The following is a 174,787-nucleotide window of genomic DNA, read 5'->3' on the forward strand; positions in this document are numbered from 1 at the left end:
CAGCCAACTGAGCAACCAACAGAACAACCGACGAGTCAGCCGACCGCTCAGCCAACAGTTCAACCGACTGAGCAACCGACGAGTCAACCAAGTGAGCAACCAACCGCTCAACCGACTGAACAGCCAACTGAGCAACCAACAGAACAACCGACGAGTCAGCCGACCGCTCAGCCAACAGTTCAACCGACTGAGCAACCGACGAGTCAACCAACCGTTCAACCGAGCGAACAGCCGACGAGTCAACCGACTGAACAGCCAACAAGTCAGCCGACTGAGCAGCCGACGAGTCAACCAACCGCTCAGCCAACAGTTCAACCGACTGAGCAACCGACGAGTCAACCAACAGTTCAGCCAACTGTCCAACCAACCGAACAACCGACGACTCAGTCGACCGTTCAACCAACAGAACGGCCGAGCGAGCAACCGACGAGTCAGCCGACTGAACAACCAGCAATTGAATCAAACACACAATTACCTGGTGAACAAAAGAATGAAGAACCACAACCAATGACTACCCAGGTCACTACCAAGAAGGGCGAAACTTCTATCGTCGAACCTACTAAATCTTCATCAACACAACCAACTACTAAGCAAGGTACTCAACAATTGCCACAAACTGGTAATCAAAAGTCATCAAGCTTAATTGGTCTCGGTTTTGCTGGTCTTCTCTCAGCACTTGGTTTAACAAAAGTAAATAAGAAACGGAAAGATTAATTTCCTACTAAAAAGGAGTAACCCTCAGCTATTTTGGCTGTGAGGATTACTCCTTTTCTTTATTACTAATTAACTTTTGCCACTTTTTAGCGACATGATCGAAGCGGTATTTTTGTGCCGCTTTTTGTGCATAATGGGCGTACTTTTTTGCGAGGGCAGGCTCTTCTAATAATTTTCTTAATTGCTGATAGAGGGCTTCTTGATCATTCGGCGGAATCAGTTTACCGCTCTGCTGGTCATCGATTATATCCGCTGGACCATAGTTGATGTCATAGCTAACAACTGGGCAACCATGACCCTGTGCTTCTAGAACTGCCATTGCAAAACCTTCATAATAGCTTGTTAAAATTTCGGCTTGAGCATGTTCATAAGCAGCGCTGAGGTCATTACAATAGCCGACAAAATTAATGTAGCTCTCGGCTTTATTTCCCTTCACTAATGACTTGAGCGCATTAGCGGTTTGGTTTTTATTCCAACTATCGCTATAACCATAAATATCGAGGGTAACTTGCGGAAAGTCTTGGTGAAGACGAACAATCGCATTGATAATATGGTCAAGTTGTTTGATTTTAGAAAGTCGCGCAACAGCAATAAACTTTCCTATTTGGCGTTGGCTAACAGGAACTTCTTTTGTCAGTTCTTCATCTAAATAAGTCACGGGAATACCGTAGCTCTGGTTCGTTTGGAAACGGTTAGTTGCGTCTTGCGCTTCCCGTTGCGTGGCAGAGATCAGGCCATTTAGCTGTCCTTTTGCGAGCATTGTTGCAATTGGCTGGTAGATTGCCGAAAGGGGGCCGTTGCTTTGACCGTCATCAGTAAAGGCCGAGTGGAATACTTGGTACCGTCTGGCCGGCTTTTTCATTAGCGTAAATGCCTTTAAGGCGATGTTAGAGCGATCACTGATGAGGATTGTTTGCGGATCATCTCCAACAAGCTCATCTAAAAAGTGCGCCCGAAATTCAATTTCATCATCAAATTGCCATTCTTGTCCTTGATCCATTAGCTGAATAAGGGTGAGAATGGGGACATTACCTTCGCCACCACGATAATGATAGATTATCTTTACTTGCCCATTATGATCGTAATACTGACGAGCAATCAGCCGTCCTTTGTCTTCAAAATACTCAGTATAGGTCCGCCATCCCTGATCGTAAAAGTCTCGCCGATTGGTAAAGCCATACTGGTCGAGATAGTCGATATAGTATAATCGTCCGTTGCGAGTGTTTACGCGAACCCGCACTTTACCATTTCGCAGGGCACAATTGTCCTTAACTTGGCAGGCGGGGACAGCTAATGCCTGCTTGATAATGGATTGATCAACTGTAGGATCAGCGTGGTAAGGAAGTTGTTGATAATACTGGTAGATGTTAAGGACGCGGCCTTTAACTTTAAGTTTTTCTTCAACGGTTTGATGGTCGAAGTTATACAGCATCGTGACAATGGTTGCAGGTGCATTCAGATGATCAAAAATTCGCAGCCGCTTGACTTGGGCAAGTTCGATGGCCGAAGTTTGTAAATCTTGGCGGCTAGTGATGAAAAAATTCATGATAAATTCCTTTTCAAATGATTTGGTGGTTTTATCCCTCAATCTGGATCTTTTAATGATTTACCACTCTTAATTTGTTTAAATTGACTAAATATGTGTTCAATTGTTTGATATTCGTCAGTCGAAAGTTCAATTTTCATTGCTTGTGCATTAGAAAGTACTTGCCGGGCATTTTTAGCTCCTGGAATCACTGCAGTAATCAGTGGATTTTGCAGGTACCATGCTAGGATTATTTGGGCAATCGTAGCATGATGGCTATCGGCAATTGGACGGACGAGATTAACCGCATGTAAAATTGTGCTGTAACGTGGCTCTTTAAAATCCGCAATTTGGCTACGGATATCATCAGCGGGGAATGTTGCATCAGTGGTATACTTTCCAGTCAATAGCCCAGAAGCTAGTGGGAAGTATGGGACAAAGCTGATGTTGTTTTCATTCAGGTAGTCGAGCATTCCTTCTGTTAGATGGTCTTGATGAAGAAGGCTGAATTCATCTTCTACAATGTCAACGTAACCATCCGCATTTGCCTCTTTGATTTGAGCAAGACTGAAGTTGGAAACTCCGATTGCCCGAATCTTTCCTTCTTCCCGTAATTTCTGAAGAGCACCGACTGCCTCTGCTTTCGGGGTATCATGATCAGGGAAGTGCAGATAGTAAATATCAATATAGTCGGTTTGCAACCGTTTTAAACTGTCATTGACTTGCTCAGTAATAAAATCAGGGTTGTTATTAATAACTTCTTTACCCGTTGAAAAATCATGAGCGCCCTTTGTTGCAATGATGATTTTATGCCGATCATAATCTTGAATGGCTTGCCCGACCAGTTCTTCGGAATGACCTAAGCCATAGACATAGGCAGTATCTAATAAATTAATTCCGTGATTTAAAGCAGTCTTAACGAGATCAATGCCGGCTTGATCATCTAAATCCGGAAAGAGATTATAACCGCCAACAGCATTTGTTCCGAGACCGAGGGGATTTACTTTAACTTCTGAATGACCGATTGTTACTGGATACATCATGATAAACCTCCTAGTTGGTGAAAGCGCATGCATCAATTACCTTAATTATACTAAAAATATTCTTGGGATGTGCTTGAATATCTAATTAGAATAGTAAATTAACGAAACTGGCTTGAACGTTAAATTTAATTAAGTAGATCCTCCTAAGAAGGCAAACATTTGTAGCTAGTACCTAAAAATATCAAGCTTTAATTTTTTACTAATGAGTTCCAGGAGTGCTAGGCCAGCAACACTATTACCAGCATGGTCGAGTGCCGGACTGAAAATTCCGATCCCGTAATGATTGGGGGCCGCAGAAACTAAACCGCCACCGACACCGCTCTTAGTGGGGACACCGATTTTAACAGAATAAGTTCCCGATTCGTTATAGAGGCCAGTCGTCATCATGACCGATTTTGTATATGTAGCGGCCTCACTTGAAATGATTCGTTCATTATTCCAAGGAGCAATCCCGTCATTGGCGAGGACAGCACCGAGATTAGCTAGACTTTGGCAAGTGACCATCATTGAGCACTGCTTAAAATAGGTATCAAGACTAAGGGTTACGTCATTAGTAAGGACTTCTTTGGCCTTGAGATAGTAAGCTAACGACCGATTCATATCCCCAGTTCGCAACTCCGATTGGTAAATTTCTTCATTGAGGGTGATATCGGGATCATTACAGATTTTACGACTAAATTCAATGATTTGGTCAAAGGGAGAAAGCCCATCTTGTTCTTCAATTAATGAACTGATGAGGATGGCGCCACTATTAATAAAAGCATTGAGAGGATGGGTCTCCTTAGTAATTTCCATGTTAAGGATTGTGTCGAACGGGAAACCGGTTTGGCGTGTTCCGACTTGCTCTTCAACGGCAGACAAGCCTAAACGTTCAATTGCGTAGAGGAGGGTAATTACTTTTGAGACGCTTTCGATAGCAAACCGAACTTGCGATGCTCCTGCTTCTACTTTTTTATCATTTGTGACGTCGAAAAGGTAAACACCAAGTTGATAAGGGTCAACTTTTGCTAAAGCGGGAATATAGGTTGCCACCTGTCCTTCGTCAATTTTGCTCCAACATTCTTGAATTGCGTCATTAAGATTCATGATATCCTCCTTTAATTAAAAAAGCTGGGAAATTTGTCCCCAGCCTTTACTTTAGTTATTCTCAATCCGTTTTAACTCTAACAGACTACCAGTATATGCATCAGCAATAAACTCGTAATCTACTTCTTCGCCATCTTCTAGACGAGAAACGCCACCTTCATAAGCATGGGTTTTAACCGCAAATCGTTGGAAAGGTACTGCTTTATCATTGATCCAGCTACCAGTTAAAGAACCTTCACTTGCAAAATCATTTTTGACTAATTTTAAGATTTGCTCAGCAGATATGTGACGATTACCAAAAAGTTTACCAGCGATAAAACCGGCGATTCCAGATGCACCTAATGTGACTGGAATCAGCCAGGGGTTGAGGGAGTTATTGTTTGCATTCATATGATTGCTTCCTTCACTATTTAAATTTAATCCGTTCTTAACTTCTTATTTATTCTATCATTTTTAATTATTAAAATCCAAATATCTAGTCCTTGCAAGTAGATTACTTACAATAGATAAGAAGCGTGGTATAATATTGCTAAAATGATATAGGGATGAGGATTATGGAAAGATTACCACAATTAAAAGAAGATCAATTAATCGAAACTATTGGCAATGGCAAGGTCGTCCTTTTCTTTACAGCTGGTTGGTGCCCAGATTGCCGTTTTATTAAGCCGGCAATGCCTGAGATCGAACAAGACTTCAGTGATTATACTTTCTATGAAGTTGATCGCGATGAAAACATCGACCTCGCTGCTGAACTAAATGTATTTGGAATTCCAAGCTTCATTGTATATGATAATGGTAAAGAAATTGGTCGATTTGTCAATAAAGACCGTAAAACTAAGCAACAAGTTGAAGATTTTTTAAACAATTTGAAGTAAAATAAGAAGGTTGTGAAAATAAAGGGACTGAATTATTCAGCCTTCTTTAGTTTTAAATTAGATTTTCATAGCCTTCTTTTTATGTAATAATATAAAATGGTAGATTATATTAGAGAGAGGAATATTTGATGTTAATTTCAAGTTACAATCCCAATGAATTAGGCGACATTTTAGTCGTTATTACCGCTCCAGATGCGGATGACCAAATTACTAAGATTGCTGATGATGTAGCTCAGATCACTGCTGAAAAAGATGGTGCATTACTTGGCTATAACTTTATGAACGCCAGCAAGATCTTACCAGAATTAACAAGTGAAAACGGGCAAGTATTTTTAGATGCAGCTCAAGTTGAAAAATTAAATGCAAAGTTACAAGAAGCAGGCTTTGATAAGCTCTTAACGGCTGACGAAGATCCTAAGTTTGTGGTTGGTTACGTTGAAAAGATCACTGACCATCCTAAGTCTGACCACTTAAAGGTAACGCAAACGCGGATTGCTAATGATAAGACTGTCCAGATCGTGTGCGGATCTCCTAATGTTGCGGAAGGTATTAAAGTCGTAGTTGCTCGTCCTGGTGCGATGATGCCAGACGGTAAGATCATTTGGCCGGGGCAATTGATGGGTGTCGATAGTGACGGAATGCTCTGTGGTTTCCGTGAACTACGGATTAAGAACGCTCCAGACGAAAAGGGCTTGTTCATTATTCCTGATGATTGGCAAAAAGTCGGTGAACCAGTTGATTTTGCCAAGGCTGATACGTTCTACCCAGAAAACTAACAAAAAAGCGATAAGTGATTCTTTATGGGAGCGGCGCAAGCCTCTGCAAGCAATAATGGCCTCTAGGGTTCAACTTTAACGAATCCTAGAGGCCATTATTGTACTGTGATTGTGATGTTTATCTTTGAATTGCGAAAACTTATTTGTTTTTTCGATATGACTTATTAAAAAGATTATTGTGAGAACCTGCTCGTACAGCAACTAATACAAGATCTTGGTGGTCAATCTTATAGATTACTAGAACATCATTGGTTTTCGTAGGTTTTGCGCCTTTGGGAGTATCCCTGACATGAAATTCTCTGTAACCAGCATATTTTCTTTGCAAGTGGTGATCCCTATATTCTTTGGGGAGAGCATCGCCATTGAGTAAAATATCAATGGCCTCATGGATATCATCAATAATTGATGGGTCTAATTTACCAAGGCGTGCTAAGTCAGCATTAAATGTTTTGCGTGGCCGAAAAGAGTAATAAGACATGACCTACTTTTCCTCACTGTTCTTGAATTGATTCCAGTAATCGTTATTGGATTCAATAATAGGGTCATCTGGAATAATGTGCATATCAATTAATTTATCTCTTGCAATAGCATAATCTAATGAATCTTCCTTAGCATTTACAGCATCAAGCAATGCATTCAATTGGTTTTGGGAGATGATGGCAGCTGTTCGTTGATTTGAACGGGCAACTAAGACAGTTTGCTCGTCTTCATTAACTCGATCAAGGTAATCCTTGATATGTTTTCTGAAGTCACTTTGAGTAGTAGCAATTGGCATGATAATCACATCCTTACTTCTTGTTGTACTTAATATTGTACATTATTTTGTGAAAAATATCTCGTCCAGAAAACTAACAAAAAACAGCTGATTACTATTGCCAAAATTTTATAATGCTTTATTATTTAGTGAGGGATGGATCATAGTTACTGATCTACCCCTCGCATTTATTTTAAATTGAATTGTTGAAAGGAATTGGATTGATGGAACAAAATACATATTACTTTGTTGGTATTAAAGGGACCGGAATGGCCTCTTTAGCACGTATCCTTCATGACAAAGGACACCAAGTACTAGGTTCAGATATTGAAAAGGAAACATTTACACAAGCGCCATTGTTAGCGGCGGGAATTAAAATTTTGCCATTTGATCCAGCCAATTTGAAACCGGGGATGATTGTTGTCCAAGGAAATGCTTTTGATGATGATCACCCAGAGATTAAACGAGCACATGAATTAGGCCTTAAAATTTTAAGTTACCCTGAGGCTGTTGAAAATGAGGTTAAGAATCATACTAGTATTGGGATTGCCGGAGCACATGGTAAGACCAGTACGACTGCATTGTTATCACACGTACTAGCAGCGGTTGAACCAACTAGCTACTTGATCGGTGATGGGGTAGGTAAAGGAAATGCGGACGCACGCTTCTTTGTTTTTGAAGCCGATGAATATCGTGATCACTTCCTTGCCTACCACCCAGACTATGCAATTATGACAAACGTTGACTTTGATCACCCTGATTACTTCAACGATTTGGCAGATGTCCGTGATTCATTTGAAACGTACGGTAAGCAGGTTCAACGGGCAATTTTTGCTTGGGGAGACGATCCTAGTCTTCGTGACTTAAATGTTGATGTTCCGGTTTACTACTATGGAACTAATCCAGATGATGATTTCCGGGCAGAAAATATTCAACGCACACCAGAAGGATCAACGTATGATGCTTACTTCCGCGACCAAAAGCTTGGCACATTCACCATCCACTTATACGGTGAACACAGTGTGCTTAATAGCTTAGCCGTGCTAGCGGTTGCATACATAGAACACATGAACATGGATGAGATTCAACAGGAATTAGCCAACTTTAGTGGGGTAAAGCGTCGTTTCAGCGAGACTGACATTGCGGATACAACCATTATTGATGACTATGCTCACCATCCAAGCGAAATTAAAGCAACAATTGATGCGGCACGGCAAAAGTACCCAGATCGTGAAGTTATCGCTGTTTTCCAACCTCACACATATTCACGGTTGGCCGCTTACATTGATGGTTTTGCAGAATCACTTAGCCGAGCAGATAAGACTTTTGTTACTCCAATCTTTGGTTCAATTCGTGAAAATGCTGGAAATATTTCTAGTGTTGATTTGGAGCAACGGATTGAAGGTAGTGAAGGTATTGACATGGATACCATGGACAAGCTTTTGCAATACCATAATGCGGTAGTTGTTTTCATGGGTGCCGGTGACGTTGAGAAGTACGAAGAAAAGTACAAAGAATTGTTAAAATAATTAAAGATTTACTTGAATGAAATGGTGGCCTCTGCTACCATTTTTATAATTAGTCAAATAAAGTCAAATTAAATAGAAAGAGGGAGTCTTGATGAATAACTTTTCTCAAGAGCCAGGGCGTCGGGTTGTCACTGACGCAGCTGGTTTGAATAGTTTCTTAACCCGAATGTATGGAAACATGACACTGGCAGTTCTTGTTTCTGCATTCAGTGCTTACTTGACCATGGGGGTATTCCGGAGTGCTGTTTTCGGTTTCTTTGGTGCTCACCCTGGAATGGTTTGGATTATTTTATTGCTACCTATTGCTTTGTCGATGGGGGTAAGCTTTAGTGCTACCCGGAACCCAGTTGGGGCATTTATTATGCTAATGCTAACGGCAATAATCTATGGTGTCGAATTTGCGATTATTGCTGGTGTCTATTCGGGGGCAAGCATTGCCTCAGCTTTCGTATCATCCGCGGCTGTTTTTGTTACGATGGCTTTGTATGGGACAATTACTAAGCGCGACTTAAGCAAGTTTGGTGCTCACGCGATGGCTGCTTTGATTGCTTTAATGATTGCTTACCTTATCAACATGTTCTTACAAAGTCCTGCCATTGCTTATATCTTCTCCTTTATCGCTGTTATTATCTTTACTGTCTTGACAGCTTGGGATGCACAAAAGATGAAGCAAATCTATATTAACTATGGTGGCGAAGTATCAACAAATGGTTTAGCTGTGCTAGGTGCCCTTCAATTGTACTTAGACTTTATAAACCTCTTTATCTCACTTCTTCAAATTTTTGGAATGAGTGACCGCAATTAGTAAAAAGGCTGAAAGGGATTAAATCTCATTCAGCCTTTACTATTTTAAAAACTACTTATTAACATTTTTCTTTTTAGTTAAGTAATAAGAACAATCAGTTACGAGGATCAAAAGGGTGGCAATCCAGATGGTTCTCATTCGGAAAAAGGGAAGCAACTGAGCGGAAATGACCGCGCCGAGCGTAAAGCAGGTCACGATCATTAAATAACTAAAGGCAGCTGATCGTTGTGAACGATCGTGATGAAAATAATATTCGCTCCAGGCAACAGCAGCTTTTTTGACACTGCCGCTTGTAAAGACACTGTTATAACCAAGCCCTTCGATTTTACTAAAAGCGGCACTTTGCATTGCAAGACCAAATGAAACAGCTGGTACCATCAGATAATCAGGAAAACTATCCGGGAGAAAACCGATAATTGCTCCTACTAATAAAATCGGCAATAGACAAACTACTCGCCAATAATCAGTTCTTAAATGAGCGTGCAGGATGCTGACCATTGCTAATCCAAGAATAAATGCGATCAATGAGCCAAGCCGATCAACGACGCCAAGAAAATTATGGTTTGCTAAAGCGGCACTTAGAAAAATAATGTTGCCAGTTTGGGCCGCTGCCATTGTGCGCCCACATTTGATATATGTAAAAGCATCGATGAAGCCACCGCTGAAAGTGAGGAGGAGGGCAAAGAGCCGTGCTTCTGCTGGCTTTTGATAGTTAATGAGTTTATCCATGAATTTCATCTCACATCTAATGATTTTTCATTTTAATTATAACTTAAATCTTTGGTCAAGAAACTAAACCATTGCTATATTCTCTGGTACAATTACTATTAGCGATAGAAGGGCGGGAATTAAATGACAAAACAATTATTGTTAATTGACGGAAATAGTATTGTTTTCCGGGCATTTTTTGCCATGCATAATCAAATGGACAAGTTTACAAATAAGGATGGCTTGCATACAGCTGCAATTTATGGCTTTAAGTTGATGCTTGATCATGTGTTGCAAAGCTTTAAACCGGATGCGGCTTTAGTAGCCTTTGATGCAGGAAAGGTAACCTTCCGGACGAAAATGTATGATGATTACAAGGGTGGTCGAAACAAGACTCCTAATGAATTGACCGAGCAAATCCCTTATGTTCGCGAATTAATCAAAGACTCTGGATTACATAGTTATGAATTAGCTAACTATGAAGCTGACGATATTATCGGTACTTTGGCTAAGCAGGCGGATGATGCTGGCTACAAGACGTTGATCGTAACAGGGGATCGAGACCTTACCCAGTTAGCAAGTGAGAATACGACTGTTGCCGTTACTCACAAGGGAGTTACTGATACGGAGCATTACACTCCGGCACATGTCGAAGAAAAATTAGGGATTACGCCGCGCCAAATAATTGATATGAAGGCACTGATGGGTGATTCTTCCGATAATTATCCTGGTGTAACTAAAATTGGGGAAAAGACTGCAATCAAGCTTGTAAAACAATTTGGTTCAGTTGAAGAACTTTATGATCATATCGATGACCTTAAAAAGAGTAAGATGAAAGAACATTTGATTGAGGATGAAGAGGTTGCTCGACAATGTAAGACATTAGCAACAATTCTCCAGGATGCCCCGATTAAGATTGGCTTAGATGATTTGCAATACCAAGGCCCACAAACGGATGACTTGATTAAATTTTACAAAGAGATGGGTTTTAAATCTTTCTTGAAAAAGATGAATATCGATGGGGCTGGAGACGAAGACGAAGCTGAGATTGCTCCAATTGACTACACAGTTTTAACTAAAGATAACTTAGATGAACTAGGACAATTAACGGGTGAAGTAAGTTTTTACCTTGAAATGCCAGAAGAAAACTATCACACGTCACCATTCGCTGGGTTTGTGCTCGGCAATGAAGAGCACTGGTTTACAAGTCGAGATGTGGATCTGCTTAAAGAAGCGCCCCTCAAAGATTTACTCCAGAGTGATAATGTTAAGAAGAATGTCTTTAATGCCAAGGCACAAATCGTTGGCCTTCATCGCCTCGGTATTCCGCTTGAAAATATTAATTTTGATCTGCTTTTAGCATCTTACCTTCTAAATACTAATGACAATAGTAACGACCTGGGACAAGTAGCTCAGGAACACGGTTACGATGATGTCCGAACAGATGAGGAAGTTTACGGTAAAGGTGCTAAGCGTGCTGTGCCTGATGATGACAAGACCTTCTTTAGTCACCTGGCTACGAAGGCGCGGGCAATTGAACACCTGCGCAAGGATCTTTTTGCCAAATTAGACGAAAATAAGCAAACGCCATTATATACTGATATTGAATTACCACTAACCCGGGTTCTTGCAAAAATGGAAATCGCGGGTGTTCATGTCGATGCACAAACTTTGAAAGATATGGGCAGTAAGTTAACTGAACGGCTATCAGAAATTGAAAGTCAGATCTATCAAGAAGCTGGCGAGGAATTTAACATTAACTCCACTAAGCAACTAGGCCATATTCTTTTTGAAAAATTGAAATTACCAGTGATCAAAAAGACCAAGACCGGTTATTCCACTGCAGTTGATGTGCTTGAAAAGTTGGCTGATAAGGCACCGATTGTTGAGCAAATTTTGGAATATCGGCAAATTGCTAAGCTTCAATCTACCTACATCACTGGTTTGCTGAAAGTTATCCATTCAAATGACCAGAAGATCCATACGCGCTACTTACAGACATTAACGCAAACTGGTCGCTTGTCCTCTGTTGATCCTAATCTGCAAAATATTCCAGTACGGTTGCCGGAAGGACGCTTGATTAGGAAGGCGTTTGTTCCTAGTCAGGAAGGCTGGCAAATCTTCTCTTCAGATTATTCGCAAGTTGAATTACGAGTTCTTGCCCATATCACTGGTGACAAAAACCTTCAGGAAGACTTTAAGAATGGTGAAGATATTCACGCCAGTACAGCTCGCCGGATTTTCCATTTGGCTCCAGATGCTGAGATTGACCGTAATATGCGGCGTCGGGCAAAAGCGGTTAATTTCGGGATTGTTTATGGGATTAGTGATTATGGACTGGCACAACGGATTCATGTTAGCCGTGCAGAAGCTCATGAATTTATTCAAAATTACTTCCACGAATTCCCGGGCGTAAAGAAATACATCGATGATACGATTGCGTTTGCTAAAGAGAATGGTTATGTTGAGACGATTACTCACCGACGTCGTTACTTACCAGACATTCATGCCAAAAGTTTCAGCAAGCGATCGTTTGCAGAGCGCACTGCAATGAATACTCCAATTCAAGGGAGCGCTGCTGATATTATTAAGATTGCGATGATCCGGATGCAAGATGAGCTTGAAAAACGACATCTAAAGGCAAAAATGCTCTTGCAGATTCATGATGAATTAGTCTTTGAGGCCCCAAAGGAAGAAATCCCCATTCTATCGGAATTAGTGCCAAAAGTAATGGATTCGGCCGTTAAGCTGGATGTGCCGCTTAAAGTAGATAGTAAGTATGGGGATACCTGGTATGACCTTAAAAAATAGATCGGAGGAATTAAATGCCTGAATTACCAGAAGTTGAAACTGTTCGCCGCGGTTTGCTGAAGATTGCTGTTAAGCGTAAAATTAATGCGATCGATGTTTATTATGGTAAAACGATTACCAATGATGTTGAAGATTTTCGGCAGGCGTTGATTGGACAAACGATTGAAAATGTTGATCGGCGAGGGAAATACCTTCTTTTCCGTTTTACTAATGATTTGACAATGATTTCACACCTTCGCATGGAAGGAAAATATTACAACCAACCAATTGGCGGACCAATTGATAAGCATACTCATGTTGTCTTTGAATTTACGGATGGCACGGAATTATGTTATCAAGACACTCGTAAGTTTGGCCGGATGACATTGGTAAAAACCGGAGATGAGATGAATGTCGGCGGATTGAAGACGATTGGCCCTGAACCGACAAAAGACGCCTTCACCTTGCCATACTTTACAGCTGAATTAAAAAAGAGTCGGGGAAAGATTAAGCCATTCTTGCTCAATCAGCGTCATGTTGCCGGTTTGGGTAATATTTACGTTGATGAGGTGCTATGGATGACAGGGATAAATCCAGAGCAACCAGCCAATACTTTAACAGCTAACCAGATTGCTGAATTACGAGAAAATATTATCAAAGAATTAGCGACAGCGATTAAGTATAAGGGAACCACTGTTCATAGTTTTACAAATGCATTTGGTGATGCCGGCGCTTTTCAAGATCGTTTAAAAGCTTATGGTCATGCGGGAGATGAATGTCCGCGTTGTGGCACGAAAATGGTGAAAATTAAGGTTGCTGAACGTGGAACGACCTTTTGTCCACACTGTCAAGTATTGAAGGAATAGGAAATGACAAAAATAGTTGGATTAACAGGTGGAATCGCCACTGGAAAGACAACGGTAAGCAACATTTTGCGCCAGACTGGAATTCCGGTGATTGATGCTGACCAAGTAGCGCGACAAGTCCAGACACCAGGCTCGGTTGGGTTAACGAGGATTGTCAAAGTATTTGGCCCTAAAGTACTTTTGCCGACGGGTAAGCTCAATCGACCCGTTCTGGCTAAAATTGTCTTTAATGATAAAGAAGCGCTGAAAAAACTCAATGAGATTCTTCAGCCATTAATTTATGATGCCATCTTTGCGCAAGTTGATACTTTGAAAAAGCAGAAAATTCCATTCGTGGTATTAGATGCACCATTATTATTAGAGCAACACTATGATGAAGATTGTGATTATGTTGTAGTTGTTTATACTGATCCACAAACTCAGCTTAAGCGGTTAATGGCTCGCGATCACTGTTCTAAAAAGGAAGCTCAAGTGCGAATTGCTGCCCAAATGCCATTATCAGAGAAAGAATCGCGGGCGGATTTTAAAATAAATAATAATGGTGACCAGGCTGCCCTGCAAAAACAAGTCGTAGCCCTAATAAATCAGCTAAAAGCAGAGTGAAATGTGGTAAAATAAAGTACTTATACTATAAAGGAGGGGGACACATTGCGCTGTCCACATTGTCACAAAAATGGATCACGGGTTGTCGACAGTCGGCCAAGCGAAGACGGAAGCTTTATTCGTCGTCGTCGTGAGTGCATTCATTGTGGCTTTCGTTTTACAACCTTTGAACGGTACGAGGAAACGCCACTACTAGTAATTAAAAAAGATGGTACGCGCCAAGAATTCAGTCGCCAAAAGATCCTCAATGGAATTGTCCGTTCGGCAGAAAAACGCCCGGTTAGTATGGAGCGGTTGACCAAGATTGCAGATAAAGTGGAAAAACAAATCCGGAGCATTGGTGAAAGCGAAGTCTCCAGTCAAATTATTGGTAAATTTGTGATGAACGAATTAAAGGGCGTCGATGAGATTGCCTATATTCGCTTTGCAAGTGTTTACCGCCAATTTAAGGACGTTGATGCCTTTATGAGTGAACTTGAAACCATGATGAAGGCAGAGCATAAAAAATAACTTAGGAGGGCTGTAAAATGACTGCAGCAGCTTTTGATCCGCAAGCCGGTTATGTTGTTACGGCTAGCACTGCATTTATTAGTTTTAATGACCAAACTTTTGCAACATTTTATCAGCCGATTTTAGGACCAGTTGCGTTTAGCTTTTTTTATGCGTTAAAAGCGCGTCTGCTGCCTAATCCTACGATTGCCAACCGGACCTTGCAAAGTGACCTGTTAGCTCAGGTAAATGCTGGGGGTCAACAAGTGCTGGAGGCTCTTCATCGTTTGGAGGCAGTTGGTTTAGTTCAAACTTATTTCCAGCACGATGAGATCGGGGACGTATATGTTTATGAATTGCAGCCGACCCTTACTCCAGAAAAAATTTTAGCTGATAATTTGCTGAGTATTTTACTTTTAGAAGAAGTAGGAGAAGAAGCATTTGAACGTTTGATTAAGCAAAGTCGGCAATACAAGCTTGCTTCTTCTAACACTTCATTAACTAATGTGAGTCACAACTTTTTTGAAGAGTTTCATATTAATTCGCAGTCAATTACTGCAACACCACAAGCAATTTTAACGGCACGAAAACAATCACCGGTAGAAAAGCAACCTCAGTTAACTAAGGGGATGAATGATGACTTTGATTGGTCAACCCTAATTCACTTACTCGCTAATCAGCCAATTGTCAGTGCAGACCTTGAAAATAATCGGGACTTAATATTATTAGAACATCAATTATATGGGATTGATGCGCCAACGATGAAGACATTGGTTTTGCGGTCGATTGATCTAAAAACTAATCATTTCAATCCAAAAAAATTTAAGCAAATTGTTGCATCTGCTTATAATATCGTTTATTCCTCAACGACAAAAGTAGCGGAAAAAGAAGCACCGGTGACAAATGAAAATAGTGAACTGACCAGTAAAGACCAGAAATTATTGGCGACAGCTAAGGATTACTCTCCAGTCGAATTTCTGCAGGTCCTTAAAGGGCAGACAGGTGGCTATGTAACTTCAGGTGAACGTCATATTCTGACAGGTTTAGTAGCGCAAGAAAAACTTACCCAAGATGCCATTAATATCTTAACTTGGTATGTGATTAGTGACCGAGGAAATTCTACTTTGACCGCTAATTTTGTCGATGCAATTGCCAATAACTGGCTCCAACATGGCATAATTAATGGAGAGCAAGCCATTGTCCAACTAAAAACTTTTAACAAGCAGTCGCAAGAAAAGAAAAAGGAAGCAAAGACGTCAAAGAAAAATAAGTGGCGCAAAACGATTAAGGAACCGATGCCAGCATGGAGCAAGAAAGATACGAGTGAGCTGATGAAAAAAGCTTCCTCACAAGAAATTGCCAAACTGCGTGAACGGATCGCTAATCGCAAGAAGAAGTAGCAACTAAAGGAGGTGGCAGCATGCAGTCACTAAACAAAACTTTACAAGAGTTAATGCGCGGTCAAAATATCGCAAACAATATCCAACAAACGATGAAGCAAGTTTATATGGATAAAGATGTTCAAGCCTTCTTAAACGAAAATCGTGATCGTCTTAGTAAAGAAGCGATTAAACGGGGGCAATCAAAGCTTTATGAGTTTTTTCATGAAAAGCAATTAATTGAAAAAGGCGTGCCAACTGTTGCCCCAGGATATTCTCCACAATTGGTTATCAGTGCAGGACAAATTGACGTAACCTACGTTCCAACTAAACAGTTATTAAAACGACAGCGCCAACGCTATATTCAACGGCTAGTTAATTCGATTAATATGCCTAAGTTCATTAAAAATGCGTCATATGATGATTATTATTTAAATGAAGATACCCAGACTGATACGCGAACAAAGGCAATTCAAGCAGCCATGGATTTTACAGATAATTATCAAAAAGATAAGTTTCAACCAGGGCTTTACCTATATGGGAAATTTGGAGTCGGAAAAACATATCTCCTTGGAGCAATTGCTAATGAACTCGCTAAGAGTAAAGGAATTGCAACAACGATGGTTCATTTCCCTAGTTTTGCTGTTGAAATGCGGAATTCGATCAAGCAAAACAATACTGGCGAAAAATTAGATGCTATTAAACGGGCACCGATTTTAATGCTTGATGATATTGGGGCTGGTGCAATGACAACGTGGGTAAGAGATGATATTTTAGGAGTGATCTTAGAATATCGGATGCAAGAAGAATTACCAACCTTCTTTAGTTCTAATTTTTCAATGGATGAGTTGCAAAATAACCACCTTGCTATCAATGCGCAAGGCGATAATGAACCCCTCAAAGCGGCCCGAATTATGGAAAGAATCAAGTACTTATCACGTGAGATTGAAATGGAAGGAAAGAATTTGCGGGATAAGGGATAAAGTTCTTGACATTAAACTTTGAATTTAGTAAGCTAATAAACGTTGAAAGAAAAAGCAGAAGCACCCGCTTCTCGCCTAGGTGATATCGATCGCCGGGCTGACGAGATGAATGATAATCGGCCACTAGGATAAGGTCGTTGTTATGAAGCGGGGTACTTTTGTACCTCGCTTTTTTGCTTGATCTTTCGCTAAAAAAATTGGAGGTGCGTTGCCATAGCACAAGATATGATTGTCAATAACGGTATTCGTGCACGGGAAGTGCGGTTAATCGGTCAAGATGGTGAACAATTGGGCATTAAGTCTAAGCGTGAAGCTCTACAGTTAGCTGAAGAAGCTAATTTAGACCTAGTATTAGTTGCGCCAAAGGCACGCCCAGCTGTTGCCCGCATTATGGATTATGGGAAGTACCGTTTCGAGATGCAAAAGAAAGAGCGTGAAGCTCGTAAGAAGCAAAAGACGATAACGGTTAAGGAAATTCGCCTTAGTCCATCAATTGATACTAATGACTTTAATGTTAAGTTAAAGCGTGTTCGTAAGTTCATTGAAAAGGGCGATAAGGTGCGGATTTCATTACGTTTCCGTGGTCGTGCTATTACCCATAAGGATATCGGTCGTGACATGATTGAACGAATGGCTGAAGAAACTTCAGACATCGCTACTGTTGTTCAACGTCCGAAGATGGAAGGGCGGAGTATTTTCTTAACTCTTGCTCCGGCTGCTGATAAAGCAAAGAATTAATTTAAGAAGGTAGGAATTAGTTATGCCAAAGATGAAGAGTAACCGTGCTGCTGCCAAGCGTTTCAAGCGTACAGCTAATGGTGGATTCAAGAGTGGAAACTCATTCACTAGTCACCGTTTCCACGGTAAGACTAAGAAGCAACGTCGTCAATTACGTGGTTTGAGCATGATGGACAAGACCAACGTAAAGCGTTACAAGAAGTTATTACCATTTAAGTAAACTTCACAAAAATAACTATTTAATATACGTAGGAGGATTTCAACATGCGAGTTAAAGGTGGAACTGTTACGCGTGCACGTCGCAAGCGCATTATGAAGTTAGCAAAGGGTTACCGTGGTTCAAAGCACCGTCTTTTCAAGACTGCTAAAGACCAAGTAATGAAGAGTTACACTTACGCTTTCCGTGATCGTAAGGTCAACAAGCGTAAGTTCCGTGAACTTTGGATTGCTCGGATTAACGCTGCTGCACGTATGAACGACATTAGTTACAGCAAGTTAATGCACGGCTTAAAGGTTGCTAACATTGACATTAACCGTAAAATGTTAGCTGATTTAGCTGTTAACGATGCAGATGCATTCAAGGCACTCGTTGACGAAGCTAAGAAAGCTCTTAACTAAGCCTAAATAATCTTCGGTCGCTTATGATGCGTATGCATGATAAGCGGCCTTTTTTATTAGTTGCTTTCCAAGTAAAGCACACGATATAATTAAATACTAGAACATTTAATCGGGTTAACCGATTGAAATATTAAATTTGATGAGGTGCAACTTTGTTAGAGATATTTAAACCAACATGGATGGTTAATACAATATATTCTGTTTCTCCTGCCCAATTAAAAGCGCAGGGAGTGCGAGCTGTTTTTAGTGACCTGGATAATACCTTGATTGCTTGGAACAATCCAGATGGAACTCCAGAATTAAAGGAATGGATGGATTCTTTACGGGAAGCCCATATTCCGCTAATTGTTATTTCTAATAATAGTAAGGAACGAGTTGGGAAAGCTGTTAATAGCCTTGATCTTCCATTCGTTTCGCGATCATTAAAGCCTTTAAGTTTTGGGATTGATCGTGCACGAAAAAAACTTAATTTAGCAAAAGATGAAGTGGTTATGGTTGGTGACCAGTTATTGACTGATGTTGCTGCGGCTAACCAAGCGGGTATTCGCAGCATTTTAGTACGTCCGCTATTAAATACGGATAAGTGGGATACCCGTATTAATCGCTTCTTTGAACGCCGTGTTTGGAAGAGCCTAAACAAAAAATATCCAGATTTAAAATGGCAGGAGGATTTGAATGACTGAACAAGAACAACAAACTGAAGAATTACGTTGTATAGGTTGTGGAAGTATTATCCAAACGGAAGATCCTAATGACTTGGGTTATACGCCTAAGTCAGCCCTTGAGAAGGGAAAGGAAACGGGAGAATTATATTGTCAACGTTGTTTCCGTTTGCGACACTACAATGAAATTGCTCCAGTGTCATTAACGGATGATGATTTTCTGCGCTTATTAAATCAGATTCGGGATGCCAATGCTTTAATTGTGTATGTTGTTGATGTTTTTGACTTTAATGGAAGTCTAATTCCGGGCTTACATCGTTTTGTTGGTGATAATCCCGTACTATTAGTTGGAAATAAGGAAGACTTGCTGCCACGTTCTCTACGGCGGCCAAAGTTAACTGACTGGATTCGTCAACAGGCAAATATTGCCGGATTGCGTCCAATTGATACGGTTCTTGTTTCAGCTAAAAAGAACCATCAAATTGACCACTTACTTGATGTGATTGAAAAATACCGGCACAATCGAGACGTTTATGTTGTAGGTGTTACCAATGTTGGAAAATCAACGTTAATAAACCAAATTATCAAGCAACGAACGGGAGTAAAAGAATTGATCACTACTTCACGCTTCCCAGGAACGACTCTTGATAAGATTGAAATTCCGCTTGATGATGGGCATGTTTTAGTTGATACTCCTGGAATTATCCATCAAGAACAAATGGCCCATGTTTTATCGCCAAAAGACTTGAAGATTGTGGCGCCCCAAAAAGAGATTAAACCAAAGACTTACCAATTAAATGATGGTCAGACATTATTCTTAGGCGGCGTTGCGCGGTTTGATTATCTTCATGGTGAACGTGCGGGAATGGTTGCTTACTTTGATAATAATTTACCAATTCACCGTACAAAGTTAAGCAATGCTGATAATTTCTATGCTAAACACTTAGGAGATTTGCTTACCCCACCGACTAGCGATGAAAAGGATGAGTTCCCACCATTAGAACGTTATGAATTCCACATTACCGAAAAGAGCGATATCGTCTTTGAGGGTCTAGGGTGGATTACCGTTCCTGCAAAAACAACTGTTGCTGCATGGGTTCCGAAAGGCGTTGGGGCTCTAGTACGGCGCGCAATGATTTAATTAATATTTGAAAGGAAAGACTTATGCAATTAAGAGGAAAACAAAAACGATTTTTACGAGCACAAGCGAACCACCTTCAACCACTATTTTCTGTGGGTAAAGATGGTCTGACTGACAATTGGCTTGCTCAATTAGATGGCGCACTCGACCGTCGAGAATTAATTAAGGTTAGCATTTTGCAAAACTCAGATGTGACAACTGATGAAGTTCGTGAATTAATTGAAGAAAAAACTTCTATTCAAGTAGTTCAAGTTATTGGTCGGGTATTAGTTTTATTTAAGGTTTCAGCAAATAAGGATGCCCGTGAATTGTCATCACGAGTAGCTGAAATCTAAGTAAAAGTAGGAGTGACGGTTTTGCAAAGCTGTAGTGTAGTAGACAAGGTGCAAACCCAGGCACAACCGGAGACTAAGGTTAGTAGACCCCGTAAGCGAATTGGCCTCTATGGGGGAACATTTAATCCTATTCACAATGCTCACCTATTTATGGCGGATCAGGTTGGTCATGCCCTTTGTCTTGATCGGGTTGACTTTTTACCGGATGCTAAACCTCCCCATGTTGATCATAAAGATTCGCTTGATCCGCACTTGCGGTTACAGATGCTCGAATTAGCAGTTGATGATAACCCTTTTTTAGGGATTGAGCATGCCGAATTAGAGCGGGGAGGAGTCAGCTATACTTACGATACTATTAAGTATTTGTTAGATAAGCACCCTGATGTGGATTATTACTTTATTATTGGTGGGGATATGGTCGATTATCTTGACAAGTGGTACCGGATCAATGATTTAATTCGTTTGCCACATTTTCATTTTGTCGGCGTCCATCGTCAAAGAGCGAAGAATGAGACACAATATCCAGTGATTTGGGTAGATGTCCCAACAGTTGATTTTAGTTCAACCGATATTCGACAACGGGTGCAACATGGTCAATCAATCAAGTATATGGTCCGAGATGCCGTAAGCAAGTTTATTGAGGAGCATCAATTATATCGTGAATGAAAAATTAGTTTATAATAAAAGTTATATTCCAATGACACGGTCTGAACTTATCGACCGTCTCAAAAAGGCGTTAAAGGACAAACGATTTCAGCATGTGTTACGTGTGGAAGAGACAGCGATTAAGTTAGCTGAGCAATACGGGGTTGATGTTGAAAAAGCTAGTATTGCAGGCCTGTGTCATGATTATGCCAAACAGCGTCCTGACAAAGATTTTATTGCCGAGATTAAGAAAAAAGGGCTTAATCCACTGCTCTTAGATTATGGTAATGCAATTTGGCATGGAGTAGTTGGTGCAGAGCTAATCAAGGATGAATTAGAGATTTGGGATGAAGATATCCTAAATGCGGTTCGCCACCATACTACTGGGGCGCCAGTAATGACAAAACTCGAGCAGGTTATTTACATGGCTGATTATATTGAGCCGGGTCGGGACTTTGCCGGCGTAAAAAAGGCACGAGTAATTACAGCGGCGAACCTTCAAGCAGGGGTTGCTTACCAAACAAAACATACGCTGGCTTATTTGATTGAAAATGGAAAGCCGGTATATCCAAAAACAATAGATACCTATAATGCATGGGTTCCGCAATATGAAGGAGAGATAGATTAATGGATAGTAAACAATTATTAGAAATGGTTGTCAAGGCTGCCGATGGTCGGCGCGCAGAAGATATCGTCGCCCTTAAAGTTGATGAGATTAGTCCAATGGCTGATTATTTCGTTATTATGACGGGAGGCTCAGATCGTCAAGTCCAGGCGATCACGAATGCCATTGTTGAAAAAGCACATGAAGAAAATGTCAAGATTGGTAGCGTTGAAGGTAAAAACCATGCTCAATGGGTATTGGTTGACCTTGGTGATGTGGTTGTTCATGTTTTCCGTGAAGAAACTCGTCAATTCTATAACCTTGAAAAATTATGGGCCGACGCACCCATTGTCAATATTAACGACTGGATTAATGATTAATGATTTATCAAAGTTTTGCCCAGTTATATGACCAGCTTTTTGATCCTGAAATGTATCAGAAGTGGGAAGAATTCACAATTAAAAACCTTCCTGCGGATACTAAGAACATTTTAGATTTAGCTGGCGGTAGTGGACGATTGGGAGTAATGCTGGCTGCTCGTGGATTTGACGTAACAGTTGCTGATTTTTCTGCTGAGATGCTTAGTATTGCCGATCAACATGCGGCGGAAGCAGGGGTTAATCTACATCTCTTGCAAGCTGATATGCAGGACCTCAGTGCTTTACCGCAGTATGATGCGATCACTTGTTATGCGGACTCTTTTTGCTATTTAGATGGAGCAGCGGCCGTTCAAAAGACCTTCAATGAAATTGCTGAGCACTTGAAAGATAACGGTGTCTTTTTATTTGATGTCATTTCTCCTTATCAAACTGATGTCGTTTATCCGGGGTATATGTTCAACTATGAAGATGAAGATCATCAACGGGCATTCATGTGGCAGTCTTTTAAAGACGATGAGGTTGATCATGGTGTGATTCACGAATTAGCTTTTTTCACTCGAGATAATGATGGACGCTATAATCGTGTTGGAGAAACCCATTATGAGCGTGCTTATGAATTACCCTTGTTAAAGCAGATGTTGTCTAAAGCCGGCTTTAGTTCCGTTGAAGTAGGATCAAATTTCTCAACTTCTATTAAAGAAGAAAATCCAACACGATGGTTCTTTAAGTGTCATAAATAAGGAGAGTTCACATGAAAGCAGTAGGGATGGTTGTTGAATATAATCCATTTCACAATGGGCATCGCTACCACCTTCAGCAAGCGAAAAAAATTTCCGGGGCGGATGTAACGGTCGCGGTAATGAGCGGTAATTTTACTCAGCGTGGTGAACCGACAATTGTTGATAAGTGGTCACGGGCCAGGACGGCAGTGATGAACGGTGTTGATCTTGTAATTGAATTGCCCGTTTTTTACGCCGTCCAACCAGCACACCGATTTGCAGAAGGAGCGCTGAGTCTCTTAAATGCTCTTAGCGTTGATTCGATTGTTTTTGGGAGCGAGCATCCAGAATGGGATTTCGCACGTTTAGTGAAAGCTGAAGAAGCCTTTAACCAGGAAAGTTTTAATAAGTATAATGCAACTTATGCTACCCAATTTAACCAACAGTTGAAGGAACAAACTGGTGTCACACTCATTAATCCTAATGATATTTTAGCTTTTGCTTATACTAAAGCAAAAATTAATCAGGGGTATCATTTTGAATTGCTGCCTATCAAGCGACAGGGGAGTAACTATCATGACCAGCAAATTAAAGGCAAGATTGCGAGTGCGAGTGCAATCCGCCAGGCAATCAGTGAAAAGGGCGATTACCGGCAAGCTGTTCCACAGGTGATGGGAGAGATATTGACGACAATAAAGAGTATTCCCTCATGGACAGAACTTTATCCTTTGTTGCGGAATCAGCTCATCCAAGCACCTGTTTCAACCCTTCAGTCGACTTACTTAATGGCAGAGGGACTAGAATACCGGATGAAAGAGGCTGCCCAGCGGAGTCTTGACTTTAATTCATTTATGAAATTCACCAAGACTAAACGGTATACCTATGCCCACTTATTGCGGGTTTATTTATACACTATCTTACAGATTACTCAAGAGGAAGTAGATGAACATAGTAAACACCCTTATCTTCATGTCTTAGCCTTTAATAAACAAGGACGTGAATACCTTCATCAGGTGAAAAAGCAGGTTAATTTACCGCTGATTACAAAAGTAGATCAGGAAATGCGCGATCAGTTGCTTAACCTTGATTACCGTGCAGGGAAGCTATATCAACTATTTACACCAATTGAGCAGGATTTGAAGCACCCGCCGATAATTATTAATTAACGTCTTTGATAAAGTTTGGTAAAATATTCTAAGTAGATTTGGTTCTCTTAAAAGGTTGTCAAGGAAAAAACATTGACAACGTATAAGGGGACTAGTATAATTGCACATGTTGCATTAGGAGGTTAGTACGTTGAAATGGTCGTTAGCTGAATTACATCGTTACCAAGATGAACCACTTCATATTCAAAGTACTTTTGATCTGAACGCATCATTAACGAAGCTGTTTCCAGATATTATTTTAGCTGTTCAACCAGTTAAAGTTGATGGTTACGTTACTTATGACGATGGTGATGCAACGATTAGCGCTCATGTTACGACGACGTTAACCGTTCCATCTAGTCGCTCGTTAACACCCGTTCAATTACCACTCGATTTTACGTTCTCGGAGACGTATATCGATGATCGTTCACATTTTGCTCGCTATGAGGATGAAGATGAGGTTGTTTTCCTTATTAAAAAGGGTGATTCAATTGATTTTGATACTGCATTAGCGGAAAATATCGTTGAACAGGTACCACTACGGGTCCTTTCTGCCGAAGAAAAATCTGGCAAACCAATGCCAAATGGAAAAGGCTGGAGTGTTATCTCTGAAGATGACTACAAGGCCCAGCAGCAGAAAGATGATAAAGTTGATCCACGTCTCGCTAAGTTGCAAAACCTTTTTCCTGATCAAGATAACAAAAAATAGCGGACGGTTAAAAACCATTTGTGGATAATTCTAATTTCTTAGGAGGTGTCAAACATGGCTGTTCCAGCACGGAAGACTTCAAAGACTAAGAAGCGTATGCGTCGGGGTCACATCAAGTTAAATGTACCTGGCCTTACTCCTTGCCCAAACTGTGGTGAACTTCGCAAGTCCCACATGGTATGCCCAAGTTGTGGTTACTACGACGGCAAGCAAGTTGTTAACACTAACAACTAATTAATATAAAAGCTATCCTTTAGGCGCCGGACCTAGGATAGTTTTTTTATTTTAAAATTTTCTAAGAATTTATAAGTAAAAAATGATATAATCTAATTCCTTGATAAATCGAGATTTTTAGTTTAGAGAATACTGGGGTTTATTAAAAAATTGTGATAAAATTATTGTGTTTTATTAATACGTATAACAAGTAACAAAGATTATTATAGTAGGTGAGTTATTAATGAGTCGAATTTTAATTATTGAGGATGAGGAAAATTTAGCAAATTTTGTAGAACTTGAATTAAAGCATGAAGGCTACGATACAGATGTTGAACTTGATGGTCGCGCCGGATTAGAAGCAGCTTTAAACCAAGACTTTGACGTGATTTTGCTAGATTTAATGCTCCCAGAGTTAAATGGGATTGAAGTTGCACGGCGGGTTCGTGAATTAAAAGATACACCGATTATTATCATGACTGCTCGTGATTCTGTTATTGACCGTGTTTCTGGATTAGATCACGGGGCAGATGATTATATTGTTAAGCCGTTTGCTATTGAAGAGCTTCTTGCACGGGTGCGGGCGTTATTGCGGCGAATCAGTATTGAAGATGGAAATAATAAGGAACATCAAACAACGGTCAATTACAAGGACCTTACCATTGAAAAAGAGAATCGGGTTGTTCGTCGCGGCGATGAAGTAATTAACCTTACAAAGCGGGAATACGAATTACTATTGATCTTAATGGAAAATATCAATGTTGTTATGTCACGGAAAGACCTTTTGAGTAAGGTATGGGGCTATGATTCCAAGGTTGAAACCAATGTTGTTGATGTTTATATTCGGTACTTGCGGAATAAGATCGACCGTCCTGGTGAAAAGAGCTACATCCAAACGGTTCGTGGTACTGGATATGTGATTCGCTCCTAGGAATGATCAATTATGAAGCAAAAAGATGAAAGACGGTTTGTTTCACTAAAAATTAAGTGGGCAGCTGGAACGGCATTAGGGTCATTAATCATCTTTTGTATCATTGCGATGGCACTGTTTAGCGCGTTTACGCAAAATTTATTTCATCAAGAAAGACAATTATTGAATCAAGGGATGACCAATATTAGTAGACAATTAAGTACTATTGATAAGCCCTTAACCAAAAAGAATGTTAGCCACCTTATTGATCCAGACAGAAACCGGTCGAATATTATTTCTGGAGAGGAATATAAACGACCGGTAATTAAGGAATTAAGTGATGGACACTTGGTTATTAACATTTATAATCCTGATGGAAAGAATATTTTGAGTACTGGTCGTTATATTAAAAAGCCACAGTTTACGACTAATCGCAATATTCATATTGCTGCTGGGCCTGATCATGATGTGTTGGTCGGACAGATGCCAATTTATGGTCAGAATAATCGGCAGTTGATTGGGTACTTACAAGTTGAAAATAACCTTGATGCTTATATGCAAAGTTATCATCAGTTGGCATTAGTATGTATCTTGGCTCTCTGTCTGGTTGTGATTGCGAGTGGTCTGTTGGGATACTTTCTTTCCCTCTTTCTCCTTCGACCATTAGATGGAATTCATGATACGGTTAAGGAGATTAGTGCAGATCCTACTAAAGATGTCCGGGTACCAACTACCAATCGTAACGACGAACTAGCAGAATTGATAACAATGTTTAATGAAATGCTTGATCGGATGCAACGGTATATCGATCAGCAGTCACAATTTGTCAGTGATGTTAGTCATGAATTACGGACGCCGGTTGCGATTATTCAAGGACACTTAGAGATGCTTCAACGATGGGGCAAGGATGATCCGAAAGTGTTGGATGATTCAATAAAAGCAACGTTAATTGAGACGCGCCGGATGAAAAACCTGGTTCAAGAAATGCTTGATTTGAGCCGAGCAGAGCAAGTAGAGATCAATTTCCGCAACCAGCATACGATTGTTAATGATGTGGTTCATCAAGTCTACAATAACTTTAAGATGCTATATCCAGACTTTACTTTCCGTTTGGATGATGATCTGAAAGAACCAATTATGGTTGATATTTATCGCGATCATCTTGAACAGGTCCTTGTAATTTTATGTGACAATGCAGTCAAATATTCTACTGACGACCATAAAGAGATCCATATTATTCTTTCACGAGGGATGAATACCGTTGAAATTGGTATTCAAGACTTTGGTGAAGGGATCTCACCGGAAAATGTAAAACGGGTCTTTGATCGCTTCTATCGAGTAGATAAGGCTCGTAGTCGTAAAAAGGGCGGTAATGGATTGGGTCTTTCAATTGCCAAGCGCCTAATTGAAGGTTACCATGGTTCAATTACCCTAGAGAGTTCAGTCGGTGCTGGATCATTGTTTAGAATCATCTTACCCATTATTGAAGATCCAGAGACAAAAAAATAAATATTTAAGATGTGAGAATAGAAGCAGGATGATCGCTAAGAAACTTTTGCTTCTATCCTCACTTTTTTATTACAAAATATTTTTATTTAATTGTTCGCTCAATGGCCGATAAAATAAGCGATGTTTTCAACCAAGGGGGGTATAATGAAAACGGATACTAAATATGAGAATTTTTATTGAGGAGTTGAATAGGAGTGGCTGCGAAAGAGCAGAACAAATTAATCACAACGCCAACATTGGTGTTAATGATTATTTCGACAATATATGGATTTGGTAATGTTTCGATAGCTTATGATCAAATGGCGTATGCGGGGATGTTTTGGTACATCCTTGCTGGAGTTTGTTTTTTCTTCCCCTGTTGTTTGATGATGGCTGAATATGGTTCGGCATTTAAGGACGCAAAAGGTGGAATCTATTCATGGTTAGCTGGTTCGATAGGAGAACGGCTGGCCTTTATCGGAACCTTTATTTGGTTAGCGAGTTGGGTTCTGTGGCTAGTATCCAGTGCTTCTCGACTTTGGATAACATTGTCTGCACTATTATTTGGCCATGATACTACTCAACAATGGCACTTTTGGATTTTTAATTCTAATCAGTTAATTGGTATTTTAGCAATTCTTTTTGTCTTACTTGTAACCTTGCTGAGTTCCCAGGGGATTAATGGGATTACGAAAATCAGCTCGTTTGGTGGAGCGTTTATGATTGGAATGAATGCAATTTTCATTATTGCAAGTTTAGTGACGATTATTGCTAACAAGGGAGTTACTGCCCAGCCTATTCATGGTATTAGCAGTTTTATCGAATCGCCCAATCCTGCTTTTAAGACGCCAATTGCGATTATTTCATTCGTTGTTTACGCAATCTTTGCATATGGTGGAATGGAAAATCTTGGTGGAGTTACTGATAGTATGAAAAATCCGGCGAAGACATTTCCAAGAGGCTTAGTTATTGGTTCGCTCTTAACGATTGGCAGTTATGTGCTAATGATTTTAATGACTGGCTTTAGCGTTAACTACAATCATGTTATTGCAAAATCAAGTGTTAACTTGGGTAATGTTACTTATGTTGTCTTTAACCAATTAGGATACCAACTAGGTGTTTCGCTAGGGTTAAGTCATGCTACTAATATTTTTCTTGGTGTTCTCTTTACGCGAATGATTGCGTTAGCTGGCTTGATGGGGATGTTAGGAGCGATGTTCCTATTAGTTTACTCCCCGATTAAGTCCTTTATCATGGGAGCTAATCCTGAGTTATGGCCTAAAAAAATTGTGACCCTGAACAAACATGGGATGCCGGCATATGCAATGTGGATTCAGGCAATTTTTGTTTCGTGTATTATTTTCTTAGTTGCATTCGGCGGTTCAGCAGCAGCTGGTTTTTACCAAATCTTGACAGATATGGTTAATGTTTCAACCTGTGCCCCTTATATCTTCCTTGTTGGTGCATTCCCATTCTTTCAAAAGAAGGATATTCCACATGATTTTGTGGTATTTAAGAACCATTTCTGGACAAATGTATTAGTTATCTTTGTTGAAATAATTGTTTGCCTAGGAATCATCTTTACATGTATCCAACCGATTATTGAGCATGATTTTCAAACTGCATTCTGGACGGCATTTGGTCCAGTTTTCTTTGGAATTGTGGCCTGGATTTTCTACCATCACGCATCAAAGAAGATTACAAAGTAGATAAAAGAGACTATTGAAAAAATCAAAAAATTTTTCAATAGTCTCTTTATTTATGTGAGCCTTAACGAGAAGATTTTCCACTTACTCTTTATTCAATTTTTTAAGTCGCTGGTAGATGATAATTCCACCGATGCAAGTAATAACAAATTCAGTAAAGGGAACTGCTGCCCAGACCCCGTTGATTCCGGCAACTTTTGCCAGAATAAAGATCGCGGGGAGAAGAATAATATAACCACGAAGAATTGATAAAGAAAATGACGCCTGCGCTGATCCTATTGCTGTTAAGAAAAGAATAAATAATAGATTTAACGCACTGAAGAATACACTTGTAAAGTAAATTGGAAGACCAACACTAGCATAGGAGAGGAGTTGGCTAGAATGAGAAGTATTAAAAACTTCAATAATGGGATGCTTAAAGGTAATCAGGATAATAAAGCTGATTGTTGCCAGAAAGAGGGTAATGATCATCCCATTTTTTAACGTCATTGATACATTCTTATATTCGTGTTTACCAAATTCCCGACTAGCAAGCGGTTGAACACCGAGCGCTACCCCATTAGCAATTGCTAGCACAACGATGGCAATGTTGGAAATAACGCCATATGCGGCAACAGCATAGTTATTGGCTAGTTGCAAGAAAACATGGTTAAAGAAATAGATACTAACACCAGTACTTAATTCGTTTAATGCTGAAGCAACTCCTAAGCGTGCTGAACGCCAAATGTTTCTTAGGTGAGGGACAACCCAGTGCCATTCTAATTGTCGTCCGGCAAACTTTCGATGAAAACTTAAAACCACCAAGCTAATTGCTGGCGAGAATAATACCGCCAATGCTGCTCCTTCTAATTTAAGACCCATTCCAAAGATAAAAAACCAGTCGATGAGGATAACAGATAATGTTTCGGTTAAGGTAGCCTTCATGGTTAACGTAGGATTACCATCATTACGAATGAAATTAATGGCAATGTAGTTAACCATATAGAGAGGTCCACTCCATGAAATTATTCGTAAATAAACGATTGCCATCTGACGAGTTGCATCATCTGCCCCAAGAAAATTAACTACTGGAGTCGCAAAAATGTTTAATAAGATTGCTAGGATAAGACCGAAAGAAAAAGCAAAAATCATCAGTTGACTAAATAATGATTTTATTCTCTCAGGATGCATAACCTTATTTAACGAAAAGATTGTGGCACCACCGACTCCCAGTAATAACCCAGTGCCGTTGAAAACGTTGAATAGGGGCAGTACCAGGTTAAGCGTGGTTAAGCCTAAAGCCCCCGCCGCGATTGAAATAAAAAGGGTGTCAATAATAACATACATTGACATCCCGAGGGTGGCGACAACATTACGAATAACATAATGCTGTACTTCTTTCGTAATTGACATTGGTGAATCCATATTAAAACCTCCACAAAACTTGCTCCCATCCTCCCTGTTGGACGCCTGTTTGAGAAGCATAAATTAATTTGTTGCAGAACCCGGCGATTCTACTTTCCTTATTTCATTTATTGATATTTTAGCAAATATTCTCATTGCTTATATTATAATTCCATTACAATGGTCAATTTCATGTTGGACAATCTCAGCAGCAAAATCTGTGAGTTCTAATGTTTGTATTTGCCAGCTCTGATTACGAAACTTAACAGTAATCTGCTTATACCGTTTAGTAGGACGCGTTCCGCTTAACGAAAGACATCCTTCTGTAGTTTGATAAGGGTGACTTTTAGCGACGATTTGCGGATTAAACATTACGACATTAAAGGGCCCGATTCGTGCAATAATTGCATTCTTGTTTACGCCTATCATATTGGCAGCCATTCCAACACATTCAGCTTGGTGAGCATTAAGCGTATCGCTAAGATCGTTTGCAAGGGGCAAATCAGCTTTAGTAGTGAGGTGTGCTTTTTTTGCAAGTAATTGTTGGTCTTTAATAATTGGTTTAATCATGTATATTCCTCCGAAAAAACAAAGCTGAGAAAAAACTTTTGCTTTCTCCCAGCTTTTTGATAATTATTTTTTATGATGTTGCTGTTTACCAGCATTGCGTTGACGATTATGGTTTACTTGATCGCTTGGCTTGGCATCGCCTTTACGTAATTGGTTAATTGCATCAGTCGTTTTAGTTGAAGAACTAGGGGTGTTAATTACTGGTGCTTTAGGCATTTTAATTGGATTTTTCTTGCTTTCTTCTTCAATTTGGCGACGAATCCGCGGACGGTAGGCATTAACCATCAAAGTTTGTAAGATAGCAAATAGTCCACCGATGAAGAAGTAAAGACCTAATCCGGCAGAAGAAGTGATGGAGATAAAGAAGGTCATGAAAGGACTCATCCAAATAGCAGCTTTCATTTGCTTCTTCTGGGCTTCAGGAACACCGACAAGCCCAAGATAACTCTGGGCAGCATAGGCGATAAAAGATAAGACCGCTAAGATAATGCTTGGTTTACCAAGTGGAATTCCAAAGAAAGTTGCGTGGTAAAGGTCTGGAGAATAACGGATAGCAGCATATAAGGCGGCAAAAATTGGTAACTGAATTAACAATGGAAGACAGCCGATTCCGCCAGTTAAGCTAATATTGTTATCCCGGTAAAGAGCCATCATTTGTTGACTAACGGCAGCCTGTTCTTCAGGGGTCTTAGCCGCTTTTTGTTTTTCTGTTAGCTCTTTAATCAATGGTTGAACTTTGGACATCTTTTCTTGCATAATGGTTGATTTTTTCATTTGTGAGAACATCACTGGTAAAAGAATTGTTCGCACGACTACCACAATGACAATAATTGCCCAACCGTAGTTATTGCCCATGTGGCTGGCTAACCATTCCATCAAATGCTGCATTGGTTTAGCCATATAATCATAGACAAACCCGTATGGCCGACCGCTCTTGGTAGTCCGTACACATCCGCTAAGAAGTAACAAGAGGGTAAAGAGACCACCAGCGATTGTTATTCGTTTTCGTTTCATATTAATGAATCAAACTCCCTTATTTCTTTGTATATTAATTACGTTAATAGTACGTATTTTACTCTATTCAGGAATTGAATTCTACCGCTAATCGCGAACTAATGCGTGATTTGAAATGAATGATGGTAGTGTTGAAGAGTTCCCTTGCTGATTTTAACCTTATTAATTCGAGCATAGGGGGTGGGTCCAGCTTTAATTTTAGAGATTAATTGTTTAACAATCTCACTGGGCCCCTGCAATTCGCAATAAACACTCCCGTCTTGCTTATTCATAACGATTCCTTCTATTCCTGCTTGCTGTGCCAACTGATAGACGCTCCAGCGGAAACCAACGCCTTGAACGCGTCCAGTAATGGTAAGATGATAATTAACCATAATTAAAACTCCTTAATGAAAACTTATTATTAGTTAATAACAATTGTACAACAGGAACATGGTATAATTTAATTAACAAGAAGGAGTATGCAAAATATATGGAACAATTAACATCAATTCATAATCAGCACGTTAAAGATTGGAAAAAGCTGCAAACCAAAAAAGCACGGCGCCAGACTGGTACTTACCTGTTAGATGGCTGGCACTTAGTTCAAGAAGCATCCAAAGCAGGAATCGAGCTCTTAGAAGTAGTAGGAACAGCTGAACAATTAGCTGCCCATCCAGAACTTGAAGGAATGGCTAATGCAACCTATGAAGTTACTGAAGAGATCATGAAGCATATTACTGATACGGTAACGCCTCAAGGGATTGCTGCGGTTGTTGCTTTACCAGATTCTCATCGTTTACCGGCAGGACCATTGCATGGGGCATGGCTTTTCCTCGACCGCGTTCAAGACCCAGGAAATGTGGGGACAATGGTGCGAACAGCGGATGCCGCTGGGTTTACTGGAGTAGTAGTTGGACAACGCTCAGCAGACTTATTTGGTCCCAAAGTTGTTCGTTCAATGCAAGGAAGCCAATTCCATCTTCAAATGTTTGAGGGTGACTTAAGAAAGTGGATTGATGATTTTAAATCAATCAATGCTCCGGTGTATGGAACACAACTGAATCCTCAAGCCAAGAACTTCCGGACTGTTGATCCTGGTGATACTTTTGCTTTAATCATGGGCAATGAAGGCCAGGGGATGAGCGGTGATCTTCTTTCACAGACAACTGATAATCTCTATATTCCGATGCGTGGTGAAGCGGAATCGCTTAATGTGGCTATTTCTGCAGGAATCTTAATGTTTCAGCTTAATCAAAATCTAGCTTAAATTAATTTATTTTCTCGTTAAAATCGTGTATGATAATTGCAATAATATAGAAAAGGGGTATTACATGAAATCAAAAAATGAATGGCGCGCCGATAAAGAGTATGTTTCAATTGTTGCCGATCTTTTAGCCCAGCCAGCTGTCCAAAAGCTAGCGAACTATACTCAGCATCATCACTCTACCCGCCTGCAACATTCTATTGCGGTTTCGTATGATAGCTACAAAATTGCTAAAAAAATGCATCTTGATTATCGCAGTACTGCACGGGCAGGTCTCTTGCATGATCTCTTTTATTATGATTGGCGGACGACTAAGTTTAATTTAGGAACCCATGCATTTATTCATCCCCGAGTTGCATTACGCAATGCTGAAAAGCTAACCCCGTTAAATAAAAAAGAAAAGGATATTATCCTTAAGCATATGTTTGGCGCAACGTTGGCAGTGCCGCGCTACCCGGAGAGTTTAATTGTATCGCTAGTTGATGATTTTGAAGCAGAGCATGAATTCTTTGGCCCGCTACGTGCAAAGATGCGTCGAAAGATTAAGAAACGTCGGATGCGAACAACTTGGTAGAGGAGAAGGAGAGTTAAATTATGGAACAATTAGTAGCAGAAAAGGCGCTTGATGAAGACTGTAAACTTTGTCCAAAATTTACACGTACGTTTATGATCTTGGGAAAGAAATGGAATGGATTAATCATTGAAGTGCTACTTAAAAATGGCAACATGCGATTTAAGGATATTGCCAGTAGCATTGCAAAGTGCAGCGATCGAGTCTTATGTGAACGATTAAAAGAACTCGAAGATGAACAAATTGTTATTCGTAACACTTACGAAGGTTCTAGTCGGGTAGATTATTCTTTGACTGAGCGTGGTCAAGAATTGCGCCCAGTCATGGAAGCTGTTCATGCATGGAGTGACAAGTGGATTTAAAATAACGCTTGACGCCTTACAGATGATTGTCTAGAATATGTAATTGAATTAAAAGCGATGATGAGAGCTAGTAGCTAGACGATCCTGTTAGAGAGTTGCAACCATAAGCTGAGAATTGCAATCAGTGATCTAAGGCGAATTTCACTTTCGGAGCTGATACGTAATGGTATTCCGGCCAATCACCGTTATTGATTATTTGAGTGTGTAGGATTTGTTCCTACAAACTAGGGTGGTACCGCGAAGCCTCGTCCCTATATTGGGATGAGGCTTTTTTGAATTAAGGAGTGAAAATATGGGACTAAGAGAGAAATTAGCCGAACTTCGTGAAGAAGGATTGCAAGATATTAAACAATCAGACGATTTAAAGCGAATTAATGAAATCCGCGTAAAGATGCTGGGAAAGAAGGGACCTATTACTTCAGTTCTTCGGGGCATGCGTGAGCTTAGTGCTGAAGAACGGCCAAAAGTAGGGCAATTTGCTAACAAGGTGCGGGATGAATTATCAGCTGCGATTGAAGAAAAGCGTGCTGAGCTAGAACAAGCTGCCATGAATGCTAAGTTAGCAGCTCAAACAATTGATGTTACTCTTCCTGGAACACCAGTAGCACAAGGGCAACCTCATGTTATTCAACAAATCATTGACCAAGTTGTGGACTTGTTTGTATCAATGGGGTATGAAGTAGCAGTTGGGGATGAAGTTGAACAAGAAGTTTATAACTTTGAAAAGCTTAACTTGCCAAAGGATCACCCAGCTCGTGACATGCAAGATACATTTTATGTTACGCCGTCTGTTTTGATGCGGACACAAACGTCACCAATGCAAGCGCGGATGCTCGAAAAACATGATTTTAGTCAAGGTCCACTAAAGATGATTTCACCAGGTAAGGTTTACCGGCGTGATACTGATGATGCGACTCACAGTCACCAATTCCACCAAATTGAAGGGATGGTTGTTGGTAAAAATATTACCATGGCTGATTTGAAGGGAACTCTTGAGGCAGTTGCTCAAAATCTTTTTGGTGACAAGTTAAAGGTTCGCTTACGGCCAAGTTACTTTCCATTTACTGAACCATCCGTTGAAGCAGATATTACTTGTTTCAACTGCCTTGGTAAGGGTTGTGCAATTTGTAAACAAACTGGTTGGATTGAAGTTCTTGGTGCTGGAATGGTTCATCCAAATGTGCTTAAGATGTCGGGTGTTGATCCAGAAGAATATGGCGGTTTTGCCTTTGGACTTGGACCAGATCGTTTTGCCATGCTGAAGTACGGTGTTGATGATATCCGTAACTTCTACCAAAATGATGTCCGCTTCCTTAACCAATTTGACCAGAAAGGATAATGTGAAATGAAAGTATCATATCAATGGCTTCAAGAATACCTTGATTTAGATGTTGCCCCTCAAGATTTAGCTGAAAAGATTGCTCGTACCTCTGTTGACATTAATGACGTTTACTCGCTGAGCGACGGATTAAAAAAGATCGTTGTTGGGAAAGTAGTAAAATGTGAAAATCACCCTGACTCAGACCACCTTCATGTTTGTCAAGTTGATGTTGGCGAAGAAGAACCGATTCAAATTGTTTGTGGTGCTCCTAATGTTCAAGAAGGTAAAAAGGTAATCGTTGCCCTTCACGGTGCGCGAATTGCCGATAACCAAAAAATTAAGCGTGGTAAGATTCGTGGTGTTGAATCAAATGGAATGCTTTGTGCCCTTCAAGAAATTGGCTTTAGCGACAAGATTGCGCCTAAAGATTACGAAGATGGGATCTACTTCTTACCAGATGATGCTAAAAATGGTGATTCTGTATTTAAGTACTTAGGAATGGACGATACGATCATCGATACAGACGTAACTCCTAACCGTGGAGATATGCTTAGTATTTATGGAAATGTTAATGATATCGCAGCCTTTTACGGGTTAAAGTCGCGTTTTAAAGAAGTTGCAATTAAAGAAGAAGGGACTGAAAAGACAGCGGATCTTCTTCAGGCGGAAATTAATGATACAAAGATTGCGCCAACTTATAAATTACGGGTAATTAAAGGTGTTAAAATTGCCGAAAGTCCACTATGGCTGCAAATTCGCCTCTGGAACAGTGGTATTCGTCCTGTAAATAATGTCGTGGATGTAACTAATTATATTCTCCTTAAATATGGTCAACCACTCCACAGCTATGATTATGACCAATTATCTGGTAAAAAGTTTGGGGTTCGCCACGCTAATGAAGGTGAAAAGTTTGTTACGTTAGACGGGGATGAACAAACCTTAAAAGCAAATGATATTGTTGTAACTGTCGATGACCAGCCAGTTGCTCTTGCGGGAACGATGGGTGGAGAAGGAACTGCAGTAAGTGATGATACGACAACTGTTGCCCTTGAAGCAGCCATTTTTGATCCAGTAATGGTCCGGAAGCAAGCACGGCGCTTAGATCTTCATAGTGAATCCTCAATGCGGTTTGAACGCGGAATCAATCCAGCAACCGTTGAAACCGCATTGAATGAAGCAGCTGAAATGATTAAGGAGCTTGCTGGGGGAACGATTACAGCAGGAATTGTTACTGGTAGTGAAGCGCCAGCAGTTGATACCCCAATCAAACTATCCCTGGCGAAGATTAATCATGTTCTGGGAACTTCCTTAACCATGGAACAAGTTACTGATATTTTTGATCGCTTGGCATTTGCTTACACTGTTGATGGTGATCAATTAACAGTGATTGCCCCAGCACGACGGTGGGATATTAGCCTTGCAGCTGATCTTTATGAAGAAATTGCGCGGATTTACGGTTATGATAATTTACCATCTACTTTACCAACGATGACGCGTAACCGGGGAGGACTTACTCCACGGCAACGGTTTATTCGGGCAAGTCGTCATGACCTCGAAGGAATGGGCTTAACTCAAGCAATTAGCTATTCCTTAACAACTGTTGAGAAGGCTAAACAGTTCCAAATTAAGCCACTTGCTGAACCAATGAAGCTCGACTTCCCAATGAGTTCTGACCATGTAGCTACCCGAATGAATATCATTAGCGGCTTGCTTAATGACGTTGCCTATAACGTGGCGCGGAATGTTGATAACGTAGCACTATATGAAGAAGGCCGGGTATTCTTGCCAATGGGGAATGAACGTCCAGTAGAACAAGAACACCTTGCAGCTGCGGTCACCGGCCAAATGGTAGCTAATAGCTGGAATAAGAAGGATCAACCGATTGATTTCTTCCAACTAAAGGGGATCGTTGAACGTTACCTTAAGAATATGGGAATTGCTGGTAAGGTTGCTTATGTTCCAACTAGTGATCGTCCAGAAATGCATCCAGGACGAACAGCTGATATTATGGTTGATGACCAATTAGTTGGTTTCATTGGGCAAGTTCATCCCCAAACTGCTAAGGAATATAAGATTCCAGAAACATATGTATTTGAATTAAATCTAGAATTATTACTGGCTGCACCGAAAATTGAAAATGAATATACACCTATTAGTAAGTATCCTTCAATCACTCGCGATATTGCCCTCTTGGTTGATACGGATGTTGAAAATGCAACAATTGTAGAGGCCATTAAGCAAAAAGGAGGAGCTTACCTTAAAGATATTCACCTATTTGATGTTTATGCTGGTTCTCACCTTCCTGCCGGTAAGAAGTCATTAGCTTACACCTTAACTTATCAAGATGATAAAGGAACGTTGACTGAAGACCAAGTAAACGCGGCCTTTGATAAAGTTACTGCTTACTTGCAAGATAAGGTTGATGCAGAAATTCGTTAAAATTTAAAAGGCTGGAATTTTTCGGCCTTTTTTTAGTGCAAATAATTATTTTTTACGTATTTATATTATAGGGCTAACCACTAAAGAAATAATTAGTGGTTGAAGCGCTGAAAATTTTCTGCTATTTTGTTAATAGTTTGATAATGAAATAATGATATTTAATATAAAGAGGGATAAACGAAATAATGAAATCAACAACAAAGAAAATTCTTGCATCATCATTAGGGGTAGCTGGCGCAATGGCAATGGGTACTGTAACTGCAAAAGCTGATACAACTGTTACAGTCAACGCTGGCGATAATTTAAACGGGATTGCGCAAAAGTATAATGTTAGTGCGGATGACATTGCTGCCGCTAATCACCTGCAAAATAAAGAGTTGATTTTTGCAGGACAAAAGTTGACAATTCCAACCAAAGATAAAAATGAGACACCTGCTAATAATACTGAGAAAAAAGATCCAACCAACAAGAACAGTCAAAGTCTACAAGATTCTGTTAACAAGGCAATGTCTTACTTAGGAACTCCTTATGTTTGGGGTGGTAATAAACCAGGTGGATTTGATTGTTCTGGGTTGGTTCAATATTGTTACGGTATCCCACAACGGACGACGTATGAACAACAAGCTTTAGGACCACATATTCACGATAATGTTTTAAACGCGCCATATGGGGCCCTTGTTTTCTACGGTTCTGATGATGCTCCGTACCACGTCGCCATTTCACTTGGGGATGGTCGGATTATTCAAGCACCAAATGAAAATGAAACAGTTAAAATTACTGCCCAACAATACTTCCCCGGAAATTACTATGTTGTGATGCATTAATATTTTCTTTTTGCCTCATCTTTAATAATTTAAATTAGTAATTATCTTGCGCATCACAAAAGAGTGCTATATACTATTTCAGATTAGAAAGTTTTATGAGGGAGACAAATTGATGAGTATTCAACAGAATAAGCGTCCAGTAGTTATTGGTGTTACAGGTGGTTCCGGTAGTGGAAAAACAACGGTAAGCAATAAAATCTATGACCAATTGCATGGGCAAGCGATTCAGATTATTAACCAAGATACTTACTATAATGATCAGGCAGATATGACAATGGGTGAACGTAAAGCAGTAAATTATGATCATCCACTTGCGTTTGATACAGATTTTTTAATTAAGCAATTAACGGACTTGCGGAGTAATAAGGCTATTGAGATGCCGGTATACGACTATGCACAATATACACGTTCAGACAAAACCGTTCACGTAGAACCAACTGATGTCATTATTTTAGAAGGAATCTTAATTCTTGATGATGAGCGTTTACGTGATTTAATGGATATTAAGGTTTACGTTGATACAGATGATGATATTCGGATTATTCGCCGGATTCAACGTGACATGGTAGAGCGTGGACGGTCTCTTGATTCCATTATTACGCAATACTTAGCTACGGTTAAACCAATGTATCATCAATTTGTTGAACCAACTAAACGCTACGCTGACATTATCGTGCCAGAAGGTGGCGAAAACCAAGTTGCAATCGACCTATTGTCTACAAAGATCCGTGATATTTTAGTAAAACGTGGACATACGGAATTACAATAGGTATTTACAAGCTGAAGTAGAAATGGTAATGTTGCACTGGATAAATTATGAGGAGTGTTTATAATGGCTGAAGAAAAAACTTTTCCAATGACCCTTGAAGGGAAGAAAAAGCTTGAAGATGAACTTGAAGAATACCGCTTGAAGCGTCGACCAGAAGTTATTAAGCGGATAAAGATTGCTCGTAGTTATGGTGATTTATCTGAAAACTCAGAATATGAATCAGCAAAAGATGAACAGGCAATGGTTGAAAGCCGGATTGCCCAAATTGAAAACATGCTTCAATATGCTGAAATTATCGATAATGAAGATGTCGATAAGGATGAAGTATCCATGGGACGGACAATTACTATTCAAGAATTGCCAGATGAAGAACCAGAAGAATACCAAATTGTTGGTGAATCAGAATCTGATCCATTCAACGGTAAGATTTCTAATGAATCCCCAATGGCAAAGGGCCTCTTAGGACACAAAGTCGGTGAAGTTGTCGAAGTTGACGTTCCTAACGGGACAATCAAGTTAAAGATTATCAAGGTTGATTAATTAAAATAATTTAAGCAAAGAGGGAGCGAGACAGAAGGTACTTGTGGCTTCGTTTTTCGACGCGAAGCTAGCCTTTGGAACCCCCTGCAAGCAATAATAGGCCTTCAATGTTCAGGTTTACCGAGCGTTGGAGGCCATTGTTGTACTGCGCTATTTGTTTTTATGAAAGTACCTTGAATTATCTCACAGTCCCCTCGCTTTTCTTATTGGTATTATTTTTCTACTATGCTATAGTAAGGTGGATGAAAGCGATGCCACTATACGCTGGAGGGAAACAAAATGAAATTAATTATTACTGATGCTGCAAGTCGCTGGTTTCGTGATGAAATGGGATTAGAACCAGGGAATGGAATAAAGTTTTACGGTAAAACTTATGGCCAAACCGAAGTCCATCATGGATTTTCGCAAGGATTTACTCGTGAAGATAAACCAGTTGACCCAATTTTAGAGGTTAAGAAAGATGGTATTAACTATCACATTGATTCGCTAGATGAATGGTTCTTTAAGGATCTTATAACTACTGTTGACTATGATCCGCAAGCCGATGGACCGGTTTTTCATTTTCAACATGAAGATGGCGATACGCCTGACGTCGCTGGATTTGTTAATGACGCTGATGATCATTCAGATAATAAGTCTGATGCCTCGACTGGAGCATCTCAGCATTAATTTTTTATATAGTAAAAAGCTCTTTAGCATGCACTATCCAATGGTAGTATGCTAAAGAGCTTTACTGTTAATCAAACATTGTCTTTATTTGATGTTCTTTCTTAACCCACCAACCAGTTAAACCTAGGCTTATAATTGTAATTATAAGTCCAAGAATGAGGAATGGTGGCCGGTAATAAAATTCAACCTGATGCTTTCCGGGACTCATTGGAATGGCCATAAACGTATTAAGCACGGTCTGTGGAGTAGTAGAATTACCATCTACCTTAACATGCCAACCCTTAGCAGCAGGAATAGTGGTCATCAACACGCGCTGATTACGCTGGAGATTGACTGTGCCAACGATCCGATTACTACGGTATGAACTAATCTTTAAGGGAGATTCTTGGAGTGTCTTTAAACTTGCCATAAACGATCGTTGTTTTAGTTGATAGATACTAACATTTTGCATCCAAAGTGTTGCTTTCTTTAGTTGCAAATTGACAAGGATTTTTTGCCCTTTTTGATCATGGGCAACGTTGATTACTACTGTATTACGGAAGGTGTCATATTGGGTGAATTTTTTGTTATTCATTGTGATTGTGGCATTATCCTCAACGTTTGGTCCGAGTGTTAAGTAGTAAGAATCGTTGGTTGGCGGAATAAATTCTAGCTGAACCGATGCTGGTTTAAGCAGGTTTTGCTTTCTAAAGATTGTACCAGTAATTTGCTTAGCACTTTGAACATTATTGAATTTGACGGAATTAAAGTTTTGAACGGCAAATAATGAATGAAGTGTTGGTCGACCGGCAAGCGTTTGAAAAATTTGTGACTGATAGTTTAAAGGATCCATTGTTGTCCGTTGAAGGTGAAGGATGGCGGCATTAGCTCCAAACGCAATCGGAAGCGCATGTGGATTCTCACGGAGATTGACTGCTGAAGTTGAACCTACTAATGGGTAACTATACCAATCAGGACGGAAACCTGATAGGGGTAATGCCTGCCCAGCTGAAGTATTCCGGGCATCCATGGTATATTTGTAACCCAGAAGCGCATCACCCACTTGGGTTCCATTTGTATAAGTAACAAAACCATCCCCGTCTGGTTGCCCAATAGCACCCATGAAGGCTGGAATTGGCGGCTCTAAGGTCGAACCAAAATGGTCACCAGAATTAAAGTCTGCTTGGAAGGGATCATCCTTTGTTCGCATAAAAGTTTTTGCAACGCGGTAGAAGCCTGGATCATGTTTCTTTAGTTTTTCTATACTTTTATCAAGAGCGAGTGTGTAGTTGCCAAATTCAGGCTGTGAAACGTAAGAGATCTTATTAAGCGCCGTGTACCCACTCATAGAAATATCACAGACAGCAAGGAGAACAAGTAGTGCATCGTATAAGCGCGGTGAATTTGTGCGGGGAATACAAAGACAACTAACAGCGATCAGCGCAAAGCATAAGCCGATATTCCGTTGACTGCTATTAATATACGATAAGTTAAGTGTCCCAACATACCAGTAAATTGCGATAATAAGCAACGTCAGGATAAGTGCACTGCGCTTTTTTATTTTGAAATCAGGTTGAAGCACTTTAGCAGCAAGATAGATGCACCAGAAAGAGAAGAGGTAGGAAAAACGATAAGGGTACCAAACTGGAAACTGCCCAGCGTGCCATAAAAGATCTAATGGCTCATAACAGAATGAGAAAATAAAGAAAATAGAAATGGCTGCCCCAATCAAACGACGATGAAGGTCAAAGCGATTATTGAAAAAGTAGAGACAAGCGCCGAGCATTAATAGCATTCCAATATAAATGTTGGGTTGACCACTTGGCATTTGATTAAAATTAAATGATCCAGGGACAAGTTTTCCAAGCATTTTAGGAGCAAAGTACTCAACGCGGCTGTGAATCCTGGTTTCAGTGTACGTTCCTTTACTTTGCAATAAGGCATAGAAAGTTGGCAATAAAATGACTGCTGAAATACCCGCCGCAAGCAGCGAACTGCCGAGATATCGGAGAAAGATTACTCCCCGTTGTCGCCATGATGCCAACGCTGGTGTTTGCCAGAGGAAAAATAGAAAAGTAAAGATGGCAATCATCCAGCCCATATAATAATTATCAATCAGCATTACGGCTAGCCAAGAGATATAAGTGCCAACACGATTTTGATAAATAAGTTTGAGGAGTCCCCAAATAATTAACGGCAAAAGTATTAAAGCATCTTGCCAAATCATATTTAATTGGTTGGCAATCATCCAGCCATTCATTGAATAAACAGTGCTGAATGCTAAAATTCGCCACCCCTGTTGTAGCTCAGTCTTTTGCATTAGCCAAGCAAAACTCAATCCTGCCAGGCCATATCGAACAAGTGTAACGATGGTTATCCCACTTGCAAGATGCTGGGCGGGGAAGAATAACAAAATTAAGTTTAATGGACTTAGCAAGTAATATGCATTAGTTCCAAACATTTCACCACCCAGTCCTTTGCTAAACGAATAAAAGAAACTGCTAGGATGGTGGAGAATAGTATTTCTAAGGTAACTGAAAAAATCGACATATTGTTGACCGAGATCAACGGTTAATAAACTGCTTTTACCAAAGGGAGTCATTTGACGGTATGCAAAATAGCAAGCCATCAAAATAACTGGTAACAGGAAACTTGCAATCAAAATTTTGCGTCGATATAAACGATGATGTTGATATAAAAACACAGCAAAATTCTCCTTCTCTCAATTAAATAGACACATCCACATTATCATATCCTTTTTTAAAATGATATTCATTACTATTGTTCATTAAATTTCATTAAATCATTGGAATAAATTCTTCATTTCTTATAAAATAAAGAGTATTATTTTCACGTTAGTAGTGGTAACTATCTGTTAAAGCAGGTAATTTTTGTTAAAATAGATTCACTACGATGAAGGAGAATTATAAAACCGTGAAATTCTTTGATCGAATAATGAACTTATTTGGTTCACGTACCAAAAAGCGTCAAAATGCGCAGTCAATTATTCCATTCCGGCTGAACATGCTATTATGGATTGTTGGTATCTTATTATTAGCGTTAACTATTCGCCTGTTTTATCTTCAAGTTCTACAAGGAACATCATTTAAAGCGGAAGTAAAGCGATCAGATACAACAACGCAGACGAATAATGTACAACGGGGGATGATTTATGATTCACAAGGTAACGTTCTTGTTGGTAATCAAACTCATCAAGCCATTACCTATACTAAAGGGGCCAATGTAACTACTGATCAGCTCTATCAGATTGCTAATCGTTTAGGAAAATATGTGTCTGTTTCTAATAAAAATTCGCGCTTAACTGATCGAAATGAAGAGGATTATTACCTTGCTGATAAAGAGCGGCTTAAGAGTGTTTTGAAACATGTCAAGACTTCAGATGCAGATTCTGAAGATACTAAATATGATAAAGCTCTCGAATATTTGAGTAAGCATCCTGATTCATGGGAGCTTACAGATCAGCAAAAGAATAATGCCCGAATTTATGCAGCAATGAGTGGAGCATATTCCCTTTCAACAACTTATATTAAAGAAACGGGTGTTAGTGCTAAAGAGCTTGCAGCAGTTGGGGAACACCTGAATGAAATGCCAGGGGTAAAGATTGGAACGTCTTGGACTCGTAATTACCCACAAGGTACAGATATTCAATCGTTAACAGGAACTGTCTCAACTACTGGTTTACCAAGTGATGAAGTTAATTCACTACTTGCTCAAGGATATTCTCGAAATGATAGCGTTGGGCAAAGTTATCTTGAAAAGCAGTTCCAATCAACTTTAGCCGGTTCGAAGTCACAAACTGAAGTTACTACTAACGGAAATGATGTAACTAAAGAAAAGACTAAGTACCCAGGTAAAAAGGGTGATAACCTTGTACTAACGATTAATTCAAAGTTCCAAAAGCAAGTTCAATCGATTTTGAAAAATAATTACTCAGCTGCCGGAAACCAGTACTCCACTGGGGTATATGCAGTAGTAATGAATCCCAATACCGGTGCAATTTATGCGATGGCTGGAATTGATCGTGATCCAGCAACAGGTAAAGAAACTCCTGATGAAATTGGTGCTATCAATCACCCAATTACGATGGGTTCAGTTGTAAAGCCGGCGATGGTTATGGGGGCATTAATGGATGGTGTAATTACGCCAACAAATAATACCTTAACCGATATGCCGATTAAGCTTGCCGGAACTTCGTCTAAGGGATCATGGTTTAACCATGGTGGATCAGCAAATATGGCAATTAATGCAGCAACAGCGCTCGAAGTTTCTTCTAACTCTTATATGATGCAATTACTCATGAAAGAAGCAGGGATGAAATATACACCAAACGCGCAAATTACAATGAAACCAAGTATTTTTGCTAAAGCGCGGGGTTACTTCAACATGTTTGGACTAGGAGTTAAAACTGGAATCGACTTACCTGGCGAAACAAGCGGTTATACAGGACCTGCTGACCAACAGCATATCGGTTCGGCACTTGACTTGTCATATGGTAACTATGATGGTTATACTTTGATTCAACTTGCCCAATATATGTCTACCATTGCTAACGGTGGTAACCGGATGCGACCATACATTGTTAAAGAAATCCGTGGTACGAAAGCCAATGGTCAACTTGGTGCCGTTGAATACACAACAAAACCACAAGTTCAATTAACCATTCCGGCTTCTAAAGCTGACTTTGATGTCGTTAAACAAGGGCTTTATCAAGTGGTTCATGGGTCTAACCGTTATGTTACTGGTAAAGCGTTGGCATCTGTTAAACCATCAGTATCTGGTAAGACAGGGACTGCTGAAACCTACTACAAGTCGCACTCAACAACTACTTTAAGTTTTGCTGGATTTGCGCCATCTGATAATCCGCAAGTCGTAGTTGCTTTGGCTATTCCAGGAGCTTCAAATTCCGATGGTGGTGCCAACCTTACAATGGCAAAACAAATTTTTGAAGCCTACTGGAAGACTGTTCAGAGTCCCAAGGGTTTCGGTGACTAATTAAACTGTCAAGGAAATTTCCTTAACAAACTTTGATAAATTACTAGCCAAATAGAAGAATAAATGATATAGTTGTACGAGTTAGGGTTACGATAAATAACCACGTTAAATAAAAGAAATAGTTTGGAGGTCAAAATAATGCGTGTCAACATTACACTTGAATGTACTTCATGCCACGAACGGACTTACTTAACTAGCAAGAACCGTCGTCATAACCCAGATCGTCTTGAATTAAACAAGTACTGTCCACGGGAACAAAAGGTTACATTACATCGGGAAACTAAGTAATGACCATATAAAGGAGCTGGGAGACCGGCTCTTTTTATTTATTTTTATAAAAAAACGCTTGCATAAATTCCGTTAAGCGGTGATAATAAAATCTGATACCGTTTGTTACTTCACTATAAAGGAGCGGTCATAACATAATGGCTTATTCAAAGAAAGAGTTACGACAAGCATATATTGCGCGCCTTCAACAATTAGATTTAAACACCCGTCTTTACGAAGAGAGAAAATTAGCATCTTTGCTATATGATCAACCGGAATGGACAAGGGCTAAGGTAATTGCGGTTACTTTAAGTCAATCTTTTGAAATTGATACTGCACCTATTATTCTTCATGCGCGTCATAAGGGCCAACAGATTGTTGTTCCGCGGACGTTGCCACATCGTCAAATGGAATTTGTTGAATTAAATGAAGATACCGATTTCGACGAGACGTCTTTTGGTATTTTAGAGCCACATGATGGCCAAGTTTATTCTCCAGATGAGATTGATTTGATGGTTGTTCCTGGAGTAGCCTTTACCGCATCTGGTAACAGGTTGGGTTTTGGTGGCGGTTATTATGATCGTTACCTAAAGAACTATAAGGGTCCTAAAATTTCAATGGCATTAACAACGCAACTAGCTGAAGAAAACGAATGGGAACCAGAAGAATTCGATCAGCGGATAGATAAAGTGTTGTACTTACCGGGGATATAAAAGATGCGGACACAGGGACTAAGATTGGCGCCTGTGACGCTTACCTTAATAATTTTTCAGGTATTAGTTTATTGCTGGTTAGCTTATGCAGGTGGTTCAACTAATACAGTAACTCTCCTTAACATGGGTGCTCGTAGTACGCCCTTAATTAGGGAAGGTGAATGGTGGCGTTTAGTATCACCTGTGTTCCTTCACGTTGGTTTATCACACTTAGTAGTCAATAGTGTTACTCTCCTATATATCGGTCGTTATATTGAAGAGTTTTTCGGTCATTGGCGAATGTTAGTTATATACTTTGTCAGCGCATTTTTTGGTAATCTTACTAGCGCGGTCTTCATGCCATCGACAATTTCAGCTGGTGCTAGTACTGCTATTTTTGGATTGTTTGGCGCGTTTTTAATGTTGGGTGTTTGTTTTCATCATAATGTTATTGTTCGCGTCTTAAGTCGTACTTTTTTGTTATTTGTTATTATCAATATTGTGATGGATTTTTTCCTATCAGGAGTTGACTTGGTAGGACACGTTGGCGGTTTATTTGGTGGCTTTTTCATTGCATTTATTGTTGGTGCTCCTATGTTAGGAACTGTTGCCTGCCTGAAACGGTTTTTAAGTGGAGCTGTATTAACGGTAAGTTTGGTAATTTTGACTTTAGAATTGAAGTGATAATTTATGGCAATCGCCTCAAGAAACTACCGCACATTATACGATGTTCAGCAATTATTAAAGGAATTCAACGTGTTTGTATATGTGGGTAAACGACTGTATGACATTGAGTTAATGGCCATTGAGCTTGATAACCTCTATCAATCAGGAGTTGTAGATAACTCAACTTATACAAAAGCAAAGATTGTCTTGCGTAAAGAACATCGTGAAGAACAAACGAGAATTAAAAGGGGTAAACTGTATTAAACCTTACCCAGGAAAGGAATCATTATGGCTAAGAAATTAATTGGTGTTGACCTTGGTGGTACTACTATCAAGTTTGCAATTTTAACGGAGAACGGTGAGATTCAACAAAAGTGGTCTTTACGGACTAACATTTTGGATGATGGTTCACACATTGTGCCAGACATCATTAACTCAATTAATCACCACCTTGATTTATACAAAATGTCTCGCGATCAATTTATTGGAATCGGAATGGGAACTCCCGGAACAATTGACCGTGAAAAGGGAACTGTTATTGGTGCCTACAACTTAAACTGGAAGACAACTCAAAATGTTAAAGAAGAGATTGAACAAGGCACTGGAATGCAATTTGCTCTTGATAACGATGCTAACGTTGCTGCACTTGGTGAACGTTGGAAGGGTGCTGGTAATGAAGGTGACGATGTTGCATTTATTACTTTAGGTACCGGTGTTGGTGGTGGACTTATCTCCAATGGTAAGCTTATCCACGGTGTCGTTGGTGCCGGTGGTGAAGTTGGTCACATGATTGTTAAGCCAGATGGATACCTTTGTACTTGTGGAAACCATGGATGTCTTGAACAATATGCATCCGCTACTGGAATTGTTCATATCGCTCAAGATAAGGCGGAAGAATATGAAGGTAACAGTCGTTTGAAGGCAATGATTGATAACGGTGACGAAATTACAGCCAAGATTGTTTTTGACCTTGCTAAGGAAAACGACTACCTTGCTAATACTGTTGTTGATGAAGTTTGCTTCTACCTCGGTTTAGCAACTGCCAACTTAAGTAACGCATTGAACCCTGAATACCTTGTTATCGGTGGTGGAGTTTCCGCAGCTGGTGAATTCCTTTTGAAGCGGGTAAAGCAAAACTTTGAAAAATTTGCCTTCCCAACAGTTCGGACTTCAACTCAATTGAAGTTAGCTGAATTAGGTAATGATGCTGGTGTTATCGGTGCTGCTTCATTAGCTCGTCAGTTTGTAAATGCAGATTAATTTGTAAGGGGAAATGATCGTGGTACTTGGAGTTAGCTCTGGCTTGATGATTCTTAATGCAGTCATTATAATCATCTTGTTAGTATGGATTTTTAGCTGGGCATTTCAGACTTACCGTCGAAAGAGATATGCAACTGTCCTTAGTCAAGATGACTTTAAGCAAGGAATGCGAAAAGCACAGGTTATTGACTTGCGACAAGAAAATGACTTTAAACAAGGTCATATTCTTGGTGCACGTAACTTGCCTTATCCATATCTTCGTCAACAATATGGCGAATTGCGGAAGGACTTGCCAGTTTACTTATATGATGAAGGCATGACATTAAGTACTCAGGCCGCTGCATTTTTAGGTAAGCATGGGTATAATCACCTTTACATCTTAAAGGATGGTTATCGTGCGTGGGACGGTAAGACTAAGAAGTCCAAGTATTAAAAAAGTATTTTGTATGCTTTTTATCAGGATGGTTGAGGATTCTAAACAATCATTTGCTAATGTTTGGAATTTAGCCTCTTGAAAACTTAACCAATAGAAAGAGGCTGGGAGAAAACTAAGTTTTCTCCCAGCCTCAACTGTTTTCACGAACAATAGCAAGATAACGTGGAACTAGTTTTGCATCGCCGCAACGCTAGTTCCCACTCCTTATTTTTGAATCTTAAATGAAATTAAAGTTGGTGTGCTGAGCGGCCCTTACGGATAGCAGCTCGACGGTTTTGATCAAACTTCTCTTCTTCTTCTTCCGCTGGCTTAATGACAGTTTTATGGAAAGTAAGAACCCCGCTAGCAATAGCAGCAACTGTTGCCAAACTACCAACTAAAATACCTTTTGCTAATTGTTTCATAACATAAAACCTCCTCGAATTTATAGGTTACCTCCATTATGCAAGAATTAATGGCGTTTTACCAGTGAGAAGGATAAGTTTTAGCATAAAATTTATAAAAATTGGAGAGTTAAGATGAATAAAGTAATTGCGATTGTCGGTCCAACCGCTGTAGGAAAAACTGCGCTATCGATAAAGTTGGCACATGAATTTGATGGAGAAGTAATTTCTGGTGATTCGATGCAGGTTTATCGCCGCCTTGATATTGGGACGGCAAAAGTTACTCCCGAAGAAATGGGGGATGTGCCACACCATCTCATTGATATCTGCAATATTGAAGAGCGTTTTTCCGCAGCCCGTTTTAAGCAACTCGCGGACCAAAAAATAGACGAAATAACTCAGCGTAATCATTTGCCGATTATTGCAGGTGGAACTGGATTTTATCTTCAAACCTTAACTGATAACCTAGCATTAGGGAGTGACCAGTTTGATCAACAAACGCTTGAAATTCGTAACCATTGGAAAAAAATTGCCGAAGAAAAGGGAGCCGAGTATGTTTGGAAACAATTGAACAAGTTAGACCCAGTGGCCAGCGCCCGGATCCCCAAGTCTAATACTCGCCGGGTTATTCGTGCTTTAGAGGTAATCCAAAAAACAGGTCAATTGTTTTCTAAGCAGCCCCAGTTCAAAGCAACAAATGATTTTCTTTTAATTGGCCTGACTACTGATCGCCCTGTTTTATATGACCGGATTAATAAGCGAGTGGACTTGATGATTCAAAATGGCTTGTTAGAAGAAGCAAAATGGTTGTTTGATCAAGGAGGCGAAGATCTGCCAGCAGGTAAGGGAATTGGGTACCATGAATTATTTCCTTATTTTCGTGGCGAAATTAGCCTTGCCGAGGCGGTTGAAAAAATTAAGCAGGATTCTCGCCATTATGCTAAACGGCAGTTGACGTGGTTTAGAAATAAGGCTGATACTCACTGGTTTGATATTTTGCGTTATCCCGATGATATTAATCAAATTAAGCAGTTTATAAATGATTGGTTAAAAAAATGAAGTACGGAAGGAAAGATTTTTTTAATTAAAATAAAGCTCTTAAATAGAATTGACTTATGCCCTGTCTATTGTTATTCTAAGTCACAGTGTTAAGGAGAGAAGCAGATGTTAGATAGATTGGTATGGTCATCTATTTCTGTAGAGATTGTATGAAAGGGAATGAAATTTTATGGGTAAACACGTATTTACAAAAGATGAAGTTCGCCAAATGGTAAAGGATGAAGATATTCATTTCTTACGAGTAATGTTTACTGACTTATTAGGAACGATTAAGAGCGTTGATCTACCGGTTAGCCAGTTAGATAAATTGATGGATAATAAAATTATGTTTGACGGTTCTTCAATTGATGGATTTGTTCGGATTGAAGAAAGTGACATGTATCTTTACCCAGATATGTCCACTTGGCTTACATTCCCTTGGGGTGCTGAACACGGGAAGGTTGCGCGGGTAATCTGCAGTGTTTATAAGACTGATGGTACTCCATTTGAAGGTGACCCACGTAACAACTTAAAGCGGGTTCTTGAAGATATGCGGAAGATGGGCTTCAAAGACTTTAATATTGGACCTGAACCAGAATTCTTCCTCTTTAAAACTGATGAAAAGGGTAACCCAACTACCAATCTTAACGATAAGGAAAATTACTTTGATATGGAACCAGCAGATCCTGGTGAAGACTGCCGCCGTGATATCGTCTTAGCTCTCGAAAAGATGGGCTTCGATGTTGAAGCAGCTCACCATGAAGTTGCCCCTGGTCAACATGAAGTAGACTTTAAGTACTCAGATGCTTTAGAAGCTGCTGACAACATTCAAACATTTAAGTTCGTTGTTAAAACAATTGCTAAGAAGTATGGTTTCCACGCCACCTTTATGCCTAAGCCGCTTTCTGGTATTAACGGTTCAGGAATGCACCTCAACATGTCATTGTTTAGTCAAGATGGTACTAACGCCTTCTTTGATGAAAACGATAAAGATAAGCTTTCCGCAACTGCTTACCATTTCTTGGGCGGTTTGATGAAGCATGCACGAAGCTACACTGCAATTTGCAACCCAATTGTCAACTCTTATAAGCGGTTAGTTCCAGGTTATGAAGCACCGGTTTATGTTGCGTGGTCAACTTCTAACCGGTCACCACTTGTGCGAATTCCAAGTGATCGTGGAATGGGAACACGGCTTGAGTTACGGTCAGCAGATCCATCGGCTAACCCATATCTTGCAATCGCTGCTGTTCTTGAAGCTGGTTTAGATGGCTTACGCAATAACTTACCACCAATTCATAATGTTGATGAAAATATCTATACGATGACGAAAGCAGAACGAGCTGAAAAAGATATTCGTGATTTACCAGATACTTTACACAACGCATTAAAGTCTTTGGCTAACGATGAGGTTATCAAGGGTTCAATGGGTGAACATCTCTATAACAGCTTTATGGAAGCCAAAACCCGTGAATATGCTTCCTATCGTCAACATGTTTCTGACTGGGAACGTCAACATTATATGAAACAATACTAATTAATACCAATAAGTTAATAAGCAATGAAAAACACTTATGCATGATCCCTTGCTAAGTGTTTTTCATGCGAAACCAACTAGTTAATTGACAAATATGTTGTTTCATATACAATTATATTTGTTGCAATAAAAGCGTGTTATTATAATATGTGTAGTACGTTTTTAAGGACTGCTAGTTGATCTAGCAACCAATTTTAAATTGAAATTATATTTCAATTAGTTACTAAAGGAGAGTCTTAGATCATGGATCAAAAGGTCAGAGTTCGGTATGCACCTAGTCCAACAGGTTTCTTACATATCGGAAATGCTCAATCAGCATTATTTAATTATTTATTTGCACGTCACTTCGATGGAACGATGGTATTACGGATTGAAGATACCGATACCAAGCGGAACGTTGAAGATGGTGAAGCTAGCCAACGTGAAAACCTTCACTGGTTAGGAATTGACTGGGATGAAGGTCCAAATAAGCCAAATCCAAAGTATGCTCCTTACCGTCAAAGTGAACGGAGCAAAGAAGGTATTTACCACAAATACATTCAAGAATTGTTAGACAAGGGAATTGCATACAAGGATTACTCAACAGAGGAAGAATTAGCTGAGATGCGTGAACGGCAAAAAGCTAACAATGAACCGCCTCATTATGATGGTCGTTGGTATGGTAAGAGTGAAGAAGAACAAAAGGCAGCTGAAGCAAAGGGCTTAAAGCCAACTATTCGTTTCCACTTCCCTAAAGACCATGATTATGAATGGGACGATATTGCACGTGGTCATGTTTCATTTAACTCTGACAACCTTGGTGGTGACTTCATCATTGAAAAGAGTGATGGAATGCCAACATACAACTTTGCTGTCGTAGTTGATGACCACACCATGGACATTACCCATGTTTTACGTGGTGCTGATCACATTTCAAATACGCCAAAGCAAATTGCTATTTATGAAGCATTAGGCTGGGATCACCCAACTTTCTGTCACATTCCATTGATCTTTAATCCAAAGACTCGGAAGAAGTTAAGTAAGCGTGATAAAGATACCCTTCAATTCATTAGTGAATACAAGAAGCATGGTTACCTTCATGAAGCAATCTTTAACTTTATTGCATTCCTAGGCTGGTCTCCAGTTGGCGAACGTGAAATTTACTCTAAAGAAGAGTTAATTAAGGTTTACGATCCAAAGCGGATGTCAAAGGCACCAGCATACTTTGATCAAAAGAAACTTGATTGGATGAATGCTCAATACATTAAGAGTATGTCAATCGATGAATTAACTGATCGGACAATGGAACTAATTAAAGAAGGCGAAACTGAAGAGGCTAAACGCCTTCAAAGTATCCCAGAAGATCAATTGACTGAATTGCTTAAGAAGACAATTAAAGTTCACCAACGGGATGTTAATAAGCTTCTTGAAGTTATTCAATATGCATGGTCCTACTACACGGTTCTTGACCAATCATTCAACTATGATTTGCTTAAGGACAACGAAGATTTCGCTAATGAAGATGTTTTAGCTGTTCTTAAGGGCTTAAAGGCTAAACTTGAAAACGATGGCGATGACCTTGATTACAGTCAAGCTATTAAGGAAGTGGGTAAGGACACTGGTATTAAGGGTCGTGGTTTATACTTCCCATTAAACCTTGCCTTTACTGGTTCAACTTCTGCACCACAAATCTATGAGATTATGGATATTTATTCTCGTGATACAGATATTGAATTGCTTGACCGGATGATCAAAGCATTTGAAAACTAATTTTATCAAGTTAAGCATGAGGCTGAGAAAAAACTTTGGTTTTTTCAACAGCCTCGTTTTTTATACGAATATTGTTACGATATCGTGGAAATCCTCGTAGGCTAGCTTCGCGTCGTAACTACAAGGCTCGAGGCTAAGTCCGAACGATAATCAGCCCGTGCCGTGCTAATCACCGTTCTATCCTTAGCCCACCGCCTTGTCTAGAAAGTTAATTCCCACTTATAATGCTTTTTCTTTTAAACTGTCATATAATTAAAATATGTAGTTAGTAAAAAGGGGATCTTAAGTAAAATGGTTGAAATGAGTAAACACATGCGGAAGATCTTAAATGATGTTCCAACGTTGAAAGTATTTGATTTTTCCCAATACGTTTCAAAAATTCCAGGAATTATTAAGTTTACAATTGGTGAACCTGATTTTGATACACCAGAATATATTAAAAAGGCCGGAATTGAGAGCATTGAAAACAATCGGACACACTATGCTCCCCAACGTGGAACAATGGGATTACGTCAAGCAATTGCCGATACGTTAGCTAATAAATATGGTCTTCAGTATAATCCTGCAACGGAGATTCTTGTTACAAACGGCGTAACAGAAGGGATTTCTGTTGCAATTACTGCGATTACTAATCCTGGCGATGTGATTTTAGTTCCAACGCCTACTTTTTCAATCTATACGCCTGATGTAATGATTGCTGGAGGGACGCCAGTAGAAATAGATACTTCCAAGACTGGTTTTAAATTAACACCGGCTCTTCTTAAACAGTACCTAGATAAATATGGTGATCGAGTAAAAGGAGTTATTTTCGTCAATCCTTCCAACCCGACTGGAATTGCCTATACTCAAGCGGAAATGAATGAATTAGCTGTCTTGATTAAGGACAAGCCAATCTTTGCAATCTGTGATGAAATTTATAGTGAATTAAACTATGATGGTGAATACTCAAGCATGGCTAAGGTTATTCCAGATCAGACAATTTTGGCTAATGGTTTTTCGAAGTCCTATGCAATGACTGGGTGGCGGATTGGATACCTCTGTGCACCAGCTAAAGTAACTGATTTGCTATTTAAAGTCCATGCATTTGCTGTAACGGATATTGCAACATTTGTCCAGGACGCTGCAGAAGCCGCTTTAAAGGCCGGAGACGAGGCAACAAAGGAAATGGACGCCCAATATATCAAACGGCGTGACTATATGTATAAACGGCTTACAGAGATGGGATTTGAATGTAGTCAACCAATGGGCGCATTTTATATTTTTGCTAAGATTCCGTCATTCCTCAATCAGGATGATAATAAGCTAATTTATCAACTTGCCAATGAAGCCAAGGTTGCTGTAACGGCTGGATCAAACTTTGGTAAGGGTGGAGAAGGCTACCTTCGTTTTAGTTACGCAACTGAGATGGATCAAATTAAAGTGGGAATGGATCGTCTCGCAGAATTTTGTGAAAAAGAACAAAATAAGGCCTAAAAGAAAAGAGACAGTGGTGTTAACGCATCCCTGTCTCTTTAATATATAAGTGAATTGCTTCAAAAGAGTTATTCGCTCAGTTTCTTGGCGTCAGCATCAATCTTTGCAAAACCAGAACCATCTGGCTTCTTGCTGCCACGCTTTTCCATAGCTTTACGAGCCATTTCCTTACGTTCTTGCTTACTAAGTGCCATAATAACTTCGCCTCTTTTTCTGAAACGCTTCAACAATAACAGTTATTAACAAACGTAAAATAACTGTTACTAATATTATAGTTCAGTCTATAAAAAATGCAATTATGAGCGTGATCTCTTAAATAGAAGTGAGAGGGCATGAAGGAGGCAAAATTTTTGATTTTCTTGATAAAATAAAAGCAATCCAGACATCCTAATTACAAGCATTGAAAAAAGAAAAAGTTGAGTTGATATGTGAGCAATATTTACTGACAGGTGTTTTTGATATATGGTTGAATAGATATATTGAGAATGGCACTATATTAATAATACGTTGCTAAATACTTTATGTTATTTCATGGGAAAATTTGATTTATCTAAAGAAGAGATAATCTTGTGAATAACCAGAATTTATAAAGAAAAAGTGTCAACAAAAATCACTGCTATGTGAAGTTTGTCACAACGGTTGGAACCTTGTCTAATAATTATGAGGTTCACTTCCCTAAGGGAAATTTTTTATTTATATTCACAATACGTATGCTTCTCATCTGTTATAATTGAATGGTTATTTTACATTAATCGGAGGAGTAATAATGGCCCCAATAATTTTAATTTTCTTTTTGGCTGGAGTCATCGGTTATAGATTTAAGAAGCAGGACGAAGAAACCCAACAGAAGTTACAATTAGAAAAAGATAGAGAGCGTATCAAAGCCGAAAAAGAAGCTGAGTTAGCTCAAAAAGAACAAAAAGAACTAGAAAACTTCAAACAATCTTTTGATAGTTTTATTGGTGATAAATTCGGGTTTGTTGCCATAAAAGGAGATAGAATGTATTTGGATAAAGATAGATATTTTGATAATTTGCATAGCCTTTGCTATGTAATGGATGAAACACTATCGAATAATCGTCATTTCCTTTTGATAACAGCAGATCATAAAATCCATCCTAAATTCCTGGATGGATTCAAACAAGATCAATTAAAGTATCTTCAAAGCGAATTAGAGAAGCATAAAATAAAACGATTAAATATGTGGTTCTTCTTTCCTGGGAGAAAAGAGTTTCAACCATCACTTAATGCAAACAAACTACCTCGTGGTTATCTAATGTACAAAACAAATGAACAAAGTGATTGGTTCTATTTTTCTGATGCAAAGGATAATAGTAAGTGGTACCTAACTAACATAGATTATCAGCCTAAATATGTGACTGATTATGACGTTAACACAATAATTCATACAGAAGGAAATATGAACGGGAGAGCTGGTTCGGCTATTGTTGGTGGGCTTCTGGCTGGTCCTGCGGGAGCAATGGTTGGTGCTTCGATGGGAAGAAAGATTGATGCCACTTCTACAACAACTAATACACAAATGGCAACACAAAGGGAAATACCATCTGCTGCCTTACTATTCTTTAAGGATGAGAAAAATAAGGAAATTCGATTAGATTTCATAATGAATAATTCTCAAGTACTATTTTTGAAGAAAAACTTTATGGTAAATAGAAGTGAACCAAATAAAGAGTCCTTAATCGATGAACTACGAGATTTAAAATTATTGGTTGAAGAAGGAATTTTGACAGAAGAAGAATTTATTAAGAAAAAAGCAAAAATATTAGATATATAAATTATATAACCTAGTGGTACACAACAGATCACTAGGTTATTTTTATAAATTAACATGTAGGAACACATACAATACGTAAGACTGGAGCGTACAGGGGATATGTGCAAAGTAATTATAATATTGGGCTAGTAAAGAAATTATTAAGGCGGTCTAGTAAAATAGTTACACTTAATTACCTAGGACTAGATCAAAAGATAATAGAAATATAAATTTCAGGTAAGGAGATAATAATATACAACCATGCTTAAAAGCCTCATTATTCTATTTTAATTAATTGCTATTGCATAAATGAATTTAAGTGTTGTTGCTTTTGCTCTCCTTTCAATAGAGCTATTTATTATAGGACGCGTTAACTTTATGGGAAAGAGATTCAAATTAGAATTAAAAGAAAAATCATATTATAATGTCCTTCCTAGATACGGGAATCAAATACTAAAAATATTTTCTAAATACTGAGATCTTTTATATAATTATGGTGATTTGCTAAAAAAGATTTTTAGGCAAGGTGCACGGTAACATTGTAAATTTAGATTGTTTCATCATGTATATGCAAATCCAATTGATCTTTTAATGCATGGATTTCATGCTTTTTCGATAACTGAGAGAATTATATAGTTCTGTAGAAAATCTGATTAAAGAAAATTTAGAGATAAATATCCATTTGTATATCCAAATTTTTAGTGACGAGCCTCACACGAGCTTTAACAAATTCGGCTCATTTACAATTCCTTATTGAAACTTATAAGTTGATATAAATTATTAAAATTTTTTCAAAAATAAAGTAAGATTAATATAATAGATGCAAATTCTGATTTAATTAAAAATTTGATTTTTTAAGTTCCGCTAGATGAGCTAAGAAAAAGATTAATGAATGAGATATAGGAGACACAATAAAGATAAAACTAAAACCTCTTTTTCGAAATGATTATAAAGAAGTGAGGCGATGAGTATGGATACCAATTTAAAAGATAAGCTTAACTTATTAACAAGCCTTCATCACAAAATGAATCAATATAGACCCTTATCAAAAAAACAAGTAGAGTTACTTGAAAAAGATGTCAGAATTGAGCATGTTTGGTCATCAAATGCTATTGAGGGTAGTACACTTAATCGGTACGAAACCGCATCTATTTTGAATACAGGAATGACAGTTCATGGTGCTTCATTAAAAGATACAATGGCTGCGGTAGATTTGAATGAAGCTTATGATTATATGATGGATTTAGCAAGTCAAAAGCAGCCTTTAACAACAATTACTATTAGAGATTTGAATCGTTTGGTAATGTTAAAAAATACTGATGAACGTAGCCAAGCTGGTGCTTACCGAGTAATTAACGTTTGGCCAAATGGACAAGAAGATCGTCCATATACAACACCAACTGAAATATCATTTAAAATGCAAGAATTAGTAGAATGGGCAAATAGAGTAGTTGATCAATTGCATCCAGTTCAGTATGCTGCTGATTTACATCAGAAGTTTGTTTCTATTCATCCCTTTGTTGATGGCAATGGTCGAACAGCAAGATTATTAATGAATTTTGCCTTAGCAGAAGCAGGTTACCCTGTAATTAGTATTATGCCAGATAAGAAATCACGAAATGAATACATGAATGCATTAGCCGCATCTAGGGAAACAGGTAATTTAGTGCCGTTTGAAGTCTTAGTTGCAGACTATGTTATTGCAACTTTAGAAAAACGAATAGATATACTTAGACAGAATGCAAAAAATATAGCAGAAGCACAAAAAGAAACTAGATTGGTACCGAGACAATTAAAACATCATCAATAAGTTAATCTAAATTGATATGTTGGATTATATTTAAGTAATAATTTAGAAAAACTTTGTGAATTGAATGATTTTCCCATGGGAAAAAATATTCTAGGTTTCTCGATATTTCTCATTAAATCTCGGTATTTAGTCAAAAAACATAACGTCTATAAACGTTGATGAATCAAGGAAAGGATTGATATATATGAGTTTAGACACAGCGATATTTGCCGGCGGGTGCTTTTGGTGCATGGTTATATCCAAATAATTAAAAGCCCTTGATGCTCTAGGGGAGACAAGGGCTAATCATTTTTATCATCATCTTTAGGGGGCACTGAGGGGGCAAGTTGGTTCAATTTTTCAATTAAATTGTCTTGAACTTTCTTCGTAACGTGTAAATAAACTTGCTCGGTTATCTTGCTATTTGAGTGCCCAACACGTTTCTGAATTACATATAATGGTATTCCCACCTCAGCTAATTTGCTAACGTGAGTGTGTCTAAACATATGAGTAGTAAATTTTTTATCTATTTTTTGCCTCTCTGCTACACGCTTTAAAAAGCGATTAGCAGCCGTTTCTCTCATAGGGAATCCACTTATACTATTTATGAATAAAAAGTCGTCTGCATCCTTGCCAGCCTTATTTCTCTCGTAAATTTTAACTGCTTGGTCGGGAAGGATAATAGTTCGGTTACCAGCGATGGTTTTAGCGCTATCGCTTTTTGTATACCTTTTTTCACCTTCAGGAACATCTTTTTTACGATAAATAAACATTGAGCCAGTTACTTTGGCTACATAGTTACCATCTTCAATTTGAATATTTTTGATTTGAAGAGCAGCTGCTTCACTGAAACGCATGCCGGTTAGGAACAACCACTCAAAGATGTCTTTCATATCTTGACGATTTCGTTGGTCACAATCTGTCATGATTGCCTTGTACTCATCATCAGTAAAGTATTTATTTTCGATCTTTTCACGTTTTTCTTTGGTTTCACTTCGCCAAGCAATTTCAACATTTTTAACTGGATCATCAGCAAGATAGCCATATTTGACAGCATATTTAAACATTAAAGATATATGCTTTTTAACAAGTTGAATTCCAGCGTTGCTTAAATGCTTATCTTCATTATACAAGCGCTCATCAAGATATTTATTAAGCATTTGAGTAGTTATCTTTTTAGCTAAAACATTATTACCCATGTCATTGCAAAATCGCTTTAATCCTCTTTTAGCAGAATAATAGGTTGTATATGCTACTTGTTGTTCATAAAGATTGAGAAACTTTTTAGACAAGTCTTCAAGTGTTATGTTTGATGTTGAGCTTCGTTCATCTCTTAATTTCTTGTCGATCAATTGTTGGAGGGTAAAGGTCGCTTCTTTACGAACACTAGCGTTATTTTTACTATAAGTAACAGAGACCTTGCGATATTTACCGGTTAATTCGCTACGATAACGCTCAATAAATTTATATCGGCTCTTACCGTTAACGATCCGTTTTTCTACCCACATCTATACATACCTCCTTTGTTTTCGTACATATGTTCGCTATAGTGCCTTTTTAAACCGGTCGATTTCGACCGGTTTAAATTATTTATTTAATTGTTTGGCTTGTTTCTGCTTGAACTGGTTTTTGTTTAAAACTAAAAACTGCGCCAATAACTAATACAACGATTGATGGAAGAGCGAATACAGCAGATAATCCAAAAGCAAAATTACCAACTAAACATAATACCGGGCCAACAATAGAAATCTTAGCTTTTTTTGATTTCCATATAGCTACAATGCTAAGCACTACCCCAATCCATGCCATTGCATAGAAAAATGTTGCTACGGAACCGGTATTATTATTGTCGTTAAACGCATCATCGAATGAAGTTGCAAAAATAACAAACCAGGATGCTGAGAATAAAAAACAATTAAAAATTGCTAAAATAGCATTCCAAAAGTTAATTTTTAATTTCATGAAAGATCCCCCTATTTTAAGCTGAACGTAATATTCTTGGAATCATCTAGAACGTTCACTTGCATTTTTAGCTTAGGATTTTTAGCGCCTTGCTTAATTTCGCCGGCTAAATTACCAGTTACAGATGAACCCTTATCTAACGTTCCACTGTCTAATAAATCTTCAACATCATCAGGTGAAGCATCAAAATCGGTGTTATTACCATTAACATTTAGCTTGAAGTCAAATGGATTGTAGTCATAACTCTTCCGACTCTTATTAGTAATGGTTACATTAGCAACAATATAGTGCTTTCCAGAATCGATAGAGTCATATTCTCCAGGCTCTACATATTTCACACTGTTAACTTTAAGTGAAACCCCTTTGTATGTAGCAGTCTTGCCTACTTTATATGTTTTTGATAAAGCAGAAGAACTGGCTTCGACCTTTGAAGCAGGTGAAGTAGCGACAGTAACAATACCAGTAAAGGAAATAGCAGCGACTAATACCATTCCTTTATAAATAGCTTTTTTCATAATTTGAAAAAGCCTCCTTAATATAAATTTCAGCTTTTAATGACTTCAGTATTTGGTCATAAATTCATTATTTCACATAACATTCCCAAATTTTGTCCCTTACTACATCAGAAAGGTAGTGAGGCACATGAAAAGATTGCATAAAATTAGCGCTGTTGACACATTGAAATTCAGTTCCCTGGCAATAAAAGGGAACTAATAATTCAACGGCCCCAACGTTCGCTTTATATTCAACTGATTCTTTTCCTGTAAAGCTTGCATGATAAAAGACCACATCTCCAATGTCACCGTGAATAACATGGGCAATCTCGTGCGCTAATTGAAAAATTAGTTCTTCGGGTCTATGCCAATCAAGATTCATTACTACACGTCTGTATTCATAACTGCTACCTGGAGGGGTGGTAGGCGAAAAATGTTTCCACTTAACATCAATATGATATTCTTTAGCTTTTTCTAGCAAATAATCGCAAGCTTCTTCTGTTTGTTGATATATCATTCATCATCACCACGCAATAAACGTTTCATGTATTCTAGATCTTCTGGTGGAATTTCCCTCCCTTCAAATGTAAAGACAGTATCTTTGTCTGCAAGGTCAGCAGTCTTTTTCTTTTCGGTTTCACCTAGTAGATAGTCAGCTGACACTCCTAACACTTTAGCAACTTTATTTAAAGACTGTGTACTAGGAGTTTTGTTTTTCCAATGGTAAATTGAATTAGTTCCTAAACCAGCTTTATCATTAAGTGCAGATAATGTATATCCACGCTTTTTCGCAAGTTCCTTAATACGCTCAAATGTTGTCATAGCAAGTATTCTCTTTTCTTTTTTTAAAATCAATTAGCAAAAGTGCGTAATTTATCCTTGCATATTTAGCACATGTGCGTAATAATATAGTTGTCAACAAGTTAAGCAACAGGCAAAAAAGCTAAGGATAATAACGTTTGTTGCTTTATTTTTTAACATCATATTAGCACATGTGCTAATAGTTGGCAACAAGTTGATAAACAAAATAAGAGAGGAGAAAAGCACCTATGCCAGTAGAAAATGAACTTGAAAAGGCAACAGCAGATGTTGAACGTAACATCAAAATGAAGCTTCTTGAACGTGACATGACGCAAGCCGAATTATCCCGTTTGCTAAACATTAATCGTCAACAAGTTAATCGAGCTATTAAAGGCGACAATTCACCCAAAGCAATTGAAATTCGCAAGAAGATTTACCGTGTCTTGAATATGTAGGGGGATGATCAAATGAATGAAGAGGAAAAGAAAAAGCTGAAACGAATGAACGAATCAGCTTTTGGATGGGTAACATCAATTTCTGTAAGTGCAGTAATAGCTATTTTAACAACAATTTTATTCCGTATAATACTCCGTTAGTCAAAAGACTAGTGACAAAGGCAACTCCAATAGGTAACCAAAAACTTTTAAGCATGAGTTCTTTGTTAATTTCAAATCGTTTTTCAAAATAATGTTTACCTTGCTCGGTGAGGCGAAGATGATTGTAGTGTTCAAAATGTCCGTAATCGTCTTCGTGACCAGTGCCAACAATATTAACAAGGCGTTTTTTCTCCAATTCTTTTGGATAGAAATCATCTTTAATATTTAGGGCTTCAAAACTAATGGTGTCCTGCTTTTTATTGGAGTATTTTATAAGTTTTTTCAAAATAATTCGTTCTTTACGAACAGTTTGCATAAAAAATCACCACCTTTCTAGGTGATTATAGCAAAACGAACGACAGCAACGAGGGGATGATCAAATGAAACCAATAAAACTTCAAATAAAAAAACGAATAACCAGTTATGAAACTAACGGCTATTCGTATGAATGCGATGTTTATCTTAATGGTCAAAAGCTTGGCCATGGAGTTACCGGATTAAATTTGAATATGAAAGCTGGATCTAAACCAAAGCTTACTGTTGAGCTTATACCGGATGAGATAGACGTTGACTTGCCTATCGAACTAATTACTTTGAAGAAGGCAAATGAGACAGATCATAAGTGATGTCTGCTAATCCATCATAAGTAAGTTCAGTTTCATAAATTACTGTCGGAAACTTATTTTCATTAGAGGATGAGTTAAGTATAGCAAAAGAAAGGAGCTGATTAACATGATGGCCAACGGCTGGAAAACAAAAGAAGAGATCATGGCCGATTATGGCTATTCAGACAGTACATTTAATGCGAGAATGGACGAATGCTTTAAATCTGATTATCGTGACGCAATCATCTACGACAAGTCAAAATACGGCTTAATTGATGAGAACCGTTATCAAGAATTCCTCAAATGGAGAACGAAGAAGCATTGGGACAACTTGCTAGGACGTAATCGAAGGAGGTGAGGGGATGTTAGGACTAGCAATGCCCTGGGTGGTAATTATTGTAATTTTTCTTGCTTGTACTGTTTGCCATGTTATTAGAGGCGATCAATTACTAAAAGAAAAATACCGCAAGAAACACTAGGAGGTGAAGATCATGGAAGATGGCACTAAACGTCTTTGTACTCTAATGACTGAATATGATTTTCCAATTGAATATATTCAAGACGTGCTTTATCGCTTAGGATGGCATTTTCTCAGTGGGGGACGACCTACTGATGATTATGTCTGGGAACAGGTTCGTTACTTTGAGAATTTGATTAAGTACGGCAAAGTATCAAAGAAGGAGGTGATCAAATGACAAAGATTGTTAACTCTAGGATCGTAGCGATGCTAATGGGTGCTTGGATTGCCTATTGCGCAGGGATTAATGAATATGATGGAGCAGTAGTACTGCTGTTCCTTTATTCATTAATGCTCTGGGATTGCAATAAAAAAGCCACCGGTGATAGGAGCACCGATGGCAAATAAAAAATCTTTGGGAAGAAGATTTTATAAGGAGATTATACCATATGCCAGATAATGACACAGCAGAAAAAGTTGAGAGCTTAGCCAATGATGTAATTGGCCAAGCCATTTTTATTAGCAATTTATGCGATAAGTTTAAGCACGTTGAGTCTCATAGCCATCAAATGAAGATAGCCCAGGATATTGGCTATCACATTAGCCGGCTAAGTGAGTATCAAGACTTTGAAAAACAAGTCAATGAGTTTTACCAAAACAATTAGGGGGATTAATAATGGCACAACGCAGAATGTTTAGTCAAAAGGTAACAGAGACAGATAAATTCCTAGATATGGGGATGACGGCTCAGTCACTTTATTTCCATTTGGGAATGAATGCTGACGATGATGGATTTGTGGGTAATCCTAAGTCAATTAAACGCATGATTGGCGCTAGTGAGGACGATCTTAAAGCATTAGTTGAAAAAGATTACTTGATTGTCTTTGATGATGGTGTGGTTGTTATTAAGGATTGGTTAGTATCTAACTATGTAAAAAAAGATCGTTATACTCCAACAATCTACACAGATGATCGAAAATTAATTGGTCTTGATAAGAATAAACGGTACCAATTTGTATCCGACTTGGAGACAGAACGGAACCAAGTTGGAACCGAAATGGAACCAAAACGGATCCAAAGTGGAGACAAGGTGGAACCAGAATGTATCCAAAATGGTTCCAAAAATAACAGTAATTTTTTTGAAGAAAATCCCCAACTTCAACGGGGACAAGGAATTAGTACCATGGAACCAAATTGGAACCAGAATGGAACCGAAATGGATCCACAGGTTAGGTTAGGTAAGGATAGAGTTAAGTTAAGTAAGAGTAAAGATAATTTAAATACTACTACTAGTACTACTCTTAATTCATATTATAAAAAGCTCGCATCCCCAAAATCACAAAACGAATTAAAAGCGTTCGTGAATGAACTTGGTGGCGACGTGGTAGCATTTGCGATTGATTCGATGTCTGACAATGCTGATCGACCATCTTTTGCATACCTGCGTACAATTCTTAATCGTTATAAGCAGCAGGGACTTACTAGTCTCGAAGCCGTTCAACATGACGATGATGTTCATAATGGCAGGGTAGTGGCACCAGTAGGCAATAAGCCTCTTATTCCAGTTTATAAATTAGGCGAATAAATATTGAGCGAGGAGAAATAAGAAAATGGAAACATCAGAATTTAGAAACAAAATGGCTGAATTTGGCTTGAATTTGAAACAAAGTAAGATTGAAAACGCACTGATGGTAATGATTGACTATTACGAAGTAGCAAGAGTAAGTCAAACAAGAGTAGGCCGGTTTCAGATGTATGGCCGTCCTAAATTATCTAAGTCGGTTCAAAAAAGGATTGCTAAGGTTGTGATGGAGTATTCCTTAACCGAATTAGATGAACGGGATAAGCCAATGTATTGCCTAGAAGTTGGTGGCAACTATGCAACATCCCCACGTTACCTAAAAGAGGTCCCTGGAGTTAATACTCAATACCAAGGTGTAAATATTAACTTTTCAGTCACACAGGAACGTTCAGAAGCTAAGGCATTCACCTATGATGAGACAATTGATGTAATGGGTAAATTGCCATTTATTAAGCTTCAACGCCGTGCATTGTAAGGTAAAGCTAATGGACAAACAAGATTATTTTAATCTCGGATTTCAAACATGTGTACTTTCGGGGATGCTCTTTGTTTTGCTATTTGGAGAAGTAACCCTTTGGCCGATGAAAAAGCCACTACATGAACATCTTCTTCTTTATCCAATCGCTCTGATGTTCGTAATCTTGGGATTAGTGCATATTATCCAACAGATGTAGGAAGTGATGAGATGAATAAGCATGGAGAAACCATTGTTCTAAAAGTTAATAAAGATAAATGCCTAGCTGGCTTCTATGCGCTAGGGTTTGAGCCTAAAGAGATTATGGGAGTTCTATACCAAGCAATTACCGTGTTATGTAAAGAGCAGGGAGTAGACCCAGCGTTGCAATTGATGAACTTAACGGTGGCAGCAGAGAAGCGCAATGAAAGAGAGGAGGAAGAGAATGATGGAACTATTTAATTGGTTAAATCAGTCCCTAGAAATACGATTTAAAATTTTTCAAAAATTAGTTAAGCAAGGATGGAAAATTGAGTTAGAGCAAATTGACCAGATTGACAACGGCTATTGGTGGAACGAAAAAGTAACTGGTTTACCAATACCAAGTCAAATAATTAATCGATTTGGCGATGTTCCTTTAGTAACATGGTCAACTTATGTCTATCCACCCAAAGCAGAAGATTGGATTGAAGAATTGAATGCCAGCTTTGATTCGCCTATGCAGGCGTACGAATGGCTCGCACCACGATTGGAGAAATATGCTAATGAAAATTAGAGTATGGATTCAATCACCCAACAATGCGTCCTTTAATGAAGATGAAATTATCGAAGTCCCTGATAATATTTCTGATGATGATTTAGAAGAGACAGCACGAGAAACAGCATTTGATCACATTGATTGGGGATATGAAAGGGTGGACAGCGAATGAAACAACGATTAGCAAGAGAAACAGGCAGACTGACTAGCCATCAAGTCGTTTCTGAGTTTGCCAACCTCATCAGAAAATCGGACGAGTTGACGCAGAGACTTAATTTCTACCTTGACTTGCTAGGTGAAGATGAGGTTGCTCGTGGGATTACTTCAATGTACCAAGAGTTTGAACATCCAACGTTCCACAATTTAGAGACAACCTTGCCTGGCAATCGAGACCAAAAGAGGTGAGAATGCGAATGAAAATTCTTGATGTGTGCTGCGGCTCTCGCATGTTCTGGTACGACAAGCAAGAACCACATACAACCTACATGGATATTCGTAAAGCTGTCTATACAGCGATGGATCGTGGTACTGAGCGAAAGGTTGAAATTAATCCAGATATTCAAGCTGATTGGAAGAATATTCCATTTGATGATGAAACATTCGATTTGATTGTATTTGACCCGCCACACTTGGTCCGAGCTGGCAAAACTTCATGGTTAGCAAAGAAATACGGAACCATTGATTTAATGGGGTGGCCAAACGAATTCCATAAGGCTTTTAAGGAAATAATGCGAATACTTAAACCAACTGGAACAATGATTTTTAAGTGGAATGAAGATCAAATACCAATCAAAGAAGTTTTTAAAGCGTTTGGTCAGCAACCAATTCTAGGGGATATGAAAAGTAAGACGAAATGGAGTGTGTTTATTAAAAATGAGTGAAATTAAAACGTACAGCCAAGAAGAGTCCCATGAAATGCTCGATAACAATATTAATGATTTTAAGAGCGTTTACGGTTTCAAAATTGAAAAGGATAAGATTGTTCCTCCGTTGATTAAGTTTGATAAATGCGTCTACGAACGGTTAGAAGCATTTAATTCAGAAGAAGCTGCCGACTTAGGATGGACTATTTATGGGGTGTTCCAACTAATCATGGGCGAATGTGATAAAGAAGACTATGACGCTAACCCAATTGGTGACAAAGCTATGTTCGAGCCGTCTGAGGAGTTTAAGCATTGGTTAGATATGCATTATATGTGGGGACCACTCATGATTATGCAGGCAGTTTTATACGGTAACTATAAATTGAAGAAGGATAAAGCTAATGAAATTAACTGAAATGCAAAAGGATTGCCTGTACTGTCACGAGGCCACACAAGAAGAATTAGAAGATCTGGGCGGTGACAGAATACTTAAAATTCTCAAAGAAAAAGCTGGGTATAGTGATGAAGAGTTGGCTGACACTCTCCTAGCATGGCCTTTTTATGACGACTGGGAAGATGGATCACAGGTTTATTGTTTAACTGGTATGAAGGGCAGTGCAATGTGCTATTTGATGTCGTTTGATTTCGATGAGGAAACTTATTCAGGACATGTGATTTGTTATTGCCCTATATGTGGGCGGTCACTAAATGAGGAGGAAGACTAATGAAAGAATACTTATTTAGCTTTGCTAGGCCGAATGGTTCAATTGCATATTATCGTATTTCAGCTACTGACAATAGAGATGTAATAGATAGCGTTAGAAGAGTGCTTAGATTGCTAGAAGAATATTGGAGGAATAACAATGCACATTTACGAAGTTATAATGCTTAACCCAGAATACGATGGCGAAGATCATTTCGTTATAGCTCAAAGCAAACAACGTGCTAAGAACATTGTGCTTGATTATTACGAACAAGAGCAAGACGGCTATATGTCGCCAGTTACAGATCATGATTTAGCTATTAATGGGCCAGTTGAACCAGAAGATTATGCAGAGGAGATGTTATTGAACTAATGCTACACAAATACAGAAAGATAGTTCCAATTGAAGCTGAACAGTTCGATGGGTCAACTAAGCAGATAGCTAGGTACAAGGTGCATATTGTTGGACCAACATCATGGGGTGACGCTTCTTATTTCTTACTTCCGACAAAAGAAGGGAATATGAAGCTTAATACTGGCGATTATATCGCTACTGGCGTGGATGGCGAGCATTGGGCTATCAACCAGGACACATTTGAACGGACTTACGAGAGGGTGGATTGATGCTAACAACACAAGCAAGATTAGCAATGCGCAATAATCAACCTGTTAGGCTAGTCGGCGACTTGTACCACATTATCGATTAAAAGCGTTAAATTGCGTTAAAAAGCGTAAAAAAGACGCTCTACTGCGAGAGCGCCTCTTAGATATTATTCAAACAAAATAATTATATCATAGGGGAGCGAAATATCGTGGGGTTAGTTCCAGATCTAAATGAAAAGGCAACTATAAAAAATGTGCGTAACTTCTTTATCAAAGAAGAACAATATCCGAAAATCTGTCGTAATGCTTGGATGGATGGAATTAAAGCACAGGCTGGGGATGTTACTGGTATTCGGGGTTCAAGAAAAGGAAACGGCTCTGAAAAAATGATGATTTATTATGGTGAATGTGCCAGAGCAAAGCGAGCTGTTGAGAAAGCAATTAGCGCTTGTAGCCTTGGAAGTCAAGATATTCTTACTTGGCACTACGTCAAGCAGTTAACGGTTGCTGAAACAAAGTTACACATCAATCACCACTTGGGCCATACATCCTATAGTGAGGCTGATAAAATTGCTCGTTTAGAATTTGCTGAGGCATGTGATCGGATTTCAATGGAAATGAACTGTAATTTAGAGATTCTCCCCTTATTTCTTAAGTTTAATAACGATGATGATGAAAAAGCGGGAACAAAACAGGAACAAAACGGGAACAAATTAGGACTAAAATAGGAACGTTTCGGGAACAAAATAGGAACATTGGGGATGTATTATTGTATTGTCGAAAAAATAACGACAACCCCACGGAAAATAAATTGTTTTGGTACGTATACTCACATGTGTACCGCAACTTGGCTTGTTAAAAGTCGTGTGAAAAGCAAGAAGACGAGTTTCTCGCAAGCTGGCAGATGGTGGCAGGGACCATAATTCACATAGAGAACCTACTTATGGAAACGGTAGACTTCTCAGTAAATAGCTATTTATATTTAAGACTAGTGCTTATCTACTTACCAGTGATAAATTTAACAATGAAGTACTTTTGCGATGGATGTACGTATGAATCTTCTCAAAAAACTAAGAAATATTCCAAGTACTAGTCTTTTATGCGGATACTGGTGGCTGATGGGAGGCAATAGCCCATCAGTGGAGGTTCAAATCCTTCTATCTGCATTTCAAGGCTCAATACGGTAGCAACTATCAACGAAAATAAGCCTTGAGGTAAAGTCTCCATATATTGGGGACTTTTTTATTAACCAATGTTTAAAATGCTCTAACAGCTTTTCTAAGCCATTTAAATATAATTTAAGCCACTTACACTAATATGGAGTGAAAGTGGCTTAAAAAGGCTGATTTTGCAAATAAAAGCGAATTTGAATACAATGTTACGCTTTTAAATGGTATACTAAATGACGTTGGTTATACCTCTTACTGTGCAGACGTTTATTGTTACGACTTCACCAGCACAGGAGGGGATGCAAAAATGCAGACGCTTGTAAATTTTGAGAGTGCCTCTAGCTTTGAGAAAGGCAAAACATATGTAGGTATGAGATTCCTACCAAAGATTTTGGAAAATTTGAAAGATTATCCAAAGTCTGTGCAGATTAAGGTAATTCATTTACTTTACTTTGCACTTTTCACAAGTATGGTTGCAACCGTAGCGACTGTGGCATGTGCCATTGTTCTACGACGTTAACCTTTAAAAATAAAAAAGCCTTGCAATAGCAAGACACACACAGAATGCACAGCAATGTAAAACCAACAAATAGTGGGAAAGCAATTACGTAAAGCCGAAAACGTGATTGCTTTTTTTCTGTACAAGAGTATAGTAAGGTATTTCAATAGAAATGTCAAGAAATGTTCCACAAGTTAAAAATGCTGTTATATCAATAATTATAAGCGTTTCACAGTAGCGCTTGGCAGTAAAAAATCTATCATAAACACTTACATATCAATGGATTTGGTCAGCTTAATAGCTGGCTTTTTTGTTTGAAAAAATAAAAATTCTGAAAAGTTTCGTTAATGGTATTTATTTTGCTTTAATACATAAGCATCCCCGTAAAACTATTTGGGGTCGGCTAAGCAACAAAAAATGGGAATCACCTCCCAAGTAAATTGTGAGGAGGTGATTCCCATGAATTCACTAAACTTTACTTTACTAATCTTATTACTTATTTTAATTGAGGTCAAGAAGTAAGCCGACCCCAAGGAGGCGCTTGCCTCTTACGAGTCAAGCGCCTCTACTGCAACGGAGACCAAGAATGAAAGGTGGTGTGGTGATATGCCATGACAAAGCAAGAGAAGGCTGAGAAAGACTACTTAGCCGGAATGAAATATAAAGATATAGCTGCTAAGTATGAAGTATCAATTAATACTGTTAAATCGTGGAAAAAGCGCAATGGTTGGTCAAGAGGAGCACCCAAAGCCACTAAAAGGGTGCACCCTAAACAGAAAAGTGTGCACACAAAAGAAAAAGTTGCACCCTCTTTACCGGTTCCTGATTTACCTGATAGTGATGAATTAAATGACCGGCAGAAAGCTTTCTGCTTGTACTATTTGCAACGGTACAACGCCACCTGGGCTTATCAGCAAGCCTATGGTGGCAATTACACCACAGCTCATACTAATGGACCTCGTTTGCTTGCTAATGCTTGCATTAAGAAATATCTTTCTGCACTCAAAAAGCAACAATCAAAAGACTTGTATGTAACTGCTAACGACATATTAAAAGGCTATTTGCAACAAGCAACTAGTGATATTGCTGATGTATTGTCATTTAGAACTGTAAAACATTTAGAATTTTCCAAAATCCGGGACAAAAAGGGACCATATGAAGACGCTGGTGGGCGTTTTCGTTATGTACCTAAAATTGACCCGGAAACAGGTAAACAAGCCTTCTATTATGAAAACGTCATAGAACTAAAAGATAGCAGCATGATTGATACATCGAACATCAAAAGTATCCGGATTGACAAAGGCGAGCCTGTTATTGAAATGTATGATAAACAGAAAGCTATGCAGGTATTGCTTGATAGGCTGAATGTAAGTGAGAATGCAAATGATGGCTTAATGATTAAGTTTTTGCCATTGAAGAAAGGTGAAGAGAATGCAAACGATAGTAGTTGATCCTAACACAATGATATGTCCTCACTTTGCTAATATTTTGTATTCCTCATCCCTTAATAAAGTTTTTAAAGGCGGTCGTGGTTCTACTAAATCATCTGTAATTAGTCTGCAGCTAGTAATGGACTTCTTAAAAGATGAATATGCTAATGTATTAATTATGCGTAAGGTTGCTAATACTATTGAGCTATCCGTTTATGAGCAAATTAAATGGGCTATTTATATGCTGCATGTGGATAGCCTTTTTGAATTCAAAAAATCTCCATATCGAATCGTTGATAAACGTAACGGAACGGCTTTTTATTTTAGCGGGGTTGATGATCCGCAGAAATTAAAGTCAATGATGATCGCTAAGGGTTATGTTCGCTATTTATGGTTTGAAGAATTAGCAGAATTTGACTCCTGGCAAGAAGTTGATACTGTCCGTGCATCATTTACCCGTAAGCAACTACCACCAGGCGCTCATGTTGTAACGTATTACAGTTACAATCCGCCTAAAAACCCCTACGAATGGATTAATGAGTGGGTTACACAACGAGAGGGGATGTCGAACTGGTACGTTGATCATTCAACTTATGAGGACGTTACGCTTCCCAACATCTTGTCACAAGATTATATTGACGAAATTAACACGGTAAAAAGCAATGACTTTGATTATTACCGTTGGATGTACTTAGGCGAAGTTGTGGGACTAGGAACCAATGTTTATAACATGGATAACTTCCAAGCGATTGATAAGCTCCCAGAAGATGATTACATAACGAACTTGTATTATTCAGTCGATACAGGTCATGAGGTTTCAGCAACTACTTGTGGTGCTTATGGATTGACTAAAAAGGGTGATGTCATCCTTTTAGATACGTATTACTATAGTCCGCAAGGGAAAACGCATAAGAAGCCGCCTAGTGAGCTGTCACGGGACTTAAAAGCCTTTATTGATAAAGTTACCGATTGGATTGGAAAACAGCCTACACGTATGACTATTGACTCTGCAGAAGGTGCTCTTGATAATCAGTTCTATAACGACTTTGGGACCCATTGGCACAAAGTAAATAAGCTGAAAAAGGTAAATATGATTGACCGGGTGCAGGATTTATTAGCACAAGGTCGCTTTTATTACCTGAAACGTAACGAGAATGATATTTTTATTGCTGAACATCGCAAATATCAATGGGACGAGAAAACGTTGCAAAGTGATGACGTAAAAGTTATTAAAGAGGATGATCATACATGCGATATGTTTCAGTATTTTGTCCGTGATAATGAACGGGCGCTAGGCTTAAAGTGGTAAGGAAGTGAAGATGTGAGTTTCTTATCGACAATACGTAATTTCTTGACGAAAGGAGGCGTTAAGCTGGGGATGATTAAAAGTTTAAACCAGATCACGGATGATGACCGAGTAGCAATCAAACAGACAGAGTATAACCGTATTCAGCTTGCTAAAAAGTATTATCGGGATGATTTACCATTAGTGCATTATCGAAACAGCTATGGGGTAAAGCGTCACCGTAAAATGAATACGCTAAATGTTACAAAATTGGCTTCAAAGCGTTTAGCATCCATTATCTTTAATGAGCAATGTGAATTGTCATTAGATGATCCTCAATTGAATAAACTTTTAGCAGGGATTATAGATGCTAACCATTTTAATTTACAATTTGAGCAGCATCTTGAGACTGGAATTGCGTTAGGTGGTTTAGCAGCTCGACCATATGTTGATGATCAAGATAATATCCGTATTGCCTGGGCTAACGCTACTCAGTTCTACCCATTACGCACTAATACAGATAACATTAGTGAATGTGTGTTCGCTAGTCGCTCTACTCGAGTGGAGAATAAACAAACTGTTTATTACACTTTGTTAGAGTTTCATCAATGGAACGGGTCAGAAACATATATCATTACTAACGAATTATACCGATCCACAGATAGTGAAGTCGTAGGTAATCAAGTATCCCTTAATCGCATTTATCCGGGGATGCAGGAAACTATCACATTTCATGATGTTATTAAAAAGCCGCTATTTGCCTATTTCCGAACTCCAGGAGCAAATAATAGAGACCTTGATAGTCCGTTGGGGATGGGAATTGTTGATAATTCAAAAAATGTTATTGATGCAATTAATCGGACGCATGACGAGTTTGTTCACGAAATAAGAATGGGTAAGCGCCGGATTGCTGTGCCGGCAGAACTGTTACGCCCTGGGACAGTTTATGGCCATAATACAGCAGATGAATCACATCCCCTTAGATTCGATCCTGATATGGATGTTTACGAAGCTTTCTATGGGGATGAGTCTATGACTATTACTGATTTAACTAGTGATATTAGGACAGCATCGTATAAAGAGGCCATTGATTACTTCTTACGTGAATTTGAAGAACAGACAGGATTCAGTGCCGGCACATTTTCTTTTGATGGCCAAAGTGTGAAAACGGCGACAGAAGTAGTTAGTGAGAACTCAACTACTTATCAAACCAGATCAAGTTATCTAACCCAAGTAGAGTTATTTCTTAATCAATTAGTTACTGCAATTCTTGAAGTAGCAAGTACACCTGAATTTTTTAGTGATAATAAAGCTCGTTGCCAGTTTGACGCTGACAATGAGCTTAAATTGTCTGTTCACTTTGATGATGGGGTATTTATTGATAAGGATAAACAGAAAGCTGATGAATTAGCTCTTGTTAGTGCTGGAATCATGCCTAAGAAACAGTACCTTATTCGCAACTTTGGACTTAGTGAAGATGAGGCCTCACAGTGGGTACAAGAGTCTTTGGAGGAGCAACCAGAGTATAGTTCAAACGCCCAAGAAGAAACGTATGGTCCTGATGGTGAAGATACGGGAGCTGAATAGTTATGACTGCACGTGATAACTTTGCACAAGATGGTCAAAAACTGATTGACTTGTACTCACAATTACAAAGTCAAATCTTTACTGTGATTATCGACATAATAAAAAGCGGTGATTATAAGCATGTTAACAAAGATGATGTAGTAACATGGCAAGTTAAGCAACTACAAAAGTTGGGGATGCTTAATCGTAAAGCTGTAAGTCTAGTTGCTCATGCTGATGGAATTAGCAAACAGGCAATCACTGATCTAATTAAGTTTCATGGCTTGAAAATTATTGATGAAATTGATGATCAATTGAAAGATTTTACAGATGAGGATAAACCAGTCTCAAAAGAAACAATGAATGTTTTGAACGCTTTAATTGACCAAACTTGGACTGATTTAAGTAATAATGTCAATGAATCCTTGGTTACTCGTAATTATGGCACATCAGCCGTTACACGAGCGTATAGGAAAATATTAACCGAATCTACGTTAAATACATTGTCAGGCACTATGACACATGACAAGGCAGTTAAGCAGGCTATTTACCACATTGTTGATCGTGGCTTGCCTACCAGACTTGTCGATAAGGGTGGCCATAACTGGTCGATTGATGGTTATACGAAGCTGGTAGTTAATACTACTGTCAATCGAACATATAATGCCTTGCGATTACAACGGATGAAAGATTATGATTTGCATTTAGCCTTAATGAGTAGTCACCCTAATAGTCGGCCGGCGTGTGCTTGGATTCAAGGCCACGTTGTTAATATTGTGCCGCCCGGAAGTCCAAATTATAACAATAAGTACGATAGCATTTACAATCACGGTTATGGGACACCTGGAGGAACTCAAGGAATTAACTGCAGTCATATCTTATTTCCGTATCGTCCAGGAGTTAACACGAACCATCAGCCACAGTATGATCCGAAAGAAGCAATTGCTAACGGAAAACTTGTTCAGCAACAGCGAGCAAAAGAACGCTCAATCAGGGATGCCAAACGGCGATTAGAGGCCGCTAAGCAATTAGATGATGAAGAACAAGTAAATCATGCTAAAACGCTCATACGGGCACGACAGGCAAAATTACGGCAGTTTATTAAATCAACTAACGAAGATAAAGGGAAAGAAATACTTGTGCGTGATTATGATAGAGAACAGATAAGGACGTGATGTTGATGGAAGAACATATTGAAACTTTTGATGGCGAACCTGTAGCGGACCTAGTAAGTCCTCATGTTCAAAATATTAATATCGATTCTTCAGCTGGTAGCATGGTTAAATTGCACTTAGACCTTTCATTACCACCGTTAAACCGGATTGATGATATAAAAATCATCCCCGAATTACTAAAAAAGATTGAAAGTATTGAACTTGAACGACCTAAGTAAGTCGTAAAACTGCTTTTTTAGTTTGCAATCAATTCTCGCAGTTCGTATCTGCGTCAACAATTAACGTAAAGGAGCGATCGCAATGAAGCGTGAAGAATTAAAGGAACATGGCCTTAGTGAAGAGCAAATCAATTTTGTAATGGCCCAAAATGGTAAAGATGTTAATGCCTTAAACGATAAAATCAGTGGTTTAACTAGTGAACGAGATGGCTTGCAAAAGCAAATTGATGATCGTGATGAGCAATTAACCACATTGAAAAAGTCGGCTAAGGATAATGAAGAACTTCAAGGCCAAATTAAGCAGTTACAAGATGAAAATAAAACGGCTAAGCAGAACTATCAAGATCAATTAGCAAAGCAAAATAAGAGCTTCAAAATTGAAGGTGCATTACGTGATGCAAAGGCTAAGAACATTAAGACCGTGCTTCCATTGATCGACACGGAAAAAGTGAGTGTAAACGATGACGGTTCATTGAATGGATTATCAGAACAATTAGACGCAGTAAAGAAGGATAACAGCTTCTTATTTGAAGCTGATCAGCCTAAGCCAAACGTTACATTGAGTAATAAGTTTAGCAATAGCGACAATAATAATTCTGGAGATGGGCTTGTTGACCGAATCGCTCAGCGAATGCAAGAAGCTAATGAATAAAGAAAGAAGGATATTAAATGATTGCTTTAGATCAAAAGGATTTAACTGCTATTGATGAAGAATTTGCTGCCGATTCCCAAATCTGGCAACCTTTAACCGGTGGCGCTAAGTCAATTACTGCTGCTGATTTTACTGGTGTACATACTGTACGGGTAAACAAGCTTTCAGGCTTTGCCGAAGCAGAAGAATATAAGCGAAATGGTGACAATGAACGTCATAACGTTAGTGTTGATAAAGAGTCATTTGAACTAAGCCAAGAAGATTGGATTGGTTATGACCTTGACCAACTTGATATGTCTGAAAACGGTGCTTACCAAGTTGCAAACGTTGTACGTGAACACCAACGCTTAATTACTGTTCCTCATCGTGATAAGTTTGCAGCGCAAAAGATTTATGACACTGCTAAAAACGGCGGCAAACTCGTTACCGACACAATTACCAGTGATAATGCGCTTGACGCTTACGATGATCTTGAACAATATATGATCGATAATGAGATTCCGGGTGGATATGTTATTTTCGCTTCCTCCGCTTACTATCGTGCATTGAAGAACGCAAAGGGCGTTACTAAGAACTTCTCTACTAACACTCAGCAAATCAATGGTATTGATCGCCGTGTTGGTCAATTAGATGGTGGTGTGCCAATTCTTACTTGTGCCAAGAGTCGGATTTCTGGCTTAACAATTACTGATACTGTCAACTTTATGGCAGTACCACTCTATGCACTGGCACCAATTGTTAAATACGATACAGTGGACGTTTTAGACGCTTCAACTGACCGTTCAGGCTATCGGACAACCATTAAGGGCTTGTCATACTACGATATTTTAGTATTCGATAATGCCAAGAAGTCTATCTATGTTGCTGCTAGTCCATCCTCTTCAACAGCAAGTAATGATCCTAAGCCAGACCCAAAAGCTTAGCCCCGCAAACTAATCAAAGCGGGGAATTTAACCCCACTGGGGATGTGAAACCAACAGAGACACAAACGGTAGATCAGATTAAGGCTTACCTTGACGCTCATGGAATTAAGTATCAAACCACAATGACTAAACCGGACCTTTTAGCGCTAGTAAATGGTGGTGGTAATTAATGAAGTATGAAGCACATTTAACGTTTGCTGATTACACCGATCTAGGTTTTAGTGATATTACTAATGCTGAGGGATTTGAGAAGATCGAACACCAAGCGCAACGAGCAGTGGATGGGATAATTGACTACTTCTATCAGGATCATTCAATTGAGGATGATCCAAACTTAAAGCGAGTTGATGCTTATAAAACGGCTATCTGTGAGCAGATTGATTTTATTAATCAGACAGGAATTACTGCTTCATATGCTAACGGGGATGATTTTACTAGCATTTCTATTGGCCGGCTATCATTACAGCCAAGTAATCATGTTGTTAGTGATGGAATGATTCACGGTGTTTGCAAAGAGGCTTACCGCTTATTGGCACACTATGGATTGCTATATCGTGGCCGAGGGAGTGATGATTATGCTTCCACGCATTCCTAAACGTCTATGTAATCAATCTATTGTTTTGCATATTGCAAGCGGTGAAGAGGACGATTACGGCAAACAAAAAACGGTTGATATGCCAGTCAATAACGTACTGGTACAACCGCAAACAATTTATTCGGGTTCAAATAATAGCCGGACAATCACAGCAAATGCGATTGTCTTTTTATTTGCGCAAATTTCGGATCCGTTGCCACAGATTACACCAGATTGGATAGGAAACCACCTTACTTTTGAAAACCGGGACTACACAATTACAAATATTGTGGATAACCGAGAGCCTTATAGTAACAAGGTGTACTCCTATGAGTTGGAGGTGCTTTAATGAGTGTTCAAGTATTTCTTAAGGGAAAAAGCTTGGCTCAAATGTTTAACGATGATGCATTTGGTAAAGCAACAGAAGACCTAGCTAATCAAATGATGGATGATATGGACCAATTTGTTCCGTATAGTGGCAAATATCATCCCCACATGGCAAATACGGTTCATTTAGACGGAAATAAGCGAACAATTGTTTATAATGCTCCATATGCTAAAGCGCAGTTTTATGGAATGGTAAATGGCCATCCAGTAACTAATTACACGACAGCAATTCATGAACAAGCTACAAAACGATGGGACTTAAAAGCTCAATCAATATATGGGGATGATTGGCACAGAATAGTTGCTAACTCCTTCAAGGGTAAGCACGTCCCTACGTTTATACCGCATGGACCAAATGAAGGTGACCCAGATGGATCTAAAGGAAAGGATTAAAGACCAGATCAACTCCCTAGAATTACCCGTAAAGCTCTATTTGGGTTATATTGACGGCAAGCATAGTCCTGAACTACGCCTGCAAGCATTACCTAATTCCCGTGTGATTGAGGAAGATTACGGTGGAAATAAGACTGAGCAGTTCTTTATGGAAATTGCAATGCGTGGTGATGATGAGGGGATGATTAACCAGGTACTATGGCAGATTGCTGATGTGCTTGGTAACAATGATTATGGAGTCGTGTCTAAGGACGGCTCTTTTATTTTTAATAAATTGGATATTGTGTCATTTCCGCAACCGACAATGGCTGATACAAGTGGAGAAGTGACGTATGTTCTTGATTTTAAAGTAACGGTAGACACATTTAACGAGAAAGGATGATTTAAATGGCTGATGAAGTCACAAATGGTGGCGTATTACCACAAGCACAAGGACCAAGTTCCGTATCAGGAGAAGAAACAGCACCGACTACTATTGGCAAATTTTTACTTAACTGGCAAAACAAAATTGAAATTGCGATTGATGGGTTGCAAAATGCTGATGATATTACTAAAGCAAATTGGGCACGTTTAGCTGCGGGAATTAATAACTTAACGCCTGCTGAGAATGATACTACTGCTAATGATGAATATTATGATGGCGAAGGTTTTGGTACATCAGATGTAACATCTAAACGTTATCAATTTACTGTAGCCGGCCACCGTGTATATGGCGATAAGGCACAAGATTACATTGCCTCTAAAATGTTAGAAATTGGTGATAACTTAAAGACTTTAATGCGGGTAACGTTTGCAGATGGCTCGCAGGTTTACGGAGTTGTGACCTTAACTAATATTGTTCCTGCTGGTGGGCAACCAGGAGCTAAGCAAACATTTAGTTTTGTAGCAGTATTTAATGGTAAACCTAAGTTTGTACCGGCAACTAAGTAAAAATTAAATAACAGAGACGAGTGATATGAGACGATAGGAGGAATAATACATAATGACTGCAATCAACGTAAACTTGGATGAAAAATTTAATTTTAGCCTTACACGTAATGTAACTATTGGTAAGAAAACCTATAATTTAACCTTTAATGATGAAATGTATAAAAAAACTGCTGATTTGCAAATTGCTGAGGTCAGCTTGTTAGACGAACTTAATAAACAAAGAAAAGACTTTGAGGAAAACATGAATGTGGATCAACGAAAGAAGTTTATGCATGAAGCGTTTAATAAAGCTTTGAATAATCTCTTTGATTCATTAGATAGTATTTTGGGCAAAGGCGAAGGAAAAAGACTTTATGACTTCTATGGTAAATCTACCTATGTTCTTGGGGCTGTAGCAAATGAATTAGTGAAGTTAAATGATCAACTTAATAGCGATCAAAAAACTAATTTAAAAAATAAAAAGAAAGCCATTAAAAATTACTATGCTAAAAAGAAGCGTAAATAATCATGCTTTCATTAACTAAACCATTAGGGGATGAATTAGTTTATAGGTCTAAAAGCTATAAAGTGAATTTATCTTTTGATGTTGTATTAAGCTTTTATGAAATGCTGGATGATGAAAGATTATCAGATGCAGATAAGGTAATGACTGCATTTGAAATGTTCTTGGGCTGCGAACCAAATGATGCCGATTTTACAATTAATGCTTTCAAACAAATTGGTAAGTATATATCTATGAAGCCTTACGGAAATGATGTTGAAGATGCTAAAGAAGTTATTCGAGATCCTCGACGCTTATATTCATTTCAACAGGATGCAGAGGCTATTTATTCAAGCTTCTATGAGCAATACGGAATAGATCTAATTGACGTTCAAGGACAATTACATTGGGATAAATTTAAAGCACTTTTTCAAGGATTAGGGCCAAATACTTATTTGCAAAGAATAATTGATATTCGGACACGCGATCCTAAAGATTATCAAGGAGAAGCTTTAGCAAAATTAACCGAAGCAAAGCAATATTACGAACTTGATATTAATAAAACTCAGAAAGCTAAAGAAGCTCAATTTGCTAATTTAGCGCAAACGTTGAGAAGTTGGGCTACGTCTTAACGAAAGGAGGGAAAATGAGTGGCAGCAGATAGTACAGTTAATATTGATGTCATCTTGCATAAAGATCAGGCACAACAAGCCTCAAAAGAACTTGACCAAACCCTTAAAGATACGGGTAAGGATGCAGGTAATAAAGCTGAAAAAAGTATCGAAAGCAATATCAATAAATCCACTGAAAAAGCCAAAGAAATGGTTACTAATATTAAAAGGTGGACTGATGAAAAAGGCGTTATTCATGTTGATGTCGAAAAGATTCCAGCTGAAAAAGCTCTTGATGAGTTAGACAAAAAGAGCAAGAAGTTGGGGGATGAAAAGCCTAAAATAGAGCCAACTGCTGATACTGATTCAGCTAGCCAACAGATTGATGGCTTGCAGAAAAAAGTCACTAAGATTCCCAAAAAAGTTAGGACAGAGTTAATTGCACAAGCCAAAGAGCAAGGGATTGCAAATTTTGATCAATTATTAAAGAAAATTCCTAAGAAGCAGTTAACAGAGCTGATTGCTAAGGCTCAAAAAGGCGAAGTTATCAACTATGAGGAACTACTACACAAGATGCCTGCTAGGTTGATAACAGAGGTTAAGCTTAACGACAAAGCGTCATTACCGCTAAAAAAAGTTCAACAACAAGCTAATCAAACGAGCCATAGTTTTAGCCACTTAAAAGAGATTATGGCTGGTACGTTTGCCGGTGGATTGGCAATTAATGGGATTAATGCAATAAAAAACGGATTAATCAGTGCTGCAAAAGCAGGAATGGAATATAACGTTGAGCAAGACCGAATGAAGACGGTTTGGACGGCGTTAACCACTGAGGCTCCTAAAGATGGTACAACGCTGGTCGACTTTATCAACAATATGGCTCAGCATTCAATTTATGCTGCAAGCACTGTTGACCGAATGGCTCAATCCTTCTACCACGTTCATTCAAGCGTTAAGGAGACTAAAGATTGGACTACTGATTTTATTCGTTTGGGTTCTACTTTGCATATGTCTAATGATCAATTAGCAGAAGCAGGGGAGCAATTCTCAAAGATTGTGGCCGGTGGTAAAGCCAATGCAGAAGACATGTCTGTTATGATTAACCGTTTCCCGATGTTTGGGGAAGCATTGCAGAAGGCAACCGGTAAGTCGATGAAACAACTGTATGAGTTATCTGCTAAAGGTAAATTAACTGCAAAAGATTTTACCGAAGCACTAGATTGGTTAGGGACTAAGTACAAAAGCGGTACGCAAGAAGCAATGACTTCTTTTACTGGTATGCAAATGTACATTCAATCACGCTGGCAGATGTTATGGGGAAAAGTGACTATGCAGTCATTTAAAGGCAGTAAAAAGCTCTCAGAAGATTTGAGAAATATTCTGTCAGATAAAATGCTGGATAAATATGCTAGTTTACTTAGTGATGCTCTGGGTACCATTCTTAAAGGCGTTATGGCCGTACTTGATTATATCGGTAATCATAAAGATACGATTGTTGATGTAATAGGTAATTTAGGAAAAATTATCGGTATTATCGGCTCTACTGTTTGGCAGGTTTTTGCTGATATTATCCACACTATTGCTTCAATGTTTGGTCTTGCTAATGACAAATCCAAAGATGCTCATGGAGCCTTAGAAGATTTTGACAGTATTCTTAAAGCGATTTTGAATCACAAAGATGCCATAAAAGCTTTCACAGTAATTTTTATGGCAATGTTTGCAACTAAAAAGATATATGATTCGATAGATGCTCTAACGTCTTTCTACGGAATTTTGAAAGATATTGTTGGAATTAAAGGACTTTCTGGTGTTTTTAAAGGAATTGGAGCAGGAGCAAGAGGTGAGTCTTTAGCAACTAATGCCGAAGAAGTTGCAAGTGGCGGAGTACAATCAACAAAGGCCACTAAAGCTGGTAGAATATTTGGCCGTGGAATTGACCATTTGTTTGGTATATCAACCGCTAAACAGGCTATTACAGGTCCGGCATCGGTAATGGAAAATAGTGCTGGAAAAGTTGCTATAAGGACAGCAGAACGGGGTATTATTCGTCGAACAGCTAGTCGTATTCCAATTGTAGGATCGTTAATTGCTGGTGGTACAGAGCTAGTTGGTATCAATAGACAAAATCGTAATGAGAAAATTGGCCGTGCTATTGGTGCTACTGGTGGTACCGCTGCAGGTGGTATGACAGGAGCATGGATTGGAGGTGCTCTTGGTTCCTTTATTCCAGGTGCAGGTACTGCAGTTGGAGCAGGGGTAGGAAGCTTAATTGGTTCAGCTGTTGGTGGTACGTTTGGCGCTAAAGGCGGAGGTGAAGTTGGCAAAAATCTTAGTAAGATTAAGCCACAAATTGAAAAATCTTTTATATCGATCAAAACTACAATTGCCAAAGCAGTAAAAGGAATCGCTTCACCAGTAAAAAAAGAATTTTCTAAAATTGTTAGTGATATTGGTAAAATTTGGGATGGTATTACTAAACCTGTTATTAAGGTTTTTAACGGATTAAAAAAGATTTTAGTAACATTGGCAAAGGGACTAGAAATTGCAGTTTTAGCACCCTTTGTCTTACTTACAGCTGCCATAGTTAAAGTATGGCAAAAACTGGAAAAACCGGTAATTAAAGTAGTTAATACTATTTCCAAGTCATTGCAACGAACTTGGAAGAGTATAAGTAAAACTACTTCAAAAGCATGGAAAGAGATTACAAAAGTAATTACAAAAGCTTTTAATACGATTAAAAAGCCAATTGAGCGTGTCCTCAAAGTGATTGTAAAGACTGTTCAAAGTTCGTGGAATAACATTAGTAAAGTAACGTCAAAAGTATGGAACGGTATATCAAAAATAATTATTAAGGCGATTAATGCAGTTTTTAAGCCTATCAATAAAATTTTTCGAGAAATAACTAAGATAATAACTTGGGCCTGGAATACTGTTTCAAATCATACTAGTAAAGTGTGGAACAATATTGAAAGGGTTATTAGCCAAGTATTAGGTGGTATTTGGAAATTTGTTGTTAATAAGTTTGACGACATGAAAGATAGTATTAGTGATGCTATGAACAGTATTAAAAAGATCTGGGATAATATATGGGATGCTATCGCAGATAAGGTAAAAGGAATTTGGAATACTATAAAGAGTGTCGTGGCTGATGGCATTAATGCTATTGGTGGATTTTGGAATACTGGTGCTGATGGATTAGAAAAAGTAGCGGGCTTTTTTGGGGCCAAAGTAAGTGTTCCGCATATGAAGAAACTTGCAAACGGAACTGGAGGACGACAAGGTGAAAGCTCATTAGCTCTTGTTAATGACGAAGATAGTAGCATTTATCGTGAAGCAATTTTCAGAAATACTGGTAAAGTTGAAATCCCCGAAGGTCGCAATGTTTTAACTTATTTACAACCAGGGGATGCTGTTATGCCGGCTAAACAAACCGCTAAAATGTTTGGACTTCCTAGATACGAAGGTGGTTTTGGTGATTGGTTTGGAAAAGCATGGAATTATGCAAGCTCTAAAATAAATAATCTTGAAGATATGATTGACGACAAAATAGATGCCATTGAAGATGCTCTTAAAGATCCTTTAGGTACTTTAATTAAAATTTATACTAAAGGAACAAATACAGCTAAAGTTATGTGGCATGATATTGCGGATGATGGTGCAAAAAATAAGATTCCTCATTGGGGAGAACACTGGTTCACTAGTTTATTAAAAAAGCAAGAAGAAAAACTTGATGAAATAGGTGGTAATGGGCCTGTAAGTCCGTCCTTAATAAGACGTGCAGCGCATAAAATGAAGGTCGATATAAGTGCTGGAGATATTGCTCATATCTTGAATGTTATTCAACATGAGTCTGGCGGACGATCAGATGCAGTAAATCATTGGGATAGCAATGCTAAGGCAGGACATCCCTCTAAAGGTATATTGCAATTTGTTCAATCAACATTTGATAATTATGCGATGCCAGGACATACCAATATTATGAAACCATACGATCAATTATTAGCCATGTTTAATGACTCAACATGGCGTTCAGACTTAACGCTTGGTGGTTGGAGTCCTCGTGGTGGTAGACGCTATGCTAATGGGGGATGGGCTGATAAGCTCTCAATTTTTGGCGAAGTACCAGGCGAACCAGAAGTTGCCATTAATCCAGCTCGTGATACGTCCGAAGATCATATTGCCGAAGCTATTGAAGCACGGGCCAAAGTTAATCCCAATGGCTTTGCCGGCAATTTGAGTAAGATTATCAACGAAGCTAAGCAGTCAGCCAATAATATGTTGCCATTTATTAGTACAGGCAATAATCATGTTCAAGCTGCTTCAAATACTCAACAGGCTCAGCCACGTGTTGATGGAAATATTAACATCACGATGAATATTGACAGTAAACAAGTCAGCCGGGCCGTTTACCCAACATTGAAAGCAATGCGTAGCCACGAAGTTATTATTAATGGCGTTGGCGGTGCTGTGCCGGTTGGTAACGGCCAACCATTAGGAGGTGTCTATTAGTGAGTACCATTATTTTTCAAAAACAGGATGGGACAATATATGATCTTGATAAGATGGGCTTTCGTGTAAAAAAGTTCGACCCACCAACAACCGCATATAACTATACCTATCAACAAATTGGAAACTATGGAGCCACTCTTACAGATGTTCAAGCTCAACAGCTAGTCCTCCCCTTAACACTTAATGTACTTGCTACGGATCCTAACGACTTATTTCTGCAAAGAATGAAGCTCAATCGACTCTTGCAAAGTCATGAGCCTTTTTATGTTTATGATGTCGCCGCTAAGGATATTCGTTGGAAAGTCTACGCTGAAACGGCCTCAGTTAGCCGTGACAATTCTTTTTGGCGAGCGTCCAACGTGCAGATTAACCTTGATTGTCCGACTGGTTATGCGGAAAGCTCATTTACTACCCAGGAGTACGACTTAGCGAGTGGTAAAGGTATTGGATTAGGAATGAAGTTGTTTAGCCATAAGTGGCAATATACCTTCACTAATCAGAGCGACTTTGTTTTTTATAATGCGGGAGTTATTCCATTAACTGCAGATGAGCACCCGGTAACAATTGAATTTAATGGGGATGCACCAAACGGCTTTACCATTACTAATAAAACGAGTGGGCAAGCACTTAAAATTACCAAGAGCGTGTCTGTAAAAGATAACGTGGTGATTACAGGACTCATTCCCACAATTAATGATGAGCAGCTTTACATGGCTGGGGATCATAATTACTTAGACTTTTATACAGGCGAGAATCAGATTCATATTGATGGAGCTAGTAACTTCACGATTAAATTTGATACTCGCTTTTATTATTAGGAGGTTAAAATGCTGGATTTACCAATTAGATCGCCCGCCGGCAAAGAGGCAACCGTACAGGCTTATAATGTGGCGGTAACTGATACGCTTAAATCATTCCCCACCATGAACTTTAGCTTTATCGGTGACGGAGCGAATGAGGCCGCTGAAAAGATGATTATGCCCCGAGTGATTATTACTGATCCGACAACTGGCCAGCAATACCGAATTGCTTCTTCTAATCCGGTTCCTACTGCAAGGTTTCGGGTATATGCGATTACTACTATCCACATTGCTCATGATCTGCATGATTATTATATTGAGAACACGGTAACAGGTAGCCAATCGTTAAAAGCTTGCTGTGACTTGCTTACGGGTGGTACCAAGTTCAAGTATTCGATTGATGATAATATTAGTGATCATGACTTTGGGAGCGACAGTCTAGGGAATGCACACGGGGATGATATTCTAAGCTCCATTGCGTCAGCTTTTGATATTGAATACTGGTTTGATAATTGCACAATCCATTTTGCAAAAGAAATTGGTAAAAAAGACTCGTTTGTATTTATTGACCGGGTTAATACGTCAAAAATACAGGTCAACGAAGACTACACAACCATCACGACTGCAATTAAAGGGACTGGTAAACAGATTGATGTACAGAATAACGGTGGTAACGGTAATCTTGATAGCGTTGAGGGTTTTGCCAAGTCCATGATTAATGCTGATTTTGGCGTTAATAAGCAACAGATGTGTCAAGACTTTGCTAACCGTTCAGATAAGGTTAAGGCACGAGGTGTAGACGTCAATAGGCTGTATGACACGGTGAAGAATGCTGGCATTAGCCCCGAATGGTTCTTTGCTTATGAACTACAAGAGCAAAACTCTAATATGGGATGGCTTAATCACTGGTCATATCCACATGGTGATCCGTACAACGATGCGGTAGTTGTTTGTAATTGGATTAAAAGCATTGCTTACAGCGATACGTTAAATCCAGCCTGGTCAGCTGCAGAGGGTTCAATCAGTCCGGATCCGAACTTGCAATCAAAATGGGAACAAGACTATGGCAAAGGAACAATTGGCCGGCTGTACCTACAAGCTACTGCGGCGGTCGTTTGGGAATTAGCCGGCAGATCAGGTAATGCTAGTATGGGTAAGCCCTTAGCTGGTTGTGTTAGCACAATCAAAGGCTGGGGTGGCCATACTGTTCAAGCACCAAGCGGAGGCGGTGGAAGTGGTCAAATTGCCGCTTTTGCTCGTCAATATGCAGGGGTACCTTATGTCTGGGGTGGTAATTCACCAAGTGGCTGGGACTGTTCCGGCTTCGTTGCTTATATCTATAATCATTTCGGTATACCAATGCATCAGCCAACAACCTACGAAGAATATCAAGGGCAAGTAGTTGGCCCACCATACCAAGAAGGCGATATGCTCTTCTGGGGTGCTCGTGGACGTACTTATCACGTAGCATTGGCTCTTGATAGCAATATGCTAGAAATGGCGGCTAATCCAGAACGAGGAACAGTTATTCAAGCAATCAGTGCATGGCCACCAGATTTTGCTATTCGCAATTCTGCAATGGCCGCTAAAGTTGGTGGTGGGGATGATAGTTCAGATGATTCTAGTAGCGATACTGATACATCGTCAGATACAACTACTCAATACACTTGTCAGGGTGAATACGATAGTCCAATGGCCGCTGATGATAAGTGGGGTAAGATTTGGGCTGATCCGTTTAGTAGTGATACGATTACCGATCAAGATACTTTGATGGCAGCGTTAAAGAAACAGATCCATGATTACCCGGACGTACAATACACAACCGACTGGATTACGTTCAAAGATGCATTTTCACACGGTATTAAGAACGAGATAGCAGTCGGCAATTATGGGTATTTACGTGATCGGTATGGGATTGATGTTAATGTCAGAATTCAAAGTTATACTCGTTATCGTGATCGTGACACAACACAAACCGATACAGTAACTTTTGGTAATAAGATTTTCGGAATTGATGAATGGAATAACCGAGAAAATCAAGCTAATGCAGCATTGCATAAAGCGCCAAAGAAACCAGAAACAGTTACCCCACCAGTCACCTTTGATGATATTCAAACTATCAACGTTAAGAAGGAAAGTGAAGAGAATGGATAATCAAGAAACACTTGTACAACGTGCTGTAATTAACGAACCAATGTTTGACTCAAAGACAGGAGAGTTCGGGAAAGGTTATTCTCCAGACTATGGCCAAACTTTTATAGTTCAGGAAGGAACCGATGGCCGGCATTTTCATCAAGAAACCGATGCAGGTCGAATTAGTGAGTTGATTTTCGATAAATTTATTTTTCGTTCAGACGATGGTACTTTATGGGAATTATCTGTAAGTAATGATGGCAAGCCACAAACCAAGAAGATTAAGAAAAGTGAAGAAAAAGAAAAGGAGTCGTAATTAACGGCTCCTTTTTCAGAAAGAAGGGGATGCTATGGCTTTTGAAGTGCCACACAAACATGATATTTCACTCGATGGCCAAGAAATGCGAAACCAGATGATTGAGAATTTTGAAGCGATTGAACAAGAGGACGAAGACGATGATCAAGCTCTGTCTGATGAAGTGGCAGATCGTAAGAAAGGTGACGATGCTGAAAAGGCAGCACGACAAAGCGCTGATGATGACCTCGAAAAGCGCATTAAAAAGCTTGAAGCTAATAGCGCTACTCATGGCGAAGTTGAAGCTGCTAAATCTTATATGGATCATAAAGCCGAACGTGTTGCTTGGGGTTCGGATGGCTCAACATTTATAACAATGCTAACTAGAGCATTAGAGGATGCACAAATGCAAGAATTGATAAAAAACATTATTAAGGGGTGATAGGAAAAATGATGGAATTAACTTTTAATCTAACAGAAGATCGCCGTGAACCCTTAAAACCCCAGTCGCTTAAAGACTTTGAATTAACGTTTGGCAATGGTTCTGGTGTAAATGTTCAAAGTAATAACTGGGTTCAAGGACGACTGCAGATGGATAATTTACGACAAGTTTTTGTAAATATCCAACAAGGGAAAGCCAACGAACCATACGATATAACTGGTTATATTCTCCAATTCTGTGGACGAACACCATTTGATGGCAAGCAACAGTCGTATCGTGTCATTGATAACAGTTCAGTAGTTGTTGATGGTTTACATGGACGATTTCGTTATACATTCCCAGCGCAAGCCTTTGCAGTTGCAGGAACATATAAACAGGCTTATTTCCGCTTGATCCGATTGTCTGATTATAAATGTATTGCGACATTGGAGTTTGATTTATCCGTCTTAGAAGATTTCGTCTTTGCCGATATGGTGCCTTCTGATTACATTAGTCCATTTAATGATATTCTCAATCAATTACTTGATGGAGAAAAGAAATTTAAGGCTGATACTCAAACATTATATGAAGAAGCAGCTAAGCGTCTTAACGATGCTGCTGATCAGCTTTTAAAATTAGGAGCCGATGTTAGAAGTGGTCTTCAAGAGGCACAGCAAGGTATTGATAATCTATCAGCAAAAATTAAAGATAATCATATATTCACCGAGCAGGAAGCAGATGCGTTTAAACAAAGTCTTTCTGACCAATTAACAAATTCAGTTAATCAAAAAGTTGATGCAGCAATTGCAGAAATTAAATCTTATGGCTTAGCAACTACTAATATCCGCAAGCAAATAGTTTATAACGGTTATTGGTCAAACCTTGATTTGTCTCATTCAGGTGGAGTCTATACTTCGACCTTAGATTCAATAAAGAACGAGATTGACCAAATGGCACCGCTGGTTGATGGGGTAACATTAATTTTCCGTCAATACATTACTGGCGGAAAACTTGTTGTTTTGGAAAATCTAGATACATTCAAGCAAGCAATCGCTTATGCTAAATCAAAAGGGTTATCCATTGCCGGTTATAAATTTCATTGCGAAACATCGATTGATGACATTAAGTCTTATGGGGTAAGCGAGTTCTTTGCAGCTTATAAGGCTAATGTTGATAAGGTGACTAGTGCATTGCCAGAAGCAGGAGTGCCGCTAATTCTTTTCAATGAGCGTGGCGACTTATACGGTGCAACTAGTCCATATTCTGGTAATGTTCGGAATGTGTTACAAGACCTTGTCAGTGCTACTTTTAAGGTTAATATTAGTTTTCAATCGCTTCAAGACTTTGTGTCTGCTGATCCGCACGTTCAAGAGATAGTTGATTCAATTTTAATTAATTCCTATGCAAGAATTTCTGATAAAAACCGTGAAACGACTTTAACTGATATTTCAACAGGAATTGATGTTAACTTCTATAATATGGCCCTCTATGTGCATTCTCTCTATCCCAAAAAGCCTTTAATTATGTCAGAATTTGGGATTAAAAATAATTGGGCAGCCTTTGACGAAACTTGGAATTGGAACTTTAGTTCAGTTTATGATGATCCCACTGGTAAGGTTTCTTACCTTTACTTACGAGGATTAATGCAATCAGAGACGATTAAATTGTTTGATGGTGTCTGGTTATGGTTTTATGCTGATCTTCTACAATCAGATGCCGGCAAAGAATATCTTCGAGCTTATAAGAAAGGGGTAATCTAATGAAAATAAGAGTAACTACCAGTATTTTCACTGACACAAGTTTATATACACCGATTATTAGACTGCCTTTTATTCAAGCGGCAGAATTTAAAATTACATTTTCAACATATACAAACGATAGAATGGCAACGGGAGTCTATCTAATTGGTAATACTGGTGTTGGCTTTGATGTGCGTTTGATTGCAGGAGATAACATTTTTGATCCGCATATTCTTAGAAGTTACGATCAAAAATGGACCATACTTGTTATTACTAATTTGTTGAAATCAAGCGTCACTGCTGTGATTGAATATACAAACCGTGATAATTATTTTCGGCCACTCTTTAATCAAGAATTTAAGAAGTTGTCTGATTTTGGCGGACAAGATTTAACAATTACAAAATATGATTATCAAGATTATCCAAGCTTTTCTTTCGGTCAAAATTGGGTCGACAATAAATTGAGCGATACGATGGCAGCAACTAATGTTGTACGAACTGGTAATCATGTAACAGTTACGATTAGTGCTACTCGTAGTAATGCTGATATTAGATGGGAAGATATAATACTCTCTGGATTACCACAACCTCATCTTAATTCAGCTGGTTACTACAACACCTTCATCATTAAAAACAACGGACACTGGTTTACTTTAGATACGTTGCTTAATAATGCGGGTAATTTGGTGGTTGAAGATAGTACTTATTCATACCAAGAAGGACTTGATAAAACGAAGCCGATTACTTTACATGGAACATTTAACTATCCGGTTCTTAGTTAGGAGGAATTATTAATGATTGTTTATCTGTTTGATGAAAACGGCTTCTATAAAGGTACAAAGCAGGTTGCCGATGGTTATAAGTTAGAGCTGCACGAAACTACAATTGCGCCTGATTTTACGCCAACAAATCGTTCAAATTTTGATGGGACTACATGGCACGATTACAGCGAAACGGCTTATATGCATAGCATTCCTGCATTAACAAACGAAAAGAGAATTATTCCAGAGGCCCCTAAGCCAGTTGCTAATCCGGAGCAGAAAATGATTGCCCAGTTGGCGTTACAACAGGCACAATTTCAAGCGAGCCAGCAGGAATTAAATTCCAAATTAGCGTTACAAATTGCACAAATGAAAGTTAAGGAGGCTAATTAATGTTTGCTTTAGTTCAACAGTCATATCAAGCCGGTTGGTACACACATTGATAATGTTAAAACGTTTGTAATGGCAAATATGATTACAAAAGACGAGTACAAACAAATCACCGGTCAAGACTATGACACAGCAACCGAACCGCAACCTGCATAGTATCAAATCTAGTCGTCATAGAAATACACAATACATAAATAAGCCTCACTCAAACGAGCGGGGCTTTTATTATGGGCGGCTTTATATGGGAGGAATAGCACTAATGCACTTACTAGCGGTGGCACCAGTGCCACCATATCATCAATTATATTTCCAGCATTTTCAAGGAATGGAAGACAATCAAATAATTTGGCTGTTTGTTTGGGTAGTCATCATTGATATTGTAACAGGCTTTGCAAAAAGCGTTATTACTCATCATACAACTTCAAGTAAAGGAACAGCGGGATTGATTAAGCACGGGATTCTATTGTTAGTCATATTAACACTCTATCCAATGCTTGAATTAAACGGAATGAAAAATGCAGCTGATACATTTATAGGCTTCTATATTATGTTCTATGCTGTCTCAATTGTCGAAAATTGGGGGCAAATGGGCTTACCAGTGCCCGAATGGTTAAAGAAATATATCTATAAGTTAAGTGATCAATACAAGGAGGAACAACATGAACACACTAAACACCACTATTAATTTAATTTTTAATTCAGGGCTCCTTGCGTGGCTCTTTTATTTTGGCTTTGCGGTTGGCAAGCCATTTGTTGAAAGCAAGATCAAGCACGCTAAAACCGTTCAGCAAAAGGAATTGTGGACGTTGCTTCAACGAGTATCCGTGACAGTGGTTGATTCACTTGTCGGCAAGGACATGACTGGTCAAGCTAAGTTTGTTGAAGCCGTTACTCAAGTACAAGCATACCTTGCTAACAAGGGTCTGCATGTAGATATGAAACAAGTTCAAGCAGCAGTTCAGTCCGCTTATGAACTATCAACACTAACGCCAACAATTGACCCAGATAAGAAACCTACACAATCTACTGAAACAAAGAAAGTAGACAATGTTAATAATACTCAACCAGTTGGCACCCTATAGGAGGCAAAGCTTATGACATTAAAAGTAGTAGACGTTTATTCTGGTTCTCCTCGCTCTTATGCACAGGCAACCGATGCTGATGCAGTAATTGTTAAAGCAACCCAAGGGACTGGATACATTAACCCGTTTGCTGATATTGATTATCAAACAGCCAAACGCAATGGTAAATTGCTAGGTGTATATCACTATGCTGCAGGTGGCGACCCAGTTGCAGAAGCTCAATATTTTTATAACAACGTTAAAGGGTACGTTGGAGAGGCAATTCTTGGCTTAGACTGGGAGAAAGGACAAAATGCTGCTTGGGGCGATACAAACTGGTCACGGCGATTTGTTGATGAAGTCCACCGCTTAACTGGAGTATGGCCGATTATTTATGTTCAATTCTCGGCAGTCTACCAAGTTGCAAATTGTGCGAATACATGTGGCTTATGGGGTGCCGGCTATCCTTGGTATAACAACTCATGGGATATTCCGCCATTCTTATTAAGCTATGGATTTGCTCCTTGGAAGAATCTTACTGGTTGGCAATTTACTGGTAACACTAAAGACCGTTCAATCTTCTATCTTGATGCTAATGGTTGGATGGCACTTGCTAAAGGTGACAGTGGTATTACTCACACTGCTCAGCCGGAAGTAAAGCCAATTGATAACAAAGTAGTTAATGCTCCAATCCAAACGACTTGGAAAGATTCACTTGGCGTTATTTGGCACGCTGAAAATGGTAAATTTACTGTTGAAGATGGTAACCAACTTCACTTACGTTGGGGAGCTACGCCATCAAGCACCGTAATTACCGTACTAAATGCTGGGGATGTCGTTAAATACGATGCCTGGGCACGAACAAACGGATTTGTTTATGCTCGTCAGCCACGCGGCAATGGTCAATATGGTTACGTTGCCGTCCGCGACGCTAACACTAATGAAGCTTACGGTAAATTTGAATAAAGATTAGTCCTAGTGATTGTTGCTGATTATGCAATAACCGCTAGGGCTTTTTTGTGTTATAATGCAAATTAATAAGTGGTTTAAAATAAAACGGTATCTCTTAACTGAGGTACCGTTGATTTGTACAGGGGGCATTGAGGGGGCAACATTAATTAATTTTCTCGGATTTTCTCGATATTTTCTCGGAAAATTAAATTAAATGCAAATGCCTTAATCCCTTTATAGACTTAAAGAAAGGTTGATATATATGAGTTTAGACACAGCGATATTTGCAGGTGGTTGCTTTTGGTGCATGGTCCAGCCGTTTGATACTTATCCGGGAATTGAGAAAGTTGAATCGGGTTACACTGGTGGCCATGTTGTCAATCCAACCTATGAGCAGGTATGTTCTGGAACAACAGGCCATACAGAAGCAGTAAAGATTACTTTTGATCCTGATAAAATTTCATACAAAGACTTAGTAGAGATTTATTGGCACCAAACTGATCCGACTGATGCAAGTGGTCAATTCCAGGATCGGGGAGATAATTATCGTCCTGTAATTTTCGTTAAAAATGATGAGCAGCGTAAAATTGCAGAGGAATCGAAAAAGGCTTTACAGGAAAGCGGCCGTTTTGGCGATGCAAAGATTGTAACTACAATTGAGGATGCACAACCTTTCTATCTCGCAGAAGACTATCATCAGGACTTTTATAAGAAAGATCCGCAACGTTTTGCTCTAGAAGAAGCGGGCGGACGTCAACAGTTTATTGATCGGTATTGGAAAAACAATTAATTATGAGAGACAAACAATCAATTAAGGACGATATTGTTCAACGATTAGCAACAGTTATTGATCCTGAACTTCATATCGATATTGTTAATTTAGGACTCGTTTATACAATTGATCTCGATAATGATGGAATATGTTTGATTGAAATGACGCTAACGACAATGGGATGCCCATTAACAAATGTATTGGCTGATATGGTGATTAAAGCAGTAAAAGAAGTTCCGGAGGTAAAAAATGTTGATGTGGAATTTATCTGGGAACCTGCTTGGACGATTGATCGGATGAGCCGCTTTGCTAAATTATCATTAGGAGTTCATTGATATTTAAGTATTTGGATAAGGGGATAAAATAAAGGCTTTTCATTAACGAAAGGTCTTTTATTTTTGCCTTTGAAAAACTAGAACCGTGCTAAAAATATAAAGTTTTTGAAAAAAATTTAAAAAGAGTGGAAAAAAGGTAGTAAAGTTATTTATTATAATAGGTAGTTATTTAGACAAGGAGCATGTTTATGGCGAGTGTAAAAACTAATAGTGATTCACTTGATGTTACTCAAGTCATCAATCAACAAATTATTACAAAGATAAAGTATTTGCGACGCTTTAATGATGCAATTTCAAACCATCGCGATCGGGAAATCTACCAATTATTAGATAACCAGCGCTATGCTAAAGAGATTGAACATCGAGAACAACAACCAAATGATAAAGGTGTAATGAACCTAGTCGATGATTTAGCCGATCAATTAAGTAATTACCTTAGTGAAAACTTAATTAAATATTTGGGCAAAACCTATCCGTTCTTTTATTATGAAGAATACCAAACTGGCCACTATCGGATTTATTTTGGTAACTGGTGGGATCGGCGTCAATTTGGTGAGCTAGACGTTTTAAATGTCCGCTTTTCTTTTGACCAAACAGAATATAATAAATTACGGACAGCGTTTGAAATGGCACGTGACAATAAACGTTACAATAGTGACCGGATTAGTAAAATTTCTAGTGAAAATGATCGCCTCCAAGATTTGATTGATCATCAACGAGAACGCGAGGAACGTAAAGAAGCTCTTCAAGAACAATTAAAAGAAATTAGTTCACGATCTGGGATTTGGGAATCAAGTCGTAACAAGGAAAGTCGTCAAGAACTGGTTGAACAACTACAAAAGTTAGAGGACCAAGAAGAAGAAGCTCGTAATGCAGCCCAAACTATTAAGGATAATGAACGTGTTGTCCTATCCTTATCAAAAGAAAATACGATTTTAAGCTATGAACAAAAGAGTATTATCGATACTTTTGGCAGCTTTGAAGATTTTGAATTAGCTAATCGCAATTTATATGCTAATTATTTAGCTAGTTTAAATGAATCAGAAGGAAAGCAGGTGGACGACGATGAGCAATAATCGAATCGTGACTTCTCCTAGTGAACGAGTCCAGGCTCTTTCTGATTCATTTAAAGATGTCTTAAGTCTTGGACAAAGGTATGTTGACCTCTTAGACCAGTTAGCTCAGACCAAGGATGCTAAGAATTTATTATCAGCTACTAATAAACTAGCAAAAATGGACTTGGCGAATGCATTTATTGATTTTCCACCACATTATAAAGCGGCTGACTATTATCTGATTTTTATGGATCGCCTATTAAAAATGCATGGTGATACAGCTGTTAACGTTGCAGAAAATGAATTAAATCATGAATTTGAAGCGACTGTTGCGGCTATTGGGAGTGAAGCTGTTTTTAAATTTGAAGTTGATAGTCGAGGAGAAGCGGCTTTTACAGAGCAAAGTCAGCACGAACCACTTTTCTACCTGAGTTTAGAAGATAAATTAATGCAATTTAATAATCGCGCATTAGTAAATTATTTTATCGTTTATGCGCTTAAACAGCATACTGATCTTGAATTACGTGATGCGGTTAAACCTCTGATTGATTTTGCTAAATACTTGCAAAAAGATCTTGATTTCACGATTGATCTAGGTATTTTAGCAACTGCAAATGATCGCCGCTTTATGTTGAATAAGCCTGAACTCCCACTGACAGTAATTGATCGTTTATTTGTTGCTACGGCTGATGAAGATTACATGTTGATGAATTTGCCACGGAATAATGGAGCTGAATTACTATTAGATCAGGGTACAAAACTTGACATTGCTTTTGACCCGGACGATTATAGTCAAGAGTGGGCTTTCTTGGTTAAAGATTCGGATGAGCAAATTTCATTCTTTGATGTATTGCTTCACTATGACCTAGTTCGCGAGTGGTATTTAGCCAACCGTTCTGCCCTGGCCGTGAGAACAGATCATATGGAGATTGTTGATGAAGAACCACCAGCGACAACAGAGGTAGCAGAAGATGAATCATTAGATGAAGTATCTTCTACTTCTTCTACTGAACCATCAGAAGATTCAACTCCTAATGAGGAAGAATAAGCAACAGATTTTATTGTGGAGGCACAGCAATGTTAGATATTACTAAAATGCTTCACCAAATTATCGATTTAGAATTAAAAATTGATGATGAAAAGGAATTAATGATTGGGCCGGAAGCTAGAAAGCAAACAATTTTTGTTGACCTTGATATTTCTTTATCAAATATGGCTGAAGCAGCAGGGTGGTATAAGGTAATTAATCCTAGAGAAGTAGACAGAGAAGATTTGCTAAAATCGTATGTTGAATCGGTAGCTCTACTTTTATTGTATAGTGCAAAGATGCAATGGACGCATCTGGTTGTGCTAGATGATCAAGCCTGGCAACGAATTACGAATGCGAAAAGCTCTACAAAGTTAGCAGACCTTAATAAATCGTATCTAGCAATTAAACACTTCTTGAGTGATGCCTATTTTAATCATCAACAGGAAAGCTTTAGGCATGCTTGGCATCTTTTGCTAAAAATGGGCATTAGTGATTGGAAGTTAACACCTGATCAAATTTCCGATGCTTACCAAGCAATGATTAACCAACATTAGAATAAAAAAGCAAGAGGCCGAGGAAAACCCTCGGCCTCTTGTGTTGAACGGAATATAAGATTAAGCTTTTCGATCTCGTAAGCGATTGGTAGTTGCACTATGTTTTCCAGTTTCTTGGTTACTAAGACTGCCAAACATAAATTCACCAATTACCGACGCAACCAAAATTAAAACAATAATAAAAAATGGTAGCATAATAATCACCTCAAAAAGCAATCTCTATATTCATTATTATGAAAAACATTTATTTTTGCAACAAAATTGTAACATATGCGAGTGCATTTAAGAAATACTTAAAAAATGAAAATGAAAAATTAGAAAATTCTCTGTAAGTTTACAATGAGAGTAACTGAAAAAGAGGATAGGAAACAAAAACGTTTCCCTATCCTCTTTTTATAAATACCGTTTATATGGAGCGGGCGAGACTTGAACTCGCAACCCTCGGTTTAGAAGACCGATGCTCTATCCAGTTGAGCTACCGCTCCAAACAGATTTAAGTATATAATTTTCACTACAAAGTTGTCAATGGTAATAATCTAATATAATTATTTTATTAAGATAAAAGTTGCGCTTTCGTTGACAAACCGCTTTCATGATAACTATACTTTAAAATAGTAGAAGTACGAAAGTAGAAAGGACTTAAGCTGTATGATGGAAGGATGATGATTAAATGGCTGCTAATAAGACAGACCCACGTGTAATTAAAACACGTAATAGTCTGCGCAAAGCTCTTGTATATCTGATGAGACGTGAAAAGCTTGAAGATATTAGCGTCCAAAAGATTACTGAAACTGCCAACATCACCCGAGGAACTTTCTATCTTCACTATAAGGATAAACAAGATTTTATTCAGTCAGCAATCCAAGAGATTATTGACGATTTCTTCAACCAAGTAATGATCGATAGTAATTTTTCGAAAGAACGGACGGTAAAGGTGTTTTCACTCCGCAAAGCGTTTCAGTATATCGAAAATAACGCCGATATTTTTGATGTTCTATTAAATAATGAAAAGAATAACTTCTTTTATGAACAACTTTACAATCGGTTAGCAAATGAGATGACTCACTTTAATGAGCAAGTGAATAAGAACCAACAGTTGAAGGTCCCGCTTAATTTGCAGATTTCCTTTATTGATTCAGCATTTCTTGGCTTGATAAGTCGATGGCTAGAAGATGGCATGATTTATACTCCGCGTTACATGACACAAAGCGTGGCAAAAATGTTGGATCAGTTTAGTAGCGAGAATGTTTCTTTGGTTAATTTTTTTGATGGTGAATTAGAAGGAACATTAGAAAAGATTTAATAGCTACTATAGATAAAGAGGCTTTGAAAAATTATCTTTTCAGAGTCTCTTTTTTGTTACAAAAGTGGAGATTACGGTTGACGAAGAAAATAATATTTGATATTATACAAACGTTGTATTTGTGAACCAACAACTACAACCGCACGTTATTAAGTCTAAAGCTTATTTAGCTGCTTAGTACGGCGAGTCTGAGATATTAAGGAGGTGCACAAAGTATGTACGCAATTATCGTTACTGGTGGTAAGCAATACAAGGTAGAAGAAGGTGCTTCTATCTATGTTGAAAAGCTTGATGCTAAGGAAGGTGACAAGGTAACTTTCGATCAAGTTATCTTTGTCGGTGGAGACGACACTAAGATCGGTACTCCTGTAGTTGACGGTGCTTCTGTTGAAGGTACTGTTGACAAGCAAGGTAAGGAAAAGAAGGTTGTTACCTTTAAGTACAAGCCTAAGAAGCACACTCACACTAAGCAAGGTCACCGTCAACCTTACACTAAGGTTACTATCAACAAGATCAATGCTTAATGTGGAGGTGAGATCATGATTCGAGCACAGTTTACTTTAGATTCGAATCAGCGGATCACTTCTTTTAAAATGACTGGGCATGCTGACTCTGGTCCATATGGGCAGGATCTTGTTTGTGCCGCAGTTTCTGCATTATCTATTTCAACGGTGAATGGGCTTGAACAAGTTGTTCATACAAAGCCTCACCTTAAACGAGATAATGATAATGGTGGTTTTCTTGAAGTTACAGGATTAGATCTTGGTCATGATAGTCAGATCCTTCTTAAAACTTTTTTAAATGGATTATGTGATATCCAAGAAAGCTATCCACAAAACATTGAAGTAAAAATGTTTGATTAAAGTTCATTGCTGGAGGTGAACAACTATGATTATGGATTTGCAATTCTTCTCCCACCACAAGGGGGGTGGTTCCACTGCTAACGGTCGGAACTCAGCTGGTCGTCGTCTTGGTACTAAGGCTGCTGATGGTTCAATCGTAACTGCTGGATCAATCATCTACCGTCAACGTGGTACTCACATCAACCCAGGTGAAAACGTGGGTCGTGGTGGAGACGATACATTATACGCTAAGGTAGCTGGTGTTGTTAAATTTGAACGCATGGGCCGCAGTAAGCGTAAGGTATCAGTTTACCCAATCGCTGAATAATTATAAAAAGACTGCTTTTCTACATGAAATAGTAGTCTTTTTATTTTTTAAAATAATTTTTCGTTATGTGTTAATCTATAATGTAAGAATATAATTAACCCACAATTGAAGGGAGCATAAGGTTTAATGACGATTGTTGATAAAGCTAAAGAAGTTCAGGGAAAGATTATTGCTGCATGTAAGCGCAGTGGTCGAGATCCTCAAGACGTTCAACTGTTACCAGTTAGCAAAAATCATCCAGCAGCCGATATTGCAGAGCTTTACAAAGCAGGATGGAATAATTTTGGTGAAAATTACGTTCAAGAATTAGCTAAAAAACATGATGAATTACCAGCAGACATTAACTGGTATATGATTGGCCACCTTCAACGTAATAAGGTTAAATACATTGCTGATTACGTTACAATGATTCAATCGGTTGACTCCCTTAAGCTAATGAATACGATCGAAAAAGAAGGGAAAAAGCACGATCGAATAATTCCAATTCTAATTGAAGTTAATGTTGGAGAAGAAGAGAGTAAATTTGGGGTTAAGCCAACTTTGCAAGATTGCATGGAATTAGCTGAGGCCAGTCTTCAATTGTCACATGTAAAGTTGCGGGGATTAATGACTAGTGCTCCCTATTATGATGACCCAGAAAAAACACGGCCGATTTTTCGCCGACTACGTGAATTGCGCGATGAAATGAACAACCAAAATGATCAATTAAAATTGGATGTTCTTAGTATGGGGATGACCCATGATTATGAGATAGCGGTAGAAGAAGGATCAACCTGTGTGCGGGTTGGGACAGCTATCTTTGGCCCTCGTGATTACTCTAACCGACAGTATTAAAGGAAATGTGCTATGTCTAGAATTAAACGTCTACAGAAGAAATTTGAAAAATTATATATCGATGCATTTTTGGTAACGGATGAAAAAAACATTTATTACCTTACTGGTTTTAACCTTATGGAAGGCGATGGATGCCTCTTAGTAACAAAAGATAATGCGATTCTTATTACTGATGACCGGTACCAACTTGCATTAGAAGAATTTGAAAACGATGAGGTTGTGGGAATGATTACCCGTGACTATTACGGTTCGCTTAATAAAATATGTCAGGGGATGAAAGTGACCGTCCTTGGATATGAAGATACAGTTACTTATGCCTTATTTGATATGCTTGATGAGCAGATGGCGACAGATCTTGTTCCTTTCCACCAACAAATTGAGCGGATGCGAATGATTAAAGATAGTGATGAAGTAAATGCCTTGCGTGCTTCTGCAGACTTACATTCAGCAGGATACCAGTACCTTTTAGAAAATGTTCACGCTGGGATGACCGAGCGCCATGTTGTGAACTTGCTTGATTTTTGGATGAAGGAACATGGGGCAAGTGGGGCCTCTTTTCCAACAATTATTGCTAGTGGTAAAAATGCGGCCAAACCGCATGCTACCGCTTCAAAAAAAGTGATTGAAGACGGGGATATTGTTACTGTTGACTTCGGCTACTACCTTAATGGCTATACGGCAGATATAACCAGAACCTTTGCCGTTGGTTCAATTGATCCAGAATTACGTGATGTTTACCAAATTGTCAATGAGGCCCGTGAAGCTGTAATCCAAGCTGCTCATGTTGGCCAACGAGGAGATCAACTCGACTTTGCAGGACGACAAATAATCGAAACAGCAGGTTATGGAGATGAATTCAACCATGGAATGGGGCATGGAATAGGTTTATCGGTTCACGAATTACCTGCTAGCTATGGTCCTGCTGCTCAAAATATTAAATTGCGAAACAATGAAGTTATCACTGTTGAACCTGGTATCTATATTCCGGAAATTGGCGGGGTCCGGATAGAAGATGATATCTTGGTTACTCATGGTGGAGTTGAGGTACTGACAAAGGCACCCACTGACCTGATAATCGCGGGAAAATAATATGCAACTTGCTACTCTGTATAATAATATTAATCAACAAGGGATTTCGGCAATTAAAAATCATCAAGAACAGTTAGATAGTAACTTAAGAAATTTTGATAAAGATATGCGGCGAGGACTGACGCTTACTGCCTCACTTCCTGCGCATGCTAGCCGGAATATTATGTTTTGCTTGCAAAAATTGGCTGCGATTGAACCTAAGCAATACTTCTATCCTCCGGCTGACTTGCATATTACGATTATTGACCTTATTGCAGCCAGCTCTGATTTTTCCCTTTCGGCATTTGAAGAGGAAAAATATAAAAATGCAGTAGGAGAAATTATTTCACAAATTGGGCCGATTCACTGGCATTTAGCAGGAATGATCACTAGTTCAGGAGCACTTCTTGTGAAAGGGTATTATTCAGCAGAATTATCAACTTTACGGCATGCACTTAGAAAAGAACTACCGTTACATGATTTATTACTAAAAGAACGATATCCAACAATTTCAGGATATATAACGGTTGTCCGGTATACTAATCCTTTTCAACAGGCAGACCGTTTCTTGAAGACGTTAGAAGAATTTAAATCAATTAATTTCGGGCAATTTACCACATCTAGTCTCGATTTAGTTGTTCATGATTGGTATAATCATAATTCGCGGTTAATTTCTAAATTATCGCTACGTTCCTAATTGACCAAGTTGTTGCAATTTGTGCGAACATAGTGCAGAATAGAAATGATTACTATAATTAAGAGAAGAAATAAATTGGAGGGCTGACGATGGCTGAAGAATCAAAGATTGTTTTAAGTAGTGAAGACAAGTCACTTGGGACAATTCAAATTTCGCCACGAGTTTTAGAAATTATTGCGGGGATTGCCGCAAGTGAAATCGATGGTGTTTCAAAGATGTATGGTTCATTTGCAAATAGCGTAAGTGAACTTTTGGGACGCTCTGATCGCCGGCGTGGAGTAAAGCTTTCCAGCAATGATGAAAAATTATCACTTGATGTGGATGTTTATGTTGAATATGGTGTCTCTGTTCCAAAAGTAGCGGCAATGATTCAAGATAAGGTTAAACAACAAATTACATTAATGACTGACCTAAAAGTAAAAGAAGTTAATGTACATATTAAGGGAATTGTAACATCTAAAGAAGACCAACAAGTAGACCCTAATAACTTGTTTGGCGAACATCTTAATGACGAGGCTGGTGAATAAAATGAGTTTGAACCGACATATGATTCGTGAGGAGGCTTTCCAAGTTCTCTTTGCTTTGCAATCAGATCCTGAAGCTGATATTCAAACTGTGTATGAAGCAATTCCTCATCATGATAAAAAGCAAATTCCCCCTTATTTATTGACTTTGGTAAATGGGGTGCGGGAACATCAAGATCAGCTTGATGAACAAATCAATGGTCTTCTCGCAAGCGGATGGACCATCAATCGTTTAGCAAAGCCGGATTTAGTGATTTTACGACTTGCTTTATTTGAAATTCAATATGCTGAAAATGTTCCAACAGTAGTAGCAATTAACGAAGCGCTAGAACTTACGAAAACATTCAGCAGTGATAAATCACGTAAATTTATCAATGGAGCCCTTGGTAAATTTGAAAAACAAGTCAACGCAAATAACTAATATTACTGGTAACAATAGTTATGGGGTGGAAAAATGAAGTGATAAACTTCTGATTCCACTCCTTTTTTACTTAAGCGTAATATTATTATGGTAGAATATAAAATGGAAATTTAACGAGGAGGAATCACTGTGACGACAATTATTGATGGCAAGGCCCTTGCTAAAAAAATCAATGCCCAGACCCAGAAACTGGTAGCACAGTTAAAAGAAGAACAAAATATAATCCCGGGAATTGCAGTCGTGATTGCTGGTGATGATGCAGCGAGCTTAATTTATACCCGAAATAAACATAATAAGGCTACTAAGTTAGGAATCAATTCAGTTTTAAAGAAATTTCCTGCTGATGTTAGCCAAGATGAGCTGCTTGCTGAAATTGAAAAATTAAATAATGATGACACAATTGATGCCATTCTTGTGCAGCAACCCCTTCCTCCTCAATTAGATCCAGAAGTAATTACCAATGCGATATTGCCAGCGAAGGACGTTGACGGTCTTAATCCTGGAAACTTAGGGAAATTATTTGCTAACCAGCATGGTAATTATCCTGTGGCTTGTACACCTCGTGGGATCATGCGGATGTTAGCAGAATATAATATTGATTTACAAGGAAAAAATGCGGTCATTGTTGGCCGGAGTATTTTAGTTGGTAAACCGCTTTTAGCTCTTTTAAATAATGCCAACGCAACTGTAACGATGGCTGGCAGAAATACTAGCGACCTTTCTGCTTTAACGCAAACAGCGGATATTTTAATTGTTGCTACTGGTGTGCCTAACCTTATCAAGGCGACAGATGTAAAACCGGGAGCAGTAGTAATCGATGTGGGAATTAATCGTTTAAGCAATGGTAAATTGACGGGGGATGTTGACTTTGAAGCGGTAAAGACAAAAGCTCAGGCAATCACTCCTGTTCCAGGTGGCGTAGGACCAATGACAATTGCAACTTTGATGGAACAAACAGTTGATTTAGCGCAGTGGAGGCATCATGGATAGAAGCCAGTATTTAACAGTTAGTGAATTAACTAAGTATTTGAAAATGAAGTTTGACCGGGATCCATACCTCCATACGGTTTATTTAACGGGCGAGCTTTCTAATTTTCGGTTACGGCAAAAGCATCAGTATTTTAGCTTAAAAGACGATAATGCCGTGATTGATGCTGTAATGTTTGAGCATCAATTCCGGAAAATTAAATTTACTCCTGAACAGGGGATGAAGGTTTGTGTAGTCGGTCATGTAAGTTTGTATGAAAAAAGTGGTCGCTACCAGATTTATATTGACCGAATGGAGCCAGATGGTCTCGGATCTTTATACTTAGCTTTTGAGCAACTAAAAAAGAAATTGAGTGCTGAAGGCCTATTTAATTTACCTAAAAAACAGATTCCAATGTTTCCGAAACGAATTGCAGTTGTTACTAGTATTGATGGGGCGGTTATCCGGGATATTAATACGACTGTTCGGCGACGCTATCCAATTGCTCAAGTTGTTTTATATCCCACTGTTGTCCAAGGGGATAAGGCAGCCGCTGATATTGCTAGGCAAATCAACCGTGCCAATGACCGCGGAGACTTTGATACTCTTATTATCGGTCGTGGTGGGGGATCAATGGAAGACTTATGGCCTTTTAATGAAGAAGTGGTGGCCCGTGCGATTGCCAATAGTAAGATTCCGGTGATTTCATCTGTTGGTCACGAAACAGATACAACAATTGCCGACCTTGTTGCCGATCAACGCGCAGCTACTCCAACTGCCGCTGCTGAATTAGCAACGCCGGTAAAATTAAACGATGTGTTACTGACGCTTAAAGAGAACCAGAATCGTTTATTAAATACGATGCGAACCAAAATTAATTTTGACCGACAACAATTGAATAAACAGTTGCAAAGCTATATTTTTCAGCAACCGGAAAGACTGTACGAAAATTATGCGCAAAAGGTTGACCAACTAACTCAACAGTTAGGTCAAGCAGCGCAAAATAAAATGCGAGAGATGCAGATGAACGTGGAAAGATTAAGCGGGCGTTTAACGGCGGCTTCTCCACTGCACCGGGTTCAACAACAAGAACAGTTAGTTAATCAGTCGCAAAAACAATTAGTTACAGCCTCCCTTGCCAACCAAAATGAAAAGAAACAACAAGTGACGACTCTTATTAAACAATTAGATTCACTGAGTCCCCTTAAAATTATGAGTCGGGGGTATACATATGTAACGAGTGATGAAAAGGTTGTTAATCATGCCAGTCAATTAACGGTTGGGCAAAATGTTCACCTGCATTTTGATGACGGGGAAGTTCAAGCAGAAATAAAAAAGGTAAAGGAGCACTAAGATGGCAACAGCAAAACCGACATTTGAAGAACAATTAGCACAATTACAACAGATCGTTAATCACCTTGAACAGGGAAATGTGCCACTAGAAGAAGCCCTTCAACAGTTTCAAGAAGGAATCAAGCTTTCTAAGGAATTACAAACGAAGCTAACAAATGCTGAAAAAACGCTTGGTCACTTAATTGACGATAATGGTGATGAAAAAGTCTACGAAAAACAAACCGATGACCCAAGCAATAATGGCGGTGGTAACCGTGGATTTGGTAGCGCTGATGAACAATAAGCAACGGAGCAGAAAAAGATGAGTACACCATTGCCGATTTTAAAAGAACAGATTGAAAACTATCTCAGCAAGTCACTGGCCGCAGATGTTGATCAGGCAACTTTAAGGGATGCCATGAACTATTCCCTAATGGCTGGGGGCAAACGGCTGCGTCCAGCATTGACGCTTGCAACAATCGAGATGTTAGGGGGCACGCTTAACGATGATATGTTACGCGCAGCTTCTGCATTGGAATTGCTCCATACATATTCATTGATCCACGATGACCTGCCAGCGATGGATAATGATGATCTACGCCGCGGAAAACCAACTAATCACTGTAAATTTGGGGCAGGAATGGCAACTTTGGCAGGGGATGGATTATTGACGTTAACCTTTCAGTGGGTTACTGATAACCACCTTCCAGCTGATATTCGAAGTCAATTGACCTTTGAACTTGCAAAAGCCGCGGGACCATCTGGAATGGTTGCTGGTCAGGCGCGGGATATTGAAGGCGAGCACCAACATTTAAATCTAAACCAGTTGAGATACTTGCACCGTCAAAAAACGGGGGAATTGATTCGCTATGCTGTTTTAGCAGGTGGGATTATGGTGGATCAATCTGCTGAAATCAAACAAGAGCTAGCAGCATTTGGTGAAAATTACGGGTTAGCATTTCAGATCTATGATGATTTAATGGATGTTCTCAGTACTACTGAAGAGATGGGAAAAGCCGTTCATAAAGATGCTGATGAGCAAAAAAATACTTATCCAGGATTGCTCGGTGTAGATGGCGCAAAGGAGCAGTTACAGATAGCTTTAACGGCTGCTAGCCAAAATCAAAAGAATCTTGAAAAGCTTACTGGTAAGTCATTTGCTGGTTATGATGACTTTTTAGCATATTTTAAATAAGGAAAGGGATTATGAAAAAAGAACGTGTAGATGTATTGTTAGTCCAACAAGGGCTGTTTGACTCTCGCGAACAAGCAAAGCGGGCAGTGATGGCAGGAGAAATTCTTGGCAAAAATAATGAACGATTAGATAAACCGGGACAAAAGATTCCGATTACTACAACCCTTCACATGAAAGGTCATAAAATGCCATACGTTAGTCGGGGCGGCTTGAAGTTAGCGAAGGCATTAAAGGTTTTTGATATTTCAGTTAAGGATAAGACGGTTTTAGACATTGGTTCATCAACTGGTGGCTTTACTGATGTAATGTTACAAAACGGGGCGAAGTTAAGTTACGCTCTTGATGTCGGAACTAATCAGTTAGTTTGGCAATTACGGGAGGATCCCCGGGTAGTTGTTATGGAGCAGACCAATTTTCGTTACAGCAAGTTAGCAGATTTTACCAGTGGTCAACCAGAATTTGCTTCGATTGATGTTTCGTTTATTTCCCTTCGTTTGATCTTGCCACCTTTGGCTCAGATCCTGAAAATGGGTGGTGAAGTAGTAGCGCTGATTAAGCCGCAATTCGAAGCGGGCAAAGAGCATGTTGGCAAAAATGGGATCATTCATGATCATAAAGTTCACCGGGCCGTTTTGGAAGAAGTGCTGACTTTTGCCCGGGAAGATCATTTCGACATCCTTGGATTAGACTATTCACCAATTAAAGGGGGACAAGGAAATATGGAATTTTTAGTTCACCTGCGCCTAAGTGAAAATCCTGGGATTGTTGCCGAAGAAGTAAATATCGATAAGGTTATTGCAGCCGCTGATGATGATTTGAATCATAAGGAATAAATAAAGGTGACTTAATCCATGAAAAAAGCAGAACGACAACAAAAAATTCGGGAAATCATTACTAATGAGAGCATTGAGCGGCAAGAAGATCTTGTTGCGCGCCTGCGTGAAATGGGATTGACAGTTACTCAAGCGACTATTTCGCGCGACATTAAAGAAATGCAACTGATAAAGATTCCTGCTGATAATGGGGGTTATCGTTATGGGTTACCGGCATATCATCGTCAAGGACATGAAAATCAGTTAGCTCAAACTCTTCAAGACAGTTTGGAACAACTAAAGCGCAATGATTGTTTCTTAGCGTTAACAGTTCATCCAGGGAATGGGCCGGTAGTAGCTACTTTAATTCGCAAGATGGATTTTCCAACGGTTTTCACAACAATTGGTGATGATGGGAATGTCCTTGTTGTTTGTATGTCTCCAGAAGCGGCAATTAGACTAGAAGAAAAGCTTAACGCAATGCTCGACTAGGCGAGGTGAAAATTTTTGTTACAAGAATTGACAATTGATAATTTAGCAATTATTAAGCACTTAACCTTAACTTTTGCTGATCAAATGACTGTCCTAACGGGGGAAACTGGTGCCGGAAAGTCAATTATTATTGATGCAGTTGGTTTGTTGGCTGGTGGTCGTGGATCTCAGGAATTTATTCGTCGTGGAGAGGAAAAGTTAAGTCTTCAAGGCCAGTTTGCAATTCCTGATGATCCTGAATTTGATAAACTACTTGAATCACTAGGAATTGATCATGAAGATGGGATCTTAATTGTCTCTCGAGAAATTCATCGTAATGGTCGTAATATTATCCGGATCAATGGGCAACTAATTAATACGGCGACGCTTCGTCAAATCGGGGCGGGATTAGTTGACATTCAAGGACAAAATGAGCACCAGCAATTAATGCAGCCTGAGACTCATTTAGGAATGCTCGACCAATTTGCGGCTAAAGAGGTCCAGCCATTACTTCAAAAATATCAGGAAGAGTATCGAGCTTATTCTAAACTCAAGGCTGCTGTAAATAAAAAGCAAGCAAACGAACAACAATGGGCGCAGCGATTAGACATGCTTCGGTACCAAGTTAATGAAATTGCAGAAGCTAATCTAAAAGAAAATGAAGAAGATGAATTAATTAGTGAACGTGACCGATTGGAACACTTTCAACAAATTAATAACGCTCTTCAACTAGCTGTGACGACCTTTAATGAAGGTGAGCAGGCGCCGGTTTTAGATCAGGTTGCCACGGTGATGGACTCAATCAATGCAATTGCTGAATTTGATGACGCTTATGATAATCTTAGTAAGGCTCTTAATGATGCTTATTACGCTCTTCAAGATGTGGCAAATGAGGCTAGTCAACAATTAGACATGCTTGAGTTTGATGATGAACGGTTAGCTCAGATTGAACAACGGTTAACTACTATCGGCGATCTTGAACATAAGTATGGCGATACATTGGCAGATGTTTTGAAGTATTATGATAAGATCAAAAAAGAACTCGACTCAATGGAGGCCGCGGCTGATTCTAGCAGTGATTTAGAGCAGCGATTATCAGAAGCCGAAAATAGGATTCGGGAAACCGGTCGTAAATTGAGTCAGGTAAGACAAAAAGCTGCTCATGAACTCGGTAAAAAAGTTCACCAGCAGCTTAAAGAGCTTTATATGGAAAAAGCAGAATTTGAAGTTCACTTTGCCAATCAAAGTCGGGAACAGTTTACACCGACGGGAATTGACCAGGTTGAATTTTATATCCGGACTAACCCGGGAGAATCGATGGGACCATTAGCAAAGATTGCTTCTGGTGGTGAATTATCACGGGTAATGTTGGCTCTCAAGACAATCTTTGCGCAAAAGGAGGGCGTTACTAGTATCATTTTTGATGAGGTTGATACTGGGGTGAGCGGACGAGTTGCCCAAGCAATTGCTGATAAGATTCGCTTAATTGCTCAACATTCGCAGGTCTTATGTATCACCCACCTGCCACAAGTAGCAGCGGTTGCGCAACATCATTTTCTTATTAAGAAATCTGTTCATGATGACCGGACAACTACTCGAGTTACACCATTGAAAGAAAATGATCGGGTTGAAGAACTTGCACGAATGTTATCGGGGGAAAAGATTACTCAACTGACGAAAGAGCATGCCCAGGAATTACTTAATATGGCAAAATAAAAAAGAGAGCCTGAGAAAGTAACCTCCAGACTCTCTTTAAATCGAATCTAATACTATAAATTCGCAATGTATCTAATTTGATCAAAGTTAACAACATAACTCACATTTTGATTCGTAATAAGGTATCGATTGCTATTCGCTAATTGGGCGATGTTGCCAGTAACGTTTACGGGATAGCCATCGTTGTTGATTGGCATTAGCTGAAACGTTGCTTTAATCTTATCTTTGATGGCTCGTTTTAAAAATAATTGTCGTTGTTTAGCGGGTTGGGGAGTAAGCAACCCTGCTTGCTGGTCGTCAGTAGGTGCTTCTTCAAAAAGGTGACGAAGCTTATGACTAATAATTTGTGGCGTAAATTTAAAAATAGACTTTTGTTCAATTTGCATAATCGCGCCTCCGAACATTCGTTTGATTATAGTATACGAACATATATTCAGAAATGCAAGCAAAAAGCTCAATGATTTTTTTGTTATTCAGGTGCTTGATTTCAGTACTAATCTAGTGCATTATAGTATTAATACGATTAAATAAATAGGAGCGTTATAATGGCAAATCGTGGAATGTTAATTGTCCTTTCAGGTCCTTCCGGGGTTGGAAAGGGAACTGTTCGGAAAGCTATCTTTGATTCAAATGATAATGATTTTCAATATTCAATTTCGATGACAACTCGAAAACCACGTCCTGGAGAAGTTAATGGTGTTGATTATTTCTTTGTAAGTAAAGAAGAGTTTGAACACCAAATTCAAACTGGTGGGATGTTGGAATATGCTAAGTATGTTGACAACTATTATGGTACCCCATTAAAATATGTTAATGAGACCTTAGATTCAGGAAAAGATGTTTTCCTTGAGATTGAAGTTAACGGAGCAATGCAAGTACGGTCTAAGTGCCCAGATGGCGTGTTTATTTTCTTAACCCCCCCTGATTTGGATGAATTAAAACAACGATTGATTCACCGGGGAACTGATAGTATGGAAGTCATTAATAAACGAATTCATAAAGCATTTGGCGAAATTCAAATGATGCAAAACTATGATTATGCAGTAGTTAATGACGAAGTACCAAATGCAGTCGAGAAGATTAAAGACATTATTCGTACTGAACGGCTTCGTGTTACCCGTGTAATGCCACGTTATCTTGAAATGTTAGGAGATGCCGAAAAATGATCCTTTTTCCATCAGTTGATGAATTATTAAAACATATTGATTCTCGTTATTCATTAGTTATGCTTGCTAGTAAGCGTGCCAACGAATTAGATGCAGGAGCTGCCCCATTGCTTGAACATTATGATTCAAGTAAGTCAGTTGGGAAAGCCCTTGAAGAGATTTTGGCTGGAAAAGTTACGATCGATCCTGATCAGACTGAAGACTTACAGGATTAAAATAAGTTGGATAAACAAAAGTAAGGGACTAGGGCAGAATTGTCACTGGCCCCTTTTTTACTTCTAAAAATGCTATAATCAATTAAGAAAAAATAAGTTGAGGTGACATAATGACACGAATTGCAGTGTATCTTACAGGCAGTATCGCTGCGTACAAGGGAATCGAAGTAGTGCGTGGCCTACAAAAAATGGGACATGAGGTTCGCGTAGGAATGACTGACGCCGCTACTAAGTTAGTCACTCCTGCTACTCCCTTTGCCTTGACGAAAGCACCAGTTCTTACTGACCTATGGGATGAGCATTCAACGCCTATTCCTCATATTGAATTAGCTGATTGGTCAGAATTAGCAGTGGTGGTACCAGCATCAGCAGATATCATCGCTAAAATGGCAACGGGACTAGCTGATGATGCTGTTTCTACCACCTTATTAGCAACTGGTGCCCCTAAAATTGTAGTTCCAGCAATGAATAGCCATATGTGGCTGGCCCCCGCAACTCAACGAAATATTACTCAACTTAAACAAGACGGGGTCAATATTATGCCGCCAGTTAATGGGAGGTTAGCTGAAGGATATGCTGGCCGCGGGCGTTTACCAGAGCCAGCAGCAATCTGCCAATATATAGAGGACTTTTTAACTAGCAGTCAAGCTTTAAAGGGCAAGCACGTGATTGTTACTGCGGGCGGAACCCGTGAAAATATTGATCCTGTTCGTTTTATTGGTAACCGGTCCTCTGGTAAAATGGGGATTGCACTTGCCAACGCCGCGGTCCAAGCAGGAGCTAAGGTGACCTTGATTGCCGGGCAAGTTACCGTTCCCCTTCCACAAACACCAGCGATTGAAGTTGTGCGCGTAACCACAACTGAAGATTTATATACCAGTTTAAAAGAACGCTTTTCGCGGGCGGATATTTTAATTATGGCGGCTGCGGTTGCTGATTATCGACCAGTTGAAACAATTGGTCATAAGATTAAGAAAAAAGATGGTGACCCGCATCTTACCATTACGCTTACTGAAACTATTGATATTTTAAAGAATATTGCGAAGATGAAGCAAACCGGTCAATATGTTGTCGGGTTTGCAGCAGAGACAAATGACCTCTTAGAAAATGCTAACCGTAAACTTGCTAGCAAAAATGCGGATATGATTATTGCAAACAGTGTGGCAGGGGAAACAGGGGCATTTGGCAGTGACCAGAATCAAGTGACCATCTTACAAAAAGATCAAACGCCAATTAAATTAGCTCGGCAATCTAAAGCTAAAATTGCAAACGAGATTATTGAGTTAGTTAATGCAAAATTAAAGTCAGGTGATTAAATGCCAGAGTTGGCACAGGTAGTTGTTGATGTTCCAACAATGCAAACAAATCAACCATATACTTATCAGATTCCGCCAAAGCTTGAAAAACAAATTCAAGTCGGGGTGAGAGTGATTGTGCCTTTTGGAAAGGGAAAACGGACTGTTCAAGGATTCGTTGTTGCCCTTGATAATGCATCCCAATATGAGGGCGAACTCAAACCAATTCAAGCGGTAATGGATCTTCAACCAGTAATTAATCCTGAATTAATGAATCTTAGCAAATGGTTGGCTGATACTACTTATTCTTTTTGGATTTCTTGCTTATATACGATGTTGCCTAACTTATTGAAGGCTAAGACTACCAGAATTATTCGAATTGTAGATGAAGTAGACGAACATGTTGCCTTTGATATTTTTCATGGTCGAGATGAATTAGAGATGGCAGCGGTACAAGATAAACCAGCAATTTTAAGTGAATTGTTCAAACTGCAAAAAGAAGGAAAGATAACGATTGAATACCAAGTGGAAGACCGGGCCAAAGCTAAAACTGTCACTGGTATTCGCTCTTTACTTAACTTTGAACAACTGGAAGATGAGCGTGCATCCCTTCATGCCAATGCTCATGCTCAAAACCGCCTTCTTTCATATTTACAATCAATTGGCAGTCAAGTTGTTAAGCAAAAGGATGCTGAACATAAAGCTGGTTTAAAAGCAGCCACCTTCAATCAGGGACAACAAAAAGGATGGCTAGAAAAAACATCAGTTGAAGTATATCGACAACCCTTAGCTATGCAGGGCACTCCTGATGATGCTCATTTAGCTGCCCCCTTACATCTCAATGATGATCAACAAAATGCCGTTAACCAGATTAATCAAGCAATCGACAATCATAACCCTAAAGTTTTTCTCTTACAAGGCGTTACGGGGAGTGGAAAGACAGAGGTATACTTGCAATCGATTGCTAATGCTCTCCAACAGGGAAAAACAGCCTTAATGCTTGTGCCTGAGATTTCATTAACGCCCCAGATTGTTAACCGTGTGCGGCGACGATTTGGTTCCAAGGTTGCTGTTTTACATAGTAGTTTATCGAACGGGGAACGGTATGATGAATGGCGACGAATCGAACGTGGAGAAGCGCAAGTGGTTGTGGGTGCCCGTTCAGCAATTTTTGCTCCGTTGACTAATTTAGGACTCATCATTCTTGATGAAGAACATGAATCTAGTTATAAACAAGATGAATCACCTCGTTATCAAGCGCGTGAAGTAGCTAAATGGCGGGGAAAATATAATCAAGCGCCTGTAGTTCTCGGCTCGGCTACTCCTAGTCTGGAGAGTCGTGCACGAGCAGTAAAAAACGTTTATCACTTGTTGCGTCTTCCTCACCGGGTAAACAAACAGGAACTGCCCCCAATTGAAGTGGTTGATATGCGGGATGAAATTAAAAAGTACGGGGAGAGTAACTTTTCTCAGAAGCTATTAACCGAATTAAATGACCGCCTGCTAAAGAACGAGCAAAGTATTTTAATGCTAAATCGACGGGGATTTTCGTCCTTTATGATGTGTCGTGATTGTGGAAATGTTTTAAAGTGTCCTAATTGTGATATTTCTTTGACGCTCCACATGGATACGCGGACAATGAAATGTCACTATTGTGGTCATGAAGAACCAATCCCCCGTGAATGTCCAAATTGCCATAGTCATCAGATTCGCTATTATGGGACCGGAACAGAGAAAGTTGAACAAGAATTACATCAGTTATTACCTCAGGCCCGGATTATTCGCATGGATGTTGATACCACCCGGCGGAAGGGAATGCATGCAAAATTATTGCGACAGTTCGGTCAACACCAAGCGGATATCTTATTAGGAACTCAGATGATTGCGAAAGGGCTTGATTTCCCTAATGTTACCTTAGTAGGGGTCTTAAACGCTGATACTGGTCTAGGCTTACCAGATTTTCGTGCTAGTGAACGGACTTTTGATTTGCTAAGTCAAGTTAGTGGTCGAGCTGGTCGGGCAAATAAGCAGGGGAAAGTTATTATCCAGACGTATAACCCTGACCATTACGCCATTCAAGATGCTAAAACGCATGATTATGAAAAATTCTTCAACCAGGAAATGATGCTGCGAAGGCAAGCCAGTTACCCACCATACTATTACACCGTTCGTTTGATGGCCAGTCATCCTGAAGAAGCTAAAGCAGCCCGGGCAATGGCAGATATCTATGGCCGCCTAAAGCAGGGGTTGTTATCTTCAACGGTTATTCTTGGCCCCACTCCGCGAGCAATTGCCCGAATGAAGCGTCGTTACTATTACCAAATAGTAATTAAATATAAGAAGGATCCGTACTTACATCAGTTGTTGTTTGATATTCTTCAAGATACGCAAAGTCGCGGTTTTAAGGATGTCCAAGTAAGTATCGATCCTGATCCACAGTATTTTATGTAAAAGAAAGGATGTTATTAATGTCAACATCAGTCGTTTTTATGGGAACACCAGAGTTTGCTGTTCCGATTTTACAAAGTTTAATTGATAATCCAGAATACGATGTTCAAGCAGTTCTTACCCAGCCAGACCACCATCTCGGCCGGAAACGTACTCTTCATCAATCGCCAGTTAAAGAGTTAGCTGAACAATATAATATCGAAGTCTTACAGCCGGCTAAACTCAGCAAAAGCCCTGAAATGGAGGTAATTATTAATTTGCAGCCTGACTTAATGATTACTGCTGCTTATGGGCAATTCCTTCCAACAAAGTTATTGGCGGCTGCTAAAATTGCGGCAATCAATGTTCACGGTTCATTACTGCCAAAATATCGTGGAGGGGCCCCAATTCAATATTCCATTATTAATGGTGATAAAGAAACCGGGGTCTCCATTATGTACATGGTTAAAAAGATGGATGCGGGAGATATTATTTCACAAAGGTCTATTCCAATTGAAGACACTGATGATAGTGGCACTATGTTCAAAAAGCTTAGTTTGCTAGGGAGAGACTTACTGTTAGAAACGCTGCCTAAACTTATTAGCGGGGATGTTAATCCGGTCGCTCAAGATCCGGATAAAGTAGTCTTTTCTCCTAATATTACTAGTGAACAAGAACAGATTGATTTCCGACTTCCAGCACGTTTAATTGATGCGAAGGTGCGGGGATTACGGCCGGCTCCTCTTGGTAACATGGTTATTGATGGATTACGTACAAAAATTTACGATGTGACCCCATTAGAAGAAAAAACAGACCTTGAACCAGGAAAAGTAGTGCGGGTCACGAAACATCAATTAGTAATTGCTGCTGGAGATGGAACGACATACCAGATTAATAAGTTAAAGCCAGCAGGGAAAAAGGCGATGGATATTACATCCTACCTTAATGGACATAAAGATATTACAGAGGGAGGCCAAGTTGTAAGTGAAGACTAAATTTCAACCGCAAAATGCGCGTGAATTAGCTTTAGTGGCGCTCGAAGGGGTTGTCGAAAATGGTGCATACTCAAACTTGCAGGTTGATCAGTTATTAAAAAAGTACCCGTTGGCAGATAAAGATCGCCGGTTGGCAACCAATATTATTTATGGTGTTTTGCAGCATAAACTTACCCTCGAATATTGGCTAAATGGGTTTGTACAGGGAAAAAGACTTGATCCTTGGGTAAAGACGCTTCTCTTGTCTGCACTTTACCAGTACCATTATTTAGAACGAGTCCCAGATTGGGCGGTAACTGACGAAAGTATTGAAATAGCTAAACGCCGAGGGAATCCAGGTATTCGAAAGTTTGTCACTGGTGTTTTACATGCCATTTTGCGGAAAGGATTACCTGACCTGCGACAAATTAATGAACGTGATTTGCGGTTAAGTATCGAAAATAGTGTGCCACGGTGGCTAGTCAATGAGCTGACTAGGGAATATGGCGAAGAAGATACTGAAAAAATACTTCAATCAATTAATGAGCCAGCTCATCAAGTAATTCGGGTTAACACCACCAAAACTGACCTTCCGACCGTCAAACAAGCTTTGGATGCTGCTGGAATTGAATATCAAGAAAGCCAAGTTGCTCAAAATGCCTTAGTAATTACGAAAGGTGAAATTATCAGTTCCAATCTCTTCAAAAATGGCGAAATCACTATTCAAGATGAAAGTGCCATGTTAGCCGTGGAAAGTATGCATATTGAGCCGGGTGATAAAGTCCTGGATGCTTGTGCAGCTCCTGGTGGGAAGACTGTTCAAATAGCAGAAGCCCTCACTAATGAAACTGGCCATGTTGAGGCACTTGATATTCACCAACACAAAGTTAATTTGATTGAAAAAAATGCTCGTCGACTAGGAGTTGAAAAGCGAGTTACTGCTCATGCCCTTGATGCGCGGGAAGTTGATCAACTTTTTGATGATGAAAGTTTTGACAAGATTTTAGTTGATGCACCTTGTAGTGGGATCGGACTTTTACGCCGGAAACCAGAAATTCGTTATACAAAGACGCTAAGTGATAGCAAACAATTACAGAAGGTTCAGTTAGCAATTTTAAATGCGGTTGCCGCAAAAGTTAAAAAAGGCGGTATAATCACATACAGCACGTGCACAATTTTACAACAAGAAAATGATGATACTGTTCAAGCGTTTCTAGCTGAACATCCAGAGTTTGAATTGGTAAAAACAACAACTGCACGAAAAGTTAAGGATACTCGTCACTCATCAACCTTAACTATTTTGCCGAGTGACTTTGATTCTGATGGCTTCTTTATCAGTAGTCTTAAGAAGGGAATATAATAAATTAATGAAAGTTGCTTATCAAACAGATATCGGCCATCAACGAAAGCAAAACCAAGACCGAGTTGCTGTATTTACTAATAAACTAGGTAATCAATTGATGGTTATTGCTGATGGAATTGGTGGCAATCGTAGCGGAGATATCGCTGCAGAGCAAACAGTTGCGACTTTGGGGAGTCAGTTTAAAAAACGGCCCCCGCAGACTTCAATGGAGGGGATCCGCTGGTTTGCTCGTGAAACTCAATTAATCAATAATAAAATTTTGGCGCAATCAAAACGTAATCTTCGCTTGCAGGGGATGGGAACAACAATGGTCGCCGCTATTACATTTAAGGGTGCGGTTGTGGTTGCTAATATTGGTGATAGTCGAGGATATATCCTTCATCAAAACCTATTAACGCAGATTACAGTAGACCATTCATTGGTTAACGAATTGGTAAAAACAGGCGATATATCAGAAGATGAAGCACTAAAGCTACCCCAGAGCAATATAATTACAAGGGCAATTGGAATCTCTCCTGATGCACAAGTTGATGTAAACCGCTTTGAATTAAACGCGGGTGATCAACTGTTAATGTGTTCTGATGGCTTGTTTAAGACTGTTTCTAAGGAGCGGATTATCAAGGTGCTTGAATTGCCGATACCGCTTGAAGAGAAATGTGCTCAACTTATAAAGATGGCAAATGATGCCGGCGGACCAGATAATATTACCGTTTTAATTGGGATTAATAGTAACCAGGAGGGATAGGAAATGAATCCTGGATATGAAATTGGTCACCGATATCGGATAATTCGCTCACTGGGTGAAGGTGGAATGGCTAATGTCTACTTGGCACATGATATGGTTCTTGATCGGGACGTTTCTGTTAAATTATTGCGTCTTGACTTACGGGACGATCCAAGTACTAAACGGCGATTCCACCGGGAAGCAATGGCCGCAACGCAGTTAAATGATCCTCATATTGTTGGAATTTATGACGTTGGTGAGGATCATGGCTTGCAATACATGGTAATGCAATATGTAAAGGGGACAGACCTTAAAGCATATATAAAAAAGCACTATCCGATTCCACTTCCACAAGTTATTGATATTATGGAACAGGTGCTTTCAGCAGTTGCGACCGCCCATGCGCATGGGATTATCCACCGGGACTTAAAACCACAAAATATCTTAATTGATGAAAATAAAAACGTTAAAATTACTGATTTTGGAATTGCGGTTGCTGTATCGCAAGACTCATTAACGCAGACTAATACCTTGATGGGGTCAGTTCACTACCTATCCCCAGAACAAGCGCGAGGAAGCATTGCTACTAAACAATCAGATATCTATTCACTAGGAATTATCTTGTTTGAACTTCTAACTGGAAAGGTTCCATTTGAGGGAGAAACGGCTGTCTCAATTGCCTTGAAGCATTTCCGTGAAGAAATTCCTTCTGTTCGTGAACAGAACAAAGAAATTCCTCAAGCACTCGAAAACGTAATCATTAAAGCGACAGCAAAGGAACCAGCTGAGCGGTATAGTTCAGTTAATGAAATGGCGGCTGATTTGAAAACCGTCCTTGATCCGCAAAGAGCTAATGAGCCGCGGTTAAAGATCCAACAAGATGATAATGGAGAAACTAAGGTGTTAGACATTAAACACCTAAAAGCAGATGATTACCAACCAAAGAAGTCAACTGATTCGCAAACAGTTGATCCATCAACTAAATCACAAAAGTGGAAAAAATATGGGATTATTAGTGGAACGCTCGGCATGATTGTGCTGATTGCAGTCTGTAGCTGGTGGTTTGTGATCCGGCAAGTAATCATCCCCGATGTAGAAGGAATGACGGTATTAAAGGCAGAACAACGGTTGCACCAACAAAATTTGCGGATTGGTAAGATTACTCGAGTAAATAGCCAGGCGGTTGATAAAAATCGAATTGTTTCAACCAATCCTGACGTCAGCCATAAGACTCGTGTCAGTACCCCGATTAATCTAAGGGTTAGTACAGGAGTTAAGCAATTGCAAATGGCTGATTATGTCGGTGAAGACTATTCTTCAGTAGCCGCTAACCTTCGTCGCAAGGGATTTCAAGTTCATCAAGAACCAGTGTATTCGGATGATATCGATAAGGGACAGATTATCAGGCAAAACCACAAAAAGGGTACGATTGTTAAGCCTGCTGCTAACACAATTATTTTTCGGGTAAGTGCAGGTAAAGAACCAATCAAGATTCCAAACTTTAAGAATCAAGATATTAGTGCTGTGCAACAGTTTGCAAATAAAAATAATTTGCAATTGACAACTCAAGAGAAAAAATCAAAAACAATCGCGACTAACCATGTAATTAATCAGACACCACAAGCTGGCTCGACATTAAATCATGGTGATACATTAACAGTTTCTATTGCTAATTCCGGTAACCAAACAAAGACGACGAATATTCAGATTAACATTCCATTCGATGGAAATGGTGGGCAGCGTGAAAACCGTGTACAAGTATATATTAGAGATGCTAACCATAATTTAACAATGGAATATCAAGATATCACAATTAATCAAGAAACAACAATTAATGTGCCGTTTACCCTTAAACAAGGACAAACAGGTGCATACCGTGTCGTTCGCAATGGGCGAACGATTATGAGTGCAACAAATATTACTGGATAATGGAGGTGCAATTTGAAAACAGGAATAATTCAACAGTCATTAAGTGGCTTTTATGATGTGATTGCAGATGAAAAAATCTATCGGACAAGGGCGCGTGGAAACTTTCGTCAACGAAAAATTAAGCCAGTAGTTGGCGATCATGTTGAATTCAGTGCTGAAAATCAACAGGAAGGGTATTTATTAAAAATCTTGCCCCGTCGCAATCAGTTGGTTCGGCCACCTGTTGCTAATGTTGATATGGCAGTTGTCGTAACCTCAGCCAAAGAACCAGCATTTTCCGCTAACCTCTTAGACCGTCAATTGATTGCTTTAGAAGCTCAAGATGTTACTCCTTTAATTTATTTTTCAAAGACTGATTTACTGACAGATGAGGAGTACCAACAACTTTTGCTGACAATTGAGGGCTATCGTAAAATTGGCTACCAAGTTTATGCGGCCCGTGAGCCCTTTAACCCTGATCAATTAGCAAATTTGATGGAAGAATTAAAGGGAAATATTGTAACAATGATGGGACAGACAGGAGCAGGAAAGTCAACTTTGCTTAATCATTTGGCTCCTCAATTAAAATTAGCGACTGGCGAAATTTCCCAAGCACTTCAACGGGGACGACATACAACAAGAAAAGTAAGTTTGCTAGATGTTAACGGTGCTTTGATAGCCGATACCCCAGGTTTTTCATCGTACGAAACATTTGATATGACGGTAAATGATTTGCCGCATTTATTTCCTGAAATGGCTAAGATTTCAGCAGCTTGTAAGTTTCGAGGTTGCCTTCACATAAAAGAACCACAATGTGCTGTGAAGGAAGCAGTAAACAATGGTATAATCATGAAGAGTCGGTATGATGATTATCTTCAGTTCCATGAATTGATTGCTAATCAAAAACCAAATTATAAGAAATGAGGGAATCAGGATGATTAAAGTTGCACCATCAATTTTAAGTGCAGATTATGTAAATTTACAAAAGGACATTGAAAAGGTAGAAAAAGCCGGTGCACCATACTTACACATTGATGTTATGGATGGTACCTTTGTTCCAAGTATTTCTTATGGACCAGGCTTTGTTAAGGCCATTCGTCCAATTACAAACATGGTATTGGATGTGCACTTGATGGTTGAAAGTCCAGAACACATTTTGCCAATGTTCATTGATGCTGGCGCTGATATTATTGGTGTTCAAGTAGAAGCTACTCAACACATTCACCGTGCTCTTCAAATTATCAAAAACGGTGGAGTAAAAGCCGAAGTTGTTATTAACCCGGGTACACCAGTTGCGATGATTGAACCGGTATTACACATGGTTGATCAAGTCTTAGTAATGACGGTTAACCCTGGCTTTGGTGGTCAAAAGTTCTTGCCAGAAACAGTTGACAAGATTGCCCAATTAAACGCAATTAAGGAAGATAAGGGCTACAATTTCGATATTGAAGTAGACGGTGGAGTTAATGACAAGACGGTTGTAGATTGCTACAAAGCTGGTGCTACGGTAGCAGTTGCTGGTTCATATGTCTTTAACGCTGAAGATCCTTCTGAACGAATCAAGGCGCTTGAAGATGCTACTAAGTAATTAGTCACATTAATTAAAAAACAAAAATGGGTCTTCTAGTTCGGCTTTGTCTGAATATTGAAGGTCTATTTTTTTAGGAGTAAAAAATGAGAGTAAATGTACTAGTTGGCGGGCCACTTGAAATGGTCCCAACCGAGTTAATTTTGCAACGTAAAGATGAAAAATGGATTGGGGTCGACCGAGGCGCTTTAAGATTATTAAGATGGGGAATTAAGCCGGTTTTAGCAATTGGTGACTTTGATTCCGTTACCGGGGATGAATTGCGAGGTTTAGAAGGTGAAATTACTCGTATAAAAACTTATCCTCCTGAAAAAGATTATACCGATACGCAATTGGGCGTGAAATTTGCAATCCAAGAACAGGCTGATGAAATTGAAATTTTTGGTGCAACGGGAGGACGCTTAGACCATTTATTGGCTAACCTCTTTCTTCCGCTACAGAGTGAATTTAAGCCATACTTAACCCGGATTAAGATTATTGATTGTCAAAATGTCGTTACTTATTACTTGCCAGGGGATCATACTATTTCTCGTCTACCGCATAAAAAGTACCTAGCCTTTGTCAATCTTACTCCTGTTCGAGGCCTTACATTGAAAGACGAAAAATATCTGCTACAAAACTGGAGTAGTCAAATCCCATTTTCATGGACAAGCAATGAATTTACTGCTAAAGAAAATCATTTTTCATTTGAAAGTGGAATTGTTTCTGTAATTCAGTGTAGTGACCAATTAAAATAGGTTTTTGAAAGAAAAATACCCTGTCAAGGAAAATTACTTGAAAGAAAACTATTGCATTGTTGCGATGCCTATGGTAGATTAATTAGGTGAGTTACATCGCAGTTTTGCGTAAACGAAAAAATTATGAAGCAAAGAGGAGGGTATCACCAATGGCTAAAGATTTTATCAACGGTAAACGGACGCAATTTGGTAACAAGCGTTCTCACGCCCTTAACTCAAGTCGGCGTAGCTGGAAGCCTAACTTGCAAAAGGTAACCATTTTAGTTAATGGTAAGCCTAAGAAGGTATACGTTTCAGCACGTACACTGAAGTCAGGTAAAGTGACTCGGGTTTAATTAAAATGATGCCGTCCAGTTTGGGCGGCTTATTTTTTACATTAATTGATTAACCCCATTGATCGATTGTAAAAATATCCATCAGTTACTTTTTTAGTGAAATATGCTATGGTATGATGGTATTGATTTAATTGTGATAGTATCATAGGATTCTAAAATCAATTGGTAATTTTATAAGGAGGCCATGACGATGGCAGTAAAAATCAAAACTAAGTCAGGTACAATTGACATTGATAATGATGTGATTTCATCAGTTGTTGGTGGGGCTGCTACTGATAACTACGGTGTTGTTGGAATGGCAAGCCGAAACCCCCTCCGTGATGGGGTTAACCAAATTCTTCGTCGTGAAAATTTTGCGCGCGGCGTTGTTGTTCGGCAGCAAGATAATGGTGTAGCTGTTGACGTTAATATTATTGTAGGCTATGGCACAAAGATCTCAGAAGTATCAAAGAGTGTCCAAGCAAAGGTAAAGTATAATCTTGAAACAATGCTCGGTATTACGGCAAATTCAGTTAATGTATGTGTCCAAGGTGTACGGACACTAGAAGATTAAGCGAGCATTGGGGAGGAATTTCGAATTGGCTGTAACAAAAATTACAAACCTTGAATTCGGTAAAATGGTCCAGGCGGCCGCCGATAAACTTGGTAAGAACGCTGAATTTATTAATTCATTAAATGTTTTCCCAGTTCCAGATGGAGACACGGGGACAAACATGACTTCTTCAATGGCAAGCGGTGCCAAGTACGAACGTAACGAAACCAGTAAGAAGGTTGGCGACCTAAGTGCAGCGTTAGCAAAGGGCCTTTTGATGGGAGCGCGAGGAAATTCTGGAGTTATTTTATCGCAGATCTTTCGTGGCTTTGCAAAGGCAACAGAGGGCATGGATGTTTTATCTACTGCTGACTTTGTTAATGCTTATGCTAATGGTGCAAAGACAGCTTATAAGGCTGTGATGAAGCCAACAGAAGGTACCATTTTAACTGTTGTTCGTGAATCAGCTCAAGCAGGCCTCAACAAGATTAAAGAGACTGATGATCTTGTTGAGATTATGCATACTATTTATGAAGCAGGTGAAGAAGCGCTTAAAAAGACGCCGGATTTATTGCCGGTCCTGAAAGAAGTTGGCGTTGTAGATTCTGGTGGGCAAGGACTCGTCTTTGTACTTCAAGCATTTGACGAAGCTTTAAGTGGTCGCGTAGATAAAAGTGATGACTATAAACCTGACAATGCTGAAATTGACGAGATGGTTCACGCTATGGATCACCAAAGCGTTCAAGGAAAGCTTAATCCTGAAGATATCAAGTATACTTACTGTACTCAAATGTTAGTACGACTTGGTAAAGGTAAACAAGTGACTCAAAAGTTTGACTATGATACTTTCTATAACTACTTAGCTGACTTAGGAGATAGTTTACTTGTTCTAAACGATGATCAGGTTGTGCGAGTCCATGTTCATACCGAGCATCCCGGTAAAGTATTATCTTGGGGTCAACAATTTGGTGACTTACAGACAATTGAAATTCATAACATGGTTTGGCAACAAGAAGAAATCATGGAAAAAGATGAAGAAGACGCTGACAATGAGTCGCCAATTGAGAAGGCAAAAGCAGCTATAGAAGCTAAAAATGACCTCCAGACAGCTGTTATTGCTGTCGCATCAGGAGAAGGAATTGCGAAATTATTAAAGAGCTTGGGTGTTACCCATATCATTACAGGTGGTCAAACAATGAACCCAAGCACTCAAGATATCCTCGATGCCATTAATACTAGTGGTGCCAAGCAAGCGATTGTTCTACCAAATAACGGCAACATCTTCATGACTGCCGATCAAGCTGCTGAAGTCGCTGATATTCCAACAAAGATTGTCCACAGTAAAACAATTGCCCAAGCGATGAGCGCACTGCTTGAGTACAATCCAGAAGCATCTTTAGACGAAAATCAAGCAAATATGGAAGCTAATACAAATACGGTTGCCAGTGGAGCGGTTACTAATGCTGTTCGTGATACAACAATTGATGGTCGTGAAATCAAGAAAGATGACTACATGGGAATTGTTGATGGTAAAATCGTCACTACTGATCTGGAGCTGAAAGAAGCCGCTATTAAGATGGTTAAAGCTATGCTTGACGAGGATAGTGAAATTGTAACGATCTTATATGGAGCTGGTGGTGATCAAAAAACTGCTGAAGAGATTAAAGCAGCAGTTGAAGAAGTAGATGATGAATTAGATATTCAGATTTACGATGGTGGTCAGCCGGTTTATCCATACCTGATTTCGGTTGAATAGCGGCACATTAAATTAATTCCTATAGGGGTGGGTTAATAAAGGACTACTTTTATTCCCACTCCTATTTTGGTTACTGGTTGTGTAAAAAAAGAGGTGAAGGATTTGCGAAGTTTAACGGATTCAGTCGCCAATTTAAAAGGAGTTGGTCCTAAGCGGGTAGCAGATCTAGCTACTCTTGGAATAGATACTATTGAAGACTTGTTGACATATTATCCCACTCGTTATAACGATTTCACGCCTACAGACATTGAAAGCGCCAAGGATAAACAGAAAATTACTCTTCAAGGAGTAGTGGTGTCAGAACCGCTTTTGGTCCGCTATGGTTATCGGCGCAACCGGCTTACCTTTCGAATGCAGGTAGGTAATGAAGTGGTGATCGCAACTTTTTTTAATCAGCCCTATATTAAAAAGCAAATCGAACTAAATCAGCAAGTAACGGTAATGGGGAAGTGGGATGCACCTCGCCGTCAAGTAACAGGAAACAAGCTTCTTAAGGAAAAAGCTGATGATCGAAATGAGTTTGGTGCGGTCTATGCGGTGAATAAGCATCTCCGGCAAAATATCCTCCAAAGTTTTATCCGTCAAGCTTACGAGGAATATGCCAATATCATTCCAACCTATTTGCCAGAAACGATTCGTCAACGATACCGATTAATGGATCGCCGGCAAATGATTAGGGAAATTCACTTTCCACAAACTCAAGCAACTGCAAAAGCTGCTCGCCGAACAGCAGCTTATGAAGAGTTTTTCCTGTTTCAGTTGCGGCTGCAAGCGATTCGCCGTGCGCACCGTCAAGAAGATGGTGAACGGATTTTATACCATAATGACGAGTTAAAAGAATTTATCGGTGGACTCCCATTTGAATTAACTGATGCCCAAAAACGGGTTGTTAATGAAATTTGCCGTGATATGCGTCAACCATACCAGATGAATCGATTGTTACAGGGAGATGTTGGTTCTGGAAAGACAATTGTTGCTGCTATTGCTATTTATGCAGCTATTACTGCCGGCTACCAAGCAGCTTTAATGGCGCCGACAGAAATTCTGGCAGGACAACATGCTGAGAAATTAGCGAAAATTTTTGAAGGAACACATGTCCAGGTGGCTCTCCTTACCGGTTCATTAACTGCTAAGCAACATCGGGAACTACTGACAGCGATGAAGCGGGGGGATGTCAACCTTATTGTTGGAACCCACGCACTAATTCAAGATGGAGTCGAATATGCTAATCTTGGTCTAGTAATTACCGATGAACAGCACCGTTTTGGGGTCAACCAGCGTCAGCAACTTCGTGAAAAAGGCGAACATCCTGATGTGTTAGCCATGACAGCAACCCCCATCCCACGGACTCTAGCAATTACTAATTATGGTGAAATGGATGTTTCAATAATTGATCAATTACCAGCTGGTCGAAAACCAATTCAAACAAAGTGGCTGCAGTCTAACCAACATGCCGCAGCAATCCATTTTTTGCGTGAACAATTAAAGCAGGGGGCCCAGGCGTATGTTGTTAGTCCTTTGATTGAGGAATCAGCCGCTCTAGATGTACAAAACGCAACTGATCTTTATAATCAACTGTCAGCTGACCTCGAACCAGCTTATAAAGTAGGTTTGCTTCATGGACGAATGGGGACGGAAGAAAAAGATGAGGCGATGCGCCAGTTTAAATCTGGTGAGCTTCAAGTTTTAGTTGCAACCACGGTTATTGAAGTTGGCGTTGATAATCCTAATGCAACGGTAATGGTTATATATGATGCTGATCGTTTTGGCCTCGCACAGCTTCACCAATTGCGTGGTCGGGTTGGTCGAGGCAATCGGCAAAGTTATTGTTTGTTGATTGCTGATCCGAAAACTGATGAAGGAAAAGCCCGAATGAAAACGATGGTTGCTACCGATGATGGATTTAAGATAGCTGAGCAAGACTTGAAACTGCGGGGATCTGGAGATGTTCTAGGAAAAAAGCAATCGGGGATGCCAGAATTTAAAGTGGGTGATCCGGTTGCTGATTTAAAGATGCTGCAAATTGCCCGTGCTGATGCTGGAAACTTATTGGGAATGCCTAATTGGGACCAGGTCGATGAAAATCAGCCACTTGTTTTATATTTAAAGCGTCATGAACTGGCGACGCACTTTGACTAAATATGAGGAGGAAATTTTATGAAAATTGCTGTTGATGCAATGGGTGGAGATAATGCTCCCCAAGTAATTGTTGAAGGGGTGGAGGAGGCCCGAGACCTTTACCCCGACCTAGAATTTGACCTTTATGGAAATCCAGACAAGGTTAAGCCCTTAATAAAAAATAATGAGCGGCTTAATATTGTCGCTACCAGTGAAGAAATTTCGATGGGTGAAGAACCAGTCCGGGCAATTCGGCGAAAAAAAGATTCATCAATTGTTCGCGCAGCAACAGCAGTTAAAGAAGGCAAAGCTGATGCCTTCTTTTCTGCGGGAAATACAGGGGCAATTTTGGCGGCTGGCCTCTTCATTGTTGGCCGCATTAAAGGGATTGACCGTCCGGGACTTACTAGTATTTTGCCAATTGCCAAGCCGGGTGCTAGTCGACACAATTTTGTCTATCTCGATACTGGTGCAAATGCTGAAAGTAAAGAGAAAAATTTGGAACAATATGCCTACCTTGGTAAATTCTATGCTGAAAATGTATTGGGAGTTGCGAACCCTCGGATTGCGCTATTAAACAATGGGGCAGAAGAAGATAAGGGTGACAAACTACATAAAGAAGTATGGCAAATCCTCAATAGCAAAGATGATTTAAATTTTGTCGGCAATATTGAATCTGGCGACCTCCTGTTTGGCAAGGCAGATGTTGTCGTAAGTGATGGGTGGACGGCAAATGCAGCCTTGAAAGCGACTGAAGGAACCGCTAAGATGATGATGACGTTAATTAAAGATGGAATCTTACATGGTGGGCTCCGGGCTAAGTTAGGTTACCTCATGCTAAAGCCGGTTTTCCATCAAATTGGGCAAAAAATGAGTGCTTCAACTTATGGTGGGGCAGTCTTATTAGGGCTTAAGGCACCCGTTGTTAAAACTCATGGATCTGCTGATGCTTTAGCCGTGAAAAATACAATTAGTCAAATTAGAACAATGCTCAAAACGGGTGTGATTGAAAAAACAGTTGAATTTTTCGATAACACCGAAAATCTAGACAATTCTAAGAAAAACGAATAGAATAAGTAGCGAACTAGTAAAGAGAGGTTAATAATAATGGCTGATAATAAGAAAACAGAAATCTTTAATAAGGTTTCAGAGATTGTTGCTGACCATTTTGATGTTGATCGGGCTAAGATTACTGATGATTTGAACTTAAAGACAGATTTGGATGCTGATTCAATTGATTTTGTTGAATTTGTTCTCGAATTAGAGGATACGTTCGGTGAAGAAATTGATGATGAAGATGCTGAAAAGTTAAGTACAATCGGTGAAGTTGTTGATTACATTGCAGAACACACTGCCAATTAATCGAACTGTTTAATTATTAAGGTAGCAAAGAAGGGGCTGAGAAAAGGCGAAAGTTTTTTCACAGCCTTTAATTTTTTTGAATATTATTAAAATTACCTGCGGAATAGCGGGTTGTTTAGTATAATAGGCCTTAGACATTTTTTATAATTTAAGTTAAAAACGAAAGGAATTTTTTATGATCGAAGAATTACAAGACTACCTGGCCAAGGAATTTAATATTCATTTTGATAATCCTGCTTTATTAGCAGAAGCTTTTACTCAAGCTTCGTATGTAAATGAACATCCTAACCAAGGATTAAAATATTACGAACGGATTGAATTTCTTGGCGATGCTGTGTTGGAACTGATCGTTTCAGAATATATTTATAAGCGTTTCCCTGAATTACCGCAGGGAAAACTTACCCGCTTAAGAGCGGCAATGGTATGTGAGGATAGTTTCTCTAAATTTGCCAAAGAGTGTCACTTTGATCAATACATTCGCTTAGGTCATGGTGAGGAAATGGCTGGCGCAAGAGAACGTCCAGGCTTACTATGTGATATTTTTGAATCATTTATTGGTGCCCTCTATTTAGATCAAGGCCGGCCAGCAGTTGAAAAATTTGTGCAACGAGTTATCTTTCCTAAACTTGATATGGGCTGGTTTGATCATGCTGTTGATGCCAAGACTAGTCTTCAAGAATTTCTTCAACGTGATGGTGATATTGCCATTGAATATCATTTAGTGGAGGAAAGCGGAACAGAAAACGACCCTGAATTTAAGGTGAATGTTACTGCTAATGGTGATATTATCGGTGAGGGAAAGGGCTCATCAAAGAAGCATGCGGAAATGCAAGCAGCCCAACAGGCACTTGATAATATGAGAAATAAAAATAAATAGTAAGTAGGAATAACTGATGCAATTATTGTCTTTAACTTTGGACGGCTTTAAGTCCTTTGCCCAAAAAACAACAATTAAATTTGAACCTGGGATGACAGGGATTGTTGGTCCGAATGGTAGTGGAAAGAGTAATATTATCGAAGCTATTCAATGGGTAATGGGTGAACAGTCGGCTCATCATTTACGGGGAGATCGGATGGCTGATGTTATCTTTAATGGTTCATCAGATCGTAAACCTTTAAACCGAGCCCTAGTTTCGATTACGCTAGATAATAGTGATCATTACTTAGCTAGTGAATTTACTGAACTTACCATTACTCGTAAAATATATCGCAATGGTGATAGTGAGTACTTAATTAACGACCAAAATGTTCGCTTAAAGGACATTACAGACTTGTTCATTGATTCTGGATTAGGTCGAGAATCCTTTTCCATTATTTCCCAAGGACGGATTGAAGAAATTTTTAACGGTAAACCAATTGATCGGCGGGGAATCATTGAAACCGTTGCGGGAGTTGCCAAGTATAAGAAGAATAAAGAAACAGCTGAAAAGCGACTTACTACGACGATGGAAAACCTTAACCGGGTAAATGACATTATTAGTGAGTTAGAAAAGCAGATTGAACCTTTAGAAGAACAAAGTGCAATTGCCCAAGATTACTTGGAACAAAAGAAGCAATTTGATGTGCTTGATCGGACACAAACAGTTCGTCATTATGATGAGTACTATGATAAGTTAACCAAATTAGGTGCCAAGCTCGAACAAGCAGAAGCGATGGTGAAGGACTATCAAGGACAAGCAGGCCATGATCAGCAGCAACTTGATAATTTGAAGCAAAAGCGCCAACAACTAAACGCAACTAAGGATCGACTTCAAGCAATCATCTTAAATCAAACGGAGGCAATTGCTAAGTACGAGAATCAGCAATCGGTTTCCAGCGTTCGCCGCGAACAGCGTGAAAATGAGCAGCGACGGTTAACTGCCCAACAGGCTGAACTCAATGCACGCTTAAAAGAGGTTAAGGCAAGCCAACAAGCAAATGACGAACAATTGGCTGAACAAAAAGCACTGATTAATAGTCAGCAAGCTGAGTTCGAAGCAGCCAGAAAGATGAGTAGCAGTGAGCGGATCGCGACTCTAAAACAGCAAGTAGAGGATTTACGCAACCAACAAGTTAGCTTGATGCAGGAAAGAACAACGATTCACAATCAGCAATCTTTCTTGTCACGTAATCATGAACAAGCAATGAGTCTTCAACGACAAAATGTCGAGGAACTTGACGCTACTAAGAACCAGCTTGCAGAAATTAATCAAGAATTTGACCGCTACCAACAAGAAGTGGCTATTACTAAAGAAAATCTGCAGACTGTCAGCGAAAAACTAAAAGCAGCTCAAGATCACCGTGAAAAACTTAATTACGCGTACCAAGCAAAACAACGTGATTGGTATGAATCATTAGGAGATGTGCGGTCACTTAAGTCGCGAATTAACGCTTACCAGTCAATGGCCGATGAATATAGCGGCTATTATCGGGGAGTTCAAGAAGTTCTTCGCCAACGGCAGCAATTTCCTGGATTAGCGGGAGCAGTCAGCGAATTATTTGATGTTCCTGCCAAGTACACGCAAGCGGTTGAAACAGTATTAGGAAGTCAGCTTCAGCAATTGGTTGTTGATCGGCAAGCTACTGCCAAAGCAATTATTAACTTTTTGATTAAGACGCGTGCTGGCCGGGTCACTATTCTGCCGCTTGATACGCTTAGTCACCGACGAGCATTAAGTATCTGGCCACAATTGACCGGCCTCCCTGGTTTTTTAGGTCGGGCAACAGAACTCATTAAGTTCGATCAAAAGTTTCAGATCATTGCTGACCACTTACTAGGAACAACGGTTATTGCTGACAACCTTGATCATGCGACTGAGATTGCCCGCGCAGGTCGTCATATGGTACGAGTAGTAACTCTTGACGGTCAATTGATTAATGCTAGTGGAGCAATGACGGGGGGAGCCACCCGTAATCAACGAACGGGCCTTTTAAGTCAAAAGCAAATGGCCAAGCAACTAGAAGAAGAGCTAAAAAAGCAGGAACAGCTTGCAGCAAACTTAGAGCAAGAAATTGCTAAACTACAACAAGCACAAAAGGCGAACGAACAAGTAGTAGCTGATTATCAGCAACAAGTTCAGACTTTACAAGATAAATTTCATGAACAAGAAAGTAGTTGCCAGCTGATCTCAAGTAAGCATGAGACGCTTACTAATCGGGTACAGATTTTAGAAACCCAAAATAAACAGCAAGACACTCAACATCAGGATTACGAATCACAAGTTCAACACAATAATGAACAAGCTGATAAAGTAAACCAGGAATTGACGCAAGTTGTGGCAAAGATTAAGCAAATCCTTACTCAGATTGATGAATTACAGAATGATGAGTCGACTCAGGCACGACAATTAGCGCAAATGCAACAAAAAATTGCGGTGGCGGAAGAACGACTTCAACAATATCAACGCCAAAGTCAAGAGTATAACCGGCAACGACGAGAAGTTGAGGAGAGTTTGGAAAAGGTCACGATTGCAATCGCTGAGTTAACGACTCAATCAGTTAGTCAGTCAACAAGTGAAAAATCGACACAGACAGCCTTAAAAGATGCTAAAGAAGAGCAGGCAAAAGCTAAGGTGCAACTGGAAGATAATTCAGCTGCTCTTGAAGAACTTGAGCAAAAGCTGTCACAAGCCGAAGCACATTATAATCGTCTGCAAGAACTTCAGCGGGCAGCCCTTGATGATCGTAATAACTTAAATGAAGAGCGCGTGAAGTATGAATCAATGGTTGACCAAGCTCTTAATCGATTATCTGAGCAATATTCCATGACCATTGATGAAGCTCGCCAGCAGATGAGTGAATTGGACGAAGATACCTTGGCGACCCGGTTGAAGCTATTAAAGCGGGGATTGGATGATCTTGGTCAAGTTAATGTGGGAGCGATTGACGAATATGAGCGCGTTCGTGAACGGTACGATTTCTTAAAGGGTCAACAAGACGACTTGCTCGCCTCTCGAGCTCAGCTTAATCAGACGATGGGTGAGATGGATGCCCAGGTAAAGAAACGGTTTGTTACGACCTTTAATCAGGTTTCACAAAAGTTTGATGAGACGTTCCAACAAATTTTCTCTGGTGGTCATGCTAAACTCGTCTTAACCGATCCCCATGACTTATTAACAACCGGGGTCGATATTATGGCCCAGCCACCAGGAAAGAAAAATCAACATCTTTCATTGTTATCAGGTGGGGAACGAGCATTAACGGCGATTACCTTACTATTCGCAATTTTAAAAGTCCGCCCAGTTCCATTTGCAATTCTTGATGAACCAGAGGCAGCCTTGGATGAGGTCAATGTACAACGTTTTGCGCACTACCTCAGCAAATTTGGTACTGAAGGTCCACAATTTATCGTCATTACCCATCGCAAGGGAACGATGATGGATGCTGATGTGTTGTACGGGGTTACAATGCAAGAATCAGGAGTTTCAAAGATGGTATCAGTGGACGTTGTTGATACTTTACAAGAGAGTGATAATTAATTAATTTAGGAGGCTTCGAGTATGGGATTATTTGATATTTTCCGCCGTCATAAGAAAAAAGAAGAGGAAAAAACGCCTGATAGTTCAAGCGCAGTTGTTCAATCTGAAACAGCTCATGAAGAAGAAGCAGCAGATGCGACAAGTGCGGCGCCAGCTTCTGCCCCAATTCATCCAGAACCGGTAAATATTCCTCCTGCCGATAGCTATGAAGAAAAAATTAACCCGGATGGAACTCGTGAAGGGCTTCATAACGGGGTTAAAGAAGAAAAAGAAGAGGAGGCTAGCGAGAAGAGTTCTTCAGAAGAGGTAGCGGACTCAAGTATTTCTGAAGAAGAAGTACCGTCATCTAGTACTCCGGATGAAACTGTTTCTGCAGAAGTACCATCTTCTTCTAAGGCTGCTGAAACTGAAACAGCTGTTGAGCCGACTGAAGAACCGAGCGAACCCGTTGCAGGAGAAGAAAAAACAGTTGAAGAACCAGTAATGCCAGCCAAAGAGGAATCAGCAGAAGATTCCTCAGTTGCTGACGGCTCAAATGAGACTGATGATTCTGAGAAAATTGATGTGGATGAGCAGCAGGAGCAACAACCTTCTTCTGAACCAGAAGAGGATCATGAATCTGAAACAGTTAAGAAATATGATCGTGGGCTTGAGAAGTCCCGGACAGGCTTTGGGGCACGGTTAAATAAGTTCTTGGCTAACTTCCGGCATGTCGATGAAGACTTCTTTGATGATCTTGAAGATATGCTGATTGAATCTGATGTTGGCTATGATATGGCAATGAAGCTCAGTGATGAATTACGGGAAGAAGTAAAACTGCAAAATGCAAAGAGTAAGCAGGATGTTTCAAACGTTATCATTGAAAAAATGGTCGAACTTTACGATGAAGCTGGTCAAGATGAAAATCCTGACTTAACCATGGCAAAGGAAGGCCCAACTGTTATTATGTTTGTTGGGGTTAACGGTGCCGGAAAGACAACAACGATTGGTAAGATGGCCGCCCTCTTTAAGAAGCAAGGTAAGAAAGTTCTTTTAGCTGCTGCTGATACGTTCCGTGCCGGGGCCACGGAACAATTAGATGTGTGGGCAAAACGTGACGGTGTTGACATCGTTACAGGACCGGAAAACGGTGATCCAGCGGCCGTCGTCTTTGATGCAGTAAAACGGGCAAAAGATGAAAACTATGATATCTTATTCGTTGATACTGCTGGGCGTCTCCAAAATAAGGTCAACTTGATGAATGAGTTAGCTAAGATGAAGCGCATCCTTACTCGTGAAATCCCAGATGCTCCTCATGAAGTACTATTAGTCTTAGATGCAACAACTGGGCAAAATGCTCTTAACCAGGCTAAACTATTCAAGGAAAGTACCGATGTAACGGGAATTGTTTTAACAAAACTAGATGGAACTGCTCGTGGGGGAATTGTCCTTGCTATCCGTAATGAACTCCACTTACCGGTTAAGTATGTGGGTCTTGGTGAAAAGGTAGACGACCTCCAGAAGTTTGATGCTGGCGACTTTGTTTATGGCCTGTTCAAGGGATTAGTCGAAGTTGACTAGGCAGGTGTGACGAAATGGAAATTGAAAAGAATTATCGGATAAATTCATTATTTGAGTTTTACCAACCCTTATTAACCAAAAAACAAAATGATTATTTAGAGCTTTATTACGGGGATGACTACTCATTAGGCGAAATTGCCGAGAATTTCCATGTTAGTCGTCAAGCCGTATACGATAATATAAAGCGTACGGAAAGCATATTAGAAGATTACGAGGCCAAATTGCATTTATATGCTGAATTTCAAGTCCGTAATCAACAGGCGGATCGAATTCAACGATACGTCCGGGAAAACTATCCAGATGATGCAACGCTCAATCACTTAGTAAATCATCTGGAAAGCTTGGAGGAAGAATAAAATGGCATTTGAAGGTTTAACAGATCGTCTGCAAAAGGCGATGGAAAAATTACGACGCAAGCCCAAAGTTACGGAAGCTGATCTGCGGGAAACGATGCGTGAGATTCGGCTTGCCCTTTTAGAAGCTGATGTTAACTTTAAAGTTGTAAAAGACTTCGTAAAGACCGTTCGGGAAAAAGCAGCCGGGGCGGAAGTATTGAAAGGGTTAAATCCAGCCCAACAAATCGTTAAAATTGTTAATGATGAATTGACAAAACTAATGGGGGAAGAAGCGGTTCCTCTTAACAAAGCGCCACATATTCCAACTATCATCATGATGGTTGGTCTTCAGGGGGCAGGTAAGACAACTACTGCCGGTAAACTGGCATTACGATTAAAAAATGAAAATCACGCGCGGCCAATGTTTATTGCGGCCGACGTTTACCGTCCCGCCGCTATTACTCAGTTACAACAAGTTGCTGATCAGATTGATGTTCCTGTTTTTGAAAAAGGGACAGATGTTGATCCAGTTGAAATTGTTCGCGAAGGGATGGAAGTAGCTAAAGAAAATCATAATGATTATGTCATTATTGATACTGCTGGTCGGCTTCAAATTGATGAACAATTAATGGATGAGCTTGCAAACATTAAAGAACTAGTAAATCCGAATGAAATTTTGCTTGTTATTGATTCGATGACTGGTCAAAACGCAGTAAATACAGCTCAAGGCTTCGATGATAAGCTTGATATTACTGGGGTTGTCTTAACCAAGTTAGATGGTGATACCCGTGGTGGTGCCGCCATGTCAATCCGGGCAGTGACAGGTAAGCCGATTAAATTTGTCGGTGAAGGTGAAAAGATGGAAGATCTTGATGTCTTTCACCCTGACCGGATGGCTTCACGGATTTTGGGTATGGGGGACATGATGACCCTGATTGAAAAGGCCCAAAAGAATTTTGATGAAGAACAGGCCCAAGAAACAATGGATAAAATGCGTGAAAACACATTTGACTATAATGATTTCTTGGCACAAATGGATCAGGTTACCAAGCTGGGACCGTTAGAAAACATTATTAAGATGATGCCGGGGATGGCTAATAACCCTGCGTTGAAGAATCTTAATTTGGATCCTAAACAATTTGCTCATATCCGGGCTATTGTTCTTTCAATGACACCAGAAGAACGCGAAAATCCTGATTTAATGAATCCTAGTCGTCGTCGTCGTTTAGCAGCAGGTGCGGGACGACCAATTGTTGAAGTTAACCGAATGATTAAGCAATTTAATCAAATGCGTAAGATGATGAAGCAAGTTACAAACGGTAATTTCAATGGGATGCAAAACATGTTTGGTGGACAAATGCCAGGTGGCAAGATGGGACAAATGGCAATGAATCGTATGGCACGAAAAATGAAAAAAGACAAGCAAAAACGTATTAAAAAGCTTCGCAAATTGCGAAAGAAAAAATAATTTCAAAAAATTTAAGCCTGTCAAGAAAAAATACTTTACATTCTATTTGAACACTGGTATATTATTATCTGTTAAAAGAAATCAGGGAGGTGCAAAGAATGTCTGTTAAAATTCGTTTAAAGCGCATGGGTTCAAAGAAGCGTCCATTCTACCGGATCGTTGTAGCTGACTCACGTGCCCCACGTGATGGTCGTTTTATTACTTCAGTAGGTACTTACAACCCATTGACTACTCCTAAGGAAGTCAAGTTTGATGAAGACGCTGTTATGGAATGGTTACAAAAGGGTGCTCAACCTTCAGATACTGTTCGTAACATGCTTCAAGCAGCTGGCGTTATGAAGAAGTACCACGAAGCAAAGTACGCTAAGAAGTAGTGATAATCAGTCATGGCTGAGACAGATATTAAGTCATTAATTCGTAGTTTAGTTATTCCGCTATTGAAGCAGCCACAGGCATTATCAATTACCCGAAAAGATGATGGACGTTACCATCGTTATATAATTGATGTTGCTCCCGATGATGTTGGCCGTTTAATTGGCCGACAGGGACACGTTGCCGCAGCATTGCGAACAATAGTCGAGGGTGCTCAATCTCGACGGGCTAACTCTAAGCGAGTCCGGTTATTAATTAATGACCATCGTCACTAAATTTAAAACTCCCACAGATTAGTGTGGGAGTTTTTGTCTTTTCAGGAGGAATTTATGGAATATTATAATGTTGGTAAAATTGTAAATACTCATGGTGTTCGCGGAGAAGTGCGCGTATTAGCAACTACTGATTTTATTGATGAACGATTTGCCAAGGGAAATACCTTGTACCTACAACAATCAGGCGAACCTTTACCATTGACGATTGAAAGTACGCGACAACATAAGGGCTTTGTTCTTGTTAAGTTTGTTGGTTACGATAATATTAATGATGTTGAACAATTCCGTGACCATGAATTAATGGTTAGTGCTGATGATCAACAGCCCTTAGACGATGGTCAATATTACTACCACCAGATTATTGGATTGGACGTTGAAACAACAGATGGTCGTCATCTAGGTAAAATTAAGGAAATTTTATCCCCGGGTGCGAATGATGTGTGGGTTGTTGAACGCCCAGAAAAACGGGATTTGTTATTACCGGTGATTGATGATGTTGTTAAAAACGTTGATCTTGATAAGAATCTTGTAACAGTCGAATTAATGGAAGGACTTGAATAATGAGGATTGATATTTTAAGCTTATTCCCCAATATGTTTCAAGCAACAATGGGGGAATCCATTATCGGTAAAGCACAAGATAATGGATTTGTTGATATTAATGTGACCGATTTTCGTCAATACACTACCGATAAGCACAATCATGTAGATGATGCGCCGTTTGGTGGGGGAGCTGGGATGCTTCTCCAAGCGCAACCGATTTTTGACGCAATGGATGCAATTCATGAGCAAACAAAGGGCCAATACTCAAAAGGGCGAGTTATTTTAATGGATCCCGCTGGTCGAAAGTTTGATCAAGCCTACGCTAAAGAGTTAGCTCAAGAAGACCACTTAACATTTATCTGTGGTCATTATGAAGGATACGATGAACGAATTCGTAATTTAGTTACCGATGAAGCATCTCTTGGTGACTATGTATTAACAGGCGGAGAATTAGCTGCGATGGTGATGATTGATGCAACCGTCCGCTTTGTTCCTGGTGTCCTCGGCAATATGTCTTCACCAATGGGAGATTCATTTAGTAACGGTTTGCTAGAATATCCTCAATACACCCGTCCAGCAGATTTTCGGGGGATGAAGGTACCGGAAGTGCTTACGAGTGGAAATCATCAGAAAATTAAAGAATGGCGGATGCGTGAATCATTACGACGAACTCTTCACCGCCGACCAGACCTTTTAAAAACCGCTAAGCTCAGTCGGGAACAACAATTAATGTTAGAAGATATTAAGCTGGATGAAGATCCGACTGTTCCAGACTAAGGTGATGTGAATGAAAAAATTAATTAAACGATTATTTCTTAAGCAAAACCCGCGTGTTTATGAAGAAAAAGATGCGCAATTAGCTCCGAGCCTACGAACAAGGGACTTAATTGGACTAGGAACGGGGATGGTAGTGGGAACAGCCATCTTTACTTTACCAGGGATTGTGGCAGCAGAGCATACTGGTCCTGCAGTTCCATTGGCTTTCATTGTAGCCGCAATCGGTGCAGGATTATCGGCATTGGCCTATGCGGAAACGTCCTCGGTACTGCCTTTTGCTGGTTCCGCTTTTTCCTGGATCAATGTTTTGTTTGGTGAATTCTTTGGCTGGATTGCTGGTTGGGCGCTTTTAGCAGAGTATTTTATTTCAGTGGCTTTTGTTGCGTCTGGATGGTCAGCCTATATGCAAGGCTTTCTCGGGAGTTTTGGAATTAAATTACCGCATGCCTTAACTGGTGGGTTTGATCCACATACAGGGTCTTATATTGATATACTGGCTGCCTTTGCAATTCTAATTGTTGGAATCTTAATTTCCCGCGGAGTTCACCAGGTTAGCCGAATTGAAAATATTATTGTTAGTGTAAAGTTATTGGTTATTTTAATGTTTATCGTCGTGGGAGCAACTGCAATTCATCCCCAAAACTATGTCCCATTTTTCCCCGCTCATCAACCGGGCACTACTTTTGGAGGCTGGCAGGGAATATTAGCTGGAACTGCGCAAATCTTTATTGCCTACGTCGGTTTTGATGCAATTGCGGCTAATACAGCTGAAACGATTGATCCACAAAAAACGATGCCACGGGGACTAATTGGGACATTGTTACTAGGAACAGGCTTCTTTATTGCAGTTTCACTTGTATTAGTGGGGATGTTTAAATATAACCGTTATGCAAATAATGCCGAACCAGCAGCTTGGGCTTTAAGACAGTCTGGACACTATATTACGGCGAACTTGCTTTCCGTTGTTGCGATTGTTGGTATTTTCTCTGCATTAATCGCAATTCTCTTAGCTTCTTCTCGCCTGATCTATGCCTTTGGACGGGACGGATTATTGCCAAAGTCACTTGGACAAATCGATGATAAACATGTCCCTAATCATGCATTATGGATGATTACTTTCTTGGCCATGATCTTGGGTTCTGTTTTCCCATTTACGTTCTTGGCAACCCTTGTTTCTGCGGGAACCTTGGTTGCATTTATCTTTGTTTCACTGGGGATTTATGCCTTACGTCCACGAGAAGGGGTAGACTTGCCCGAAGCCCAGTTTAAGATGCCGCTGTACCCTGTACTTCCAGCTGTATCGGCAATCTTTTCAGCTGTGATCTTCTGGGGCTTAAATACTGATGCGAAAATTTTAATGGTGGGTTGGTTTGTAATCGGTTTGTTAATTTATTTTATCTATGGAATTCGTCACTCAATCATTAATAAAGAAACTCACTAATTTACCCTTGAAAGACAGCTGAAAACAATGTATAGTAGTTATTGGCTGTTTAGCTGTGAATAACGGTATTCCGCTGCCCGTCATACAGGACATGAATGTCGGCGAAAGGAAAGAAATATATTATGCGTCAAAACAAGTTAATCGAAAAGATTACTGCTAGTCAATTACGGGATGATATTCCAGAATTCCGTGCCGGTGATACTGTTCGTGTTCACGCTCGGATCGTTGAAGGTTCACGTGAACGTATCCAAATGTTCGAAGGTGTTGTTATCAAGCGCCACGGTGCTGGTATCAGTGCTACTTACACTGTACGTAAGATCAGTAACGGTGTAGGTGTTGAACGTACTTTCCCAGTTCACTCACCACGTGTTGACAAGATTGATGTTCTTCGTTACGGTCGTGTACGTCGTGCTAAGCTTTACTACTTACGTGAACGTACTGGTAAGGCTACTCGTATCGCTGAACGTCGTCGCGACAACTAGTAGTGCAGAACCCTTGTGTATCAAGGGTTCTTTTTTGTTTTAAATTAAAAATACTCACCACAATTATGATTGCAGTGAGTAGTCAGTATAAGTTAATTTAAAAAATTTTTTCATCAATGTAGTACGGGAGATTTTGATAGGTAGTGATTTTGGTGATTGGTTTAGTTCTTTAAATCGAAAAAGTCTCCCATTTCCTTTAGACTGTGATCTTCCTTCGAACGGCCTTTATTAATAACGGCTGTTTGAATTTGATGATAGAAAGTAAACGCTGCTTCGTATGCTTCCTTGTAAACCTTTAATTTATCTTCAGTAGTAAGATCGGGTGAACTTTGCACACAAGCTAAAGCAAACTTAGCAGGGTCGATTCGATACTTGGTTAAGTCCATTTGTTTCACTTCCTTTCTTTAGCAATAATTATAACAGCGGTGATTAATAAATACTGTTAAGAAGGCTTATGTGAAATCTTCTTATTGCGTAGCCAGCTCTTTTACCTTATAGTAAAGACTAGAATTATCACTTGATGGGGTGCGATGTGATGAACTACGAGGAGCTATTTCAAAAGATTGATAAGTGGGCACATGAGCGCGGGATTGACCACGCGGATCCACGTGTCGAATTTATGAAGATAGCTGAGGAGCTTGGCGAACTTTCTAGTGCGTATAATAAGGAAAATCAGACTAGGCTTATCGACAGCATCGGTGACTTACAGATTGCACTGCTAATCTTTTGTAAATTAGTGGGCGTTGACCATCAACTAGCACTTACCACTGGCTTACTAAGAAATTGCAAAGCGACCGGGTAAGACAACTACCGCTGGGTATTCATCAAAGAAAGCGACCTTAAATCAAAAAATAAAAAGGAGAAGTAACTGTGAAATTTATTTCGTGGAACATTGATTCAATTAATGCCGCACTAACCGGAACCTCCGTACGGGCTGGGGAAACGCGGGAAGTATTAAAAAAGATTGCAGCGATGAAGCCGGATGTCATCGCCATTCAAGAGACCAAGTTGTCAAAGAATGGGCCGACTAAGAAACATTTGACGGTTTTACAAGAATTATTCCCCAATTATGAAGTAACATGGCGGAGTTCCGTTGAACCAGCACGGAAAGGCTATGCTGGGACCATGTATCTTTATTTAGCCCAATATGAGCCGAAAGTAACTTATCCTAAAATTAATGCACCAGAACCAATGGATGATGAGGGAAGAATCATTACTCTTGAATTTCCAGACTTTTATGTCACGGAAGTATATACGCCAAATTCCGGCAATGGGCTTAAACGGTTAGATGAGAGGCAAACATGGGATGATTGTTACCGTGACTACCTGCATGAACTTGACCAGCAAAAACCGGTAATTGCTAGTGGTGATTTTAATGTGGCTCATGAAGAGATTGATTTAGCTCATCCAGCAACCAACCATCATTCAGCTGGCTTTACTGATGAAGAACGTACGCATTTCTCAAAACTATTAGCTGCTGGTTTTACTGATAGTTTCCGGCACCTCCACCCCGACGAAAGGGGAGTTTATTCCTGGTGGGCACAACGGGTAATTACTAGTAAACAAAATAATTCTGGCTGGCGGATTGATTACTGGTTAGTCAGTGACCGACTTGCTGATAAGATTACAGAAGCGGGGATGATCGATAGTGGAGAACGCCGCGATCATACGCCAATTATTCTAGAAATTGACCTTTAAATGAAAATAAGAGATTTGGAACATCAACTTTGTCCCAAATCTCTTATTTTGTTATTTATTCCAAATAATGTGGTGATTATCATTTTTAGCAGTGTGGCCAATTACCTTCCCATTCAAGTAAACAGTAGTTGGGCAGCCCTTTTGAATATCTTTTTCAGATAATTTCTTAAGGTCGTTATCTGCTAATGTGCCATACACACCATTTTGCAAATCTTGAATCAAAAGTGAACGCCGGGCTTTAGATAACTGATAGATATCATTATTAACATCAATCTTAATCCTGTTGTCCCGCGAATAGGTAATATCCTTGATTGAAGAAAAGCCTTTGAATGTTTTGTCATTTTGTTCATATTGTTGACAGTTGCCTAAATAATCAGCAATATAACGATTAGCTAAATCATTCTTTTCCTTTGTCATCTCAGCAGCATAGGCAACACTAGTTGATTGAAAAAGGGTAGTGTTAAGTCCAGTGCTAGTTCCAACAGTAATACCAGCAAGAGCGAGTACAAGGCCCTTAGAAACTTTATTCATAATGTAAATCTCCTCATCAATAAATCTCGTCCTCTTAATTATGATCATTTTAAGAGAAATAAACAAGGGAAAATAATTAAGAAGCTCATCATTTGCTGGAAGCGATTTTGAAAATGTGATAGATACTAATGACTGATGTAATTTCGGATGATGATGATTTTAGCCAATATGATCTCATAGTTGCTCCTATTCTTTACATAGTCAAGGATGGCTTAGGCCAGAAGATTACGGATTATGTTGCTAGCGGAGGTAATTTCATTACTAGTTTTATGTCCGGAATGGTGAATGAATCCGACAATATTTATCCTGGTGGCTACCCTGGACCATTAAAAGACGTAATGGGACTGTGGGTTGAAGAAAGTGATGCAATCCTCCCTGATAAAGATGTTAAATTAGCAATGACGACAGGGGATGAATTAACTGGATATTTAATCGCAGATTTAATTCGGCTTAAAGGCGCCCATGTCCTGGCTAAATACGCTAGTGAGTTTTATGCTGGGACTCCCGCGGTAACCGAGAATACCTATTCAAAGGGGAAAGCATGGTATGTCGGAAGTCGTCTTGACCATCTCAGTTTCCGTAAGATTATTATGCATATTGTTGATGATTTGCACCTTTCCGCGTTAGTCAAAGAGCCAACAGAACTTGAGATAACAAAATGCCAAAATTCAGCGGGGCAGGATATTTACTTTGTCCTTAATATGGGAAAGGGTAAACGACCATTGCCATTAGAATTTCAAAAGGGTTACCGAGATCTTTTGACTGGCAATTCACCTGAAACGATGCTTGATTCGTGGGACGTTGAGATCTTGGTTCAAGAGTAAAAAACAGCTTTAATTTACCCTTGTCAATAACTTATTTGCTACCAACTTTAACATCTTTCGGGTATGCTTATCTGTTAATTGATCGATTTCGGTTTGTGCTTTTTGTGTAAACTTAATAGCAATTTCTTGCGCCTGTTCAACACCACCACGAGTAATAACAATCTTTTGGACTTTTTCCATATCTTCAATCGTCATTTGGCGTTTTTTGGCAAGTAACGGTTCTAATTCATGCCGGTGCTTTTGCAAGGTTAAAAGAAGAGGAAGGGAATAAACCCCAGTTGCTAAATCCTCCAAAACAGGTTTGTTAAGGCGTTCATCCCCTGAATAATCAAGGATATCATCCAATATCTGGAAGCTGATCCCGATATTTTGCCCAATTCGTTTTGCTAAGTTGATAGTACGACGATCACCATGCCCAAAATAGGCTCCTTCTTCAGCGGCAAGACTAAAGATAGCAGCCGTTTTGCCGTTTACATTGCGATAATAATCGAGTAATGATTGATTAAGATCAAAGCGATTATCCATCTGTCCTAGTTCTCCAGTAAGAATCTTTCTCATTGTCCGCGCATTTCGTGTCAAATAGGGGGACCCGGTCATTGTTTCCGCTAGGAGGTCAAAGAAGATAGTAAAAAGGAAGTCTCCAGTATAGACAGCCGTATCTTTACCAAAGGCGGCTTGAACACTGACAGCTCCGCGACGCTTAGGTGAATCATCAATAATATCGTCATGGATCAAAGTAGCCATGTGTAAAACCTCAAGTGACGAGGCAATTTTAATTAGTTTTTCTCGCTCAGTTGCAGTTTGATGATTGAGATTCACAAATAAAAGGAAGAATGCTGGACGAAGGTATTTACCACCATTTGAAGCCATCTGTTGCAAGGCATCGTGTAATTGGGTATTTTTAATTGTAATCCGGTCATTAATTGTTTGATTTACTTTGCCTAGAGCGTTATTAATCGCCGGATAGGTATGAAAAAAATGTTGTTTCATTAATCGATAATTCCTTTGTTATGGTGTACCATCTATATTGTACCGAACAACTAAGGAATTATGAAAGGAAAATTTACTAAATGTCGTTAAATGTTTTTTTAGAATTAGTAGAAATTAAGGCCAAAACTGCCAGTATCTTACCGATGCTCCTCGGGGTTTGCCTTAGTGTCTATTATTATCATTCACTAAACCTGCTAAATTCAGTTCTGTTTTTCATTGCAATGCTATTATTTAATATGGCGGTTGATATGATGGATAATTATAATGACTATAACCATGCCATCGATACCGTTGATTATAAGAAAAATACAAATATTATCGGGCGGGAAAATATTTCACCGCGTTTAGTGCTTGGTCTCTTACTTGCCTTTAGTGTAGTGGCTGGTTTAATCGGAATCTATTTAGTAACCCGTGTCGGTCTTCCACTATTATGGATGGGAATCTTTTGTTTTGCGATCGGCATTCTTTACTCTTCTGGTCCTTTCCCGTTATCAGGATTGCCAGTTGGTGAATTTGCCTCGGGATTTACAATGGGGTTCATGATTACCCTTATCTCTGTCTTTATTAACGTTGGCCCCCAATTTACATGGTCCTGGTCAAATATCGGGGTTGTCTTTCTTGTTGCTTTACCTGATGAATTATGGATTTCTAACCTGTTATTAGCAAATAATATTTGTGATGCGGGTGAAGATGAAGACAATCGCCGTCATACAGTTATTCACTTTATTGGGCAGAAAAATGGCCTATATGCGTTTGCTATTAAGAATGTTTTAGCGTTTTTAGCTATTATTTTCGCCGCGGTTCTTCATTTCGTACCGTGGACAGTTTTATTAACCTTATTGATCATCCCGTTTATGGTTAAGCAAACACGGATGTTATTTGCTAAGCAAGTTAAGAAAGAGACCTTCCCATGTGCAGTTAAAATATTATTAATTGGTTCGTTGGTTCAAGTCATAACATTTGCGATTGGGCTAATTTAAAAAATCGGGTTCTGAATTTTTTCAGACCCGATTTTTTATTTATCGCCAAAATGTAATGCAGCTGCACCGAAATTCAATGGTTGATAATGGACTTCCCTAAATCCCACTGCCTTCATCATCCGCGCAAGTTGATGGGCGGAGACGAATTGTTGGCTGGTTTTCTTTAAATATTGATAATCTCGGTAATGGCCACCAGCTAATGAAGCCATCCAGGGAAAGGCTGTAAAGTAAGCTTTCCAGCCGGCTTTAATAATTGGGTTAGTCGGTTGCGACATTTCCAAGCTAACGAATTGGCCACCTGGCTTGAGGACCCGGTAAATCTCGCTGAGTGCCTTATCTGCATCTGGAACATTTCGTAGACCAAAGCCGATGGTAACGATATCAAAGCTATTGTCATCAAACGGCAACGCCATGGCATCCCCCTGTACCAAGAAAAGATTGCCAATCATCTTTGTTTTTTCTTTAGCAATCTCCAACATTTCTTTATTAAAATCAAGCCCAGTTATTCGTCCGGCAGAGATCCGCTTAGCCAGTGCAATTGCGAGGTCCCCAGTTCCGCAGCAAACATCTAAGGCATTATCAGTAGGTTTAATTTGAAGCTGGTTAAAAAGTTCATGCCGCCATATTTTCTGTGTTCCTAGACTAATCACATTGTTTAATAAGTCATAGCGGGGGGCGACCCGGGAAAATAAGTTATTTACTTCGTGTTCATTTAATAATTTATTTGTTTGAACCATGATTTTCTCTTTTCTTTAAGTTATTCTGTAAACTGCTTCTTTGGTCTAACCAACATAACCAAGATAAAGTTAAGCAGGAGAGTCAAACCAGTAATGACAAAGACCATTTCATAACTAGAAATCCCAGAGATGAATGACCCAAGAATTGATCCTAACACTGCACCTGCAGCTTGGAAAGATTGATTATAACTAAAGATCCGGCCGAATGCTTCGGTTGGGACGTCAAGGGTTAAGACTGTTTGAGTAGCAGGCATTAACGCCGCATTTGCCAACCCAAGCAAGAAACGCCAAAAGGCCAAGGCCCATGGGGATTTAGTAATGGTCATTGGGATAAAAAGGATGAATGCCGTGAGAATCCCAATCTGTAATACTTTTTCTGGTCCAATCCGGTCCATCGTGTGACCAACCTTTGAAGCGGCAAGCAATGTTCCTAGTCCTGGAGTAGCAGCAACAATCCCGGCAACAAAGGCAATGTTGCCATGGCCGCCCATCAATTGCCGAACATACAAACTGATAATTGGGTCAATTGACATCGTTGAAGAAGTAACAATCATTGTGGTTAAGAACATAACGAAGATCAATGGTGGATTATCCAGATTATGAATTATCTCTTTCATTGGCTTCATCGCTTCTTTTTTAATTGGGGTAAAATGTTCTACCGTCAATAACCACGTACTGAGAAAGACACAAAACATTAGTGCTCCGGTGATGAAAAACGGGATTCGGTACCCAAACAATCCTGATAGGAAACCACCAAGCAAAGGACCAACCAAATTGCCAGCCACCCCTGCAGTAGTCATCGCTGACATTACCCAACCCGACCTGTTATGGGGTGTTTCACCAGCCATTAAAGCAGTAGCATTATTGATATAGCCAGAAAAAACTCCTTGAAAGAACCGCATGCCAATAATCATCCAGACACTTTGGGCAAACCCAATTGCACAGATTGTACAAGCCATTACTCCCGATGCACGCATACACATTAGTTTTCGTCCTTTGCGATCAGCCAGATTACCCCAGAATGGTGAAACGATGGCTTGACTAATGAAGGTGACCCCGAATGCTAGTCCGGAGTAAATGTTAAGCTGAAAACGCGAAAAGTTTCCTAATTCTGCAATAAAAAGTGAGATAAACGGCATTGTCATCGAGTAGCCCATCCCGGTGATGAATGCGCCGAGCCAAAGGGTGTAAAAAGTTCGGTGCCAACCGTGAGGAAATTTTCCTCTTGCGACTTCCGAATCCATTTTGATTATCATCTCCTAAAATGATTTGTTCATAAAACTATATTGTAACAAAATAATTTGTAATATGGAGCTTCCCCTTTGAAAATACAAATTAATTTAGCACTCCTTTGAGAAAATTTGCTAATATATTAATGAAGATAAGAAAGGGGAAATCATCTGTGAAAAAGAGGATTGCAATCTTTTCAGATACGCATGGAAATCTAACAGCGTTGCAAGCAATGTATCGCGATAGTATAGCGCAACATATTGATGAATATTGGTTTATTGGTGATTTACTGATGCCAGGTCCAAGTGTAAAACCAATTTGGGAGATTTTACAAGAAATGAAGCCAACAGTAATTGTACGAGGAAACTGGGATGACCTAGTTGTTCGTGGTGCTCGTGGAATGATGGATATGGAACGTCCTTCCCACATTTACTTTGCACGGTTAGCCCAGTATGTTGCGGAACATGCCCCCGACGGAATGGTTGACAAGATTGCAAGTTGGCCAATGCACATTACGAAACGTGTTGGTCCCCTTAATTTTGGTATCTCTCATAATTTGCCTTGGCTTAATATGGGCCAAGCCCTTTTTCCTACGCAAGTTAGTGAAAATTTTGATAAGCTATTTAATGTCGCTGGTGAACCAGTTGATATTGCCATCTATGCTCATGTTCATCATGATCTTTTGCGATATGGGAGTGATGAACGTATGGTTTTAAATCCTGGAGCAGTCGGCGAACCATTTAACCACTGGCAACCACTCCAGCATGATTTACGAGCTCATTATCTAATTCTTGAAGTAGATAATATTGGTTTAGCTGAAACTAGCTTCCGCCATATTGGATATAGTCGCGATCAAGAAAAACAAATTGCAGATAAGAGTGATTTGCCATACCGTGACCTTTACAAGAAGATGATGGTGACAGGGCGTGCTTACACTCATGATGACGATCTCTTAACTGAATATAATAATCAATATAATTATGCTAACGAATATCGCCAATACGCGGAAAAAATTAATGGTTAAGAAAAGTCAAAGAGTAATGCAAAATCCTTGTATTTTTTGTAAGTATCAGCGATAATATTAAAATGAAAAGAGTTCGCAGATGTTTTAATTTTAAATAGTAATTGTTATAGTAGATAAAGTTTTTAATATAAAAGGAGAACTACTTAATGGCAAAAAAGTCAAAGATTGCTAAATTACATCACCAAGAAGCTTTAGTAAAGAAATACGCTGAAAAGCGCAAAGAATTAAAGGCGAAGGGCGACTACATCGGTTTATCCAAACTCCCTCGTAACTCTAGTGCGGTTCGTCTTCACAATCGTGACCGTTATGATGGCCGGCCACATGCTTACATGCGTAAGTTTGGAATGTCACGGATTAAGTTCCGTGAACTAGCACACAAGGGACAAATCCCTGGTGTTCGTAAAGCTAGTTGGTAAATTAAAATTATAAGGAGTTATTGAGAATTATGTTTCTTGATAACTCTTTTTTGAATAGTGGACGAAATTTAGGATTAGTAATAGCTTAATTGCTCTTTGTTCAAACCGTCGCATCGGTAAATTTTTCGATAATCTTCTAAAAAAATTGACATTTTAGCTTCGTTCGCGCTCAATAACTGCTATACTAGGAATAGTAGACGAGTAAAGTCGGGCGGTGGAAATCTAATGAACGAAAAAGTAGTTTTTGATCAACTAAGTAAAGATGTAGCTGATCAAGTACGTGTAAGGCAAACATATAAATACTTTAATGGGACTGATCGTTCTAAAGGCCTTTATGATGAAGCCATTAGAATGGGGGAGGATGTCCTTCAAGAGCATAAGGAAGGACATAATGAACCACAAGCAATGGTCGACCTTGTTGATCAAGCAATCTATAATTCACGAAAGGCATTAAATGGGCAGCAAACTGATAAGCATTCTTTGAAGATGCAGTTATCACGAGCAGGTCAGTTCTTACGGAGCCAGGAGTTTACTGGTTTACCTATTAAGACACAACAATACTGGGAACGTGAGATTGCAGCAGCCCATAATATTGAAGTGGCTTCAAATACAGATCAAGCCTTAGCTAATAAGACAGCTATTAAAGTGGCAACAATGTTTGATACAATGGAACAGATGCGGCCACAATTAATGAAAGAGGCTGCTCAACAACGGGCAGCACGGGCTAAAAAGGCAATGGCAGCCCGAAAAGAGGCTGAAAAAGAACGGCAAAAGCGGGAGGCAATTCTCGCTAAGCAAAAAGCTCTCGCTGAAAAAGCTGCCAAAGAAGTTCGAAAAGCAGCAAAGAAACCAAAGAAAAAAACTGGTGCTCATCGTGGCTTCTGGTCATTTCTTGGCTTTCATAAAAAGAAAAAGTAATTATAATGAAGAGGTTGAGAAAAACATGGTTTTTCTTTCAACCTCTATTTTATTTTTAAGGGAACAACAACATGAAAAATAACTATAAAAGTGTTTTTGACATTATTGGACCAGTAATGATTGGTCCTTCTAGTTCGCATACTGCAGGGGCGGTAAAGATTGGTCGAGTCGCAAATAAACTTTTTGGCACGGTTCCACCTAAAGTAACCGTTCACTATTATGGGTCTTTTGCTCGGACGCATCGTGGTCATGGCACAGACTATGCAATTGCGGCGGGATTACTAGGATTTTCACCAGACGATTCGCGAGTTCCATCGGCGCCAATGATTGCTCGTCAAGGAGGAATGGACCTTCGTTTTATTGAAGAAGCGGGTGAAAGTCCAATTCGCCATCCTAACACAGCGATTCTTCAAATGACTGGTGACAAGACAAAAGTAACAGTTGCTGGTTGTTCAATTGGTGGCGGGGCAATTGAAATAAGGGCAATTAGCCTCGATGGAGTTGATATCTTGCCAGCAGGTCCCTTACCAATTGTTATCTTTCGCGATTATAGTAAACAGATGGCCAATGCACTGGCAATTAATGCTGAGTTGGAAGAAAAGGCACCGTTTACCCGACGACAGGTATTACGGGCAGATAATTGTGATATCTATGTTTACGATATTAAGAAACCAATGCAGCCAGCGACGATTGCTTATTTTGAAAAGAAGTACCCGGCTGCAATTTGTCTTTAGGAGAAAGAGCGATGTATCAAAGTGTTAAAGATTTAGTGCGAACTGCAGAAATTCAGCAAAAAGCATTGTCCGAACTAGTGATTGAGGCAGAATGTCATGAATCCGGGCTCAATCGAGAAGAAGTTTGGCAACGAATGCGAATAAATTTATTGACGATGCGGGCTGCAATTAACCAAGGTGAAAATGGGCTGGGAGTTCGATCAAAAACTGGTCTAACTGGAGGCGAGGCGATTAAGCTGAAAAAATATCGGGCAAAGGGAAAGACTCTCTCTGGTGATGTTATGATGGCTGCCGTGGAAAATGCGATCGCAACTAACGAGGTTAACGCAGCAATGGGAGTCATCTGCGCAACCCCGACTGCCGGTTCATCAGGTACTCTTCCTGGCACCCTTTTTATGTTAGAACAACGATTAGGCCTTAAGGAAGATCAGATGATTCGCTTCTTATTTACTGCTGGTGGTTTGGGTTTAATCATTGCCAATCACGCGGGAATTGCTGGTGCGACAGGTGGCTGCCAAGAAGAAGTTGGTTCAGCATCGGCAATGGCTGCCGCGGCGGCTGTTGAAGCAGCGGGTGGTAGTCCAGAACAAAGCAGTCAAGCATTGGCAATTGCTCTTAGTAACTTGTTAGGCTTGGTATGTGATCCAATTGCCGGTTTGGTAGAAATCCCTTGCGTTAAACGAAATGCGATTGGAGCTGGAAACGCGTTGATTGCAGCCGATATGGCACTCGCTGGTTGTACGAGTATGATTCCGGCCGATGAATGTATTTCTGCCCTTGATAAGGTGGGTCGGTCAATGCCAGTTGATTTACGGGAGACAGGCCTCGGTGGACTAGCTGGAACCCCAACTGGACAGGCGATTAAGGCGAACATCTTCGGCAAAGAAATTTAATCTTTTTTAGAATTATTCTAAAATTACTTGCAAATTAGCATAAAAGGGTTATACTAAGAGTTGTAGTTAAGAATGATTCTAATTTAAGGAGAGGATATACATGAACTTTGTAGGACATGAAATTGAAGATTTTAAGGTAAATGCTTATCATGATGGTGAAACAACCGAAGTATCCAAGAAGGATGTTTTAGGTAAGTGGAGTATTTTCTTCTTCTACCCAGCTGACTTCTCATTTGTTTGTCCAACTGAATTGGAAGCTTTGCAAGATAAGTACGAAGACTTCAAGAAAGCAAATGCTGAGATTTACTCTGTTTCTGAGGATACCGAATTTGTCCACAAGGCATGGGCTCAGGCTTCTGACAAGATTGGCAAGATCAAATATCCAATGCTTGCTGACCCAGCTGGTAAGTTAGCTCGGATGTTCGATGTGCTTGACGAAGACGCTGGTCAAGCATACCGGGGAGTCTTCATCGTTGATCCTGATGGTATTATCCAATCCTACACAATTAACAACATGGGAATTGGTCGGAGTGCTGATGAGATTTTACGGACACTCCAAGCTGCCCAATTTGTTCGTGAACATGGTGACCGGGTCTGCCCAGCGAACTGGAAGCCAGGCCAAGATTCAATTAAGCCAAGTCTTGATCTAGTTGGTAAGCTTTAATTTGGTGAGCTAAATGGCAGAACAACATTTATATGATTTAATCATCGTTGGTGCTGGACCAGCGGGATTATCTGCTGGTTTATATGCTGGCCGCGCAACCCTGGATACGTTGATTTTAGAAGGAGATACTGTCGGCGGTCAGGTAACGACGACCTCGGTGGTTTATAATTATCCAGCTGTCGAAAAAGTCGACGGTACCCAATTGATGAACCAGATGCAAAGCCAGGTAGCTAGTTTTGGGGTTGAAATTCAACATGATGCGGTTGAAAAATTTGATCTTACTGGTGAAGTTAAGACATTGATTGGTAAGAGTGGTAAAAAATATACTGCTCGAAGCGTAATTATTGCGACTGGTGCTAATCCTAAAAAAGTTGGTTTTCCCGGTGAAAATGAATTTCGTGGACGGGGAATTGCTTATTGCTCAACTTGTGATGGCGAACTTTTTACCGGTCTTCAAGTCTTTGTTGTTGGTGGCGGATATGCGGCCGCCGAAGAAGCTGACTATTTGAGCCGCTTTGCCAAGCACGTTACTGTTTTAGTTCGTGGCGATCATTTTGCATGTCCGGTATTGACGGCTAAGCGTGCCTTGGATAATCCTAAAGTCAGTGTGGAATACAATACCGAGGTAAAGGAAGTTAGTGGGGATGATTATCTTACTACGGCTACCTTGGTTAATAATAAGACTGGTGAAGAGACGATTTACCATGTCGATGATGGTGACCAGACATTTGGGATGTTCATTTATATTGGTACACAACCAGCAACGAAAGCATTAGCTAATATCCTTGATTTGGATGATCGAGGCTATATCATGACGGATGAAAACGGTAAGACAAACATCGATGGCGTTTATGCTGCTGGGGATGTTATCCATAAAAATCTTCGTCAGATTGTGACGGCTGCATCCGATGGGGCAGTTGCTTCCACTGCCGCAGAACGATACATTATTATGCAAAAGGAAAAGCAAGGTATTCCGATTCATGCAGAAACTAATAAAAAGCCTGCTAAGACCGTGGGGCAGACGAGCGAACTTAGTCAACAAGAAAACACCACGCCACATGAAGGAAACTGGTTGCCAGCTGAGATTGACCAACAGTTACAACCAATCTTTGCCCGCTTAACCAAGGATATTAAACTCCAAGTATTAACCAATGGGACAGAACTTAGCAATCAGTTAGTTAGCTTTGTTGAAGAATTTGTATCTCTTGATAAACACCTACAGATGGAGACTCAGCCAGCATCAACAGACGTAAAGTACTTGCCACAATTACGCTTACTTGATGTGGATGGTAATGATACAGGCTTACACTATGCTGGGATTCCAACGGGTCATGAATTAAACTCCTTGGTTCTAGGCGTCTACAACGTTGCCGGTCCTGGACAAACGATTGCGCCAGAAATGGTAGAACGAATTAAGAAACTTGCTCCGACTAAGATTCGGATCGGTGTTTCCTTAACTTGTCATTTCTGTCCTGATGTTGTTGCGGCTTGTCAACGGATGGCTTCTCTCAATACGGGAATTACTGCCACGATGATTGATCTGCAGCATTTCCCAGAATTGCGGAAAGAAAAGAAGATTATGAGTGTTCCAGCAACAATGATTGGGGACGATCCAGTTATTTTTGGTAGTCAATCATTGGAAGAATTAGTTACGGCAGTTGAAAAACATCATCAAAATTAAGATAAACGAGGATTTGAAGAAGTGAAACTCTTTGATCCTCGTTTTTGTTTTGCTAGATTGTATGAATTGCGCGATTATTATCCTCTAGAAAAAGGTTTTATATCAAGTGATAAATAGAAAGTGACGGAGGATTAACGATAAAATGCTTGAGTTTTTTATTAATGACAATCGAAATCAAAATTTAACATTTATGAAATAATGGGATGAAAATCTTTATTTATCAGCGTTAAGGAAGAATAAAATGCTAGGAAACGCCTAAAAACAGCAAAAAACATAAACTTATGTATTGAAATTTATCTAAATCCTGTTATCCTATAAATGTGGATAAGTTATAAAATTTATCACATGGTAATTATTATAACAATGCAGAGAGCAAGGGTTTATTGCAATGACTTAACGCTTATGCAATGCTTGCTTAATTACTTACAGTAATACTCGATGCATTGTCTAAAAAAACTGCCTTACAATAGTGGTGTTGTAAGGCGGTTTTTTTGTATGTTAATTTTAAATCATTTATCAGCTTGTAATTATAATTGGATTGTTTTATTATGTTTGTGAATTGATGCTTAAGCCACATCTATCAACCATCGATCAATGGAATTTGTTTGTAAAATTTTTACTATATTTTCCCTATTGATTAATAGTTAACCTTTTTTATTAAAGAGTTGATCAGTAAAAATTTACTGATTGATTTTAGGAGGAGTTTATATTGACTGCAAAGAATAATCAGGTTGAACGGTTGACAAAGAATATGCCGATAACGCAGCGCTTTGCCTTACGAAAGCTTAGTGTAGGGGTAGTATCGGTTTTATTAGGAACAAGTATTGCTCTTGGCCTTAATGGCGAGATCGCCCAAGTTGATACAAGTGCTAATCAAATAACGCCCCAGCCGGCTGCTGCTCAAACAACACTACCAGCTGTTGTTTCTACAAATGATAGCCAATCAAATATCAATACAACGACATCAACTAGTGAGGAACTAGCATCAACGACACCGGTTGATGAAACAGCTTATACGGTAACAAATGTTAAAGCAGCATCTGAACAGGGAAACGGGACGGATCACACTGGCCAGACTAACCTGGCCTTTGAGCTTGACCTTGACATTGCTAACCATGAGATTAAAGCGGGAAATTACATTAATGTTTCCATGGGAATTCCATATCAGTTGACGGCTAATGATCAGCAGCATATCTTGTCCTATGGGGGTGGGGCAAGTCAAACGATGCCAATTAACATTAACTATCAAACTACTAGTGGGGAAAGCTATTCAACGGTAATTGGTTACATGCGGCCGGTTGCTGCTGATAATCGATCATATGCCATTAGTAGCCCGAACTCACAAGTTGTTAAGGATCTGCAAGATGTAACCTGGGAAGCATCACAAAATAATAATACCCTTGGTAGCAACGGTAATGGCGGCTCCAATGATTCTTACCAGATCATCTTTAATGATGAGTTAGAAAATATTAAGGCTAAGTACGGTAAGAATAATCTTTCCTTAGCGCGCTTGCATTTTAACTTGACGTGGCACAATATTACTGGCTTTGATCTGGATGAGGCACCGTTAGATACTCGTTATTTCCATCTTTATTCCAGTACAGCAACGGCACCAACAATGCTCGTTCCACAAAATGACATTCAAATTGGTAATCGCCGGTTTACTAGTGGTTTCAAGATTCCAGTTGAGGCTCAAGTAAAGCCTGCTGATAACTTTAATCAAATTATTATCCCACAAAGTAACAGTGAATATGCTGTTCATACTTGGTACTATAATCAACAAACCAAGACGTGGAGCATTGGAGATGAAGCTATCCGCTATCCTGATCATGAAGAAGCGGTTGCTTTGGCTGCCCAGAACAAAAATGGCGTTAAATTAGGCAAACATTTCACCATTACCGTTACTAAACCTGCCGACAATAATCAAGTGGATTACCAGTTTATTGGGGCCGCGGAGGTCAAAGATGCGCTTGAAAAGAGTATCATTTCACACTACAAAAACTATGATCTGGACCCCATTATTGATGCCTCTAATACCTATGTTACTCGCCAACTGATCTCCACAAAGGCTCCTGAAATTACGGTTAAAAGCATAGACTTTAGTGATGGTTTAACAAGAGCCTATGATGTAACGATTGCGACCGATTATGCTGGTTTTAGGAAAGATACTGGCATTGGCCTAATTAGCTGGCGCCCCAAAGATTTAAGTGGCGTGCTACCACCTGCTAATATTAATAACCCTAATATGGATCAAATGTTTACCAAGGGTTATTATCAAGGGGTGGCTTTAAAGGATACCGCTCTACAAAGTTATCTTGAGCAACATCCATGGAAATTGACTGTTACTAACGATCAAGGACAAGAACTAGTCAATCAGGAAGCAGGCTATTACCTCCAGCCATATGTTTATCGGAATGATATTACTAGTAACAGTGGGATTTTAACTGGAAAAGTAAATAATGTTGAAAATCAGCAAGTTAAAGAAACAATTCGCTATGTTTACAAAGACACCGACAAGGAAGCAGCGCCAACTTATACAACAAAGTTAGGATTTGCTCGGATTAATAATGATGGTCAATGGCTTGCTTGGACACCTGCTAATGCTACATTTGCGGCCGTCGAGATTCCAGTAATTGCCGGTTACCACGCGGTCGATGAAGGCGGCAATCTGGTTAAAGCAATTGATGCAATAACCGTTAAAAATGATTCTCCAGATGTTAACATCACTGTTTATTATGTAGCCGACCCACAAGTGCTTACCTATACCGTCATTGATAAAGATACTCAAAAAGTCTTAGAGAATCAGGTTCCATTAGCAAACGGTTTAAGTGGTGAACCATTGCCAACTGATACTGCTGCTAAGTATCAACAGGTAATTCAAAGGTATCAAGATAAGGGCTATTACCTAGTTTCTGCTGATAAATTACCCGTTGCTTTTGGTGACAGCCCGAGTGTTAACCAAAATGTAACAATCTACGTTGCTAAACGAAATCAACTGCATAGCGAAGAACGGACAGTTACGCGGACAATTACGTACTATGACAAAGATACCGAAAAACAGCTTGATATTCCGCCAGTTAAGCAAGCTGTTAAGTTCACCCGGCAAGCGGTAATTAGTGGTCAGGATGGTTCGCTCCTTGGCTACAACCTTGATGGTAAACAGGACAGCCATGGCAACTATCTTATTGAAGAGACTAATGGTGACAAGGCCTGGACTCCCGCTATTGGGGAGTGGACAGCTTCGACCAATCCGATTTTGACAGAAAAAGGTTATGAACTGGCCGAAGACGCAAATGGCCGAGCTTACCCACTTGTTGGAGAAGGTCATCCAACCGCTTTGTCTGGGGATGAAGAAGTAAAAGTCTTTTATCCGGAAAAGGTAATTGTCACTAACGAAGAATTGCCAGTTAAGCGGACAGTTAATTATGTTTATGCGAATGGGCCACGAAAAGGTGAAGTCGCTGCTCCAAGTGTTCATCAACAAGTTATATTTACTCGCCCCAAGAAGGTTAATCAAGTAACTGGTGAAACAAAAGTAGGTGAATGGACTACTAGGAACGATCAATTCGCTGCTGTTAAATCACCGGCAATCGACTACTACACGCCGAGCCAAGTAATGGTCGCAGCCATGCAAGCTAAACCGAACGATCCCGATATTACGGTCACGGTAGAATATAAGACTGCTCCTAATGCAGTTACTTATACGATTATTGATGATACCGATGATAAGACACTAGTTGATCAACAATCCTTAACAAGTGGCTTTGCAGATGAAGCATTACCGGCAAGTGCAACCGCTGCTTATCAGGGAGCGATTGATCATTATCGGCAATTGGGTTACACGGTTGTGAGTGAAGATAAGCTACCAAGCAAATTTACCCATATTGACCAAAATGTAGTTGTTCATATCTTGATGAAGAATAGCTTACAGGTGGAACATCAAACAACCACGCGGACGATTACCTATTATGACCGCACCACGGATAAACAGATAATGATTGAGGGCGTTACTGAACCGGTCATCCAACAGGCTACCTTTACCCGGCAAGCAATTGTGGCTGGCCCTCACCACCAAATTATTGGTTATACGCTGAACCAACAACGTGATCAGAATGGCAATTACCTGGTTGAAGTCCCACTCGCTAATGCTGATCAAGCATGGAAGCTAGAAAGGGGCGGTTGGCCAGCATCACCAAATCCAGACCTGCAAAAGTATGGATATGCGGCTCCAGAAGATACAAAGGGCAATCCGTATCCAGTTGTGGCAGATGGTCACCCAACTGCATTAGTGCCAAGTGAAAGTGTTAAAGTATATTATCAACCGCGGATGACATCAAAAGAAGAACAGGTGCAATCATTACGGACCATTCATTATGTATATGCAAATGGTCCACGAAAAGGTGAAACTGCTGCTCCTGATGTTCAACAAGTAGTAACTTTTGCTCGTTTATTAACGACAAATGAGGTTACGAAAGAAGTTAACCGGGGCGAGTGGCAAGTCTTGCAGTCGGAAACAATTAAGGATGGTCAATCAGTAATTGAAAGTGATCCAACGAGTTTTACGGCGGTAGCTTCACCATCAATTAAGGGTTATATTCCGGATCAAACAGTAGTTGCTAGTGAGCTTGCTACCCAGGGAGAACAGCCGATTGAAGTGACGGTAAATTATACAACTGAACCTCATAAAATTACTTATTCCGTAATTGATGATGAAACGGGGTTAACTCTTATTAATCACGCGCAATTAGGATCAGGCTATGCTGACGAACAATTACCACTTGCAATGCGTGAAGACTATCAAAATGTCAGTGCCCATTATGAGCAACTTGGCTATAAACTGGTTAGTCAGGAAACATTGCCAGCTACATTTGCTGACCATGACTTAAATGTAATTGTTCACTTAACTCATGAAACAGAAAAGGTTACTGACCAACGAATAATTAATGAAGATATTCGCTATGAGTTTGTTGAGGGCGGAATAGCAGCTCCTTCATACCAAGCAGCCCCGATTGTCTTTACTCGCGATGGATTAACAGATCAGGTAACGGGTAAAACTAGTTGGGAGTCATGGGAACCAGTAAGCGATCACTTTACACCGGTTGTTTCACCACTAGTTGCTGGTTATACCCCTTCAGACCAGCAAATTGATGAACAATATGTGACGGCAGATAGTCAAGACCTTCATTTTATTGTTCTATATTCTAAAAATCCGGTTAAACCGCATCCAACACCTGACGAACCAGATGTGCCAGTAACGCCAATTGTGCCGGTAACACCAGTTAATCCAGAAAAACCAGCTTCGTCGTCGAGTGCCGGAAGTACGCCTGCACAGCCGGATGAACCATCGCAGTCCGACACACCAAGTTCTTCTGGAAGTGCATCAACGCAACCAAGCGAGACGCCTAAATCGGATGGAACAATTTCATCGGCGGTTCCAAATTCGGAAGAACCAGGTGTTCCAGCAACAACGGCTGCCCCGACAAGCACTGTAACAGGAGTAAATTCAACTCCAACCATGGCAGTGAGTGCTACTGGCGAATCTCCAGTGAATGAAATGCCTGTCTCAGAACCAGTAACCGTCCATGCGGCAAAGGGGGATGTTACACCAACCATTGGCAAAAACACTTCCTCAACTGTATCCAAAAAGTTACCGCAAACAGGTAATCAACACCAAAGTATTTGGCGAGTAATCCTTGGCGCATTCCTTGGATTGTTTGGGATTAGTTTAGGTAAGAGAAGAAAAAATAATTAAGATTCAGTTGGAAAAGACTTTTGTTAACTAGCCCATGGCTATCAAAAGTCTTTTTTAATATTTTAAAAGAGAATAGAAGTGTTAGATGATTATTTATCGATAGTTAAGAGAAAGGCTTTAGAGTCAAAACTTGTAATGTGCCGTAGTATAAAAGAGTGTATGGTATAATTATCTTATTATAATTATCATTTTGATGATAAAATGTTGCAGGAATAAATAATTTTTGGGGAGGAATTATTATTGACAGTTCATATTACTAACCTTTATGGATTCAATTTGAAAAGTACAGCGCAAATTGCCCAACATCAAATTGCCAGAATAGCCTGTGATCAGTTAGGATTTAAAGAATTGGGGATATATTGTTACGATAGTTCACAAGAATCGTTGCCTCATTTAAAAGCACGGTTTGATGGAATAATTGCTTCAGTAGCAATTGGTGATACAGTTATTTTTCAATCACCAAGTTGGAATCCGATTGAGTGGGATCAAGCTTTCATTGACCATCTTGCTCCTTATAATGTTAAAAAAATTATTTTTATCCATGATATTCTCCCATTGATGTTTGAATCAAATCGTTACCTAATGCCACAATTTATTAACTACTATAATAAAGCTGATTTAATTATTGCGCCTTCTCAGCCAATGGTCGATTTCCTCCGTGCAAATGGTTTAATGGTCGAAAAAGTGGTGCTGCAGCATATGTGGGATCATTGTGCTAGCGTCGATTTTACGGTAACACCAAAAAATACAGGGGTAATTAATTTAGCAGGTAATCTTGAGAAGTTCCAGTTGGTCGGTCATTGGGATTACCCAGATAATCCCTTATATGCCTTTACTAAGGTGATTGATGTTGCACCGACAGATAATATTAAGTTTATGGGTTGGCAATCAGACCCCGTCTTGCTGTCAAACCTCCGGCATAATGGTGGTTTTGGTTTAGTATGGTCAAATGAGCCATATTGGAAAAACTACATGCATCTTAACGCTAACCATAAACTAAGTACTTACTTGGCAGCTGGCTTGCCCGTTATTGTTAATGAAAATATTGCAGAGAGTGAAACAATATTACGTAAAGGCTTAGGAATTGTGGCTGACAACTTAGATGAAGCTATCGAAAAAGTACAAAACTTAAGTAATAGCGATTATAATAAAATGGTAAAACAAGTTAATAACTTTGCTGGATTAGTTCGTAATGGTTATTTCGCTAAAAAAGCATTAACGGAAGCAATATTTAAATTACATTATCAATAAAAAGCTGATGAGGAAAAAGTGACACAGAAAATACAATTAGATAACTTATTAAAACGATTAGGTGCTACATTATTTATCCTGGTCATTTATATTTTAGGCTGTACAATCCCACTGCCACTGGTTAATGTTTCGACAACTTTTAGGCAAGTATTAGCTAATAGTTCAATCGGAATCATGAGCTTTATGAGTGGGGGTAACTTACAACGATTATCGTTATTTTCAGTTGGGCTGAACCCCTTAATGATTTCAATGATGATTATTCAGTTACTAACGATGATGCGCTTATTCTACTTTGATACATTGTCAATAAAACAGATGATGCGAATCCAGCAATGGTTAACTTTAATTTTTGCAATTATTCAATCGCTAGCCTTTACCTTAATGTTAAAACTTACGACAAATTTATTTACGAGTTTGGTAGTAACAATAATGTTAACTGCTGGGAGTTTATTTGTAGTATGGTTGGGAAATATGAATACTCAATTTGGTATTGGTGGAACAATAACGATTATCCTTTTTAACATTATTTCTGGTACCCTTCCTAATTTATTAGCATCAATTGGAAAAATAGTGAGCCAGTCTTATGGATATCTGTGGTTGGCATTGGTAGTGCTTGCAAGCTTTGGACTTTTAATTTTTTGGATTGCTTTTAATCGTGCTTATTATCCAATTAAGATGGTTAATACAATGATGAGCAGTCATGATAAGCCGATAATTCTTCCACTAGGTCTTAATATGGGAGCGATGATGACCTACATGGTTGGGATGTCATTGTTAATGCTTCCAACGCTATTAGCAAACGTTTTAGGTCCACAGTCTTTATTTGCTAACCCTTATTTTGAAATTGTACTTAGTGGAATATTAGCTTTTGCACTATTTTACTTCTTTACGTTTGTACAATTTGATCCTAAAGAACAGGCCAAAACAATGTTACATAATAATAATTACATTATTGGTATTCGTCCTGGTGAACCGACGAAAAAATATTTACAACGTTTAGTAATTCACATATCTTTTTTTGGTGCGCTTTTGAATGCTATTCAATTAAGCTTTGGTTTATTAGGTTCGCGCATTCTGGGGGATTTTGCTGGATTAGCAATTTTGCCAATGAATATTATAATGATTGTAATGTTTATGCAGGGAATAAAAGATCAATTATTAATGTTATTGTTCCCATTAAGATACGCACGTTTAATAAAGGATGAGTGATGATGGATTATTTAGTTCCTGCTTGGCATGAGTTGCTAGAAGATTGGGCTCATACTATTCCTAAACTTGAATTTGATGATGCAGTTAGTCATATCAAAGTATTTCAAACTAACCAAAAGCCCTTTTCACTAATAATTACTGATTATCAGCCACAATTATCAACCAAATTAAATCAACTAACGATCTCACCAGCACAAATTTTTAGTACTTTTGATTATCTACAAGGAGTTCATCATGTTGATAGTCAAATTGTTGATTACCGTGATTTCAATTGGCCAACTGGAGCTTACTATGATTTTACAAACTTTCGAATAATCGTTATGGTCAAAGAAAATCCTTATGCCAAAGTAACCTTTGATACACAAGGTAAAATCCTTTGGGTGGACTATCTGGAAAAGGATAAGATAAGTCGGCGCTTATTACTTGATAGTCGCGGCTTTATTTCGCGAGAAGAATTATTTGAAAATGGTCAGCCATATCAATATATTTATTATGACGAACAGGGATATTGGCGCTTTAAACACGATGTAAAATCTGATCGGGTTGAAATTAATAAGCGTTTTTCAGAATTAACAGATTATCTACATTATGAGCATTTAAATGATTTACTTGAGGAAATTATTACTAAGTATGTGTTAAGCAAATTTGATATAAACCAAGATAATTTAATTATCACGATGGATGATCAAGCAGTGATCGACCAAAAAACTTATCTGCCTTATCAGCCCGTCTTTTCTTTGAGTCGTTGGCATAGGTATCATGAAAGTCTTGATGAACTTAAAAGTCAAGAATTAAATTTGGTTGCGGATAATAATGAAACAAAGAATAATATAAAAAAACAAACTAATATAGATGCAGCAATAATTCCACTGTTTCAGTCCCGTTTTAATTTGGGTCATAGTCAACGCTCAGATCAAGAGCAAATAGGACTTTTTATTGAGTCAATGACCAAGGATGAGGTGGATAAAGTATTGGAATTGCTTTATCAGCGATTACTAAAGAACCCTAAAACGACAGCATTGACGTTGTTGAGCTATAGCACTGAAAAATTGCAGCAATCTCAACAAGCTCTTGAAAACTTGAAAGAAAACCATCAGGGTGAGTTTGTCTTAGCTAATGAGGAACAAAATGAAGTTGAAGAAATTTTAACGAAGCAAATTGATATTCCTAAACTAACTATTGGTACAAAAAGAATTAGCACTCCTGCTGAAGCTGGGCGGCAATTAGACTCTTTACGGATCTTAATTGACTGGGGAAACCAATTGGACGAATTCTTACAGATTTCGGCTGTTAGTACAGGTATTCCGCAAATATATCGGCAACCAAATAGTCAAATTAAAAATTACCAAAATGGTTTGATTTGTCCACAACTTTCTGATATCAATAAGGGATTAGACTACTATTTAGGGAATCTTAAGCATTGGAATGAAGCTCTTATTTATAATGTTCAATTGATGAATCAATTATCAGCGGCAGAATTACAAAAGAAGTGGGAAAAAGTTTTAACGAAGTGAGGTGAATCTTCATGAATGTCTTGCAGTTAGGCGCACAAAACTGGGCAGATAAATACAAAATTCCAAATGGAATAACATGGACCTATAATACTTATCCTCAAGTAGGAACAAAGCAATTTGATTTAGTAATAATTACAGAAGGCGTCCAATTAGAAGATGATTTGTGGAGTAAACTCCAATGGCAAGTTCCTCCTTATTGTGTTTTGTACTCTCCATTTGCTGAAAAGAACCTTAATGAAGCTGGCTTAAATTTTATTAAATGTCAAGAAGCTCGTCAGATTGTTGAAGAACCTCAAGAGCTAATTGATCAAATGCCAATTAGATTTTTTCATGGTCAATCCGGTGCACGGTTTGCACCTACTAAATTATTATTAAATAAGTCAGAGGGAATATTCATGGATGATGGTCACCTCAGTTTAACAGTTGATGCTAATGAGTGGACTAGCTTGGGCAGCTATCAGCAAAACATTTATATTGATCCTCAACGGTTATTTAAATTTAGTCTTGAATATAATCGGCAAACTAATGTTAAAGTTCGTTTACGAGTTATTGTTCAGCCAGGTGCAGGAGATGGCAATCCTAAAGACCAATATCTCCTTGATTTTTCGAAGAATAATGAAGAACAAGAACTACCAATTAAATTAGAAGATGCTCCACGATTTGTTAACGTTAGTATTGAGGTGCTTGGAAAAGGAAGTTTAACATTAGGTGTTTTGCATGCACGTTGGTCGCGAAGAGATTATGGTGAATTTCTTACAGGGGGGAAACGTCTTGTTGATCCGGTAACTGGCGAAGATATTGCATATTACTTTAATCCGGGTGATTTGCGACCACCACTACATGTTTATTTTTCTGGGGCGCGTAGATTAGAGGGGTTTGAAGCATATCCTCTATTTAGGCGTAATCATACTCCAGCCTTACTGTTTACGGATCCGCGCTTAGCAGTTGGACAGTTTTATACGGGTGCGGCGATTGAAGGTCAAATCAAAGCCACAATTAGTAAAACGTTGAGGAAATTAGGCTTTAGTCGTCAACAATTAGTATTGAATGGGATTTCAATGGGGACATATCCGGCAATTAAACTTGGAGTTCAATTATCTCCTTATGCAATTAACGTTGCCAAACCAACTGTTAATTTAGGGCAAGTTGCTTTACGAGCCCGTCTAGAACGACCAGATGAATTCGATACAATCTTTGATATCGATCGCCAATTGGTATCGTCTTTAACCTCTGAGCAACTTGAGCAATTAGATACAAAGTTTTGGAAGTTAATGAATCAAACTGACTTAACTAAGACACGAATATATGTTGGGTATATGAAAAATGATGATTATGATAATTTGGCAATAAAAAGAATGCAGGAAAACGCGGCCATTCAAAACGCACGCTTGTTTGTTAGCAAGGGCTTTCCAGGACGGCATAATGATAATAATGCAGTTGTTCAATGGTTTGTTAGTCGCCTTGCGGAAATAAATAATGCTTTTGGACGAGGAGAATAAAAATGCAATATTTTGTTAATCAAGGCTATTGGGAACCAACAAATGCTTATTCTGCAGGGTCAAATATTAGGATTAATCCAGATTACAGCGTATCATTCCATAACTCACTAATGGCTCCCGGAAAAACAATCATGAGCTGGAAGTCTACAAATTCATATCAGGCCACTAAATTGGTTCCACAGTTACCAATTCTCCGTAATAATCATAAATACCGTTTAAGCGTAAATGCAAAAGCCGAACCGATTTATTCATTAATTATTCGGTTAACCTTTTTTGACGCGCAAGAACACGAAATTGATCATGTCGAATTTCAGCAACGGTCAATTGAATTTGTTTATCCCCCCGAAGCTGTGCAGTATCGACTAGAATTGATTAATAATGGACTTACTGATTTAACTTTTCAACGGTTTGAAATTTGTGATGCATCACTTCCGGTTAGTGTTCATGAGGATGTGTGGTTTCATAAAATAATAAATGAGGATGTAAAAGGAAAACTTAATTTGCTTTTAATCGCTGATAATAAAAGAGTTCGTAAAACATATCCAGCTTTAAAAAAATATGAAGACTATAAAATACAGCCGATTAGTGTTGCGTGGCAATCATCAGCTGATGTAGTAGCGATTTTAAAACAATGGTTAATTTCTAATCGAACCTATGATGCCAATGTTATTAGTACTAATCCTAAGTTAGATCAAGCAGTATTGGAATTAAAGATGGAGCTTTCCACAATCAATGCGGTCATTACTAATCAGACTGATCCACACTCACAGATTGCCGATGTAATTTATCCATTATTGCCAGCAACTACTTGGAGTTCCCCAGTATTAGTTAATCCAGACTGGCCAATTATCTTTTCGATCATTCAAGAAATAAATTCAAAAGAGGGATAAGATATGACGCACCCCAATTTTAGGTTACAAAAAGTAAAACATATCCTTGCTAAAGTAAATGCATTAACCGCTGAAATGCGAGCGATGAGTGATGAAGAATTGCAGGCTCAGACACAAGTTTTAAAAAAAGAATTAGCTAATGGTAAAACTGTTGATGATATTTTACCGCGTGCATTTGCGACCATTCGGGAAGCAGACTATCGTATTTTAGGAATGTTTCCATATGATGTACAAGTTATGGGGGCAATTGTCTTAAATCAAGGTAATATTGCGGAAATGAAGACGGGGGAAGGAAAGACTTTAACAGCGACGATGCCTTTATATTTGAATGCTTTAACTGGGAAAGGAGTTTTCTTATTAACTCCCAATAATTACTTAGCACAACGGGATAAAGAACAATTACAGCCAGTTTATGAGTGGTTAGGGTTAACGGTTAGTCTCGGCTTTGAGACCGATGATCAAGAAAAGAAGACGACGCCGGAGGTTAAGCGGAGTTGGTATAATGCAGACATTACTTATACAACTGCTAGTAGTTTAGCATTTGACTACTTGTTTAATAATCTTGCTACCCGGCGCGAAGATCAATATTTACGGCCATTTAACTATGTAATCATTGATGAAGTTGACGCAATTTTACTTGATGAAGCGACTTCACCTTTTGTGGTATCAAGTATGCCAATGGTTCAATCCAATTTATATCAGTTAGCGGATGCTTTTATTCATATTTTACAGCCTAAGATTGACTATAAATTGAATGAAGATCATGATGCGGTATGGCTGACTCTTCATGGAATCCAACGTGCAGAACGTTTTTTCCGTATACCAGATCTTTTTATAAGCGAATATCGGGAAATTTATCGTCATATTATCCTTGCCTTACGAGCTCACTTTATTATGGAAAATGGTCATGATTATTTAGTTAGTGAAGGGAAAGTTGTTTTACTTGATGAGGCAAATGGGCGACTGAAAAAAGGAGTAAAGGTCAGTACAGGGGTGCATCAAGCAATTGAAGCAAAAGAACACGTTGACCTTACGCCTAACCAACAAGTGGCGGCATCAATTACCTTTCCTAGTCTGTTTGGTTTGTTTAATAAAATCGCTGGAATGAGTGGAACCGCCAAAAGCGATGAGCAAGAGTTTTTTGAAGTGTATAAGATGCGAGTTATCCAAATTCCGACTCGCAAAAAGGTAATTCGTAGAGATTATCCAGAGCAAATTTATTTAACAACTCGTCAAAAGTTAATTCATGCCCTTGATGAGACAATTGAGCTTCATAAAGCAGGGCGTCCGGTTTTATTAGTGGCTGGTTCGGTAGAAAATTCAGAAATTATTTCTGAATTATTATTAGACCGTGGTATCTCTCATAATGTTTTAAATGCGTTTAATGTCGCCCGAGAAGCTGATATTGTAAAAGATGCTGGACAAAAAGGGGCGGTGACTGTTGCTACCAACATGGCTGGTCGTGGAACAGATATTAAACTTGGTGAAGAGGTGAAAAAATTAGGTGGTCTTGCCGTAATTGGGACAGAAATGCTACCAGCGCGAGTAAAGATGCAGTTGGCAGGACGTGCTGGTCGGCAAGGTGATCCGGGTACAAGTAAATTTTATATCTCTCTAGAGGACGGTTATCTCGCCAAAAATAGTACAAAACGGTTCAAAAATTATTATCGTCGGTTACGAAAGAAAAAAACTGATAAGCAGTTGCGTAGCCCACGTTTAAAAATGAGCATTACGATGTTGAATGATCGGGTAGCTGCTAATCAGCAAATGGCACGCAGCAACATTAATAAGAATGAAATTGCATTAAAAATTCAGCGTAAGTATCTTTATGATCAGCGTGATCAGTTAATGAGAACCGCGCATTTAGAAACAGAAGTTGGAAAATGGTTAAGCAGAGGGATTTCGCTTTACCTTGATGAAAAAGGAGAATGGACTGCCCTAGGATTACGGCATTTAATGAATCAACATTTTACTTATGATGTTGTGGATTTGCCGGATGATCTAGAATTAAACCACAAAAAAATACAAATTTATTTAGAACATTTTTGCCAAAAGAAGCTAGAACAAAAGGCCCAAGTGTTAATCAATAATGAACAATTAAACCAATTTTATCGTTCAGCTTTATTAAATGCGCTTGATAGTAGTTGGACTGATCAAATGGCTTATTTATCCAAATTGTCAACAATTGTTCAACCATGGGCAACCGCCCAACGAAATCCCCAATTTATGTACCAAGAAAAAGCTTATCAAGCATTTGAAAAAATGTTTGATACTGTCGCTAAAAAAGTAGTTGATAATTTAATGCTAAGTACTATTAGATTGGATAAAGATAATCATTTAATTGTTAACTTTAGTTGATGATGGAGGAAAGTATGACTGTATATAATATTAATTTAGGGATTGGCTGGGCCAGTAGTGGTGTCGAGTATGCTCAGTCATATCGTGCACAAGCCTTTCGTAATCTTAACATTTCAGCAAAGTTTGTTTTTTCGGACTTGATTTTAGGAAATAATATTGCTGATCTAACTGCTAATCTAGGTTTTAATGATGATCAGATCATCTGGCTTTACAACTTTTTCACTGATATTAAAATTGCTCCATCAACCTTTTTACTCGATACTTTCGTTAAGCAAAACCATCTTGAGCAGCGAAAGTTTGTTCTTCAGTCCGATAATGGCACGAAAGAGTTACAATATAAATCTGAAAAAGAAAAGCTCACGATCGCACTGCGCTACAACAATCGCGAGAAAAGAACAATTGACCAGGTCACTTATATTTTTAACAATCGACTAATAAAACGTGATTTCTATTCGTATACAAAATATGCTACAGAATATTATTCTGGGGAAGCGAAGGATAATCAGGTGGTTTTTCGGGAATTTTATAATGAAGATGGGACGGTTGCGTATACCCAACACTTGGATGGGGATGGTTACGAATTATTTGAATTTCCTGATCAAAACTATTATTCAAAAACTGATCTTTATCGCGAAATGATCCGGAAATTGAATTTTAAAGCTGATGATATAATTATTCTTGATCGAATGGATGAAGATAAGCAATTAGTTAATGGTCAATTGATTTTTGAACATCATTTACCAGCAAAACTGGTTATCCCTGTGCATGCTGACCACTACGACAAGCATTATACAAATGATCAGCAAGTATTATGGAATAATTTTTATGAATATCAATTCATGCATTATCAAGATGTAGCTGCTTATGTCGTTGCGACTGATCGACAACGTGACTTGCTAGCTAGTCAGCAAAAACATTTTAACCACGCTAAACCACAAATCAATACTATCCCAGTTGGTAGTTTGGAACACTTGGTAAAGCCGGAAGAGACCCGCAGAACACATTCTTTAATCACTGCTTCTCGATTAGCCAACGAAAAACATATTGATTGGGTAATTAGAGCAACTATTGCGGCACATAAAAGTATTTCTGATCTAACCTTGGATATTTATGGTGAGGGTGGTGAACGAAGTCGGTTGCAAGACTTGATCACAAAAAATAATGCTGATTCCTATATTAAATTAATGGGGCAACATGATTTAAAAAATGTTTACCAAAAGTATGAAACCTATATTGCAGGCTCAACTAGCGAAGGCTTTGGGCTAAGTTTAATGGAAGCGGTTGGTTCAGGTTTATCGATGATTGGGTTTGATGTTCCCTATGGTAACCAGACTTTCATTGTAGATCAACAAAATGGTTACTTATTGCCATATACTGAAGATTGGAGTAATTCACGTAAAGAACAATTACTAGCCGAAGCAATTGTTAAAAACTTTACTGAAGCGGACTTAACATCTTTCCATGAAAAATCATATTCATTAGCGGAGTCGTATTTGACTGAGAATGTTGCTAAACAATGGCAGCAACTGATAGGGGAGTTACAGCATGCTTAATTTATTTGATAACTTTGATCAAGCCTCATTTGATTTTCTTCGCTCTCAACGAACTGCTCAGATTAAAATCCCGACCGTAGTAATTAATGATGATGGCTTCTTACCACCTGAAGTTGAGTCACCAATCAAGCATTGGGGTAACTATAACGTAAATAGAAAGCCCTTATATTTTGACCATCTTTCCTTACCTCGTTACTGGCGAATTTTGAGCACGGCAAACCAGGGGCAGATATATGATCTTGATAAGAAACGGGCTGATATTATATACCAAGCTACTGATAATACTCGGCAAGTAAAAGAAGTGCGTTGGTTGAATAATAATGGTAAAGTTAGCTGGATTGATCATTATAATCGTTATGGTTATCGTTTTGCCCAAACTTATTACCGAAATGAACAGCCAGCATGGCGAAAATATTACGATAAAAAGAACCGGGTTTTTCTTGAATGGAATCTTATCGCTGGTGATTTCTTTTTAGATGTTGATGGAGACCACCATTTTCCATCATTAACTGAACTTGTTAGATATTATCTTCAGACGCGTCACTTTAAGCTCGATCATATTTTGTATAATACTTTAAACCAAGGGCTAAGTGTCTCGTTGAACTTACCGACTGATGGTAGTGATACTTTATTTTGGCATGAACCGCTAATCGGGGATGAATTGCCGGGTAACATGAAATTCTTAATGGAGAATAATACACGGACTAAACATATTATTTTCCAACGATACATAGATTGGCAACGAATTGGCGCTAACCTAAAAAATAATCACGTTGACTTTGGATTCCTCGGGACTATCTACCCGCATCCACGGGCTAATCAGTTGCGTCCACAAGCTTTGATTCTTACTAATTCGGATGAGATAGTTGAATTATCAACGCTTATCAAGAGTTTGCCTAGTATTAAGTTTCATATTGCAGCTGTTACTGAAATGTCGGGTAAATTACTCGCATACCAACAATATGAAAATGTCGAATTATATCCTAATGTCAGTTCAGCCCGGGTTAAACAGTTAATTGCGGATTGTGATATTTATTTAGATATTAATCGTCAGAATGAAATTTTGGATGCTGTTCGTGGTGCTTTTGAGCAAAATATGCTAATTGTCGGTTTTGATGAAACGCTCCATGAACCACAGTTTGTTACTCCTCAAAATACGTTTAAAGTAAATGAAGTCCAGAAAATGAGTAGGCATATTATGACAGCCTTGCTGAAGCCGTCATTGATGAAGGAGCTTATCGATACACAACGTCAATTAGCTAGTGAAGTTAGTGTCCAAGATTACCAAAGAATGATTGGAGCCTTGCAAAGTGAATAAAAAAGAAGATCATGATCAACCACAATCGCTCATTCAACAAGATGCTTTGAAACGTTTAGAAAAAGTAGAAGAAGAAAAGCGACAACCTTATAAAAAGAAAAAAGAGCCAATTAACTTTCGTTCCGTCTTAATGACTTTACTTTTAATTTTAGTTGTTGGAATGATGCTAATAGGATATTTTATTCATTAGTAAAAAGATTAAGAAGCGAAAATTTGCTTTTTGATCTTTTTGAATGAAATGCATATGTTTAATAAATTAATACTCCACTAAAAATTTATTTATTTTGAAGAAGCAGAAGAGTAAAATCGATGATAAATAATGATTTTGCTTATCAGTAGATTGATACATAAGTTGATAATCTAGAGGGGAGTTATCTATGGCAAAAAACAATAAAGGACAAGAAGACAAAAGTAAAGTAAAATTATATAAAACTAAACATGGATGGTTTAGTGCGTTAACACGTTTCTTTAAATTATTTTCTTTTAGATCAAAGAAAGAAGTTAGGACAACTGATTTTAATGATTTAGATTCATTAAAGAATATGCATACTTCTGACACGGCGGATGCCTATAAAAAAGGGACAGCAACGGTTGCAACCTTACTAGGAATTGGAGCAATTGGAGTAGCTAATCCGACAGAAGTTCATGCGGCTACTACTACCGTTGATCAAAGTTCTCAAGTAGTCGGCTCTGGTTTAATATCTACTAGTACTTCAACGTCAAGTAGTATATCGACTAGTCAATCAAAGACTTCTACAAGCGAATCAACAACAAGTACCTCAAATATTAACTCTGGCTCAACATCAGGTAGTACCTCAGTCAGCCAATCAAATGCTTCTATAAGTGAATCGACAACTAGTACTTTAAATGTTAGCTCTGGTTCAACATCGACTAGCTCTTCCGTCGCAACTTCACAATCAGCATCAACTAGTACTGGTTTAACTTCATCTAGTATAAGTGGTTCGCTTACTAATAGTAATACTTCATTATCTTCTAATGATGATTTTGAAACATTCACAAAGGAAGCTTCTAATAGTACTGTCTTATCAGCAAATCAAAATCTTTCATTACGAACAACGACTGAGAATATTACTAATGGGACGATTGCATTATTTAATTCTAGTTTTATTCAAACGAACGCAACTGAAGAAAAAGGTACCGTTAATGTAAGTACTGCCGATGAGTTTATTAATGCTATTAAAAATAGCAATATTAGTACTATCAAATTAACGGCTAATATTGATTTAGGGAACTCAGATATAGGGGATTGTAAAATTACGCCACATAATTTTACAATTGATGGAAGTAATGGAACTGGCAAATATGAACTAAATATTGGAAATAACTGTATTTTGCTTCACAATAATACTTCAACACAATATACGACGATCATTAAATCTGTAAAACTTTATACTGCTAATCAACGTGGTGGATTTGCCATGACTAACTCAGTCTTTATGACTAAAGGTGCTGAGTATACATTAATTTATGATGATGTAGATGCTACAGGTGGAACTGCTGTTTTTGCAGATACAAATGCTGGCTTAAAAGTATTTGAAGTTCGTGGAAATACGACTATTAATGGTGTGAATTCGTATCAGTATAATGGAAACACTTATACAACTGAAAAATCTGACGTTGATGGGTACCAAACTTTAATTTATAGCGGAAATGATTTAAAAATTGATGATGGTGCTAGTCTAATTATTAATAATAGTATTACACCATTTGATATTGCTATGTTAGGTAATCATATCGAGCATGTTGTATCAGTTGGTAACAATGCTAATTTGACAATAAATAATACTTATAACTATAGAGGCATATGGCCATGGTATTATGTTGCAAATATTGCGTTAACTAAGGGTACTGCTAGTTTTGTTGCTGGTGAAAACTCAAATATTAATTTGAATACTAGTGGTACAAATATTTACTTCCTCAAGGGCTCCGATAATACTGCTACCTTTAATCAAGGAACGAATGCTACATTGTCAGGTAATCGTAACTTCTACTTTGGTAATTCCGACAATACTGTTAATATTAATAATCCCGCTCATTTAACTTTAAATACAACAACTGGTACTACTTATTCTTCAAATTCTGCAAATGTTACGATAAACGCTAATAATACTAACGTGATTGTAACAAATGATGGAACAACAATAGAATCGAATTACTTTGCAAATAATCAAAGTACTGTTAACGGTACCAGTTATACAATTGGCGCCACTACTGGTGAACAAAATAGTGGTAATGCACCAGTTCAAATGGTGATGGCAGACATTAATCAGAATGGAACCACCAGAGTTGAATATACCAGTGGTTCAGAACATTCAGAAAGTATATCTCGTTCGATAAGTACATCAGGAAGTATTTCTACATCAATTAAAGACAGCATTTCAAATAGTACAAGTCGATCAGTATCAACATCGCTCAGTCAAAGGGAGAGTGTATCAACGTCACTTAGCCAGAGCGAGAGTGCGTCAACGTCGTTGAGTCAAAGCGAAAGTGCTTCGACATCATTGAGTCAGAGTGAAAGTGCCTCGACATCACTTAGTCAGAGTGAAAGTGCCTCAACCTCGTTGAGTCAAAGTGAGAGTGCGTCAACTTCACTCAGCCAGAGCGAAAGTACTTCGACATCGTTGAGCCAAAGTGAGAGTGCCTCAACGTCACTTAGTCAAAGTGAGAGTGCATCGACATCCTTAAGTCAGAGCGAAAGTACGTCAACATCGTTGAGTCAAAGTGAAAGTGCCTCAACTTCACTCAGCCAGAGTGAAAGTACTTCGACATCGTTGAGTCAAAGTGAAAGTGCTTCAACTTCACTCAGCCAGAGCGAAAGTACTTCGACATCGTTGAGTCAAAGTGAAAGTGCATCAACTTCACTCAGCCAGAGTGAAAGTACTTCGACATCGTTGAGTCAAAGTGAAAGTGCCTCAACTTCACTCAGCCAGAGCGAAAGTACTTCGACATCGTTGAGTCAAAGTGAAAGTGCTTCAACGTCACTCAGCCAGAGTGAAAGTACTTCGACCTCATTGAGTCAGAGCGAAAGTGCATCAACATCACTGAGCCAAAGTGAAAGTGCATCAACATCACTGAGTCAGAGTGAGAGTGCCTCGACCTCACTTAGTCAGAGTGAAAGTGCCTCAACATCGTTGAGCCAAAGCGAAAGTGCCTCGACCTCATTGAGTCAAAGTGAAAGTGCCTTAACCTCGTTGAGTCAAAGTGAAAGTGCATCAACTTCACTCAGCCAGAGTGAAAGTGCGTCAACTTCACTCAGCCAGAGCGAAAGTACTTCGACATCGTTGAGTCAAAGTGAAAGTGCGTCAACGTCACTTAGCCAGAGCGAAAGTGCCTCGACCTCGTTGAGCCAAAGTGAGAGTGCATCGACATCACTTAGTCAAAGCGAAAGTGCGTCAACGTCACTTAGCCAGAGCGAAAGTGCCTCGACATCCTTAAGTCAGAGCGAAAGTACGTCAACCTCGTTGAGTCAGAGTGAGAGTGCCTCGACCTCACTTAGTCAAAGTGAAAGTGCCTCAACTTCACTCAGCCAGAGTGAAAGTGCGTCAACCTCACTTAGTCAAAGCGAAAGTGCCTCAACGTCGTTGAGTCAGAGCGAAAGTGCGTCAACCTCATTGAGTCAGAGTGAGAGTGCTTCAACTTCACTCAGCCAGAGTGAAAGTACTTCGACATCCTTAAGTCAGAGTGAAAGTGCCTCAACTTCACTGAGCC

192 protein-coding genes, 1 tRNA gene, 2 pseudogenes and 3 other annotated features are annotated in these 174,787 nt (G+C 39.2%); of the genes and pseudogenes, 167 read left to right on the plus strand and 28 right to left on the minus strand.

Going from position 1 to position 174,787, the window contains the following annotated elements; genetic code table 11:
• A partial coding sequence (locus LMB57_RS05355) for an LPXTG cell wall anchor domain-containing protein (RefSeq protein ID WP_229278076.1) occupies window positions 1–714 on the plus strand: 714 nt, incomplete at its 5' end.
• A 46-nt stretch (window positions 715–760) separates the two neighbouring features.
• Here LMB57_RS05355 and LMB57_RS05360 read toward each other — a convergent pair.
• From LMB57_RS05360 to LMB57_RS05375, 4 genes are all read right to left on the minus strand, one after another.
• Window positions 761–2,260 carry a glycosyltransferase gene (locus LMB57_RS05360; protein WP_229278077.1) on the minus strand — a complete coding sequence of 500 codons (1,500 nt, stop codon included), beginning with the start codon at window positions 2,258–2,260 and terminating at the stop codon, window positions 761–763.
• 38 nt (window positions 2,261–2,298) lie between these two features.
• Window positions 2,299–3,279 (minus strand): aldo/keto reductase, encoded by a 981-nt coding sequence (locus LMB57_RS05365; protein WP_229278136.1) that lies wholly within the window; start codon window positions 3,277–3,279, stop codon window positions 2,299–2,301.
• A 168-nt stretch (window positions 3,280–3,447) separates the two neighbouring features.
• Window positions 3,448–4,368, minus strand: coding sequence for a glutaminase A (glsA, locus tag LMB57_RS05370; protein ID WP_229271717.1), 921 nt, complete (start codon window positions 4,366–4,368; stop codon window positions 3,448–3,450).
• A 51-nt stretch (window positions 4,369–4,419) separates the two neighbouring features.
• Window positions 4,420–4,758: a PepSY domain-containing protein gene (locus LMB57_RS05375; RefSeq protein WP_229271718.1), complete on the minus strand. Its 339-nt coding sequence runs from the start codon at window positions 4,756–4,758 to the stop codon at window positions 4,420–4,422.
• A 164-nt stretch (window positions 4,759–4,922) separates the two neighbouring features.
• Here LMB57_RS05375 and LMB57_RS05380 point away from each other — a divergent pair, with 164 nt between their 5' ends.
• Window positions 4,923–5,243: a thioredoxin family protein gene (locus LMB57_RS05380; RefSeq protein WP_113897495.1), complete on the plus strand. Its 321-nt coding sequence runs from the start codon at window positions 4,923–4,925 to the stop codon at window positions 5,241–5,243.
• A gap of 128 nt (window positions 5,244–5,371) precedes the next feature.
• Complete coding sequence (gene ytpR, locus LMB57_RS05385) at window positions 5,372–6,019, plus strand: YtpR family tRNA-binding protein (RefSeq protein WP_229278078.1); 648 nt, start codon at window positions 5,372–5,374, stop codon at window positions 6,017–6,019.
• Between the two features lie 139 nt (window positions 6,020–6,158).
• Here the strand turns inward: ytpR and LMB57_RS05390 are convergent, their stop codons facing one another.
• Both LMB57_RS05390 and LMB57_RS05395 read right to left on the minus strand, forming a co-directional pair.
• Window positions 6,159–6,497 (minus strand): type II toxin-antitoxin system YafQ family toxin, encoded by a 339-nt coding sequence (locus LMB57_RS05390; RefSeq protein WP_182586894.1) that lies wholly within the window; start codon window positions 6,495–6,497, stop codon window positions 6,159–6,161.
• A gap of 3 nt (window positions 6,498–6,500) precedes the next feature.
• Window positions 6,501–6,794: a type II toxin-antitoxin system prevent-host-death family antitoxin gene (locus tag LMB57_RS05395; RefSeq protein WP_019253109.1), complete on the minus strand. Its 294-nt coding sequence runs from the start codon at window positions 6,792–6,794 to the stop codon at window positions 6,501–6,503.
• A gap of 203 nt (window positions 6,795–6,997) precedes the next feature.
• Here LMB57_RS05395 and murC point away from each other — a divergent pair, with 203 nt between their 5' ends.
• Together murC and LMB57_RS05405 are read left to right on the plus strand one after the other, a co-directional pair.
• Window positions 6,998–8,302 (plus strand): UDP-N-acetylmuramate--L-alanine ligase, encoded by a 1,305-nt coding sequence (gene murC / locus LMB57_RS05400; RefSeq protein ID WP_229271721.1) that lies wholly within the window; start codon window positions 6,998–7,000, stop codon window positions 8,300–8,302.
• A 91-nt stretch (window positions 8,303–8,393) separates the two neighbouring features.
• The gene (locus LMB57_RS05405) at window positions 8,394–9,107 is read left to right on the plus strand and encodes a Bax inhibitor-1/YccA family protein (RefSeq protein WP_229271722.1); all 714 of its coding nucleotides are present in this window, start codon (window positions 8,394–8,396) and stop codon (window positions 9,105–9,107) included.
• A 51-nt stretch (window positions 9,108–9,158) separates the two neighbouring features.
• Here the strand turns inward: LMB57_RS05405 and LMB57_RS05410 are convergent, their stop codons facing one another.
• Entirely contained in the window at window positions 9,159–9,836 is a 678-nt protein-coding gene (locus LMB57_RS05410) for a YoaK family protein (RefSeq protein ID WP_229271723.1), read from the minus strand.
• Between the two features lie 123 nt (window positions 9,837–9,959).
• Between LMB57_RS05410 and polA the strand changes: the two genes are divergently transcribed.
• The 22 genes from polA (at window position 9,960) to yjeM (ending at window position 28,941) form a co-directional block, all read left to right on the plus strand.
• Window positions 9,960–12,626, plus strand: a complete 2,667-nt coding sequence (polA, locus tag LMB57_RS05415; RefSeq protein WP_229278079.1) for a DNA polymerase I — start codon at window positions 9,960–9,962, stop codon at window positions 12,624–12,626.
• Between the two features lie 14 nt (window positions 12,627–12,640).
• The gene (gene mutM, locus LMB57_RS05420; RefSeq protein ID WP_229278080.1) at window positions 12,641–13,471 is read left to right on the plus strand and encodes a bifunctional DNA-formamidopyrimidine glycosylase/DNA-(apurinic or apyrimidinic site) lyase; all 831 of its coding nucleotides are present in this window, start codon (window positions 12,641–12,643) and stop codon (window positions 13,469–13,471) included.
• Between the two features lie 3 nt (window positions 13,472–13,474).
• Window positions 13,475–14,074: a dephospho-CoA kinase gene (gene coaE, locus LMB57_RS05425; protein WP_229278081.1), complete on the plus strand. Its 600-nt coding sequence runs from the start codon at window positions 13,475–13,477 to the stop codon at window positions 14,072–14,074.
• Window positions 14,075–14,119: 45 nt separating this feature from the next.
• Window positions 14,120–14,584 (plus strand): transcriptional regulator NrdR, encoded by a 465-nt coding sequence (gene nrdR, locus LMB57_RS05430; protein ID WP_003668489.1) that lies wholly within the window; start codon window positions 14,120–14,122, stop codon window positions 14,582–14,584.
• Between the two features lie 17 nt (window positions 14,585–14,601).
• Window positions 14,602–15,963: a replication initiation and membrane attachment family protein gene (locus LMB57_RS05435; RefSeq protein WP_229278082.1), complete on the plus strand. Its 1,362-nt coding sequence runs from the start codon at window positions 14,602–14,604 to the stop codon at window positions 15,961–15,963.
• Between the two features lie 20 nt (window positions 15,964–15,983).
• Window positions 15,984–16,925, plus strand: coding sequence for a primosomal protein DnaI (gene dnaI, locus LMB57_RS05440; protein ID WP_229271728.1), 942 nt, complete (start codon window positions 15,984–15,986; stop codon window positions 16,923–16,925).
• A 46-nt stretch (window positions 16,926–16,971) separates the two neighbouring features.
• Window positions 16,972–17,108, plus strand: a sequence feature (ribosomal protein L20 leader region).
• Window positions 17,109–17,150: 42 nt separating this feature from the next.
• Window positions 17,151–17,663 (plus strand): translation initiation factor IF-3, encoded by a 513-nt coding sequence (infC, locus tag LMB57_RS05445; protein ID WP_003664107.1) that lies wholly within the window; start codon window positions 17,151–17,153, stop codon window positions 17,661–17,663.
• Between the two features lie 22 nt (window positions 17,664–17,685).
• Window positions 17,686–17,883 carry a 50S ribosomal protein L35 gene (rpmI, locus tag LMB57_RS05450; RefSeq protein ID WP_003664106.1) on the plus strand — a complete coding sequence of 66 codons (198 nt, stop codon included), beginning with the start codon at window positions 17,686–17,688 and terminating at the stop codon, window positions 17,881–17,883.
• Between the two features lie 44 nt (window positions 17,884–17,927).
• Window positions 17,928–18,281 (plus strand): 50S ribosomal protein L20, encoded by a 354-nt coding sequence (gene rplT, locus LMB57_RS05455; RefSeq protein ID WP_003664105.1) that lies wholly within the window; start codon window positions 17,928–17,930, stop codon window positions 18,279–18,281.
• A gap of 152 nt (window positions 18,282–18,433) precedes the next feature.
• A complete protein-coding gene (locus tag LMB57_RS05460; protein ID WP_229271729.1) occupies window positions 18,434–18,964 on the plus strand; it encodes a YqeG family HAD IIIA-type phosphatase in 531 nt (176 codons plus the stop codon).
• Window positions 18,957–20,084: a ribosome biogenesis GTPase YqeH gene (yqeH, locus tag LMB57_RS05465; RefSeq protein WP_229271730.1), complete on the plus strand. Its 1,128-nt coding sequence runs from the start codon at window positions 18,957–18,959 to the stop codon at window positions 20,082–20,084. Before LMB57_RS05460 ends, yqeH begins: the two co-directional genes overlap by 8 nt.
• Before the next feature lie 23 nt (window positions 20,085–20,107).
• Window positions 20,108–20,419 (plus strand): ribosome assembly RNA-binding protein YhbY, encoded by a 312-nt coding sequence (yhbY, locus tag LMB57_RS05470; protein ID WP_003664099.1) that lies wholly within the window; start codon window positions 20,108–20,110, stop codon window positions 20,417–20,419.
• Window positions 20,420–20,440: 21 nt separating this feature from the next.
• The gene (locus LMB57_RS05475) at window positions 20,441–21,085 is read left to right on the plus strand and encodes a nicotinate-nucleotide adenylyltransferase (protein ID WP_229278083.1); all 645 of its coding nucleotides are present in this window, start codon (window positions 20,441–20,443) and stop codon (window positions 21,083–21,085) included.
• A complete protein-coding gene (gene yqeK, locus LMB57_RS05480) occupies window positions 21,078–21,692 on the plus strand; it encodes a bis(5'-nucleosyl)-tetraphosphatase (symmetrical) YqeK (RefSeq protein ID WP_229278084.1) in 615 nt (204 codons plus the stop codon). Before LMB57_RS05475 ends, yqeK begins: the two co-directional genes overlap by 8 nt.
• Complete coding sequence (gene rsfS / locus LMB57_RS05485) at window positions 21,692–22,048, plus strand: ribosome silencing factor (RefSeq protein WP_229271733.1); 357 nt, start codon at window positions 21,692–21,694, stop codon at window positions 22,046–22,048. Before yqeK ends, rsfS begins: the two co-directional genes overlap by 1 nt.
• Window positions 22,048–22,788, plus strand: coding sequence for a class I SAM-dependent DNA methyltransferase (locus tag LMB57_RS05490; RefSeq protein WP_229271734.1), 741 nt, complete (start codon window positions 22,048–22,050; stop codon window positions 22,786–22,788). The genes rsfS and LMB57_RS05490 overlap by 1 nt, the downstream gene beginning before the upstream one ends.
• 11 nt (window positions 22,789–22,799) lie before the next feature.
• Entirely contained in the window at window positions 22,800–23,933 is a 1,134-nt protein-coding gene (locus tag LMB57_RS05495) for a nucleotidyltransferase (protein WP_229271735.1), read from the plus strand.
• A 130-nt stretch (window positions 23,934–24,063) separates the two neighbouring features.
• A complete protein-coding gene (locus LMB57_RS05500; RefSeq protein WP_003664093.1) occupies window positions 24,064–24,621 on the plus strand; it encodes a DUF177 domain-containing protein in 558 nt (185 codons plus the stop codon).
• A gap of 54 nt (window positions 24,622–24,675) precedes the next feature.
• Complete coding sequence (rpmF, locus tag LMB57_RS05505; protein WP_003664092.1) at window positions 24,676–24,855, plus strand: 50S ribosomal protein L32; 180 nt, start codon at window positions 24,676–24,678, stop codon at window positions 24,853–24,855.
• A gap of 223 nt (window positions 24,856–25,078) precedes the next feature.
• A complete protein-coding gene (locus tag LMB57_RS05510; RefSeq protein WP_003664091.1) occupies window positions 25,079–25,765 on the plus strand; it encodes a response regulator transcription factor in 687 nt (228 codons plus the stop codon).
• Between the two features lie 12 nt (window positions 25,766–25,777).
• On the plus strand, window positions 25,778–27,253 hold the full coding sequence (locus LMB57_RS05515) for a HAMP domain-containing sensor histidine kinase (protein WP_229272274.1): 1,476 nt from the start codon (window positions 25,778–25,780) through the stop codon (window positions 27,251–27,253).
• A gap of 194 nt (window positions 27,254–27,447) precedes the next feature.
• Window positions 27,448–28,941 carry a glutamate/gamma-aminobutyrate family transporter YjeM gene (yjeM, locus tag LMB57_RS05520; RefSeq protein ID WP_229272273.1) on the plus strand — a complete coding sequence of 498 codons (1,494 nt, stop codon included), beginning with the start codon at window positions 27,448–27,450 and terminating at the stop codon, window positions 28,939–28,941.
• 81 nt (window positions 28,942–29,022) lie between these two features.
• On the opposite strand, the gene LMB57_RS05525 is transcribed toward yjeM, so the two are convergent.
• The 4 genes from LMB57_RS05525 to LMB57_RS05540 form a co-directional block, all read right to left on the minus strand.
• A complete protein-coding gene (locus LMB57_RS05525) occupies window positions 29,023–30,402 on the minus strand; it encodes an MATE family efflux transporter (protein WP_229272272.1) in 1,380 nt (459 codons plus the stop codon).
• A 78-nt stretch (window positions 30,403–30,480) separates the two neighbouring features.
• Window positions 30,481–30,891, minus strand: coding sequence for a peptide deformylase (locus tag LMB57_RS05530; protein WP_229272271.1), 411 nt, complete (start codon window positions 30,889–30,891; stop codon window positions 30,481–30,483).
• Between the two features lie 63 nt (window positions 30,892–30,954).
• Window positions 30,955–31,905, minus strand: a complete 951-nt coding sequence (yidC, locus tag LMB57_RS05535; protein ID WP_229272270.1) for a membrane protein insertase YidC — start codon at window positions 31,903–31,905, stop codon at window positions 30,955–30,957.
• A 98-nt stretch (window positions 31,906–32,003) separates the two neighbouring features.
• Entirely contained in the window at window positions 32,004–32,279 is a 276-nt protein-coding gene (locus LMB57_RS05540; protein WP_229272269.1) for an acylphosphatase, read from the minus strand.
• 98 nt (window positions 32,280–32,377) lie between these two features.
• Here LMB57_RS05540 and LMB57_RS05545 point away from each other — a divergent pair, with 98 nt between their 5' ends.
• The 9 genes from LMB57_RS05545 to LMB57_RS05585 all read left to right on the plus strand — a co-directional run bounded on the left by LMB57_RS05545 (window position 32,378) and on the right by LMB57_RS05585 (window position 40,646).
• The gene (locus tag LMB57_RS05545) at window positions 32,378–33,154 is read left to right on the plus strand and encodes a TrmH family RNA methyltransferase (RefSeq protein WP_229272268.1); all 777 of its coding nucleotides are present in this window, start codon (window positions 32,378–32,380) and stop codon (window positions 33,152–33,154) included.
• Between the two features lie 64 nt (window positions 33,155–33,218).
• Window positions 33,219–33,725, plus strand: a complete 507-nt coding sequence (locus LMB57_RS05550; protein WP_229272267.1) for an HD domain-containing protein — start codon at window positions 33,219–33,221, stop codon at window positions 33,723–33,725.
• A 20-nt stretch (window positions 33,726–33,745) separates the two neighbouring features.
• The gene (locus tag LMB57_RS05555; protein ID WP_003664081.1) at window positions 33,746–34,084 is read left to right on the plus strand and encodes a winged helix-turn-helix transcriptional regulator; all 339 of its coding nucleotides are present in this window, start codon (window positions 33,746–33,748) and stop codon (window positions 34,082–34,084) included.
• A 48-nt stretch (window positions 34,085–34,132) separates the two neighbouring features.
• Window positions 34,133–34,340, plus strand: a binding site (T-box leader).
• Window positions 34,341–34,376: 36 nt separating this feature from the next.
• On the plus strand, window positions 34,377–35,423 hold the full coding sequence (gene pheS / locus LMB57_RS05560; protein WP_229272266.1) for a phenylalanine--tRNA ligase subunit alpha: 1,047 nt from the start codon (window positions 34,377–34,379) through the stop codon (window positions 35,421–35,423).
• A gap of 6 nt (window positions 35,424–35,429) precedes the next feature.
• Entirely contained in the window at window positions 35,430–37,844 is a 2,415-nt protein-coding gene (pheT, locus tag LMB57_RS05565) for a phenylalanine--tRNA ligase subunit beta (protein ID WP_229272265.1), read from the plus strand.
• Between the two features lie 185 nt (window positions 37,845–38,029).
• Window positions 38,030–38,668, plus strand: a complete 639-nt coding sequence (locus LMB57_RS09930; RefSeq protein ID WP_229272264.1) for a C40 family peptidase — start codon at window positions 38,030–38,032, stop codon at window positions 38,666–38,668.
• 112 nt (window positions 38,669–38,780) lie between these two features.
• Window positions 38,781–39,437, plus strand: coding sequence for a uridine kinase (gene udk / locus LMB57_RS05575; protein ID WP_229272263.1), 657 nt, complete (start codon window positions 38,781–38,783; stop codon window positions 39,435–39,437).
• A 63-nt stretch (window positions 39,438–39,500) separates the two neighbouring features.
• Window positions 39,501–39,977, plus strand: a complete 477-nt coding sequence (gene greA / locus LMB57_RS05580; protein ID WP_229272262.1) for a transcription elongation factor GreA — start codon at window positions 39,501–39,503, stop codon at window positions 39,975–39,977.
• Between the two features lie 279 nt (window positions 39,978–40,256).
• The gene (locus tag LMB57_RS05585) at window positions 40,257–40,646 is read left to right on the plus strand and encodes a HesB/YadR/YfhF family protein (RefSeq protein ID WP_229272261.1); all 390 of its coding nucleotides are present in this window, start codon (window positions 40,257–40,259) and stop codon (window positions 40,644–40,646) included.
• A 67-nt stretch (window positions 40,647–40,713) separates the two neighbouring features.
• On the opposite strand, the gene LMB57_RS05590 is transcribed toward LMB57_RS05585, so the two are convergent.
• The gene (locus tag LMB57_RS05590; protein WP_229272260.1) at window positions 40,714–43,329 is read right to left on the minus strand and encodes a YfhO family protein; all 2,616 of its coding nucleotides are present in this window, start codon (window positions 43,327–43,329) and stop codon (window positions 40,714–40,716) included.
• A gap of 209 nt (window positions 43,330–43,538) precedes the next feature.
• On the opposite strand from LMB57_RS05590, the gene LMB57_RS05595 reads away from it, so the two are divergent.
• The 7 genes from LMB57_RS05595 (at window position 43,539) to LMB57_RS05625 (ending at window position 48,956) form a co-directional block, all read left to right on the plus strand.
• Complete coding sequence (locus LMB57_RS05595; protein ID WP_229272259.1) at window positions 43,539–45,638, plus strand: peptidoglycan D,D-transpeptidase FtsI family protein; 2,100 nt, start codon at window positions 43,539–43,541, stop codon at window positions 45,636–45,638.
• Window positions 45,639–45,776: 138 nt separating this feature from the next.
• The gene (rpmG, locus tag LMB57_RS05600) at window positions 45,777–45,926 is read left to right on the plus strand and encodes a 50S ribosomal protein L33 (RefSeq protein WP_003664049.1); all 150 of its coding nucleotides are present in this window, start codon (window positions 45,777–45,779) and stop codon (window positions 45,924–45,926) included.
• A 137-nt stretch (window positions 45,927–46,063) separates the two neighbouring features.
• Window positions 46,064–46,618 (plus strand): 5-formyltetrahydrofolate cyclo-ligase, encoded by a 555-nt coding sequence (locus LMB57_RS05605; protein ID WP_229272258.1) that lies wholly within the window; start codon window positions 46,064–46,066, stop codon window positions 46,616–46,618.
• A gap of 3 nt (window positions 46,619–46,621) precedes the next feature.
• Window positions 46,622–47,281: a rhomboid family intramembrane serine protease gene (locus LMB57_RS05610; RefSeq protein WP_229272257.1), complete on the plus strand. Its 660-nt coding sequence runs from the start codon at window positions 46,622–46,624 to the stop codon at window positions 47,279–47,281.
• Between the two features lie 6 nt (window positions 47,282–47,287).
• Window positions 47,288–47,527, plus strand: coding sequence for a YqgQ family protein (locus tag LMB57_RS05615; protein ID WP_003668441.1), 240 nt, complete (start codon window positions 47,288–47,290; stop codon window positions 47,525–47,527).
• A gap of 24 nt (window positions 47,528–47,551) precedes the next feature.
• Window positions 47,552–48,523: an ROK family glucokinase gene (locus LMB57_RS05620; protein WP_003675699.1), complete on the plus strand. Its 972-nt coding sequence runs from the start codon at window positions 47,552–47,554 to the stop codon at window positions 48,521–48,523.
• Between the two features lie 13 nt (window positions 48,524–48,536).
• On the plus strand, window positions 48,537–48,956 hold the full coding sequence (locus tag LMB57_RS05625; RefSeq protein WP_003672480.1) for a rhodanese-like domain-containing protein: 420 nt from the start codon (window positions 48,537–48,539) through the stop codon (window positions 48,954–48,956).
• A 230-nt stretch (window positions 48,957–49,186) separates the two neighbouring features.
• Here the strand turns inward: LMB57_RS05625 and LMB57_RS05630 are convergent, their stop codons facing one another.
• Entirely contained in the window at window positions 49,187–49,363 is a 177-nt protein-coding gene (locus LMB57_RS05630) for a DUF3042 family protein (RefSeq protein ID WP_003664039.1), read from the minus strand.
• 114 nt (window positions 49,364–49,477) lie between these two features.
• Here LMB57_RS05630 and miaA point away from each other — a divergent pair, with 114 nt between their 5' ends.
• The 4 genes from miaA (at window position 49,478) to LMB57_RS05650 (ending at window position 55,136) form a co-directional block, all read left to right on the plus strand.
• Window positions 49,478–50,401, plus strand: coding sequence for a tRNA (adenosine(37)-N6)-dimethylallyltransferase MiaA (miaA, locus tag LMB57_RS05635; protein WP_229272256.1), 924 nt, complete (start codon window positions 49,478–49,480; stop codon window positions 50,399–50,401).
• A 169-nt stretch (window positions 50,402–50,570) separates the two neighbouring features.
• Complete coding sequence (gene glnA / locus LMB57_RS05640) at window positions 50,571–51,914, plus strand: type I glutamate--ammonia ligase (RefSeq protein WP_229272255.1); 1,344 nt, start codon at window positions 50,571–50,573, stop codon at window positions 51,912–51,914.
• A 243-nt stretch (window positions 51,915–52,157) separates the two neighbouring features.
• Window positions 52,158–53,663, plus strand: coding sequence for a glutamate--tRNA ligase (gltX, locus tag LMB57_RS05645; protein WP_229272254.1), 1,506 nt, complete (start codon window positions 52,158–52,160; stop codon window positions 53,661–53,663).
• Window positions 53,664–53,954: 291 nt separating this feature from the next.
• Window positions 53,955–55,136, plus strand: a complete 1,182-nt coding sequence (locus LMB57_RS05650) for an aminotransferase class I/II-fold pyridoxal phosphate-dependent enzyme (protein WP_229272253.1) — start codon at window positions 53,955–53,957, stop codon at window positions 55,134–55,136.
• Between the two features lie 68 nt (window positions 55,137–55,204).
• On the opposite strand, the gene LMB57_RS09800 is transcribed toward LMB57_RS05650, so the two are convergent.
• On the minus strand, window positions 55,205–55,330 hold the full coding sequence (locus tag LMB57_RS09800; RefSeq protein WP_003664033.1) for a hypothetical protein: 126 nt from the start codon (window positions 55,328–55,330) through the stop codon (window positions 55,205–55,207).
• 572 nt (window positions 55,331–55,902) lie between these two features.
• On the opposite strand from LMB57_RS09800, the gene LMB57_RS05655 reads away from it, so the two are divergent.
• The 3 genes and pseudogenes from LMB57_RS05655 (at window position 55,903) to LMB57_RS05665 (ending at window position 58,720) form a co-directional block, all read left to right on the plus strand.
• On the plus strand, window positions 55,903–56,931 hold the full coding sequence (locus tag LMB57_RS05655) for an SHOCT domain-containing protein (protein ID WP_229272252.1): 1,029 nt from the start codon (window positions 55,903–55,905) through the stop codon (window positions 56,929–56,931).
• Window positions 56,932–56,984: 53 nt separating this feature from the next.
• Window positions 56,985–57,140 (plus strand): annotated as a pseudogene (locus LMB57_RS05660) (site-specific integrase); the annotation flags it as partial.
• Window positions 57,141–57,880: 740 nt separating this feature from the next.
• Window positions 57,881–58,720 carry a Fic family protein gene (locus LMB57_RS05665; protein WP_229272251.1) on the plus strand — a complete coding sequence of 280 codons (840 nt, stop codon included), beginning with the start codon at window positions 57,881–57,883 and terminating at the stop codon, window positions 58,718–58,720.
• Between the two features lie 281 nt (window positions 58,721–59,001).
• Here LMB57_RS05665 and LMB57_RS05670 read toward each other — a convergent pair whose 3' ends face one another.
• The 5 genes from LMB57_RS05670 to LMB57_RS05690 all read right to left on the minus strand — a co-directional run bounded on the left by LMB57_RS05670 (window position 59,002) and on the right by LMB57_RS05690 (window position 61,977).
• The gene (locus LMB57_RS05670) at window positions 59,002–60,207 is read right to left on the minus strand and encodes a tyrosine-type recombinase/integrase (protein WP_229278085.1); all 1,206 of its coding nucleotides are present in this window, start codon (window positions 60,205–60,207) and stop codon (window positions 59,002–59,004) included.
• A gap of 82 nt (window positions 60,208–60,289) precedes the next feature.
• Window positions 60,290–60,661, minus strand: a complete 372-nt coding sequence (locus tag LMB57_RS05675) for a transporter (protein WP_142499135.1) — start codon at window positions 60,659–60,661, stop codon at window positions 60,290–60,292.
• An 11-nt stretch (window positions 60,662–60,672) separates the two neighbouring features.
• A complete protein-coding gene (locus LMB57_RS05680) occupies window positions 60,673–61,176 on the minus strand; it encodes a DUF4352 domain-containing protein (protein WP_229278086.1) in 504 nt (167 codons plus the stop codon).
• Between the two features lie 67 nt (window positions 61,177–61,243).
• Window positions 61,244–61,672 carry an ImmA/IrrE family metallo-endopeptidase gene (locus LMB57_RS05685; RefSeq protein WP_229278087.1) on the minus strand — a complete coding sequence of 143 codons (429 nt, stop codon included), beginning with the start codon at window positions 61,670–61,672 and terminating at the stop codon, window positions 61,244–61,246.
• Window positions 61,669–61,977, minus strand: coding sequence for a helix-turn-helix domain-containing protein (locus LMB57_RS05690; protein WP_229278088.1), 309 nt, complete (start codon window positions 61,975–61,977; stop codon window positions 61,669–61,671). Before LMB57_RS05690 ends, LMB57_RS05685 begins: the two co-directional genes overlap by 4 nt.
• 227 nt (window positions 61,978–62,204) lie before the next feature.
• Between LMB57_RS05690 and LMB57_RS05695 the strand changes: the two genes are divergently transcribed.
• Window positions 62,205–62,411 (plus strand): helix-turn-helix domain-containing protein, encoded by a 207-nt coding sequence (locus tag LMB57_RS05695; protein ID WP_003670942.1) that lies wholly within the window; start codon window positions 62,205–62,207, stop codon window positions 62,409–62,411.
• 100 nt (window positions 62,412–62,511) lie between these two features.
• Here LMB57_RS05695 and LMB57_RS05700 read toward each other — a convergent pair whose 3' ends face one another.
• Window positions 62,512–62,868, minus strand: a complete 357-nt coding sequence (locus tag LMB57_RS05700; protein ID WP_229273289.1) for a hypothetical protein — start codon at window positions 62,866–62,868, stop codon at window positions 62,512–62,514.
• 64 nt (window positions 62,869–62,932) lie between these two features.
• On the opposite strand from LMB57_RS05700, the gene LMB57_RS05705 reads away from it, so the two are divergent.
• The 50 genes from LMB57_RS05705 (at window position 62,933) to LMB57_RS05945 (ending at window position 97,675) form a co-directional block, all read left to right on the plus strand.
• A complete protein-coding gene (locus tag LMB57_RS05705; RefSeq protein WP_229278089.1) occupies window positions 62,933–63,178 on the plus strand; it encodes a hypothetical protein in 246 nt (81 codons plus the stop codon).
• A 106-nt stretch (window positions 63,179–63,284) separates the two neighbouring features.
• A complete protein-coding gene (locus LMB57_RS05710; protein ID WP_229278090.1) occupies window positions 63,285–63,515 on the plus strand; it encodes a hypothetical protein in 231 nt (76 codons plus the stop codon).
• Between the two features lie 133 nt (window positions 63,516–63,648).
• Window positions 63,649–63,852, plus strand: coding sequence for a DUF6877 family protein (locus LMB57_RS05715; protein ID WP_229278091.1), 204 nt, complete (start codon window positions 63,649–63,651; stop codon window positions 63,850–63,852).
• The gene (locus LMB57_RS05720) at window positions 63,849–64,022 is read left to right on the plus strand and encodes a hypothetical protein (RefSeq protein ID WP_168240534.1); all 174 of its coding nucleotides are present in this window, start codon (window positions 63,849–63,851) and stop codon (window positions 64,020–64,022) included. The genes LMB57_RS05715 and LMB57_RS05720 overlap by 4 nt, the downstream gene beginning before the upstream one ends.
• A gap of 41 nt (window positions 64,023–64,063) precedes the next feature.
• Window positions 64,064–64,279: a hypothetical protein gene (locus tag LMB57_RS05725; RefSeq protein ID WP_229278092.1), complete on the plus strand. Its 216-nt coding sequence runs from the start codon at window positions 64,064–64,066 to the stop codon at window positions 64,277–64,279.
• Between the two features lie 11 nt (window positions 64,280–64,290).
• A complete protein-coding gene (locus LMB57_RS05730; protein WP_229278093.1) occupies window positions 64,291–65,199 on the plus strand; it encodes a DnaD domain protein in 909 nt (302 codons plus the stop codon).
• A gap of 25 nt (window positions 65,200–65,224) precedes the next feature.
• Entirely contained in the window at window positions 65,225–65,671 is a 447-nt protein-coding gene (locus LMB57_RS05735; protein ID WP_229278094.1) for a hypothetical protein, read from the plus strand.
• 210 nt (window positions 65,672–65,881) lie between these two features.
• Complete coding sequence (locus tag LMB57_RS05740; RefSeq protein WP_229278095.1) at window positions 65,882–66,112, plus strand: hypothetical protein; 231 nt, start codon at window positions 65,882–65,884, stop codon at window positions 66,110–66,112.
• On the plus strand, window positions 66,096–66,425 hold the full coding sequence (locus tag LMB57_RS05745) for a hypothetical protein (protein ID WP_229278096.1): 330 nt from the start codon (window positions 66,096–66,098) through the stop codon (window positions 66,423–66,425). Before LMB57_RS05740 ends, LMB57_RS05745 begins: the two co-directional genes overlap by 17 nt.
• On the plus strand, window positions 66,415–66,579 hold the full coding sequence (locus LMB57_RS05750) for a DUF7167 family protein (RefSeq protein ID WP_229278097.1): 165 nt from the start codon (window positions 66,415–66,417) through the stop codon (window positions 66,577–66,579). Before LMB57_RS05745 ends, LMB57_RS05750 begins: the two co-directional genes overlap by 11 nt.
• Entirely contained in the window at window positions 66,576–66,812 is a 237-nt protein-coding gene (locus tag LMB57_RS05755; RefSeq protein WP_229278098.1) for a hypothetical protein, read from the plus strand. Before LMB57_RS05750 ends, LMB57_RS05755 begins: the two co-directional genes overlap by 4 nt.
• A gap of 8 nt (window positions 66,813–66,820) precedes the next feature.
• A complete protein-coding gene (locus LMB57_RS05760; RefSeq protein ID WP_229278137.1) occupies window positions 66,821–67,288 on the plus strand; it encodes a class I SAM-dependent methyltransferase in 468 nt (155 codons plus the stop codon).
• Window positions 67,281–67,685, plus strand: coding sequence for a hypothetical protein (locus LMB57_RS05765; protein WP_229278099.1), 405 nt, complete (start codon window positions 67,281–67,283; stop codon window positions 67,683–67,685). The genes LMB57_RS05760 and LMB57_RS05765 overlap by 8 nt, the downstream gene beginning before the upstream one ends.
• Window positions 67,672–67,995, plus strand: a complete 324-nt coding sequence (locus tag LMB57_RS05770; protein ID WP_229278100.1) for a hypothetical protein — start codon at window positions 67,672–67,674, stop codon at window positions 67,993–67,995. The genes LMB57_RS05765 and LMB57_RS05770 overlap by 14 nt, the downstream gene beginning before the upstream one ends.
• Window positions 67,995–68,162, plus strand: a complete 168-nt coding sequence (locus LMB57_RS05775; protein WP_229278101.1) for a hypothetical protein — start codon at window positions 67,995–67,997, stop codon at window positions 68,160–68,162. The genes LMB57_RS05770 and LMB57_RS05775 overlap by 1 nt, the downstream gene beginning before the upstream one ends.
• A complete protein-coding gene (locus tag LMB57_RS05780; RefSeq protein WP_229278102.1) occupies window positions 68,134–68,346 on the plus strand; it encodes a hypothetical protein in 213 nt (70 codons plus the stop codon). The genes LMB57_RS05775 and LMB57_RS05780 overlap by 29 nt, the downstream gene beginning before the upstream one ends.
• Window positions 68,347–68,785: 439 nt before the next feature.
• Window positions 68,786–69,304, plus strand: coding sequence for an ArpU family phage packaging/lysis transcriptional regulator (locus LMB57_RS05790; protein ID WP_229278104.1), 519 nt, complete (start codon window positions 68,786–68,788; stop codon window positions 69,302–69,304).
• Window positions 69,305–70,052: 748 nt separating this feature from the next.
• Window positions 70,053–70,265 (plus strand): hypothetical protein, encoded by a 213-nt coding sequence (locus LMB57_RS05795; RefSeq protein ID WP_168240802.1) that lies wholly within the window; start codon window positions 70,053–70,055, stop codon window positions 70,263–70,265.
• Window positions 70,266–70,855: 590 nt separating this feature from the next.
• Window positions 70,856–71,695 (plus strand): terminase small subunit, encoded by an 840-nt coding sequence (locus LMB57_RS05800; RefSeq protein WP_229278105.1) that lies wholly within the window; start codon window positions 70,856–70,858, stop codon window positions 71,693–71,695.
• Entirely contained in the window at window positions 71,676–72,983 is a 1,308-nt protein-coding gene (locus tag LMB57_RS05805) for a PBSX family phage terminase large subunit (protein ID WP_229278106.1), read from the plus strand. The genes LMB57_RS05800 and LMB57_RS05805 overlap by 20 nt, the downstream gene beginning before the upstream one ends.
• 69 nt (window positions 72,984–73,052) lie before the next feature.
• The gene (locus tag LMB57_RS05810) at window positions 73,053–74,546 is read left to right on the plus strand and encodes a phage portal protein (protein ID WP_229278107.1); all 1,494 of its coding nucleotides are present in this window, start codon (window positions 73,053–73,055) and stop codon (window positions 74,544–74,546) included.
• A 2-nt stretch (window positions 74,547–74,548) separates the two neighbouring features.
• The gene (locus LMB57_RS05815) at window positions 74,549–75,700 is read left to right on the plus strand and encodes a phage minor capsid protein (protein WP_229278108.1); all 1,152 of its coding nucleotides are present in this window, start codon (window positions 74,549–74,551) and stop codon (window positions 75,698–75,700) included.
• Window positions 75,701–75,705: 5 nt separating this feature from the next.
• On the plus strand, window positions 75,706–75,918 hold the full coding sequence (locus tag LMB57_RS05820) for a hypothetical protein (RefSeq protein ID WP_229278109.1): 213 nt from the start codon (window positions 75,706–75,708) through the stop codon (window positions 75,916–75,918).
• An 82-nt stretch (window positions 75,919–76,000) separates the two neighbouring features.
• A complete protein-coding gene (locus tag LMB57_RS05825) occupies window positions 76,001–76,570 on the plus strand; it encodes a phage scaffolding protein (RefSeq protein WP_229278110.1) in 570 nt (189 codons plus the stop codon).
• 17 nt (window positions 76,571–76,587) lie between these two features.
• Window positions 76,588–77,493: a capsid protein gene (locus LMB57_RS05830; RefSeq protein WP_229278111.1), complete on the plus strand. Its 906-nt coding sequence runs from the start codon at window positions 76,588–76,590 to the stop codon at window positions 77,491–77,493.
• A gap of 44 nt (window positions 77,494–77,537) precedes the next feature.
• Window positions 77,538–77,663, plus strand: a complete 126-nt coding sequence (locus LMB57_RS09805; protein WP_267493879.1) for a hypothetical protein — start codon at window positions 77,538–77,540, stop codon at window positions 77,661–77,663.
• A complete protein-coding gene (locus LMB57_RS05835) occupies window positions 77,663–78,088 on the plus strand; it encodes a head-tail connector protein (protein ID WP_229278112.1) in 426 nt (141 codons plus the stop codon). The genes LMB57_RS09805 and LMB57_RS05835 overlap by 1 nt, the downstream gene beginning before the upstream one ends.
• Window positions 78,069–78,416, plus strand: coding sequence for a putative minor capsid protein (locus tag LMB57_RS05840; protein WP_229278113.1), 348 nt, complete (start codon window positions 78,069–78,071; stop codon window positions 78,414–78,416). The genes LMB57_RS05835 and LMB57_RS05840 overlap by 20 nt, the downstream gene beginning before the upstream one ends.
• Window positions 78,416–78,847, plus strand: a complete 432-nt coding sequence (locus LMB57_RS05845) for a minor capsid protein (RefSeq protein WP_229278114.1) — start codon at window positions 78,416–78,418, stop codon at window positions 78,845–78,847. The genes LMB57_RS05840 and LMB57_RS05845 overlap by 1 nt, the downstream gene beginning before the upstream one ends.
• A complete protein-coding gene (locus LMB57_RS05850) occupies window positions 78,825–79,229 on the plus strand; it encodes a capsid protein (protein WP_181388825.1) in 405 nt (134 codons plus the stop codon). The genes LMB57_RS05845 and LMB57_RS05850 overlap by 23 nt, the downstream gene beginning before the upstream one ends.
• A gap of 5 nt (window positions 79,230–79,234) precedes the next feature.
• Window positions 79,235–79,777 (plus strand): phage tail tube protein, encoded by a 543-nt coding sequence (locus LMB57_RS05855; RefSeq protein ID WP_229278115.1) that lies wholly within the window; start codon window positions 79,235–79,237, stop codon window positions 79,775–79,777.
• A 52-nt stretch (window positions 79,778–79,829) separates the two neighbouring features.
• Window positions 79,830–80,282, plus strand: coding sequence for a hypothetical protein (locus LMB57_RS05860; protein WP_229278116.1), 453 nt, complete (start codon window positions 79,830–79,832; stop codon window positions 80,280–80,282).
• Between the two features lie 2 nt (window positions 80,283–80,284).
• Window positions 80,285–80,890, plus strand: a complete 606-nt coding sequence (locus LMB57_RS05865) for a Gp15 family bacteriophage protein (protein ID WP_229278117.1) — start codon at window positions 80,285–80,287, stop codon at window positions 80,888–80,890.
• 18 nt (window positions 80,891–80,908) lie between these two features.
• The gene (locus tag LMB57_RS05870) at window positions 80,909–85,378 is read left to right on the plus strand and encodes a tape measure protein (protein ID WP_229278118.1); all 4,470 of its coding nucleotides are present in this window, start codon (window positions 80,909–80,911) and stop codon (window positions 85,376–85,378) included.
• The gene (locus LMB57_RS05875) at window positions 85,378–86,196 is read left to right on the plus strand and encodes a phage tail domain-containing protein (protein WP_229278119.1); all 819 of its coding nucleotides are present in this window, start codon (window positions 85,378–85,380) and stop codon (window positions 86,194–86,196) included. Before LMB57_RS05870 ends, LMB57_RS05875 begins: the two co-directional genes overlap by 1 nt.
• Window positions 86,197–86,205: 9 nt before the next feature.
• Entirely contained in the window at window positions 86,206–88,332 is a 2,127-nt protein-coding gene (locus tag LMB57_RS05880; RefSeq protein ID WP_229278120.1) for a phage tail protein, read from the plus strand.
• Window positions 88,325–88,627 (plus strand): hypothetical protein, encoded by a 303-nt coding sequence (locus LMB57_RS05885; RefSeq protein WP_229278121.1) that lies wholly within the window; start codon window positions 88,325–88,327, stop codon window positions 88,625–88,627. Before LMB57_RS05880 ends, LMB57_RS05885 begins: the two co-directional genes overlap by 8 nt.
• Before the next feature lie 34 nt (window positions 88,628–88,661).
• Window positions 88,662–89,048, plus strand: coding sequence for a hypothetical protein (locus LMB57_RS05890; RefSeq protein ID WP_229278122.1), 387 nt, complete (start codon window positions 88,662–88,664; stop codon window positions 89,046–89,048).
• A gap of 8 nt (window positions 89,049–89,056) precedes the next feature.
• Entirely contained in the window at window positions 89,057–90,787 is a 1,731-nt protein-coding gene (locus tag LMB57_RS05895) for a BppU family phage baseplate upper protein (RefSeq protein ID WP_229278123.1), read from the plus strand.
• Window positions 90,787–91,548 (plus strand): hypothetical protein, encoded by a 762-nt coding sequence (locus LMB57_RS05900; RefSeq protein ID WP_229278124.1) that lies wholly within the window; start codon window positions 90,787–90,789, stop codon window positions 91,546–91,548. The genes LMB57_RS05895 and LMB57_RS05900 overlap by 1 nt, the downstream gene beginning before the upstream one ends.
• 12 nt (window positions 91,549–91,560) lie before the next feature.
• On the plus strand, window positions 91,561–91,920 hold the full coding sequence (locus LMB57_RS05905) for a hypothetical protein (protein ID WP_229278125.1): 360 nt from the start codon (window positions 91,561–91,563) through the stop codon (window positions 91,918–91,920).
• A 45-nt stretch (window positions 91,921–91,965) separates the two neighbouring features.
• Window positions 91,966–92,073 carry an XkdX family protein gene (locus tag LMB57_RS09895; RefSeq protein WP_418887477.1) on the plus strand — a complete coding sequence of 36 codons (108 nt, stop codon included), beginning with the start codon at window positions 91,966–91,968 and terminating at the stop codon, window positions 92,071–92,073.
• Window positions 92,074–92,176: 103 nt separating this feature from the next.
• Window positions 92,177–92,602, plus strand: coding sequence for a phage holin family protein (locus tag LMB57_RS05910; RefSeq protein WP_229278126.1), 426 nt, complete (start codon window positions 92,177–92,179; stop codon window positions 92,600–92,602).
• Entirely contained in the window at window positions 92,577–92,999 is a 423-nt protein-coding gene (locus tag LMB57_RS05915) for a phage holin, LLH family (protein WP_229278127.1), read from the plus strand. Before LMB57_RS05910 ends, LMB57_RS05915 begins: the two co-directional genes overlap by 26 nt.
• Before the next feature lie 12 nt (window positions 93,000–93,011).
• Entirely contained in the window at window positions 93,012–93,944 is a 933-nt protein-coding gene (locus LMB57_RS05920) for a GH25 family lysozyme (protein WP_229278128.1), read from the plus strand.
• Window positions 93,945–94,191: 247 nt separating this feature from the next.
• On the plus strand, window positions 94,192–94,719 hold the full coding sequence (gene msrA / locus LMB57_RS05925; protein ID WP_229272250.1) for a peptide-methionine (S)-S-oxide reductase MsrA: 528 nt from the start codon (window positions 94,192–94,194) through the stop codon (window positions 94,717–94,719).
• A gap of 2 nt (window positions 94,720–94,721) precedes the next feature.
• On the plus strand, window positions 94,722–95,036 hold the full coding sequence (locus LMB57_RS05930) for a metal-sulfur cluster assembly factor (protein ID WP_229272249.1): 315 nt from the start codon (window positions 94,722–94,724) through the stop codon (window positions 95,034–95,036).
• A 182-nt stretch (window positions 95,037–95,218) separates the two neighbouring features.
• The gene (locus LMB57_RS05935; protein ID WP_418887476.1) at window positions 95,219–96,112 is read left to right on the plus strand and encodes an exonuclease SbcC; all 894 of its coding nucleotides are present in this window, start codon (window positions 95,219–95,221) and stop codon (window positions 96,110–96,112) included.
• Window positions 96,102–97,139, plus strand: coding sequence for a hypothetical protein (locus LMB57_RS05940; RefSeq protein ID WP_229272247.1), 1,038 nt, complete (start codon window positions 96,102–96,104; stop codon window positions 97,137–97,139). Before LMB57_RS05935 ends, LMB57_RS05940 begins: the two co-directional genes overlap by 11 nt.
• A gap of 29 nt (window positions 97,140–97,168) precedes the next feature.
• On the plus strand, window positions 97,169–97,675 hold the full coding sequence (locus LMB57_RS05945) for a hypothetical protein (RefSeq protein ID WP_229272246.1): 507 nt from the start codon (window positions 97,169–97,171) through the stop codon (window positions 97,673–97,675).
• Window positions 97,676–97,735: 60 nt separating this feature from the next.
• On the opposite strand, the gene LMB57_RS09810 is transcribed toward LMB57_RS05945, so the two are convergent.
• Both LMB57_RS09810 and LMB57_RS05950 read right to left on the minus strand, forming a co-directional pair.
• Complete coding sequence (locus LMB57_RS09810; RefSeq protein WP_259409267.1) at window positions 97,736–97,870, minus strand: hypothetical protein; 135 nt, start codon at window positions 97,868–97,870, stop codon at window positions 97,736–97,738.
• Between the two features lie 216 nt (window positions 97,871–98,086).
• A tRNA-Arg gene (locus LMB57_RS05950) sits at window positions 98,087–98,160 on the minus strand.
• 185 nt (window positions 98,161–98,345) lie between these two features.
• On the opposite strand from LMB57_RS05950, the gene LMB57_RS05955 reads away from it, so the two are divergent.
• The 16 genes from LMB57_RS05955 to recN all read left to right on the plus strand — a co-directional run bounded on the left by LMB57_RS05955 (window position 98,346) and on the right by recN (window position 110,185).
• The gene (locus LMB57_RS05955; RefSeq protein ID WP_229272245.1) at window positions 98,346–98,978 is read left to right on the plus strand and encodes a TetR/AcrR family transcriptional regulator; all 633 of its coding nucleotides are present in this window, start codon (window positions 98,346–98,348) and stop codon (window positions 98,976–98,978) included.
• Between the two features lie 127 nt (window positions 98,979–99,105).
• Window positions 99,106–99,178 (plus strand) — a sequence feature (ribosomal protein L21 leader region).
• A gap of 15 nt (window positions 99,179–99,193) precedes the next feature.
• Entirely contained in the window at window positions 99,194–99,502 is a 309-nt protein-coding gene (rplU, locus tag LMB57_RS05960) for a 50S ribosomal protein L21 (RefSeq protein ID WP_003664009.1), read from the plus strand.
• A gap of 15 nt (window positions 99,503–99,517) precedes the next feature.
• Entirely contained in the window at window positions 99,518–99,841 is a 324-nt protein-coding gene (locus tag LMB57_RS05965) for a ribosomal-processing cysteine protease Prp (RefSeq protein ID WP_229272244.1), read from the plus strand.
• A gap of 25 nt (window positions 99,842–99,866) precedes the next feature.
• The gene (gene rpmA, locus LMB57_RS05970) at window positions 99,867–100,148 is read left to right on the plus strand and encodes a 50S ribosomal protein L27 (RefSeq protein WP_019252495.1); all 282 of its coding nucleotides are present in this window, start codon (window positions 99,867–99,869) and stop codon (window positions 100,146–100,148) included.
• A gap of 126 nt (window positions 100,149–100,274) precedes the next feature.
• Window positions 100,275–100,982 (plus strand): YggS family pyridoxal phosphate-dependent enzyme, encoded by a 708-nt coding sequence (locus LMB57_RS05975; RefSeq protein ID WP_229272243.1) that lies wholly within the window; start codon window positions 100,275–100,277, stop codon window positions 100,980–100,982.
• Window positions 100,983–100,994: 12 nt separating this feature from the next.
• Window positions 100,995–102,071, plus strand: coding sequence for a M24 family metallopeptidase (locus LMB57_RS05980; RefSeq protein ID WP_229272242.1), 1,077 nt, complete (start codon window positions 100,995–100,997; stop codon window positions 102,069–102,071).
• Between the two features lies 1 nt (window position 102,072).
• Window positions 102,073–102,747 (plus strand): 2'-5' RNA ligase family protein, encoded by a 675-nt coding sequence (locus tag LMB57_RS05985; protein WP_229272241.1) that lies wholly within the window; start codon window positions 102,073–102,075, stop codon window positions 102,745–102,747.
• Window positions 102,748–102,836: 89 nt separating this feature from the next.
• Complete coding sequence (locus LMB57_RS05990) at window positions 102,837–103,274, plus strand: Asp23/Gls24 family envelope stress response protein (protein WP_229272240.1); 438 nt, start codon at window positions 102,837–102,839, stop codon at window positions 103,272–103,274.
• 1 nt (window position 103,275) lies between these two features.
• Window positions 103,276–103,692: a transcription antitermination factor NusB gene (gene nusB / locus LMB57_RS05995; RefSeq protein WP_229272239.1), complete on the plus strand. Its 417-nt coding sequence runs from the start codon at window positions 103,276–103,278 to the stop codon at window positions 103,690–103,692.
• A 129-nt stretch (window positions 103,693–103,821) separates the two neighbouring features.
• Window positions 103,822–104,682: a bifunctional 5,10-methylenetetrahydrofolate dehydrogenase/5,10-methenyltetrahydrofolate cyclohydrolase gene (locus tag LMB57_RS06000; protein WP_229272238.1), complete on the plus strand. Its 861-nt coding sequence runs from the start codon at window positions 103,822–103,824 to the stop codon at window positions 104,680–104,682.
• Window positions 104,675–106,012 (plus strand): exodeoxyribonuclease VII large subunit, encoded by a 1,338-nt coding sequence (gene xseA, locus LMB57_RS06005; protein WP_229272237.1) that lies wholly within the window; start codon window positions 104,675–104,677, stop codon window positions 106,010–106,012. Before LMB57_RS06000 ends, xseA begins: the two co-directional genes overlap by 8 nt.
• 1 nt (window position 106,013) lies before the next feature.
• Window positions 106,014–106,295, plus strand: coding sequence for an exodeoxyribonuclease VII small subunit (locus LMB57_RS06010; protein ID WP_003663862.1), 282 nt, complete (start codon window positions 106,014–106,016; stop codon window positions 106,293–106,295).
• An 18-nt stretch (window positions 106,296–106,313) separates the two neighbouring features.
• A complete protein-coding gene (locus LMB57_RS06015; RefSeq protein ID WP_229272236.1) occupies window positions 106,314–107,186 on the plus strand; it encodes a polyprenyl synthetase family protein in 873 nt (290 codons plus the stop codon).
• Between the two features lie 11 nt (window positions 107,187–107,197).
• Window positions 107,198–108,019: a TlyA family RNA methyltransferase gene (locus tag LMB57_RS06020; protein WP_019254000.1), complete on the plus strand. Its 822-nt coding sequence runs from the start codon at window positions 107,198–107,200 to the stop codon at window positions 108,017–108,019.
• Window positions 108,020–108,037: 18 nt separating this feature from the next.
• A complete protein-coding gene (locus LMB57_RS06025; protein WP_229272235.1) occupies window positions 108,038–108,490 on the plus strand; it encodes an arginine repressor in 453 nt (150 codons plus the stop codon).
• A 15-nt stretch (window positions 108,491–108,505) separates the two neighbouring features.
• Complete coding sequence (gene recN, locus LMB57_RS06030) at window positions 108,506–110,185, plus strand: DNA repair protein RecN (RefSeq protein WP_229272234.1); 1,680 nt, start codon at window positions 108,506–108,508, stop codon at window positions 110,183–110,185.
• A gap of 53 nt (window positions 110,186–110,238) precedes the next feature.
• Here the strand turns inward: recN and LMB57_RS06035 are convergent, their stop codons facing one another.
• Entirely contained in the window at window positions 110,239–110,589 is a 351-nt protein-coding gene (locus tag LMB57_RS06035; RefSeq protein WP_324255229.1) for a hypothetical protein, read from the minus strand.
• 141 nt (window positions 110,590–110,730) lie between these two features.
• Here LMB57_RS06035 and gmk point away from each other — a divergent pair, with 141 nt between their 5' ends.
• The 28 genes from gmk (at window position 110,731) to rplS (ending at window position 140,394) form a co-directional block, all read left to right on the plus strand.
• Window positions 110,731–111,351, plus strand: coding sequence for a guanylate kinase (gmk, locus tag LMB57_RS06040; protein WP_003663856.1), 621 nt, complete (start codon window positions 110,731–110,733; stop codon window positions 111,349–111,351).
• Entirely contained in the window at window positions 111,348–111,566 is a 219-nt protein-coding gene (gene rpoZ / locus LMB57_RS06045) for a DNA-directed RNA polymerase subunit omega (protein ID WP_229272232.1), read from the plus strand. The genes gmk and rpoZ overlap by 4 nt, the downstream gene beginning before the upstream one ends.
• A 110-nt stretch (window positions 111,567–111,676) precedes the next feature.
• Window positions 111,677–112,882, plus strand: coding sequence for a bifunctional phosphopantothenoylcysteine decarboxylase/phosphopantothenate--cysteine ligase CoaBC (coaBC, locus tag LMB57_RS06050; protein WP_229278129.1), 1,206 nt, complete (start codon window positions 111,677–111,679; stop codon window positions 112,880–112,882).
• Window positions 112,883–115,312, plus strand: coding sequence for a primosomal protein N' (gene priA / locus LMB57_RS06055; RefSeq protein WP_229272230.1), 2,430 nt, complete (start codon window positions 112,883–112,885; stop codon window positions 115,310–115,312).
• Between the two features lie 17 nt (window positions 115,313–115,329).
• Window positions 115,330–116,283, plus strand: a complete 954-nt coding sequence (gene fmt, locus LMB57_RS06060; protein WP_229272229.1) for a methionyl-tRNA formyltransferase — start codon at window positions 115,330–115,332, stop codon at window positions 116,281–116,283.
• Window positions 116,273–117,622, plus strand: a complete 1,350-nt coding sequence (gene rsmB, locus LMB57_RS06065) for a 16S rRNA (cytosine(967)-C(5))-methyltransferase RsmB (protein WP_229272228.1) — start codon at window positions 116,273–116,275, stop codon at window positions 117,620–117,622. Before fmt ends, rsmB begins: the two co-directional genes overlap by 11 nt.
• 7 nt (window positions 117,623–117,629) lie before the next feature.
• The gene (locus LMB57_RS06070) at window positions 117,630–118,370 is read left to right on the plus strand and encodes a Stp1/IreP family PP2C-type Ser/Thr phosphatase (protein WP_229272227.1); all 741 of its coding nucleotides are present in this window, start codon (window positions 117,630–117,632) and stop codon (window positions 118,368–118,370) included.
• A 3-nt stretch (window positions 118,371–118,373) separates the two neighbouring features.
• Entirely contained in the window at window positions 118,374–120,278 is a 1,905-nt protein-coding gene (pknB, locus tag LMB57_RS06075; RefSeq protein WP_229272226.1) for a Stk1 family PASTA domain-containing Ser/Thr kinase, read from the plus strand.
• 12 nt (window positions 120,279–120,290) lie between these two features.
• Complete coding sequence (gene rsgA / locus LMB57_RS06080; protein WP_229272225.1) at window positions 120,291–121,181, plus strand: ribosome small subunit-dependent GTPase A; 891 nt, start codon at window positions 120,291–120,293, stop codon at window positions 121,179–121,181.
• Window positions 121,182–121,191: 10 nt separating this feature from the next.
• A complete protein-coding gene (gene rpe, locus LMB57_RS06085; RefSeq protein ID WP_229272224.1) occupies window positions 121,192–121,845 on the plus strand; it encodes a ribulose-phosphate 3-epimerase in 654 nt (217 codons plus the stop codon).
• An 86-nt stretch (window positions 121,846–121,931) separates the two neighbouring features.
• The gene (locus LMB57_RS06090) at window positions 121,932–122,582 is read left to right on the plus strand and encodes a thiamine diphosphokinase (RefSeq protein WP_229272223.1); all 651 of its coding nucleotides are present in this window, start codon (window positions 121,932–121,934) and stop codon (window positions 122,580–122,582) included.
• A 149-nt stretch (window positions 122,583–122,731) separates the two neighbouring features.
• Window positions 122,732–122,917: a 50S ribosomal protein L28 gene (gene rpmB / locus LMB57_RS06095; RefSeq protein WP_003663833.1), complete on the plus strand. Its 186-nt coding sequence runs from the start codon at window positions 122,732–122,734 to the stop codon at window positions 122,915–122,917.
• 190 nt (window positions 122,918–123,107) lie between these two features.
• On the plus strand, window positions 123,108–123,470 hold the full coding sequence (locus tag LMB57_RS06100; protein WP_003663831.1) for an Asp23/Gls24 family envelope stress response protein: 363 nt from the start codon (window positions 123,108–123,110) through the stop codon (window positions 123,468–123,470).
• 25 nt (window positions 123,471–123,495) lie between these two features.
• On the plus strand, window positions 123,496–125,205 hold the full coding sequence (locus tag LMB57_RS06105) for a DAK2 domain-containing protein (RefSeq protein ID WP_229272222.1): 1,710 nt from the start codon (window positions 123,496–123,498) through the stop codon (window positions 125,203–125,205).
• 66 nt (window positions 125,206–125,271) lie between these two features.
• Window positions 125,272–127,344, plus strand: coding sequence for an ATP-dependent DNA helicase RecG (recG, locus tag LMB57_RS06110; protein ID WP_267493736.1), 2,073 nt, complete (start codon window positions 125,272–125,274; stop codon window positions 127,342–127,344).
• 18 nt (window positions 127,345–127,362) lie between these two features.
• On the plus strand, window positions 127,363–128,394 hold the full coding sequence (gene plsX / locus LMB57_RS06115; RefSeq protein WP_229272220.1) for a phosphate acyltransferase PlsX: 1,032 nt from the start codon (window positions 127,363–127,365) through the stop codon (window positions 128,392–128,394).
• A 36-nt stretch (window positions 128,395–128,430) separates the two neighbouring features.
• On the plus strand, window positions 128,431–128,685 hold the full coding sequence (gene acpP, locus LMB57_RS06120; RefSeq protein WP_229272219.1) for an acyl carrier protein: 255 nt from the start codon (window positions 128,431–128,433) through the stop codon (window positions 128,683–128,685).
• Between the two features lie 175 nt (window positions 128,686–128,860).
• Window positions 128,861–129,562: a ribonuclease III gene (rnc, locus tag LMB57_RS06125; protein ID WP_229272218.1), complete on the plus strand. Its 702-nt coding sequence runs from the start codon at window positions 128,861–128,863 to the stop codon at window positions 129,560–129,562.
• Window positions 129,563–129,578: 16 nt separating this feature from the next.
• On the plus strand, window positions 129,579–133,142 hold the full coding sequence (gene smc, locus LMB57_RS06130; protein ID WP_229272217.1) for a chromosome segregation protein SMC: 3,564 nt from the start codon (window positions 129,579–129,581) through the stop codon (window positions 133,140–133,142).
• Window positions 133,143–133,163: 21 nt separating this feature from the next.
• On the plus strand, window positions 133,164–134,702 hold the full coding sequence (gene ftsY / locus LMB57_RS06135; RefSeq protein ID WP_229272216.1) for a signal recognition particle-docking protein FtsY: 1,539 nt from the start codon (window positions 133,164–133,166) through the stop codon (window positions 134,700–134,702).
• Window positions 134,703–134,716: 14 nt separating this feature from the next.
• Complete coding sequence (locus LMB57_RS06140) at window positions 134,717–135,058, plus strand: putative DNA-binding protein (protein ID WP_003663818.1); 342 nt, start codon at window positions 134,717–134,719, stop codon at window positions 135,056–135,058.
• A gap of 1 nt (window position 135,059) precedes the next feature.
• Window positions 135,060–136,505 (plus strand): signal recognition particle protein, encoded by a 1,446-nt coding sequence (gene ffh, locus LMB57_RS06145; RefSeq protein ID WP_229272215.1) that lies wholly within the window; start codon window positions 135,060–135,062, stop codon window positions 136,503–136,505.
• Window positions 136,506–136,603: 98 nt separating this feature from the next.
• Entirely contained in the window at window positions 136,604–136,879 is a 276-nt protein-coding gene (gene rpsP, locus LMB57_RS06150) for a 30S ribosomal protein S16 (RefSeq protein ID WP_003663816.1), read from the plus strand.
• Between the two features lie 12 nt (window positions 136,880–136,891).
• Window positions 136,892–137,152 carry a KH domain-containing protein gene (locus LMB57_RS06155; RefSeq protein ID WP_229272214.1) on the plus strand — a complete coding sequence of 87 codons (261 nt, stop codon included), beginning with the start codon at window positions 136,892–136,894 and terminating at the stop codon, window positions 137,150–137,152.
• Window positions 137,153–137,206: 54 nt separating this feature from the next.
• A complete protein-coding gene (gene rimM, locus LMB57_RS06160) occupies window positions 137,207–137,713 on the plus strand; it encodes a ribosome maturation factor RimM (protein ID WP_003663814.1) in 507 nt (168 codons plus the stop codon).
• Complete coding sequence (trmD, locus tag LMB57_RS06165; RefSeq protein WP_229272213.1) at window positions 137,713–138,471, plus strand: tRNA (guanosine(37)-N1)-methyltransferase TrmD; 759 nt, start codon at window positions 137,713–137,715, stop codon at window positions 138,469–138,471. Before rimM ends, trmD begins: the two co-directional genes overlap by 1 nt.
• A 10-nt stretch (window positions 138,472–138,481) precedes the next feature.
• Window positions 138,482–139,912 carry an APC family permease gene (locus LMB57_RS06170; protein ID WP_229272212.1) on the plus strand — a complete coding sequence of 477 codons (1,431 nt, stop codon included), beginning with the start codon at window positions 138,482–138,484 and terminating at the stop codon, window positions 139,910–139,912.
• 122 nt (window positions 139,913–140,034) lie between these two features.
• On the plus strand, window positions 140,035–140,394 hold the full coding sequence (gene rplS, locus LMB57_RS06175) for a 50S ribosomal protein L19 (protein ID WP_003675625.1): 360 nt from the start codon (window positions 140,035–140,037) through the stop codon (window positions 140,392–140,394).
• A gap of 161 nt (window positions 140,395–140,555) precedes the next feature.
• On the opposite strand, the gene LMB57_RS06180 is transcribed toward rplS, so the two are convergent.
• The gene (locus LMB57_RS06180; protein WP_229270938.1) at window positions 140,556–140,780 is read right to left on the minus strand and encodes a hypothetical protein; all 225 of its coding nucleotides are present in this window, start codon (window positions 140,778–140,780) and stop codon (window positions 140,556–140,558) included.
• 149 nt (window positions 140,781–140,929) lie between these two features.
• Here LMB57_RS06180 and LMB57_RS06185 point away from each other — a divergent pair.
• A pseudogene (locus LMB57_RS06185) lies at window positions 140,930–141,262 on the plus strand (MazG-like family protein).
• A 2-nt stretch (window positions 141,263–141,264) separates the two neighbouring features.
• A complete protein-coding gene (locus LMB57_RS06190) occupies window positions 141,265–142,092 on the plus strand; it encodes an exodeoxyribonuclease III (RefSeq protein ID WP_229270939.1) in 828 nt (275 codons plus the stop codon).
• 51 nt (window positions 142,093–142,143) lie between these two features.
• On the opposite strand, the gene LMB57_RS06195 is transcribed toward LMB57_RS06190, so the two are convergent.
• The gene (locus tag LMB57_RS06195; RefSeq protein ID WP_229270940.1) at window positions 142,144–142,623 is read right to left on the minus strand and encodes a hypothetical protein; all 480 of its coding nucleotides are present in this window, start codon (window positions 142,621–142,623) and stop codon (window positions 142,144–142,146) included.
• 128 nt (window positions 142,624–142,751) lie between these two features.
• On the opposite strand from LMB57_RS06195, the gene LMB57_RS06200 reads away from it, so the two are divergent.
• On the plus strand, window positions 142,752–143,447 hold the full coding sequence (locus LMB57_RS06200) for a beta-galactosidase trimerization domain-containing protein (protein WP_229270941.1): 696 nt from the start codon (window positions 142,752–142,754) through the stop codon (window positions 143,445–143,447).
• A gap of 9 nt (window positions 143,448–143,456) precedes the next feature.
• Here the strand turns inward: LMB57_RS06200 and LMB57_RS06205 are convergent, their stop codons facing one another.
• Entirely contained in the window at window positions 143,457–144,437 is a 981-nt protein-coding gene (locus tag LMB57_RS06205) for a polyprenyl synthetase family protein (RefSeq protein WP_229270942.1), read from the minus strand.
• Between the two features lie 80 nt (window positions 144,438–144,517).
• Between LMB57_RS06205 and LMB57_RS06210 the strand changes: the two genes are divergently transcribed.
• On the plus strand, window positions 144,518–145,417 hold the full coding sequence (locus LMB57_RS06210) for a prenyltransferase (protein WP_229270943.1): 900 nt from the start codon (window positions 144,518–144,520) through the stop codon (window positions 145,415–145,417).
• Window positions 145,418–145,452: 35 nt separating this feature from the next.
• Here the strand turns inward: LMB57_RS06210 and ubiE are convergent, their stop codons facing one another.
• Window positions 145,453–146,154 (minus strand): bifunctional demethylmenaquinone methyltransferase/2-methoxy-6-polyprenyl-1,4-benzoquinol methylase UbiE, encoded by a 702-nt coding sequence (ubiE, locus tag LMB57_RS06215; protein WP_229270944.1) that lies wholly within the window; start codon window positions 146,152–146,154, stop codon window positions 145,453–145,455.
• Window positions 146,155–146,174: 20 nt separating this feature from the next.
• A complete protein-coding gene (locus LMB57_RS06220) occupies window positions 146,175–147,410 on the minus strand; it encodes an MFS transporter (protein WP_229270945.1) in 1,236 nt (411 codons plus the stop codon).
• 119 nt (window positions 147,411–147,529) lie between these two features.
• On the opposite strand from LMB57_RS06220, the gene LMB57_RS06225 reads away from it, so the two are divergent.
• From LMB57_RS06225 to LMB57_RS06310, 18 genes are all read left to right on the plus strand, one after another.
• Window positions 147,530–148,408 carry a metallophosphoesterase family protein gene (locus LMB57_RS06225; protein WP_229270946.1) on the plus strand — a complete coding sequence of 293 codons (879 nt, stop codon included), beginning with the start codon at window positions 147,530–147,532 and terminating at the stop codon, window positions 148,406–148,408.
• 146 nt (window positions 148,409–148,554) lie between these two features.
• Window positions 148,555–148,824, plus strand: coding sequence for a 30S ribosomal protein S14 (gene rpsN / locus LMB57_RS06230; RefSeq protein WP_003667006.1), 270 nt, complete (start codon window positions 148,555–148,557; stop codon window positions 148,822–148,824).
• Window positions 148,825–149,049: 225 nt separating this feature from the next.
• Window positions 149,050–149,742 carry a hypothetical protein gene (locus LMB57_RS06235; RefSeq protein WP_229278130.1) on the plus strand — a complete coding sequence of 231 codons (693 nt, stop codon included), beginning with the start codon at window positions 149,050–149,052 and terminating at the stop codon, window positions 149,740–149,742.
• Window positions 149,743–149,813: 71 nt separating this feature from the next.
• Window positions 149,814–150,476 (plus strand): serine dehydratase beta chain, encoded by a 663-nt coding sequence (locus tag LMB57_RS06240; protein WP_229278131.1) that lies wholly within the window; start codon window positions 149,814–149,816, stop codon window positions 150,474–150,476.
• Between the two features lie 11 nt (window positions 150,477–150,487).
• The gene (gene sdaAA, locus LMB57_RS06245) at window positions 150,488–151,369 is read left to right on the plus strand and encodes an L-serine ammonia-lyase, iron-sulfur-dependent, subunit alpha (protein WP_229278132.1); all 882 of its coding nucleotides are present in this window, start codon (window positions 150,488–150,490) and stop codon (window positions 151,367–151,369) included.
• Window positions 151,370–151,469: 100 nt separating this feature from the next.
• Window positions 151,470–152,033 carry an alkyl hydroperoxide reductase subunit C gene (gene ahpC / locus LMB57_RS06250; RefSeq protein WP_035153248.1) on the plus strand — a complete coding sequence of 188 codons (564 nt, stop codon included), beginning with the start codon at window positions 151,470–151,472 and terminating at the stop codon, window positions 152,031–152,033.
• 13 nt (window positions 152,034–152,046) lie between these two features.
• The gene (locus LMB57_RS06255; protein ID WP_229270950.1) at window positions 152,047–153,714 is read left to right on the plus strand and encodes an FAD-dependent oxidoreductase; all 1,668 of its coding nucleotides are present in this window, start codon (window positions 152,047–152,049) and stop codon (window positions 153,712–153,714) included.
• A gap of 709 nt (window positions 153,715–154,423) precedes the next feature.
• On the plus strand, window positions 154,424–159,466 hold the full coding sequence (locus tag LMB57_RS06260; RefSeq protein WP_229278133.1) for a mucin-binding protein: 5,043 nt from the start codon (window positions 154,424–154,426) through the stop codon (window positions 159,464–159,466).
• 240 nt (window positions 159,467–159,706) lie between these two features.
• The gene (locus tag LMB57_RS06265; protein WP_229270952.1) at window positions 159,707–160,717 is read left to right on the plus strand and encodes a sugar transferase; all 1,011 of its coding nucleotides are present in this window, start codon (window positions 159,707–159,709) and stop codon (window positions 160,715–160,717) included.
• A gap of 18 nt (window positions 160,718–160,735) precedes the next feature.
• Window positions 160,736–161,926: an accessory Sec system protein translocase subunit SecY2 gene (gene secY2 / locus LMB57_RS06270; RefSeq protein WP_229270953.1), complete on the plus strand. Its 1,191-nt coding sequence runs from the start codon at window positions 160,736–160,738 to the stop codon at window positions 161,924–161,926.
• A gap of 2 nt (window positions 161,927–161,928) precedes the next feature.
• The gene (gene asp1, locus LMB57_RS06275) at window positions 161,929–163,440 is read left to right on the plus strand and encodes an accessory Sec system protein Asp1 (protein ID WP_229270954.1); all 1,512 of its coding nucleotides are present in this window, start codon (window positions 161,929–161,931) and stop codon (window positions 163,438–163,440) included.
• 11 nt (window positions 163,441–163,451) lie between these two features.
• Window positions 163,452–164,939 carry an accessory Sec system protein Asp2 gene (asp2, locus tag LMB57_RS06280; protein ID WP_229270955.1) on the plus strand — a complete coding sequence of 496 codons (1,488 nt, stop codon included), beginning with the start codon at window positions 163,452–163,454 and terminating at the stop codon, window positions 164,937–164,939.
• A gap of 2 nt (window positions 164,940–164,941) precedes the next feature.
• Window positions 164,942–165,829 carry an accessory Sec system protein Asp3 gene (gene asp3, locus LMB57_RS06285; RefSeq protein WP_229270956.1) on the plus strand — a complete coding sequence of 296 codons (888 nt, stop codon included), beginning with the start codon at window positions 164,942–164,944 and terminating at the stop codon, window positions 165,827–165,829.
• Window positions 165,830–165,832: 3 nt separating this feature from the next.
• A complete protein-coding gene (gene secA2, locus LMB57_RS06290; RefSeq protein ID WP_229270957.1) occupies window positions 165,833–168,187 on the plus strand; it encodes an accessory Sec system translocase SecA2 in 2,355 nt (784 codons plus the stop codon).
• Window positions 168,188–168,201: 14 nt separating this feature from the next.
• Window positions 168,202–169,740 carry an accessory Sec system glycosyltransferase GtfA gene (gene gtfA, locus LMB57_RS06295; RefSeq protein WP_229270958.1) on the plus strand — a complete coding sequence of 513 codons (1,539 nt, stop codon included), beginning with the start codon at window positions 168,202–168,204 and terminating at the stop codon, window positions 169,738–169,740.
• Entirely contained in the window at window positions 169,733–171,058 is a 1,326-nt protein-coding gene (gene gtfB, locus LMB57_RS06300; protein WP_229278134.1) for an accessory Sec system glycosylation chaperone GtfB, read from the plus strand. Before gtfA ends, gtfB begins: the two co-directional genes overlap by 8 nt.
• On the plus strand, window positions 171,051–171,248 hold the full coding sequence (locus tag LMB57_RS06305; protein ID WP_229270960.1) for a hypothetical protein: 198 nt from the start codon (window positions 171,051–171,053) through the stop codon (window positions 171,246–171,248). Before gtfB ends, LMB57_RS06305 begins: the two co-directional genes overlap by 8 nt.
• A gap of 187 nt (window positions 171,249–171,435) precedes the next feature.
• A partial coding sequence (locus LMB57_RS06310; RefSeq protein WP_229278135.1) for a serine-rich glycoprotein adhesin occupies window positions 171,436–174,787 on the plus strand: 3,352 nt, incomplete at its 3' end.

The organism is Limosilactobacillus secundus, from assembly GCF_020784695.1.
GTDB lineage: Bacteria > Bacillota > Bacilli > Lactobacillales > Lactobacillaceae > Limosilactobacillus > Limosilactobacillus reuteri_F.

Coding starts and splice junctions, on each gene's coding strand:
- rpsP (WP_003663816.1), top strand. CDS start 136,604: ATGTCTGTTAAAATTCGTTTAAAGCGCATGGGTTCAAAGAAGCGTCCA.
- LMB57_RS09930 (WP_229272264.1), top strand. CDS start 38,030: ATGAAATCAACAACAAAGAAAATTCTTGCATCATCATTAGGGGTAGCT.
- LMB57_RS05720 (WP_168240534.1), top strand. CDS start 63,849: ATGACAAAGATTGTTAACTCTAGGATCGTAGCGATGCTAATGGGTGCT.
- LMB57_RS05360 (WP_229278077.1), bottom strand. CDS start 2,260: ATGAATTTTTTCATCACTAGCCGCCAAGATTTACAAACTTCGGCCATC.
- priA (WP_229272230.1), top strand. CDS start 112,883: ATGCCAGAGTTGGCACAGGTAGTTGTTGATGTTCCAACAATGCAAACA.
- LMB57_RS05510 (WP_003664091.1), top strand. CDS start 25,079: ATGAGTCGAATTTTAATTATTGAGGATGAGGAAAATTTAGCAAATTTT.
- LMB57_RS05545 (WP_229272268.1), top strand. CDS start 32,378: ATGGAACAATTAACATCAATTCATAATCAGCACGTTAAAGATTGGAAA.
- LMB57_RS05920 (WP_229278128.1), top strand. CDS start 93,012: ATGACATTAAAAGTAGTAGACGTTTATTCTGGTTCTCCTCGCTCTTAT.
- LMB57_RS05595 (WP_229272259.1), top strand. CDS start 43,539: ATGAAGGAGAATTATAAAACCGTGAAATTCTTTGATCGAATAATGAAC.
- LMB57_RS06035 (WP_324255229.1), bottom strand. CDS start 110,589: ATGTTCGGAGGCGCGATTATGCAAATTGAACAAAAGTCTATTTTTAAA.
- LMB57_RS05435 (WP_229278082.1), top strand. CDS start 14,602: ATGACTGCAGCAGCTTTTGATCCGCAAGCCGGTTATGTTGTTACGGCT.
- coaBC (WP_229278129.1), top strand. CDS start 111,677: ATGACACGAATTGCAGTGTATCTTACAGGCAGTATCGCTGCGTACAAG.
- pknB (WP_229272226.1), top strand. CDS start 118,374: ATGAATCCTGGATATGAAATTGGTCACCGATATCGGATAATTCGCTCA.
- polA (WP_229278079.1), top strand. CDS start 9,960: ATGACAAAACAATTATTGTTAATTGACGGAAATAGTATTGTTTTCCGG.
- LMB57_RS05795 (WP_168240802.1), top strand. CDS start 70,053: ATGCAGACGCTTGTAAATTTTGAGAGTGCCTCTAGCTTTGAGAAAGGC.
- LMB57_RS06025 (WP_229272235.1), top strand. CDS start 108,038: ATGAAAAAAGCAGAACGACAACAAAAAATTCGGGAAATCATTACTAAT.
- LMB57_RS06010 (WP_003663862.1), top strand. CDS start 106,014: ATGGCAACAGCAAAACCGACATTTGAAGAACAATTAGCACAATTACAA.
- LMB57_RS05705 (WP_229278089.1), top strand. CDS start 62,933: ATGAAACCAATAAAACTTCAAATAAAAAAACGAATAACCAGTTATGAA.
- infC (WP_003664107.1), top strand. CDS start 17,151: ATGATTGTCAATAACGGTATTCGTGCACGGGAAGTGCGGTTAATCGGT.
- LMB57_RS05380 (WP_113897495.1), top strand. CDS start 4,923: ATGGAAAGATTACCACAATTAAAAGAAGATCAATTAATCGAAACTATT.
- LMB57_RS05735 (WP_229278094.1), top strand. CDS start 65,225: ATGGAAACATCAGAATTTAGAAACAAAATGGCTGAATTTGGCTTGAAT.
- LMB57_RS05530 (WP_229272271.1), bottom strand. CDS start 30,891: ATGATTAAACCAATTATTAAAGACCAACAATTACTTGCAAAAAAAGCA.
- rplU (WP_003664009.1), top strand. CDS start 99,194: ATGTACGCAATTATCGTTACTGGTGGTAAGCAATACAAGGTAGAAGAA.
- glsA (WP_229271717.1), bottom strand. CDS start 4,368: ATGAATCTTAATGACGCAATTCAAGAATGTTGGAGCAAAATTGACGAA.
- rplS (WP_003675625.1), top strand. CDS start 140,035: ATGCGTCAAAACAAGTTAATCGAAAAGATTACTGCTAGTCAATTACGG.
- LMB57_RS06235 (WP_229278130.1), top strand. CDS start 149,050: ATGAACGAAAAAGTAGTTTTTGATCAACTAAGTAAAGATGTAGCTGAT.
- rpe (WP_229272224.1), top strand. CDS start 121,192: ATGATTAAAGTTGCACCATCAATTTTAAGTGCAGATTATGTAAATTTA.
- LMB57_RS05865 (WP_229278117.1), top strand. CDS start 80,285: ATGCTTTCATTAACTAAACCATTAGGGGATGAATTAGTTTATAGGTCT.
- LMB57_RS05750 (WP_229278097.1), top strand. CDS start 66,415: ATGAAAATTAGAGTATGGATTCAATCACCCAACAATGCGTCCTTTAAT.
- gtfB (WP_229278134.1), top strand. CDS start 169,733: ATGCTTAATTTATTTGATAACTTTGATCAAGCCTCATTTGATTTTCTT.
- LMB57_RS05965 (WP_229272244.1), top strand. CDS start 99,518: ATGATTCGAGCACAGTTTACTTTAGATTCGAATCAGCGGATCACTTCT.
- LMB57_RS05405 (WP_229271722.1), top strand. CDS start 8,394: ATGAATAACTTTTCTCAAGAGCCAGGGCGTCGGGTTGTCACTGACGCA.
- xseA (WP_229272237.1), top strand. CDS start 104,675: ATGGATAGAAGCCAGTATTTAACAGTTAGTGAATTAACTAAGTATTTG.
- rpmG (WP_003664049.1), top strand. CDS start 45,777: ATGCGTGTCAACATTACACTTGAATGTACTTCATGCCACGAACGGACT.
- asp2 (WP_229270955.1), top strand. CDS start 163,452: ATGAATGTCTTGCAGTTAGGCGCACAAAACTGGGCAGATAAATACAAA.
- ytpR (WP_229278078.1), top strand. CDS start 5,372: ATGTTAATTTCAAGTTACAATCCCAATGAATTAGGCGACATTTTAGTC.
- LMB57_RS05815 (WP_229278108.1), top strand. CDS start 74,549: ATGACTGCACGTGATAACTTTGCACAAGATGGTCAAAAACTGATTGAC.
- LMB57_RS05610 (WP_229272257.1), top strand. CDS start 46,622: ATGCGGACACAGGGACTAAGATTGGCGCCTGTGACGCTTACCTTAATA.
- asp3 (WP_229270956.1), top strand. CDS start 164,942: ATGCAATATTTTGTTAATCAAGGCTATTGGGAACCAACAAATGCTTAT.
- LMB57_RS06170 (WP_229272212.1), top strand. CDS start 138,482: ATGAAAAAATTAATTAAACGATTATTTCTTAAGCAAAACCCGCGTGTT.
- plsX (WP_229272220.1), top strand. CDS start 127,363: ATGAAAATTGCTGTTGATGCAATGGGTGGAGATAATGCTCCCCAAGTA.
- LMB57_RS05935 (WP_418887476.1), top strand. CDS start 95,219: ATGTTTATGGCGAGTGTAAAAACTAATAGTGATTCACTTGATGTTACT.
- LMB57_RS05755 (WP_229278098.1), top strand. CDS start 66,576: ATGAAACAACGATTAGCAAGAGAAACAGGCAGACTGACTAGCCATCAA.
- LMB57_RS05835 (WP_229278112.1), top strand. CDS start 77,663: ATGAAGTATGAAGCACATTTAACGTTTGCTGATTACACCGATCTAGGT.
- LMB57_RS05945 (WP_229272246.1), top strand. CDS start 97,169: ATGTTAGATATTACTAAAATGCTTCACCAAATTATCGATTTAGAATTA.
- LMB57_RS06255 (WP_229270950.1), top strand. CDS start 152,047: ATGGCAGAACAACATTTATATGATTTAATCATCGTTGGTGCTGGACCA.
- udk (WP_229272263.1), top strand. CDS start 38,781: ATGAGTATTCAACAGAATAAGCGTCCAGTAGTTATTGGTGTTACAGGT.
- LMB57_RS05665 (WP_229272251.1), top strand. CDS start 57,881: ATGGATACCAATTTAAAAGATAAGCTTAACTTATTAACAAGCCTTCAT.
- LMB57_RS05780 (WP_229278102.1), top strand. CDS start 68,134: ATGCACATTTACGAAGTTATAATGCTTAACCCAGAATACGATGGCGAA.
- smc (WP_229272217.1), top strand. CDS start 129,579: ATGCAATTATTGTCTTTAACTTTGGACGGCTTTAAGTCCTTTGCCCAA.
- LMB57_RS05620 (WP_003675699.1), top strand. CDS start 47,552: ATGGCTAAGAAATTAATTGGTGTTGACCTTGGTGGTACTACTATCAAG.
- sdaAA (WP_229278132.1), top strand. CDS start 150,488: ATGTATCAAAGTGTTAAAGATTTAGTGCGAACTGCAGAAATTCAGCAA.
- LMB57_RS05540 (WP_229272269.1), bottom strand. CDS start 32,279: ATGGTTAATTATCATCTTACCATTACTGGACGCGTTCAAGGCGTTGGT.
- LMB57_RS05975 (WP_229272243.1), top strand. CDS start 100,275: ATGACGATTGTTGATAAAGCTAAAGAAGTTCAGGGAAAGATTATTGCT.
- trmD (WP_229272213.1), top strand. CDS start 137,713: ATGAGGATTGATATTTTAAGCTTATTCCCCAATATGTTTCAAGCAACA.
- ffh (WP_229272215.1), top strand. CDS start 135,060: ATGGCATTTGAAGGTTTAACAGATCGTCTGCAAAAGGCGATGGAAAAA.
- LMB57_RS05830 (WP_229278111.1), top strand. CDS start 76,588: ATGATTGCTTTAGATCAAAAGGATTTAACTGCTATTGATGAAGAATTT.
- LMB57_RS05845 (WP_229278114.1), top strand. CDS start 78,416: ATGAGTGTTCAAGTATTTCTTAAGGGAAAAAGCTTGGCTCAAATGTTT.
- LMB57_RS05855 (WP_229278115.1), top strand. CDS start 79,235: ATGGCTGATGAAGTCACAAATGGTGGCGTATTACCACAAGCACAAGGA.
- rpmF (WP_003664092.1), top strand. CDS start 24,676: ATGGCTGTTCCAGCACGGAAGACTTCAAAGACTAAGAAGCGTATGCGT.
- LMB57_RS06210 (WP_229270943.1), top strand. CDS start 144,518: ATGTCGTTAAATGTTTTTTTAGAATTAGTAGAAATTAAGGCCAAAACT.
- LMB57_RS05940 (WP_229272247.1), top strand. CDS start 96,102: ATGAGCAATAATCGAATCGTGACTTCTCCTAGTGAACGAGTCCAGGCT.
- LMB57_RS06195 (WP_229270940.1), bottom strand. CDS start 142,623: ATGAATAAAGTTTCTAAGGGCCTTGTACTCGCTCTTGCTGGTATTACT.
- LMB57_RS05685 (WP_229278087.1), bottom strand. CDS start 61,672: ATGATATATCAACAAACAGAAGAAGCTTGCGATTATTTGCTAGAAAAA.
- rnc (WP_229272218.1), top strand. CDS start 128,861: ATGATCGAAGAATTACAAGACTACCTGGCCAAGGAATTTAATATTCAT.
- LMB57_RS05375 (WP_229271718.1), bottom strand. CDS start 4,758: ATGAATGCAAACAATAACTCCCTCAACCCCTGGCTGATTCCAGTCACA.
- LMB57_RS05655 (WP_229272252.1), top strand. CDS start 55,903: ATGGCCCCAATAATTTTAATTTTCTTTTTGGCTGGAGTCATCGGTTAT.
- LMB57_RS05820 (WP_229278109.1), top strand. CDS start 75,706: ATGGAAGAACATATTGAAACTTTTGATGGCGAACCTGTAGCGGACCTA.
- LMB57_RS05880 (WP_229278120.1), top strand. CDS start 86,206: ATGCTGGATTTACCAATTAGATCGCCCGCCGGCAAAGAGGCAACCGTA.
- LMB57_RS05630 (WP_003664039.1), bottom strand. CDS start 49,363: ATGAAACAATTAGCAAAAGGTATTTTAGTTGGTAGTTTGGCAACAGTT.
- LMB57_RS05860 (WP_229278116.1), top strand. CDS start 79,830: ATGACTGCAATCAACGTAAACTTGGATGAAAAATTTAATTTTAGCCTT.
- LMB57_RS05495 (WP_229271735.1), top strand. CDS start 22,800: ATGAAAGCAGTAGGGATGGTTGTTGAATATAATCCATTTCACAATGGG.
- pheT (WP_229272265.1), top strand. CDS start 35,430: ATGAAAGTATCATATCAATGGCTTCAAGAATACCTTGATTTAGATGTT.
- LMB57_RS05625 (WP_003672480.1), top strand. CDS start 48,537: ATGATCGTGGTACTTGGAGTTAGCTCTGGCTTGATGATTCTTAATGCA.
- ahpC (WP_035153248.1), top strand. CDS start 151,470: ATGAACTTTGTAGGACATGAAATTGAAGATTTTAAGGTAAATGCTTAT.
- yidC (WP_229272270.1), bottom strand. CDS start 31,905: ATGAAACGAAAACGAATAACAATCGCTGGTGGTCTCTTTACCCTCTTG.
- LMB57_RS06100 (WP_003663831.1), top strand. CDS start 123,108: ATGGCAGTAAAAATCAAAACTAAGTCAGGTACAATTGACATTGATAAT.
- LMB57_RS05710 (WP_229278090.1), top strand. CDS start 63,285: ATGATGGCCAACGGCTGGAAAACAAAAGAAGAGATCATGGCCGATTAT.
- LMB57_RS05885 (WP_229278121.1), top strand. CDS start 88,325: ATGGATAATCAAGAAACACTTGTACAACGTGCTGTAATTAACGAACCA.
- LMB57_RS06090 (WP_229272223.1), top strand. CDS start 121,932: ATGAGAGTAAATGTACTAGTTGGCGGGCCACTTGAAATGGTCCCAACC.
- gltX (WP_229272254.1), top strand. CDS start 52,158: ATGGATCAAAAGGTCAGAGTTCGGTATGCACCTAGTCCAACAGGTTTC.
- LMB57_RS05895 (WP_229278123.1), top strand. CDS start 89,057: ATGATGGAATTAACTTTTAATCTAACAGAAGATCGCCGTGAACCCTTA.
- LMB57_RS05765 (WP_229278099.1), top strand. CDS start 67,281: ATGAGTGAAATTAAAACGTACAGCCAAGAAGAGTCCCATGAAATGCTC.
- nusB (WP_229272239.1), top strand. CDS start 103,276: ATGAGTTTGAACCGACATATGATTCGTGAGGAGGCTTTCCAAGTTCTC.
- LMB57_RS09800 (WP_003664033.1), bottom strand. CDS start 55,330: ATGGCACTTAGTAAGCAAGAACGTAAGGAAATGGCTCGTAAAGCTATG.
- LMB57_RS06155 (WP_229272214.1), top strand. CDS start 136,892: ATGGCTGAGACAGATATTAAGTCATTAATTCGTAGTTTAGTTATTCCG.
- LMB57_RS05800 (WP_229278105.1), top strand. CDS start 70,856: ATGACAAAGCAAGAGAAGGCTGAGAAAGACTACTTAGCCGGAATGAAA.
- LMB57_RS05680 (WP_229278086.1), bottom strand. CDS start 61,176: ATGAAAAAAGCTATTTATAAAGGAATGGTATTAGTCGCTGCTATTTCC.
- LMB57_RS05725 (WP_229278092.1), top strand. CDS start 64,064: ATGCCAGATAATGACACAGCAGAAAAAGTTGAGAGCTTAGCCAATGAT.
- LMB57_RS05585 (WP_229272261.1), top strand. CDS start 40,257: ATGAAATTAATTATTACTGATGCTGCAAGTCGCTGGTTTCGTGATGAA.
- greA (WP_229272262.1), top strand. CDS start 39,501: ATGGCTGAAGAAAAAACTTTTCCAATGACCCTTGAAGGGAAGAAAAAG.
- LMB57_RS05670 (WP_229278085.1), bottom strand. CDS start 60,207: ATGTGGGTAGAAAAACGGATCGTTAACGGTAAGAGCCGATATAAATTT.
- gmk (WP_003663856.1), top strand. CDS start 110,731: ATGGCAAATCGTGGAATGTTAATTGTCCTTTCAGGTCCTTCCGGGGTT.
- LMB57_RS05840 (WP_229278113.1), top strand. CDS start 78,069: ATGCTTCCACGCATTCCTAAACGTCTATGTAATCAATCTATTGTTTTG.
- LMB57_RS05410 (WP_229271723.1), bottom strand. CDS start 9,836: ATGGATAAACTCATTAACTATCAAAAGCCAGCAGAAGCACGGCTCTTT.
- acpP (WP_229272219.1), top strand. CDS start 128,431: ATGGCTGATAATAAGAAAACAGAAATCTTTAATAAGGTTTCAGAGATT.
- LMB57_RS05805 (WP_229278106.1), top strand. CDS start 71,676: ATGCAAACGATAGTAGTTGATCCTAACACAATGATATGTCCTCACTTT.
- rpmI (WP_003664106.1), top strand. CDS start 17,686: ATGCCAAAGATGAAGAGTAACCGTGCTGCTGCCAAGCGTTTCAAGCGT.
- LMB57_RS05810 (WP_229278107.1), top strand. CDS start 73,053: ATGATTAAAAGTTTAAACCAGATCACGGATGATGACCGAGTAGCAATC.
- LMB57_RS06225 (WP_229270946.1), top strand. CDS start 147,530: ATGAAGATAAGAAAGGGGAAATCATCTGTGAAAAAGAGGATTGCAATC.
- LMB57_RS05905 (WP_229278125.1), top strand. CDS start 91,561: ATGATTGTTTATCTGTTTGATGAAAACGGCTTCTATAAAGGTACAAAG.
- asp1 (WP_229270954.1), top strand. CDS start 161,929: ATGGATTATTTAGTTCCTGCTTGGCATGAGTTGCTAGAAGATTGGGCT.
- LMB57_RS06015 (WP_229272236.1), top strand. CDS start 106,314: ATGAGTACACCATTGCCGATTTTAAAAGAACAGATTGAAAACTATCTC.
- LMB57_RS05395 (WP_019253109.1), bottom strand. CDS start 6,794: ATGCCAATTGCTACTACTCAAAGTGACTTCAGAAAACATATCAAGGAT.
- LMB57_RS05715 (WP_229278091.1), top strand. CDS start 63,649: ATGGAAGATGGCACTAAACGTCTTTGTACTCTAATGACTGAATATGAT.
- LMB57_RS05615 (WP_003668441.1), top strand. CDS start 47,288: ATGGCAATCGCCTCAAGAAACTACCGCACATTATACGATGTTCAGCAA.
- LMB57_RS05915 (WP_229278127.1), top strand. CDS start 92,577: ATGAACACACTAAACACCACTATTAATTTAATTTTTAATTCAGGGCTC.
- LMB57_RS05550 (WP_229272267.1), top strand. CDS start 33,219: ATGAAATCAAAAAATGAATGGCGCGCCGATAAAGAGTATGTTTCAATT.
- LMB57_RS06240 (WP_229278131.1), top strand. CDS start 149,814: ATGAAAAATAACTATAAAAGTGTTTTTGACATTATTGGACCAGTAATG.
- LMB57_RS05930 (WP_229272249.1), top strand. CDS start 94,722: ATGAGAGACAAACAATCAATTAAGGACGATATTGTTCAACGATTAGCA.
- LMB57_RS06200 (WP_229270941.1), top strand. CDS start 142,752: ATGACTGATGTAATTTCGGATGATGATGATTTTAGCCAATATGATCTC.
- LMB57_RS05775 (WP_229278101.1), top strand. CDS start 67,995: ATGAAAGAATACTTATTTAGCTTTGCTAGGCCGAATGGTTCAATTGCA.
- miaA (WP_229272256.1), top strand. CDS start 49,478: ATGAATAAAGTAATTGCGATTGTCGGTCCAACCGCTGTAGGAAAAACT.
- LMB57_RS05890 (WP_229278122.1), top strand. CDS start 88,662: ATGGCTTTTGAAGTGCCACACAAACATGATATTTCACTCGATGGCCAA.
- fmt (WP_229272229.1), top strand. CDS start 115,330: ATGTCAACATCAGTCGTTTTTATGGGAACACCAGAGTTTGCTGTTCCG.
- LMB57_RS06140 (WP_003663818.1), top strand. CDS start 134,717: ATGGAAATTGAAAAGAATTATCGGATAAATTCATTATTTGAGTTTTAC.
- ftsY (WP_229272216.1), top strand. CDS start 133,164: ATGGGATTATTTGATATTTTCCGCCGTCATAAGAAAAAAGAAGAGGAA.
- LMB57_RS05555 (WP_003664081.1), top strand. CDS start 33,746: ATGGAACAATTAGTAGCAGAAAAGGCGCTTGATGAAGACTGTAAACTT.
- LMB57_RS05365 (WP_229278136.1), bottom strand. CDS start 3,279: ATGTATCCAGTAACAATCGGTCATTCAGAAGTTAAAGTAAATCCCCTC.
- LMB57_RS05825 (WP_229278110.1), top strand. CDS start 76,001: ATGAAGCGTGAAGAATTAAAGGAACATGGCCTTAGTGAAGAGCAAATC.
- mutM (WP_229278080.1), top strand. CDS start 12,641: ATGCCTGAATTACCAGAAGTTGAAACTGTTCGCCGCGGTTTGCTGAAG.
- rpmA (WP_019252495.1), top strand. CDS start 99,867: ATGATTATGGATTTGCAATTCTTCTCCCACCACAAGGGGGGTGGTTCC.
- LMB57_RS06205 (WP_229270942.1), bottom strand. CDS start 144,437: ATGAAACAACATTTTTTTCATACCTATCCGGCGATTAATAACGCTCTA.
- LMB57_RS05650 (WP_229272253.1), top strand. CDS start 53,955: ATGGTTGAAATGAGTAAACACATGCGGAAGATCTTAAATGATGTTCCA.
- LMB57_RS05985 (WP_229272241.1), top strand. CDS start 102,073: ATGCAACTTGCTACTCTGTATAATAATATTAATCAACAAGGGATTTCG.
- LMB57_RS06220 (WP_229270945.1), bottom strand. CDS start 147,410: ATGATAATCAAAATGGATTCGGAAGTCGCAAGAGGAAAATTTCCTCAC.
- secA2 (WP_229270957.1), top strand. CDS start 165,833: ATGACGCACCCCAATTTTAGGTTACAAAAAGTAAAACATATCCTTGCT.
- LMB57_RS05490 (WP_229271734.1), top strand. CDS start 22,048: ATGATTTATCAAAGTTTTGCCCAGTTATATGACCAGCTTTTTGATCCT.
- LMB57_RS05760 (WP_229278137.1), top strand. CDS start 66,821: ATGAAAATTCTTGATGTGTGCTGCGGCTCTCGCATGTTCTGGTACGAC.
- rsfS (WP_229271733.1), top strand. CDS start 21,692: ATGGATAGTAAACAATTATTAGAAATGGTTGTCAAGGCTGCCGATGGT.
- LMB57_RS05770 (WP_229278100.1), top strand. CDS start 67,672: ATGAAATTAACTGAAATGCAAAAGGATTGCCTGTACTGTCACGAGGCC.
- rplT (WP_003664105.1), top strand. CDS start 17,928: ATGCGAGTTAAAGGTGGAACTGTTACGCGTGCACGTCGCAAGCGCATT.
- LMB57_RS05910 (WP_229278126.1), top strand. CDS start 92,177: ATGCACTTACTAGCGGTGGCACCAGTGCCACCATATCATCAATTATAT.
- LMB57_RS05700 (WP_229273289.1), bottom strand. CDS start 62,868: ATGCAAACTGTTCGTAAAGAACGAATTATTTTGAAAAAACTTATAAAA.
- gtfA (WP_229270958.1), top strand. CDS start 168,202: ATGACTGTATATAATATTAATTTAGGGATTGGCTGGGCCAGTAGTGGT.
- LMB57_RS05675 (WP_142499135.1), bottom strand. CDS start 60,661: ATGAAATTAAAAATTAACTTTTGGAATGCTATTTTAGCAATTTTTAAT.
- LMB57_RS05740 (WP_229278095.1), top strand. CDS start 65,882: ATGAATAAGCATGGAGAAACCATTGTTCTAAAAGTTAATAAAGATAAA.
- rpoZ (WP_229272232.1), top strand. CDS start 111,348: ATGATCCTTTTTCCATCAGTTGATGAATTATTAAAACATATTGATTCT.
- LMB57_RS05605 (WP_229272258.1), top strand. CDS start 46,064: ATGGCTTATTCAAAGAAAGAGTTACGACAAGCATATATTGCGCGCCTT.
- pheS (WP_229272266.1), top strand. CDS start 34,377: ATGGGACTAAGAGAGAAATTAGCCGAACTTCGTGAAGAAGGATTGCAA.
- LMB57_RS06180 (WP_229270938.1), bottom strand. CDS start 140,780: ATGGACTTAACCAAGTATCGAATCGACCCTGCTAAGTTTGCTTTAGCT.
- LMB57_RS05695 (WP_003670942.1), top strand. CDS start 62,205: ATGCCAGTAGAAAATGAACTTGAAAAGGCAACAGCAGATGTTGAACGT.
- LMB57_RS05525 (WP_229272272.1), bottom strand. CDS start 30,402: ATGCTTCTCAAACAGGCGTCCAACAGGGAGGATGGGAGCAAGTTTTGT.
- LMB57_RS09810 (WP_259409267.1), bottom strand. CDS start 97,870: ATGCTACCATTTTTTATTATTGTTTTAATTTTGGTTGCGTCGGTAATT.
- LMB57_RS05955 (WP_229272245.1), top strand. CDS start 98,346: ATGGCTGCTAATAAGACAGACCCACGTGTAATTAAAACACGTAATAGT.
- yhbY (WP_003664099.1), top strand. CDS start 20,108: ATGCAATTAAGAGGAAAACAAAAACGATTTTTACGAGCACAAGCGAAC.
- LMB57_RS05900 (WP_229278124.1), top strand. CDS start 90,787: ATGAAAATAAGAGTAACTACCAGTATTTTCACTGACACAAGTTTATAT.
- LMB57_RS06020 (WP_019254000.1), top strand. CDS start 107,198: ATGAAAAAAGAACGTGTAGATGTATTGTTAGTCCAACAAGGGCTGTTT.
- coaE (WP_229278081.1), top strand. CDS start 13,475: ATGACAAAAATAGTTGGATTAACAGGTGGAATCGCCACTGGAAAGACA.
- LMB57_RS05745 (WP_229278096.1), top strand. CDS start 66,096: ATGATGGAACTATTTAATTGGTTAAATCAGTCCCTAGAAATACGATTT.
- LMB57_RS05690 (WP_229278088.1), bottom strand. CDS start 61,977: ATGACAACATTTGAGCGTATTAAGGAACTTGCGAAAAAGCGTGGATAT.
- yqeH (WP_229271730.1), top strand. CDS start 18,957: ATGACTGAACAAGAACAACAAACTGAAGAATTACGTTGTATAGGTTGT.
- rimM (WP_003663814.1), top strand. CDS start 137,207: ATGGAATATTATAATGTTGGTAAAATTGTAAATACTCATGGTGTTCGC.
- dnaI (WP_229271728.1), top strand. CDS start 15,984: ATGCAGTCACTAAACAAAACTTTACAAGAGTTAATGCGCGGTCAAAAT.
- LMB57_RS06070 (WP_229272227.1), top strand. CDS start 117,630: ATGAAAGTTGCTTATCAAACAGATATCGGCCATCAACGAAAGCAAAAC.
- LMB57_RS05515 (WP_229272274.1), top strand. CDS start 25,778: ATGAAGCAAAAAGATGAAAGACGGTTTGTTTCACTAAAAATTAAGTGG.
- ubiE (WP_229270944.1), bottom strand. CDS start 146,154: ATGGTTCAAACAAATAAATTATTAAATGAACACGAAGTAAATAACTTA.
- LMB57_RS05390 (WP_182586894.1), bottom strand. CDS start 6,497: ATGTCTTATTACTCTTTTCGGCCACGCAAAACATTTAATGCTGACTTA.
- glnA (WP_229272255.1), top strand. CDS start 50,571: ATGGGTAAACACGTATTTACAAAAGATGAAGTTCGCCAAATGGTAAAG.
- LMB57_RS05850 (WP_181388825.1), top strand. CDS start 78,825: ATGGATCTAAAGGAAAGGATTAAAGACCAGATCAACTCCCTAGAATTA.
- LMB57_RS05730 (WP_229278093.1), top strand. CDS start 64,291: ATGGCACAACGCAGAATGTTTAGTCAAAAGGTAACAGAGACAGATAAA.
- rpsN (WP_003667006.1), top strand. CDS start 148,555: ATGGCAAAAAAGTCAAAGATTGCTAAATTACATCACCAAGAAGCTTTA.
- rpmB (WP_003663833.1), top strand. CDS start 122,732: ATGGCTAAAGATTTTATCAACGGTAAACGGACGCAATTTGGTAACAAG.
- msrA (WP_229272250.1), top strand. CDS start 94,192: ATGAGTTTAGACACAGCGATATTTGCAGGTGGTTGCTTTTGGTGCATG.
- LMB57_RS05990 (WP_229272240.1), top strand. CDS start 102,837: ATGGCTGAAGAATCAAAGATTGTTTTAAGTAGTGAAGACAAGTCACTT.
- murC (WP_229271721.1), top strand. CDS start 6,998: ATGGAACAAAATACATATTACTTTGTTGGTATTAAAGGGACCGGAATG.
- LMB57_RS05980 (WP_229272242.1), top strand. CDS start 100,995: ATGTCTAGAATTAAACGTCTACAGAAGAAATTTGAAAAATTATATATC.